This is a genomic window from Micromonospora sp. PTRAS2, from assembly GCF_054052245.1.
In genome coordinates, this window is record NZ_JBSWBU010000004.1 from 228,770 (window position 1) to 453,430 (window position 224,661).

The 224,661-nt window shown below is 74.3% G+C and carries 207 protein-coding genes, 1 tRNA gene, 1 other RNA gene and 1 pseudogene (1 of these 210 running past the window's edge); 110 read left to right on the forward strand and 100 right to left on the reverse strand.

The features are described 5' to 3' along the window. Positions 1-42 precede the first annotated feature (42 nt). Both ACVMYR_RS15985 and ACVMYR_RS15990 read left to right on the forward strand, forming a co-directional pair. The gene (locus tag ACVMYR_RS15985) at positions 43-1,500 is read left to right on the forward strand and encodes a lyase family protein (RefSeq protein ID WP_457122132.1); all 1,458 of its coding nucleotides are present in this window, start codon (positions 43-45) and stop codon (positions 1,498-1,500) included. Positions 1,501-1,534: 34 nt separating this feature from the next. Then, positions 1,535-2,554: an ROK family protein gene (locus ACVMYR_RS15990; RefSeq protein WP_457122133.1), complete on the forward strand. Its 1,020-nt coding sequence runs from the start codon at positions 1,535-1,537 to the stop codon at positions 2,552-2,554. Here the strand turns inward: ACVMYR_RS15990 and ACVMYR_RS15995 are convergent. Then, positions 2,547-3,173 (reverse strand): lipoprotein, encoded by a 627-nt coding sequence (locus ACVMYR_RS15995; RefSeq protein WP_457122134.1) that lies wholly within the window; start codon positions 3,171-3,173, stop codon positions 2,547-2,549. The two genes, ACVMYR_RS15990 and ACVMYR_RS15995, sit on opposite strands and share 8 nt — an antisense overlap. A 141-nt stretch (positions 3,174-3,314) precedes the next feature. Then, complete coding sequence (locus ACVMYR_RS16000; RefSeq protein ID WP_077938864.1) at positions 3,315-4,031, reverse strand: class I SAM-dependent methyltransferase; 717 nt, start codon at positions 4,029-4,031, stop codon at positions 3,315-3,317. 688 nt (positions 4,032-4,719) lie between these two features. Here ACVMYR_RS16000 and ACVMYR_RS16005 point away from each other — a divergent pair. The 3 genes from ACVMYR_RS16005 to ACVMYR_RS16015 all read left to right on the forward strand — a co-directional run bounded on the left by ACVMYR_RS16005 (position 4,720) and on the right by ACVMYR_RS16015 (position 5,538). Beyond that, positions 4,720-4,911 carry a DUF397 domain-containing protein gene (locus ACVMYR_RS16005; RefSeq protein WP_457122135.1) on the forward strand — a complete coding sequence of 64 codons (192 nt, stop codon included), beginning with the start codon at positions 4,720-4,722 and terminating at the stop codon, positions 4,909-4,911. 57 nt (positions 4,912-4,968) lie between these two features. Next, positions 4,969-5,211, forward strand: coding sequence for a hypothetical protein (locus ACVMYR_RS16010; RefSeq protein ID WP_353901000.1), 243 nt, complete (start codon positions 4,969-4,971; stop codon positions 5,209-5,211). Between the two features lie 108 nt (positions 5,212-5,319). Further along, the gene (locus ACVMYR_RS16015) at positions 5,320-5,538 is read left to right on the forward strand and encodes a hypothetical protein (RefSeq protein WP_077938872.1); all 219 of its coding nucleotides are present in this window, start codon (positions 5,320-5,322) and stop codon (positions 5,536-5,538) included. Between the two features lie 76 nt (positions 5,539-5,614). On the opposite strand, the gene ACVMYR_RS16020 is transcribed toward ACVMYR_RS16015, so the two are convergent. The 8 genes and pseudogenes from ACVMYR_RS16020 to ACVMYR_RS16055 form a co-directional block, all read right to left on the reverse strand. Continuing rightward, complete coding sequence (locus ACVMYR_RS16020) at positions 5,615-7,183, reverse strand: amidohydrolase family protein (RefSeq protein ID WP_457122136.1); 1,569 nt, start codon at positions 7,181-7,183, stop codon at positions 5,615-5,617. Between the two features lie 506 nt (positions 7,184-7,689). Continuing rightward, positions 7,690-8,916 (reverse strand): beta-ketoacyl-ACP synthase II, encoded by a 1,227-nt coding sequence (gene fabF / locus ACVMYR_RS16025; protein ID WP_077938868.1) that lies wholly within the window; start codon positions 8,914-8,916, stop codon positions 7,690-7,692. A 1-nt stretch (position 8,917) separates the two neighbouring features. Then, positions 8,918-9,157, reverse strand: coding sequence for an acyl carrier protein (locus tag ACVMYR_RS16030; RefSeq protein WP_007072348.1), 240 nt, complete (start codon positions 9,155-9,157; stop codon positions 8,918-8,920). An 85-nt stretch (positions 9,158-9,242) separates the two neighbouring features. Next, positions 9,243-10,187, reverse strand: a complete 945-nt coding sequence (locus tag ACVMYR_RS16035) for a beta-ketoacyl-ACP synthase III (RefSeq protein ID WP_363631750.1) — start codon at positions 10,185-10,187, stop codon at positions 9,243-9,245. Further along, a complete protein-coding gene (locus tag ACVMYR_RS16040; protein WP_077938870.1) occupies positions 10,184-11,350 on the reverse strand; it encodes an acyltransferase domain-containing protein in 1,167 nt (388 codons plus the stop codon). The genes ACVMYR_RS16035 and ACVMYR_RS16040 overlap by 4 nt, the downstream gene beginning before the upstream one ends. Before the next feature lie 101 nt (positions 11,351-11,451). Then, positions 11,452-12,696, reverse strand: a pseudogene (locus ACVMYR_RS16045) (PucR family transcriptional regulator); the annotation flags it as partial. 56 nt (positions 12,697-12,752) lie between these two features. Beyond that, entirely contained in the window at positions 12,753-13,472 is a 720-nt protein-coding gene (locus ACVMYR_RS16050; RefSeq protein WP_457122297.1) for a response regulator, read from the reverse strand. 113 nt (positions 13,473-13,585) lie between these two features. Next, entirely contained in the window at positions 13,586-14,812 is a 1,227-nt protein-coding gene (locus ACVMYR_RS16055) for a sensor histidine kinase (protein ID WP_457122137.1), read from the reverse strand. Positions 14,813-14,992: 180 nt separating this feature from the next. On the opposite strand from ACVMYR_RS16055, the gene ACVMYR_RS16060 reads away from it, so the two are divergent. Together ACVMYR_RS16060 and ACVMYR_RS16065 are read left to right on the forward strand one after the other, a co-directional pair. Next, the gene (locus tag ACVMYR_RS16060) at positions 14,993-15,532 is read left to right on the forward strand and encodes a hypothetical protein (protein WP_353901006.1); all 540 of its coding nucleotides are present in this window, start codon (positions 14,993-14,995) and stop codon (positions 15,530-15,532) included. A gap of 105 nt (positions 15,533-15,637) precedes the next feature. Beyond that, positions 15,638-15,988, forward strand: coding sequence for a hypothetical protein (locus tag ACVMYR_RS16065; protein ID WP_431893644.1), 351 nt, complete (start codon positions 15,638-15,640; stop codon positions 15,986-15,988). Positions 15,989-16,110: 122 nt separating this feature from the next. Here ACVMYR_RS16065 and ACVMYR_RS16070 read toward each other — a convergent pair whose 3' ends face one another. After that, positions 16,111-16,866 carry a hypothetical protein gene (locus tag ACVMYR_RS16070; RefSeq protein ID WP_457122138.1) on the reverse strand — a complete coding sequence of 252 codons (756 nt, stop codon included), beginning with the start codon at positions 16,864-16,866 and terminating at the stop codon, positions 16,111-16,113. Between the two features lie 227 nt (positions 16,867-17,093). Between ACVMYR_RS16070 and ACVMYR_RS16075 the strand changes: the two genes are divergently transcribed. Continuing rightward, positions 17,094-17,729: a copper resistance CopC family protein gene (locus tag ACVMYR_RS16075; protein ID WP_457122139.1), complete on the forward strand. Its 636-nt coding sequence runs from the start codon at positions 17,094-17,096 to the stop codon at positions 17,727-17,729. A gap of 67 nt (positions 17,730-17,796) precedes the next feature. Here the strand turns inward: ACVMYR_RS16075 and gltX are convergent, their stop codons facing one another. From gltX to ACVMYR_RS16090, 3 genes are all read right to left on the reverse strand, one after another. After that, positions 17,797-19,206: a glutamate--tRNA ligase gene (gltX, locus tag ACVMYR_RS16080; protein WP_457122140.1), complete on the reverse strand. Its 1,410-nt coding sequence runs from the start codon at positions 19,204-19,206 to the stop codon at positions 17,797-17,799. Between the two features lie 104 nt (positions 19,207-19,310). Then, entirely contained in the window at positions 19,311-20,588 is a 1,278-nt protein-coding gene (locus tag ACVMYR_RS16085; protein ID WP_077938878.1) for an MFS transporter, read from the reverse strand. A gap of 4 nt (positions 20,589-20,592) precedes the next feature. Beyond that, entirely contained in the window at positions 20,593-22,017 is a 1,425-nt protein-coding gene (locus ACVMYR_RS16090) for a GH1 family beta-glucosidase (protein ID WP_457122141.1), read from the reverse strand. A 252-nt stretch (positions 22,018-22,269) separates the two neighbouring features. Here ACVMYR_RS16090 and ACVMYR_RS16095 point away from each other — a divergent pair, with 252 nt between their 5' ends. Further along, on the forward strand, positions 22,270-22,716 hold the full coding sequence (locus ACVMYR_RS16095; RefSeq protein WP_043966977.1) for an SRPBCC family protein: 447 nt from the start codon (positions 22,270-22,272) through the stop codon (positions 22,714-22,716). 101 nt (positions 22,717-22,817) lie between these two features. Here ACVMYR_RS16095 and ACVMYR_RS16100 read toward each other — a convergent pair whose 3' ends face one another. The 3 genes from ACVMYR_RS16100 to aceE all read right to left on the reverse strand — a co-directional run bounded on the left by ACVMYR_RS16100 (position 22,818) and on the right by aceE (position 27,925). Beyond that, positions 22,818-23,741 carry a hypothetical protein gene (locus tag ACVMYR_RS16100; RefSeq protein ID WP_077938880.1) on the reverse strand — a complete coding sequence of 308 codons (924 nt, stop codon included), beginning with the start codon at positions 23,739-23,741 and terminating at the stop codon, positions 22,818-22,820. After that, the gene (locus tag ACVMYR_RS16105; RefSeq protein ID WP_396787759.1) at positions 23,738-25,027 is read right to left on the reverse strand and encodes a choice-of-anchor B family protein; all 1,290 of its coding nucleotides are present in this window, start codon (positions 25,025-25,027) and stop codon (positions 23,738-23,740) included. The genes ACVMYR_RS16100 and ACVMYR_RS16105 overlap by 4 nt, the downstream gene beginning before the upstream one ends. A 153-nt stretch (positions 25,028-25,180) precedes the next feature. Further along, positions 25,181-27,925, reverse strand: a complete 2,745-nt coding sequence (gene aceE / locus ACVMYR_RS16110) for a pyruvate dehydrogenase (acetyl-transferring), homodimeric type (RefSeq protein WP_077938882.1) — start codon at positions 27,923-27,925, stop codon at positions 25,181-25,183. A 157-nt stretch (positions 27,926-28,082) separates the two neighbouring features. Between aceE and ACVMYR_RS16115 the strand changes: the two genes are divergently transcribed. Beyond that, positions 28,083-28,403 (forward strand): hypothetical protein, encoded by a 321-nt coding sequence (locus ACVMYR_RS16115; RefSeq protein WP_077938883.1) that lies wholly within the window; start codon positions 28,083-28,085, stop codon positions 28,401-28,403. Positions 28,404-28,495: 92 nt separating this feature from the next. Beyond that, positions 28,496-28,900, forward strand: a complete 405-nt coding sequence (locus ACVMYR_RS16120) for a secondary thiamine-phosphate synthase enzyme YjbQ (RefSeq protein ID WP_176734070.1) — start codon at positions 28,496-28,498, stop codon at positions 28,898-28,900. 77 nt (positions 28,901-28,977) lie between these two features. Here the strand turns inward: ACVMYR_RS16120 and ACVMYR_RS16125 are convergent, their stop codons facing one another. Beyond that, positions 28,978-30,621, reverse strand: a complete 1,644-nt coding sequence (locus ACVMYR_RS16125; RefSeq protein WP_457122142.1) for an alkaline phosphatase D family protein — start codon at positions 30,619-30,621, stop codon at positions 28,978-28,980. Positions 30,622-30,812: 191 nt separating this feature from the next. On the opposite strand from ACVMYR_RS16125, the gene ACVMYR_RS16130 reads away from it, so the two are divergent. From ACVMYR_RS16130 to ACVMYR_RS16150, 5 genes are all read left to right on the forward strand, one after another. After that, the gene (locus tag ACVMYR_RS16130; RefSeq protein WP_077938886.1) at positions 30,813-31,295 is read left to right on the forward strand and encodes a MarR family winged helix-turn-helix transcriptional regulator; all 483 of its coding nucleotides are present in this window, start codon (positions 30,813-30,815) and stop codon (positions 31,293-31,295) included. 79 nt (positions 31,296-31,374) lie between these two features. Then, positions 31,375-33,924 carry a transketolase C-terminal domain-containing protein gene (locus tag ACVMYR_RS16135; RefSeq protein WP_457122143.1) on the forward strand — a complete coding sequence of 850 codons (2,550 nt, stop codon included), beginning with the start codon at positions 31,375-31,377 and terminating at the stop codon, positions 33,922-33,924. Positions 33,925-34,036: 112 nt separating this feature from the next. Next, a complete protein-coding gene (locus ACVMYR_RS16140; protein ID WP_043966983.1) occupies positions 34,037-34,474 on the forward strand; it encodes a DUF3052 domain-containing protein in 438 nt (145 codons plus the stop codon). Positions 34,475-34,574: 100 nt separating this feature from the next. Next, entirely contained in the window at positions 34,575-35,042 is a 468-nt protein-coding gene (locus ACVMYR_RS16145; RefSeq protein ID WP_077938888.1) for a peroxiredoxin, read from the forward strand. Between the two features lie 82 nt (positions 35,043-35,124). Further along, positions 35,125-35,196 (forward strand) — tRNA-Val (locus ACVMYR_RS16150). 59 nt (positions 35,197-35,255) lie between these two features. Here the strand turns inward: ACVMYR_RS16150 and ACVMYR_RS16155 are convergent. Then, complete coding sequence (locus tag ACVMYR_RS16155; protein ID WP_077938889.1) at positions 35,256-36,455, reverse strand: pectate lyase; 1,200 nt, start codon at positions 36,453-36,455, stop codon at positions 35,256-35,258. A gap of 146 nt (positions 36,456-36,601) precedes the next feature. Then, positions 36,602-37,270 (reverse strand): TetR/AcrR family transcriptional regulator, encoded by a 669-nt coding sequence (locus ACVMYR_RS16160; protein ID WP_457122144.1) that lies wholly within the window; start codon positions 37,268-37,270, stop codon positions 36,602-36,604. Between the two features lie 49 nt (positions 37,271-37,319). Here ACVMYR_RS16160 and ACVMYR_RS16165 point away from each other — a divergent pair, with 49 nt between their 5' ends. Next, positions 37,320-38,174, forward strand: coding sequence for an alpha/beta fold hydrolase (locus ACVMYR_RS16165; RefSeq protein WP_457122145.1), 855 nt, complete (start codon positions 37,320-37,322; stop codon positions 38,172-38,174). A gap of 44 nt (positions 38,175-38,218) precedes the next feature. On the opposite strand, the gene ACVMYR_RS16170 is transcribed toward ACVMYR_RS16165, so the two are convergent. Further along, positions 38,219-38,551, reverse strand: a complete 333-nt coding sequence (locus ACVMYR_RS16170; protein WP_077938892.1) for a DUF6204 family protein — start codon at positions 38,549-38,551, stop codon at positions 38,219-38,221. Positions 38,552-38,699: 148 nt separating this feature from the next. Further along, positions 38,700-39,572 carry a hypothetical protein gene (locus tag ACVMYR_RS16175; RefSeq protein WP_144082712.1) on the reverse strand — a complete coding sequence of 291 codons (873 nt, stop codon included), beginning with the start codon at positions 39,570-39,572 and terminating at the stop codon, positions 38,700-38,702. A 186-nt stretch (positions 39,573-39,758) separates the two neighbouring features. On the opposite strand from ACVMYR_RS16175, the gene ACVMYR_RS16180 reads away from it, so the two are divergent. Beyond that, a complete protein-coding gene (locus tag ACVMYR_RS16180) occupies positions 39,759-40,556 on the forward strand; it encodes an alpha/beta fold hydrolase (RefSeq protein WP_077938894.1) in 798 nt (265 codons plus the stop codon). Here ACVMYR_RS16180 and ACVMYR_RS16185 read toward each other — a convergent pair. Beyond that, positions 40,528-41,196, reverse strand: a complete 669-nt coding sequence (locus tag ACVMYR_RS16185) for a dihydrofolate reductase family protein (RefSeq protein WP_457122146.1) — start codon at positions 41,194-41,196, stop codon at positions 40,528-40,530. The two genes, ACVMYR_RS16180 and ACVMYR_RS16185, sit on opposite strands and share 29 nt — an antisense overlap. 66 nt (positions 41,197-41,262) lie before the next feature. Between ACVMYR_RS16185 and ACVMYR_RS16190 the strand changes: the two genes are divergently transcribed. The 3 genes from ACVMYR_RS16190 to ACVMYR_RS16200 all read left to right on the forward strand — a co-directional run bounded on the left by ACVMYR_RS16190 (position 41,263) and on the right by ACVMYR_RS16200 (position 43,640). Continuing rightward, complete coding sequence (locus tag ACVMYR_RS16190; protein WP_077938902.1) at positions 41,263-41,862, forward strand: TetR/AcrR family transcriptional regulator; 600 nt, start codon at positions 41,263-41,265, stop codon at positions 41,860-41,862. Positions 41,863-41,926: 64 nt separating this feature from the next. Beyond that, positions 41,927-42,406, forward strand: a complete 480-nt coding sequence (locus tag ACVMYR_RS16195; protein ID WP_077938896.1) for a GNAT family N-acetyltransferase — start codon at positions 41,927-41,929, stop codon at positions 42,404-42,406. 82 nt (positions 42,407-42,488) lie between these two features. Beyond that, positions 42,489-43,640, forward strand: coding sequence for a polysaccharide pyruvyl transferase family protein (locus ACVMYR_RS16200; protein ID WP_077938897.1), 1,152 nt, complete (start codon positions 42,489-42,491; stop codon positions 43,638-43,640). Positions 43,641-43,709: 69 nt separating this feature from the next. Here ACVMYR_RS16200 and ACVMYR_RS16205 read toward each other — a convergent pair whose 3' ends face one another. Continuing rightward, positions 43,710-43,916 (reverse strand): hypothetical protein, encoded by a 207-nt coding sequence (locus ACVMYR_RS16205; protein WP_043966998.1) that lies wholly within the window; start codon positions 43,914-43,916, stop codon positions 43,710-43,712. A gap of 159 nt (positions 43,917-44,075) precedes the next feature. Here ACVMYR_RS16205 and ACVMYR_RS16210 point away from each other — a divergent pair, with 159 nt between their 5' ends. Continuing rightward, complete coding sequence (locus tag ACVMYR_RS16210) at positions 44,076-44,597, forward strand: DinB family protein (protein ID WP_077938898.1); 522 nt, start codon at positions 44,076-44,078, stop codon at positions 44,595-44,597. Positions 44,598-44,675: 78 nt separating this feature from the next. Here the strand turns inward: ACVMYR_RS16210 and ACVMYR_RS16215 are convergent, their stop codons facing one another. Beyond that, entirely contained in the window at positions 44,676-45,548 is an 873-nt protein-coding gene (locus tag ACVMYR_RS16215; RefSeq protein ID WP_077938899.1) for a carbohydrate kinase family protein, read from the reverse strand. A gap of 85 nt (positions 45,549-45,633) precedes the next feature. Here ACVMYR_RS16215 and ACVMYR_RS16220 point away from each other — a divergent pair, with 85 nt between their 5' ends. After that, positions 45,634-48,963 (forward strand): DEAD/DEAH box helicase, encoded by a 3,330-nt coding sequence (locus ACVMYR_RS16220; protein WP_228986908.1) that lies wholly within the window; start codon positions 45,634-45,636, stop codon positions 48,961-48,963. Beyond that, positions 48,960-50,006 carry an SWIM zinc finger family protein gene (locus ACVMYR_RS16225; RefSeq protein ID WP_457122147.1) on the forward strand — a complete coding sequence of 349 codons (1,047 nt, stop codon included), beginning with the start codon at positions 48,960-48,962 and terminating at the stop codon, positions 50,004-50,006. Before ACVMYR_RS16220 ends, ACVMYR_RS16225 begins: the two co-directional genes overlap by 4 nt. Here ACVMYR_RS16225 and ACVMYR_RS16230 read toward each other — a convergent pair. Next, entirely contained in the window at positions 49,975-50,232 is a 258-nt protein-coding gene (locus tag ACVMYR_RS16230; RefSeq protein ID WP_043967006.1) for a DUF3040 domain-containing protein, read from the reverse strand. The genes ACVMYR_RS16225 and ACVMYR_RS16230 overlap by 32 nt on opposite strands. Positions 50,233-50,677: 445 nt before the next feature. On the opposite strand from ACVMYR_RS16230, the gene ACVMYR_RS16235 reads away from it, so the two are divergent. Genes ACVMYR_RS16235 through ACVMYR_RS16255 form a run of 5 tightly spaced genes read left to right on the forward strand, consistent with a single transcriptional unit; the run spans position 50,678 to position 56,994 of the window. Further along, the gene (locus ACVMYR_RS16235) at positions 50,678-52,792 is read left to right on the forward strand and encodes a DUF1800 domain-containing protein (RefSeq protein ID WP_457122148.1); all 2,115 of its coding nucleotides are present in this window, start codon (positions 50,678-50,680) and stop codon (positions 52,790-52,792) included. Between the two features lie 32 nt (positions 52,793-52,824). Then, positions 52,825-54,204, forward strand: coding sequence for a DUF1501 domain-containing protein (locus ACVMYR_RS16240; protein WP_077938906.1), 1,380 nt, complete (start codon positions 52,825-52,827; stop codon positions 54,202-54,204). Continuing rightward, a complete protein-coding gene (locus ACVMYR_RS16245) occupies positions 54,201-55,619 on the forward strand; it encodes a ferredoxin reductase family protein (protein WP_457122149.1) in 1,419 nt (472 codons plus the stop codon). Before ACVMYR_RS16240 ends, ACVMYR_RS16245 begins: the two co-directional genes overlap by 4 nt. A 24-nt stretch (positions 55,620-55,643) precedes the next feature. Further along, positions 55,644-56,204, forward strand: coding sequence for an FMN-binding protein (locus tag ACVMYR_RS16250; protein ID WP_228986909.1), 561 nt, complete (start codon positions 55,644-55,646; stop codon positions 56,202-56,204). Positions 56,205-56,253: 49 nt separating this feature from the next. After that, the gene (locus ACVMYR_RS16255) at positions 56,254-56,994 is read left to right on the forward strand and encodes an FAD:protein FMN transferase (RefSeq protein ID WP_457122298.1); all 741 of its coding nucleotides are present in this window, start codon (positions 56,254-56,256) and stop codon (positions 56,992-56,994) included. 432 nt (positions 56,995-57,426) lie between these two features. Here the strand turns inward: ACVMYR_RS16255 and ACVMYR_RS16260 are convergent, their stop codons facing one another. Beyond that, positions 57,427-58,098: a bifunctional DNA primase/polymerase gene (locus ACVMYR_RS16260; protein WP_457122150.1), complete on the reverse strand. Its 672-nt coding sequence runs from the start codon at positions 58,096-58,098 to the stop codon at positions 57,427-57,429. Positions 58,099-58,345: 247 nt separating this feature from the next. On the opposite strand from ACVMYR_RS16260, the gene ACVMYR_RS16265 reads away from it, so the two are divergent. From ACVMYR_RS16265 to mctP, 7 genes are all read left to right on the forward strand, one after another. Then, positions 58,346-59,575, forward strand: coding sequence for a helix-turn-helix domain-containing protein (locus tag ACVMYR_RS16265; protein ID WP_077938911.1), 1,230 nt, complete (start codon positions 58,346-58,348; stop codon positions 59,573-59,575). Beyond that, positions 59,572-60,174: a flavoprotein gene (locus ACVMYR_RS16270; protein ID WP_077938912.1), complete on the forward strand. Its 603-nt coding sequence runs from the start codon at positions 59,572-59,574 to the stop codon at positions 60,172-60,174. Before ACVMYR_RS16265 ends, ACVMYR_RS16270 begins: the two co-directional genes overlap by 4 nt. 108 nt (positions 60,175-60,282) lie before the next feature. Beyond that, positions 60,283-61,239, forward strand: a complete 957-nt coding sequence (locus tag ACVMYR_RS16275) for a Nif3-like dinuclear metal center hexameric protein (RefSeq protein ID WP_457122151.1) — start codon at positions 60,283-60,285, stop codon at positions 61,237-61,239. Then, entirely contained in the window at positions 61,229-61,966 is a 738-nt protein-coding gene (locus tag ACVMYR_RS16280) for a zinc ribbon domain-containing protein (RefSeq protein ID WP_077938914.1), read from the forward strand. Before ACVMYR_RS16275 ends, ACVMYR_RS16280 begins: the two co-directional genes overlap by 11 nt. Positions 61,967-61,971: 5 nt before the next feature. Continuing rightward, on the forward strand, positions 61,972-63,201 hold the full coding sequence (locus ACVMYR_RS16285; protein ID WP_457122152.1) for a bifunctional RNase H/acid phosphatase: 1,230 nt from the start codon (positions 61,972-61,974) through the stop codon (positions 63,199-63,201). Between the two features lie 202 nt (positions 63,202-63,403). Continuing rightward, positions 63,404-63,646: a DUF3311 domain-containing protein gene (locus ACVMYR_RS16290; protein ID WP_077938916.1), complete on the forward strand. Its 243-nt coding sequence runs from the start codon at positions 63,404-63,406 to the stop codon at positions 63,644-63,646. After that, positions 63,646-65,304 (forward strand): monocarboxylate uptake permease MctP, encoded by a 1,659-nt coding sequence (mctP, locus tag ACVMYR_RS16295; protein ID WP_091275408.1) that lies wholly within the window; start codon positions 63,646-63,648, stop codon positions 65,302-65,304. The genes ACVMYR_RS16290 and mctP overlap by 1 nt, the downstream gene beginning before the upstream one ends. 126 nt (positions 65,305-65,430) lie before the next feature. Here mctP and ACVMYR_RS16300 read toward each other — a convergent pair whose 3' ends face one another. After that, positions 65,431-65,907, reverse strand: a complete 477-nt coding sequence (locus ACVMYR_RS16300) for a MarR family winged helix-turn-helix transcriptional regulator (RefSeq protein ID WP_077938918.1) — start codon at positions 65,905-65,907, stop codon at positions 65,431-65,433. A 53-nt stretch (positions 65,908-65,960) separates the two neighbouring features. Here ACVMYR_RS16300 and ACVMYR_RS16305 point away from each other — a divergent pair, with 53 nt between their 5' ends. Next, positions 65,961-67,193, forward strand: a complete 1,233-nt coding sequence (locus tag ACVMYR_RS16305; RefSeq protein ID WP_043967030.1) for an MFS transporter — start codon at positions 65,961-65,963, stop codon at positions 67,191-67,193. Positions 67,194-67,215: 22 nt separating this feature from the next. Here the strand turns inward: ACVMYR_RS16305 and ACVMYR_RS16310 are convergent, their stop codons facing one another. Further along, positions 67,216-67,977 carry a sulfite exporter TauE/SafE family protein gene (locus ACVMYR_RS16310; protein WP_077938920.1) on the reverse strand — a complete coding sequence of 254 codons (762 nt, stop codon included), beginning with the start codon at positions 67,975-67,977 and terminating at the stop codon, positions 67,216-67,218. A 236-nt stretch (positions 67,978-68,213) separates the two neighbouring features. Between ACVMYR_RS16310 and ACVMYR_RS16315 the strand changes: the two genes are divergently transcribed. From ACVMYR_RS16315 to ACVMYR_RS16325, 3 genes are all read left to right on the forward strand, one after another. After that, positions 68,214-69,866, forward strand: a complete 1,653-nt coding sequence (locus ACVMYR_RS16315; protein WP_457122153.1) for a hypothetical protein — start codon at positions 68,214-68,216, stop codon at positions 69,864-69,866. 38 nt (positions 69,867-69,904) lie between these two features. Next, an RNA gene (gene rnpB / locus ACVMYR_RS16320) (RNase P RNA component class A) lies at positions 69,905-70,322 on the forward strand. Positions 70,323-70,442: 120 nt separating this feature from the next. After that, positions 70,443-71,015, forward strand: a complete 573-nt coding sequence (locus ACVMYR_RS16325) for a maleylpyruvate isomerase N-terminal domain-containing protein (protein ID WP_457122154.1) — start codon at positions 70,443-70,445, stop codon at positions 71,013-71,015. 309 nt (positions 71,016-71,324) lie between these two features. Here the strand turns inward: ACVMYR_RS16325 and ACVMYR_RS16330 are convergent, their stop codons facing one another. Further along, a complete protein-coding gene (locus tag ACVMYR_RS16330) occupies positions 71,325-71,555 on the reverse strand; it encodes a hypothetical protein (protein WP_457122155.1) in 231 nt (76 codons plus the stop codon). Between the two features lie 76 nt (positions 71,556-71,631). On the opposite strand from ACVMYR_RS16330, the gene ACVMYR_RS16335 reads away from it, so the two are divergent. Continuing rightward, the gene (locus tag ACVMYR_RS16335; protein WP_457122156.1) at positions 71,632-72,315 is read left to right on the forward strand and encodes a TetR/AcrR family transcriptional regulator; all 684 of its coding nucleotides are present in this window, start codon (positions 71,632-71,634) and stop codon (positions 72,313-72,315) included. A gap of 54 nt (positions 72,316-72,369) precedes the next feature. Here ACVMYR_RS16335 and ACVMYR_RS16340 read toward each other — a convergent pair whose 3' ends face one another. Beyond that, positions 72,370-73,050 (reverse strand): HAD family hydrolase, encoded by a 681-nt coding sequence (locus tag ACVMYR_RS16340; RefSeq protein WP_457122157.1) that lies wholly within the window; start codon positions 73,048-73,050, stop codon positions 72,370-72,372. Then, entirely contained in the window at positions 73,047-74,039 is a 993-nt protein-coding gene (locus tag ACVMYR_RS16345; RefSeq protein ID WP_457122158.1) for a DMT family transporter, read from the reverse strand. Before ACVMYR_RS16345 ends, ACVMYR_RS16340 begins: the two co-directional genes overlap by 4 nt. A 124-nt stretch (positions 74,040-74,163) precedes the next feature. Here ACVMYR_RS16345 and ACVMYR_RS16350 point away from each other — a divergent pair, with 124 nt between their 5' ends. The 4 genes from ACVMYR_RS16350 (at position 74,164) to ACVMYR_RS16365 (ending at position 77,473) form a co-directional block, all read left to right on the forward strand. After that, positions 74,164-74,697 carry a YlcI/YnfO family protein gene (locus tag ACVMYR_RS16350; RefSeq protein ID WP_077938927.1) on the forward strand — a complete coding sequence of 178 codons (534 nt, stop codon included), beginning with the start codon at positions 74,164-74,166 and terminating at the stop codon, positions 74,695-74,697. Between the two features lie 110 nt (positions 74,698-74,807). Further along, entirely contained in the window at positions 74,808-75,647 is an 840-nt protein-coding gene (locus ACVMYR_RS16355) for a DUF4097 family beta strand repeat-containing protein (RefSeq protein ID WP_457122159.1), read from the forward strand. 30 nt (positions 75,648-75,677) lie between these two features. Next, the gene (locus tag ACVMYR_RS16360; protein WP_457122160.1) at positions 75,678-76,637 is read left to right on the forward strand and encodes an ATP-binding cassette domain-containing protein; all 960 of its coding nucleotides are present in this window, start codon (positions 75,678-75,680) and stop codon (positions 76,635-76,637) included. Further along, positions 76,634-77,473 (forward strand): ABC transporter permease, encoded by an 840-nt coding sequence (locus ACVMYR_RS16365; protein WP_457122161.1) that lies wholly within the window; start codon positions 76,634-76,636, stop codon positions 77,471-77,473. Before ACVMYR_RS16360 ends, ACVMYR_RS16365 begins: the two co-directional genes overlap by 4 nt. Before the next feature lie 24 nt (positions 77,474-77,497). On the opposite strand, the gene ACVMYR_RS16370 is transcribed toward ACVMYR_RS16365, so the two are convergent. The 7 genes from ACVMYR_RS16370 to ACVMYR_RS16400 all read right to left on the reverse strand — a co-directional run bounded on the left by ACVMYR_RS16370 (position 77,498) and on the right by ACVMYR_RS16400 (position 83,634). Continuing rightward, a complete protein-coding gene (locus ACVMYR_RS16370; RefSeq protein WP_077938930.1) occupies positions 77,498-77,872 on the reverse strand; it encodes a DUF4259 domain-containing protein in 375 nt (124 codons plus the stop codon). Between the two features lie 217 nt (positions 77,873-78,089). Continuing rightward, positions 78,090-79,613 (reverse strand): SulP family inorganic anion transporter, encoded by a 1,524-nt coding sequence (locus ACVMYR_RS16375; protein ID WP_077938931.1) that lies wholly within the window; start codon positions 79,611-79,613, stop codon positions 78,090-78,092. 239 nt (positions 79,614-79,852) lie between these two features. Then, positions 79,853-80,452, reverse strand: coding sequence for a hypothetical protein (locus ACVMYR_RS16380; RefSeq protein ID WP_077938932.1), 600 nt, complete (start codon positions 80,450-80,452; stop codon positions 79,853-79,855). Between the two features lie 193 nt (positions 80,453-80,645). Further along, positions 80,646-81,869 carry a S8 family peptidase gene (locus ACVMYR_RS16385; protein WP_077938933.1) on the reverse strand — a complete coding sequence of 408 codons (1,224 nt, stop codon included), beginning with the start codon at positions 81,867-81,869 and terminating at the stop codon, positions 80,646-80,648. A 105-nt stretch (positions 81,870-81,974) separates the two neighbouring features. Further along, positions 81,975-82,751: a nucleotidyltransferase gene (locus ACVMYR_RS16390; RefSeq protein ID WP_077938934.1), complete on the reverse strand. Its 777-nt coding sequence runs from the start codon at positions 82,749-82,751 to the stop codon at positions 81,975-81,977. A gap of 26 nt (positions 82,752-82,777) precedes the next feature. Continuing rightward, a complete protein-coding gene (locus tag ACVMYR_RS16395; protein ID WP_077938935.1) occupies positions 82,778-83,266 on the reverse strand; it encodes a roadblock/LC7 domain-containing protein in 489 nt (162 codons plus the stop codon). Further along, on the reverse strand, positions 83,263-83,634 hold the full coding sequence (locus ACVMYR_RS16400; protein WP_043967064.1) for a hypothetical protein: 372 nt from the start codon (positions 83,632-83,634) through the stop codon (positions 83,263-83,265). Before ACVMYR_RS16400 ends, ACVMYR_RS16395 begins: the two co-directional genes overlap by 4 nt. A gap of 479 nt (positions 83,635-84,113) precedes the next feature. Here ACVMYR_RS16400 and ACVMYR_RS16405 point away from each other — a divergent pair, with 479 nt between their 5' ends. The 4 genes from ACVMYR_RS16405 (at position 84,114) to npdG (ending at position 87,620) form a co-directional block, all read left to right on the forward strand. Beyond that, entirely contained in the window at positions 84,114-84,317 is a 204-nt protein-coding gene (locus ACVMYR_RS16405) for a hypothetical protein (RefSeq protein WP_036372683.1), read from the forward strand. Between the two features lie 82 nt (positions 84,318-84,399). Then, on the forward strand, positions 84,400-85,161 hold the full coding sequence (locus ACVMYR_RS16410; RefSeq protein WP_457122162.1) for a histone: 762 nt from the start codon (positions 84,400-84,402) through the stop codon (positions 85,159-85,161). Between the two features lie 131 nt (positions 85,162-85,292). After that, positions 85,293-86,711 (forward strand): RNB domain-containing ribonuclease, encoded by a 1,419-nt coding sequence (locus tag ACVMYR_RS16415; RefSeq protein ID WP_077938937.1) that lies wholly within the window; start codon positions 85,293-85,295, stop codon positions 86,709-86,711. A 210-nt stretch (positions 86,712-86,921) separates the two neighbouring features. Continuing rightward, on the forward strand, positions 86,922-87,620 hold the full coding sequence (gene npdG / locus ACVMYR_RS16420; protein ID WP_396787789.1) for an NADPH-dependent F420 reductase: 699 nt from the start codon (positions 86,922-86,924) through the stop codon (positions 87,618-87,620). A gap of 225 nt (positions 87,621-87,845) precedes the next feature. On the opposite strand, the gene ACVMYR_RS16425 is transcribed toward npdG, so the two are convergent. From ACVMYR_RS16425 to ACVMYR_RS16435, 3 genes are all read right to left on the reverse strand, one after another. Continuing rightward, positions 87,846-88,358, reverse strand: coding sequence for a hypothetical protein (locus tag ACVMYR_RS16425; RefSeq protein ID WP_457122163.1), 513 nt, complete (start codon positions 88,356-88,358; stop codon positions 87,846-87,848). A gap of 140 nt (positions 88,359-88,498) precedes the next feature. Continuing rightward, positions 88,499-89,344, reverse strand: a complete 846-nt coding sequence (gene panB / locus ACVMYR_RS16430) for a 3-methyl-2-oxobutanoate hydroxymethyltransferase (RefSeq protein ID WP_077938939.1) — start codon at positions 89,342-89,344, stop codon at positions 88,499-88,501. Positions 89,345-89,502: 158 nt separating this feature from the next. Then, positions 89,503-91,293: an NAD+ synthase gene (locus tag ACVMYR_RS16435; protein ID WP_077938940.1), complete on the reverse strand. Its 1,791-nt coding sequence runs from the start codon at positions 91,291-91,293 to the stop codon at positions 89,503-89,505. Between the two features lie 224 nt (positions 91,294-91,517). Here ACVMYR_RS16435 and glnA (ACVMYR_RS16440) point away from each other — a divergent pair, with 224 nt between their 5' ends. From glnA (ACVMYR_RS16440) to ACVMYR_RS16455, 4 genes are all read left to right on the forward strand, one after another. Continuing rightward, on the forward strand, positions 91,518-92,867 hold the full coding sequence (glnA, locus tag ACVMYR_RS16440) for a type I glutamate--ammonia ligase (RefSeq protein WP_043967078.1): 1,350 nt from the start codon (positions 91,518-91,520) through the stop codon (positions 92,865-92,867). Positions 92,868-92,969: 102 nt separating this feature from the next. Beyond that, the gene (locus ACVMYR_RS16445; RefSeq protein WP_077938941.1) at positions 92,970-93,395 is read left to right on the forward strand and encodes a DUF350 domain-containing protein; all 426 of its coding nucleotides are present in this window, start codon (positions 92,970-92,972) and stop codon (positions 93,393-93,395) included. Between the two features lie 34 nt (positions 93,396-93,429). Continuing rightward, positions 93,430-94,122 (forward strand): helix-turn-helix transcriptional regulator, encoded by a 693-nt coding sequence (locus ACVMYR_RS16450; protein ID WP_457122164.1) that lies wholly within the window; start codon positions 93,430-93,432, stop codon positions 94,120-94,122. Between the two features lie 121 nt (positions 94,123-94,243). Further along, positions 94,244-94,621: a VOC family protein gene (locus ACVMYR_RS16455; protein ID WP_043967083.1), complete on the forward strand. Its 378-nt coding sequence runs from the start codon at positions 94,244-94,246 to the stop codon at positions 94,619-94,621. 204 nt (positions 94,622-94,825) lie between these two features. On the opposite strand, the gene ACVMYR_RS16460 is transcribed toward ACVMYR_RS16455, so the two are convergent. Continuing rightward, entirely contained in the window at positions 94,826-95,332 is a 507-nt protein-coding gene (locus ACVMYR_RS16460) for a hypothetical protein (protein WP_091275472.1), read from the reverse strand. A 187-nt stretch (positions 95,333-95,519) separates the two neighbouring features. Here ACVMYR_RS16460 and ACVMYR_RS16465 point away from each other — a divergent pair, with 187 nt between their 5' ends. Beyond that, a complete protein-coding gene (locus ACVMYR_RS16465; RefSeq protein ID WP_457122165.1) occupies positions 95,520-96,404 on the forward strand; it encodes a Vgb family protein in 885 nt (294 codons plus the stop codon). Here ACVMYR_RS16465 and ACVMYR_RS16470 read toward each other — a convergent pair. Beyond that, positions 96,401-97,351: a S66 peptidase family protein gene (locus ACVMYR_RS16470; RefSeq protein ID WP_457122166.1), complete on the reverse strand. Its 951-nt coding sequence runs from the start codon at positions 97,349-97,351 to the stop codon at positions 96,401-96,403. The genes ACVMYR_RS16465 and ACVMYR_RS16470 overlap by 4 nt on opposite strands. A 123-nt stretch (positions 97,352-97,474) precedes the next feature. Between ACVMYR_RS16470 and ACVMYR_RS16475 the strand changes: the two genes are divergently transcribed. Both ACVMYR_RS16475 and ACVMYR_RS16480 read left to right on the forward strand, forming a co-directional pair. Beyond that, entirely contained in the window at positions 97,475-98,242 is a 768-nt protein-coding gene (locus ACVMYR_RS16475) for a type 1 glutamine amidotransferase (RefSeq protein ID WP_457122167.1), read from the forward strand. 7 nt (positions 98,243-98,249) lie between these two features. Further along, on the forward strand, positions 98,250-101,315 hold the full coding sequence (locus tag ACVMYR_RS16480; protein WP_457122168.1) for a bifunctional [glutamine synthetase] adenylyltransferase/[glutamine synthetase]-adenylyl-L-tyrosine phosphorylase: 3,066 nt from the start codon (positions 98,250-98,252) through the stop codon (positions 101,313-101,315). 71 nt (positions 101,316-101,386) lie between these two features. Here the strand turns inward: ACVMYR_RS16480 and ACVMYR_RS16485 are convergent, their stop codons facing one another. After that, positions 101,387-102,973, reverse strand: coding sequence for a hypothetical protein (locus tag ACVMYR_RS16485; RefSeq protein ID WP_457122169.1), 1,587 nt, complete (start codon positions 102,971-102,973; stop codon positions 101,387-101,389). 44 nt (positions 102,974-103,017) lie between these two features. On the opposite strand from ACVMYR_RS16485, the gene mptB (ACVMYR_RS16490) reads away from it, so the two are divergent. Next, positions 103,018-104,442, forward strand: a complete 1,425-nt coding sequence (gene mptB / locus ACVMYR_RS16490; RefSeq protein ID WP_457122170.1) for a polyprenol phosphomannose-dependent alpha 1,6 mannosyltransferase MptB — start codon at positions 103,018-103,020, stop codon at positions 104,440-104,442. A gap of 14 nt (positions 104,443-104,456) precedes the next feature. After that, on the forward strand, positions 104,457-106,064 hold the full coding sequence (mptB, locus tag ACVMYR_RS16495; protein ID WP_457122171.1) for a polyprenol phosphomannose-dependent alpha 1,6 mannosyltransferase MptB: 1,608 nt from the start codon (positions 104,457-104,459) through the stop codon (positions 106,062-106,064). A gap of 390 nt (positions 106,065-106,454) precedes the next feature. Here the strand turns inward: mptB (ACVMYR_RS16495) and glnA (ACVMYR_RS16500) are convergent, their stop codons facing one another. After that, complete coding sequence (gene glnA / locus ACVMYR_RS16500; RefSeq protein ID WP_043967093.1) at positions 106,455-107,879, reverse strand: type I glutamate--ammonia ligase; 1,425 nt, start codon at positions 107,877-107,879, stop codon at positions 106,455-106,457. 258 nt (positions 107,880-108,137) lie between these two features. On the opposite strand from glnA (ACVMYR_RS16500), the gene ACVMYR_RS16505 reads away from it, so the two are divergent. Next, positions 108,138-108,530, forward strand: a complete 393-nt coding sequence (locus tag ACVMYR_RS16505) for an RDD family protein (RefSeq protein ID WP_043969279.1) — start codon at positions 108,138-108,140, stop codon at positions 108,528-108,530. 4 nt (positions 108,531-108,534) lie between these two features. Here the strand turns inward: ACVMYR_RS16505 and ACVMYR_RS16510 are convergent, their stop codons facing one another. The 3 genes from ACVMYR_RS16510 to lipA form a co-directional block, all read right to left on the reverse strand. Then, a complete protein-coding gene (locus tag ACVMYR_RS16510; protein WP_043967094.1) occupies positions 108,535-109,224 on the reverse strand; it encodes a DUF4191 domain-containing protein in 690 nt (229 codons plus the stop codon). A gap of 51 nt (positions 109,225-109,275) precedes the next feature. Beyond that, positions 109,276-110,769, reverse strand: a complete 1,494-nt coding sequence (locus ACVMYR_RS16515) for an NAD(P)/FAD-dependent oxidoreductase (RefSeq protein ID WP_431895279.1) — start codon at positions 110,767-110,769, stop codon at positions 109,276-109,278. A gap of 97 nt (positions 110,770-110,866) precedes the next feature. After that, the gene (gene lipA / locus ACVMYR_RS16520; RefSeq protein ID WP_176734074.1) at positions 110,867-111,934 is read right to left on the reverse strand and encodes a lipoyl synthase; all 1,068 of its coding nucleotides are present in this window, start codon (positions 111,932-111,934) and stop codon (positions 110,867-110,869) included. 364 nt (positions 111,935-112,298) lie between these two features. On the opposite strand from lipA, the gene aspS reads away from it, so the two are divergent. Then, positions 112,299-113,585, forward strand: coding sequence for an aspartate--tRNA(Asn) ligase (aspS, locus tag ACVMYR_RS16525; protein WP_457122172.1), 1,287 nt, complete (start codon positions 112,299-112,301; stop codon positions 113,583-113,585). A 374-nt stretch (positions 113,586-113,959) separates the two neighbouring features. Here the strand turns inward: aspS and ACVMYR_RS16530 are convergent, their stop codons facing one another. Genes ACVMYR_RS16530 through ACVMYR_RS16540 form a run of 3 tightly spaced genes read right to left on the reverse strand, consistent with a single transcriptional unit; the run spans position 113,960 to position 116,871 of the window. Continuing rightward, positions 113,960-114,352 carry a VOC family protein gene (locus ACVMYR_RS16530; RefSeq protein ID WP_077938956.1) on the reverse strand — a complete coding sequence of 131 codons (393 nt, stop codon included), beginning with the start codon at positions 114,350-114,352 and terminating at the stop codon, positions 113,960-113,962. A gap of 27 nt (positions 114,353-114,379) precedes the next feature. Continuing rightward, positions 114,380-115,021, reverse strand: coding sequence for a lipoyl(octanoyl) transferase LipB (gene lipB / locus ACVMYR_RS16535; RefSeq protein ID WP_457122173.1), 642 nt, complete (start codon positions 115,019-115,021; stop codon positions 114,380-114,382). A 29-nt stretch (positions 115,022-115,050) separates the two neighbouring features. Further along, complete coding sequence (locus ACVMYR_RS16540) at positions 115,051-116,871, reverse strand: DUF2079 domain-containing protein (RefSeq protein WP_457122174.1); 1,821 nt, start codon at positions 116,869-116,871, stop codon at positions 115,051-115,053. Between the two features lie 164 nt (positions 116,872-117,035). Here ACVMYR_RS16540 and ACVMYR_RS16545 point away from each other — a divergent pair, with 164 nt between their 5' ends. Next, positions 117,036-118,277: an extracellular catalytic domain type 1 short-chain-length polyhydroxyalkanoate depolymerase gene (locus ACVMYR_RS16545; protein WP_431895271.1), complete on the forward strand. Its 1,242-nt coding sequence runs from the start codon at positions 117,036-117,038 to the stop codon at positions 118,275-118,277. Here the strand turns inward: ACVMYR_RS16545 and ACVMYR_RS16550 are convergent, their stop codons facing one another. Next, positions 118,278-119,177: a TIGR01777 family oxidoreductase gene (locus ACVMYR_RS16550; protein ID WP_077938959.1), complete on the reverse strand. Its 900-nt coding sequence runs from the start codon at positions 119,175-119,177 to the stop codon at positions 118,278-118,280. It lies immediately after the preceding gene. Between the two features lie 74 nt (positions 119,178-119,251). Further along, entirely contained in the window at positions 119,252-120,265 is a 1,014-nt protein-coding gene (locus tag ACVMYR_RS16555; RefSeq protein WP_457122175.1) for an aldo/keto reductase, read from the reverse strand. A gap of 53 nt (positions 120,266-120,318) precedes the next feature. On the opposite strand from ACVMYR_RS16555, the gene ACVMYR_RS16560 reads away from it, so the two are divergent. Both ACVMYR_RS16560 and ACVMYR_RS16565 read left to right on the forward strand, forming a co-directional pair. After that, positions 120,319-120,678 (forward strand): MerR family transcriptional regulator, encoded by a 360-nt coding sequence (locus ACVMYR_RS16560; RefSeq protein ID WP_077938961.1) that lies wholly within the window; start codon positions 120,319-120,321, stop codon positions 120,676-120,678. A gap of 63 nt (positions 120,679-120,741) precedes the next feature. Beyond that, a complete protein-coding gene (locus tag ACVMYR_RS16565) occupies positions 120,742-121,263 on the forward strand; it encodes a DinB family protein (protein ID WP_457122176.1) in 522 nt (173 codons plus the stop codon). 92 nt (positions 121,264-121,355) lie between these two features. Here ACVMYR_RS16565 and ACVMYR_RS16570 read toward each other — a convergent pair whose 3' ends face one another. From ACVMYR_RS16570 to ACVMYR_RS16580, 3 genes are read right to left on the reverse strand one after another with little or no spacing between them, the layout of a single operon-like run. Continuing rightward, positions 121,356-121,781, reverse strand: coding sequence for a type II toxin-antitoxin system VapC family toxin (locus ACVMYR_RS16570; protein ID WP_091275510.1), 426 nt, complete (start codon positions 121,779-121,781; stop codon positions 121,356-121,358). Continuing rightward, positions 121,771-122,040: a type II toxin-antitoxin system Phd/YefM family antitoxin gene (locus ACVMYR_RS16575; protein WP_457122177.1), complete on the reverse strand. Its 270-nt coding sequence runs from the start codon at positions 122,038-122,040 to the stop codon at positions 121,771-121,773. Before ACVMYR_RS16575 ends, ACVMYR_RS16570 begins: the two co-directional genes overlap by 11 nt. Before the next feature lie 22 nt (positions 122,041-122,062). Further along, positions 122,063-122,365 carry a hypothetical protein gene (locus ACVMYR_RS16580; RefSeq protein WP_077938979.1) on the reverse strand — a complete coding sequence of 101 codons (303 nt, stop codon included), beginning with the start codon at positions 122,363-122,365 and terminating at the stop codon, positions 122,063-122,065. A gap of 479 nt (positions 122,366-122,844) precedes the next feature. Here ACVMYR_RS16580 and ACVMYR_RS16585 point away from each other — a divergent pair, with 479 nt between their 5' ends. The 3 genes from ACVMYR_RS16585 to ACVMYR_RS16595 all read left to right on the forward strand — a co-directional run bounded on the left by ACVMYR_RS16585 (position 122,845) and on the right by ACVMYR_RS16595 (position 124,145). Next, on the forward strand, positions 122,845-123,072 hold the full coding sequence (locus tag ACVMYR_RS16585) for a winged helix-turn-helix domain-containing protein (protein WP_077938965.1): 228 nt from the start codon (positions 122,845-122,847) through the stop codon (positions 123,070-123,072). Positions 123,073-123,264: 192 nt separating this feature from the next. Next, positions 123,265-123,735, forward strand: a complete 471-nt coding sequence (locus tag ACVMYR_RS16590) for a helix-turn-helix domain-containing protein (protein WP_077938966.1) — start codon at positions 123,265-123,267, stop codon at positions 123,733-123,735. Positions 123,736-123,746: 11 nt separating this feature from the next. Then, positions 123,747-124,145, forward strand: a complete 399-nt coding sequence (locus tag ACVMYR_RS16595; protein ID WP_077938967.1) for a PIN domain-containing protein — start codon at positions 123,747-123,749, stop codon at positions 124,143-124,145. Positions 124,146-124,189: 44 nt separating this feature from the next. Here ACVMYR_RS16595 and ACVMYR_RS16600 read toward each other — a convergent pair whose 3' ends face one another. From ACVMYR_RS16600 to lpdA, 4 genes are all read right to left on the reverse strand, one after another. Beyond that, complete coding sequence (locus ACVMYR_RS16600; protein ID WP_457122178.1) at positions 124,190-125,107, reverse strand: LLM class flavin-dependent oxidoreductase; 918 nt, start codon at positions 125,105-125,107, stop codon at positions 124,190-124,192. Positions 125,108-125,253: 146 nt separating this feature from the next. Further along, a complete protein-coding gene (locus tag ACVMYR_RS16605) occupies positions 125,254-126,579 on the reverse strand; it encodes a low temperature requirement protein A (protein ID WP_457122179.1) in 1,326 nt (441 codons plus the stop codon). A 138-nt stretch (positions 126,580-126,717) separates the two neighbouring features. Continuing rightward, positions 126,718-128,541: a 2-oxoglutarate dehydrogenase, E2 component, dihydrolipoamide succinyltransferase gene (sucB, locus tag ACVMYR_RS16610; protein ID WP_457122180.1), complete on the reverse strand. Its 1,824-nt coding sequence runs from the start codon at positions 128,539-128,541 to the stop codon at positions 126,718-126,720. A gap of 73 nt (positions 128,542-128,614) precedes the next feature. After that, positions 128,615-130,006: a dihydrolipoyl dehydrogenase gene (gene lpdA / locus ACVMYR_RS16615; protein WP_457122181.1), complete on the reverse strand. Its 1,392-nt coding sequence runs from the start codon at positions 130,004-130,006 to the stop codon at positions 128,615-128,617. A 177-nt stretch (positions 130,007-130,183) separates the two neighbouring features. Between lpdA and ACVMYR_RS16620 the strand changes: the two genes are divergently transcribed. Further along, complete coding sequence (locus tag ACVMYR_RS16620; protein WP_077938972.1) at positions 130,184-130,513, forward strand: hypothetical protein; 330 nt, start codon at positions 130,184-130,186, stop codon at positions 130,511-130,513. A 73-nt stretch (positions 130,514-130,586) separates the two neighbouring features. On the opposite strand, the gene ACVMYR_RS16625 is transcribed toward ACVMYR_RS16620, so the two are convergent. Further along, positions 130,587-132,158 carry a leucyl aminopeptidase gene (locus ACVMYR_RS16625; protein ID WP_077938973.1) on the reverse strand — a complete coding sequence of 524 codons (1,572 nt, stop codon included), beginning with the start codon at positions 132,156-132,158 and terminating at the stop codon, positions 130,587-130,589. Between the two features lie 164 nt (positions 132,159-132,322). On the opposite strand from ACVMYR_RS16625, the gene gcvT reads away from it, so the two are divergent. Next, positions 132,323-133,453: a glycine cleavage system aminomethyltransferase GcvT gene (gene gcvT / locus ACVMYR_RS16630; protein WP_457122182.1), complete on the forward strand. Its 1,131-nt coding sequence runs from the start codon at positions 132,323-132,325 to the stop codon at positions 133,451-133,453. A gap of 67 nt (positions 133,454-133,520) precedes the next feature. Here gcvT and ACVMYR_RS16635 read toward each other — a convergent pair whose 3' ends face one another. The 3 genes from ACVMYR_RS16635 to ACVMYR_RS16645 form a co-directional block, all read right to left on the reverse strand. Then, positions 133,521-134,807: a DUF2314 domain-containing protein gene (locus ACVMYR_RS16635; protein WP_077938975.1), complete on the reverse strand. Its 1,287-nt coding sequence runs from the start codon at positions 134,805-134,807 to the stop codon at positions 133,521-133,523. A gap of 65 nt (positions 134,808-134,872) precedes the next feature. After that, positions 134,873-135,661 (reverse strand): adenosylcobinamide-GDP ribazoletransferase, encoded by a 789-nt coding sequence (locus tag ACVMYR_RS16640; protein WP_457122183.1) that lies wholly within the window; start codon positions 135,659-135,661, stop codon positions 134,873-134,875. After that, positions 135,651-137,621, reverse strand: coding sequence for a bifunctional adenosylcobinamide kinase/adenosylcobinamide-phosphate guanylyltransferase (locus ACVMYR_RS16645; protein WP_457122184.1), 1,971 nt, complete (start codon positions 137,619-137,621; stop codon positions 135,651-135,653). The genes ACVMYR_RS16640 and ACVMYR_RS16645 overlap by 11 nt, the downstream gene beginning before the upstream one ends. Before the next feature lie 229 nt (positions 137,622-137,850). Here ACVMYR_RS16645 and ACVMYR_RS16650 point away from each other — a divergent pair, with 229 nt between their 5' ends. Both ACVMYR_RS16650 and ACVMYR_RS16655 read left to right on the forward strand, forming a co-directional pair. Then, positions 137,851-138,051, forward strand: coding sequence for a hypothetical protein (locus ACVMYR_RS16650; protein ID WP_043969283.1), 201 nt, complete (start codon positions 137,851-137,853; stop codon positions 138,049-138,051). Beyond that, entirely contained in the window at positions 138,051-138,854 is an 804-nt protein-coding gene (locus ACVMYR_RS16655; protein WP_457122185.1) for a site-2 protease family protein, read from the forward strand. Before ACVMYR_RS16650 ends, ACVMYR_RS16655 begins: the two co-directional genes overlap by 1 nt. A 91-nt stretch (positions 138,855-138,945) precedes the next feature. On the opposite strand, the gene ACVMYR_RS16660 is transcribed toward ACVMYR_RS16655, so the two are convergent. Further along, positions 138,946-139,944: an aldo/keto reductase family protein gene (locus ACVMYR_RS16660; protein ID WP_043967140.1), complete on the reverse strand. Its 999-nt coding sequence runs from the start codon at positions 139,942-139,944 to the stop codon at positions 138,946-138,948. Positions 139,945-140,006: 62 nt separating this feature from the next. Then, a complete protein-coding gene (locus tag ACVMYR_RS16665; RefSeq protein WP_457122186.1) occupies positions 140,007-145,007 on the reverse strand; it encodes a WG repeat-containing protein in 5,001 nt (1,666 codons plus the stop codon). Between the two features lie 160 nt (positions 145,008-145,167). Between ACVMYR_RS16665 and ACVMYR_RS16670 the strand changes: the two genes are divergently transcribed. Genes ACVMYR_RS16670 through ACVMYR_RS16680 form a run of 3 tightly spaced genes read left to right on the forward strand, consistent with a single transcriptional unit; the run spans position 145,168 to position 147,816 of the window. Next, complete coding sequence (locus tag ACVMYR_RS16670) at positions 145,168-146,019, forward strand: ABC transporter permease (RefSeq protein ID WP_043967142.1); 852 nt, start codon at positions 145,168-145,170, stop codon at positions 146,017-146,019. Next, on the forward strand, positions 146,012-146,818 hold the full coding sequence (locus ACVMYR_RS16675; RefSeq protein ID WP_077938980.1) for an ABC transporter permease: 807 nt from the start codon (positions 146,012-146,014) through the stop codon (positions 146,816-146,818). Before ACVMYR_RS16670 ends, ACVMYR_RS16675 begins: the two co-directional genes overlap by 8 nt. Further along, complete coding sequence (locus ACVMYR_RS16680; RefSeq protein WP_396787818.1) at positions 146,815-147,816, forward strand: ATP-binding cassette domain-containing protein; 1,002 nt, start codon at positions 146,815-146,817, stop codon at positions 147,814-147,816. Before ACVMYR_RS16675 ends, ACVMYR_RS16680 begins: the two co-directional genes overlap by 4 nt. Positions 147,817-147,829: 13 nt before the next feature. Here ACVMYR_RS16680 and ACVMYR_RS16685 read toward each other — a convergent pair whose 3' ends face one another. From ACVMYR_RS16685 to nadA, 3 genes are all read right to left on the reverse strand, one after another. Continuing rightward, positions 147,830-148,426, reverse strand: a complete 597-nt coding sequence (locus ACVMYR_RS16685; RefSeq protein ID WP_077938982.1) for a DUF3043 domain-containing protein — start codon at positions 148,424-148,426, stop codon at positions 147,830-147,832. A gap of 88 nt (positions 148,427-148,514) precedes the next feature. After that, the gene (gene murA / locus ACVMYR_RS16690) at positions 148,515-149,870 is read right to left on the reverse strand and encodes a UDP-N-acetylglucosamine 1-carboxyvinyltransferase (protein WP_074474807.1); all 1,356 of its coding nucleotides are present in this window, start codon (positions 149,868-149,870) and stop codon (positions 148,515-148,517) included. 212 nt (positions 149,871-150,082) lie between these two features. Next, a complete protein-coding gene (gene nadA, locus ACVMYR_RS16695; protein WP_457122187.1) occupies positions 150,083-151,282 on the reverse strand; it encodes a quinolinate synthase NadA in 1,200 nt (399 codons plus the stop codon). A 72-nt stretch (positions 151,283-151,354) separates the two neighbouring features. Between nadA and ACVMYR_RS16700 the strand changes: the two genes are divergently transcribed. From ACVMYR_RS16700 to ACVMYR_RS16710, 3 genes are all read left to right on the forward strand, one after another. Then, complete coding sequence (locus ACVMYR_RS16700) at positions 151,355-152,515, forward strand: glycerate kinase family protein (RefSeq protein ID WP_431895245.1); 1,161 nt, start codon at positions 151,355-151,357, stop codon at positions 152,513-152,515. Positions 152,516-152,708: 193 nt separating this feature from the next. Next, entirely contained in the window at positions 152,709-153,077 is a 369-nt protein-coding gene (gene erpA / locus ACVMYR_RS16705) for an iron-sulfur cluster insertion protein ErpA (protein WP_013735179.1), read from the forward strand. Positions 153,078-153,323: 246 nt separating this feature from the next. After that, complete coding sequence (locus ACVMYR_RS16710) at positions 153,324-154,301, forward strand: carbohydrate kinase family protein (protein WP_077938985.1); 978 nt, start codon at positions 153,324-153,326, stop codon at positions 154,299-154,301. 232 nt (positions 154,302-154,533) lie between these two features. Here the strand turns inward: ACVMYR_RS16710 and ACVMYR_RS16715 are convergent, their stop codons facing one another. Both ACVMYR_RS16715 and ACVMYR_RS16720 read right to left on the reverse strand, forming a co-directional pair. Further along, positions 154,534-154,758, reverse strand: a complete 225-nt coding sequence (locus ACVMYR_RS16715) for a DUF397 domain-containing protein (protein ID WP_077938986.1) — start codon at positions 154,756-154,758, stop codon at positions 154,534-154,536. A 16-nt stretch (positions 154,759-154,774) separates the two neighbouring features. After that, entirely contained in the window at positions 154,775-155,623 is an 849-nt protein-coding gene (locus ACVMYR_RS16720; protein WP_077938987.1) for a helix-turn-helix domain-containing protein, read from the reverse strand. 105 nt (positions 155,624-155,728) lie between these two features. On the opposite strand from ACVMYR_RS16720, the gene ACVMYR_RS16725 reads away from it, so the two are divergent. Then, entirely contained in the window at positions 155,729-156,031 is a 303-nt protein-coding gene (locus ACVMYR_RS16725) for a hypothetical protein (protein WP_144082715.1), read from the forward strand. Between the two features lie 19 nt (positions 156,032-156,050). On the opposite strand, the gene ACVMYR_RS16730 is transcribed toward ACVMYR_RS16725, so the two are convergent. Beyond that, positions 156,051-156,260, reverse strand: coding sequence for a sulfurtransferase TusA family protein (locus tag ACVMYR_RS16730; RefSeq protein ID WP_096761683.1), 210 nt, complete (start codon positions 156,258-156,260; stop codon positions 156,051-156,053). Between the two features lie 140 nt (positions 156,261-156,400). After that, positions 156,401-157,552 carry a cysteine desulfurase family protein gene (locus ACVMYR_RS16735; RefSeq protein WP_457122188.1) on the reverse strand — a complete coding sequence of 384 codons (1,152 nt, stop codon included), beginning with the start codon at positions 157,550-157,552 and terminating at the stop codon, positions 156,401-156,403. Positions 157,553-157,721: 169 nt separating this feature from the next. On the opposite strand from ACVMYR_RS16735, the gene ctaC reads away from it, so the two are divergent. Next, positions 157,722-158,693: an aa3-type cytochrome oxidase subunit II gene (gene ctaC, locus ACVMYR_RS16740; RefSeq protein WP_457122189.1), complete on the forward strand. Its 972-nt coding sequence runs from the start codon at positions 157,722-157,724 to the stop codon at positions 158,691-158,693. Between the two features lie 10 nt (positions 158,694-158,703). Continuing rightward, a complete protein-coding gene (locus ACVMYR_RS16745) occupies positions 158,704-159,132 on the forward strand; it encodes a cytochrome c oxidase subunit 4 (protein ID WP_077938992.1) in 429 nt (142 codons plus the stop codon). A 405-nt stretch (positions 159,133-159,537) separates the two neighbouring features. On the opposite strand, the gene ACVMYR_RS16750 is transcribed toward ACVMYR_RS16745, so the two are convergent. The 4 genes from ACVMYR_RS16750 to ACVMYR_RS16765 form a co-directional block, all read right to left on the reverse strand. Then, positions 159,538-159,741: a hypothetical protein gene (locus ACVMYR_RS16750; protein ID WP_396787822.1), complete on the reverse strand. Its 204-nt coding sequence runs from the start codon at positions 159,739-159,741 to the stop codon at positions 159,538-159,540. A gap of 205 nt (positions 159,742-159,946) precedes the next feature. Continuing rightward, positions 159,947-160,993: an anthranilate phosphoribosyltransferase gene (trpD, locus tag ACVMYR_RS16755; protein ID WP_457122190.1), complete on the reverse strand. Its 1,047-nt coding sequence runs from the start codon at positions 160,991-160,993 to the stop codon at positions 159,947-159,949. A gap of 141 nt (positions 160,994-161,134) precedes the next feature. Further along, the gene (locus tag ACVMYR_RS16760) at positions 161,135-161,530 is read right to left on the reverse strand and encodes a hypothetical protein (protein WP_043967169.1); all 396 of its coding nucleotides are present in this window, start codon (positions 161,528-161,530) and stop codon (positions 161,135-161,137) included. A gap of 105 nt (positions 161,531-161,635) precedes the next feature. Continuing rightward, positions 161,636-162,604: a cytochrome c oxidase assembly protein gene (locus ACVMYR_RS16765; RefSeq protein ID WP_043967171.1), complete on the reverse strand. Its 969-nt coding sequence runs from the start codon at positions 162,602-162,604 to the stop codon at positions 161,636-161,638. Positions 162,605-162,712: 108 nt separating this feature from the next. On the opposite strand from ACVMYR_RS16765, the gene ctaE reads away from it, so the two are divergent. The 5 genes from ctaE to ACVMYR_RS16790 all read left to right on the forward strand — a co-directional run bounded on the left by ctaE (position 162,713) and on the right by ACVMYR_RS16790 (position 167,867). Then, the gene (ctaE, locus tag ACVMYR_RS16770) at positions 162,713-163,312 is read left to right on the forward strand and encodes an aa3-type cytochrome oxidase subunit III (protein ID WP_043967173.1); all 600 of its coding nucleotides are present in this window, start codon (positions 162,713-162,715) and stop codon (positions 163,310-163,312) included. A 72-nt stretch (positions 163,313-163,384) separates the two neighbouring features. Continuing rightward, entirely contained in the window at positions 163,385-164,221 is an 837-nt protein-coding gene (qcrC, locus tag ACVMYR_RS16775; protein WP_074474819.1) for a cytochrome bc1 complex diheme cytochrome c subunit, read from the forward strand. Positions 164,222-164,288: 67 nt separating this feature from the next. After that, positions 164,289-165,377 carry a cytochrome bc1 complex Rieske iron-sulfur subunit gene (qcrA, locus tag ACVMYR_RS16780; RefSeq protein ID WP_043967176.1) on the forward strand — a complete coding sequence of 363 codons (1,089 nt, stop codon included), beginning with the start codon at positions 164,289-164,291 and terminating at the stop codon, positions 165,375-165,377. Next, positions 165,374-166,999: a cytochrome bc1 complex cytochrome b subunit gene (gene qcrB, locus ACVMYR_RS16785; protein ID WP_077938996.1), complete on the forward strand. Its 1,626-nt coding sequence runs from the start codon at positions 165,374-165,376 to the stop codon at positions 166,997-166,999. The genes qcrA and qcrB overlap by 4 nt, the downstream gene beginning before the upstream one ends. A 193-nt stretch (positions 167,000-167,192) precedes the next feature. Continuing rightward, complete coding sequence (locus tag ACVMYR_RS16790) at positions 167,193-167,867, forward strand: DUF4142 domain-containing protein (RefSeq protein ID WP_043967179.1); 675 nt, start codon at positions 167,193-167,195, stop codon at positions 167,865-167,867. Between the two features lie 85 nt (positions 167,868-167,952). Here the strand turns inward: ACVMYR_RS16790 and ACVMYR_RS16795 are convergent, their stop codons facing one another. The 5 genes from ACVMYR_RS16795 to ACVMYR_RS16815 all read right to left on the reverse strand — a co-directional run bounded on the left by ACVMYR_RS16795 (position 167,953) and on the right by ACVMYR_RS16815 (position 173,943). Continuing rightward, the gene (locus tag ACVMYR_RS16795) at positions 167,953-168,240 is read right to left on the reverse strand and encodes an Lrp/AsnC family transcriptional regulator (protein ID WP_043967181.1); all 288 of its coding nucleotides are present in this window, start codon (positions 168,238-168,240) and stop codon (positions 167,953-167,955) included. Between the two features lie 549 nt (positions 168,241-168,789). Continuing rightward, complete coding sequence (locus ACVMYR_RS16800) at positions 168,790-169,686, reverse strand: sugar phosphate nucleotidyltransferase (protein ID WP_457122191.1); 897 nt, start codon at positions 169,684-169,686, stop codon at positions 168,790-168,792. Then, entirely contained in the window at positions 169,683-170,216 is a 534-nt protein-coding gene (locus tag ACVMYR_RS16805) for an NUDIX hydrolase (RefSeq protein WP_431895233.1), read from the reverse strand. The genes ACVMYR_RS16800 and ACVMYR_RS16805 overlap by 4 nt, the downstream gene beginning before the upstream one ends. Before the next feature lie 53 nt (positions 170,217-170,269). Then, on the reverse strand, positions 170,270-172,057 hold the full coding sequence (locus ACVMYR_RS16810; protein ID WP_077938998.1) for a RelA/SpoT family protein: 1,788 nt from the start codon (positions 172,055-172,057) through the stop codon (positions 170,270-170,272). Positions 172,058-172,185: 128 nt separating this feature from the next. Then, positions 172,186-173,943, reverse strand: a complete 1,758-nt coding sequence (locus tag ACVMYR_RS16815; protein WP_144420370.1) for a DEDD exonuclease domain-containing protein — start codon at positions 173,941-173,943, stop codon at positions 172,186-172,188. Between the two features lie 290 nt (positions 173,944-174,233). Between ACVMYR_RS16815 and ACVMYR_RS16820 the strand changes: the two genes are divergently transcribed. The 4 genes from ACVMYR_RS16820 (at position 174,234) to ACVMYR_RS16835 (ending at position 178,612) form a co-directional block, all read left to right on the forward strand. After that, a complete protein-coding gene (locus ACVMYR_RS16820; protein ID WP_431895297.1) occupies positions 174,234-175,583 on the forward strand; it encodes an NYN domain-containing protein in 1,350 nt (449 codons plus the stop codon). A 202-nt stretch (positions 175,584-175,785) separates the two neighbouring features. Next, positions 175,786-176,037: a hypothetical protein gene (locus ACVMYR_RS16825; RefSeq protein WP_228986930.1), complete on the forward strand. Its 252-nt coding sequence runs from the start codon at positions 175,786-175,788 to the stop codon at positions 176,035-176,037. A 194-nt stretch (positions 176,038-176,231) separates the two neighbouring features. Next, positions 176,232-177,491, forward strand: a complete 1,260-nt coding sequence (locus ACVMYR_RS16830; RefSeq protein ID WP_432954842.1) for a M48 family metalloprotease — start codon at positions 176,232-176,234, stop codon at positions 177,489-177,491. Beyond that, positions 177,488-178,612 carry a glycosyltransferase family 4 protein gene (locus tag ACVMYR_RS16835; protein ID WP_043967192.1) on the forward strand — a complete coding sequence of 375 codons (1,125 nt, stop codon included), beginning with the start codon at positions 177,488-177,490 and terminating at the stop codon, positions 178,610-178,612. The genes ACVMYR_RS16830 and ACVMYR_RS16835 overlap by 4 nt, the downstream gene beginning before the upstream one ends. A gap of 10 nt (positions 178,613-178,622) precedes the next feature. On the opposite strand, the gene ACVMYR_RS16840 is transcribed toward ACVMYR_RS16835, so the two are convergent. From ACVMYR_RS16840 to ACVMYR_RS16860, 5 genes are all read right to left on the reverse strand, one after another. Then, on the reverse strand, positions 178,623-180,446 hold the full coding sequence (locus ACVMYR_RS16840; RefSeq protein ID WP_431895230.1) for a putative bifunctional diguanylate cyclase/phosphodiesterase: 1,824 nt from the start codon (positions 180,444-180,446) through the stop codon (positions 178,623-178,625). Further along, positions 180,421-181,233 carry an SAM-dependent methyltransferase gene (locus tag ACVMYR_RS16845; protein WP_091284861.1) on the reverse strand — a complete coding sequence of 271 codons (813 nt, stop codon included), beginning with the start codon at positions 181,231-181,233 and terminating at the stop codon, positions 180,421-180,423. Before ACVMYR_RS16845 ends, ACVMYR_RS16840 begins: the two co-directional genes overlap by 26 nt. A 195-nt stretch (positions 181,234-181,428) precedes the next feature. Continuing rightward, on the reverse strand, positions 181,429-182,097 hold the full coding sequence (locus ACVMYR_RS16850; protein ID WP_007072219.1) for a response regulator transcription factor: 669 nt from the start codon (positions 182,095-182,097) through the stop codon (positions 181,429-181,431). A gap of 7 nt (positions 182,098-182,104) precedes the next feature. After that, entirely contained in the window at positions 182,105-183,742 is a 1,638-nt protein-coding gene (locus ACVMYR_RS16855; RefSeq protein WP_431895295.1) for a sensor histidine kinase, read from the reverse strand. A gap of 74 nt (positions 183,743-183,816) precedes the next feature. Next, complete coding sequence (locus tag ACVMYR_RS16860; RefSeq protein WP_077939008.1) at positions 183,817-185,625, reverse strand: AMP-dependent synthetase/ligase; 1,809 nt, start codon at positions 185,623-185,625, stop codon at positions 183,817-183,819. Positions 185,626-185,746: 121 nt separating this feature from the next. Between ACVMYR_RS16860 and ACVMYR_RS16865 the strand changes: the two genes are divergently transcribed. The 6 genes from ACVMYR_RS16865 (at position 185,747) to ACVMYR_RS16890 (ending at position 191,061) form a co-directional block, all read left to right on the forward strand. Continuing rightward, a complete protein-coding gene (locus ACVMYR_RS16865; protein WP_043967200.1) occupies positions 185,747-186,202 on the forward strand; it encodes an SRPBCC family protein in 456 nt (151 codons plus the stop codon). A 43-nt stretch (positions 186,203-186,245) separates the two neighbouring features. Continuing rightward, on the forward strand, positions 186,246-186,941 hold the full coding sequence (locus ACVMYR_RS16870) for a hypothetical protein (RefSeq protein ID WP_353901104.1): 696 nt from the start codon (positions 186,246-186,248) through the stop codon (positions 186,939-186,941). Between the two features lie 69 nt (positions 186,942-187,010). Continuing rightward, complete coding sequence (locus tag ACVMYR_RS16875; protein WP_176734398.1) at positions 187,011-187,967, forward strand: ROK family glucokinase; 957 nt, start codon at positions 187,011-187,013, stop codon at positions 187,965-187,967. An 11-nt stretch (positions 187,968-187,978) separates the two neighbouring features. Further along, entirely contained in the window at positions 187,979-188,704 is a 726-nt protein-coding gene (locus ACVMYR_RS16880) for an endonuclease/exonuclease/phosphatase family protein (protein ID WP_457122192.1), read from the forward strand. Positions 188,705-188,839: 135 nt separating this feature from the next. Then, positions 188,840-190,243: a flavin-containing monooxygenase gene (locus tag ACVMYR_RS16885; protein ID WP_457122193.1), complete on the forward strand. Its 1,404-nt coding sequence runs from the start codon at positions 188,840-188,842 to the stop codon at positions 190,241-190,243. 23 nt (positions 190,244-190,266) lie between these two features. Next, positions 190,267-191,061, forward strand: coding sequence for an alpha/beta hydrolase (locus tag ACVMYR_RS16890; RefSeq protein ID WP_091284881.1), 795 nt, complete (start codon positions 190,267-190,269; stop codon positions 191,059-191,061). A 64-nt stretch (positions 191,062-191,125) separates the two neighbouring features. Here ACVMYR_RS16890 and ACVMYR_RS16895 read toward each other — a convergent pair whose 3' ends face one another. The 3 genes from ACVMYR_RS16895 to ACVMYR_RS16905 all read right to left on the reverse strand — a co-directional run bounded on the left by ACVMYR_RS16895 (position 191,126) and on the right by ACVMYR_RS16905 (position 197,852). Then, positions 191,126-192,544 (reverse strand): alpha,alpha-trehalose-phosphate synthase (UDP-forming), encoded by a 1,419-nt coding sequence (locus tag ACVMYR_RS16895; RefSeq protein ID WP_077939011.1) that lies wholly within the window; start codon positions 192,542-192,544, stop codon positions 191,126-191,128. A 204-nt stretch (positions 192,545-192,748) separates the two neighbouring features. Further along, positions 192,749-193,576 (reverse strand): hypothetical protein, encoded by an 828-nt coding sequence (locus ACVMYR_RS16900; protein ID WP_043967206.1) that lies wholly within the window; start codon positions 193,574-193,576, stop codon positions 192,749-192,751. Positions 193,577-194,336: 760 nt separating this feature from the next. Then, entirely contained in the window at positions 194,337-197,852 is a 3,516-nt protein-coding gene (locus tag ACVMYR_RS16905; protein WP_457122299.1) for an ATP-binding protein, read from the reverse strand. A gap of 88 nt (positions 197,853-197,940) precedes the next feature. On the opposite strand from ACVMYR_RS16905, the gene ACVMYR_RS16910 reads away from it, so the two are divergent. After that, positions 197,941-198,189 (forward strand): hypothetical protein, encoded by a 249-nt coding sequence (locus tag ACVMYR_RS16910; RefSeq protein WP_091284887.1) that lies wholly within the window; start codon positions 197,941-197,943, stop codon positions 198,187-198,189. 94 nt (positions 198,190-198,283) lie between these two features. On the opposite strand, the gene ACVMYR_RS16915 is transcribed toward ACVMYR_RS16910, so the two are convergent. Further along, positions 198,284-198,976 (reverse strand): Crp/Fnr family transcriptional regulator, encoded by a 693-nt coding sequence (locus tag ACVMYR_RS16915; protein ID WP_043967208.1) that lies wholly within the window; start codon positions 198,974-198,976, stop codon positions 198,284-198,286. Between the two features lie 245 nt (positions 198,977-199,221). Between ACVMYR_RS16915 and ACVMYR_RS16920 the strand changes: the two genes are divergently transcribed. The 5 genes from ACVMYR_RS16920 (at position 199,222) to ACVMYR_RS16940 (ending at position 203,339) form a co-directional block, all read left to right on the forward strand. Beyond that, on the forward strand, positions 199,222-199,719 hold the full coding sequence (locus tag ACVMYR_RS16920) for a polyadenylate-specific 3'-exoribonuclease AS (RefSeq protein ID WP_043967210.1): 498 nt from the start codon (positions 199,222-199,224) through the stop codon (positions 199,717-199,719). 64 nt (positions 199,720-199,783) lie between these two features. Further along, entirely contained in the window at positions 199,784-200,287 is a 504-nt protein-coding gene (locus ACVMYR_RS16925; RefSeq protein ID WP_457122194.1) for a pyridoxamine 5'-phosphate oxidase family protein, read from the forward strand. Between the two features lie 162 nt (positions 200,288-200,449). Then, positions 200,450-201,478, forward strand: coding sequence for a 6-phosphofructokinase (locus tag ACVMYR_RS16930; protein ID WP_077939013.1), 1,029 nt, complete (start codon positions 200,450-200,452; stop codon positions 201,476-201,478). 92 nt (positions 201,479-201,570) lie between these two features. Further along, positions 201,571-202,389 (forward strand): pyrroline-5-carboxylate reductase, encoded by an 819-nt coding sequence (gene proC, locus ACVMYR_RS16935; RefSeq protein ID WP_077939014.1) that lies wholly within the window; start codon positions 201,571-201,573, stop codon positions 202,387-202,389. Positions 202,390-202,640: 251 nt separating this feature from the next. Then, positions 202,641-203,339, forward strand: coding sequence for an aminoglycoside phosphotransferase family protein (locus ACVMYR_RS16940; protein ID WP_457122195.1), 699 nt, complete (start codon positions 202,641-202,643; stop codon positions 203,337-203,339). Positions 203,340-203,443: 104 nt separating this feature from the next. Here ACVMYR_RS16940 and ACVMYR_RS16945 read toward each other — a convergent pair whose 3' ends face one another. Continuing rightward, a complete protein-coding gene (locus ACVMYR_RS16945) occupies positions 203,444-204,136 on the reverse strand; it encodes a TetR/AcrR family transcriptional regulator (RefSeq protein WP_077939016.1) in 693 nt (230 codons plus the stop codon). A gap of 53 nt (positions 204,137-204,189) precedes the next feature. Between ACVMYR_RS16945 and ACVMYR_RS16950 the strand changes: the two genes are divergently transcribed. Further along, on the forward strand, positions 204,190-205,308 hold the full coding sequence (locus tag ACVMYR_RS16950) for an FAD-dependent oxidoreductase (protein WP_457122196.1): 1,119 nt from the start codon (positions 204,190-204,192) through the stop codon (positions 205,306-205,308). Positions 205,309-205,466: 158 nt separating this feature from the next. Further along, on the forward strand, positions 205,467-205,817 hold the full coding sequence (locus ACVMYR_RS16955; protein ID WP_043967223.1) for a DUF2203 domain-containing protein: 351 nt from the start codon (positions 205,467-205,469) through the stop codon (positions 205,815-205,817). 69 nt (positions 205,818-205,886) lie between these two features. On the opposite strand, the gene ACVMYR_RS16960 is transcribed toward ACVMYR_RS16955, so the two are convergent. Next, the gene (locus ACVMYR_RS16960; protein ID WP_043967225.1) at positions 205,887-206,834 is read right to left on the reverse strand and encodes a threonine ammonia-lyase; all 948 of its coding nucleotides are present in this window, start codon (positions 206,832-206,834) and stop codon (positions 205,887-205,889) included. A gap of 67 nt (positions 206,835-206,901) precedes the next feature. Here ACVMYR_RS16960 and ACVMYR_RS16965 point away from each other — a divergent pair, with 67 nt between their 5' ends. Continuing rightward, positions 206,902-207,249: a GNAT family N-acetyltransferase gene (locus ACVMYR_RS16965; protein ID WP_396787831.1), complete on the forward strand. Its 348-nt coding sequence runs from the start codon at positions 206,902-206,904 to the stop codon at positions 207,247-207,249. Positions 207,250-207,286: 37 nt separating this feature from the next. On the opposite strand, the gene ACVMYR_RS16970 is transcribed toward ACVMYR_RS16965, so the two are convergent. Further along, positions 207,287-208,120: an exonuclease domain-containing protein gene (locus tag ACVMYR_RS16970; protein ID WP_396787832.1), complete on the reverse strand. Its 834-nt coding sequence runs from the start codon at positions 208,118-208,120 to the stop codon at positions 207,287-207,289. A gap of 331 nt (positions 208,121-208,451) precedes the next feature. Between ACVMYR_RS16970 and ACVMYR_RS16975 the strand changes: the two genes are divergently transcribed. Then, positions 208,452-209,255, forward strand: a complete 804-nt coding sequence (locus ACVMYR_RS16975; protein WP_363633538.1) for an SGNH/GDSL hydrolase family protein — start codon at positions 208,452-208,454, stop codon at positions 209,253-209,255. A gap of 66 nt (positions 209,256-209,321) precedes the next feature. Here the strand turns inward: ACVMYR_RS16975 and ACVMYR_RS16980 are convergent, their stop codons facing one another. Beyond that, positions 209,322-209,810: a glutathione peroxidase gene (locus tag ACVMYR_RS16980; protein WP_457122197.1), complete on the reverse strand. Its 489-nt coding sequence runs from the start codon at positions 209,808-209,810 to the stop codon at positions 209,322-209,324. Positions 209,811-209,972: 162 nt separating this feature from the next. Between ACVMYR_RS16980 and ACVMYR_RS16985 the strand changes: the two genes are divergently transcribed. From ACVMYR_RS16985 to ACVMYR_RS17000, 4 genes are all read left to right on the forward strand, one after another. Further along, a complete protein-coding gene (locus ACVMYR_RS16985) occupies positions 209,973-211,592 on the forward strand; it encodes a glycosyl hydrolase family 18 protein (RefSeq protein ID WP_457122198.1) in 1,620 nt (539 codons plus the stop codon). Between the two features lie 200 nt (positions 211,593-211,792). After that, positions 211,793-212,281, forward strand: a complete 489-nt coding sequence (locus tag ACVMYR_RS16990) for a hypothetical protein (protein WP_256091881.1) — start codon at positions 211,793-211,795, stop codon at positions 212,279-212,281. A gap of 91 nt (positions 212,282-212,372) precedes the next feature. Further along, complete coding sequence (locus ACVMYR_RS16995) at positions 212,373-213,779, forward strand: class II 3-deoxy-7-phosphoheptulonate synthase (RefSeq protein WP_043967233.1); 1,407 nt, start codon at positions 212,373-212,375, stop codon at positions 213,777-213,779. Between the two features lie 50 nt (positions 213,780-213,829). After that, positions 213,830-214,864 carry a threonine aldolase family protein gene (locus ACVMYR_RS17000; protein ID WP_396787835.1) on the forward strand — a complete coding sequence of 345 codons (1,035 nt, stop codon included), beginning with the start codon at positions 213,830-213,832 and terminating at the stop codon, positions 214,862-214,864. A gap of 22 nt (positions 214,865-214,886) precedes the next feature. On the opposite strand, the gene ACVMYR_RS17005 is transcribed toward ACVMYR_RS17000, so the two are convergent. Both ACVMYR_RS17005 and pknB read right to left on the reverse strand, forming a co-directional pair. After that, positions 214,887-215,756, reverse strand: a complete 870-nt coding sequence (locus ACVMYR_RS17005) for a deoxyribonuclease IV (RefSeq protein WP_091278386.1) — start codon at positions 215,754-215,756, stop codon at positions 214,887-214,889. Beyond that, positions 215,753-217,738 carry a Stk1 family PASTA domain-containing Ser/Thr kinase gene (gene pknB, locus ACVMYR_RS17010; protein WP_077939026.1) on the reverse strand — a complete coding sequence of 662 codons (1,986 nt, stop codon included), beginning with the start codon at positions 217,736-217,738 and terminating at the stop codon, positions 215,753-215,755. Before pknB ends, ACVMYR_RS17005 begins: the two co-directional genes overlap by 4 nt. A gap of 178 nt (positions 217,739-217,916) precedes the next feature. Here pknB and ACVMYR_RS17015 point away from each other — a divergent pair, with 178 nt between their 5' ends. Then, positions 217,917-218,309 (forward strand): Rv2175c family DNA-binding protein, encoded by a 393-nt coding sequence (locus tag ACVMYR_RS17015; protein WP_043969299.1) that lies wholly within the window; start codon positions 217,917-217,919, stop codon positions 218,307-218,309. Positions 218,310-218,390: 81 nt separating this feature from the next. Here the strand turns inward: ACVMYR_RS17015 and ACVMYR_RS17020 are convergent, their stop codons facing one another. Continuing rightward, positions 218,391-219,473, reverse strand: a complete 1,083-nt coding sequence (locus ACVMYR_RS17020; RefSeq protein ID WP_077939027.1) for a polyprenyl synthetase family protein — start codon at positions 219,471-219,473, stop codon at positions 218,391-218,393. Between the two features lie 380 nt (positions 219,474-219,853). Between ACVMYR_RS17020 and ACVMYR_RS17025 the strand changes: the two genes are divergently transcribed. Further along, positions 219,854-221,404 (forward strand): non-reducing end alpha-L-arabinofuranosidase family hydrolase, encoded by a 1,551-nt coding sequence (locus ACVMYR_RS17025; RefSeq protein WP_431898019.1) that lies wholly within the window; start codon positions 219,854-219,856, stop codon positions 221,402-221,404. Between the two features lie 293 nt (positions 221,405-221,697). Here the strand turns inward: ACVMYR_RS17025 and ACVMYR_RS17030 are convergent, their stop codons facing one another. Further along, a protein-coding gene (locus ACVMYR_RS17030) for a phosphocholine-specific phospholipase C (protein ID WP_457122199.1) crosses the window boundary here: on the reverse strand, positions 221,698-224,661 show its 3' portion. Its footprint extends 492 nt past the window's final position; the window shows 2,964 of its 3,456 coding nt (coding positions 493-3,456); its start codon lies beyond the right edge, outside the window — the gene reads right to left on this strand; its stop codon occupies positions 221,698-221,700.

Here is a 224,661-nt window from a genome sequence, read left to right on the forward strand (position 1 = left end):
GCCCCACGTCCCGCCCGGCACCGGAAGGAAGCAGAGACCCTGATGAGCACACCCGCGCTGACCACCTACCAGCGGCACCACCTGCGGCCCACGTACGACCACCACGTCGGGCGGCTCTTCCCGGCGATGGTGCGGGCCAGCCAGGCGCACGTGGTGATGCTGACCGAGCAGGGGCTGATCCCCGCCGAGCGGGGCGCCCGGCTGCTGCGCGGGCTGGCGGAGCTGCGCGCCGACACCAGCGCTGCGCCGCCGTTCGACGGCACCTTCGAGGACACGTACTACCTGCTGGAGAAGCGGCTGGCCGCCGCGTGCGGCGTGCCGGCGTCCGAGCTGGACGTGCAGATGGCCCGCAGCCGCAACGACCTCGACGCCGGGGTGTTCCGGATGCTGCTGCGCGACCAGCTCGTCGGCGTCCTCGACCGGGTGCTGGCCACCGGGGCCACCGCCCTGGCCGCCGCCGACCGGTACGCCGACGTGGTGATCACCGGCTACACCCACCGCCGGCCCGCCCAGCCCACCACCATCGGCCACGCCCTCGCCGGGTACGCCGAGGCCCTCGCGGGCGAGGCCGCCGCCTACGCCGACCTGATCGACGCGCTCAACGTCTCGCCGCTGGGCTCCTGCGCGTTCGCCGGCACCGACCTGGACATCGACCCGGCCCGGGTGGCGGAGCTGCTCGGCTTCGCCGGCCTGGTCACCAACTCGTACGAGGCGGTCGCCGGCGCGGACCACCTGGTCCGGGTCGGCACGCTCAACGCGCAGGCCCTCGCCACCGGGGCGCGGCTGGCCCGCACCCTGATGGACTGGCTGAGCTGGCGCTGGGTGACCACCCCCGGCGACTTCACCCAGGGCAGCAGCATCATGCCGCAGAAGCGCAACCCGGTGGTGCTGGAGCACCTCGTCTCGTACGCCGGCGCGACCGCCGCCGACGCCGCGAGCGTGCTCAACAACGTCGGCGCGGCCTGGTGGGAGGACTCCAACAACGCCACCACCGACGTCCAGGTGCGGCTCTGGGAGAGCAACGACCGCACCGACCGGTTCTTCGCCCTGCTCGGCGGCTTCCTCGCCGAGATCGAGCCGCTGGAGCCGCCGTCGGCGGGGGAGATCGTCGCCTCCGGGGCCACCACCACCGCCGCCGCGGACGCGCTGACCCGGCACGGGGTGCCGTTCCGGGCCGCCCACTCGGTGGTCGGCCGGCTGGTCCGCGCCGGTGCCCCCGACACGTGGACCGCCGAGGGCGTCCGCGCGGCGGCGCAGGGCGTCACCGACCGGCTCGACGACGACGCGATCGCCGACCTGCTCGCCGCCGCCGTCCGCCCCGAGCTGGTGCTCGACCGGGCGCAGGTCGACGGCCCCGGCCGGTGCGCCGTCCGCAACCAGGTGGCCACGCTGCGGGTGGCATTCGACGCCGCCGGCGGCCGGCTCGCCGCCGTACGGGCCCGGCTCGCCGCCGCCGACACGGCGCTCGACGCCGTCGCCGCCGAACGGGCCGCCCGGTGAGCGCGCGCGCCACCACGACCGAGGGGACCGGCGCGTGAACCTGCGGCTGGACGGCCCCGCCACCCCGCCCGCCCCGCTGACCGGCGACGCGGAAGTGACCGGCGCTGCGCAGGTGACCGGCGACGACGGCGTGCTGCTCGGCATCGACTTCGGCGGCACCAAGATGGCCGTCGGGGTCGCCGACGCGGCGGGCCGGCTGCTGGCCCGCGAGCGGGTGCCCACGTACGCCGAACGGGGTGCCCCGCAGGCCCTGGACCGCGCCCTGGAGCTGGCCGCGAAGCTGGTGGGGCAGGCCGGCGGGCCGCTCGCGGCGGCGGGCGTCGCCTCGCCGGGGGTGGTCCGGCCCGACGGCATCGACCTGGCCCCGAACGTGCCCGGCTGGGACCGGCTGCGGCTGGCCGACGCGGTGCGCGACCGGCTCGGCGCGCCCGTCGTCGCCGTCGACAACGACCTGAACGCCGCCGCCCTGGCCGAGCTGCGCCTCGGCGCGCTCCGCGACGCCGACCCCGGCCTGGTCGTCGGCATCGGCACCGGCGTCGCGGCGGCGCTCACCGTGCGCGGTGCCGTGCTGCCCGGCCACCACGGGGCGGCCGGCGAGATCGGGTACGCCGTGGCCGGCGGCCCCTGGCCCGGCACCATGCTGGAGCTGGACTTCTCCGGCCGGGCGCTGGACCGGCTCGCCGCCGACCTCGGCGTGCCCGGGGCCGCCGCCGGGCTGGCCGCCGCCGCCGCCTCGCCTGGCCCGGCCCGGGACGCGCTGACCGCCCGCGTCGACGAGCTGGCCCGCCACCTGGTCACCTGCTGCCTGCTGGTCGACCCGCAGCGGGTGGTGCTGGTCGGCGGGGTGGCCGGCAGCGACCTGATCCGTGGCCTGCTCGTCGAGCGGCTCGCCGCCGTGCTGCCGTACCGGCCGGAGGTGGTGCTTTCCGGCTTCGCCGACGACGCCGCGCTGCTCGGCGCGGTCGTGCTGGCCAGGGAGGCGGTCCCGACCGCTCCGACGGTCCCGACCGCTCCGACGGCCCCGGCAGCCTCGACGGCCCCGGCGGTCAGTTGACCTGGAACGTCCGCGTCGCGAGCTGATAGGCCGGGAACATGTCCTCGAACTCGTCGGTGTCCATCCCGCCGAGGGTCAGCAGCACCGGCCCGCCGGCCGGGGTGTCCGCCACCAGCGCCCGCTGCCGGTTCGGGCCGCTGAACTCGCTGCGCTGCAGGAACGTCGCCTCGACCAGGTCCAGCGGGCCGCGCCGCACCCGCCGGTACTCGATCTCGCTGACCCGGCCGTAGTCGGCGAGGAACCCCTCCAGCGTGGCGCGGCCGTCTCCGGTGGACCCGTCGGCCGCCCACACCCGCAGGAAGCCCACGCTGCCGGCGGGCTTCGCGTCGACCTCGCAGCGCAGCCGGGCCCCGCCCAGCGTGATCGTGGCCTCCTCCGCCACCGCCTCGGGCGTCCACCCGGTCGGCAGCGAGAACGTGACCGGCAGCTCGCAGGGGCTGCCCGGAGCGCCGACGGTGAGGCCGGCCTCGGCGGGGGCCACCTCGTCGTACCAGGGTGGGCCCGTCACCACCGGGGACGGGCCGTAGCTTGTCGCCGCCCGCGTCCCCTCGTCGGCGCAGCCCGCCGCCGGCACCGTGCAGAGGACGGCCAGCAGGGCCGCCCCGATCCGTCGCAACACCGCTCGCACATCCCCCGTGGTCGTCCACACCGCCCGGTCCACCCCGGACGGGCCGATGGATGGTAACGGTGGGTGGCCAGGTTGGTCGGTGGCGGGGCGGTCCGCGTGACGGTCAGTCGTCGGCGGGGCCCGGCGGAGCGGTCAGTCGGCGGCCGGGCGGTGGGCGCGCAGCATCAGCGACACCCCCGGCAGCGCCCGCACCGGCAGGTGCCGCTCGGCGGTGACGACGGCGCGCAGCCCGAGGTTGACCAGCGGGTTCAGCTCGTCCAGGTCGCTGCCGGTGGACTTGCGCCGCCGCCAGGCCGCGACCGGCCGCAGCAGCACGTTCCAGCTCCACAGCTCGTCGACCACCAGCCCGGCCTTCTCCACCACGGCCCGCAGCGACGCCCGGTCGTAACGACGGACGTGACCGACCGCAACGTCGTGCGCCGACCACAGCGCCATGTCGGCCGGCACGGCGATCAGCGCCACGCCCCCGGGGCGCAGCGTGCGGCGGATCTCGGCGGCGGCCAGGTGGTCCTCGTCGAAGTGCTCCAGGATGTCGAACGCGGTGACCAGGCCCAGGCTCGCCGACGGCAGCGGCAGGTGCCGGGCGTCGGCCCGGATCACGTCGAGGCCGCGTTCCCGGGCGACCCCGGCGCCCTCCGCGCTGTATTCCAGCGCCACGGGCTGCCAGCCGTGCGCCCGCAGGACCCGGGTGTTGCCGCCCCCGGCCGCGCCGACGTCGAGCGCCCGCCCGGGGACGTGGCCGGCGGCGGCCAGCCGGCGTAGCGCCCGGGCCAGCAGGACCCGCCGCTCCCGGTACCACCAGTGGGTGTCCTCCAGCGCGGCGAGCTTGCGGATCTCGGTCGCTTCCACGGCATGCTCCTAGCGCGATCTCGGCGAACCTCACCCTAGACGAGCACTCCCGAACCCAGCAGCCAACGCCCCGCCCTCCCGCCCTCGCCCCCGCCCCGCGCTGTCCCGCGCCCCCGCCCCCCGCCCCCGCCCCCAGCGCCGATCTTGCACTTTGGGCCCCACAGATGGGTGTTTCGCCCCTTTTGCCGGGGCCGCAAGTGCAAGATCGCGGCGACCGAGGAGGCTGTCAGTCGGCCTGCGTCTCCTCGCGGGGTCACGTCCAGTCCGGCCATGATCGTCTGTCGTGCATGGAGACGACACGCCGCCGTTCGTCTCGATATTCAGCAGACGATCATCGTTGGTTTTGACACGCCGCCTGCCTTGTTGCTGCGCGTGGGTCGATCTGCGACCTCCAGCCTGCGCCGACCCGCCTCAACTGGATCGGTCGGGGCGACGCGAGCCGCGCGTTCGCTTCCGGGGCGCTTCCCGGGTGCGCACGAGATCTTGAACGATTGACGTTCATCGCCTGGAGGAGCCGTTTCGCTCCAAGATCTCCCAATCTCGCCCGCGATCTTGCAGTTGCGGTCCCCCGGAGAGGGGCATCGTCCATCGGGTGGGCCGTGGCTGTGGGTGCGTGGGAAGCTGTCCGTGCGGTCGCCCTGCCGCGCGACCAGTCGAGAGACCTGATCCTGAAGCAGGTGAACGAGCTGTGAGCACCTCCCACCCCCGCTGGCGCACCGCCACCCGCAGCAACACCAACGGCGGCAACTGCGTCGAGGTCGCCGACAACCTGCCGGGCGTCGTGCTGGTGCGCGACTCCAAGGCCCGCGACGCCGGCACCCTCACCTTCGCCCCGTCGGCCTGGCGCGCCTTCGTCGCCGACCTCCGCACCCCCGCCTAGGGCCTGTCCTGCCCGATCATGGAACGGTGCGGTAGGCGTCTTGGCCAGAGTCTCGCCGTGGTTGTGGTCAACGTGGTGGAGAAGTTCGGCGTGGACGATTTCCTCGAACGCTCATGGGATCTGCCAGCAGAAGTCATCGAGCCGTTGCGCGCGCAGGTCGAGGTGACGCCCGACGGGTGGGTCGTGGACATGTGGCCCATGACAGCGCAGCTCGCCGCCGTCGTGCAGCCCTGGGTTGACGAGTCCATCGATGTCGAGTCGGGTTCCTGGTTCGTCGGCTCTGCGCAGGTCGCTGCGTGAGGCGAGTCATCGGAGCCGGATGATGGCGCTTCAGCAGCACCGTCTGCCCAACGCCTGCGCCGCCGAAATCGGATGCGCGGCGCAGGCGGGGATGGGAGGGTGCCGGGCGTGGCAGAGGCGCAGGGATTCGCGTACGCCGAACGGGCGGACGGCACGGTGGTGATCACGCACCATGGGCGGGTCGCGGGGACGCTGCGGGGCGGCCGGGCGGCGCAGTTCCTCGCCGAGGTCGACGACGACCCGCAACTGGTGATGGCCAGGTGGACGGGCAACTACCGCCGGGGCAACGAACGTCAGGCGCGCCGGCACCCCCGCAACCGCACCTAGCCCTCCCGACCGCGCCCCGAATGTGAAGCCGGTGCCGCCGTGCACCCGGTCGCGGTCGGGTGCACGGCGGCGGTGCTCAGAACCGGGGCGGGGTGGGGCTGGCCGGGGTGAGGACGCCGCCGGCCCGCGTACGGACGGCGTGCGCCGCAGCCGCCGCGTTGCGCACGATCGTGCCGGCGTCGTGGCTGACCATCTCCCGGTTTCGCTTGACGATCCGGCCGTCGATCAACACGGTGTCGATGTTGGCCGGGGTCGCCGACCGCACCACGGTCGACTCCAGGTCGCCGATCGGGGCGATGTTCAGGTCGTCCGCCCGGATCAGGACGATGTCGGCCCGCTTGCCGGGGGTGATCGACCCGGTCACCGCCTGCAGGCCGAGCGCCTTCGCGCCGTTGATCGTGGCCATCTCGATCGCCTGCCGGAACACCACCGGCGGCAGTGCGGCGGTGTCCGAGCCCACCCACGGGATGCCCAGGTTCCAGGCCACGTTCATCGACTCGAACATGTTGATCGGGGCGAGCGAGCTGGCGTCGAACGACAGCGAGACGGTGACCCCGGCGGCCAGCATCCGCAGCAACTGCCCGTGGAACCCGCCGGCCGTGCCGAGGCGCAGTTCGGAGTGGACGGAGAAGCTGACCGGCGCGTTCGTCCGCACCATCGCCTGCCGGTCCGCCTCGTCGAACGGCAGCGCGTGGCAGAGCAGGAAGTCGGGGCCGAGGAAGCCCATCTTCTCCAGGTCGGCGGCGTGCACCGCCGTGGTCGGTCCCTGCCCGGAGTGCACCGAGATCGGCAGCTTCCGCTTGCTGACCTCCGCCATCTCCGTCAGGAACGTCGGCAGCTGGCCGGGCCCGCGCAGGTTCACCCCGAGGTGCACCAGGCCGTCGAACGGCGACTTCTTGCCGAACCACGTGGCCGCGACCCGGTCGATGTCCGCGAAGTCGATCGGCTGGGTGGCCGGCTGGCCGTCCCGGTGGCCGTACGAGTAGCGCGCCCGCACGAGGCCGTCGGCGTGGGCGTGCAGCTCCGCGTCGGCGTACTCCGGCCCGCGTACGTTGTGCGACCAGTTGTTGACGGTGGTGATGCCCGCACTCGCGCACTCGACGAGGCCGAGCAGCACGCTGTGGTAGAAATCGTCCGGCTGATACGCGGCGACGGTGGCCGACTTCGCCGCGAAGTACTCGAATCCGGTGGAGACGAAATTGCGGCCGAGAGCGCTCCACATGTGATAGTGGGTCTCCACGAAACCGGGCATCGCAATCATTTTCGACGCGTCGATGACCCGCGCGCCGCGCGCCTTCAGGTTCGGGCCGACCTGGACGATGCGCCCGTCGCGCACCTCGATGTCGGCCTTGGCCTGGTTGCCGATGGCGGGGTCGACGGAGACCAGCGCCGCGCCCTTGATCAGGTAGTGTCCCCGTTCCGGGCGTCGGCCGGGCTTCCCGCTGGGGGCGTGTGGGCCGGGGGAGGAGGCGGCGGCCGGAGCGCCGAACGCGAGCGGGGCGATGGCGGCGGCACCGGCGGCGGCGAGCAGCGCGCGGCGGCCGACCGAATGCGCGGGAACGGGCCGTCCGCAGTCGTCGACAATCGTCGTTGTATGGTCGTCGCCGCTTTCCGGCGTCGACAGTGGATTTGCTGTGGGGGGCATGCCGGAAAGCTAGGGAGCACCGATTTCCCGCACATTGCCGACTGGCTAGCATCGCGTGAACCCGCTGGTCGCGACCGCATGCCGGGAAGACCGCCGCCGACCGGCACGCAGCGGCGCGACGCTGCTGCCGACCGTCACGCCGCGGGTCGGCCTGGGCGCCGCCGGTGCGGGCGCCGGTGTGGTGCGAGCGTGGGCGCCGGTGTGGTGCGGGCCTGGGTGTCGCCGGTGCGGACGTGGGCGTGGGTGTGGTGCGAGCGTGGTGCGGGTGTGGGCGCGGGTGCCCAGCCGGATCCGGGAGGTCACCGTGGCGGCCATGATCGACTTCATGTCGGCGACATGGTGGCATCCGAGCCACCGTGACACCGCCATGTCACCGACATGAAGTCGATCTTGCCGCCTCGAAACGCTGCGGCCGCCGCCAGGCCCGCCACGTCAAGACGGGTGCGGGCGTTAAGAAGGGCCCCCTGCTATGCGGAAAGCGTTAACAGGGGGCCCTTCCTTGCACCTCAGGGGCGGGTGAAGACCAGGGCCACGTTGTGGCCGCCGAAGCCGAACGCGTTGTTCAGCGCGGCGGGGATCTCCAGGTGCCGTGCCTTGTGCGCGGCCACGTCCATGTCCAGCCCGGCGTCCGGCTCGTCCAGGTTGATCGTCGGCGGCACGACGCCGTCGCGGATCGACAGGATGGTGGCGATGGACTCCAGCGCGCCGGCCGCGCCGAGCAGGTGACCGGTCATCGACTTGGTGGCGGTGAGCACCGGGTGGTCGCCGAGCGCGGCGCGCAGCGCGCCGATCTCCAGCATGTCGCCGACCGGCGTCGAGGTGGCGTGCGCGTTGACGTGCACGATGTCCTCGCGGGCGATGTCGGCGTCCGCGATGGCCTTCTTGATCGCGCGGATCGCGCCCTCGCCCTCCGCGTGCGGCTGCACGATGTCGTACGCGTCGGAGGTGATCCCCGCGCCGGCCAGCCGCGCGTACACCCGGGCGCCCCGGGCGGCGGCGTGCTCGGCGCGTTCCAGGACCAGCACGCCCGCGCCCTCGCCGAGGACGAAGCCGTCGCGGCCGGTGTCCCACGGGCGGGAGGCCCGCTCGGGCTCGTCGTTGCGGGTGGACATGGCCCGCATCGAGGCGAACCCGGCGATCGGCAGCGCGTGGATGACCGCCTCGGTGCCGCCGGCCACCACCACGTCGGCCCGGCCGGAGCGGATGATGTCCAGCCCGAGGGCGATGGCCTCCGCGCCGGTGGCGCAGGCGCTCGCCACCGTGTGCACGCCGGCCTTCGCGCCCAGCTCCAGCCCCACCCAGGCGGCGGGGCCGTTCGGCATCAGCATCGGGATGGTGTGCGGGGACACCCGGCGGGGGCCGGACGCCTCCAGGATGTCGTCCTGGGCGAGCAGGGTGGTGGCCCCGCCGATGCCGGAGCCGACGCTGACGGCCAGCCGTTCCCCATCCAGCCCGGAGCCGGCGAGGCCCGCGTCCGCCCACGCCTGCCGGGCGGCGATGATCGCGATGGCCTCGGAGCGGTCGAGCCGGCGCATCTTCACCCTGTCCAGCACCTCGGACGGGTCGACGGCGAGCTGCGCGGCGATGCGCACCGGGAGCTGCGCCGCCCACTCCTGGGTGAGCGGACCCACCCCGGAGCGGCCGGCGAGCATGGCGTCCCAGGTCGACGCGACGTCCCCGCCCAACGGGGTGGTCGCGCCGAGCCCTGTGACGACGACGTCGGAACGACTCATGTCAGGACTGCGCCTCGATGTAGCTGACGGCGTCGCCCACGGTCTTCAGGTTCTGCACCTCGTTGTCGGGGATCTTGACGCCGAACTTCTCCTCGGCGGCGACCACGACCTCCACCATCGAGAGGGAGTCGACGTCGAGGTCGTCGGTGAAGGACTTGCCCTCGGCCACGTCGTCCGGGTTCACCCCGGCAACCTCTTCGAGGATCTCGGCGAGGCCGGCGGTGATCTCGTCACGGGTCATGGTTGGTGCGTTCCTCTCCTGGGTGTGGAATCGCCGGCGGCGCGTGCCGCGCGGCGTGCGAACGGCCCCCGATGGGGGCCGGACGTCAGGGGCAGCGGACGACCTGACCGGCGTAGGTCAGGCCGCCGCCGAAGCCGAAGAGCAGCACCGGGGCGCCCGAGGGCACCTCCCGCCGCTCGATGAGCTTGGACAGGGCCAGCGGCACGCTCGCCGCCGAGGTGTTGCCGGACTCGATGATGTCCTTCGCGATGATCGCGTCGGGGATGCCGAGCCGCTTGGCGATGCCGTCGATGATCCGCCCGTTGGCCTGGTGCGGCACGAACGCGGCCAGCTCGGACGGGGCGACCCCGGCCCGCTCGCAGGCCTGCAGGGCCAGCGGGGCCAGCGCCGTGGTGGCCCAGCGGAAGACCGTCTGGCCCTCCTGCTTCACGTACGGCCGCCAGCCCTCGATGCGTACGGCGTCGCTCTTGTCCGGCACCGAGCCCCAGACGACCGGGCCGACCCCGGCCGGCTCGCCCTCGGCGGTGGCGGTGACCACCGCGGCGCCGGCGCCGTCGCCGAAGATGATGCAGGTGGAGCGGTCGGTCCAGTCGGTGAAGTCGGAGAGCTTCTCCGCGCCGATGACGATCGCGTTGCGCGACGCCCCGGCCCGGATGGCGTGGTCGACGGTGCCCAGCGCGTACGCGAAGCCCGAGCACGCGGTGTTGATGTCGTACGCGCCGGGCGCGGTGATGCCGAGCTTGGCGGCGACCCGGCAGGCGACGTTCGGGCTGCGGTCGATGGAGGTGCAGGTGGCGACGACGACGAGGTCGATGTCGGCGGCGGTGAGGCCGGAGTTGGCCAGCGCCTTGCCGGCGGCGGCCGCTGCCATGTCGGACACCGTCTCGTCGCCGGCGATGCGGCGGCTGGCGATGCCGACGCGGTCCCTGATCCACTCGTCGTTGGTCTCGACGAACTGCGCGATGTCGTCGTTGGTGACGATCCGGGAGGGCTGGTAGTGCCCCAGGGCGAGAATCCGGCTACCTGTCATGAGTGACCCCCGATCCGGGCGAGCGGTTGACCCGGGGCGACCGGGGCGTCGTGGTGGGCGAGCCACTCGGTGAGCGGGCCGCCGTCGTGCGCGGTCACCTCGACCGGGCCCCGCCCGGTGACGACGTGGCCGATGACCTGGCCGATCTTCAGCGCCTGGCCCTCGGTCAGCCCCTGGGCGGGCTGGAAGACGCCCGGCGCGGGGGCCGTCACGACCCGGAACCGGGCGGTCGGCGCGGGGCGGGCGGCCGAGCCGTGCCGGGCGATCAGGTCGCGGGCGGCGGGCAGGTCGTCCGGCGTCTTCAGGGTGACGATCTCGGGCAGCGCGTCGGCGAGCTCCCGCTTGATCAGGCCGGCGAGGGTGCCGGCCGGCGGCAGCTCGACCACCCCGGTCACGCCGAGGTCGGCCAGGGTGCGCATGCACAGGTCCCACCGCACCGGCGAGGTGACCTGGCGGACCAGCCGCTGCACCAGCTCCGGGCCGTGGTCGACGGCCGTGCCGTCGAGGTTGGACAGCAGGATCCGGGCCGGGCGGGCCGGGGTGATCCCGGCGGCCACGCCGGCCAGGGCGGCCTCGGCGGGGGCCATGTACGGGGTGTGGAACGCGCCGGCCACCTTCAGCCGGACGACCCGCGCCTTCGTGGGCGGCTCGGCGACGAGCGCGTCCAGGCCGGTGATCGACCCGGCGGCCACGATCTGGCCGGCGCCGTTGCGGTTGGCCGCGTGCAGCCCGTGCCTGTCGAGGGCGGCGAGCACCTCGTCGGTGTCGCCGCCGAGCACGGCGGCCATGCCGGTCGGCTCGATCGCGCAGGCGGCGGCCATCTCCCGGCCGCGCACCCCGGCGAGGGTGATCGCGGTCTCGGCCGGCAGGACCCCGGCCAGCGCCGCCGCGCCCAACTCGCCGACGCTGTGCCCGGCCGTGAGGGTGACGTCGTGCATCGGCAGGTGCTCGGCGGCGAGCAGGGCCGCGGCGACCAGCAGCGGCTGGGTCCGGGCGGTGTCCTGGATCTCCTCCGCGCCGGCCGTGGTGCCCAGGTGGACCAGGTCGACGCCGGCCAGCGCCGACCACCAGCGCAGCCGTGCCTCGGCGCCGGTCAGGTCGAGCCATGGTGTCAGGAAGCCGGGTTTCTGGGAACCCTGCCCCGGTGAGAGTACGGCGAGCACGCCTATGACTCTTCCGGATACTCGCCGGTCACGTTGTTACCGGCCGCAACCAAACCGCACTAGAACCTTTGGAGGAACCCTACAGAAATAGGTGACCGTGATCATCTCTTTGCGGAGATTTGCCGGTTTGGTGGCGTTATGGGCGGAGGTGCCACGACGGGCACCACCGGGTCGAGCCGTCCCACGGTCAGCGCCACCTGCAACGCGAACGCGTCCCGGGGGGTCAGCGGCGACAGCCCCGTCACGTCGGCGATCCGCCGCAGCCGGTAGCGCACCGTGTTGGGGTGCACGAACAGCGCCCGCGCCGCGCTCTCCAGCGTGCCGCCGGCCGCGAAGAAGGCGTCCAGGGTCTCCAGCAGCTCGCCGCCCGCCCGGACCAGCGTCGCGTACACGTCGTGGCGCAGCCGGCGGCGGGCCTCGGCGTCCCCGGCGAGGGCCCGCTCGGGCAACAGGTCACCGGCCGGCACCGGGCGCGGCGCGGTCGGCCAGGCGGGAGCCGCCCGGTAGCCGGCGAGCGCGGCGCGGGCCGAGTCCGTCGCCTCGTCGAGGCTCGGCACCGCCGGCCCGACCACCACCGGCCCCTCCCCGAACGCGGGCAGCAGCTTCCCCGTCGCCGCCATCGGGTCGGCCGCGCCGCCGAGCACGATCACCAGCCGGTCGCCGTGCACCCCGCCGATCACCTCGACGCCGACGCGCCGGGCCAGCCGGTGGACGGTGTGCAGCACGGCGGCCACCTCGCCGCCCGGGGACCGGCCCACCGCCACCGCCACCGGCGGCGCGTCCGACCAGCCCAGCGCCGCGCCCCGGCTGGCCAGCACGTCCGGGGAGTCACCGCGCAGCAGCGCGTCGACCAGCAGGGCCTGCAACCGGGCGTCCCAGGAGCCGCGCGACTCGGCGGCCCGCGCGTAGACCCGGGCGGCGGCGAAGGCGATCTCGCGGGAGAAGCGCAGCACCGCCTCCCGCAACTGCTGCTCCTCGCCCTCGGCGGCGAGGGTGCCCACCTGCTCCTCGACCACGTCGATCGTCACCTTGATCAACGCCACGGTCTGCTGGAGGCTGATCGAGCGGGCCAGGGCCAGCGGGGCGGTGGCGAAGACCTCGTCGGAGACCTCCTGGGTGCTGTCCGCCGTGCCGCCGCCGTCGCGCAGCCACTGCACCAGCGACCGCGCGCCGGCCTGGGCCACCAGCATCACCCAGGACCGCTGGTCGGCCGGCAGCGCCCGGAACCAGGGCAGCGTCTCGTCCATCCGGGCCACGCTGGCGGTGGCCAGGGCCCCCGCCGCCCGCTCGATGCGGCGCAGCGTGGCCGACAGCTCGATCCCGCCCGGCTCGCTCACCCCACCAGCCTTGCAGAGAAGGAGGGGCCCCTTGTTAACGCCCCCGGTAGAGAGGGGCACCCCGCTCACCCCGCGCCGCCCGGCGGCGGCACCGGCGGGTGGCGCGGCGGGACGGGCGGTGGGACATGCGGCGGCGGGGGTGGCGCGGGCAGGGACAGCTCCTGGGCCACGATCGCGGCCTGCACGCGGCTGCGCAGGTCGAGCTTCGCCAGCACCCGGCTGACGTGGGTCTTCGCGGTGCTCTCCGCCATCGCCAGCCGGTCGGCGAGCTGCTGGTTGGACAGGCCCAGCCCGAGGCAGGCCAGCACGTCGCGTTCCCGCGCCGTGAGCGTGGCGACCGCGGCCCGCGTGGCGGCGGGCGCCCCCGGCGCGGTGGCGGCGAACGCGCTGATCAGCCGCCGGGTCACCGCCGGTGCGATGATCCCCTCGCCCCGGGCCACCGTGCGCACGGCGGCGACCAGGGCGTCGGCGTCGGTGTCCTTGAGCAGGAAGCCGGCGGCCCCGGCGCGCAGCGCGCCGAAGACGTACTCGTCGAGGTCGAAGGTGGTCAGCACGAGCACGTCGGCGAGCCGTCCCGCGACGATCTCCCGGGTGGCGGAGATGCCGTCGAGCCGGGGCATCCGGACGTCCAGCACGGCGACGTCCGGGCGCAGTTCGGCGCAGAGCCGCACCGCCGCCTCGCCGTCGGCGGCCTCGCCGACCACCTCGACGCCGGGCGCGGCGGCCAGGATCAGCGCCAGTCCGGCCCGCACCGCCGGCTGGTCGTCGGCGAGCACCACCCGCACCGGCCCCGCCGCGTCGCCCCGCCCGTCAGCACGCCCGTCGCCCCGCCCGTCGGCACCCACCGGCCCCGCCGGGTCCGTCCCGTCCGCGGCCCGCCCGGGGGTGGCCCGGCCGGTCACGCCGGCTCCCCGGTGGGCAGCCGCGCCCGGACCCGCCACCGCCCGTCCGCCGGGCCCGCCGTGAAGCCGCCGCCCAGCAGCACCGCGCGCTCGCGCATCCCGACCAGCCCGGCGCCCGCGCCGGGCGCCGCCGCGCCGCCCGCCCGCAGCGGGTTCGCCACGGCCACCACCACCTCCGTCGGCCCGTACGTCACGACCAGCTCCGCCTCGCCCGCGCCGTGCTTGAGCGCGTTGGTCAGCGACTCCTGCACGATCCGGTACGCCGCCAGGTCCACCCCCACCGGCAGCGGACGCGCCCCGCCGGTCACCTCGGTCCGCACGGCCAGCCCGGCGGCGCGCATCCGGCCCACGAGGCGGTCCAGCTCGGCGAGGCGTACCCGGGTCGCCTCCTCGGCCGGATCCACGGCGTCGTCCGGCGCGGGCCCGACGCCCGACGTGGGCTCCCGCAGCAGCCCGATGAGCTGCCGCATCTCCGCCAGGCCCTGCACGCTGTTCTCCCGGATGACCCGCAGCGACGAGGCCACCTGCTCCCGGTTCAGCCCGGGGACGGAGAGCGCGGCGGTGGCGTGGATGGCCACCGCGCCGAGATGGTTGGCGACCACGTCGTGCAGCTCCCGGGCCATCCGGGACCGCTCGGCGCGGACCGCCTCGCGCCGGTCCAGCTCGGCCAGCCGGGCGGTCTGCTCGGCCCGGGCCCGTTCCTCCGCGGCCCGTGCCCGCTCGGCCGCCGCCTGGTCCCGGTACTGCCGCACGCTGATCCCGGTCAGCACCGGCACGACGCCGACCAGCACCACCGGCACGCCCAGCGCGACCCCGCGCCAGTGACCGAACGCCACCACCCCGCCGACGGCGGCGAGCAGGCTCAGCGCCACGCTGCCCCGCAGCAGCCAGCGCCACAGCCGGGGCGGGCCGTACACGCAGGAGTCGTAGAGCACCTGGGTGTAGATCAGCGCGGTGCCGAGGGTGGTGCCGAGCGCGACGTCGACGCCGAGCGCCGCCGTGCCGAGGGCCAGCCCCGTGCGGGTGGCCACCCGCCGCAGGGCCACCGCCGCCGACACGGCCACCAGCGACGGCAGGAAGGCCGCCGTGGGCACGCCGGGCCGCGGGGTGATCGCCAGGTGCGTGCCGAGGCCGAGCAGCGCCAGCCCGCCCGCGAGGGCCACGCCGGCCAGCGCCGCGTCCCGCCCCGCGGTGCCGGACCGGAGCCAGGGCGGCAGTCGCATCCTCCGATCCCACCACACCCGCCGCCGCGCCGGCTCCGACCAGGGCACGAGGCCGCGTCCCCCGAAGGAGGTACGCCCCGACGCGGTCCATCGTTCGGCGTACCCGGATCTCGTCGCCCGGGTCGAGGGCGGGGCGCACGGCGGGCGGCACGCTGGACCCACGGACAGGGGGAGGTCGTCGTGCTGGTCGCGGTCATCGTCGGGTGCGAGATCGGGTTCTGGGTGCTGCTCGTGGCGGGACTCGTCGCCCGCTACCCGCTGCGTCGCCCCCGCCTCGGCGCGGCGCTGCTGGTCTGCGTACCCCTGGTCGACCTGGTGCTGCTCGCGGCGGCCGCGCTGGACCTGCGGCGCGGGGCCACCGCGGACACCACCCACGGCCTGGCCGCCGCCTATCTCGGGTTCTCGGTGGCCTTCGGGCACTCGCTGATCCGCTGGGCCGACCAGCGCTTCGCCCACCGCTTCGCCGGCGGCCCGCCGCCGGTCCGGCCGCCGCGCTACGGCTGGGCCCGCGCCCGTCACGAGTGGCGGGAGTGGGCCAAGGGCCTGCTCGGCTGGGCCGTGGCCTGCGCGTTGCTCGTGGCGGCGATCGCCTTCGTCGGTGACGCCGAACGCACCCGGGCCCTGTGGGACTTCGCCCGCACCCTCACCGTCGCCCTGGTGATCTGGCTGGTCGCGTTCCCGGTCTGGGAGACGATCTTCCCGCGCCGCCCCCGCCGCTGAGGTGGGGTACGCGCCGCACGGCGCGTCCGCCCGCCCCAGTACGGTGACAGGGCACGCGGGCCAGGGGCCGGCCGGCGGGCGAGGAAGAGCGTGAGGAGACCGCCGATGGCGCACGGGGAGGCCGAGCCGGGCTGCGCCCAGGGGGAGTCCTGCCGGCCGGGCCACCACGAGCCGGCGGCGAAGCATCCCCGCCGGCTCACCGGGACGACCCATCCTGCCGAGCCGACCTGCGGCCGGGCCGTGGAACCGACCTGCGGCCGGGGTGCCGCGCCGGCCGACGAGGACGCCCCGGTGCCCCGCCAGCGCGCCGCCGAGCCGCCCGCCGACGACGAGTCCGGCCGGGCCGCTGCCTGCCGCAGCGACCTGCCCGGCTGGGCCGGCGCGCACCGGCACGGCCCGGTCCGTCCCCGGCACCGGGCCGTGCGCCGGGAGCGCCCGCCGCGCCGCTGGTGCTGAGGCCGTTGGTGCTGAGGCCGCGCCGCTGGTGCTGAGCTCCGCGCCGCCGGTGCGGGGAGAGCACGCGCCGCCGGTGCCGAGAGCACGTCGGCCCCGCGCCGAGTGGCACGGGGCCGGGCCCGTCAGCGGGTACGGCGGCGGATCAGCAGCGCGATCCCGGCCAGCCCGAGGGTGATCACCAGCATCACCCCGACGTTGAGCAGCAGCAGCCGCTGCAACTCGTCGAGCGCTTCGTCGATGTCGCCGGCCGGGTTCAGCGAATCGTCGGGCAGCACCCGCTCGCCGCCCCCGACGCCGCCGCTGACCGTGTCGACCTGCCGCTCCAGCGGCACCCCGACCGTCCGCAGCGTCTCGGACATGCTGAGCCGGCCGAGGAACCAGCCGGCCTTCTCCTTGCGGGCCGGGTCCGGCTGCTTCGCCGGCCGGTAGACCCGGGGGCCGCCCTTGGCCAGCGGGTAGAGGTCGTACGTCTGGGTGGGGATCTCCCCGACCAACACCACCACCGTGTACTTCGGACCCAGGTCGGCGGGCTTCGGCCCGCTGGCCGCCCCGGTGGGGCCCAGCCAGCTCACCTGGTCGACGACCGCGACCACCTCGACGGGGTGGGCGGTGGCCCGTAGCCGCAGCGGCTCGGCCAGCCCCTCGCCGGTGATGTCCACCCCGGCCGGGAGGGTCTTCTTCGGCACCTTGCGGGCCAGCGCCGCGCTGGCGGCGGCGGCCGCGTCGGCCAGCGCCGCGCCCGTCGTCGCCGGACCCGTCGTCGCCGGACCCGTGGCCGTGCCGGCCGCCCGGGCCGGCCCCGCCACTGCCGTCGCCAGCGCCGTCGCCAGCAGCGCTCCCGCTGCCGCCCGGCTCAGCCGCCTCACCTGTCGGACCATCGCCGCCTCCTCGCCCCGTTCGATTTGGATGGCTTCGCTGCAGGTCACGCGTTGGTCGGTCGATGGCGGTGACCATGCCCACAGGGCGGGGCGCCCACCTGAAAGACTGCGCAGAACGTCGATCGGTTGCAGCTGTTGGATCGGGAATTGGAACTATCTGCGATCTCAGCTCGACTAATCAATCGGCCGTAGATCAGCGGGCGGATAGTACCTTTACGGAGGTGTACATGGGGGGCAGGTTCCCACGAGTGGCGCGTACCTGGTTGGCCGTGCTCGGCGTGGCGCTCGGTGTGTCGCTCGTGCTCCCGGCCGCGCCGGCCGCCGCGCACAACTCACTGAGCGGCAGCAACCCGGCCAACGGCGCGCGGATCGCCACCGCGCCGGAGCTGATCGAGCTCCGGTTCCTGGCGAAACCGAACCCGGGTACGACGAAGATCACAGTCACCGGGCCGGACAACGTGGCCGCCCTCGACGGGGAGCCGACGTTCTCCGGAACGCGGGTGCGGATCCCGTTCGCGCCCGGCAGGGCCGGCCTCTACATCGTCGGCTACCAGCTCGGATCCGCCGACGGCCACCCGATCAAGGGCGAGGTGCGGTTCACCCTCACCACCGGCACCCCGGCCGAGTCCCCGTCGCCGTCGGCCGCCGCGCCGGAGTCCGTCCCACCGTCGGACGCCCCGTCCGCCGCCGCGCCGTCGTCGGCCGCCGCGACCCCGGAGGGCGCCGGCAGCGCCGTGCCGGCCGCCAGCGAGTCGACCGACGGGGGCCCGCCCGGCTGGCTCTGGGCGCTGGGCGGTGGCGTGCTGCTGGTCGCCGCCGCTGCCGTCGGGTTCGCCGTGCGCCGCCGTCGCGCCGGCACCTGACCGACCCCGGGCAGGACGCGTAGGGGCCCGCCGGTCCACCGGCGGGCCCCTACGGTCGCGTACCCGATCAGGGCAGGCGCAGGCGGGCGGCGCGCAACCGGGCGAGGGTGCGCTCGCGACCCAGCACCTCCAGCGACTCGAACAGCGGCAGCCCGACGGTGCGGCCGGTGACCGCCACCCGGACGGGCGCCTGGGCCTTGCCGAGCTTGAGGCCGCGCTCCGCGCCGACCGCCTCCAGCGTCGCCTTCAGCGACTCGGCGTCCCACGACGCGAGCCCCTCGTACGCGGCGACCGTCGCGTCGAGCAGCTCGGCCGCGCCCTCCTTCATCGCCTTCGCCCACGCGGCCTCCTCGATGCTCGGCGAGGCCAGGAAGAGGAAGTCGACGTTGGGCACGATCTCGCTGAGCACCGCGATGCGGGTCTGGGCCAGCGGGGCGACGGCGGCGAACGCGGCCTCGTCGAACTCCTCCGGCTGCCACGGCGGCGGGGCGATCGTGTCGGTGCCGGTCAGCCACGGCCGGCACGCGGCCACGAACTCGTCGACCGGCAGCGCCCGGATGTAGTCGCCGTTGAACGCGCGCAGCTTCTTCTCGTCGAAGAACGCGGGGGAGGGGTTGACCTCCTCCAGCCGGAACTCGTCCTCGATCACCGACCAGGGCACGATCTCCCGGTCGCCGGACGGGGCCCAGCCCAGCAGCATCAGGTAGTTGCGCATCGCGTCGGCGAGGTAGCCCTCGTCCCGGTACGCCTCCAAGGCGACCTTGTCGCGCCGCTTGGACAGCTTCTGCCGCTTCTCGTTGACCACCACGGGCACGTGCGCCCAGACCGGCGGCTTGACGCCCAGCGCGTCCCACAGCAGCTGCTGCTTCGGCGTGTTGGGCAGGTGCTCCTCGGCCCGGATCACGTGGGTGATCCCCATGGTCATGTCGTCGACCACGTTGGCCAGCAGGAACACCGGGGAGCCGTCGCCCCGGGCGATGACGAAGTCCTCGATCAGCCTGTTCTCGAACGTCGGCTCGCCCCGGATCAGGTCGACCACCACGGTCTCGCCCGTGTCCGGGGTGCGGAACCGCAGCGCGCGCCCCTCGCCGGCCGGCAGGCCCCGGTCGCGGCAGAAGCCGTCGTAGCCGGCGTACTGCGAGCCGGTGCGCGCCTGCACGGCCTCGCGGGTGCAGTCGCAGTAGTACGCCCGGCCGCCCTCGTGCAGCCGCTGCGCGGCGGCCCGGTGCTCGGCGGCGTACGACGACTGGAAGTAGGGGCCCTCGTAGCTGTCCCGGGCGATGCCGATCCAGTCCAGCGCCGACAGGATGCCCTCGGTCCACTCGGGCCTGTTGCGGGCCGCGTCGGTGTCCTCGACGCGGAGGACGAACACCCCGCCCTGCTGCCTGGCGAAGATCCAGTTCTGCAGGGCCGAGCGGGCGCCGCCGACGTGGAACATTCCGGTCGGGGAGGGGGCGAAGCGTACACGTACCGTCACGTCCCCAGCCTACGGCCGCCGGGAAGAGGTTTAAGGAGGGGCCCCTTGTTAACGCATTCTGTATAGGAAGGGCCCCCTGCAATCACCCGTCACGCCATCACCCGTCACGCCACGCCACGGATCTTGACGACGAGCGCGCTGCCGAGCAGGGTGACCGCTGCGGTGGCCGCGTACAGGGTGGGGTAGCCGCCCAGGTGCACCACGATCGGGGCGGACAGCGCCGGACCGAGCACCTGCGGCGCGCTGTTCGCGATGTTGATCACCCCGAGGTCCTTGGCCCGGTTCGTGGCCGCCGGCAGCACCTCGGTGATCAGCGCCGCGTCCACCGACAGGTAGACGCCGTAGCCCGCGCCGAGCAGCACCGCCGCGACCATCGCCATCGGCCAGACCGGCGCGACGGCCAGCAGCAGTGCGGCCACGGCCATCACCAGCCCGGAGGTGATCACGAAGACCTTGCGCCGGCCCGAGCGGTCGGAGAGCCGGCCGGAGACCACGGCGGTGAGGATCATCCCGAGCGTGTAGAGCAGGATCAGCACCAGCAGCCCGCCCTCGGGGTCGGGGTAGCGCACCCCGTCGGCGAGGAAGTACAGCAGGTACAGCGTGCCCAGCGCGTTGCCGAGCTGCACCAGGAACCGGGTGAGCCAGGCCCAGGCGAAGTCCGGGTGCCGGCGCGGGCTGATCCACATCGAGGCGAGCAGCGCGCCCACCCGCAGCGGCGGGCGGTGCGCCCGGGGCAGCGGGTCGTCGGCGGTGAGCAGCGCGAACGGCAGCGACAGCAGCAGCACGGCCAGCGCGATCGTGGCGTACCCGGCGGCGTTGCCGGTCACCACCGCCGTCACCAGCACCGCGCCGAGCACCAGGCCCAGCGACTGCGGGATGCCCACCCAGCCGGAGACGCCGCCGCGCTGCAGCACCGGCACCCGGTCGGGGATGCCGGCGGTGAGGCTGGCCAGCATCGCGTTGAAGCAGACCTGGGCGGCCACCCAGCCGACCGCGACCCCGGCGATGGTGTCCTGCCGGGCCAGCAGCACCAGGGCGAGCGCGCCGAGCACCGCGCCGCCGGCCGTCCAGACGTGCCGGCGGCCCAGCTCCCGGCCGCCCACCCGCAGGCAGGTGCGGTCCGACAGCGCCCCGGCGAGCGGGTTGGCCAGCACCGCGGCGAGCGCGCCGAGGCCGGTGACCACGGCGAACATGGCCTCCTTGTCGCCCGGGGCGATCCGCTCGATCTGCTGGGGCAGCAGCACCTGGATCGGGGTGAAGAAGGCCATCCACACCCCGAGGTTCGCCGCGAAGATCAGCGCGATCCAGCTCCGCCGCACCGGGACGGTCGGCTCGGCGAGCGCGGCGGGCAGCGATGCCGGTGTCGGGTCGACGGTGGTCACGGCACTACTCCGCGTCGGATGTGACGCGGCGGGCGGCGGGCGCGGCGGCGGTCTCGCCGGGCGCGGCGGCGGTCTCGCCGGGCGCGGCGGCGGCCGTGCCGGGCCGCGTCACGGCGTCGCGCAGCCAGGCGTACGACGACTTGGGCGTGCGCGCCCCGGTGCCGAAGTCGACGTGCACGAGGCCGAAGCGCTTGGTGAAGCCCTCCGCCCACTCCCAGTTGTCCAGCAGCGACCAGACGAAGTAACCCGTGACGTCCACGCCGTCGTCGATCGCCGCCCGCAGGGCGCGCAGGTGGGCGTCGAGGTAGGCGATCCGGTCCGGGTCGTGGACCCGGCCGTCGGCATCGGGTACGTCGTCGTAGGCGCAGCCGTTCTCGGTGACCTGGATCGGGGGCAGCCGGTCGCCGTAGCGGTCGCGCAGGCCGGTGAGCAGCTCGCGCAGCCCGTCGGGGGCCACCGGCCAGCCGAAGGCCGTGCGCGGGTACCCGGCGAGTTCCACCAGCTCGAACGGCAGCGGCGAGCCGGGCTCGGGCGCGCGTACCCCCGAGGGGTTGTAGTAGTTGACGCCGAGCACGTCGAGCGGCGCGGCGATGACGGCCAGGTCGTCGCCGCGCACGAGCCTTGGGTCGAGGTCGAGCAGGTCGGGGTAGCCGAGGCCGAGCAGCGGGTCGGTGAACAGCCGGTTGTGCAGCGCGTCGTACGCCGCGGCGGCGGCCCGGTCGGCGTCGGTGTCGCCGGCCGGGCGCACGGGCGAGTAGTTGTTGGCGATGGCGACCGGGCTGCCGGTGCGGGCGCGCAGCGCGGCGACGGCCAGCCCGTGCCCGAGGAGCTGGTGGTGGGCCGCCGGGAACGCGTCGAACAGCAGCGTCTGACCGGGGGCGTGCTCGCCGGTGCCGTAGCCGAGGCTCATGTGGATGAACGGCTCGTTGAGGGTGATCCACAGCTTCACCCGGTCGCCGAGCCGGGCGGCGACGAGGTCGGCGTACTCGGCGAACCGGGCGGCCGTGTCCCGGTGCAGCCAGCCGCCGGCGTCCTGGAGGGGCTGCGGCAGGTCCCAGTGGTAGAGCGTGGCGACCGGGTCGATCCCGGCGGCGGCCAGGTCGTCGACGAGCCGGTCGTAGAAGTCGAGGCCGGCGGCGTTGGCGGGCCCGGTGCCGCCGGGCTGGACCCGGGGCCAGGCCACCGAGAACCGGTACGCCGACACCCCGAGCCCGGCCATCAGCGCGACGTCCTCGGCGTGCCGGTGCCAGTGGTCGCAGGCGACGTCGCCGGTGCTGCCGTCGGCGATCAGCCCGGGGGTGTGCGCGAACGTGTCCCAGATGGAGGGCCCCCGGCCGGCGGCGGTCGCCCCGCCCTCGATCTGGTACGCGGAGGTGGAGACTCCCCAGCGGAATCCGGCCGGGAACTCGGGCAGCGGCTCGGTGGTCATGCGCTCTCCAGGCGGCAGGGGCCGGCGCGTCCGCGGGCGCGGGACGCGCGACGTCCCACGATGCCGGCCGGGCAGCCGGCGAACGTGAAACGTGTTCGGACTCTAGGCCGCGGCGGGAGTTTGCGCCATAGGCCGGCGGCGATCGGGGCGCAAGGGTTTTCGGCGTGTCTTTTCCAAAGTTGTCCGATTGAGTCCGATTTGGCGCATAGAGTGACGAATATCGCGGATGTCCTCAGTGGGGGAAAGAACGAAATGATCCTCGTGGAACGCAGTGCGCACGTGATGGCGCCGGTGGAAGCGGTCTGGGAAGTCGTGCAGCGGGCCGAGCAGTTGCCGGCCTGGCTGGCGGGAGTTCGCGCGGCGGAGGTCCTCTCGGGGGAGGGCTTCGGCCGGCGACAACTGGTCCAGGCCGGGCGCGGGTCGGCGCACGAGGCCGAGGTGATCGCCTTCCAGGAGCCGACCCTGATCGGCTGGCGGGAGCGCGCCAAGGGCGCCGGTGCCCGGGCCGAGGCCCGCACCGAGATCTACGTCCAGCTCACCGCAGACGAGGAGGAGGGCGGGACCATCGTGCGGCTCATCGTCGTACGCTGGCCCGCCGGCCCGGTCAAGGCCGCCCTCCTCCGGCTCGGGCTGCGGCGGGTCGGCGCCGACCTGGAGGACTCGCTGGCCCGGCTGACCGACCTGGCCGCCGTCGGCTGAGCGGGGCACGTCTCACAGCGCCATCCGCGACGGCGGTGGCCCGACCCGTCCCGGCCAGGGGCGAGACGGACCACCGCCGTCACACTGCCCGGCGCGGGCCGTCAGGCCGTCACCGTGAACGCGGCCACGTGTACCTCGTCGAGGTGCCGGAACTCGAAGAAGAGGCGGTACGTGCCCGCCGAGGGCACCTGCATCCCGAACGCCACCACGGAACTGGGCCGGCTCGCCGCCGCCGGGTGCACGTGCAGGTAGGCCAGGTCGCCGTGGCGCAACGCGACCAGGTGCCCGTACGCGCCCAGGTGCGGTTGCAGGTCGTTCACCGGCCGGCCGTCGCGCCCCAGCCACACCAGGACCTGGTTCGCCTCGCCCGGGCGTAGGCCGCCGTCGAGGGTGACGGTGTACCCGTCGACGACGACGGTCTCCTGGGGTTGTTCCGGCGGCCTCGGCGCGTACCGGCCGGGCACCGCGACGTCCGCCCCGAGCGTCACCTGCCGCGCCGCGCCGACCGGCCAGAAGTCGGCGATCGCCCGCAACGGCCCGGCAGCCGCCGGGCCGACCGCCGCCCGCCAGGTGCCGTCCGCGTCCAGCTCCGGGTGCACGTGCTGGTAGTCGGTCAGGTCCCGCGACACCAGCACCAGGTGCATCAGCCGTTCGTGGACGGGCTGGAAGGCGGTCACCGGCAGGCCCGCCGCGTCGGTGATCCGGAACGCCAGCTTCCCGGCCCGGCCGGCGGTCAGGGTGGTGGTGTCCAGGGCGAGGGTGTAGCCGTCCCGGGACAGCTGCAACCCGGCTGGCTCGTGGTCGGCGTGCCCGACCGGACCGGGCGTCGCCGACCGTACGGTGGCGGGCGGGCCGCCGAACCGGCCCGCCGCGAAGCCGACCGCGAGGGTGAGGGCGAGGATCAGCCCCGCCGCCACGGCCCGGGCGGCCCGACCGGCCGGGGGTGGGGCCTGTGCGTCCCCCTGCCGGGGACGCCCGGGTGGGGGCGCCCCCAGCAGGACCAGCCGGCGTTGCGTCGTCGTCACGGCAGCCGGGGCGCGAGGACGAAGAGGCCCTGCTCGATGCCGCTGACCACGATGATCCCGCTGGGGAAGTACGGGTACGTGCTCCACGCCCCGTTCATCGAGTTGCTGTTGCTCGACGGGTAGATGTCGAAGTAGCCGGCCTCGGTCGCCCGCCCACTGGCCACCTCGGCCAGGTCCAGGATGCGCAACCCCGCCCGGTAGTTGGCCTGGTAGCTGTATCTGCCCTTGACGTACTGGTTGTGGTCGGTGGCAGTCACCCCGGCGGGCGCGCTGTAGGTGCCGATGTGCCGGGGCGCGTCGAGGTCGGCCAGGTCCCACAGGTACGTCTGGGTGTTCACCCCGCGCCGGGACTCGTCCAGCTCGTCGTCGAGGAGGAAGTACCGCTGGTCCCCGGTGAACCACCCCTGGTGGGTGTACGCCCGCCCGGTGTAACCGATGCGGGAGAGCTGCCGCGGCGCCGACTTGGTGGTCACGTCCACCACGGTCACGGTGTCCTCGTTGGAGTTCACGCAGATCTCCCGCCCGGTGTAGGCGGTGTCCGGGCCCCGGTAGACCACGCACTGGGTGTCGTGGGTGTATCCGTCGGTGCTGACGCAGCCGGCCGAGGCCGGCGACTTCGGCGTCCGGATGTCGATCATGTGCAGCCCGCCGCTGCACGTGTTCGTGCCGACCGCGTACGCGTACCCGGTCTCCTCGTTGATGGCGATGTTGTGCGCGTTGCCGAACTGGCCGTACCGCGCGTCCGCCGTCCAGGTCTGCGGGGCGGTGACGCCGCGCAGCCGGGTCAGGTCGAACACCTGCATCCCGTGGCCCGACACGTCGGCCACCACGTACGCGTGGTCGCGGTAGACCTTGATGTCGCGCCAGATCGCGGTGCGGTTCTGGTAGGCGGGCAGGTTGCCCAGGTACACGGGGGCCGTCGGGTTGGACACGTCGACGAACGAGGTGCCGTTGCGCCGCCCCACCAGCGCGTACTCCCGGCCGGTCAGGCTGTCGGTCCAGCCCCAGATGTCGTTGGCCTGGCTGCCGCCGATGTCGGCCAGCGGCAGGAACGACAGCAGGTCGACGTTGCGGCAGGGGTAGCCGGCGGCCTGACCGTTGGTGCAGGTCGCCGCCGCCTGGGCCGCCAACCGGTGGGTCGGCTCCCGCTGGGCCATGAACTCCTGCGCCGAGGCGCGCCCGGCCGGGGTGTCCGGCGAGTGCGCGACCAGGGGTTGGCCCGACCCGAGCAGTGACGCCGCGAGGGCGCCGACCGCCAGGGCGACTCCGATTCGGACGACTCGCATGGCGCCTCCTACCGTCAGCGATTTTATCGAGAAGGATGGATTCGCCTCGGTGGTCGGGACAAGGTGGTGGGGGATACCGGTCGGGTCATATCGTCCCCGACACGCCGAGGGGCCCGGCGCTCCGCGCCGGGCCCCTCGGGTCGCTGCCGCGACCTAGCTGTCGCCGCCGGTCTCGCCGACCGGTGCCGCGTTGACGTCATCGATGGCGTACTTCTTCGCCGCCTCGGTCGGGACCTGTGCCGGCACCGCGCCGCGCAGGGCGAGCTGCCGCAGCGTCGCGACCGTCACCGACTCGGCGTCGACGTGGAAGTGCCGGCGCAGCGCGTGCCGGGTGTCGGACATGCCGAACCCGTCGGTGCCGAGCGAGGTGTAGTCGCCCGGTACCCAGCGGGCGATCAGGTCCGGTACGGCGCGCATCCAGTCGCTGACCGCGACCTTCGGCCCGTCGGCGTCGGCCAGCTTCCGCTGGATGTACGGCACCCGCTGCTCCGCGCCCGGGTTGAGCAGGTTGTGCTCCTCGCACTCCACCGCGTCGCGGCGCAGCTCCGTCCAGGAGGTCACCGACCACACGTCGGCGGCCACCCCCCAGTCCTGGGCGAGCAGCTGCTGCGCCTTGAGCGCCCACTGCATGCCCGTGCCGGAGGCCAGGATGTTGGCCCTCGGCCCGTCGCCCTCGACCTTCGGAGCGGGGGAGTAGCGGTAGATGCCCTTGAGCAGCCCCTCGACGTCCACGTCGGCCGGCTCGGCCGGCTGGTGGATCGGCTCGTTGTAGACGGTCAGGTAGTAGAAGATGTTCTCCGGCTGCTCGCCGTACATCCGGTGCAGGCCGTTCTCCATGATGTGCGCCAGCTCGAACGCGAACGCCGCGTCGTAGGCGACCACCGCCGGGTTGGTGGCGGCGAGCAGCAGCGAGTGGCCGTCCTCGTGCTGGAGGCCCTCGCCGTTGAGCGTGGTGCGCCCGGCGGTCGCGCCGAGCACGAAGCCCCGTGCCATCTGGTCGGCCGCCGCCCAGAACCCGTCGCCGGTGCGCTGGAAGCCGAACATCGAGTAGAAGATGTACAGCGGGATCATCGGCTCGCCGTGCGTGGCGTACGCCGTGCCGGCGGCGGTGAACGAGGCCACCGAGCCGGCCTCGTTGATCCCCTCGTGCAGGATCTGACCGGTCGTCGCCTCCTTGTACGACAGGAACAGCTCCCGGTCGACCGAGGTGTAGCGCTGGCCGTGCGGCGAGTAGATCTTCGCCGTCGGGAAGAGCGAGTCCATGCCGAACGTGCGGGCCTCGTCCGGGATGATCGGCACCCAGCGCTTGCCGAACTCCTTGTCCTTCATGATGTCCTTGAGCAGGCGGACGAAGGCCATCGTGGTGGCCACCTTCTGCTTGCCCGAGCCCCGCTTGACGTCGGAGAACCGCTCGCTGCCCGGGATCGCCAGCGTCCGGCCGGCGGTCCGCCGCGACGGGAGGTAGCCGCCGAGCTGCTCCCGGCGCTCCCGCAGGTAGGCGATCTCCTCGGACTTCTCGCCCGGGGTGAAGTACGGCGGGAGGTAGGGGTTCTCCTCCAGCGTCTTGTCCGAGATGTCCAGGTAGAGCCGGTCGCGGAAGAGCTTCAGGTCGTCCAGCGTCAGCTTCTTCATCTGGTGCGTGGCGTTGCGGCCCTCGAAGTGCGAGCCGAGCGTCCAGCCCTTGATCGTCTTGGCCAGGATCACCGTCGGCTGGCCGGTGTGCTCCATCGCCGCCTTGTAGGCCGCGTAGAGCTTGCGGTAGTCGTGCCCGCCCCGCTTGAGGTTCCAGATCTCGTCGTCGGTGAGCCCCTCGACCATCTTGCGGGTGCGCGCGTCGCGGCCGAAGAAGTGCTCCCGCACGTACGCCCCGGACTCCGCCTTGTAGGTCTGGTAGTCACCGTCGGGCGTGCTGTTCATCAGGTTGACCAGCGCGCCGTCGGTGTCGGCGGCGAGCAGCGGGTCCCACTCGCGGCCCCAGACCACCTTGATGACGTTCCAGCCGGCGCCCCGGAAGAACGCCTCCAGCTCCTGCATGACCTTGCCGTTGCCCCGGACCGGCCCGTCGAGCCGCTGCAGGTTGCAGTTGATCACGAAGGTGAGGTTGTCCAGCTCCTCGCGGGCGGCCACGCCGATCGCGCCGAGCGACTCGACCTCGTCCATCTCGCCGTCGCCGAGGAACGCCCACACGTGCTGCTGCGAGGTGTCCTTGATGCCCCGGTGGTGCAGGTAGCGGTTGAACCGGGCCTGGTAGATCGCGTTCAGCGGGCCGAGGCCCATCGAGACGGTCGGGAACTCCCAGAAGTCCGGCATCAGCCGCGGGTGCGGGTACGACGGCAGCCCGCCGCCCGGGTGGGACAGCTCCTGGCGGAACCCGTCGAGCTGGTTCTCGCTCAGCCGCCCCTCCAGGAACGCCCGCGCGTACATGCCCGGCGAGGCGTGACCCTGGTAGAAGATGTGGTCGCCGCCGCCCGGGTGGTCCTTGCCCCGGAAGAAGTGGTTGAAGCCCACCTCGTAGAGCGACGCGGAGCTGGCGAACGTCGAGATGTGCCCGCCGACGCCGATCTCGGGGCGCTGCGCGCGGTGCACCAGCATCGCCGCGTTCCACCGGATGTACGCCCGGATCCGCCGCTCGATGTGCTCGTCACCCGGGAACCACGGCTCGCGCTCCGGCGGGATGGTGTTGATGTAGTCGGTGGTGGTCAGCGACGGCACCCCGACCTGGCGCTCCCGCGCGCGCTCCAGCAGGCGCAGCATCACGTACCGGGCGCGTTTGGTTCCGCGCTCGTCGATGACACCGTCCAGCGACTCGACCCATTCGCCGGTCTCTTCGGGGTCGATGTCCGGAAGCTGGCTCGGCAGACCGGCGGTGATCACCGGGCGCTTGCGTTCCGTGGCCACAGGCGTTCCCTCGGTTGTGTGTGGGATAGGTCTCTAGACGTTCATCCTGCCTTCTACCGACGGTTTTCGTCACGTCTGCCTCCCCCAGACGCGACGCTCAACACAGGTACCCGTCGGTAACTTATGGCTGCTTGCGGCCATCTCCTACCGTCGACCCATGACGATGCTGCGAGCCGTGGCGAGCGCACTCGTGCTGGCCGGAGCGCTCACCCTGCTGCTGTCGGTGCTCGGCCTCGCCGGCGGCCGACTCGACGCCGCCCCCGTGGGGCTGCTCGGCCTGGCCCTGCTCGCCGCGGGCCTGGTGCTGCTCAACCGCACCGGCGGCCGGAGCGCCCGCTACGGCTACGCCACCACCACCGGCGACCCCGCCGCCTCGTACGGCTCCGGCGCGTACGGCGCGGGCGCGGGCCAGCCCGGTGCCGACTTCCACGCCGGCGACGCCGGCACCGGCTGGTCCGGCGACCCGGGCCCCGGCTGAGGCAGGCCCGGCCGGCTCCCGGCTGACGGAAGCCCGGCCGCGACCCGGGTCCCGGCTGACAGGCCCCGGGTTCCGGCGGCAGAATGCGCCGTATGCGCACCGAGGTGATCACCGTCCAGACCGGCTCCCGACCGACCGTCCGGGACATCACCGCCGAGGCGGAACGGTTCGTCTCCGGCGCCGGCGACGGCCTGCTGCACGTCTTCGTGCCGCACGCCACCGCCGGGCTCGCCGTCATCGAGACCGGGGCCGGCTCCGACGACGACCTGCTCCGGGCGCTGGACGACCTGCTGCCCACCGACGACCGCTGGCGGCACCGGCACGGCTCGCCCGGCCACGGGCGCGACCACGTGCTGCCCGGCCTCGTCCCGCCGTACGCGACCCTGCCGGTGATCGACGGGCGGCTCGCGCTCGGCACCTGGCAGTCCATCTGCCTGGTCGACACCAACGGCGACAACCCCACCCGCAAGGTCCGCTTCTCGTTCCTGCCCGGCTGACCGCCCGCCGGCGCGCCCGGCTGACCGCCCGCCGGCGCGCCCGGCTGACCGCGCGTCGGCCCGCGCCGGCCGCCCGGTCAGGGCCGCAGGGTCTCCGCCTCCACCGTCTGCCGGCCCAGGTCCGCCCCGGCCCCCGGGGCGGTGCGCGCGGCCGGTGCCGGCGGCCGGTCGTACGTCTGGTGCAGGCCCGGCACCCGGTCCTCGATCACAAACGTCGCCCGGGTGTACGCCGGGGCGTCCGGCCGGCTCACGTACGGCACCACGTCGAAGTCGGCCGCCAGCTGCGCCGGGGTGATCGTCGTGCGGACGTACCCCCGGAGGTTGTTCTGGAAGCGCAGGTGCGGGTTGAACGCGAACCACGGGTGGGAGCCCGTCGGCGAGTCCGCGCCGTCGCCGGTCGACGTGACCGAGGAGCAGACCAGCTCGCTGCCGACCGTGCGCGACGTGGGGTCGGCGTAGTCGAGCTTGAGGTCGCTGGCCCAGTGGGCGTGCACGTCGCCGGTGAGCACCACCGGGTTGCGCACCCCGGCGGCCAGCCAGCCCCGGGTGATCCGGTCCCGGGAGGCCACGTACCCGTCCCAGGCGTCCATGCTGGTGACCGTGAGCGGCCCCGAGCTGTTGTCCCGCTGCGCGAAGAAGACCTGCTGGCCCAGGATGTCCCAGCGCGCGTCGGAGCGGCGGAACCCGTCGAGCAGCCACGCCTCCTGCTCCGCCCCCGTGATCGACCGGGCCGGGTCTGCCGCCGCGGCGCACTCCTTGTATCCGTCGCCGCACGCCTGGTCGTCGCGGTACTGCCGGGTGTCGAGCATGTGGAACGTGGCCAGCCGGCCCCAGCGCACCCGCCGGTACAACTGCATGTCGATGCCGCGCGGCAGCGAGGTCCGCCGCAGCGGCATGTTCTCGTAGTACGCCTGGAACGCCGCCGCCCGCCGGGCGAGGAAGTCCGGGTCGGGGGCCTCCGGCACCTCGTCGGCCCAGTTGTTCTCCACCTCGTGGTCGTCGAAGACCACCACCCAGGGGGCCACCGCGTGCGCCGCCTGCAGGTCGGTGTCGGTCTTGTACTGGGCGTGCCGCTGCCGGTAGTTCGCCAGCGTCCGGGTCTCCGGGCCCTCGTGGTCGCGCGGGTTCCCGCCCGGCACCGTGTACGTGCCCTTCTCGTATTCGTACTGGTAGTCGCCCAGGTGCAGGATCAGCTCCGGCTCGGTCTCGGCCAGCCGCCGGTACGCGGTGAAGTATCCGTGCTCGTACTGCGAGCAGGAGACGAAGCCCATCGCCAGGGCCGACGGCAGGGTTCCCGGCGCCGGCGCGGTGCGGGTGCGCCCGACCGGGGACGCGTACCCCTCGGCCCGGAACCGGTAGAAGTACTCCCGGCCCGGCAGCAGCCCGCCCAGCTCCACGTGCACGCTGTGCGCCGACTCGGGTCGGGCCTGCGCCACGCCGCGCCGCACCACGTGTCGCAGCCCCTCGTCGGCGGCGACCTCCCAGGTCACCGCCACCGGTCGCGCCGGCATGCCGCCCAGGCCGTCCTCCGCGAGGGGCTGCGGGGCCAGCCGCGTCCACAGCACGAAACCCTCGTGGTCCGGGTCGCCGGAGGCCACCCCGAGGGTGAACGGGTCCTGCCGCAGCGGGCGGGCCGCCGCCGCGCCGGCCGCCACGGGCAGCCCGGCCACCGCGCCGACCGCCGCGCCGGAGAGCAGGATCGTACGTCGGGACAGTGTCACGGTTTCCTCCCCAGAGTCCGTGTTGTTCGACTCCGGGGAGCGTCGCGCCCGCCGATGGCCGTGAGGTGAAAGGAAGGGCCCCTTGTTATCGCCTTTTGTCGAACAAGGGCCCCCTGTTAACACCCGCCGGGCGGTCGGGCGGCCAAACTGATGGAGGTGGTCAACAGTTGCGCTGGGCGTACGATTGCGGCATGGCGCAGCGCATCCCCACCGAGGCGGGGCCTCCCTCGGGTGGCCGCGTCGACCTGGCCGGTGCCGCCGTACGCCGGATCATGCACGTCGCCTCGGCCATCCGGCACCGGCAGGAGGCCGGGGTGGCCGGGCTGGGCCTGACCCCGGCCGTCGCCCGGGCGCTGCACGTGCTGGACCCGGACCGCCCGCTGCCGGCCCGAACTCTGGCCGACCAGCTGCGCTGCGACCGTTCCAACGTCACCACCCTGGTCGACAAGCTGGAGCAGGCGGGCCTCGTGGAGCGCCGGGCCGACCCGACCGACCGGCGGCAGAAGACCCTCGTGGTCACCGAGGCGGGCCGGCGGATGCGCGACCGCGTCGAGCGGGTGATGTCGGACTCCCGACTCCTCGCCGGGCTCAGCGACGCCGAGCTGGCCACCCTGCACGAGCTGATGTGGAAGGTCGCCGACGGCGACTGCCCAGGGGAGCGCGCCCCGCGGTGACGCGCCGCCGGGGCCGGCGGCGACGGTGACCCGCCCCGGGCGGACGTGTCTGAGTGGGCGACCGGCCGCCGCGTCGGTAATGCTGTCGGACGTGACCACCCCGCAAGATCTCGACGACCGGTTCCGGGAGGCCCTCGCCGGGCTCGCCGCCGCGCCCCGGCGACGTGACCCGGCCGAGCGGGTCCACGACGGCGCGCCGCTGACCGGGGCGCAACTGCTGGACCTCTTCGACGCCCAGGTCACCAGCCGGCAGCTGGACCTCGCCGGGCGGTGGCTGCGCAGCTTCGGCGAGGGCTTCTACACCATCGGCTCCGCCGGCCACGAGGGCAACGCCGCGGTCGCCGCCGCGCTGCGCCCCGGCGACCCGGCCCTGCTGCACTACCGTTCGGGCGCGTTCTACTGCCTCCGCGCCGCCCAGGCCGCCGGGGAGGTCGCCTTCCCCGGGCCGGAGGGGGAGACCGACGCGTCGACGCCCGGGGCGCAGGCCGCGCCGCCCGAGGCGGCACCCGCGGGGCCCGAGGCGGAGGGAACGCCGCCCGCGGCCGGGACCCCGGCCGAGGTCGAGGCCAGGGCGGAGGCGGGGACAGGTGGCGAGGCCGCGGACGGCACGGCCGACGACCCGGCGGCGGGCCGCGACGGTGCGGCCGGGCGGGCGGACGCGTACGCCGGTGCCGCCCGGGACGTGCTGCGCGGGATGGTCGCCTCGGCCCGGGAGCCGATCGCCGGGGGCCGGCACAAGGTCTTCGGCCGGGCCGATCTCGCGATCGTCCCGACCACCTCCACCATCGCCTCGCACCTGCCCCGGGCGGTCGGCGCGGGGCTGGCCCTGGAACGGCTGCGCCGCCGCGACCCGGCCGGGCGGCGGGCCGGCGCGGACCCGCTCGGCGACGTCGGGCAGCCGCCCCGCTCTCCGTGGCCGCCGGACGCCATCGTGGTCTGCTCGTTCGGCGACGCCTCGGTCAACCACGCCAGCGCCACCGCCGCGTTCAACACCGCCGGCTGGTACGACCACACCGGCCTGCGCATCCCGGTGCTCTTCGTCTGCGAGGACAACGGGCTCGGCATCAGCGTCCGGTCCCCGAAGGGCTGGGTGGAGGCGACCCTGCGGTCCAAGCCGGGCATCCGCTACTTCTCCGCCGACGGCACCGACCCCGTGCAGGCGTACGAGGCGGCCGTGGAGGCGGCCGGCTGGGTGCGCCGGCACCGGCGGCCGGCCGTGCTGCACCTGAGCACCGTACGGCTGATGGGGCACGCCGGCGCGGACGCCGAGGCCGCGTACCGCAGCTCCGGCGAGATCGCCGCGGACCTGGACCGGGACCCGCTGCTGGCCACCGCCCGGCTGCTCGTGGCGGCGGGCGTCGCCACGACCGACGAGCTGCTGGCCCGCTACGACGAGCGCGGCTGGCAGGTACGCCGCATCGCCGAGGAGGTGCTCGGCGAACCGAAACTCGCCTCCGCGGCCGAGGTGGTCGCCGAGACCGCGCCCCGCCGCCCGGCCCGGGTGGCCCGCGCGGTCGCCGACGCGGCGACCCGGGCCGGCGGGCCCGGCGCGGCGGCCCGCGCGGACGTGTTCGGCGGCCGGCTGCCCGAGGCGGCCGGCCCGCTCACCCTGGCGCAGACCATCAACGCCGCCCTCGCCGACGGCATGCTCGACCACCCCGGGATGGTCGTCTTCGGCGAGGACGTCGCCGCCAGGGGCGGGGTGTACGGGGTGACGAAGGGCCTGCGCGACCGGTACGGCGCGGCCCGGGTCTTCGACACGCTGCTCGACGAGACGTCGATCCTCGGGCTCGGGCTGGGCGCCGGGCTGGCCGGGCTGCTGCCGGTGCCGGAGATCCAGTACCTGGCGTACCTGCACAACGCCGAGGACCAGCTGCGCGGCGAGGCGGCGACGATGCGGTTCTTCTCCTCGGGGGCGTTCCGCAACCCGATGGTGGTGCGGGTGCCGGGGCTGGCGTACCAGGAGGGCTTCGGCGGGCACTTCCACAACGACAACTCCCTGGCCGTGCTGCGGGACGTGCCCGGGCTGGTGATCGCGGTGCCGGCGCGGCCGGACGACGCCGCCGCGATGGTGCGTACCTGCCTGGCGAGCGCGGCCGTCGACGGCAGCGTCTGCGTGCTGGTGGAGCCGATCGCGCTTTACCACACCCGCGACCTCTACACGGAGGGCGACGGCGAATGGCTGGCCGACTACGCCGGGCCGGGCGCGTGGGCCGCCGGCCACGCGCCGGTCGGCCGGGCCCGGGTGTACGGCGTCGGCTCCGCCGAGGACGTCACGATCGTCACTTTCGGTAACGGGGTGCCGATGTCGCTGCGCGCCGCCGCCACCCTCGCCGACGAGGGGATCGGCAGCCGCGTCGTCGACCTGCGCTGGATCGCCCCGCTGCCGGTCGCGGACATCGTCCGGGAGGCGTCGGTGACCGGCCGGGTGCTGGTCGTGGACGAGACCCGCCGCTCCGGCGGGGTCGGCGAGGGGGTGCTCGCGGCGCTGGTCGACGGCGGGTTCGTCGGTGCGGCACGCCGGGTGGCCTCAGTTGACTCGTTTGTACCATTAGGTCCGGCAGCGCGTGCGGTGCTGGTCACCGAGGATGCCATCACCCAGGGTGCCCGTACGCTGCTGGCACGGTAAATTCCGTTCCACCCGGTGCGCCACTTGCGCGGGGGGCCGCGAGTGTGTGGACTTTGCCTGACGGCGTCACCGCGACGCCGCGAGCAGGGACGAGATGAGGAGGCACGCGACAGTGAGCGCGACCGCTGGTCAGGCCGCCGACGGGGTACGCAGCCTGGCGGACCGGTTCGGTATCGAGCCGGGGATGGTCGTCATGGAGATGGGGTACGACGAGGACGTCGACCAGGATCTCCGGGACGCCCTGACCGACCGCTGTGGAGAGCTGGTCGACGAGGACACCGACGAGGTGGTCGACGCGGTGCTGGTCTGGTACCGCGACGGCGACGGTGACCTCTTCGAGCTGCTCGTCGACGCCCTCGGCCCGCTGGCCGACAACGGCGTCGTGTGGCTGCTGACCCCCAAGGCCGGGCGGGAGGGCCACGTCGAGCCGAGCGAGATCGCGGAGTCCGCGCCCACCGCCGGCCTGCAACAGACGTCCACGGTCAACGCCGGCCGGGACTGGAGCGGTGCCCGTCTCGTGCTGCGCCGGGGCGCCAAGGCCAAGAAGTAGCCGAACCTGCCCCCGCCCGTGGGGCCGGCCACACTCGGTGGCCCCGGCCCTCGGGTGTGGCAGGCTGATGCCACCTCCAGAATCGACCCAAGGAGCTCGCATGCCGATCGAGGTTGGCGCCGAGGCGCCGGACTTCGTGCTCAAGGACCAGAACAACCAGGAGGTCCGGTTGTCGGACTTCCGCGGCAAGCGCACCGTGCTGCTGGTCTTCTACCCGCTCGCCTTCACCGGCATCTGCCAGGGCGAGCTGTGCGAGGTGCGGGACAACCTCAACGAGTACGTCAACGACGACGTCCAGGTGCTCACCGTGAGCGTGGACTCGGTCTACGCCCACAAGATCTGGGCCGAGAAGGAGGGCTACCAGTTCCCGCTGCTGGCCGACTTCTGGCCGCACGGCGCGGTCGCCCAGGCGTACGGCGTCTTCAACGACGTCGCGGGCATCGCCAACCGGGGCACGTTCGTGATCGACAAGGCCGGCGCCGTCCGGTTCGCCGAGATGAACATGCCGGGCGAGGCGCGCGACCAGCAGGGCTGGCGCAAGGCGCTGGCCGACGCGGTCGCCGCCTGATCCCACCACGGGCACACCGGCGCGGCGGGCCGGAGTCGGCAGGGTAAGCTTGCCGGACTCCGGCCCGCCGCGCGGGCGTTCGGGGCGCGTAGCTCAGTGGGAGAGCACTCGCCTTACAAGCGAGGGGTCGCAGGTTCGAAACCTGCCGCGCCCACCCATCACCACCAGCGCGGAAACTTCTCCGAAGATCGGGAACCTGGCCGCCGGCAGTGACTACCGGAAGGTGACGTCACTCCTGTTGACCTTGCAGTTGGCGTCGTTCCAGCCCTCACCGAGGTAGCTGGGTTCGCTGCCCTTGGGCACGCCCTTGTACTTGCCGCAGATGGTGGCCGAGCCGATGACGACCACGCGGGTGATCGTCGCGGTGTCGTTCCAGTTGCTGTTGATGCCGGCGAGCATGTCGATGTCGTCGACGAGGACGTTGTCGATACGCACGTGGCGGGTGTACGAGGTGGTGCAGTTGCCGCAGCCGCGGTACAGCTTGCCGGATCCCTTGAGGTAGAAGCCGGAGATGTTGACCGTGCCGTTGCCGTTGTGCTGGAAGGTCTTGTCGCTGCCGCTGCGCGCGCCGCCACCGATGACGTAGGAGGTGCCGCCGTTGGTCTGCTTGAAGGTGGCGGCGTCCTCACCGATGTCGTTCCACCACACGTTGCGCAGCGTGCAGGTGCCCTCGCAGTGCACGCCGTCACCGGCGGGCGAACCGAGGATGACGTTCTGCAGCGTGCCGCCGTTGGCGATCTTGAACATCGGGTCCTGCGACTCGCCCTGCCCACCGTCACCGATGCAGCAGTAGGTCTTCATCCCGCCGTCGAAGGTGCCGGAGACGTTGACCGTGCCCGAGATGCTCACCGAGCCGGCCGACGACGGCCACGCGCCGGTCGGCGCGCCCGGGTTGCTGGTGGGGCCGGACGTCGGACCGCTGGTGGGGCTGGTGGTCGGGGTCGACCCGCCGCTGGAGTACGTCTCGAACTCGGCGATCCGCGGGGCGCCGGACGCGCTGGTGATGACGAAGGAGAGCTTCTTCAGCGACGTCGAGGAGAAGTTGATGGTGCTCGGGGCGCTGCTGCCGCTGGCCAGGACGGCGCCCGTGTCGTGGTTCGTGAGCTGCCAGCCGCTGATCGAGCCGCCGCCCGAGGCCTGCACGATGACGGCCGAGGACACCGTGGTGGCGCCGCCCCACTTGACCGAGATCGTGCCGGTCGAGCCGCTCGGCGACCAGAAGGTGCTGGTGTTGCCGTCGATGACGTTGCCATAGCTGGTGCCACTGGCCTTGCTGGAGCCGTCGGCGCCGGCACCGATGCTCAGGTTCGTGGCGGCCGAGGCGTGGGGGACCTGCAGCGCCAGCGCGGCGACGGCACCTGCGACCGCAGTGGCACCGCAGGCCAGCCACCGGGTAGCGACTTTGCGTCTCATCTGATCCGCCTTTCAATCATGAACACCCTGTTACGGAAAGCGCTTTCCAGTAACCATAGGGCTTTATCGATGGCGCGGCAAGCCAGCCGGCGACGGGCCGGCGGCCCGCTGCGCCCCGGCTCAGCCTCCGGGCTGCCCCGCAGGTCTCACCCGGCGTCGCCGAGCAGTCCGCGTAGGACGCCGCGTACGGTCGCCTCGAACAGATCGCGCTGTGCCGGTGGCGCCTGCGGCGCGGTGAGGGCGGAGGCCAGGTTGGGGAACGCCGCCAGGTCGATCCCGTCGAAGCGGGCCGGCGGGCCGGCGACTTCGCTGCGCGCGAAGAGCGACACCACGCCGGTCGTCATCGCGATCGCCTCGAACTTGGTGGTGGTCGCGGCCGGCACCGGCCGCAGGACCCCCAGGCAGTGGTCGAAGAAGGCCAGGCTCTCCGGGCCGAAGGCGGTCGGCCGGGGCAGGATCTCCACCAGCCACCGGTGCCTGCGGTACAACTCCAGTTGCCGGCGGGCGATGCGCAGCATCGCGTCCAGCCAGTCGCCGGTGGCCTCCGGGTAGGGGCGCAGCTCTCCCGCCGCCCGGTCGGCCATCAGGTCGAGCAGGTCGTCGCGGGAGGTCAGGTAGCGGTAGAGCGATCCGGCGCCGGTGTCGAGCGCGGTGGCGACGGCCCGCATCGAGACCGCGCCGAGGCCGTCGGCGTCCGCCATCGCGATCGCGGCGGCCACGATCTCGTCCCGGGTGTGCGTCGGTGCCGGGCCCCGCGTGCCCCGAGCCGGGCGGGACCAGATCGACGGCCGCACTGGTTCGGGGGATGAGGTCACCGCTACACTCTAAACTGCGAACGACGTTCGCTGTTTAGGGGAGGGTGACATGGAACAGGGTTGGACCGTGCAACGGGTGCCCGCAGCCGACGGGGCCGAGATCGTGCTCCACTCCATCGGCGCCGAGCCGGGCATCGTCGTCGTGCACGGCGGCGGTGTCACCATCGAGATCTACCGACGCCTGGCCATCCGGCTGGCCGACCGTCTCACTGTGCACCTCTACAACCGCCGGGGGCGGGCCGACGCGGCCGCGCGCGCCGAGCCCTACGACGGCGAGCAGGACATCGACGATCTCGCGGCGCTGCTGACCCACACCGGGGCCCGCAACGTCATCGGCCACAGCGGCGGCGGCTTCATCGCCCTGCGCGCCGCCGCGCGGCGCCTGCCGATCGACCGGCTCGCCCTCTACGACGCGGCGGTCCAGGTCGACGGCCTGTTCCCGGCCGCGTGGCTGCCGGCCGCCCGGGACGCGGCGCGGGCCGGAGACCTCGCCCGCGCCATGGCTCTCACCGGTGCCGGCCTCAACACCCAGTCCGCCACGTCGCGCCTGCCGCTGGGCCTGCAGGTCGCCATGTGCCGGCTGTTCATCCGTACGCCCATCGGTCGCACCATGGCCGAGCTGCTGCCCACCACTCTCGACGAGACGACGCTGATCTTCCGCCACGACGGCCCGCCGGAGCAGTGGGCCGGCATCGACGCCGAGGTGCTGCTGGCCTGCGGCGGGGCCGGGCCGCCCTACTACCGGCCGACCAACGAGGCCCTGGCGGGAGCCCTGCCGCACGCCCGCACCCTGGTGGTGCCGCGCGCGGGTCACGACGCGCTCAACCGTGCCCCGCGCCACCTGGTCGACGCGCTCGCCGAGTTCTTCACCGCCCCGGTGACCTCGGATCGGGCGGGCTCGTAAGGCGGGCGGGGCTCAGACCGCCAACCGGCCCGCTGTCGTCGCGGTCAGCGTCCCCGGGGGCGGACCTTGATGCTGTCGAGGTCCGTCGCCACCGACGTGAGGTCGCCGTGGTCGGCGCCCAGCCCGCGCACGGCGGCTGCGGCCAGCGCCTCCGCCCGGCCGGTCACCACTTCCGCCGCGTCCTCCGCCGTGGCCCGGACGACGCAGCGGAAGGTGAACCCGAGCAGGGAACGCTCGTAGGTCACCGTGCCCTCCTCCGTGAACCGCGCCGCGAACACGTCGTGCTCGTCGGCGCGGGCGAGCAGCGCGGCCCGTTGCCCGGCGTCGAGCGGCGCGAACCTGCCGCGCACGATGACCTGATACGCCTTGTCCGCCATTGCTGATGCTCCCCGGTTTGTGGACGAATTCACGCGGCGATTCCACCGTCATCTTGCCGCGCCCCCGCCGTACGGCAAGCGGTTTACGCCCCGCCGCCGCGACGGCGCGGGCCGCCGGGGGTGAGACCGGCGGCCCGCCGTGACCGGGTCAGTTCGCGCAGACCGCGTACGCGCGCACCTTCCAATTGCTGCTGAAGCCGTTCTCGTCCTCCATGGCCCGGACGGTCACCGCGGTCGAGGAGGTGGCCCGCATCTCGGTCAGGCGCACCTGGCCCTCGCCGCCGAGGATCTCGCCGCCGACCCCGTGCACCCGGGTCCCGGCCGGGCAGGTGGCCACCACCGACTGGACGGCGGTGGAGCTGTAGGAGCTGTCGTCGACGACGCGCTGCTCGCCGGGGAGCGGATCGGCGCAGATCGCGGTGGCGTCGAGCCACCAGCTGCCGGCGAAGCCGGTGCCGTCCTCGACGCCGGCCACCACGACACTGTTCTGCTGGATGCGCAGGTCCTCCAGGATCACCTCGCTGTTGGACGCCCCGACGACCGCGCCGCCGACCCCGATGGCGTGCTTGCCGGCGGGGCAGGACTTCTCGAACCAGTTGGACGTGCCGAAGCTGGGCGCGGAGCTGCCGGAGACGGTCACCAGGCCGCTGGGGGCGGGGGCGCACAGCGCGCTCGCGGTGACCGCCCAGTTGCCGGCGACGCCGTTCTCGTCCTCGCGGCCGGTCACCGAGTACGCGCTTCCGCCGGCCAGCGGCAGCATGATGTCCATGCCGACCTGCCCGAGGCCGGAGCCGGTGATCGCCCCGCCGCCGCCGATGACCGTGGTGCCCGTCGGGCAGGTCGCGCTCTGCGACTTCGCGACGGAGTTGCTGGGGCCGGTCGTCGTCCTGATGCTCAGGCCGGGCACCGCCGCCACGGGCCCGGTGAGGGTCAGTTGGCCGAGCACGAGCGCGCTCAGCGCCGCCCCGCCCACGGCGGTCGTGCGACGCGTCCACCGGCTCCGGTTCGATCCTTCTCGCATGCTGTTCGACCTCTCAGAGAAGCTCGGCGGGCGATCCGGCCGAGGGTGTGTGTGCGTTGACACCGGTGGGAGTGGCGAGGGGGCGGGCCGCCAACAGAAAACTCCGGAGAAGTTTCCGGGCCGGAACGTCGTACCGCTGGGGTTGGATCGGAAGCGGGACGGTCGACGGAGCCGGAGGTGCCCGGGGTGAGCTACGCGGAGGTCAACGGCCTGCGGCTGTGGCACGAGGCGCACGGCTCGGGCCGCCCGCTGGTGCTGCTGCACGGGGGATACGGCGCGGCGGAGTCGTTCGCCCCGCTCCTGCCGGCGTTCGCCGGCCGGCGGCGGGTGGTGACGGTCGACCTCCAGGGGCACGGCCGCACCGCCGACGTCGACCGTCCCCTGCGGTTCGAGTCGATGGCCGACGACGTCGCCGCGCTGATCCGCCACCTGGGCCTCGGCGAGGCCGACGTGCTGGGCTATTCGCTGGGCGGCGGGGTGGCGCTGCGCCTGGCGATCCAGCATCCCGCGCTGGTGCGCCGCCTCGTGGTGGTCTCTGCGCCGTGCCGCAGCGGGGGGTGGTATCCGCAGGTGCTGGCCGCGATGGCGGCCCAGGACGCGGCGGCGGGGGAGCGGATGCGGGGCACCCCGCCGCACGAGCTGTACGCCCGGGTCGCCCCCCGCCCGCAGGACTGGCCGGCGCTGTGGGCGAAGACGGGGGAGCTGCTGCGCCGCGACTACGACTGGTCGGCGCAGGTCGCCGCCCTGGCCAACCCGACCCTGCTGGTCTTCGCCGACGCCGACTCGGTCCCGACCAGCCACGTGGCGGAGTTCTTCGGGCTGCTCGGCGGCGGCCACCGCGACGCCGGCTGGGACGGCAGCGACCGTCCCGCGTCGCGGCTGGCCGTCCTGCCGGGGCTGACCCACTACGAGATGCTCGACTCGCCCGCGCTGCCGGCCGCCGTGCTGCCGTTCCTCACCGCCCCGGCGCGCCCTCCGCAGTGACGCCCGCCCGGCCCGATGTCGCCGGGTCCGCTGCGCCGGTCGGCGCCGACGACGGGGCCGGCTCGGCGGCGTAGTGCAGGAGGATCAGGCCGCTGTCGAACGACCGCGTGCCGGTCAGCGTGAACCGGTGCGCCGCGAAGCCCCGGGCGGCCAGCGGGATGCCGCTGCCGGCCACGATCGGGTGCAGCTTGACGACGAGTTCGTCCACCTCGGGCAGGAGCTGCCCGGCGAGGTCCCCGCCGCCGCAGAGCCAGATGTCGCCCCCGGGTCGCCCCTTCAGCTCGCGGACGAAGGCCACCGGGTCGCCGGCGACGACCTCCAGCCCGGGGTCGGCCGACGGCGGCAGCGACCGGGAGAAGACGTACTGCCGCAGGTGGGCGTACGGGCTGGTGACGCCGACGCGCAGCGCCGGATCGTAGGTGGCACGCCCCATCAGCACCGCGTCGAAGCGGCCGGTGGGCCGGTCGATGCCGAGCTGCGGGTGGCTGAACGTGGGGAAGGTCTGCGGCCATCCGGCGGTGAGGTGGGCGGCCACGTCCGGCTCCAGGGGGAAGAAGTCGTAGGCCCCGTCGGGGGCGGCGATGAAGCCGTCGAGGGTGCTGGCCACGTAGTACACGAGCTTGCGCAAGGGGACTCCCATCAACCACTACTGCTGTCGTGGTTGGAACGTACTACACCTGTCGTGGTTGTTGCTAGGGTGTTCGACATGGCCCGGAACCCGCAACGACGCGCCCTGCTCGCCGACGCCGGGCTGCGCGTGCTCGCCGCCGCCGGGGCGCGGGGCCTCACGCACCGCGCCGTCGATGCCGAGGCGGGCGTGCCCACCGGCACCGCCTCCAACTACTTCCCGACCCGCGAGGCGTTGCTCGGCGCGCTCGGCGAGCGGGTCTTCGAGCGGTACGCCCCCGACGAGGCCGTCCTCGCCCGGCTCGCCGCCCGCGACCCGTCGATCGACCTCACCACCGACTACGTCCGCTACATCGTCGAACGCACCACCCGCGAGCCGTACGTCACCCGGGCGCTGATCGAGCTGCGGCTGGAGGCGGCCCGCCACCCCGAGCTGGGCCGGGGCTTGGCCGAGGTGCTCCGCCGGGGGTACGCCGACGATGTCGCGTTCCACGCGGCCGCCGGGTTACCGGGTGGCGCGTTCGAGATCGCCCTGCTCCACTATGCGGTGGACGGGTTGCTGCTCGACCTGCTCACCACGTCGATCGACGCCGGCTTCGACGTCGACGAGGTGGTTTCCGCCCTGGTGTCCCGCCTCGTCGGCGGCGCCGCCCCGCGAACCGGGGCCGCCCGCGACTGACGGCGTCCGCCTGGGCGCGACGGGCGACGCGCCCCCGGCCGTCCCGAAGAACCGAAGGAGTCGCGTGTCGCTCACCCTGGCCCCGATGACCGACGACCAGCTCGCCCGCCTGCGGGTCGGGCTCGAACGGTCGTACGCCGAGAACCTCGCCGAAGCCCGGGGACTGTCGCCGGAGGCGGCCCGGGCCGAGGCGCTGGCCCAGATCGGCCGGTCGCTGCCCGACGGGGTGGCCAGCCCCGGCGTCCTGCTGCGGGTGGCCCTGCTCGACGGCGAGGAGGTCGGCTGGATCTGGACCACCCTGCCCGACGCCGACCGGCCCACGATGGCCTGGATCCACAACATCGAGGTGCATCCCGCCCACCGGGGGCAGGGGCACGCGCGGCGGATGATCCAGCTCGCCGAGGCCGAACTCGCCCGGCTGGGCGTCGACCGGCTCGGGCTGAACGTGTTCGGGCACAACACCGTGGCGATCCGGCTCTACGACAGCCTCGGCTTCCGCGTCGCCGCCCAGCAGATGGTCAAGCCGCTGCCGCCGCCCGGCTGACCGCCCCGACCCGGGACGTGTGCCCCCGCGAACAGCGGGAAACCCACCCGGAACGCGCATCCTGCGGGGAGGAGCGAGGCCAATGAGGGACCGCACCGCACCGACGATCGGCGTGCTGGGCTCGTACGGCGGTCGCAACCTCGGCGACGAGGCGATCCTGAGCGGCCTGCTGGCCGACCTGCGCTCACACGAGCCCGACGCACGGATCATCGTCTTCTCCCGCAATCCGGCGCACACCGCCCAGGCGCACCCCGACGTCGAGGCCGTGCCGTGGGAGGGGGTGAGCCGGGTCGACTCGGCCGAGGTGCTGGCCGAGCTGGACCTGCTGATCCTCGGCGGCGGCGGCATCCTGTACGACCGGGAGGCCCGCCGCTACCTGCGCGTCGTGCGGGTCGCCCAGGAGCGGGGGCTGCCCCTGCTCACGTACGCGGTCGGGGTGGGCCCGCTCAGCGACGGGGTGGACACCGGCATGGTGCGGGAGACCCTGGCCGGCGCCACCGAGGTCACCGTGCGGGACCAGGAGTCCCGGATGGTGCTGGAGGAGGCCGGGCTGCTCAACCCGATCACGGTGACCGCCGACCCCGCGTTCCTGCTGGAGCCGGAGGAGTTCCCCGCGCACCTGCTGCGCGAGGAGGGCGTGCCGAACGGCAAGCGGCTGGTGGGGCTCAGCGTGCGGGAGCCGGGCCGGGCCGCCGAGCGGCTCGACGTCGACGGCTACCACCGGCTGATCGCGCAGATCGCCGACTTCCTCATCCACCGGATCGACGCGCACGTGCTCTTCGTGCCGATGGAACGCGACGACATCCGGCACTCGCACGGCGTGATGTCGCACATGACCGCCGCCGACCGGGGCCGCATCCTGCACGGCGACTACTCGCCCCGGCAGGTGCTGGGGCTGATGCGGCACTTCGACCTCGCCGTCGGCATGCGACTGCACTTCCTGATCTTCTCGGCGATGGTCGGCACCCCGTTCCTGCCCCTGCCGTACGCCGGGAAGGTCTTCGACCTCGCCCAGCGGCTCGGCGTGCCCGCCCTGCGCGGCGTGGAACGCGAGGTCGAGGGGCCGCTGCTGGCCGAGGTCGACCGCCTGTGGGACGAACGGCACGCGCGGGCCGCGGAGACCGCCCGCCGGGTGGCGGAGGTCTGCGACCAGGCCCGGGGGACCTCCCAGGTCACGGGCGCGGTGCTGGAGAGCCTGCGGTCGCGGACCCTGACCCGCGCCGGGGCGGCCTGACCTGCGCCGGGTGGAGTGAAGCGCGTCGGGGCGTCCTGACCCCACCACCGCCGCGGTGGCGGTCGGCGGTCAGACGGCTGGCCCCCGCCAGCGGTAGAGCCACCCCTGATCCCCGCCGACGGTCGACTCCAACTCGTAGATCTCGGCCTCGGCCAGCCCGTGCCCGCCGAGGTGGTGGTGGGTCAGCGGCGGTCGGCCGTTGCTGTCGAGCTCCACCCTGACCGTCTGCCCGTCGGCGCTGCCGCCCGTCAGCGGGATCTCTGCCGTTGCTGCCATGGGCCCATCCTGCCCCGGCACCGGACGCCCCGCAGGGCCGTCACCCGGAGATCTTGGTGATTTTCGGCCCCTCTGGGGGCACTTTCGTACCAAGATCTACGCCCGGCGGGGCCGCCGCGCGGGGCAGCGCGACCAGAATCGGACAAGTAGCGTGCGGGGATGGCGGAGATCAAGATCGACCCGACCCTCGGCCCCGTGTTGGCGCGCACCGGCGACGAGCGCGCGGTGCTCGAATCCTTCCTCGACTTCCACCGGGGCATCGTGCTGCGCAAGGTGGCCGGGCTCTCCGACGCCGACGCGCGTCGCCGGCTGGTGCCCTCCCGCACCACCCTCGCCGGCCTGGTGAAGCACCTGACGATGGTGGAGCGGAACTGGTTCCCGGCCCTGCTCGCCCCCGGGCCGGGCGACGTCCACGTCACCGGCGAGGCGGATGCGGCGGACAGCTTCACCCTCGACGGATCCGACACCATCGAGTCCCTGGTGGCCGGCTACGAGCGGGCGTGCGCCCGGTCCCGGGAGGTCGCGGCGCGCTTCGACCTCGACCACGTGGTGCCGCAGCCGCAGCTCGGCGAGGTCTCCCTGCGCTGGATCCTGACGCACATGATCGAGGAGACGGCCCGGCACGCCGGGCACGCCGACATCCTGCGCGAGCTGACCGACGGCTCCACCGGCGCGATCTGACCACGAACGGCCCCGGTGGCGAACCGGCCCGCCCCCGCTCACTGCCCGCCCCGCTCGCCGGGGCTGCCGCCGCTGCGTTCACCGGGCCGGCAGCAGCCCCGGCGGGTACTCCATGCCGTCGTGGGCGCAGGCCGCGGCGGCCACCCGGGCCGCGTACGCCGCCGCGTCGGCCAGCCCCGCGCCGCGCAGCCGGGCCGCGACCAGGCCGGCCGCGAAGGCGTCCCCGGCGCCGTTGGTGTCCACGACCGGCGTGGGTGCGACGGCGGCCGGCACCCGCACGGGCGGGGCCCCGCCCGCGAACAGCTCCGCCCCGTCCGCGCCCCGGGTGACCGCCGTCGTCCGGGGAGCGAGGGCGGCGGCGAGCGCCCCGGCCCGGTCGCCCAGCCGCACCCCGCTGACGAAGACCAGGTCGGCGACCTCGGCGAACGGCCGGTGATAAGGGTTGCCGCCGTCCCAGTCGTGCAGGTCGGTGGAGAGGCCCACCCCGGTGGGCAGCCCGGCGCGCAGGCCGGGCAGCAGGGGCGGCACCCAGTCCATGATCGAGACGTGGACGTGCGCCGCGTCCCGGGCGAGCGCGGCCAACCGCTGCGGCGTGAACGGCGGTGGCCCCTGCCACGGGCGGGGGTCGTAGAGCGACATCCGCCGACCGGCGGGGTCGACCAGGTTCACCGACCGGCGGGTGCCGCCGGGGTCGACGACCAGCTCGGCGTGCACCCCGGCCCGCTCCAGCGCCCGGCGCACCACCTCGCCGGCCGGGTCGGCACCGAGCACGTCGACGACCGCGACCCGCAGCCCCAGTGCGCGGGCGGCCAGCGCCACCCCCGCGCCGGTGTTGCCGATCCGCAGGTCGATCGGGGGCACGGTGAGCGAGTCGGCGGCCGGCAGGGGGAGCTGCGGCACCCGTACCCGCAGATCCACCCCCAGCCCCCCGAGCACCAGAAGGTCGAACATCCCCCGACCGTAGCGGCCCGGCCCGGTGCCCCGGTGGCCCCGCCGGGCCCGGCTATCCTCGGGGGTCGTCGGCGGAGGGGGAGCGGTGCTGGTCGTCCACGGGGCGTGGCTGCCCGGCGCGGGGCTCGTCGTCTGGGCGGAGGACAGCGCCCTGCCCCCGCAGGCGCCCCGCCGGCCGGGCCGGGCCCCCCGCGAGCGCCCCCACCCGTTCGCCGCCGACCACGCGGCCCTCGCCGCCGCCCTGGCGGGCGCCGTGCCGCAGACCGTCGCCCCCTCGGTCCGCCCGGCGAGCGCCGGGCCGCAGCGCTCGGGGTCGCCGAGCGCACCGCCACAGAGCACGGGACCGCAGGCCCCGACCGCCGCCGAGCCCGGGTCGGTGCTGCTGCGCCTGCCCACCCGGGCCGGCTCGCCGGCCGACTCCCCGGAACTGGTCCGCCCGGCCGTCGCCGAACCGGCCCGGGGGACGGTCACCCTCGCCGGCTGGCGCGCTCCCGCCCTCCGGTACGCCCCGGCGGACGCGCTCGCGCTGCTGCGCGCTGCCGGTGACCGGGCCGGGGTGCCCGGCGCGACGCTGCGGCACCTCGCGGAGCTGGCCGGGTTCGCCGTCGACCTGGTCCGCCGGGGCCGGGTCCTGCCCGGCGTGGCCGGAGCACCCGAGCCCCGACCGACCGCCTTCCGCCCACTCGACGGTGCCTCCGCCGCGCCGCGCGCCGCCGGCCCGGGTCGTGCCGGCGAGGCCGGGGCGCGGGCGGTGTGGCGGCCCCTGCTCACCGGCGCCGACGCCGCCTGGGCCCGGTCGCTCGCCCTGGCCCTGCCCCCGGCCGCGCGGGCCGCTGCCGCCGACGTGCCGGCCGGCGAACTGGTCGCCGACGCCCTCGACGCGCTCACCGACGCCGCCGCGCGGGCGGCGCTGACCCGGACCGTGCTCACCCAGGGTGGCCGCCGAAGCGGCGCGGTGCCGGCCTGGCTGGCGGCGCTCACCGCGCCGGACGGCGGGTTCACCGCCGAGCGGGTCGCCCTCGACGCGCTCGCCGCCGAGCTGGACGACTGGCAGCGGGACGCGGCAGGCGGCGCGGTCCGGGCCAGCTTCCGCCTGGTGGAGCCGGCCGTCGACCCGATCGCCGACGCCCTGGCCGCCGCGCTGGACCCGACCGCCGCCACCGACACCGACGCCACCGCTGCGACCGCCACCGCCGACGCCACCGACGACTCCGGTGGGCCGGGCGGCGGCGCGGAGACCGGATCCGTCGACGCCGGCCGCTGGCGGGTGGAGTTCGGGCTCCAGGCCGCCGACGAGCCGGGCCTCGTCGTGGACGCCGGGCACATCTGGCGGTCCCCGCACGCCCCGTCCGGGCTCGCCGGCCGGCTCGACTCGCCCCAGGAGACCCTGCTCGCGGAGCTGGGCCGGGCCAGCCGGCTCTGGCCGGAGCTGGACACCGCCCTGCGTACGGCGACGCCGGAGGCGCTGGAGCTGGACGTCGAGGGCGCGCACCGGTTCCTGCGCGAGGGCGCGCCGGTGCTGCACGCCGCCGGGTTCGGGGTGCTGCTGCCCGGCTGGTGGCGGCGGCCGTCGGCGCGGCTGGGCGCGCGGTTGCAGGCGCGCAGCCGTACCGCCCCCGGCACGGTCGCCGCCGCCGACGGCGGGTTCGGCCTGGACGCCCTGGTCGACTACCGGTGGGAGGTGTCCCTCGGCGACGAGCCGATCTCCGCCGAGGAGCTGGCCGCGCTGGCGGAGCTGAAGACCCCGCTGGTGCGGCTGCGCGGGCGCTGGGTCGAGCTGGACCCGGGGCGGCTGGCCGCCGGCCTGCGGCTGCTGCGTTCGGCGGGCGAGCTGACGGTGGCCGACCTGCTGCGACTCGGGCTGGCCGAGGCCGACTCCGCCGACGCGCTGCCGGTGCTGGAGGTCGTCGCCGACGGCGCGCTGGGCGACCTGCTCGCCGGGCAGGCCGAGCGCCGGCTCGTCCCGCTGGACCCGCCGCCGGCCTTCGCCGGGACGCTGCGGCCGTACCAGCGGCGCGGGCTGGCCTGGCTGGCGTTCCTTCAGTCGCTGGGCCTCGGCGGGGTGCTCGCCGACGACATGGGGCTGGGCAAGACGGTGCAGCTGCTCGCCCTGTTCGCCGGGGACCCGCCCGATGCCGGCCCGACCCTGCTGGTCTGTCCGATGTCGCTGGTCGGCAACTGGCAGCGGGAGGCCGCCCGGTTCGCCCCGAAGCTGCGCGTACACGTGCATCACGGTGCCGAGCGGGCGCGGGGCGACGACTTCGTCGCGGCCGTGCACGCGGCGGACCTGGTCCTCACCACCTACTCGGTGGCCGCCCGCGACGCCGTCGACCTCGCGGGGATCGACTGGCACCGGGTCGTCGTCGACGAGGCCCAGGCGATCAAGAACGCCTCCACCCGGCAGGCGGAGGCCGTGCGGGCGCTGCCGGCCCGGCACCGGATCGCGGTCACCGGCACGCCGGTGGAGAACCGGCTCGCCGACCTGTGGTCCATCATGCAGTTCGCCAACCCCGGCCTGCTCGGCCCGGCCGCCAGCTTCCGCAAGGCGTACGCCGAACCGATCGAGCGGCACGGCGACGCCGACGCCGCCGAGCGGCTGCGCCGGATGACCGGCCCGTTCGTGCTGCGCCGGCTCAAGACCGACTCCTCGATCATCTCCGACCTGCCCGAGAAGCTGGAGATGGAGGTGCTGTGCAACCTCACCGCCGAGCAGGCGGCGCTCTACCGGGCGGTGGTGGACGACATGCTGGCCCGCATCGAGTCCACCGACGGCATCGAGCGGCGCGGCCTGGTGCTGGCGGCGATGACCCGGCTCAAGCAGGTCTGCAACCATCCCGCCCAGCTCCTGCACGACGGCTCCGCCCTGCCCGGCCGCTCCGGCAAGCTGGCCCGGCTGGAGGAGATCCTCGACGAGGTGCTCGCGGCGGGGGAGAAGGCCCTGCTGTTCACCCAGTACGCCGAGTTCGGCGGGATGCTGCGCGGCCACCTGTCGGCCCGGTTCGGCCGCGAGGTGCTCTTCCTGCACGGCGGGGTCGGCAAGGCCGACCGGGACGCGATGGTGACCCGGTTCCAGTCCGACGCGGGACCGCCGCTGTTCGTGCTCTCCCTCAAGGCCGGCGGCACCGGGCTCACCCTCACCGCCGCCAACCACGTCGTGCACGTCGACCGGTGGTGGAACCCGGCGGTGGAGGACCAGGCCACCGACCGGGCGTTCCGCATCGGCCAGCGGCGGCGGGTGCAGGTCCGCAAGTTCGTCTGCGCCGGCACGGTGGAGGAGAAGGTCGCCGCGATGATCGCCGAGAAGCGGAGCCTCGCCGCGTCCGTGGTGGGCACCGGCGAGCAGTGGGTCACCGAGCTGTCCACCGAGCGGCTGCGCGAGCTGTTCGCCCTGGAGGCGGGGGCGGTGGTCGAGTGACCGGCCCGTTCGCCGACTACGGCAGGCCCCGCCGGGTCGAGGGCGGGCTGCGCGCCCGCAGCACCCGGGGCGCGATCGGCCGGTCCTGGTGGTCCCGCCGCTTCCTGGAGGTGCTGGAGTCGTTCGCGCTGGGCACCCGGCTCACCCGTGGCCGGTCGTACGCGCGGGCGGGGCAGGTGCTCGACCTCGACGTCGCCCCCGGCGTGGTGACCGCGCGCGTGCAGGGCTCCCGCCCCCGGCCCTACCAGGTGCGGATCGCGGTGGAGCCGTTCCCGGCGGCGCGGTGGGAACAGGTGGAGGCGGCGCTGGCGGCGCAGGCGTTCTTCAGCGCCCGGCTGCTCGCCGGCGACCTGCCGGCCGAGTTGGAGGAGCTGTTCGCGGCCACCGGCGTGCCGCTGTTCCCGGCCGGCGTCGGCGAGCTGGACCAGCACTGCTCCTGCCCCGACCACGCGGTGCCGTGCAAGCACCTGGCGGCGACGTTCTACCTGCTCGCGGAGGCGTTCGACGCGGACCCGTTCGAGCTGCTGCACTGGCGGGGCCGCCGCCGCGCCGACCTGCTGGACCGGCTGCGGGCCCTGCGCGCCGCGACCACCGACCGGGGAGGCGACGACGGCGGCACCGCCGTGCCGGGATCCACCGGGGACGGCCGGGACGCGGCAGCCACGCCGGACGACCCGGGCACACCGTCCACAGGCGACGGCCGGAAAGCGGTCGCCACGGCGGACGACGACGGCCGGGCCGTGCCGGCCGTCGGTGCCGCGCGGGCGCTCGCCCCGCTGCCCGCCGCGCCGCTCGCCGACGCGGCGGACCGGTTCTGGGTCCCGCCGGTGCCGCTGCCGGACCGACCGCCGAGCCTGGCGACCGGGCCGGACCTGCTGCTGCGGCAGCTCGGCGCCCCGGCGGCCGCGCTCGGCGGCCCCGGCCTGACGGAACGGCTGGGCCGGGCGTACCGGGAGTTCGGCCGGTTCCGCCCGGAGGCCGACCGCCCGGAGGCCGACGGCGACGGCGCGGCTACCACCAGCGGCGGCGGAACCGCCACATGACGGCGGCGTTGGCCAGCAGCACCGCCGCGAAGATTGCCCCGGCCGGTCGGCCGGCCAGGACGGTCGCCGCCGGCAGCGAGGCCCACAGCACGACGGTCAACAGCATCAGGTACCGGCCGCGACGGGCCCGGGCCCGATGGTCCAGGCGGGCGAAGAACTCCGGGTCGCTCTCCCGGAGCTGACGGGTGATCTGTTCGAACCTGCGCTGATCCTCTTTGCTGAGCATGGCGGTGCCTTCCCCTCACGCGTTCAGCGGTTCGGCGGCATACCCGCTGCGGTGGCGGCTCACGCGCTCCTGCTGCTGCTACTTTCGATGGGCGGGTCCGCCGCCGGTCCGCGCGGCACCTGAGAGCCCGGTTATCCCCGCCTTAAGTTTCCCTGTGGCAACCATCGGCGCGGCCGGCGGCCGGTCGGGGCGAAATGTCGCAGCCGGGGCCTGCGGGGTGCGCGTCCGCCCTGCTCGGGACACCCTCGGCGGCAGGGCCCGAACCGGACCGTGCGGCGTCGGCGTTGAGCGCCGTCTTAAGTGCCCTCCCCGGCCCGCCCGCAGCGCCTTGAAGCGGCCACCACCCGTCGTTAACTTCCCTGGCAACTCCTCCAGGCAACAGTCGCCGCACCCGCCCCACCCCCGGGCTGGGCCCCGCCGGCGCCAGACGAAAACGGATTGGTACATGGCCGACCAGAACGTGCCACCGCGCCGACCGCGGGACGACCGCGCCTGGGACGGGCGACAGGACCCCAGCCCGGACGCCTACCGCGAGCACGGACCATCCACCGCCTACGGACCCGCCGGCCACCAGCCGGGCCAACCCCCGTACCACCAGGCCCCGTACCCCGCCGGGCCGCAGCCGGGCCGCCCGCAGTCCGCGTACCCGACGGTCGTCGGCCCCGGCCACGACCCGGCCCGGCGCGGCCCGCGGTGGGTGGGCCCCGACGGCCTCGGCGGGCCCACCGGCCCCGGCGGCCCCGGACTGCCCAACCTGGACGACGACGGCGACCCCGGCCGCCGGGTGGGCCGCCGCCGCGCCCTCGCCGCGATCGGCGGCACCGCCGCCGTGGTGGCCGGCGGCGCGGCCCTGGCCATGACCCCGCAGGTACGCGGCCTGCTCGACCTCGGCGGCGACGCCCCGATCGGCGACGCCACCGGCACCACCGTCACCGACGGCAGCTCCGTGCGCCCCGGCGGCCAGCAGCCCAGCACCGTGCGCACCTACACGGAGCAGAACGAGAGCTACATGGGCTCCCGGGCCGGCGCGGCGCTGAAGCGGAACACGCCCACCGGTGGCCGCACCTTCTCCGGCCCGGCCGCCGCCGCCGAGGCGACCGAGGTGACGGTCAAGACGGTGCTCGCCAAGGACCCGGTGCGGCACCTGGCCAGCCGGGCCACCTTCGGCGCCACACCGAAGCTGCTGGCCGACATCAAGCGGATGGGCATCGACGCGTGGGTCCGCCAGCAGCTCGAACCCGAGAAGATCGCCCCCAGCGCGGCCGAGCTGAAGCTGTCCGAGCTGCCCACCCTCAAGCTCAGCCCGCAGCAGCTGCGCGACCAGCGCGACGCGCTCAACGAGCGCGGCGCGCAGCCGGAACGGGAGCTGGTCGACGCCACCATCGCCCGGCAGATCTGGTCGGAGCGCCAGCTCTTCGAGGTGATGGTCGACTTCTGGAACGACTTCCTGCACGTCGCCGCCGACTTCGACGGCGGCGAGGTCTACCGGGCGTCCTTCGACACCGACGTGGTGCGCAAGCACGCGCTGAGCAGCTACCCGGAGATGCTGGTCGCCGCGAACAAGCACCCCGCGCTGCTGCTCTACCTCAACCAGAACGACTCCCGCGCCGACGCGGTCAACGAGAACCTGGCCCGGGAGAACCTGGAGCTGTACTCCGTCGGTGTCGACGGCGGCTACACCGAGAAGGACGTGCGGCAGGCCGCCCTGCTCCAGACCGGCCGGGGCGTCAACGACGGGCAGTACGTGTTCCGCCCCGAGCGGCACTACCTGGGCAAGGTGAAGATCCTCGGCTTCACCCACGCCAACAACTCCGACGACCCGAAGAAGGCCGACGCGGCCATCGACGCGTACATCGCGTACATCGCGCTGCACCCGTCGACCGCGAAGTACGTGGCACAGAGCCTCGCCACCCGGTTCGTCTCGGACACCCCGCCGAAGTCCCTCGTGGACCGGCTCGCCAAGACGTACGCGGCGAACAAGGGCATGATCAAGCCGATGCTGATGACGCTGTTCAGCTCCTCGGAGTTCTGGGCGTCCGTCGGCCAGAAGGTGCGCCGCCCGATGGAGTACCTCGTCGCCACGTACCGCACCCTCGGCGTCTCCCCGCAGGCGTCGCCCGCGTTCGAGCAGCGCGACAGCCGGCGCACCGCGTTCGCCCAGGGGCTGCGGCAGGTCCAGGACAAGATGCGCGAGCTGGGCCAGTATCCGATGGGCCAGCCCACCCCGGACGGCTACCCCGACGTCTACGTCGCCTGGACCTCCGCCGGCACGATGGTCAACGGCTGGAACGAGGCCGGCGAGCTGGTCGGCGGCCGGCGCACCCAGTTCACCTACACCCCGCCGGAGAAGCTGGTCGCGAAGCCGCCCGCCACCGCCGGGGCGTACGTGGACGCGCTGGCCCAGCGCCTCGTGCACCAGAAGCTCAGCGCCCGCGAGCGGGAACTGATCCTCGATGTCGCCGGCGTCCCGGCGGGCACCCGGGTCGACGCCACGTTCGACGGTGCCGTCGCCGCCGTCGCGCGGGCGATCCTCGCGTCCCCCCAGCACCACCTGCGGTGAGGCACCCGATGGAGAAGCCGACGAGGCACCCGATGGAGAAGACCGTGCACCCGTTCCCCCTGCACCCCGAATGCCCCGACCTGCGCCGCCTGGCCGACGACCCGGCCGAGGCGCTGCTGCGGGCCGAGGCCGACATCGTCGCCGCCGAGAACGCCGCCGAGGCCGACCGCTACCGCCGGCTGGAGGCGCTGGAGGAGGCCCAGCAGGACGGCCGGGGCGTCACCCGGCGCACCTTCGTCGCCGGGGCCGCCGCCACCGCGACCGCCCTGGCCACCGCCCAGTTCGTCACCACCTCCGCCTCGTTCGCGGCGACGAAGACCGGCACCCTGATCCACGTCTTCCTCTACGGCGGGCTGGACGGGCTGAGCCTGGTCGCCCCGGCCGACGACCCGGTGCTCGCCAAGGCCCGCCCCGACCTGCTGCTCGGCGACGACTCCCTGGCCCTGGGCCGCGGCTTCAAGCTGACCAGCGCGTTCGCCCCGCTGGAGAAGTGGCTCAAGGCCGGGCAGCTCGGCTTCGTCCCGGCGGTCTCCGACGAGCGGCTGTCCCGCAGCCACTTCCAGGCCGCCGACGCCTGCAACCTCGGCGGGCTGCCCAGCGAGACGGGCGGCCGGGGCTGGCTGGACAGCCTCGTCGACAACCTCGGCAAGGGCACGGCGTTCCGCAGCGTCGGCATCGGCAGCACCCTGCCCCGGTCGCTGGTCGGCACCAACGGCGCGCTGGCCATCAACAGCGTCGGCTCGCTGCGGCTCAATGGCGACGAGAAATACCGGGCGGCCACCGAGAAGGCGATCCGGGGCCTGTTCACCGGGATCAACCACCCCGTCCAGGAGGCGGTGCAGGACGGCCTCGGCGCGCTGGCCACCGCCCAGAAGCTCGCCGCGAAGCCGTACCAGCCGGCCGAGGGCGTCAAGTACGAGGGCGTCGGCTACGCGTTCGGGCAGCTCGCCCAGCTCATCAAGGGCGGGGCGAACGTCCGCGTCGCCACCGTCGGGATGGGCGGCTACGACACCCACGAGAACCAGGGCACCCGCCCCGGCGGGCAGCTGCACCGCCGCCTCGGCGAGCTGGCCGCCGCGCTGGCCGCGTTCTTCACCGACCTGGGCGACGCCGCCGCCGACGTCACCATCATGGTGTCCAGCGAGTTCGGCCGCCGGGTCGCCTCCAACGGCGGCGGCACCGACCACGGCCACGGCGGGGTGGTCACCGTCCTGTCCGGCCGTAAGCTCGCCGGCTCGCTGCTGGGCGCGTGGAACGGCCTGAGCGACCTCGACTCCGGCGACGTGCCCGAGTACAACAACATGTTCGACGTGTACGGCTCCGTGGCGCAGGGCCGGTTCGGGCTCACCACCGCCGAGGTCGACAAGATCTTCCCCCGGCAGAAGTTCACCCCCATGAAGCTGTACGCGTGACCCACCCGTACACCCACACCGCCGGCCGCCGTACGGGCAACCCCGCCCCGCACGGCGGCCGGTCGGCTGCGCCCGTACCCCCGGCGGCGGTGCCCCGGCGCGGGCCCGGCGGCCGGCGGGCGCTGGTGGGCCTGTTCTGGGCGGGCCTGGTCGCCGCCGTGCTGCCGTGGTGGCTGGACACCCCCGCCGGTTCCCTGGACGGCAGCGCCGCCGCGCTGACCGCCGCCGGCCGCATCACCGGCCTCGTCGCCGGCTACCTGCTGCTGGTGCAGGTGCTGATGATGAGCCGCCTCGGCGCGTTCGAGCGGTCGGCCGGCGCGGAACGGGTCTCCCGCTGGCACCGGGACGTCGGCGCGACCCTGCTGGTCGCGGTGCTGGCCCACCTGTCGCTGATCGTGGTCGGCTACGCCGCCGAGGGGGGCCGGTCGGTGCTCGGCCAGGCCGGCGAGCTGCTGGCCGACTACGAGGACATGGTAGGCGCGTTCGCCGCGGCCGGCATCCTGGTGCTGCTCGGCCTCACCGGGGTCCGCGCGCTGCGCCGGGCGCTGCCCTACGAGCTGTGGTATCACCTGCACCTGGCCAGCTACCTCGCCGTCGCGCTCGGGTTCGGCCACCAGTTCAGCAACGGCGCGCAGCTCTTTCCGCCGGGGCCGGTGCGCACCGGCTGGCTCGCCGCGTACGCGCTGGTGGTCGCCGCCCTGCTCTGGGGGCGGGTGATCGCCCCGCTGCGGTTCAACCTGCGCCACCGGCTGCGGGTGGCCGACGTCGTGGCGGAGAGCCGCGACACCGTGTCGATCTACCTGACGGGCCGGCGGCTGCACCGGCTCGACCTGCTCGGCGGGCAGTTCCTGCGCTGGCGGTTCCTCGCCCCGGGCTGCTGGTGGCAGTCGCACCCGTTCTCCGTCTCCGCCGCCGCGAACGGCCGCTGGCTGCGGCTGACCGTCAAGGTGGTCGGCGGGCACACCGCCGACCTGCGCGAGGTCGAGCAGGGCACCCGGGTCTGGGCGCAGGGCCCGGCGGGCACGTTCACCGCCGCCCACCGTCGCCGGGAGCGGGCCCTGCTGATCGCCGGTGGCAGCGGCATCGCCCCGCTGCGGGCCATGCTGGAGGAGCTGCCGCCGGGCGCGGCGCTGATCTACCGGGCCCGCACCCCCGACGACGTGCTGCTGCACCGGGAACTGGACTGGCTCGCCCAGGAACGCGGCACCGACGTCTGGTACGTCGTCGGCTCCCGCGACGACCCCGGCCCCCGGCAGGTGCTCAGCGCGCCGGGGCTGCGCAAGCTGGTGCCCGACGTGGCCCGCCGCGACGTCTACCTGTGCGGGCCGCCCGGCCTGGTCGAGCAGTCGGTCCGCGCGCTGCGGGCGGCCGGCGTGCCCCGCCGCCAGATCCGCCTCGCCACCTTCGAGCTGTAGTCCATCGCCGAGAGGTCCCTGCCCATGCGTCGCGCGCTCCTCGCGATCACCGGCCTCGCCGCCGGCACCACCGCCCTGGTGGTGCTCAAGGGCTCCCCGGGGGCCAGCCAGGCCGCCCAGGGCCCGCCGGCCGTCGCCTCGCCGTCGGGCGGGGTCACCCCGTCGGCCGACCGCGCCACCCTCGGCGCGAAGCCCCGCGCCAGCGCCACCACCCCGGCCGCCACCCGCACCCCGACGGCCCGCGCCACCACGGCCCGGCCCACCCCGGCCCCGCGTGCCACCACCGCCGCGCCGCGCGCGACGACCCGCCGGGTCACCGGGCCGGTCGTCGAGAACGAGTACGGCAACGTGCAGGTGCAGATCGTCCTCTCGGGCACCCGGATCGTCGACGCCGTGGCCCTGGAGCTGCCGCAGGAGACGGCGCAGTCCGACCGGCGCAGCGACCAGGTCGACGGCCGCTACAGCGGCACCTCGGGGCAGGTCGTGCAGCGGCAGAGCGCAGACCTGGACACCGTCTCCGGGGCGACCGCCACCAGCGAGTCCTACCGGCGGTCGCTCCAGGCCGCCATCGACCGGGCCCGCTGAGGTGGCGGCGGCACCGACCCGGCCGGGCCTGCGCCGGGTCGAGCAGATCATGGGTACGGCGATCAGCCTCGACCTCGCCGACGACCTGCCCGCGGGGCGGCTGCACGAGCTGGCAGAGGAGACGTTCGCCTGGCTGCGGGAGGTGGACGCCCGGTTCAGCACCTACCGGGCCGACAGCGAGCTGCGCCGCTTCGACCGGGGCGAGGTGCTGCTGTCGGAGGCGTCGCCGGATCTGCGGGCCGTGCTGGCGCGCTGCGCCGACCTGTGGGGCGACACCGACGGCTTCTTCGACGCGTACGCGACGGGGGCGCTGGACCCGTCCGGCTACGTGAAGGGCTGGGCGGCGCAAGTCGCCTCCGACCGGCTGCTCGCGGCCGGCGCGCCGAACCACTGCGTGAACGCGGGCGGGGACGTGCGGGTGCGGGGACTGTCGGCGGGCGGCCGGCCGTGGCGGATCGGCGTGCGGCACCCGTGGGACGAGACCTCGACGTGCCTGGTGCTCACCGGCACCGACCTGGCGATCGCCACCTCCGGGGTGTACGAGCGCGGCCACCACGTGCTCGACCCGCGCCGGGGTGCCCCGGCGACCGGGCTGCGCTCGGTCACCGTGGTCGGGGCGGACCTCGGCGTCGCCGACGCGTACGCCACGGCGGCGGTGGCCATGGGCGTGGCCGGCATCGGCTGGCTGGACCGCCTGGCGGGCCACGAGCACGCGATCGTCACCGACGACGCCCGCCTCCTGCACTCGACCCGGCTCCCCACCCTCCCCACCCTCCCCACGGCCCCCTGACCGCCCATGCCCCCGCGATCTTGCAGTTTCGGCCCCCGACACGTGGCTTTTCTCCCGCCTTGTCGGGGCCCAAAGTGCAAGATCGCGGGTGCGAACGCGGGTGCCGGGGGCGGGGTCAGGCGGTGGGGCGGCGGGTGCCGGCCGGGTGGGAGCCCAGCGGGCGGGGGCGGCCCGGGCGCGAGCCCGGCGGACGGGTGGGCGGCCAGCGCCGGGGCCGGCGTTGGTGCGGCGGCGGCTCCGCCCCGTCGGGTCGGCGCGTCGCGTCATCCCTGGACATCAGACCCCCGATCGGGGCGCTGTCGCGCCCTCGTCCGGGTCAACGACGCCCGTGGCGGCCGGGACGCTGCCCGCCCGGCGTCCGCTCCCCGACAGTGGCCCTCGCCGGCCGCCTGCCGGCGGGGCAGCTCATCGGCCGCCTGCCGACGGTGGCCCTCACCAGCCGCGCCGGGGCAGCGGCAGGTGACCGGGGAGCAGCTCGGCCGGGAGCGACACGCCGGTGGCCCGCAGGGCGTCGACCAGCACGTTCTGCATGAGGTAGGAGTCCGGAAGCTGCCAGCGCGCCTGCTCCGGGGCGACCGCCCAGCGGACCGGGCCCTCCGGCAGCCGGGTCGGTGGGGCGGCGATCCACGAGCCGGGGCCGTGCCGGACCACGTGGAAGCAGTGCTCCAACTCGGGGCGGAGCGGGTCGCCCGGGCGGACCAGGAACATCCAGCGCCCGGTCGGGGTGACCACCACCGGTCCCCGGACCCCGGCGCCGGCCGGGTGCGTCCCGATGGAGTCGAGCACGTGCCGCCCGAGGTGGGCCGGCACCTCGAGGACGTCGAAGGCCCGCCCGGTGGGCAGCAGCACGCCGTGCGGGCGGCTGCGCCACCAGGTCGCCACCCGGGCCGGGTCGGCGGTGGCGGCCTGCTCCCACTCCTGGAGGGCGGGGTGGCAGCCGACGGTGGGGCAGCCGGCCCGGCCGCACACGAAGCGACTGCGGGCGAGGCAGGCGCCGGGCGTCACCTCCCAGCCGTGCGCGGCGTAGCGGACGGCGACCCTCCGCAGCCGGACCCGTTCCAGCGGCGACAGTTGTGCGACCCGTGGGCCGACGTTCCCCCACATCCGTTCGTCCTCCTCTGCCTGACGCTAGATGTCAGGTCACATGTTGAGCGCCGTCACTGCCGCAGGCCGCCGTCGTTGACCTGACGGAACGGTTGGTGCAACTTGCACGAAAGCTATGAGGGTCACCCGTACGGCCGACGTACAGGCTGTGCGACCAGCGAAAACCTGAGAACGAACGGACTGCCGCGCCACCCGCGCAGGCGGCCGCCGGTGGCCGGTCGGGCCCCGGCAGGGGAGGGATGGGGAGATGGACGAGTTACCCATTGGCCGGCGGGTGGCCTACTGGCGCGGGCGGCGCAAGCTGTCCCAACAGGTCTTCGCCGACCGGCTCGGCAAGTCCAAGAGCTGGGTGGACAAGGTCGAGCGCGGGGTGCGCCGGCTCGACAAGTTCTCCGTCCTCTACGAGATCGCCTACATCCTCGAAGTCGACGTGCAGCTGCTGCTGGGCAAGGACCCGGAACGCCGCGCCGACGCGCTCAACTGCATCGACCAGGTCGAGGTCCAGGAGATCCGGGCGGCCCTGGAGCGGTACGACTCGATGAGCGCCTACTTCGACGCGGCCCCGTTCCCGCCGCCCCTGATGGACATGCGCAAGGCGGTCAACCACGCCTGGCTCACCTACCAGTACGGCCGCTACGGGATGCTGACCCGGGCGCTGCCGAAGCTGCTGCGCGACGCCCAGGCCGCCGACGCCGGCCACGACGGCGACCACTCCCGGGAGGCGGCCCACCTGCTCGGCCAGGTCTACCAGATCGCCTCCTCGGTGCTGCGCAAGCTCGGCGAGTGCGACCTGGCCTGGCTGGCCGCCGACCGGTCGATGGCCGTCGCCCAGCGGGCCGACGACCCGCTGCTGGCCGGCATCGCCACCACCCGGGTGTGCAACGCGATGGTCGCGATGGGCCGGCCCCGCCCCGCGCTGGAGCTCAACCTCACCATCGCCAACCGGCTCGCCCCCGGCGGCGACAACGACAGCGACCCGGGGCGGCTCTCCGTCTACGGGCTGCTGCTGCTGCAGGGCGCGATGGCCGCCGCCCGGCTCGGCGACACCGCGACCGTCGACGACCTGGTCAACGGCGCCCACGAGGCGGCCCTGCAGCTCGGCAGCGACCAGAACCACTACTGGACGTCGTTCGGCCCGACCAACGTGGAGCTGCACCGGGCCGCCGCCGCCGTCGAGTTGGGCGACGGGGGGCGGGCGGTGGAGGTCCACCGCCAGCGCATCGCCGAGCCGATGTTCAACACCCTGCTGCCCGAGCGCCGCGCCCACCACCTGCTCGACCTGGCCCGGGGCTTCGCCCAGATCGGCGACGTGGCCAACGCCGGGGAGATGCTGCTGCGCGGCGACCGGCTCGCCCCCTCGGAGATCCGCTGCCGCCCCATCGCCCACGAGGTGATGTCGGACGTCCTGCGTCGCACAAGGGGTGCGCCGCCTTCGCTGATCGCGGAGTTGGCTGAGCACATGGGAGTGGGAGTATGAGCGCGGCGGGGGTCGGGATCACCGACCCGCACCGCAGCAGCGAGCGCCGCGAGGTGCTCTACGTCATCGCCTGCGGGTCGCCGCTGGCCAGCCACGTCGGCCGGCTCGTGGACCTGGCCCAGCAGGACGGCTGGGACGTGTGCGTGGTCACCACGCCGGACGGCGCGAAGTTCGTCGACCGGCCGGCGCTGGCCCGACAGACCGGTCATCCGGTCCGCAGCCGCTACAAGTTCCCGGGCGACCCGGACGTGCTGCCCCCGGCCGACGCGATGGTCGTCTGCCCGGCGACGTCCAACACGGTCAACAAGTGGGCCGCCGGGATCACCGACACCCTCGCCCTCGGCCTGCTGGTCGAGGGACAGGGCAAGGGGGTGCCGATCGTGGCGGTGCCGTTCACCAACGTCGCGATGGCCGGGCACCCGGCCTTCCGGGCCAGCCTGGCCCGACTGGCCGAGTGGGGGGTCGACGTGCTCTTCGGCGACCACGTCCTCCCGCTGCACCCGCCCGGCACCGGCGAGCACCACCTGCACACGTTCCCCTGGGCCGCCGTCCTGGCGGCCGTACGCGGCCTGCGCTGCCCGGTGAGCCCGGCCGCCTGAGCCCAGCCGGGAAGCAGGGGCCCCTTGTCAGCGGATTCCGTGAGCCGAGGGGCCCCTGTCCACCGCCGAGGCCGTGACGCGCGGCCGACGCCGGTAAGCTGGCCCGCCGTGAGCACAACCGCGACACCGCCGCAGCCGACGACCGTGGCCGACGTGGTGGCGGCGCTCGCGCGCCGCTACCCGACGACCTGGGCCGAGGACTGGGACCGGGTGGGGCTGGTGCTCGGCGAGCCCACCGCCCGGGTGCGGCGGGTGTCCTGCGTCGTCGACGTGGTCCCCGAGACGGTCGCCGAGGCCCTCGCCGCCGGTGCCGACATGATCGTCGCCCACCATCCGCTGCTGCTGCGCGGGGTCTCCTCCGTCGCCCCGACGACGTTCAAGGGGCGCATCGTCCACGACCTGATCAAGGCCGACGTGGCGCTGTACGTGGCGCACACCAACGCCGACGTGGCCGACCCGGGCGTCTCCGACGCCCTCGCGGCCCGCTTCGGGCTGACCGGCCTGCGCCCTCTGCACCCGCCGGCCCCCGGCTCGCCGGCCGCAGGCGCGGGGCGGGGCATCGGCCGCATCGGCGAGCTGCCCCGGCCCATGACCCTCGCCGAGCTGACCCGGCACGCCGCCGCCGTGCTGCCCGCCACCGCCTGGGGCGTTCGCGCCGCCGGCGATCCCGGGCGTATGGTTCGTACCCTCGCGGTCAGCGGCGGCTCGGGCGACGCGTTCCTCGGCGCGGCGACCGCGGCCGGCGTCGACGCCTACCTGACCTCCGACCTGCGCCACCATCCCGCCGGCGAGCACCTCGCCGCCGGCGGCCCCGCCCTGCTGGACGCCGCCCACTGGGCGACCGAGCGGCCCTGGCTCGACGACCTGGCCGCCGCCCTGCGGGCCGAGCTGGGCGTCGAGACCATCGTGTCCGACCTGGACACCGACCCGTGGACGGTGCACGCCGCCGCCCCCACGGCTGCCACCCCGGCAGCCACCCGCACCGTGCCCGGCGGCACCGCCCCGGGACCCGCCGCCGACCCCGCCCCCGCCGCGGACGACAAGGAGCCCCGACGTGAAGGCTGACCCGAAGGTCCAGCGCCGCCTGCTCGACCTCCAGGCGATCGACACCACCCTCGCCCAGCTCGCCCACCGCCGCCGCACCCTGCCCGAGCTGGCCGAGCTGGAGACCCTCGCCCGGGAGCTGTCCGCGCTGGAGGACGAGCGGGTCCGCGCCCAGGTCGCCGTCGACGACCTGGACCGCGACATCGCCCGCATCGAGAAGGACGTCGAGCAGGTCCGGGCCCGCAAGAGCAAGGACGAGGCGCGGCTGGCCTCCGGGAGCGGACCGGCCCGGGAGCTGGAGGCGCTCCAGCACGAGCTGGTCTCCCTCAACCGCCGGCAGAGCGACCTGGAGGACGCCGAGCTGGAGCTGATGGAGCAGCGGGAGACCGCCCAGGGCGTACTCGACGGGATCGAGCGGCGGGCCGCCGACGCGCGCGAGCGGCGGGCGGCGGCCGAGCGGCGTCGCGACGACGCCCTCGCCGAGATCGCCAAGGAGGAGGAGTTCAAGCGGCAGTCCCGCCAGCCCCTCGCCGGTGACCTCCCGGCGGAGCTGGTCACCCTCTACGACAAGATCCGCGCCGACACCGGGCTCGGCGCGGCCCTGCTCACCGGCGGGCGCTGCGGCGGCTGCCGGCTGGAGCTCTACGGCGCGGACATGGCCCGCATCCGCAAGGCCGCGCCGGACGACGTGGTGCGCTGCGAGGAGTGTCGCCGCATCATGGTCCGCACCAACGAGTCGGGGCTGTAACTCCGATGGCGGTGCGCGCGGTCGTCGTCGAGGCCGACGGCGGGTCCCGGGGCAACCCCGGCCCGGCCGGCTACGGCGCGGTGGTCCGGGACGCGGCCAGCGGCGAGGTGCTCGCCGAACGCTCCGAGGCGATCGGCACGGCCACCAACAACGTCGCCGAATACCGGGGCCTGATCGCCGGCCTGGAGGCCGCCGCCGAGCTGGGCGCGGCCGAGGTCGACGCCCGGATGGACTCCAAGCTGGTGGTCGAGCAGATGTGCGGCCGCTGGCAGATCAAGCACCCGGGGTTGCGCCCGCTCGCCGCGCAGGCCGCGGAGCTGGTCGGCCGGTTCGCGGCGGTGCGGTTCCAGTGGATCCCCCGGGAGCGCAACCGGCACGCCGACGCCCTGGCCAACGCCGCGATGGACGCGGCGGCCACCGGCGGGAAGGCCCGGAAGGCCGGCGCGGGCGGGGCGGCCCGGCCCGCCGCCGAGCCGCCCCGCGAGGTTGCCGCACCGGACTCGCCCGCCCGCGCCCTCGCCCGGGAGGCCGCCGCCCGCGCCGCCACGAAGCGGGCCGGCACCGACCCGGCGACCGCCCCCGCCTCCTGGGAGCCGCGCCCCAGCGACACCGCGACCCGGCTGATCCTGGTCCGCCACGGCGAGACCGAGTTCACCGAGCAGCGCCGCTACTCCGGCCGCGGCGACGTGCCGCTGTCCGCCCGGGGCCGCGCCCAGGTGCGGGCCACGGCCGCCCGGGTGGCCGCCCTCGCCCCGACCGTCGCGGCCGTGGTCAGCTCGCCGTTGTCCCGGTGTACGGCCACCGCGCGGGCGATCGCCGGGGCGCTGCGCGGCACCGTGCCGCTCCGCACCGACGACGACCTGATCGAGTGCGACTTCGGGGCGTGGGAGGGGCGCACCTTCGCCGAGGTGCGCGCCGGCTGGCAGGGCGAGCTGGACGCCTGGCTCGCCTCGACCCGGGTCGCCCCGCCCGACGGGGAGTCGTTCACCGAGGTCGCCGCCCGGGTGACCCGGGCCACGGACGCGCTGGTCGAGGCGTACCCCGGGGAGACCGTGGTGGTGGTCTCGCACGTCTCGCCGATCAAGCTGGTGCTGCGCGAGGCCCTCGCCGCCGACGACGCGTTCCTGCACCGGCTCTACCTCGACGCGGCCGGCATCTCGGTGCTGGACCGGTGGTCCGACGGCGGCGTCGCGGTGCGCTCGGTCAACGACACCGCCCACCTCGCCGCGCTCTGACCCACCGCGAAGGAGCGGCCGTCCCCACGGGGACGGCCGCTCCTTCGTCTGCCCACGACCGGGGAGACATCGACGGGCATGCCGTTCGGCGCACCCGGCGGCCCGCTCGGCGCACCGCCCCGCGTCGGTTGAACGTGACGCCCGTCACCGGGTCGTAACGTCCGGCCGTCATGGGGAGACAAGACCACCGGAGGTGTGTCGTATGACCGCATCCGAACCGGAGGAACCCGGCTCGGCGTCGTCCAGGGCGAAGGACCACAGCCCCTGGAACTGGTTGCTGTTCGTCCCGATCGTGGTGCCGCTGATCCCGGTGTTCTTCAACGCCGACGCGCCGCGCGTGTTCGGGTTTCCGCGCTTCTACTGGCTGCAACTGGCCTACATCCTGCTCGGCGTGGCCACCACCACGCTCGTCTACCAGCTGACCAAGAAGCGGGGTGACCGGTGATGTGGCGCGACCATCTGACCGAGATCATCGTCTTCACGGTGCTGTTCCTGCTGGTCAGTGCCATGGGTTTCGTGGCGGCCCGGTGGCGGGCGCCGAGGGACATGGCCCACCTCGACGAGTGGGGGCTGGGCGGGCGCAGCTTCGGCGGCTGGATCACCTGGTTCCTCGTCGGCGGTGACCTCTACACGGCGTACACGTTCGTGGCGGTGCCGGCGCTGGTGTTCGGCGCGGGCGCGATGGGCTTCTTCGCGGTGCCGTACACGATCGTGATCTACCCGATGGTGTTCCTGGTGCTGTGCCGGCTCTGGTCGGTGTCGCACCGGCACGGCTTCGTCACCCCCGCCGACTTCGTCCGCAGCCGGTTCGACTCGCCGGTGCTGGCGCTGGTCGTCGCGGTCACCGGCATCGTCGCCACCATGCCGTACATCGCGCTGCAGCTCGTCGGCATCGAGGCGGTGCTCAAGACCATGGGGGTGACCGGCGAGAGCGCCCTCGCGCGGCACCTGCCGATCATCATCGCGTTCGCGATCCTGGCCGCGTACACGTACCAGTCGGGGCTGCGCGCGCCCGCGCTGATCGCATTCGTCAAGGACACGCTGATCTACGTGGTGATCCTGGTGGCGGTGCTGTGGCTGCCGCAGAAGCTGGGCGGCTGGGGCTCGATCTTCGACGCCGCCGAGGCGAAGTTCCAGGCCACGGCGCAGAACCCCAACGACGGGATCCTGCTCAACGCCAACAACCAGCTCCAGTACGTCACCCTGGCGTTCGGCTCGGCGCTGGCGCTGTTCCTCTACCCGCACAGCATCACCGGCGTGCTGGCCAGCCGGAACCGGGACGTGATCAAGCGGAACATGTCGGCGCTGCCCGCGTACAGCCTGGTCCTCGGGCTGATCGCGCTGCTCGGCTACATGGCCATCGCGGCGGGGGTGAAGCCGCTGCCCGGGTCGACGCCCGGCAGCGCGGACGCGAACACCGTCGTGCCGGTGCTGTTCGACCAGCAGTTCCCGGACTGGTTCGCCGGGGTCGCGTACGCGGCCATCGGCATCGGGGCGCTGGTGCCGGCGGCGATCATGTCGATCGCGGCGGCGAACCTGTTCACCCGCAACATCTACAAGGAGTACCTCAAGCGGGACGCCAGCCCGGCCCAGGAGGCGAACGTCTCGAAGATCACCTCGCTGGTGGTGAAGGTCGGCGCGGTGGCCTGCATCGTCTTCCTCGACCCGCAGTTCTCCATCGACCTGCAGCTCATCGGCGGCGTGATCATCCTCCAGACGCTGCCGGCGGTGGCGCTGGGCCTCTACACCCGCTGGTTCCACCGGGGCGCGCTGATCGCCGGCTGGGCGGCCGGCATGGGGCTGGGCATGTGGATGCTCTACCAGATCCCCAACCCGGCGACGAAGCGCGCCCACTTCGGCGGCTCGGCGTTCCCGCTGAGCGACTTCGGCTTCGACACGAAGAAGACGATCTACGTCGGGATCGTGGCGGTGCTGGTGAATCTGCTGGTCGCCGCCCTGGTGACCCTGGTCCTGCGGGCGGCGAAGGTGGACGCGGGCCGCGACGGCACCACGCCGGACGACTACTTCGCCGACGAGGGCGACCCGCGCGTCACCCCGGGCCCGGCCCGCGACGCCGACGCCGCCCCGGAACCGGTGGCGTAAGGAAGGGCCCCCTGTTAACGCATTCTGTTGTACAGGGGGCCCCTGCTAACAAGGCCGCCGCCAGGCGTGCGCCCGCCGCAGCGGGGGAGCGGAGCGCGGGCACTCGGCGGCGGCCCGGCGCGCCGGTCAGCGGCGGCTGCGGGTCTCCAGCGCCTCGTTGAGCCGGTGCAGCAGGTGGGCCAGGGTGTCGCGGTCGGCCGGGGCCCAGTCGGCGAGGATGTCGCCGTAGAGCCGGGTGCGGGCCGCCCGGACGGCGGCCATGCGCTGCAGCCCGGCCGGGGTGGGGGAGACCACCGTGCCCCGGCCGTCGCTCGGGTCGGGGGCGCGGGCGATCAGCCCGTCGCGCTGCATGGCGGAGACCTGCCGGGTGACGGTGGAGCCGTCCAGGTTGAGCCGGGCGGCGAGCGCCGAGACGTTCTGCGGGCCGGCGCTGTCGAGGTGCCGCAGGATCACGTACGCCGCGCGGTCCAGCACCCGGTGCTCGGCCGTGCCGGTGGCGCGCCGGGTCGCCTCGCCGAGTCGCATGAGGAGCGCCACCTCGGTCTCGATCCGCCCGAGTGTGACCTCTTCCGCAGTGCCTTCCGCAGTGCCGTCTTCGCTCATAGCTGTAGGATACAGGGAAACTAACTGTACGATACAGCTATCCGGGAGGCGGAGTGGACCGGCGCAACGAACCCCACCGCAGTGCCATCTACGCCACCACGCTGGTGGCCTTCCTCGCCATCGCCGGCATCGCCGTCGTCGACCCCATCCTGCCCGCCATCGGCGAGGCCATCGGCGTCACCGCCTGGCAGGTCGAGCTGCTGTTCACCGCGTACATCGCGGTCATGGCCCTGGGCATGATCCCCGCGACCCTGGCCAGCGGCCGGTTCGGCTTCAAGCCCGTGCTGATCACCGGCGTCTCCGTGGTCGGCCTCGCCGCCATCGGCGCCTCGTTCAGCAACGACATCGTGCAACTGTCGGTGCTGCGCGGCGTGTGGGGGCTGGGCAACGCCATGTTCTTCGCCACCGCCATGGTGGTGCTGGTCAACCTCGCCAACGACCGCGAATGGGTGGTCGGCCTCTTCGAGACCGCGCTCGGCCTCGGCTTCGCCGTCGGCCCGCTGCTCGGCGGCCTGCTCGGCGAGGTGAGCTGGCGACTGCCGTTCTTCGTCTGCGGGATCTTCATGGTCCTCGCGCTCGCCGTCGCGTCCCGCCGGCTCCGCGAGCCGGCAAACCCCCAACCTCGGGTACGCCTCGGCGCGATCTTCGCCACCTACCGCCGGCCCGCGTTCGTGGCCCTGTGCGCCGTCACCGCCGCCTACAACTTCGTCTTCTTCGTCGTGCTCGGCTACACGCCGCTCTTCCTCGGCCTCGACGTCATCCCGCTCGGCCTCGCGTTCACCGGCTGGGGCCTCGGCCTCGCCGCCGGCATCCTCGTGGTCGGCCACCGGCTCGCCCACCGCATCGGCGCGGTGCAGACCGTCGGCGTGGCCGTCGCCGGCCTGCTGGCCTGCATGGTCCTCTTCGCCACCTCGACCGGCACCGCCATGTCGCTGGTCGTGCTCGTCGTCGCCGGCCTGTTCATGGGCCTGGCCAACGCCAACCTCACCGACCTGGCCCTCGGCCTCGGCGCCGCCGACCGCCGGGTCGCCACCGGCGCGTTCAACCTGGTCCGCTGGGGCGCCGCCGCGCCCGCCCCGATCATCTCCGGCAAGCTCGCCGAGCACGGGCCGGCCCTGCCCTTCTGGGTCGGCCTCGGCGTCCTCGCCGCCGGCGCGCTGGTCTACCTCGCCACCGCCCACCGGATGGCCGCCGGTCACGGCGAACGGGTGCTCTGGGCCCGCTGGAACCGGGCCGCCGCGCGCAACGAGCACGCCCCGGAGGAGCCGGTCGGCGAGGCGTACTGAGCCGGCTCGCGCGCGGTGCCGCTCAGCGCATCGCGCGCCACAGCAGGTACAGGCCGATGGCCGTGCCGAACGCCACGATCAGCGTCTTCAGCACCACCGGCGGCAGCCGGCGCACCAGCCGCGCGCCGACGTACCCACCGACCAGGGTCGCCGGGGCCACCACCGCGACGGCCGCCCAGTTCACCGGGCCGAACAGCGCGAACACCACCAGCGTGGTCAGCCCCACCGTCGCCGAGAGCAGGTTCTTCACCGCCGACACCCGGGCCAGCGTCGCGTCCAGCACCAGCGCCAGACCGGCCACCAGCATCACCCCCAGGGCCGCGCCGAAATAGCCGCCGTACACCGCGCCGACCGCGACCATGGCCTGCACGGTGACCGTACGGCGGCGCGGCCCCAACTCGGCCGGATGCCCGACGAGGCGGCGCAGCGGATCCTGGAACGCGAGCACGGCGGTGGCCCCGAGCACCAGGAACGGCACCACCAGCTCGAACGCCCGCGCCGGGGTGCCCAGCAACAGCAGGCACCCGACGATCGTGCCCACCACCGTGGTCGGCAGCAGCGCCCACAGCGCCCGGCCGCGCGGCAGGTCCGTGCGGCTGCCCGCCACGCTCGCGACGTACCCGGGGAACACCGCCACGGAGTTGCTCACGTTCGCCGGCACCGGCGGCAGCCCCGCCGCGATCATGGCCGGGAAGGTGATCAGCGAGCCGCCGCCGGCCACCGCGTTGACCGTGCCCGCGGCGAGACCGGCGGTGACCAGCAGCGCGGCGTCGGAGAGTTCCACGCCGCCGAGGCTAGCCCGCCCGGCCGCCCCGCCCCCGCCCCGCCCCCGGGCGGCTGCCCTTGCCCCGCCCCGCTCGGCCTTCCCCCTTGATCATCTGCATGTCGGCGACATGGCGGTATCCCAGCGCCCCGGACCCCGCCATGTCGCCGACATGGTGTCGCCGTTCACCGGCGAGACCCAGGTTTGACGATCACCCCGCCGGGTAGCCGGCCGTCCAACCGGGTGGGGAGAGGGTCGTGACCACGGACGAGACGTGCGACGACCCCGCCTCCGTACGCGGACTCGTGCGCGCCTACGACCGGGCCCGCGCGGCGGCCGACGAACTGGGCCCGCTGGTGTGGACGCGGAGCCGTCCGTGCGCCTGGTGGTCCCTGCGGCTGCCCCGCTCCACGCTCCTGACCCGCTTCTACCTCAGCCGGCACATCGACCGCAGCCTCGGCGCACTGGTGCGCGCCTACAACGCCCGGGAGGCACTGGGCACGCTGGACGACGCCATGCAGCGGGACCGCGACCTCTGCGCCGCCTACCGACGCTCGCTGCGCATCCCCAGCCAGTTGGTGGCCGTCCTGGCGTACGGGATGGCGGCCCTCGTGATCGCACAGGTGCTGGTCTCGAAGTCGGAGGAGTTCGAGGACACCCTCGCCTGGATCGTCGCCGTCCACGCGGCCGAGTTCGAGCAGGTCGACACGGACCTCGCCCGCGAGACGCTCGGCCTCGCCGCGAAGACCGTGAGCGGGAGCCCCGCCACCCTCGTGGACGTCGTCGACCGCAGCATGGACATGTCGGTCCTGACGGGATTCGTGGCATTGGCCGCCGCGGTCTTCGTGGTCTACGTGACGACGCGGATGCTGGTTCCGGCCTTCCGCCTTAAACGCCAACTGCTGTGTCTCGCCGACCAGGCCGAGTTCGGCGTACGGGACACCGCCACCGGATGGTTCGTCGACAAGTCGGTCGGGGCGTACGCGCGGGAGCGCGCCGTGTTCCGCGCCGTCGGTGCCCGGCCGCCGGCCGAATGGCCGGTGGACCTGATCATCCTGGCCGGGCCGCCGATCCTCCTGCTGTGCATCGCCATCGGCTACGCGCGCTTCGAGGCGGGCTTCCTCTACCCGCTCACCGTGTCGAGCTGGTTCCTCGCGGCCGCCGCGCTGCGGGCCCGGTGGCTCGACACGTGCAGGCGCGGCCGGAACATCGCCGCACCCCTCGGCGGGGGCACGGGCGCCGTCGGGGCGAACCCTCCGTTCGTGGTGCGGGTCGCCGGCGGCCGGCACGTCGAGGGCCGCGCCGTGCCGGAGGTCGCGGCCCTGCCCGTGCTCGCCGCGATCCTGGTGCCGTTCGTCCTCAACGTCGTGGTGATCCGGCCGTTCTACTACGTGGAGAACGCGGTGGCCAGCGCACTGGAGGTCGTGGTTCCCGCGTTCCTGCCCTGGCTCGTCGCCGGCTCCTGGCACCGGCTGGCGAAGACGACGAGGCAGATCGAGGGGACCTTGCGGGCAGGTGCCCGGGGCCGAGGACCACTCCGGGCCTGGGCGTCGGTGGTGCTCTTCGTCTCGGTGATCCTGGCACCGGTCGTCGTCACGAGAGACCTCTGGGCGCTCGGCGGTCTCCTCCACGACCGGCCGCGACGGAACCGGGCGCGGCGGCTGGCTGCCCTCGGTGTCGTCGTACCGCTGCTGAACCTGCTGTTCTTGAAGTTGGTGAGCACGTCCCTGGCTGCGGTGGGCCCCCTGCACCCGCCCCGGACGGGCTGGCTGTTCGCGCTGACCGGCTCCCTCGTGGTCCTCGGGTACGGTGCCCTGCTGGGTGCCGTCCAATGGGCGCAGAATCTCCTGCTGCCCACCTGCGGTGAGCTGACCGCGTTCGGCCGCTGCGACGGACCGGGCCGGCAATAGCCCGGGAGATCGCGTCGTTAGGATGGGGGAGCGACGGACGAGTCGACCGGGCGGTCGCGTCGGCGGGCCAGGTGCCCGTCGCCGAGGAACGTCCGGACTCCACAGGGCAGGGTGGTTGCTAACGGCAACCCGGGGCGACCCGCGGGACAGTGCCACAGAAAACAGACCGCCGGCCCCCAACGGGGACGGTAAGGGTGAAACGGTGGGGTAAGAGCCCACCAGCATCCCGGGTGACCGGGATGGCTCGGTAAACCCCACCCGGAGCAAGGCCAAAATGGGCCGTCACCGCAAGATGACGACCTGCGCAGACGCCTGAGGGCTGCCCGCCCGATGTCTGCGGGTAGGCCGCTGGAGCCTGCCGGCGACGGCAGGCCTAGATGGATGGCCGCCGCTGGCGCGTGGCCCGCGAGGGGTACGCGCCGGGCACAGAATCCGGCGTACAGGTCGACTCGTCCGTCGCCCACCAGCTCAGCGCCCTGATCATGGCCCTGGGCCTTCTGTGTCTGGTGTGCGGGCCGTTTCGACCGGCTGCGAAAATCGCTGTCCGGCCGTCGGAACACAGTGGTAGAAAGCCGGGTGCAGAAAATCCTCGCGTTCTCTGATCACCTGCGCTTGATCAACGAAAGGTCGACCGCCTTCCGCACCGCGGTCGCCGCGGCACCCGGTCTCGACATGCAGGTTCCGACCCATCCCGGGCGGACGCTGTTCGATCTCGTGCAGCATGTGGGCATTGGCCGCCGGAAATCAGCCGCCATCGTCGCCGCAGGGCCCGCAGACGCACCCCCGGAAAAGTCGGCCTGGGACGACGGCACGGGTGCGCCTCGGGAACGCGAGGCACTGCTGGCCTGGTGGACGGACTCCGTCGAGCAACTGACGAACGCGTTGCGTGAGGCTGGCCCGGATCGCAGGTGTTGGACCTGGTGGGATGACTCGCCGTCACCGCAAACCTCTGGTGCCTGGGCGCGGCGACAGGTCCCCGAGATCGCGGTGCACACCTACGACGTCCAGCTCACCCTGGGTGCCCCGCAGCCGCTACCAGACGACGTCGCCCTCGACGGTTTCGACGACTGCCAGTTCACCCTCTGCGCGACCACGGTCGCCTGGCCACACGACCCCGCTATCGTCCATTACCACGCCACCGAGGAGTGACCTGGTTCTGTTCTTCTACGGCCGCATTCCGCTGGATTCGCTGAAGTTCGAAGGCGACCGTCGAATCTTCGATCAGCTCGCCGCCTGGGACCCGTCCGTATGACAACGCGGCGGGCGGAGTCATGACCATGGCTCCGGACTGCTAGCCGTCGAGCCAAATCCAGCCGGCGCGACTTCCCCGAGCCGGTGGCCACGCTCCAGATGGGCAACGTCTGGCTGGCCGAGGACGTCGAGGCGTGGATCGCCGCCAAGCGCGGCGACCTGGACTGACTCCGGGCGGGGGAGGGACCCCCGCCTCCCGGCGGGCGCTCAGGGGCCGGTGTCGGAGTAGACCTCGACGTCGTAGAGCAATTGCACGTTGCGGCGGCCGTTCGTGATGCCGACGAAGACCGGTTCGCCGGCCGGGGTGCGGCCCTGCCGCCACACCGCGTCCCGCGCCGCTTCCCGCGACTCGTGGTGGGTCTTGCCCTCCTGGTGCAGTTGCAGGATGCGTCGGGCGGTGACCCGGTCGCTGTCGAGGTGGACCCGCAGCAGAGGCATGACGCCACCCCCTCCCCGATTCCGAGCCCAACTTACCAACGTTAAGTTGCCTGTCCACCGTACTAGAATGAACTTCATGACCACCACGCCGCCCGTCTGGCTGCGCGCCGAGCCGGCGCGCGCCCGGCGGAAGCCGCCGCTGACCCTCGACCGCATCGTGGGCGCGGCGGTGACCCTGCTCGACGCCGACGGCATCGAGGGCCTGACGATGCGCCGCCTCGCCCAGCGGCTCGACGTGACGGCCACCGCGTTGTACTGGCACGTGAAGACGAAGGACGACGTCCTGGACCTGGCCGTCGACGGGGTCTTCGGCGACGTGCCGATCCCCGAGGTGACCGACGACTGGCGACAGGACGTGCGCGTCCTCGTCCGTGCCTGGCGCGCCGCCATGCTGCGCCATCCCTGGGCGCCGGGGCTGATCGGGCGGCCGATGCTCGGGCCCAACGTCCTGGCCCGCACCGAGTTCCTGCAGGCGGCGCTGGTGCGCGGCGGCTGCGGCGGGCTGCGGCTCGCGGTGGCCACGCGGATGCTGGCCAACTACGTCATCGGCGCGTCGCTCACGGAGGCCACCTGGCGGCAGCACGCGGACCCCGGGGCGAGGTCCGCCGCCCGCGACCACGTCGCCGCGCGCGCCGACACCTATCCGACCCTCCACGCCTCCGGCCATCTCGACGACAGCCGGTGGGACGACGACCTGCTGTTCGAGGAGGGCCTCGACGGCATCCTCCGGGCGGCGGCACGCGCGGGGGCATCGGGCTGACCGGGCCGGGCGGCGGCACGCGCGGGGGGCATCAGGACCGGGGCCGGGCGGCCGTCAGCCCTCGCCGAGGGCGGTCACCAGCTCCGCCATGCTGTCGACGACGGCGTCCGCCGCGGCGAGCCGGGCCCGCTTGCCGGGCTTGTTGGCGTACCCGATGGCGGCGACCCCGGCGGCGTGGGCGGCCTCGACGTCGGTGGTCGAGTCGCCGACCAGGACGCAGTCCGCCGGCTCGGCGGCCAACTCCCGCAGGGCCGCGAGCACCGGGTACGGGTCCGGCTTCATCCGCCCCGGCGCGCCCTCGGGACGGCCGACGACCGGGTGCACGTACGAAGTGAGTCCATGGGCGTTCAGGTAGGCGCGGACGCACGCGGCGGAGTTGTTCGACACCACGGCGACCCGGCGGCCGGCGCGGTGGGCGGCGAGGATGGCCTCCCGGCCGTACGGGGTCGGCGCGGCGGTGTGGGCCGCGGTGACCTCCGCGCGGGTCAGCGCCTCGTCGACGAGGCGGACGACGGCGGGGCGGCCGAGCGTGGCGGTGAAGCGCAGCACGGCGAGCGGGTCGGGCTCGTGCCGGATCCCGGCCGGCAGGGGCACGCCCCGGTCAGCGAGCAGCCGGCGCAGCTCGTCGGCGACGGCCGATGCGGGGTGTCGGGCGAAGACGCCGCACACGGGCCCGTCGAAGTCGAGCAGGACCACGCGGGCGCGGCCGACGAGGGGAGCGAGAACGGCGGTCACGGCCCGGCGGCCCCGTCGGGCTGCGCCGGGCCGGGCCTTGCCGGTGCGGGGGCGGTGCGGTCCTGGCCCGCAGGTTGCAGGGCGACGACTGCCGCGAGGATGAGCGCGCCGCCGAGCAGCGCGGGTGCGGTGAGCCGCTCGCCCAGGAGCAGCGCCGCCAGGAGGGCGGCGGAGAGCGGCTCGACGAGGGTGGCCACCGTGGCGGCCGACCCGGACGTCGTCCGCAGCCCGGCGTAGAGCAGGCCGTACGCCAAGGCCATCGTCGCGACCCCGAGGTATGCCAGCAGGGCGAGCGAGGCGGGGTCGGCCGTGAGTACCGGCTCGCCTGCGGCGAGGGCGATCCCGAGCCAGGGGAGCAGCGCCAGCGTCCCGGCGGCGGTGGCGCACGTGGTCAGGGCCACGGAGTCGACCCGCTGGGCCAGGGTGTGCCCGAGCAGAGTCGTCGCCGCGTACGTGGCCCCGGACGCGACGGCGAGGACGATCCCGAGCCCCGGCCGGCCGCCGGGGGCGGGTGAGCCGTGTCCGGCGGTCGCGCTGATCAGCACCAGCCCGGTGAGCGCCGCCGTCAGCACGGCCACCTCGCGCAGCGACGGGCGTGACCGGGCGGCGGCGTGCTCCCAGGCGGCGGTCAGGACCGGTGCCAGCCCGAGCGAGACGACGGTCGAGACGCTCACGCCGACCAGCAGGACGGAGCCGAAGTACAGGGCCTGGTAGAGGGCGGTGCCGACGCCGACCACGACGGCCAGCACCGGGTGGGTGCGTATCGTCGCGAGCACGACACCCGACCGGCGGGTCACTACGGCGAAGCCGACCAGGGCGACGGCGGCCAGCGCCATCCGCCACGCGCTGACCGTCATCGCGCCGAGGCCGTCGCGGCTGTGCAGCACGGTGACCACGAGCCCGCCGGTGCCCCACAGGACGCCGGCCCCGCAGACCTGGAGCACCCCGATGCGGGTACGTCGGTGCGTGGCCCCCGCTGTCGTCGTCACGGCACCAACCTATGCGGCGCGGGAAGCTCGTTCGATCCGATTATGCCGCCGTGGTGCCATGCCTGGCGGCACTGCTGTGCCAAGTTGGCTTGTTAGTGTGCCATCTACGTGCCATAGTGATGCCATGGACCTGACCTCCTACGTGAGCAACCTCGGACGCGAGTTCGCCACCCTCGCCGAGGCCGGCGGCGACGAGTCGCGGTTGCTGGTCGAGCGCCTGACCGGGCCGCTGGAATCGGCGATCCGGATGACCCTGCTGGAAGCGCTGTCGGCCGCCGCCGACGAGATCACCCGGGACCTGGCCCCGGGGTCGGTGGAGCTGCGCCTGCGCGGGCGCGACCCCGACTTCGTCGTCACCCCGCCGCCCGCCGAGCCGCTCCAGCCCGCCGCGGGAGGCACCGCGGCGACGGGCGGCGGCACACCGGACGCCGTCCCGCCGATCGCCGAGGACGGCCCCGCGGCGCGGATCAACGTACGCCTGCCCGAGCAGCTCAAGGCCGCGATCGAGGAGGCGGCGGCGCGGGAGGGCCGCTCGGTCAACGCCTGGCTGGTCCGCGCCGCCGCCGCCGCCCTGCAACGACCCGACCACGACCAGCGCCCCGAGCCCCGCGACAGCGGCAGGCGCGCCCGGCAGAGCTTCACCGGCTGGGTGCGCTGACCGCACCCGCTCCACGCCGCCCCGGGCGGCACCACGCCATGCCGCGCCGCCCCGGCCTCACGTCCCCGACCTGCGGGGACGACTCACCCACCCACGATGTGGAGACGACCATGCCTACTTTCGAGACCCCCGAACCGATCTCCGTCACGCTGGAACTCGGCGTGGCCCACGTGCGGGTCGCCGCGAGCGACCGGACCGACACCGTCGTCGAGGTCCGGCCCAGCGACGAGACCGACGAGTCCGACGTGCAGGCCGCCGCGCAGGTCCGGGTCGACTACGCCAACGGCGCGCTCCAGGTCACCGGCCCGAAGCGCACGTTCGACTTCTCCAAGAGAAGCAGGTCGGTGGAGGTCTCCATCGAACTGCCCAGCGGTTCCCCGCTCTCCGCCCACCTGGTGATGGGCGACGTCCGCTGCACCGGCCGGCTCGGCGAGTGCCGGATCAGGACCACCGGCGACGTCCGGATCGAACGGACCGGCCCGCTGCGCCTGCACACGGGGGTCGGTCACGTCACCGTCGACGCCGTCGCGGGCGACGCCGAGGTCTCCACCGGCTCGGGCAAGGTCGAGCTCGGCGAGGTCGCGGGTGCCGCGTCGGTCAAGAACTCCAACGGCGACACCAGCATCGACGCGGTCACCGGCGACGGGCGGGTGCGCGCGGCCAACGGCGACATCCACGTCGAGCGGGCCGGTGCCGGCGTCGACGCGAAGACGTCCAACGGCAGCATCCGGCTCGGCGAGGTGGTCCGCGGCGCGATCGTGCTCGGCACCGCCGCCGGGAACCTGGACGTCGGCATCGCCGAGGGCACCGCCGCCTGGCTGGAGGTCAACACCGGGTACGGGCACGTGCGCAACCTGCTGGAGAACACCGGCCGGCCCGGCGGGACCGAGCAGACCGTCGAGGTCCGCGCCGCCACCTCCTACGGCGACATCACCATCCACCGCTCCTGACCCGCCTTCCGGCCCGAGGAGAGAACAACCATGTCCAGTACGCGAACCCGGCCGGCGATCGCCGCGACCGGCCTGCGGAAGTCGTTCGGCGACCAGGTCGTACTCGATGGTGTCGACCTGTCCGTGCCGGCCGGCACGGTCTTCGCGCTGCTCGGCGCGAACGGCGCCGGGAAGACCACCACCGTCCGGATCCTGTCCACCCTGCTCGGGGCCGACGCCGGTGACGTCCGGGTCGCCGGGCACGACCTCGCCCGCGAACCCGACGCGGTGCGCGCCGCGATCGGGGTCACCGGCCAGTTCTCCGCCGTGGACAACCTGCTCACCGGCGAGGAGAACCTGCTGCTGATGGCGGACCTGCACCACCTGCCCCGGGCCGAGGGCCGGCGGCTCGCGGCCCGGCTGCTCGAACAGTTCGACCTGGCCGACGCGGCACGCAAGCCGGCGTCGACGTACTCCGGGGGCATGCGGCGGCGGCTCGACCTGGCGATGACCCTGGTCGGCGACCCGCGAGTGATCTTCCTCGACGAGCCGACGACCGGGCTGGACCCGCGCAGCCGCCGCAACATGTGGCAGCTCGTCCGGGACCTGGTGGCCGGCGGCGTCACGATCTTCCTGACCACCCAGTATCTGGAGGAGGCCGACGAGCTTGCCGACCGGATCGCGGTCCTCGACCGCGGCCGGGTGATCGCCGAGGGCACGGCGGAGGAACTCAAGCGCCGCATCCCCGGCGGGCACGTCCGCCTGCGGTTCGCCGACGAGCAGGGCCTCGACGCGGCCCGGCGCGTGCTCGGCCAGGTTTCGCGCGACGGCGACGCCCTCGCCCTGCGCGTGCCCAGCGACGGCAGCCTGCGCTCGCTCAGGGCCCTGCTCGGCCGGCTCGACGACCAGGCCGTCCAGGTCGACGAGTTGTCCGTGCACACCCCCGACCTCGACGACGTCTTCCTCGCCCTCACCGGCGGCCCCACCGACGAGAAGGTGACCATCCCATGAGCACCCCTGCCCTCACCGGCCCCGCCCCGGCGGCCCTGCGCCTGCACCCGCTGCGTGACTCGGCGACGATGCTGCGCCGCAGCCTCCGGCGCATGCTGCGGTACCCGTCGATGACCGTGACGCTCGTCGCGATGCCCGTCGTCTTCCTGCTGCTGTTCGTCTACGTGTTCGGCGGCACGCTGGGCGCCGGGCTCGGCGGGGCGGTGCCCGGCGGCGCGGCCGGCGGGCGGGCCGCGTACGCCAACTACGTGGCCCCCGCGATCATCCTGATGACCGTGACGGCGGCGGTCCAGGGGACGGCGATCACCATCGCCATGGACCTGACCGAGGGGATCATCGCCCGGTTCCGCACGATGCACATCGCCCGCGTCTCGGTGCTGACCGGGCACGTCCTGGGCAGCATGATCCAGGCGATGCTCAGCGTGGTGGTGGTGACCGCAGTGGCCGTGCTGGTCGGCTTCCGGCCCACGGCTGGGCCGGGCGGTTGGCTGGCCGCGGCCGGCTTCCTGGCGGCGGTGACCTTCGCGCTCGTCTGGCTGGCCGTCGCGCTCGGCCAGGTGAGCGGGAGCGTCGAGACCGCCAGCAACCTGCCCATGCCGCTCGTCCTGCTGCCCTTCCTCGGCAGCGGGTTCGTCCCCACCGACTCCATGCCGGCCGGGCTGCGCTGGTTCGCCGAGTACCAGCCGTTCACGCCGATCATCGAGACCCTGCGCGGCCTGCTGATGGACGAGCCGGTCGGCAACGACGCGTGGATCGCGCTCGCCTGGTGCGCGGCCATCGCGCTGGGCGGCTACCTCTGGTCGAGGCGGCTGTTCAACCGGGAGCCCGCGCGCTGACGGTGGGCCGGCTCCGGCTCCGGCTCATGCCCTGCCCGCCGAGGCCAGCTCGGCGAGCTGGTCGAAGGTGCGGACGAGCACGTCGCGTCGCTGCGCCCGGTATTCGGGGTCGGGCTCCAGGCCGTCGATCGCCTCGTCCCAGACGGTCAGGAACCGGCTCTTCCAGCCGGCGATGGTCTCCGGGGCGGGCAGCGTGACCCCGACGTGGCGCTGGCTGCCGATGAGGTGCAACAGCTCCAGGTTGCAGGGGACGGCGACTCCCCAGTATTCGTCCGGCTCCAACTCGACCGGGTCGCCGGACATCGCCGTCGCGATCTCGTCGACCAGCCGCCCGGTCACCGTCGACAGGTGGTCGGCGGCGGTGTCGTCCTCGAAGTTGCCGCTGCCCCAGGTCCCCATGCTGTCGTCCGCTCCTTCCGCGACCGTCGCTCGATCGTCGGCCGAGTCAATCAGACCCCACCGACAATCCGCCGCCGCCGGCCGATCCGCCCGTCGACCAGTCCGCCGTCGCCATGTCGGCGACATGGGGGCATCCGGCCGGTCGGGATACCCCCATGTCGCCGACATGGCACCAGCCGCCCAGCCCACCAGCCGCCCAGCCGCCCAGCCGCGCGGGTCAGTCCGTCGCGTCGACCGTGCGGGGGCGGTCGTCCTCCGCCGGGCGCGGCGCGACGACGTGCACCGACACCCCCGCGTTGCGGTTGTGCGTCTCGATCCAGGTGTCCAGCGCGGTGCGGCAGGCGTGGTCGACGTGTCGCAGCCCGCGCAGGTCGAGCCGGACGGTCCGGTCGGCCGGCAGCTCGTTGAGCGTGGTGAGGATGGTGGGCAGCCGCAGGAAGGTGGCGTTCCCGGTGATCGCGACCTCGACCGGCCCCGGGCCGGCGTCGCCCACGGTGGCGTCGTGCACGGTGACCCGGACGTGCGAGGTCTCCCACGCGGTCTTCACCACGGCCAGGCCGAGGCCGACGAGCACGCCGGTGAACATGTCGGTGGTGAGGATGGCCAGGGCCGTCACCGCCAGCACCGCCGCCTCGCCCCGGTGTTCCCGCCACAGTTGCGGCAGCGCGCGCAGCGGCAGCAGCTTGACGCCGGCGTGGACGAGCACGGCGGCGAGCGCGGGCAGCGGCATCAGCCCGATCAGGCCGGGCGCGGCGGCGGCGAACAACAGCAGCCACAGCCCGTGCAGCACCCGGGAGGCCTTCGTCCGCGCGCCGGCCCGCACGTTGGCGGAGCTGCGGACGATGACGGCGGTCATCGGCAGGGCGCCGAGCAGGCCGCAGATCGTGTTGCCGGTGCCCTGCGCCACGAGTTCCCGGTCGAAGTCGGTGCGGGGGCCCTGGTGCAGCCGGTCGACGGCCGCCGCGCTGAACAGGCTCTCCGCTGACGCGACCAGGGTGAACGTGGCGACGGTGGCCAGCACCCCGACGTCCGCGAGGGTGCCCCAGTGCCCGAGCGACGGCTGCATCGCCGCGAGCAGCCCCTCGACCTCGATGGTGTCGACGGGCAGCCCGAGCGCGGCGGTCACCCCGGCCGCCGCCACGACGGCGACGAGCGCGCCGGGGACCGTCCGCAGCCGACCGGGCAGCCTGTCCCAGCCCACCATCACGGCGATGGTGGCCACGCCCACGGCGAGCGAGACCCGCGCCGGTGTGGACGTGGCGACCTCGCCGACCAGCCCCGGCAGGCCGGTGAACTTGCCCGGCCCGGTGTGCGGCGCGGCGACGCCGGCCAGGACGTACAGCTGCCCGGCGATGAGCAGCAGGCCGATGCCGGCGAGCATGCCCTGCACCACCGCCACGGTGATGGCGCGGAACCAGCGGCCGAGCCGCAGCAGCCCCAGGCCGATCTGGAGCAGCCCGGCGACCAGGACGATCGTGCCGAGGCCGGCGATGCCGTAGCGGTCCACGGCCTCGGCGACCAGCACGGTCAGGCCGGCGGCGGGGCCGCTGACCTGCATGCTGCTGCCGGGCATGAACCCCACGACGAGGCCACCGACGATGCCGGTGACCAGGCCGAGTTCGGCCGGCACGCCGGAGGCGACGGCGATGCCCACGCAGAGCGGGAGGGCGACGAGGAAGACGACGACGGAGGCGGACAGGTCGGCGCGCAGCGTGCGCCAGGGCAGGGCGGGAGGCGACATCGTTCACATCCGGGGAAGGCGGGGCGTGCGGGCAACGGGTCGGCCACCGACGCCGGCCGCCGGCTGGTCGCACCGCCGGCCGGGCCGGGGGTACGGGTGTCGGCGGCGCGGTGGCCGGCGGGTGACGCGTGGTGGTCAGGCGTACGGAAAGGTGCCCGACGGGCCGGGGGACGTCCTCGCCGTCCGCCGGCCGTGCGCCGCCCGCGACGGCGGGCGGGCCGGGTGCCGGCTGGCGGCGCTCAGCAGCGCAGGACGCTCAGCCGGATCGGGTCGGGTCCGGCGTCGGCGGTGGCGGGGCGCCCGTCGGCGGTGCTGCCCCGGCGGACGGCGGCGTCGGGCAGGGCCGACCCGGCCTGCGGCCCGGGGTCGCGGCGGTCGGTGCCCTGGTTGCCCCGCCCGGAGCGGCTGACCGATCCGCACGCCTTCCCGTCGAAGCGGGGCACGACGGTGGGGTCCGGCGGCTGACCGGTGTGCGCGGCGAGCGTGGTCACGAGGCGGTACGCCTCCAGCGCGACCTGCCCGGCCCGCCCGGTGCGCGGCGGCCCGCCGGCCCGGGAGGTTGCCCCGGACCGGGCATCGGCGCGGGCCCGGGGGCCCAGGTCGGCGGCCGGGGCGACGGCGGCCGGGGCGGCGACTGCGGTCGGGGCGCTGGCGTGCGGCGCGACGGCGGCCGGGGCGCTGGCGTGCGGTGCGGTGTCGGCCTGCGGTGCGGTGTCGGCCTGGGGCGCGACGGCGACGGCGACGGCGTCGAGCGGGGAGCGGCAGGCGAGGCCGAGGTGCAGCAGGAGCGCGCCGGCGAGCAGCGGGGCGAGGAGAACGGCGACGGGTCTGCGCTGCACCGCTCACCCCCAGGCCGGTACGCGTGCACGCACACCGCGTGCCACCACACCGTAGATCTCCCGACCCGCGTTGCCGGTTACGCCCGTTTTAACGGATTAATGCGCGCTGTGGGGGCATGTCGTGATCCGTGCCCGGACACGGTGCGGCCCCGGAGCGATCGAGCGCTCCGGGGCCGCACCTGGGGGTGGGTGATCAGCTGGTGGGGGAGACGTACAGCAGGCGGTTCGGGGAACCGGTGCCGGGGCTGGTGACCACGCCGGCGGTGGCCGTGCTGGTCAGGTACGAGGCGACCTGGGCCGGGGTCCAGGTCGGGTTGTTGGACAGGACGCGGGCGGCGGCGCCGGCCACGTGCGGCGAGGCCATCGAGGTGCCGCTGATGGTGTTGGTCGCCGTGTTGCTGCTGTACCAGGCGGACAGCACGTCCACGCCCGGGGCGAAGATGTCCAGGCAGGTGCCGTAGTTGGAGAAGCTGGCGCGCGCGTCGTTGCTCTGCGTCGCCCCGACGGTGATCGCCGTGGGCACGGCGGCCGGCGAGGAGGTGCAGGCGTTGGCGTTGGAGTTGCCGGCGGCCACCGCGTAGGTGACCCCGTCGGCGATGGAGTTCGCCACGGCCGTGTCCAGCGACGAGTTCGCGCCGCCGCCGAGGCTCATGTTCGCCACCGCCGGCTGGCCGGCCTGGTGGTTGGAGGTCACCCAGTTGACGCCGCCGATGACGCCGGCGTTGGTGCCCCGGCCCCGGCAGTTGAGCACCCGCACGGCGACGAGCTTGACGTCCTTGGCCACGCCGTAGGTGGTGCCGCCGACGGTGCCGGAGACGTGCGTGCCGTGGCCGTTGCAGTCGGCGGCCGGCAGGGCGTTGTCGACCGCGTCGTACCCGTCGACGGCCTGGCCGCCGAAGTCGTTGTGGTTGATGTTGATGCCGGTGTCGATGATGTACGCCGTGACGCCGGTGCCGGCGCTGGTGTAGTTGTACGAGCTGCTCAGCGGCAGGGCGGCCTGGTCGGTGCGGTCCAGCCCCCACGGCGGGTTCGCCTGGGTGGTCTGGAGGCTGACCTCGTGGTTCTGCTCGACCCAGGCGACGGACGGGTGCGCCGCGAGGCGCTTCGCGGCGGCCTCGGACAGCCGCACCTCGAAGCCGTTGAGCGCCGCGCCGTACACCTGGGCGACGCTGCCGCCGAACCGCTTGGCCAGGCTGCCGGCGGAGCTGGCGACGGCGGCGGCCCGGGTGCCGGCCTTCCCGCCCACGGCGCTGTCCTTCAGGACCACGATGTAGCTGGAGGGAACGGCGGTGGCACCACCGGCGTGGCGGATCTCGCCGGTCGCGGGCGCTGCGGACACCGGGCTGCCGATCATCGTGGCGGCCAGCGCCGACGCGGTCAGCACGCCGAGGGTGGCGGCCTTGCGGGGGAGCGTCATCTATCGGTCTCCTCTGTCGTCGACCGCGTCAAGCTGCGGGTACGCGGTCTGAGATCGTGATGACAGGCTATCGATAGATCCACAGTGAGCTATATATCGAATGGGTCATAGCATCGCGCGTATCTCGTCGCGTACTCCCCGCTGGAACGCGCGGGCCGCCACGCCGCCCGGTGGCGGGCCGCCGCCCCGGGCCGCGATCGCCCGCTCGATCAGGCCGGCCGCCGGGTGCCCCCGCCCGACCAGCCGCCGCCCCGCCGCCACCTTCGGCAGCCAGTCGCCGTCGCGGCAGCGCACCAGCGCGCGGCACGCGCCGAGCACCGCGTCCTCGGCGCCGGCGGCCGGCTCGTCGCCCGGCGGGGTCGGCAGCGCCAACCACCAGGTCAGCGCGTCCACCAGCAGCCGGCGCAGGTCGGCCGGCGTCAGGTCGGCGAACGCCTCCCCGGCCGGCGGCCCGAGCAGGGCCGACCCGCCGGCGTGCAGGATGCTGCGGTCCAGCCCGTACCAGAACCGGCCGTCGGCGGCCGGCCGCTCGTCGCCGGACCAGGTCACCCGGGGCGGCATCCGGGCGCCCGTGTTCAGCTCCACCTCGAAGCCCGGCTCCGGGGTGCCCGACCGGGCCACGTCCCGGCGGTAGACGACCAGCTCCAGCCCGCGCGCCGGGCAGGGCAGCGCCTCGTGCCGCAGCCGGGCGACCAGCTCCCGCTTGCGTCCGGCGGGCAGGGTCCGCGCGCACAGCAACGCCACGTCCACGTCGCTGCGCCCCGGCTGGTACGCGCCGAGCGCCACCGACCCGGCCGCGTACGCGCCGGCGAGGTCCTCGCCGAGCACCTCGCCGGCCGCGGTGACCAACTCCGTCAGGTAGCGCTCCACCTCCGTGTCCACCGTCGCATTGTGGCGGTCCGGCCCGCTCAGGGGCGGTCCCGCTCCAGCAGGGCGGCGAGCCGCTCGGCCGTCGACGGCGCGTGCAGGTGCAACCGGGCCACGTTGATGCTGTCCTGACCCACCACGGCGAGCAGCGCCTGCGGGCTGACGGCGTAGACGCTCAGGTAGCCGCGGTCGTTGCGGACGGTGGACTGCTGGAACTCGCCCTGGCCCAGCCGCAGCCCCACCTGCCGGCCCAGGCCGTACGTGGTCGCGGCGAGCGCGGCCAGGTCGTTCGGGTCGACGTCGGTCTGCATGTTGTGGGTGATGAGCAGGCCGTCCACGCCGCCGAGGACGCAGCCGTGCACGCCGGGGATCTGCAACCGCAGGTCGGCCAGCTCCTGCCCGATCGCCGAGTACGGCAGCGCGGGGTTGCCCGCCAGTGAGGGCGGGAACGACCGGGGCGCCGGCAGGTCCCCCGGCTGCCGCGCGGTGCGCCGGGGCAGGACGGTTCCGGTGCTGTCGACCACGCTCACAGCTCCAGGCTCTCCTCGATGACGCGCAGCTGGTGGCGGGCCATCGCCAGGTTGGCCCGGCTCTTGCTCACCATCAGGTACAGGAACAGGCCCTTGCCGGTCCGGCTGGTGACCGGCCGGATCAGGTGGTACTGCGAGCCGAGGGTGATGAGGATGTCCTCGATCTCGTCGTTCAGGTTCAGCATCTCGATGGTGCGCAGCTTGGCGCGGACCACGTCCGTGTTGCCGGCGGCGGCGACCGTCAGGTCGATCTCCCCGGTGCCGCCGGCGACGCCGAGCGTCATCCCGCTGTTGTAGTCGACCAGTGCGGCGCCGATCGCGCCATCGATGTTCATCGCGCTCTTGAGCGCGACGTCAAGGTTCGCCACGGTGTTGTCCCCCAGGTCGGGCGCGCGGGCGTCGCCTGTGCGTTGCCGTGGGTCACCTGTCGGTGACAGGGGCGCCGCGCCGCGCAGAAGGTTTCGCAGAGGCTCGCACACGGCGCGGCGGGGCGCACCCGCAAGCAGGCGTATCGACCTGAGCGGAGGGGCGTGCCGGCTCGCCGGTCCCGTAAGTGGGACCCGGTGACGGATGGCCCGTTCTCGTCCAGGCTGATATGAAGCCCCCCAGGGTGGGTGGTAGGGGACGGGAGCGCCCTTACCGACCGCCGCGCGGTCTCCGCCGACACCGCGCCGGCCGCGCCGTCGTGGCGGCCGTCCCGGCGGGGCCCCGCGACGGCGCGGACTCCCGGTCGGCGGGTTCCGCCATTCCGGCCCGGAGGCCGGTCGGCGCGTCTACTGTGGAAGACGTCGGCGACTATTTGCCTGAACCGGTGGCGGCCGGGCGGTGCGCGGTGCACAGTGATCCCATGAGCGACAGCGGAAGTGGTGGGCACTACTACTGGTGCACGCGACACCACCGGGTCGAGACCGAGGCCGACGTCTGCGCGGCGCGGCACGTGCTCGGGCCGTACGCCTCGGCGGCCGACGCGGAGAACGCCCTGCAACAGGTGCGGGAGCGCAACGACGCGTGGGACGCCGAGGACGCCCGTTGGGCCGGGGAGGACAGATAAACGGCGCGGGACGGCCCGCGTCGAGGAACTCCGTGCCCCGAGAGGAGGCACGCGAGCGCATGTCCCCAAGGAGGGAACCACGATGGCCGAAGCACAAAAGGCCACCACCCGCCCGGCCGCCCAACGTACGACCGCGAAGAAGACCGCCGCGGCCGGACGGGCCACGGGCTCGACCCGGGCCGCCACCACGGCGACCCGGCGGTCGACCGTGACCAAGGCGTCCCCGAACGCCTCCGGCGCCGGGGCCGGCCGGGTGCCGGCGAAGAAGGCGGTCGCGAAGAAGGCCGCCGCGACGAAGGTGGCGACCAGCAGGACCCCGGTCGGCAGCAGGACCGCGGCGAAGAAGGCACCCGCGACGCGGACGGCGGCGAAGAAGGCCCCGGCCGCCAAGACCACGACCGCCAGGAAGACCACCGCCGCGAAGACCACCGCCACCAAGACCGCGAGGAGCGCCACCGGCGCGGCGGCGACCAAGCGGACGACGGCGGCGACAAAGAAGGCGTCCCCGGCGGCGAAGCGCACGACCACGACGGCGGCGAAGCGCACGACCACGGCGGCGAAGCGGACGACCACGACGGCCAAGCGCGCCGGCGCGACGGCGGCGAAGCGCACGACGGCGGCGGCGAAGAAGGCGCCCACGGCGGCGAAGCGCACGGCCGCAGCCGCGAAGAAGGCCCCGGCGGCGAAGAAGACCACGGCCCGGAAGACCACGGTCGCGAAGAAGGCCCCGGCCGCCAAGAAGACCACGGCACGGAAGACCACGTCGTCCCGGTCCACCGCCACCCGCACGGCCACCGCCAGGAAGGCCCCGGCGAGGAAGTCGACGCCCTCCCGTAACCCCTGATCCCGCCCACCCCGCCCCGTCGACCAGGAGGTTCGCGCCGAAGGCCCGCCGGCCGGCGACGTGAACCTCTTGGCCGACCCCGCGGTGCGGGGCGCCGCGGTGCGGTGGGTGGGGGGTGTCAGGATGGGGCCGTGGTGATCCGACGCGTCCTCGCGCCCCGCATCGACTTCGGTGCGCTGCGCCGCGAGCTGGAACTGCCCGAGCGGTTCCCGCCCGCGGCGCAGCGCGAGGCCGAGGAGGCCGCCGCCGCGCCGCCCCGGCCCGACGTCGACCGCACCGACGTCCCGTTCGTCACCGTCGACCCGGCCACCTCACGGGACCTCGACCAGGCGATGCACCTCGCCCGCCGCCGGAGTGGCGGCTTCCGGGTCCGGTACGCCATCGCCGACGTCGCCGCCCACGTGCGCCCCGGCGGCGCGCTGGAGGAGGAGACCTGGCGGCGCGGGCAGACCGTCTACCTGCCCGACGGCAACGTCCCCCTGCACCCGGAGACGCTCAGCGAGGGCGCGGCCAGCCTGCTGCCCGACCAGGACCGGGCGGCCGTGGTGTGGACGATCGACCTCGACGCCGACGGCGGCACGGTCGCCGTCGCGCTGGAACGCGCCCTGGTGCGCAGCCGCGCGAAGCTGGACTACGTCGGCGTCCAGGCCGCCGCCGACGCCGGTCGGCTGCCCGAGCCGATCGCCCTGCTCCCCGAGCTCGGCGCGCTGCTCACCGCGCGCGGCCTGCGCCGGGGGGCGGTCAACCTGCCGCTGCCCGAGCAGGACGTCGAACCGGACGGCGACGGCTGGCGGCTGGTGCTGCGCGGCCCCGTCCCGATGGAGGAGCACAACGCACAGATCTCCCTGCTCACCGGGATGGCCGCCGCCGACATCATGCTCGCCGGCGGGATCGGCCTGCTGCGGACGATGCCGCCGCCGAGGCCGGAGGCGGTGGCCCGGCTGCGCACCGCCGCCGCCCCGCTGGGCGTGCACTGGCCCGACGGCGTCGGCGTCGGTGAGGTGCTGGCCGGGCTGGACGCCTCCGAGCCCCGGGCCGCCGCGTTCGTCGACCAGGCGGCCGAGCTGATGCGCGGTGCCGCGTACACGGCGTTCGACGGCGCGCCGCCCGAGCAGCCGGCACACGGCGGGGTCGCCGCCGCGTACGCCCACGTCACGGCCCCGCTGCGCCGGCTGGCCGACCGGTACGCCACCGAGGTCTGCCTGGCCCTGCACGCCGACCGGCCGGTGCCCGACTGGGCCCGCGCGGCGCTGCCCAGGCTGCCGCAGGTGATGGCCGCGACCGACCGGACGGCCGGCGCGGCGACCCGGGGCGCCGTCGAGCTGGCCGAGGCGGTGCTGCTGGCGCACCGGGTCGGCGAGACCTTCGACGCGGCGGCGCTGGAGGTGGACGAGCCGAGGCCGGGCCGGCAGCCCGGCGGCACGGTGGCGCTGGACGCCCCGCCGGTGCGGGCCCGCTGCACGGGGGCGCTGCCGCTGGGCGAGCGGGTCCGGGTCCGGCTGGTCACCGCCGACCCGGCCACCCGGAAGGTCCTGTTCGCACTGACCTGACGGCCGGCCCGCGAGTACGCGCCGCACAGCCGCAGCCCGCCCAGCCGCAGCCCGCGCCGCGCAGCCCGCGCCGCAGTCCGCGCAGCCGGCACCGGCGGGACGGCGTCCGGCCGGCCCGCCGCAGCACCCGCCGGAGCCGGCCCGGCGCTGGTCGCTGCGGCTGCGCGCCCGGCGCTGCTGCCGGCCCGCCTGGTTTGCGAGGATGGGCCCATGGCATACGACGCGAGCACGCTGCCCGACGTGTCCGGGCTGACCGTCGGCATCATCGGCGGCACCGGCGACCAGGGCCGGGGCCTGGCCTACCGCTTCGCCCGCGCCGGGCAGTCCGTGCTGATCGGCTCCCGGTCGGCCGAGCGCGCCGCCGAGGCCGCCGCCGAGATCGCCGCCCTGCGGGGCGTGCCGGCCGACGCCGAGGTGGCGGGCGCGGGCAACGAGGAGGTCGCGCGGCGCAGCGACGTGGTCGTGATCGCGGTGCCGTGGGACGGGCACGCGGCGACCGTCGCCGCCCTGGCCGGGCCGCTCGCCGGCAAGATCGTCGTCGACTGCGTCAACCCGCTCGGCTTCGACCGGCAGGGCCCGTACGCGCTGACCGTGCCCGAGGGCAGCGCCGTCCAGCAGGCCGCCGCCCTGCTGCCCGACTCGCGGGTCTGCGCGGCGTTCAACCACGTCAGCGCCCCGCTGCTGGCCGACCCGGAGGTGGACCGGATCGACCTCGACGTGCTGATCTGCACCGAGGACCGCGAGCTGGTGGACGTCGTCGGCGCGCTCGCCGCCCGGATCCCCGGCATGCGGGGCATCTACGCCGGCCGGCTGCGCAATGCCCACCAGATCGAGGCGTTCACGGCCAACCTGATCGCCATCAACAAGCGTTACAAGGCCCACGCCGGCCTCCGCGTCACCGACCTCTGAGCGACGACGGCCCGCCCCGGGCCCGGCGTCTGCCCGACAGGTCGGGCGGACGGGTTGAGCGGACGGGTCGGGCCGCGCGATGTCGGCGACATGGCGGTATCCGGGCGGTTGGGATACCGCCATGTCGCCGACGTGGAGTCGATCACCACCTGTGGGACGGGCTGCCGCGCCGGGGCGGCACCGCGGCGGTAGCAGGCCGCCGGCACACCCAGTTCGGCGCTCGGGTCAGAGGTTCGGGTCGACGCCGACCTTCTTGCAGGCGGCGTTGGCCTTCGCGCCGGCCTTCTCCAGGGCGGCGCTGTCCTCGGCCGCGGCCTCGACGTCCGCGGCGTTCGCGATCCTGCGGGCCTCCGCGCCGACTGCGGCCAGCGCGCTGGCGACCTCGCTGCCGGAGCCGCCCGTCGCGGGCGCGACCTCCGACATCTCGGTGAACGCCTTCTTCATCGCCGCCGCCGGGTCCCCGCCGTCCACGACGGCCTTCATCAGCGCCTTCTTCGAGTCGTCCGCGACCTTCTTCGCGGTCTCGCAGAGCTTCTTGTCGGCGGCCGGGTCGGCGGAGGCGGGGGCGGCGGACGTCGGGGCGGCCGCGCCGGTGGTCGGGGCGGCGGCAGCGGTGGTAGCAGCGGCGGCGGCCGAGGTGGGCGCGGCCGTCGGGGCCGGCTCCTCCCCGCCGCACGCCGCGAGCGCCAGCACGGAGACGCAGGTCAGGACAATGGTTGAGATACGAACATGATCCACGAGCGGGTACCTTAGCCGCTGCGTCCGCTGGCCGGACGCCCGCGTCACCACCCGCGGCTGTCACCGCCGTCGGCGCGGGCCGCCGGGGCGCTGCCGGTGGACGACGCGAGGCGCGCCGCCCACCGCAGCCCCCGGACGTGTCAGAAGGTGTGCTCGGCGGCCGGGAACCCGCCGCCCCGGACCTCGTCGGCGAACCGCCGGGTCGCCTCGGTCAACGCCCCGGCCAGGTCGGCGTAGCGCTTCACGAACCGGGGGGCCTTGCCGGTGCGCAGGCCGGCCATGTCCTGCCAGACCAGCACCTGCGCGTCGGTGTCCGGCCCGGCGCCGATGCCGACCGTCGGGATCGCCAGTTCCCCGGTGATGCGCTTGGCCACCTCGCCCGGCACCATCTCCAGCACCACCGCGAACGCGCCCGCCTCGGCCACCGCGAGGGCGTCGGCGAACACCTCGTCGGCCGTGTCGCCGCGCCCCTGCACCCGGTATCCGCCGAGGGTGTGCTCGCTCTGCGGGGTGAAGCCGACGTGCGCCATCACCGGGATGCCGGCCCCGACGATCGCGGCGACCTGGTCGGCGCAGCGCCGGCCGCCCTCCAGCTTCACCGCGTGGCAGCCGCCCTCCTTCATGAACCGCACGGCGGTGCGCAGCGCCTGCGTCGGCCCCTCCTCGTACGAGCCGAACGGCAGGTCGCCGACGACCAGCGCCTGCTTCGTCGCCCGCACCACCGCCCGCACCAGCGGCAGCAGCTCCTCGGTGGTCACCGGCAGCGTCGTCTCGTAGCCGAAGACGTTGTTCGCCGCCGAGTCGCCGACCAGCAGCGCCGGGATCCCGGCGGCGTCGAAGATCGACGCCGTGTACTGGTCGTACGAGGTGAGCATCGACCACTTCTCGCCGCGCTCCTTGGCGGCGAGCAGGTCGCGGGTGCGCACCCGCCGGGTGGCCGGGCCGCCGTAGAGGGCGGTCACCTCGGTCGGGGTGGACTCCACCATGACTGTCTCCTTCCTCGAGGCCGCGTGCGCGGTCCCCGGGTTCCGTCGCAAGCGTCGCACCGCGCGACGGTCGACGGCAGGAGGCAGTGGAGGATTTCACTCCCCGGCGGGACCGGGCGCGCCCCGCCGAGCGGCGACGCCCCCGGCCCCGGCCGGGCTCAGCCGTCCTCGCGCCAGCGGTTGGTGATCGGCAGCCGCCGGTCCCGTCCGAACGCCTTCATCGAGATCTTCGTGCCGGGGGCCGACTGCCGCCGCTTGTATTCCGCGGTGTCCACCATCCGCAGCACCCGGTCGACGACCGCCGGGTCGTGCCCCGACTCGACGAGCCCCGTGCGGCCCAGGTCGCCGTCGACGTACCCGATCAGGATCGGGTCGAGCACGTCATAGTCCGGCAGCGTGTCGCTGTCGAGCTGGCCGGGGCTCAGCTCGGCGCTCGGCGGCTTGCCGATCGAGTTCTCCGGGATCGGCGGGGTCTCGCCCCGGCGGGTGGCGTCGGCGTTGCGCCACTTCGCCAGCCGCCAGATCAGCGTCTTCCACACGTCCTTGACCGGGTTGAAGCCGCCGACCGAGTCGCCGTAGAGGGTGGAGTAGCCCACCGCCAGCTCGCTCTTGTTGCCGGTGGTGAGGACCAGGTGGCCCTCCTGGTTCGACAGCGCCATCAGGATCACCCCGCGCACCCGGGCCTGGAGGTTCTCCACCGTCACCCCGGACAGCGACATGTTCGCCAGGAACGTGTCCACCATCGGCTGGATCGGCTCGACCCGGTAGTCCAGGCCGGTGCGCTTGGCCAGGTCCTCCGCGTCGGCCCGCGAGTGCTCCGACGAGTGCCGGCTGGGCAGCGAGACGCCGACCACCCGGTCCGGGCCGAGCGCGTCGACCGCGAGGGCCGCCACGACCGCCGAGTCGATGCCGCCGGAGAGCCCCAGCACCACCGACGGGAACCGGTTCTTGTCGACGTAGTCGCGCAGGCCCAGCACCAGCGCCTGCCACACCTCCGCCTCGTCGGCCACCGGCTCGATGATCCCGCCCACCGCCGCCGGGCCGCCGGGTGCCGGCGGGACGTCGCCGACCGCGGCCCGCACGATCCGCATGCCCGCGGCCAGCTCGCCGCCGGCCGGCGCCGCCCCGCCGGCCATGGCCGCGTCGCCGCCGCGACCCTCGGCCGCCGGCAGCTCGACGTCGTGCACGAGCAGGTGCTCGACGAACTGGGGGGCGCGGGCCAGCAGCGTCCCGTCCGCGCCGACGATCAGCGAGTCGCCCTCGAAGACCAGCTCGTCCTGGCCGCCGACCATGTTGACGTACGCCACGGCGGCACCGGCCTCGGCGGCCCGGCGGCGCACCAGCGGCAGCCGGATGTCGTCCTTGTTCAGCTCGTACGGCGAGCCGTTGATCGTGACGACCAGGCCGACGCCGGCCTGCCGGGCCGCCGCGAACGGGCCCCCGGCCTGCCACATGTCCTCGCAGATGGTCAGGGCGACGTCCACCCCGCCGACGCGGACCACCGTCAGCGCGTCGCCCGGGACGAAGTAGCGGTCCTCGTCGAACACCCCGTAGTTGGGCAGGTGGTGCTTGAAGTAGGTGGCCACCACCTCGCCGCCGTGCAGCACCGCCGCGGCGTTGCGGGCCCCCCGGCCCGGCTCGGCGTCGGAGCTGACCTGCGGCGGGCCGTCGGCGTCGAGGTACCCGACCACCACCGGCACCCCGCCCAGGCCGTCGGCGGCCAGGTCGGCGGCGAGGCGGCGCAGCGCGGCCTGCGACGCGGCGACGAAGGACCGGCGGAACACCAGGTCCTCGACCGGGTACCCGGTGAGCACCATCTCCGGGAACAGGACGAGCTGGGCGCCGGCGTCGGCGGCCGTGCGGGTCCACCGGCGGACCAGGCCGGCGTTGCCGGCGAGGTCGCCGACGCTCGGGTTGACCTGGGACAGGGCGAGACGCAGGGTGGGCATGTCCACATCTTGCCCCAGCCGACCGGCGCCGACACGGCCGCGGCGCGGAGACGGCGGCCACTCGCGCGGCGACGCCCGGCAGCCCGGCGGGGGTCCGTCCGCCAGGGGGCGGGACACGACAGGACGCGGTCCGGGCCGGTCGCGTAACGTCTGCGTAAAGGAGCCGGTGGAGACTGGGCGGCCAGGCCCCACCGGTGGTGGAGACAGTGGCACGAGGGGTGGAAGTGGACCGTCAGCAGGAGTTCGTCCTCCGTACGCTGGAAGAGCGGGACATCCGGTTCGTCCGGCTGTGGTTCACCGACGTGCTGGGCACGCTCAAGAGCGTGTCGGTGGCCCCCGCCGAGCTGGAGGCCGCGTTCGAGGAGGGCATCGGGTTCGACGGCTCGGCGATCGAGGGCTTCGCCCGGGTCTTCGAGTCCGACATGGTGGCCATGCCCGACCCGACCACCTTCCAGGTGTTCCCCTTCGAGGGCGGGGTCAGCGGCGAGAGCGCCCGGATGTTCTGCGACATCCTGCTGCCCGACGGTGGCCCGTCCTGGGCCGACCCCCGGCACGTGCTGCGCCGGATGCTGTCCAAGGCCGCCGAGAAGGGCTTCACCTTCTACACCCACCCCGAGATCGAGTTCTTCCTGCTGGAGAACGGCCCGCAGGACGGCTCGGTGCCGACCCCTGTCGACACGGGCGGCTACTTCGAGCACACCACCCACGCCGTGGCGCGGGACTTCCGCCGCCAGGCCGTGCTGGCCCTGGAACGCATCGGCATCTCGGTGGAGTTCAGCCACCACGAGGTCGCCCCCGGCCAGCAGGAGATCGACCTGCGGTACGCGGACGCGCTGACCACCGCCGACAACATCATGACCTTCCGGCACGTGGTCAAGGAGGTCGCGCTCTCCACCGGCGTGCAGGCCAGCTTCATGCCGAAGCCGTTCACCGACCAGCCGGGCAGCGGCATGCACACCCACCTGTCGCTGTTCGAGGGCGAGCGCAACGCGTTCCACGACGGCGGCGACCCGATGAAGCTGTCGAAGGTGGCGAAGTCGTTCATCGCCGGGCTGCTCACCCACGCCCGGGAATACACGGCGGTCACCAACCAGTGGGTCAACTCCTACAAGCGGCTGTTCCCGCAGGCGCTGCCCGACCGGATCACCGAGAGCCCCGCGTACGTCTGCTGGGGTCACCTCAACCGGTCGGCGCTGGTCCGCGTCCCGGCCTACGGCAAGCCGAACTCGGCCCGGGTGGAGGTCCGCTCGCTGGACTCGGCGACGAACCCCTACCTGGCGTTCGCGGTGCTGCTCGGCGCCGGCCTCAAGGGCATCGAGGAGGGCTACGAGCTGCCCCCGGGCGCCGAGGACGACGTCTGGTCGCTGAGCAGCGCCGAGCGCAAGGCGATGGGCTACGAGGCGCTGCCGGAGAACCTGGCCGAGGCGATCGACGTGATGGCCGGCTCGGAACTGGTCGCGGAGGTGCTCGGCGAGCACGTCTTCGACTTCTTCCTGCGCAACAAGCGGGCCGAGTGGGAGCAGTACCGCCGCGAGGTCACCCCCTACGAGCGGCAGCGCTACCTGTCGCTCTAGGCGCCGCAGGCCGGCGGTCTGTCGGGGAGTTGCGGCGGGCCGCTATCGTCTCGATCACCGCGCCGGCACCCCCGCCGGGCGGCAGGTGGTGGGAGGCAGTCGGTGCTGGAGGACCTGCTCAGCGGAGCATGGCAGAGCGTCGTGTTCGGGGTCGTCGGGGTGGGGCTGATGGCGGCCGGCTTCGGCCTGGTCGACCTGCTCACCCCCGGGAGGCTGCGCGAGCTGATCTGGGTGCGGCGCAACGGCAACGCGGCGTTGCTGCTCGCCGCGAACCAGCTCGGCATCGCCGGCATCGTGTTCACCGCGATCCTGACCAGCTACAGCGACTTCGCGAAGGGCCTGGCGTCCACGGTCGTCTTCGGGCTGATCGGCCTGCTGATCATGGCGCTGGCGTTCTTCGTGCTCGACCTGCTGACCCCCGGTCGGCTGGGCGAGATCATCTGCTCCGACGAGCCGCACCCGGCGGCCCGGGTCAGCGCCGCCACCCACTTCGGGGCCGCGCTGATCGTCTGCGCCTGCATCGCCTGAGCGGCCTGTCACACCCGGCGGCTAGCTTCGCGGGGTGAACCGCACCGACCGCCTCTACGCCCTGGTGGAGGAGCTGCGGGCGGTGTCGCCCCGGCCGCGCAGCGCCCGCTGGCTCGCCGGCCGCTTCGAGGTCAGCTCCCGCACCATCGAGCGCGACATCGCCGCGTTGCAGCAGGCCGGGGTGCCGATCTGGGCCGAGCCGGGCCGCACCGGCGGCTACGTGGTCGACCGCGCGCACACCCTGCCGCCGGTGAACCTCACCGCCGTGGAGGCGGTGGCGATGGCCGTCGCGCTGCACCGCCTCGACGGCGGCCCGTTCGCCGAGGCGGGCGCGACGGCCCTGCGCAAGCTGCTCGCCGTCATGCCGCCGGCCGACGCCGCCGAGGCCCGCCGGCTCGCCGGGCGGGTGCACCTGGTCGGGGGCGGGCCGGCCGCGCCCGTCCCGGCCGCCGTCGCCGGGGCGGTCACCGCCGCCCGGGTCCTGCGCATCGGGTACGCGGACCGGGCCGGCGCCGCCACCGAGCGCACCGTGGAGCCGCTGGGCTTCCTCGGCAACCCCTGGCACTGGTATCTGCTGGCCTGGTGCCGGCTGCGCGACGGCCCGCGCGCGTTCCGCCTTGACCGGATCTCCTCGGAGACCGTGCTGGCCGAGCCGGTGACCCGGGAGCTGCACCCCGACGTGCTGGACATCCCGCGCCAGGTCGTCCGCCAGCTCACCCTCGCCTGAACCGCGCCGCGCCCCCGCCCGATCCCGTCGGAAACACCGACAGGACGCTGTCGCGGCGCGGGGCGAGGCTGGGTCCCGCGACGCCGGTCGACCGGCCGGCGCGACGTACGGGAGGCAGTCCATGACCACGACCAACGCGATCACCTGGTTCGAGATCGGCACCGACCGGCCGGACGAGGCCGAGCGCTTCTACGGCGAGCTGTTCGGCTGGGAGTTCGCCGAGCAGGGCGCGCCGGGCCGGTCGTACCGGGTGACCGGCGGTGGGGCGGGCGGCGAGGGGATCGGCGGGGCGATCCGCGCCTCCGACGGCAGCACGCCGAACTACGCGATCTTCTACGCGCAGGTGGCGGACGTGGCCGACGCCGTCCGGCGGGCGGAGACGGCCGGCGGCCGGGTGCTGGTGCCCACGTTCACCGCGCCGAGCGGGCTCACCTTCGCCCACCTGCTCGACCCGTCGGGCAACCACTTCGGCGTCTTCACGCCGCCCCCGGGGCGGTGAACGCCGCCTTGCGCGGGCGGTGAACGCCGCCTTGCGCGGGCGGTGAACGCCGCCTTGCGCGGGCGGTGAACGCCGCCTTGCGCGGGCGGTGAACGCCGCCTTGCGCGGGCGGTGAGCGCCGCGCGCCATGACGCCGACATGGCGGGGTCGGAGTGCTCCGAACCCCGCCACGTCGGCGACCTGGTGTTGCTCAGGTGCGCGGCGTCACTCGCCGGCCGGGCCGCCGTGGCCCCGGCCCCAGCCGCCGGGGAAGCCGCCCCCGCCGGGGAAGACGCCGGCCTCGACGGCCTTGGTGATGGCGTCGGCCTGCTCCTGGGTGAGCTTGCCGTCCTTGACGGCCTGGGCCAGCCGCTCCTTCAGCGCGGCCTGCCGGTCGGCGGCGTCGGGGCGCTCACCACGCTCGCCGACCTTGCCCCGCTCGCCGAGCTTGCCCAGCCCCGGACGGTCGGCCTTGTGCTGCTCCCGGACCTTCTCCAGGGCGGCGGTCACCTTGTCGGTGGAGACGCCCAGCTCCTTGGCGAGCGCCTCGGCGAACTCCGACTGCCGCTCGGCCCGCTTCTCCTGCCGATCGGTGTGCTCGCTGCTGCTGGCGCTCGGCGACGGAGTGCCCTCCTCGGCGAACGCGATGGTCGGCGCCGCGATCCCCACGCCGAGCACGCCGGCCGCCGCGAGGCCGGCCAGCACGTGCTTCTTCGACATCTTGCGGGACATCCTGTGTCCTCCAGATTCGTTGCTCGGATGCGATGACGTCACCGACAGTGACGGATCTAGCTGGGCCGGAGCCGTGGCGACCCTGTCAGCGAGCTGAAAATCGGGCATTTGGGGGCGGACAAACCGGTTGCCGGGGGACACCGGGCACGGCAGGGTGGCCCGTAACCCACAGAGAGGCGGGACGCCCGTGCCGCAGCCCACCATCCGCGAGACCGCCCTGCCCGACCCGGACTGCGGGCCGTACGGGATCGCCGCCGGCCCCGACGGCGCGCTCTGGGCGACGCTGGTCCACTCCGGCGGCATCGCCCGGGTGAGCGCCGACGGCACCGTGCGGGTCCACCCCGGCGACCCGGCGAGCCGGCCCCTCGTCGTCACCGCCGGCCCCGACGGCGCGCTCTGGTTCACCCGCTCCGGCGACGACCGGCTCGGCCGGATCACCACCGCCGGGGCGGCGACCTCCGTCGCGCTGCCGGCCGGCACCGGCCCCGGCGGCATCGCCGCTGGCCCCGACGGAGCCCTCTGGTACGCGGGGATGAGCAACGACACCGTCGGCCGGGTCGACGTCGACGGCGCCCACACGGCGTACCCGCTGCCGGCCTCCGGCGGGTTCCCGTCGATGATCACGGCGGGGCCCGACGAGGCCCTCTGGTTCACCCTCCACCAGGCCAACGCCGTCGGCCGGATCGCCTGCGACGGCGAGGTGGCCCTGCACCCGCTGCCCACCGCCGCCGCCGGCCCGGTCGGCATCACCCTCGGCGTCGACGGGGCGCTGTGGTTCGTCGAGATCGCCGCCGGTCAGCTCGGCCGGATCACCACCGACGGGCGGATCGAGGAGTTCCCGCTGCCCGACCGCGCCGCCCGCCCGCACGCGATCGTGGCCGACGCGGCCGGCGGTTGCTGGTTCACCGAGTGGGCGGCCAACCGCATCGGCCACGTCACGGCCGCCGGCCGCGTCGACGCGTACGACCTGCCCACCCCCGGCTCGGAGCCGCACGGCCTGGCGGTCCTGCCCGACGGCACGGTCCACGCCGCCCTGGAGTCGGGCGCGATCGCCCACCTCACCCCGGCCTAGCGGACGGCGGGGGCGGCGGTCAGGGTGCCGGCGGTGGCATCGAGGGTGGCCTCCGTGCCGACGGGGACGGTGAGCTGGCCGTGGCCGTGGCCGATCGGCAGGCCGCCGAGGACCGGCACACCGAGGTCGCCGAGGCGGTCGGTCAGCACGTCGGCGACCGTGGTGTCCCAGCCGTCCGCGCAGTCGGTGAACTGGCCTACGGCCACCCCGGCCAGGCCGTCCAGCGCCCCGGCCCGGCGCAGCTGGGTGAGCATCCGGTCGACCTTGTACGGGGGCTCCTGCACGTCCTCGACGAGCAGGACCGCCCCCGTCAGGTCCGGCATGTCGGCGGTGCCGAGGGTGGCGGCGAGCAGGCACAGGTTGCCGCCGAGCAGCGTGCCCGTGGCGCGACCGGGCACCCGTACCCCGAAGGTCTCCTCGCCGGGGACGGCGGCGACGGTGACCGGCGCGGTGGTCATCAGCGCGGCGTGCAGCGACTCGGCGGAGCGCAGCGGGGTGCGCTCGTCCCGCCAGGCCGCCCCGGGGCCGTGCACGCCGGCCAGCCGCGCGCCCCGCCACAGGGCGAGCTGGAGCGCGGTGATGTCGGAGAAGCCGGCCACCACCTTCGGGTCCCGGCGCACCGCCGCCATGTCGAGGGCGTCCACGACGCGTTGCGCGCCGTAGCCGCCCCGGGTGCAGATCACCCCGCGCACCTGCGGGTCGGCGAACGCGGCGTTCAGGTCGGCGGCGCGCAGCTCGTCCGCGCCGGCCAGGTAACCCCGCCGGGCGTACGCGTGCGGGGCCGGCACCGGCCGCAGCCCCCAGCCGGTGAGCAGCTCCACGCCCCGGGCCACCCGCTCCGGCCGGGTCGGCCCGGACGGCGACACCAGCAGCACCGTGTCGCCGGGGCGCAGGGCCGGTGGACGCAGCACGGCGGCCGGGCGCGGCACGACGTCGTCGGCGGTCACAGCCGCAGAGCCTAGCCGCCGGCCGGCTCCCCGCAGCGGGCACTCCTGCACGGACCGGACGCGGCCGGCGCGCGGGCCGAGGCGTTCCGGGCGGCGGTCGACGCACCCGATAGCCTCGACGGCGTGGGAACCGCGCTGGTGATCGAGAACGACCCGACCGACGACCCCCGCCGCCTGGGGGAGTGGCTGGTGGAGGGGGGCCTGGAGCTGCACGTGCTGCGCCCGCACGCCGGCGACGACCTCCCCGACGACCTCGACGGGTACGTCGCGCTGGTGGTGCTCGGCGGCGACCAGCACGCCTACCCGACACCCGACGGCACCCCCGGCGCCGCCTGGTTCGGCAAGCTGGAGGGGCTGCTGCGCAAGGCCGTCCGGCACCGGGTGCCCACTCTCGGCGTGTGCCTCGGCGCGCAGCTGCTCGCCACCGCCCACGCCGGCCTGGTCGAGCGCAGCCCGTCCGGGCCCGAGGTCGGCCCGGCCGTCGTCGGCCGGCGGGACGCCGCCGAGACCGACCCGCTGTTCCGGTACGTGCCGCTGATCCCCGACGTGCTCCAGTGGCACACCGACGAGATCACCGAGCTGCCGCACGGGGCGACGCTGCTGGCCGCGTCCACCCGCTACCCGCACCAGGCGTTCCGGCTCGGCGACCGGGCCTGGGGCCTGCAGTTCCACATCGAGTGCGACACCGCGATGATCGCCGACTGGGCGACCGGCTCCGTCCTGCTCGACGAGCTGGGCTACGACCCCGAGCTGGTGGTCGCCGCCTGCGACCGGGTGATGGCCGACGTCGAGGAGGTGTGGCAGCCGTTCGCGATCCGGTTCGCCGCCCTCGCCCTCGGCGAGCTGGGCGACGACAGCGTCCGGCGTCCCCTGCCGCTGCTGGGGCACTGAGGCGATGATGAGCAGACCCGCGCGGGGCCGGCTCGCCCGCTACGGCTTCGGCACCGACGACGGCTCCCGCGCCGCCGACCTGCTCGGCCCGGCCGGGCTCGACCTGTGGCACCCGCAGGAGCAGGAGCCGGTCGACGACCGGGCCGCCGAGCTGCTGGCCGCGCTGTCCCGGGCCGCCGACCCAGACCTGGCCCTGCGCCAGCTGCACCGCCTCGTCGAGGCCGAGCGCCGCACCACCGGGGGCACCGCCACGCCCGCCACCAACGGCAGCGGTGCGGGCGGTGCCGGCGACCGGGCCGCCGGCTCGGCCGTGCTGGACGCCCTGCACGCCGACCCGGGGCTGCGCCGCCGGCTGGTCGCCGTGCTCGGCGCGTCCTCGGCCCTCGGCGACCACCTGGTGGCCAACCCCCACCAGTGGCCGGTGCTCGCCACCGCCCCCGACGGGCTCGCCCCCGCCGCCGAGGGCCGGCTCGACCTGGCCGCCGCCGCCCGCCTCACCCCGTCCACCCAGCCGGTGGCGGTGCTGCGGCAGGCGTACCGGCTGGCCCTGCTGCGCATCGCGGCGGCCGACCTGACCGGCGGCCGGGCCCTGGAGCAGACCATGGCCGCGCTGTCCGCGCTGGCCGACGCCACCCTCGCGGCGGCGTACGACATCGCGGTGGGCGAGCTGCCCGAGGGCACCGCCGTGCCGCGCCTCGCCGTGGTCGCGATGGGCAAGTGCGGCGGCGGCGAGCTCAACTACGTCTCCGACGTCGACGTGATCTTCGTCTGCGCCGACGACGACGAGCTGCCGGCGGCCACCACGATCGCCACCCGGCTGATCCACGTCTGCGGGCTGGTCGCCTGGCCCGTCGACGCGGCGCTGCGCCCCGAGGGCAACCGGGGCCCGCTGGTGCGCACCCTCGCCAGCCACCTGGCCTACTACCGGCGCTGGGCGCGCACCTGGGAGTTCCAGGCACTGCTCAAGGCCCGCCCGGCGGCCGGTGACCTGGCGCTGTGCCAGGAGTGGATCGACCAGCTCGCCCCGCTGGTGTGGACCGCCGCCGAGCGGCCCGAGGCCGTCGACGACGTCCGGTCGATGCGCCGGAAGATCATCGACAACATCCCGCCGAAGGAGCTGGAACGCGAGATCAAACGCGGCCCCGGCGGGCTGCGCGACATCGAGTTCGCCGTCCAGCTGCTGCAACTGGTGCACGGCCGCGGCGACGAGACGCTGCGCGTACCCGGGACGATCCCCGCCCTGCGCGCCCTCGTCGCCGGCGGCTACGTGGGCCGCGCCGACGGGGAGGCGCTGCTGCGCGGCTACCGCTTCCTGCGCGGCGTCGAGCACCGGCTCCAGCTCCAGGGCCTGCGCCGCACCCACACCGTGCCGACCGAACCGGCCGCGCTGCGCTGGCTCGCCGCCGCCCTCGGCTACGCGGCCACGCCGGGCCGCAGCGCCGTCGAGGAGTTCCGCGCCGAGTGGGTCACCCACGCCACCGAGGTACGCCGGCTGCACGCCAAGCTGCTCTACCGGCCCCTGCTGGAGTCCGTGGCCCGCGTCCCCGCCGACGGGCTGCGGCTCACCCCCGAGGCGGCCCGGCACCGGCTGGAGATCCTCGGCTTCGCCGACCCGGCCGGGGCGCTGCGGCACCTCCAGGCCCTCACCGGCGGGGTGAGCCGCACCGCCGCCATCCAGCGCACCCTGCTGCCGGTGCTGCTCAGCGAGTTCGCCGACGCCCCCGAGCCCGACCGGGGGCTGCTCAACTACCGGCAGGTCTCCGACTCCCTCGGCAGCACCCCCTGGTATCTGCGGCTGCTGCGCGACTCCGGCCCGGTGGCCCGCCGGCTGGCCCGCGTCCTGTCCTCCTCCCGGTACGCGGCCGACCTGCTCGCCCGCGAGCCGGAGGCGCTGCGGCTGCTCGCCGAGGAGAACGAGCTGACCCCCCGCCCGCGCGCCGTCCTCTGCGAGGGCTTCGCCGCCGCGGCGGCCCGGCACGCCGACGACCCCGTCGAGGCGACCCGGGCGGTACGCGCGCTGCGCCGCCGGGAACTGGTCCGCATCGCCTGCGCCGACATGCTGAGCCGCGCCGGGTCGCTGGCCCCCACCCCCACCTCCGCCCGGGACGCGCTCGGCCTCGCCGACGTCACCGCCGTCGGCACCGCCCTGTCCGACGTCACCGACGCCACCCTCGCCGCCGCGCTGCGCGCCGCCCGGGCCGCCCAGCCGGCCCTGCCCGGCCTGCGGTTCGCGGTGATCGGCATGGGCCGGCTCGGCGGGTACGAGTCCAACTACCTCTCCGACGCCGACGTGCTCTTCGTCTACGACCCGCCCGCCGGGGCGGACGAGGGCGCGGCCAGCTCCGCCGCCCACGCCATCGCCGAGGAGCTGCGTCGGCTGCTGTCCGCCCCCGCCCCCGACCCGGCGCTCGGCGTCGACGCCGACCTGCGCCCCGAGGGCCGGCAGGGACCCCTCGTGCGCAGCCTCGCCGCCTACGCCCAGTACTACGCCCGCTGGTCGAAGGTGTGGGAGGCGCAGGCGCTGCTGCGCGCCCGGTTCGTCTGCGGCGACGCCGACCTGGGGGCCGAGTTCGAGGCGATGGTCGACCCGGTCCGCTACCCCGCCGACGGGCTCACCCGGGAGCAGATCGTCGAGATCCGCCGGATCAAGGCGCGGGTGGAGACCGAGCGGCTGCCCCGGGGCGCCGACCCGGCCACCCACACCAAGCTGGGCCGGGGCGGGCTCGCCGACGTCGAGTGGGCGGTGCAGCTGCTCCAGCTCCGGCACGCCGGCCGACTGCCGGAGCTGCGCGGCACGCGTACCCTCGACGCGCTCGCGGCGGCGGCCGACGCGGACCTGGTCGACCCGGCGGACGCCACCGCGATGGCCGCCGGCTGGACTCTCGCCGCGCAGGTCCGCAACGCGCTGATGCTGGTGCGGGGCCGCTCCGGCGACCAGCTGCCCCGGCACGGCGTGGAACTGGCCGGGGTGGTGCGGCTGCTCGGCCGCGACGACCCGGGCGAGTTCCTCGACGAATACCTGCGCACCGCCCGCCGCTCCCGCGCGGCGATGGAACGCGTCCTCGACGCCTGAGGTGCAAGGAAGGGCCCCTTCTTATCACTTTCTGCATAGCAGGGGCCCCCTCTTAACCGCGTCGAACCGCGTCAACCGGTCAGCGTGAAGGTCCCGGGTCCTGGCGGATGCGCAAGCGTCCACCCGTCCGCCGGCCGCAGCGTGACGCCGGCGGTGGTCCGCAGCCACCGGCTGTACCTCACCCTGATCAACACCTGTTCGTCCGACCTGGTGGTGAAGGTGACGGTTGACGCCGTCTGGCCGACGAGAGTGGCCGGTTGTCCGACGAGAGGCTGGGCCTCGGTGAAGGCGAACAGGCGCCAGTGCGCGTCCTGCCAGACCGGCCGGAGATAGGGCAGGCCGTCGGTGACGAGCTGAGCCTCCGGCCGGCCGACCCAGGACAGCGGGGCGTCCGGGACGGCCACGTACTGGACGGCGTTGTCGGCCAGCCAGTCCCGGTAAGTGGCCGCCGTCAGCGGCACGCCCGTCCCCTCCGCGCCGGGCACCTGGCCGAAGAAGAGGGGATTGCGGTCGACGTCCGCCTGCCGCAGCCAGCCCCGCGCCAGCGGCACGTCGCCCAGGAGGGCCGCCTCCCAGTAGTTCCGGGTCGGCGGCACCTCGACCCGGCCGGTGAGCCCCCGCCGCGCCAGTTCGGCACGCAGCGGCGCGAAGTAGGCCGGATCGCTGGTCGGATCCCCGACGCTGCGCAGGTCGGCCGGCACCACCGGGGGCTGCCACCAGCAGACGGCGGCCAGCAGCACGGCCAGGGCGACGCCGGCCACGCCGCCCCGGCGCAGTCCCGGCGGCACCCGCCGGGCCGCCGGACCGGGCAGGCGGGCGGCCGCCGCGAGCAGGGGCAGCGCGAACATCACCGCCAGCCGGGTCGCGTTCAGCCCGACGGGCGTGTGCACGACGGAGGCGATCAGCACCCCGCCCGCCGACAGCAGGGCGCCCACCCGGACCGGCCGGTACGCCACGAGCGCGGCCACCAGCAGGCTGGCGAGCACCGCCCGCACCGTGTCGGTGCGGCTGATGTTCATCCAGCCGCCCTCGCCGAACAACAACCCGGTGACCGCCAGGGGAACGGCCGCGCCGACGCCCAGCAGCAGGCCGTCGCCGCGGCGGCGGGTGAGCAGCAGCGCGGCCCCGGCGAGCCCGACGAACAGGCCGGCGACCGGGCTGGTCGCCGACGCCACGAGCGCTGCGGCGACGGCCAGCCCGACACGTAGCCGTCGCCGGCCAGGGGACACGCTCGTCGGCATGGTGAGGGCCAGCAGCGCGGCCAGCCCGAACGCCACGCCGAGGCCGTAGGTGACCCGGCCGGAGACGAGGTTTCCGGCGATGGTGAGCACCCCGACCAGACTCCCGAGCAGGGGGCGGGAAACGCCGGTGCGCACCAGCAGAGCCGCGAAGGCCGCCGCCGAGGCCACCAACGCGAGGGCGCCGGTGACCTGCACCCCGAGGACCGCCATCACCGGCGGCGAGACCAGGCTGTAGCCGAGCGGGTGGATGCCGCCGTACCACCGGAGGTCGACCAGGGCGGCACCGTGCGCGGCGAAGAAGTCGGCCCGGGCCACCTGGGCGGACAGGTCCGAGCCCATTCCCGGCAGCAGCAGGTACGCCACGCCCAGGGCCGCCGCCGACGCGGCGGCAACCGCCACCACCCGACTGCGACGCATGCCCACCTCCGTACCGCGACCACCGTACTGGCAGCATGGCGGGCGTGCCTCACCACCTCGCGCGCTGGACCGGGTTGGCCGGTTCCCTGCTGCTCGCCGTGTCCGCGTTCCTCGGCGGCGTGTTCCCGGACGGGGACCTGCGTCCCACCCCGGTCAGCATCTGGCAGGGCCCGCACGGGCCGCTGATCATCGCGTCCTGGCTGGTCGGCACCGCGCTCATGGCGTGGGCCTGGTGGTCGCTGCGCGACGGGGTGCCGTCCGCGCGGTGGGCCCTGGTGACGGTGGGACTCTGGCTGCTGCCGCTGCTGTTCGTGCCACCGATGGGCAGCCGGGACGCCTACGCGTACGCCTGCCAGGGCGCGAGCTTCGCCAACGGCATCAGCCCGTACGAGTACGGCGTGTCGGCGCTGCCCTGCCCGTGGCTGGACACCATCTCGTACATCTGGCGGGACACCCCGGCCCCGTACGGACCGCTGTTCGTGCTGATCGCCGGTGCCGTGGTCAAGGCGACCGGGTCGCTGACCGGCGCGGTCGTCGCGTTCCGGCTGCTGGCGGTGGCCGGGGTGGCGCTGACCGCCGCCTGCCTGCCGGTGCTGGCCCGCCGCTGCGGGGTTCCCGTCGGGCGGGCGCTGTGGCTGGCGTTGGCCAGCCCGCTCATCGGCGTGCACCTGGTGGCCGGGGCGCACAACGACGCGCTGATGGTGGGCCTGCTGGTCGCCGGCCTGGCTGTGGTGGCGGCCCGGCCGGGCCGCCCCGTGCCGCTGCTGGCCGGGGGAGTGCTGCTCGGGCTGGCCGTGTCCATCAAGATCACCGGGCTGGTGGTGATCCCGTTCGCGGCGCTGGCGGCGATCGGCGGGCCGTACCGGTTCCGTGCGCTGCTGCGGGACGGTGGCCCGGTGGTCGCCGGGGCCGTCGCCACCGTCATGGGGGTGACCTTCGCCGGTGGGCTGGACTTCGGGTGGATCGGCGGGCTGGAGAGCGGGGGCGAGGTGATCGCCTGGACCTCGCCGCCGACCGCCGTGGGACAGACCGCCGGGTACGTCGCGCTGCTCTTCGGGCTGCACGTCGACGCCCTGCCGGTGGCCCGGGCCATCGGGGTGCTCGCGCTCGCCGCGCTGCTGCTCTGGCTGTGGTGGCGGGCCCGCACCCGCGACCCGTTCTTCCACGCCGGCCTGGCGCTGGCGGCCACCGTCGCGCTCTCCCCGATCGTGCACCCCTGGTACTGGATCTGGCCGCTCACGGTGCTCGCCGCCACCGCCCGCGACAGCGTGTGGTTCGCCGCGGTCGCGCTGGTCGGATCATTCCTGGTGCTGCCGGACGGCACCGGGCTGGCCCGGTACACCAAGCTGCCCGGGGCTCCGCTGATGACGCTTCTGCTGATCTGGGCGGCCGTGCGGTTGGTACGGTCGGCCAGGGTGGACCGCGCGGCGGACCGCGCGCCGGACCCCGTCATCCGGGGAGCCGACTGAGCGAGGGGTGTGCCGTGGCCGTCGTCGCCCGCTGGGCGGGACTGCTCGGTGCCGCTCTGCTCGCCGTCGCCGGCTGGCTGGGCGGGGCGCTGCCCGACCTGACCGGCGGCACTCCCGCCCAGGTGTGGCGGGGCCCGCACGGCCCGGCGGTGCTGGGCTGCTGGCTGGTCGGCACCGCGCTGATGGTCGGGGCGTGGTGGGCGCTGCGCGACGGCGCCCCGTCGGGCCGGTGGGCGTACACGACCGCCGGGCTCTGGCTGCTGCCGCTGCTGGCGGCGCCGCCGCTGGGCAGCCGCGACGTCTACTCGTACGCCTGCCAGGGCTGGTCGTATGCGCACGGGCGCGACCCGTACCGGTTGGGGGTGGCGGCGGCCGGCTGCCCGTGGCTGGACTCGGTCGCCCCGATCTGGCGGGACACCCCCGCGCCGTACGGGCCCGTGTTCGTGCTGCTCGCCGCGCTCGCGGTGACCGTCGGCGGCAGCCTGGTCGGTGCCATCGCCGTCCTGCGGCTGTACGCCGTCGCGGGCGTGCTGCTGGCCGCGTACTGCCTGCCGGGGCTGGCCCGCGCGGCGGGCGTGCCGGTCCGGCGGGCCGCCTGGCTGGCGCTGGCCGCGCCCCTGGTCGGGGTGCACCTGGTGGCCGGGGCGCACAACGACGCGGTGGCCCTCGGCCTGCTGCTGGCCGGCCTGCTCATGCTGGTCCGCCGGTCAGCCGGGCTGGTCCCGCCGGCCGGGCCGCCGCCGGTCGGGCAGGCTCCGACTGCCGGGGTGCTCCTGCTGGCCGGAATGCTGCTCGGGCTGGCCGTGGCCGTCAAGGCGACCGCCGTGGTGGTGCTGCCGTTCGCGGCGCTGGCCGCCCTACGGGCCCGGTGCACCTGGCGGGCGCTGCTGCGCGCCGGGGCCCTGCTGGCCGGCGGCGTCCTCGCCGCGCTACTGGCGACCTCCGTGGCGTCCGGGCTGGGCCTGGGCTGGGTCAAGGGGCTGGCCCGCAGCGGCGACTCCGCGCAGTGGACGTCACCGCCGACGGCAGTCGGCTTCGTCGTCGACTACGTGGGGGAGTGGGCCGGGCGGCGGCCCGACGCCGTGCCGGTGACCCGGGCCGCCGGCCTGCTGCTGCTCGCGGCGACACTGGTGGCCCTGTGGTGCTGGGCGTGGCGGTCGCTGCGCCGGCAGGGCGCCGGCACGGATGCCCCGGCGGCGGCCCGGCCCCGGGTGGCCCTGCTCGGCGCGGGGCTGGCGCTGGCCGCCACCGTCGCCCTCTCGCCCGTCTTCCACCCCTGGTACGCCATCTGGCCGCTGACGCTGCTCGCCGTCTCGGTCACCCGGGTCGCCCGGACCACGTGGTTCGCGCTGCCCAGCGCGGTGGCCGCCGTCCTCACCCTGCCCGACGGCACCAACCTGGCCCGTTCCACGAAGGCCCCGGGCGCGATCGCGATGACGGCGTTGCTGGTGGCGTTGGCGGCAGCGGCGACGCTGGCGGCGGTCCGTGCCACCGGCGGTCGGCGCGGCGGACGTGGTGGCGGACATGGCCGTGGCGGCGGCGGAGGTGGCGGAGACAGCGGCGTGGGCAGCGAGGGCGAGATTGGCGGGGACGGGGACGGCAAGGCTCCGTGCGGCCCCTAGGGAGCTGAGTCATCGGCGACATCACGGTCTCGGTGCCCACCTCGTGGCTGGCCCCGATCAGCGCCGCGAGGGCCACCCCGGCGCGCGGTCGGGTGGGCTCGGCAGCAAGGACGTCCGGTGGGCTCGGACATCACGGCGTCGGGGGTGGGCTCGGACATCACGGCGTCGGGTGGGCCCGGGGCCGGGTGATGTCGTAAACGACTCAGCTCCCTAGGCGGCCTCAGCCCCTGTGCCACCCGGAGCTCCCCGGCGATCGGTTGCCGTGCCCCCGCCCGCCCGCCCGTCCCACAGGCAGACGCGAAGCGGCCGGGCCGGCTCCGCGTGCGGCGGAACCGGCCCGGCCGGTGCTGAAGGGAGGTGCCGGCCCGAGGGCTCAGCAGTCCGCAGTGCTCAGCAGTCGAAGTACATCGCGAACTCGTGCGGGGTCGGGCGCAGACGCACCGGGTCGACCTCGTTGGCCCGCTTCCACTCCACCCAGGTGGAGATCAGGTCCGGCGTGAAGACGCCGCCGTCGAGCAGGTAGTCGTGGTCGGCCTCGAGGGCGTCGAGCACCTCGGGCAGCGAGCCCGGAACCTGCTTGACCGAGCCCCACTCCTCCGGCGGCAGGTCGTACAGGTCCTTGTCGATCGGCGCCGGCGGCTCGATCTTGCTCTTGATGCCGTCGAGGCCGGCCATCATCATCGCCGAGAAGGCGAGGTACGGGTTGCTCGACGGGTCCGGCACGCGGAACTCGACGCGCTTGGCCTTCGCGTTGCTGCCGGTCACCGGGATACGGGTGCAGGCGGAGCGGTTGCGCTGCGAGTAGACCAAGTTGACCGGGGCCTCGTAGCCGGGCACCAGGCGACGGTACGAGTTGACCGTCGGGTTGGTGAACGCCAGCAGCGACGGCGCGTGGTGCAGCAGGCCGCCGATGTACCAGCGGGCGGTGTCCGACAGGCCGGCGTAGCCGGTCTCGTCGTAGAACAGCGGCTCGCCGTTCAGCCACAGGCTCTGGTGGGTGTGCATGCCCGAGCCGTTGTCGCCGAAGAGCGGCTTCGGCATGAACGTCGCGGTCTTGCCGTTGACCCACGCCTCGTTCTTGATCAGGTACTTGAAGAGCTGGAGCTGGTCGGCCGAGTGCAGCAGGGTGGAGAACTTGTAGTTGATCTCCGACTGGCCGGCGGTGCCGACCTCGTGGTGCGAGCGCTCCACGGTGAAGCCGGCGTCGACCAGGCGGCGGACCATGCCGTCGCGCAGGTCGGCGTAGTGGTCGACCGGCGGCACCGGGAAGTACCCGCCCTTGTACGCGGTCTTGTAGCCGCGGTTGCCGCCCGGCTCCTCGCGACCGGTGTTCCAGGCGCCCTCGATCGAGTCGATGTAGTAGAACGACTGGTGGGCCGAGGTCTCGTGGCGGATCGAGTCGAAGATGTAGAACTCCGCCTCGGCGCCGAAGTACGCGGTGTCGGCGATGCCGCTCGCCGCGAGGTACGCCTCGGCCTTCTTCGCCACGTTCCGCGGGTCCCGGGAGTAGGCCTCACGGGTGAACGGGTCGTGGATGAAGAAGTTGAGCGCGAGGGTCTTCTGCGCGCGGAAGGGGTCGATGAAGGCGCTCGCGACGTCCGGGAGCAGGAGCATGTCCGACTCGTGGATCGCCTGGAAGCCGCGGATCGACGATCCGTCGAAGGCGAGACCGTCGTTGAAGACGCTGTCGTCGAAGGACTCCACCGGCAGGTTGAAGTGCTGCATCACGCCGGGCAGGTCACAGAAACGTACGTCGACGAACTTCACGTCCTCGTTCTTGAGGTATCGCAGCAGTTCCTCGGGATTGGCGAACACACGTCCTCCTGGCACGTCCACGGGTGGCTGGCTGTTGGCGACGCTATGGCCGTGCGGTTGCCCGGTCGTATCTGCTGTGTTTCTGTCGTGTTACGTCGCTCGCGCTGCGTCATAAGCGCCGGTCAGTCGCCGTCGGATGTCCGTTCGGACGATACCTGGCACGGCGAAGTGCCGCAGATCAACGCCTTTTGTCCGGTTCGCCGGCGGGTGTGCTTCCGGCCACGTCCGGGCCCCTGACTACCCTTGGCGGTCGTGACCATGCCGCAGCCCCCCGCGCCGCCCGCCGCCGACCCCGCGTTCGCGCCGCCCACCCTGGGCCGCCGGTTCGGTGCCCTGGTGATCGACTGGGTGCTCTGCCTGCTGGTGTCCAACTTCTTCGCCGACCCGGTCCGCGACGGCTGGGCCCCCGTCGCGGTGCTGATCGTCGAGTACGGCTTCTTCCTGGGCCTGTTCGCGCAGACCCCCGGCATGTACGTCACCCGGATCCGCTGCCTGTCCTGGGCCGATGGCGGCCGGATCGGCCTGGCCCGGGCGCTGCTGCGCGGCCTCCTGCTCGCCCTGGTCGTCCCGGCCCTGATCATGGACGAGCACCGCCGCGGCCTGCACGACCGCCTCACCGGCTCGGTGATCGCCGCCGCGCCGCGCGGGTAGGGCGTCAGCGGCCCCGGGTCTGCCGGAACGCGCCACGCGGCGGGCGCATGTTCTTCGGGATCGCGCCCTTGGGCATCTGCGGGCGGGCGGTGAGCGCCTTGAGCCGCTTGTCGAGGGCGTTGACGTCCTTGCCGCTGAGGGCGCGCGGCAGCCGCATCAGCGTCATCCGCAGCTTGCGGATCGGCAGCTCACCCTCGCCCTGGCCGATCACGTAGTCGTGCAGCGGCGCGGAGCCGATCACCTTGGCCAGCCGCCGCTTCTCCTGCCCCAGCAGACCGCGGACCCGCTGCGGGTGCCCCTCGGCCAGCAGGATCACGCCGGCACGGCCGATCACGAGATGCACCATGTCCATCTGCGTGGTCGCGCTGACCGCCGGGGACACCCGCCAGTCACCGCGCATGCTCTCCATGATCTGCGCCGCCGCGCCGGGCTGTCCCTCGGCGGCGTTCATCATCGCCGCGTTCGACCGCAGGTTGAGCACGATCAACAGGGCGAGCAGGGCGAGCAGGATGCCCAGCGGCAGCCAGAGCCAACCCCAGAGGAGCACCGCGACCACGGTCAGCGCGAGCGGGATCAGCACCGCGCCGGCGGCAAGCGGAGCGAACCACCTGTCCTGCTTGGCGGTGAACTTGAACACCATCCCGATCTGCTTCAGCCGCTGGCCGAACGAGACCTTCTCCTGGGGCTTCGCCATGCCGCAGAGTCTAGGTGGTCGCCGCCGGCCCCGTTGATCCGCGGCCGGCAGTCACGGGCGGCGGGGCAGCACCGGGGCGGCCCGGCCCGTGCCGTGCCGCCCGTCGGCCGAGGCGGAGGACGACGACGCGTCCGCCTGCTCGTGGTATTCCTCCTCCACGTTCACCTCCCACACGTCGTGGTCGGCGTCGTCGAGGATGTTCTCCACGGTCAGCATCGCCGTGAGCATCGAGTGGTCCTGGTTGTTGTAGCGGTGCATGCCGTTGCGGCCCACCGGGTGCACGTTCGGCAGCGCCTCGGCGAGCCAGTGGCGCATGGTCTCCACGGCCTGCTCGTAGCCGGAGTCGTAGACCGGGTACGCCTTCGGCATCCGCACCACGTACCCGGCCGAGACCGCCCCGGGGCGCACCAGCCCGAGCGTCTCCAGCTCGGCCGTGCCCCGGGCGATCAGGTCGTCGTCGGCCGACTCCCACAGGTCGTCGCCCTCGTCGACGAAGTACTCCAGCCCGAGGCAGGTGAACCCGTCCCGCACCAGGAACGGCGACCAGGAGCCGAAGTTCTGGATCCGGCCCACCCGTACCCCCGGGGTGTGCACGTAGATCCAGTTGTCCGGGAACCCGGCGTCGGCCGGCACGACCAGCGCCACGGTGAGGAAGTCGCGGTGCCGCAGCGCGTCGGCGGCGGCCAGCACCGGCGGCGGCGCGGGCGGGTCCACGGCCCGCACCAGCTCCGGCAGCGGCATGCTGGAGATCACGTGGTCGGCCTCGATGCGGCGCTCGCCGTCCGGGCCCGCCACGGTCACCGCGACCGCCCGGCCGTCGGCCCGGTGCACCCGCGTCACCGAGGTGCCCATCGTCACCGTGCCGCCGGCCTTCGTGACCAGCTCGGCGCAGCGTTCCCACATCATCCCCGGGCCGAGCTTCGGGTACTGGAACTCCTCGATCAGGCTGGTGATGTCGGCGCCGCGGGCCCGGCGGGGCAGCAGCGCGTTGCGCACCGCGCCGGCCAGCGACAGGTTGCGGATGCGCTGGGCCGCCCAGTCCGCCTGCAGCTCGGTGGCCGGGAAACCCCAGACCTTCTCGGTGTACGTCTTGAAGAACATCCGGTACAGGCGGGTGCCGAAGCGGGCCGACACCCAGCCCTCGAAGTGGCTCTGGTCCGCCGGTGGCCGCAGCCGCGCCCACACGTACGACCCGACGCAGCGCACCGCCTCGACGATGCCCAGGTTGCCCAGCGCGTTGCCGGCGCGCAGCGGGTAGTCGAACAGCTTGCCCCGGTAGTGGATCCGGCTCATCCGGGGACGCAGCAGGAAGTCCCCGTCGGGCAGCACCTCGTGCCAGAAATCCTCGACCCGGGCGACCTTGGTGAAGAACCGGTGCCCGCCGATGTCGAAGCGCCACCCGTCCCGCTCGACGGTGCGGCTGATCCCGCCCACGACGTCGTCGGCCTCCACCACCTCCACGGGGGCGTTGCGTCGAGTCAGCTCGTACGCGGCGGTGAGGCCGGCGGGACCGGCGCCGATGATGACGGTGTGCGGCAGGGGCATGACTAAATTCACCACCATCGACGTATCGATGGCAATAGCCGCCCCGTTTGTTGGGACATCATCCGAACAGGTGGATCTAGACCCCGGGGGGCGTCGCTCAGGCGCGCACGGCCTCGCGGGCGTCGAGGGCCTGCCGGTAGAGCCGACCCGCCCGGTACGACGAGCGCACCAGCGGCCCGCTCATCACCCCGGCGAAGCCGATCTCCTCGGCCTCCTCGCGCAGCTCCACGAACTCCTCCGGCTTCACCCACCGGGTCACCGGGTGGTGCCGGGGCGACGGGCGCAGGTACTGCGTGATGGTGATCAGCTCGCAGCCGGCGTCGTGCAGGTCCCGCAGCGCCTGGGACACCTCGGCCCGCTCCTCGCCCATGCCGAGGATCAGGTTGCTCTTGGTGACCAGGCCGTCGGCGCGGGCCTGCCGGATCACGTCCAGCGAGCGCTCGTAGCGGAACGCCGGCCGGATCCGCTTGAAGATCCTCGGCACCGTCTCGACGTTGTGCGCCAGCACCTCCGGGCGGGAGCCGAACACCTCGGCGAGCTGCTCGGGGACGGCGTTGAAGTCGGGGATCAGCAGCTCGACCCCGCAGCCCGGCTGGAGGGCGTGGATCTGGCGGACCGTCTCCGCGTACAGCCAGGCCCCGCCGTCGGGCAGGTCGTCGCGGGCGACGCCGGTGATCGTGGCGTACCGCAGGCCCATCGACACCACCGACTCGGCGACGCGGCGCGGCTCGTCGGCGTCGAACTCGGCCGGCTTGCCCGTATCGATCTGGCAGAAGTCACAGCGCCGGGTGCACTGGTCGCCGCCGATGAGGAAGGTGGCCTCCCGGTCCTCCCAGCACTCGTAGATGTTGGGGCACCCGGCCTCCTGGCAGACGGTGTGCAGCCCCTCGCGCGAGACGAGCCCGCGCAGCTGGGTGTACTCCGGCCCCATCTTGGCCTTCACCTTGATCCACGGCGGTTTGCGCTCGATCGGCGTCTCGGCGTTGCGCGCCTCGATGCGCAGCAGGCGCCGCCCCTCGGGGGCGACCGTCGCGGTACGCGAGGCGGGGCTGGTCGTCGGCTGCTCGGTCGTCGTCGGCGTCGTCGACGCGGCGTGCTCGATCGTCACAAAACCGAGCCTACGCCCGACGGCGGCCGTCGATGAACGGGACGCGACGCCCGTCACCTCCCGTTTCCTGTGACGCCGCCCACCGCCACCGCCGAAAACCCCGTTACATCGTCGCGGCCGGCTGCTAGCGTGCCCGCAAAGCTGCGACGGAGCCGAGTAGCGCGCCACCCCGCCAGTCCAGAGAGCCGCCGAACGCTGCGAGGCGGTCTGGCGACGGCGCGCGAAGACCCTCCCGAGCTGCGGGAAGAACGGCGCGGTGTCACCCCGACGCTCGCCCAGTAGAACCCGCCCGGCTGGCCCCGGTCACCAGGCGACGAACGAGGCCCCCGCGCGCGGGGGCGAAGGTGTGGTGGCACCGCGAGGACCCGCTCGCCCACACCTCCCGGGGATCGCGTTGCGATCGATCGAGGAGGTAACCGCCGTGCAACGCATCCTGTCCACCCAGCTCCCCGCCCACGTCGGCGCGACCGTCCGGGTCGCCGGCTGGGTCCACCGCCGCCGGCTGCTCAAGTCGGTGGCGTTCCTGATCGTGCGGGACGCCGCCGGCCTGACCCAGGTCGTCGCCGCCGACCCGGTCGCCCGCGCTGCCGTCGAGCGGCTCACCGAGGAGACCGTCGTCGAGGTCACCGCGACGGTGGTCGCGACCCCGGCGGCCCCCGCCGGGGTCGAGCTGACCCACCCGACGGTACGACCGCTCGGCCCGCCCGCCGCCGCGCCCCCGTTCGACCTGTACCGGCCGGCGCTGGCGGCGACCCTGCCCACCCAGCTCGACCACGCTCCCGTCGCGCTGCGCCATCCGCGCCGGTCGGCGGCGCTGCGGGTCGCGGCGGCGGCGGTCGCCGGGTTCCGGGCCGCGCTCGACGCCCGCGACTTCGTGGAGATCCACACCCCGAAGGTGGTCGCCTCGTCCACCGAGAGCGGGGCGAACGTCTTCGCGCTGGACTGGTTCGGCCGGCCCGCGTACCTCGCCCAGTCGCCGCAGTTCTACAAGCAGCTCATGGTCGGCGTCTTCGAGCGCGTGTACGAGGTCGGGCCGGTGTTCCGGGCCGAGCCGCACGACACCGCCCGGCACCTGGCCCAGTACACCTCCCTCGACGCGGAGCTGGGCTTCGTCGGCGACCACACCGACGTGATGGCCGTGCTGCGGGACACCCTCGCCGGGATGCTGGCGACGGTGGCGGACCGGGCGGGCACCGCGGTGGGCACGCTGGGCGTGACGGTGCCGCAGGCGCCGGCGCGGATCCCCGCCGTCCACTTCACCGAGGCCCTGACGATCGCCGGCGCGCCGGCCGACGAGCCGGACCTGGCCCCCGCCCACGAGCGGGCGCTGGGGGAGTGGGCCCGCCGCGAACACGGCAGCGAGTTCGTCTTCGTCACCGGGTACCCGATGGCGAAGCGGCCCTTCTACACCCATCCCGACCCGGCGCGTCCGGCGTACTCGAACGGGTTCGACCTGCTGTTCCGCGGCCTTGAGCTGGTCACGGGCGGGCAGCGCCTGCACCGGCACGACGACTACCTGGCGGCGCTCGCGGCGCGCGGCGAGCCGGTCGAGCCGTACGCCGGATTCGTGGACGCGTTCCGGCACGGCATGCCGCCGCACGGCGGCTTCGCGATCGGCCTGGAACGCTTCGTCGCCCGCCTGGTCGGCGCGGCCAACGTCCGCGAGGTCACGGCCTTCCCCCGCGACCTGCACCGCCTCACCCCCTGACGCGCCCGCCCCGCCTGGCGGCTACCCAGTGTGACGACTTGCGGACCTCGCGGTCGATGTGACCCTGGGTGATGGAATTTTGCTCCTGCGGCGCGGCCATCTCGGTCGCGCCCCAGGTGGAGGTCGCCGACCTGGCCTACCTAGCCGACCCCACACGACCCGTTCCCGGCCCTTTGCTCTGCACCCTTATACGCAACAGCAACCCTCCGTTACCGCTGCGCGGGTGGGTGCAGAGCAAAGGGGAAGGAACGGGGTGTGGGTGGGAGGAGGTCGGTCACGTTGAGTGCATAGCGTTGCGCCCCGGCGTCCGCCGCGCGAGTGCCCCGATCCGCGCCGCGTCAGTCGGGTCAGGCGGGTCAGTCGGGTCAGTCGGGTCAGGCCGGGCCGAGCAGGTCCCAGGGGTTGCCGGCGATGTCGCGGAAGACGGCCACCCGGCCGTACGGCTCGGCGCGCGGCGGCCGGAGGAACTCCACGCCCGCGTCGGCGAGACGGCGATAGGCGGCGTCGAAGTCGTCGACCCGCAGGAAGAAGCCGACCCGCCCGGCCGTCTGGGCGCCGACCGCCGCCTCCTGCCGTTCGCCGTCGGCGCGGGCCAGCAGCAGGCCGGTCTGCGCGCCCGGCGGGCGGACCACCACCCACCGCTTCGGGCGGCCGTCGGTGGTCTGCGCCGGGGAGTCCTCGACCAGCTCGAAGCCGAGGACCTCGGTGAAGAAGGCGATGGCCGGGTCGTACTCGGCGACGACGAGGGTGACGAGGTCGATCTGCACCCGCCGAGCCTAGAGCGTGACCAGGGCCTAGAGCGTCACCAGCGTGGGCAGGCGGCGCTCCACCACCGGCAGCACGTCGGCCACGGTGATCGGGCGGCCCAGCTCCGCGGTGAGCGAGGTGACCCCGGCGTCGCGGATGCCGCAGGGCACGATCCGGTCGAAGTACGCCAGGTCGCAGTCGCAGTTGATCGAGAAGCCGTGCTGGGTGACCCCACGGGCGACCCGGATGCCGATGGCGGCGACCTTGCGGGCCGGGCCCCGGTCGTCCTCGGGCACCCAGACGCCGCTGCGCCCCTGGACGCGGTCGGCGGCGAGGCCGAACTCGGCGCAGACGTCGATCAGCAGCTGCTCGGTGCGGCGCACGTACGCGACGACGTCCACCGGGTCGGGCAGCTTCACGATCGGGTAGCCGACCAGCTGCCCCGGGCCGTGCCAGGTGATCTTGCCGCCGCGGTCCACGTCGATGACGGGGGTGCCGTCCAGCGGCCGGTCCCACGGCTCGGTGCGCTTGCCGGCCGTGTAGACGCTCGGGTGCTCCAGCAGCAGCACCGTGTCGCCGCGCTCGCCGGCCACCACCGACTCGTGCAGCCGTCGCTGCTCGTCCCACGCGGCCTGGTAGTCGAGCACCCCTGCACGGACGGCGGTCAGCCCCGGAATCGTCGCGGTCACGCCCACCAGCCTAGTCCCGTACCCGCCGGTCAGGCCGGTGGCACCCGCCACAGCCACACGTCGTCGACGCGCTGCGGCGGGCCGAGCAGGGCGGTGGCGGTGCGCCGTAGGGCGTCCTCGTCGAGGTCGTACTTCGCGCCTTCCACCCGGTCGGCGAGGACCACCACCTCGACCCCCCAGTACCGCAGGTCGGCCAGGGACAACCGGATGCTGCCCTCGGTGATGATCGGGACGAGCCCCGTGCGGCCGGCCTGGTCCATCAGCGTGTCGAAGGTGCGCGGCGGCGGCCCGATCCGGCCCCGGCCGTCCGGGCCGCCAGGGCCGAGGAAGAACCCCGCCGGGAGGCGGAACTCACCCTGCCGGTGGGCGAGCGCGTACGCCTGCCAGCGCTGCCCGTCCGGGGTCACGTCGAGCGTCAGCGGCAGCGGGGTGAGGGTGCCGCCCGGGGAGACGTACTCCTTCCAGGTGCCGGCGGTGATGAACGTCGGCACCGGCTCGCGGACCCTGGTCAGCAGCGGCGTGGGCAGCAGCGGCAGCAGCGCCGCCGCGAGGCCGAGCCCCCAGGCGGCCCGCGCGGCCCGGCGGCGCGGCGGGTCGGCCCGCAACCGGTCGACGGTGTACGCCAGCAGCACCCCGATCACCGGGGCCACGATCAGGGCCAGCCGGGCCGGCAGGGCGGCGTTGACCACCGGCAGGTCGTCCAGCAGCAGGAACGGCAGCGGGGTGTCCGTGTGCCGGCCGGCCCACTTGGCCCGGGGCCCCCAGGACAGCACGGTGAACACGACGGCGGTGCCGCCGAGGGCGGCGAGGGTCGCCCGCAGGGCCCGGTCCCGCCGCCACAGCCAGCCGAGGCAGACGACGGCGAGCAGCAGCAGCGGCACCCCGAAGAACGAGTTCTCCTCGGTCGGGTTGGGCGCGAGCGAGGTGCCCAGCCCCGCCTCGCCGGCGAGGGACCGGCGCGGGTACGCCGCGTACGCGGCGATGTCCTCGGCGTGGATGACCGGGTCGAAGCCGGTGCCGTGGAAGCGCTGCGGGCCGGCGAAGTGCAGCCACAGCGGGTACGCCAGCAGCACCCCGGCGGTCAGCGCGGTCACGCCCAGCCCGCGCGCGAAGGCGGGCAGCGCCGCGCGGGCCTGCGCCCGCCGCTCGGGGTGCAGCGCCCAGATCGGCAGGAACACGCCGAGCGCGAGGGCGGTGAAGAACAGCCCCTCGGCGGCGATGGAGAAGGCGACCGCCACGACGACGCCGAGCACGACCCCGTTGCGCAGCCAGCGCCCCGGCTCGCGCAGGGCGAACACCCGCCACAGCAGCAGCGGCACCAGCCACCCGGCGGTCCAGTTCAGGTGGGCGTTGGCGTGCGACACCATGCCGGGGGAGTACGCGACGAACAGCGCGCCGACGCCCGCCGCGAGCCGGCTGCGCACGAGCTGCCGGGACAGCAGCAGGTACCAGGCCAGCGCGGTGGCGGCGAGGTTGAGGGTCAGGATCACCAGGAACGTCGCGGGCGGCCCGATCAGGTACGTCAGCGGCGCGAACACGGCTGCGTAAACGGTGATCGAGGTGTTGACCGCGAGGTTCACCCCGTCGGGGACGTTGAGCAGGGTGGTGAAGAGCGGGTTCTCGCCGTGGGTCAGCGCGTGCCCGCCGAAGGCGAGCAGCCACTCGAACAGCGCCTGGTCGCTGGAGTTGACGGTGATCACCCGCTGGTCGGGGCCGAGCCACAGCCCGCTGGTGACCCAGCCGGCGAGGGTCAGCGCGAGCAGCGCGAAGAGTGCGTCGGCGCGCCGGTTGCGGGAGCCGGCGGCGGTGCCGGTCGCCGGTCCGGCGGCGGGGGGCGGGGAGGGCGGCACGCAGCGGACGTTACCAACCGGACCCGGGCACGCCGGGGCGACACGGGCACACGTCGACGGCTGCGAATGTGTGACCGGCGGCCATGTCGGTGGGAGGAAACACGGACGTAACGTCGCGGCAACTCGGAAGTGACTCAGTTCACAATCCGCGACAGGAGGTCGTCGTGCGCCGCTCCACCACTTCGCTCACCCGGCTCGCCGGGGCGGTCACCGGGGCCGCGCTCGCCGCGGCGGCCCTGGTCGCCGTCGTCGCCGCGCCCGCCCGGGCCGCCACCCTCACCCAGGTCACCGGCTTCGGCGCCAACCCCGGAAACCTCACCATGTACGCCTACCGGCCCGACGGCCTCCCGGCCAACGCGCCCGCCGTCGTCCTGCTGCACGGCTGCACCCAGAACGCCGCCGGCTACGTCGCCAACTCCGGCTGGCAGAAGTACGCCGACCAGTGGAAGTTCGCCCTGATCGTGCCCCAGCAGTCCACCGCCAACCAGGCGCTGACCTGCTTCAACTGGTTCACCGAGGGCGACATCGCCCGGGGCCAGGGCGAGGCGGCGTCGATCGCGCAGATGGTCGGGTACGCGAAGACCACGTACGGCCTCGACGGCAGCCGCATCGCCATCAGCGGGCTGTCGGCGGGCGGGGCGATGGTCTCGGTCATGCTCGCCGCGTACCCCGAGCTGTTCGCCGCCGGCTCGGTCATCGCCGGGATGCCCTACCGCTGCTCCCCGCCCGCGTCCACCAGCGTCTGCCAGTACAGCGGGGTCGACAAGACCCCCACCGCCTGGGGCGACCTCGTCCGGGCCGCGTACCCCGGGTACGCCGGCCGCCGGCCCCGGGTGGCCATCTGGCACGGCACCGCCGACAGCACCGTCGTGCCGGCCAACGCCGTCGAGTCGCGCGACCAGTGGACCAACGTGCTCGGCGTCGCGCAGACCCCCACCGGCACGGCGTCGCTGCCCGCCGGCACCAGCCTCGAGGTGTACGGCGACGACGCCGTCCGCCTCTACCGGGTCGCCGGGATGGGCCACGGCACCCCCGTCGATCCCGGCTCCGGTGCCGACCAGTGCGGCACCGCGGCGGCGTACTTCCTCGACACGATCTGCTCGACGTACCGTGACGCGCTCTTCTTCGGGCTCGACGGCGGCGGCGCGTCGCCCAGCCCGACCCCGACGGCCACCGCGTCGCCCACCCCCACCCCGACGGCATCGCCGACCGCCTCGCCCACCCCGACCGCGTCGCCCACGTGCGTCACCGCCAGCAACTACGCCCACGTCGCCGCCGGGCGCGCCTACCAGTCCGGTGGCTACGCGTACGCCCTCGGCAGCAACCAGCGGATGGGCCTCTACAACGTCTTCTACACGTCCACGCTGAAGCAGACCGCCCCCGGCTACTGGGTGCTCGGCTGCTGATCAGTCGTTGAGGGCGGCGTGCAGGGCGCTCGGCAGGTCCGGGTGGTGGTACGCGAAGCCGGCCCGGGTCAGCACGGCGGGCAGCACCCGGGCGCTGGTGAGCGCCTCCTGGGCGAAGCCGCCCAGGGCCACCTTCAGGGCCAGCGCCGGGATCGGCACGACCGCCGGGCGGTGCAGCTGGCGGGCCAGTTCCCGGGTGAACTCGGCGTTCGTGACCGGGGCGGGGCCGACGACGTTGACCGCCCCGGCCACGTCGTCGCGGTCCAGCAGGAACCGCGCCGCGCGCAGCCAGTCGGCCATCGAGATCCACGGCAGCCACTGCCGTCCGCTGCCCAGCCTCCCGGCGATGCCCAGCCTGAACGGCAGCAGCTGCGGCTTGAGCAACCCGCCGTCGCGGTGCAGCGGCAGCCCGGTGCGCAGCCGGACGACCCGCACCCCGGCGTCCTCGGCGGGACGGGTGGCCGCCTCCCAGACCCGGCACACGTCGGCGAGGAAGCCCTCGCCCGCCGGGGCGTCCTCCTCGACCACCCGGTCGCCCGTGTTGCCGTACCAGCCGACGGCCGAGGAGTTCAGCAGCACCGTCGGCCGGTCGGCGGCCGGCAGGCCCGCGATCGTGATGGCCAGGGTGGTGGTCGAGTCGACCCGGCTGGACCTGATCAGCCTCTTGTACGCGTCGTTCCACCGCTTGTCGCCGACGCCCGCGCCGGCCAGGTTGACCACGGCGTCGGCGTCGGCGACCACCGCCGGGTCGAGCTGCGCGGCGGTCGGGTTCCACTGCCGCTCGTCGCCGGTGCGCGCCGGCCGCCGGACCAGGCGGGTCACCCGGTGGCCGTCCGCGGTGAGGTGGTCGGCCAGCCGGGTGCCCAGGAAGCCGGACGCGCCGGCCAGGAGGATCCGCATGCCCCCATCTTCGGTCACGGGAGGGCGGTTGGATGCGGTGAGCGGGATGAAGGAGCCCGCTCACCTCCTGACACTCAGCCCCCGACGCCGGCCGGGCGCAGGTCGGCCAGGAGGCGCTCCACCTCCGCGAACGCGTCCGCCGGCAGCGGGCCGAGGGCGAGCGTGGCGAAGTTCTCCTCCGCCTGGGCCACCGTGCGGCAGCCGGGGATCGGCAGCGTCCGGTCGCTGCGGGCCAGCAGCCACCCCAGCGCACCCTGCGCGAGGGTACGGCCGTCGGCCGTCAGCGCCTGGCGCACCTCGGCGACCCGGGCCGCCCACTGCGGCGTCGGCCGGCCGTCGGTGAACCACGCCAGCCACTCCGGGGCCTTCCCGCGCACGTCGTCGCCGCCCAGCGTCGCCGTACTGCCCTGGTAGCGGCCGGTGAGCAGGCCCATCGCGAGCGGCCCCCGGTTGAGGCTGGCCTGGTCCAGCTCGGCGCAGACGGCGAACATCGCCGCGTTGTCCTTCAGCACCGACTGGTCGTGCTGGATCGCCGCGCAGTGCGCGCCGGCCTCGGCGAACGCCCGCGCCGAGGCCGGGTTGTCGGTGCTCCACCCGTACGCCCGGATCTTGCCCTGGGCGACGAGGCCCTCCAGGGTGTCGACCAGGTCGAGCGCGGCGGGCACCGGCAGGTCGTTGAGGTGCAGTTGGTAGAGGTCGACGTGGTCGGTGCCGAGCCGGCGCAGCGACCCCTCCAGGCTTTCCACCGCGTAGGCGGGGGAGGCGTCCGTGCCGGTGGCCAGCCGGGTCGCCTCCTCGGAGCGGTTGCCGAACTTGGTGGCGATCACCACCTCGTCCCGGCGGCCCGCGAGGGCCCGGCCGAGGACCCGCTCGCTGTGCCCGGCGCCGTAGTTGCTGGCCGTGTCGAACAGCGTCACCCCCAGGTCGAGGGCCCGGTGCACGGTGCGGATCGACTCGTCGTCGTCGACCTCGCCCCACCCGTACGGCTGCCCGTCGTCGCCCCAGAGCGGTCCGCCGATCGCCCAGCACCCCATGCCGATGGCGCTGACCTCGATCCCGCTGCGACCCAGTGTCCGTGTCGTCGTCATGCGCCCAGTTTTCTACCTGGAGCGCGCTCCAGGTCAAGCGCTACTGTGCGTCGGTGACCGGATACGCCCCCTCGGAAGCCGCCCGCCGCAGCGGGTTCAGCCTCGACACCCTGCGTTACTACGAGAAGATCGGCCTGCTCAGCGGCGTCGGCCGCACGTCGGCCGGGCGTCGGGTGTTCACCGACGAGGACCTGGGCTGGCTGACGCTGTTCCGCTGCCTGCGCGACACGGGCATGCCGATCGCCGAGATGTGCCGGTACGCCGAGCTGGCCCGCGCCGGCGACCACACGACCGGGCAGCGCCGGGCGCTGCTGGTGCGGCACGCGGACCGGGTGGAGGAGCAGATGCGCCTGCTCCAGCGCCAGTACGACCACCTGCGCGAGAAGATCGACTTTTACGACACGCTGGGCTGAGCGAGCGGGGACCGCCGCGTTTTCCGGTCGACCGTCCCGGCGGGGGGTGGCAGGATGCCCCGGATGTCGGCATCCCGTGGTGACCTGGTCCGGTGGCAGTTCGACCTGACCTGGGCCCTCTTCGAATACCACCTCGAACGGCTGGAGCCGGCCGACTTCCTGTGGGAACCGGCCGCGCACTGCTGGACCGTACGGCCCGGCCCGGCCGGCACGTGGGTCCCGGACTGGGCGCAGACGGAGCCCGACCCGGTGCCGGTGCCCACGATCGCGTGGCTGACCTGGCACATCGGGTGGTGGTGGTCGGCGGCGGGGGAGCACCTCCAGGGTCGGCCCGTGCCCCAGCACACCGAGGTCGCCTGGCCGGGAGCCGGCGCGGCGGCGATCGAGTGGCTGCGCGACCTGCGGCGGCAGTGGCTCGGGCACCTCGACCGGCTCGCCGACGCCGACCTCGACCGGCCGGCCGCGTACCCGTGGCCGGCCGACGCCGGGCACACCGTCGCCCACCTGCTCGGGTGGGTCAACGCCGAGCTGATGAAGAACGTCGCCGAGATCGGGCAGCTCCGGCTGCTGCGCGCCGCACAGTGACTCAGCGACACCAGCACTGGTGGGGCGCCTTCCCTCACCGCCGGCCGCCCTACCCAACCGGACACGCCCCGCGCCCAGCCGGGGAGGGGACGCTAGCTGAGGTCGGGCCGCCGCACCGCTGCGACCGTCACCAGGTCCGTCAGCCCCGCGAAGTCGGACGGGTTCGTGGTGTAGAGCGGCAAGCCGTGCACGTGGGCGATCGAAGCAATCATCAGATCCGCTGTGCGGCGGCGGGTGCCGCGACCGGTGGCGAGGACGGCTGCGGCGACCAGGCCGAAGGCCCGGGCGGCCTCGCCGTCGAACGGCAGCGGGTCGAACGTCGCCTCGACGTGCTGGAGAACGCTCATCCGGCGGGCCCGCTCACGCGGGTCGTCGGTGTGGTGCGGTCCGGCGGACAATTCAGCGAGGGTGACCGCGCTGATGACCATCTCGTCGGGAAGCTGATCCGAGTCGAGCGCGGCGAGGTGGATGACGATGTTCGTGTCGATCAGGCCACGGCTGGGAAGGTCACCACTCACGTTCGGGGAGGTCCTGGTCGATCGTCGCGTCGAGGTCGCTGCGGAACCGCGACTCGTCCAGCGCCGGCGCGGTGGCGAAGGCCGCCATCACCTCGGCCCGGGGCACGAACGTGCGCCGCCTGATCGGGATCAGGCGGCCGATCGGCGTGCCGTTGCGGGTGATGGTGAAGGACTCCCCACGCTCCACCCCACGCATGATGGCACCCGAGTCGTTGCGCAGCTCGCGCTGGCTGATCTCTCGATGGGCATGCTCGCTCACGCTGGCAGTCTACCGTCGTGTGCTACGAAGTGCTACGCGACCGGGCCCAGCCGAGGAAGCGGGCGAAGAGCTGCGCCGGCTCCGGGGCGTCGTGCGGGTTGAGCGTGTAGAGCTGGGTCGTCGCCTCGTGCAGCAGCCCCGCCAGGTGGATCAGCAGCGCCACCCGGTCGTCGGCGTACTCCCGCAGCAGCGTCAACCGGGCCGGCGCGCACGGCCAGGGCGCGGCGCAGGCCCGGCACAGCCAGAGCGGGCGCAGCGGCAGGTGCCGGGCGGTCGTCGCGCGAGCGCCGTCGTTGCGCCGGGCCCGTGCGGTCGCGCCAGACAGCGGGCCCGGCCAGCGGCTGTTGCGCGCCCGCCCGGGAGCCCTGGCGGGCGGCTCGGTGGGCGGTGGGGCGTGCCGGTCCGGGCACGCCGCCCAGCGTAGGCCGCACGAGCACCAGAGTCGCCAGCCACGCCAGGTCCGCCGGTGGCGTGGGCCGAGGGGGATGGGCGCCGCGTCGCGCCGCCGGCCCGACCACCTCACCGCGATCCTTCGGGTACGCGGAACGTCTCCTTCGCGGTCGTCACGTGCACGCTCGCCGGCCCTTCGTGTCGGGGTTCGGTGGGGGTGGTGGCACCCGGTCGGCCGGGGGAATGGCCGACCGGGTGCGTCCTGCGCAGGACAACCGGCTCCGGGTTGCAGACCAGGGAGCCAGTCGCCACGAACTTATACTTAGTACTGATGGTAGGTCAATCACCGAGTACCACCTACTTGTCGGTAGAAGAGGAGCGTGATCGAATGGCGGTGCAGACCAGGGAGACCAGATGCCCGCCAAACCGAAGTGGGCGCAGCTCGCGGACCACATCCGTGAGCAGATCGCGTCCGGAGAACTCGCCCCCGGCGACAAACTGCCGTCCACGGCCCAACTGTGCAGTCAGCACGGCGTGTCAGCGGGCGTGGTGAACCACGCCATGATCGTGCTGAAGACGGAAGGGCTGGTCGAGGGGGTCCACGGGCTCGGCGTGTTCGTCGCCGAGCGGTCGGGGAGCTGACGCACGTCTCGCCGCGGGCGCGTGTCTTCGGACCTTGGACAGTTGTTGTTCGCTGAGTGCGTCAACTGTCCAAGGTTTCGCCGTCCTGCCGTCCTGCCGTCCTGCCGCCCTCGCCGCGCTGCCCGCCGCGAGGATCTCGTCGGGGCCTCCTGATGTCGTTGCGGATTTTTCGATTAGCGATACGCTCGGAGCATGAGCAGCGCCCTCCGCGAACGCACGGTCCTACCCCCCGAAGACCCCGCCAACCTGGCTCGATTCGTGCAGGAGCTGCGGAGCGCGGGCAATCGCGCACGGGCCCGGCTGGTGGGCCCGGACGGCTCCGAGATCGAGATTCCGGACGAGTTGTACGGCGTGCTGCGGGACGTCGTGACAGCTTTGTCCGAGGGGCTGGCAATCTCTATCGCACCGCACAACACCATGCTGACGACGCAGGAGGCGGCGGACCTGCTCAACATCTCCCGGCCGACCCTGGTCCGGCTGCTCTCCGATGGCGAGATACCCCACACCATGCGAGGACGCCACCGTCGAGTCATGTTGCGGGACATCCTCGACTACCAGGAGCGCACTCGTCAGGAACGGCGGCGGACGCTCGACCGGATGACGGTCGAAGCCGAGGAGGACGGGCTGTACGACCTCACGTCCACTCCGCGAAACACGAGATGAGGGCGGCCTGAGTGGCGTTCTCGGCACTCCTCGACACCTGTGTGCTCTACCCGGCGCATCTGTGCGACACGCTGCTGCGGCTCGCCGAGGTGGCCGCATACCGGCCGCTCTGGTCCGAGGGAATCCTGACCGAGCTCGGGCGTAATCTCGTCGGGCGGGGAATCCCGGAGGAACGGGTCCATCGCCGGGTGACCCAGATGCGGGAGGCGTTCCCCGATGCCATGGTCGGCGGCTACGAGTCGCTCATCGATGGGATGACCAACGACCCCAAGGACCGGCACGTGCTGGCAGCGGCTGTCCGAGCGAACGCAGAAGTCCTCGTGACGTTCAACATCGCCGACTTTCCGGAACCGGCGCTCGGTCGCACGGGAGTGCCGCACTTCGCGGCCGAGGTCCGCAGGCACCTCTGAGGTGGGCCGGCAGGCGTGATCACGGCTTTGGCGGGCCGCAGGGGTCAGGCGGCGAGGCGGCGCAGGACCGGGGTGAGCGGGTCGAGGGCGTCGGCGCGTACCACGAAGCGGGTGACGCCCCAGCGGCGCTCGTGCTCGGCGACCGCCGCGACGATCTCCTCCTCGGTGCCGATCAGCACGAACGGGGTGGCCAGCAGCTCAGGCCCGGTCAGGCCGGCGGCGACCGCGCGCTGCGCCGCGACGGCCTCCGCGTCGTCGGTCACCGCCACCGTCTGCACCAGCGCCTCCAGCGCCGGCGGTCGCGCCCGGCCCGCCGCGCCCTCGGCGACGCGGGCGAGCTGCGCCTCGATCTGGTCGGCCCGCCACCGGGCCTCGTGCCGGTGGCCGTCGTCGAGGGTACGGCCGAAGCCGGCCAGCCCCACGACGTCGGCGTGGGCGCCGGCCCAGCGCAGCAGCGTCGAGTTGGACGTGCCGACGGTCAGCGGCACGCGTTCCTGGACCGGCCGGGGCGACTCCAGCCGGGCGGCGCGCGCGGTCAGCTCGGGGGAGTCCACGGTCACCTCCTCCCCGTCGAGCAGGGCCCGCACCGCCTCGGCGGCGGCGACGCAGCGGCGGATCCGGCCGGCGACGTCGGGGCGTTCCCGGCCGACCGCGCGCCACTCGGCGGGGGTGTGACCGGCCCCGACGCCGAGGCGGGCCCGCCCGCCGGAGACGACGTCGAGGGTCGCCACGGCGGTGGCGAGCAGCATCGGCTCGCGGACGCCGAGGTTCGACACGTACGAGCCGAGGCCGATCGTCGTGGTGACCGACGCGGCGGCGGCCAGCGCGACGAACGGGTCGCCGCACGAGCCGGGGTGGTCGGCGGCGAGCAGCGCGTCGAAGCCGGCGGCCTCGGCCCGGCGGGCCAGGTCGAGCCAGCCCGCCGCGTCGGTCGGGCCGGACTGGAGCGAGAAGGTGGCCATCGCCCCAGCGTCCGGCACCGGCGACCGGCGGGCAACGCGCCGGGGGCCGATTCTGCCGACCGGCGAATCCGCCGACGGCTGAACCCGCACCGGCCGGCCCGCATCCCCGAGGCCCGCCCGCAGCGCTCGTCACTCCGCAGCCCCCGTCACTCCTCGTCCGGGTCGCCGTCGTGCCAGCGTTGCCGCCACTGCGCCTCCCGCGCCTCGTGGGCGGTCCGCTCGGCGAAGACCGCCTCGCGCAGGGCGTGCCGGGAGTCGGCCATCGTCACCACCTCCACGGCCACCAGGCCGACGCAGACGCCGGTGAGCAGGACCAGCGCCGCCAGCGCCGGCATCCGGCCGGCGACCGGGATCAGCGCCGCGAGCAGCAGCACCGTGCCGACGCGGGCCCAGGTGAGGGTGCGCAGCGTACGGAGCTGGAAGAGCATGTCGCCGGCCAGATAGCAGATCACCCCGCCGTAGAGCAGCGGGATCCCGGGGCCGTGCAGCGACTCCTCCAGCGGCAGGTGCGGCCGGCCGAGCATGTTCAGCATCTCCTCCGCCCCGAGGGAGAACAGGATCAGCCCGGTGATCATCGGCAGGAAGAGGTAGGCGTACGCGTCGCGGGCCAGCCCCACCCGGGTCCGGCCCCGGGCGGCGTGCAGGGCGATGCGGGCCGCCGGACCGATCACGTCGAAGTGCAGCCACCACAGCGTCGCGGCCAGGACGATGCCGATGCCGGCGGCGGTGATCGCCTGCCAGCTGACGGGCCGGCCGGCCAGGTTGGTGCCGACGCCCACGGAGATCACCGACTCGCCGAGCGCGATCATCAGGATCAGGTCGTACCGTTCGGTCCAGTGCTCGGCCGAGGTCACCCCGCCGCCCCCGGTGCCGGCCAGCAGCCCGGTGGCGTACTGCGAGACGACCACGACGGCCCAGAGCCCGTCGCGGACCAGCGCGCCGACGTCGGGGTCGGCGAACTGGTGCGGGACGAGGGCGGCGGCGAGCAGCAGCACGGTGCTGAGCACCAGCTCCGGCGCGAGCTTCATCAGGTGCCGGCTCTCCACCGGCTGGTCCCGCATGACGTGCCAGTAGACCCACAGGTGGACCATCCGGATGACCAGGTAGCTCACCGCGACCGTGAGCGGGCCCGCCAGCCCCTGCCCGTGTGCGGCGATCGTCTGCGGCACGGCCAGGGCGAACGCGAACACCGCGGCCATCCCGACCACCATGACCACCGGCACGAAGCCCTCGCCGAGGCGGACCCGGGTGGCGACCACGCTGTGGATGACCCAGACCCACCAGAGCACCGCCAGCACGAGGAAGCCGTGCAGCAGGGTGTGGCCGGTGATGTCGGTGGCGGTGGCCCGCACGATGACGAAGAACGAGAAGACGAAGACCAGGTCGAAGAAGACCTCGAACCGGTCCACCCGGGCACCGGGCGCGATCGCCACGGCGGGCCCGAGGCTGCCCCGCCGCCGCTCGCCGCGCACCCGTCCACTCTCGCAGCGTCCGCCGGGCGACCGGGCGGATTCGGCGCAGGCGCCCCCGGGCCGGCGGGATCCCATCGGTACGCCGACGGGCGCCCCGGTCGAGGTGACCGGAGCGCCCGTCGGAAGGGACAGCGGTGGTTACAGGCCCAGCTCGGCCTCGAAGTTGCCGCCCTCCAGCCGCTCCTTGACCGCGACCAGGAAGCGGGCCGCGTCGGCGCCGTCGATGAGCCGGTGGTCGTACGACATGGCCAGGTAGACCATCGAGCGGACCGCGACGACCTCGCCCAGCTCCGGGTCGTTGACCACGACGGGGCGCTTCACCACGGCGCCCGTGCCGAGCATCGCCGACTGCGGCGACGGCACGATCGGGGTGTCGAACAGCGCGCCCCGGCTGCCCGTGTTGGTCAGCGTGAACGTGGCCCCGGCGATCTCGTCCGGGCTGATCTTGTTGGTGCGGGTGCGCTCGGCCAGGTCGGCGATCCGCTTGGCCAGGCCGCCCAGGTTGAGGTCGCCCGCCCCGTGGATCACCGGCACCATCAGGCCGCGCTCGGTGTCCACCGCGATGCCGAGGTGCTCGGCGTCCGGGTAGGTGATCGTCCCGGCGTCGAGGTCCATGCTGGCGTTGACGATCGGGAACGTCTGGAGCGCCTCGACCGCCGCGAGGGCGAAGAACGGCAGGAACGACAGCTTCACGCCGTGCCGCGCAAGGAACGAGTCCTTGGCGCGGGCCCGCAGCTTGGCGACCTTGGTGACGTCCACCTCGACGACCGTGGTGAGCTGCGCCATCTCGTGCAGCGACTGCTGCATCCGCTTGGCGATCGTGGCCCGGATCCGGGGCAGCTTCTCGGTGGTGCCGCGCTTCGCGCTCGGCTGCGGCTTCGCGGCCGGCTTCGCCGGGGCCGCCGCTGCGGCGGGCTGCGCCGCCGGGGCCGCCTTCGCCGCCTTGGCCTTCTCAGCGGCCTCCAGCACGTCCTGCTTGCGGATGCGGCCACCCACGCCGGTGCCCTTGACCGAGGCGAGGTCGACGCCGTGCTCGCCGGCGAGCTTGCGGACCAGCGGCGTCACGTACCCGGCCGCCTCCTCGCCGCCCTGGGCGGGCGCGGTCGGGCGGGCCGGGGTGGCGGTCGGGGCCGGCGGCTGCGCCTGCTGCTCGGCCTGGACCGGCTTGGCGGCGGTCTCGGCCTCCGCGGCCGGCTCGTTGTAGGACGCGCCCGGGGTCGGCTCCTCGGCCTTGGCCGCCGGGGCGGCCTCCACCTTCGGCTCCGGCTTCGGCTCGGGCTTGGCCTCGGCCTTCGGCTCCGGCTTGGGCTCGGCCTTCGGCGTTGCCGGGGCGGCGCCGGCCGCACCGACGACCGCCAGGTCGGCCCCGACGGCGGCGGTCTCGTCCTCGGGGACCTTGATCTCCAGCAGCGTGCCGGCGACCGGGGACGGGATCTCGGTGTCGACCTTGTCGGTGGAGACCTCCAGCAGCGGCTCGTCGACCTCGACGGTGTCGCCGACCTGCTTGAGCCAGCGGGTGACGGTGCCCTCGGTGACGCTCTCGCCCAGGGCCGGCATCTTCACCGGGGTGCCCTCGCCCGCCGGGGCCGGTGCGGCCTGCGCGGCCGGCGGCTCCTCGACGGCCGGCTGCTCCGCCTCGGCCTGCGGCTCGGCGGCGGCCTCGGCGGCCTCCTCGGCCGGCTCCTCCTGCGGCGCGGCGGCCTCGCCACCGCCCGCGGACTCGCCCTCGCCGGCGATGACGGCCAGCTCGCTGCCCACCTCGGCGGTCTCGTCCTCGCCCACCACGATCCGGCTCAGCACGCCCGCCGCCGGGGACGGGATCTCGGTGTCGACCTTGTCCGTCGAGACCTCGAGCAGCGGCTCGTCGACCTCGACGGTGTCACCCTCCTGCTTGAGCCAGCGGGTGACGGTGCCCTCGGTGACGCTCTCGCCGAGCCGAGGCATGGTGACCGATACCGGCATCTTCTAAGACTCCTTCGTTCCCCTGGTGCGATCTCGCCCGTCTGCCGCCGGACGCCGCGGAATCAGTTCTCGATCAGGCGTGCGCGTGCAGCGGCTTGCCGGCGAGGGCGAGGTGCGCCTCGCCCAGGGCCTCGTTCTGGGTCGGGTGGGCGTGCACGAGCTGCGCCACCTCGGCCGGGTACGCCTCCCAGTTGTAGATGAGCTGCGCCTCGCCGACCAGCTCGCCGACCCGCGCGCCGACCATGTGCACGCCGACGACGGGGCCGTCCTCGACCCGGACCAGCTTGATGAAGCCGGCGGTCTTGAGGATCTGGCTCTTGCCGTTGCCGCCCAGGTTGTAGTTGTACGTCTTGATCTTGTCGGCGCCGTACTGCTCCTTGGCCTTCGCCTCGGTGAGGCCGACCGACGCCAGCTCGGGGTCGCAGTAGGTGACCCGGGGGATGCCGGCCTCGTCGATCACGGCCGGGTTCTGCCCGGCGATCTCCTCGGCCACGAAGATGCCCTGCTGGAAGCCCCGGTGGGCGAGCTGGAGGCCGGGCACGATGTCGCCGACCGCGTAGACGTTCGGCACGCCGGTGCGCAGCCGCTCGTCGGTCAGCACGTACCCGCGGTCCATCCGCACGCCCTGCTCCTCGTACCCGAGGTCGGCGGTGCGCGGGCCGCGGCCCACGGCGACCAGCAGCAGCTCGGCCTCGACCGTCTCGCCGCCGGCGATGGCGACCTTGACGCCGTTCTCGGTCTTCTCGACCTTCTCGAACGGCTTGCCCACCTTAAAGTTGATCTTCCGCTTGCGGAACGCCCGCTCCAGCGCCTTCGACGACTCCTCGTCCTCGGCGGCGACCAGCCGGGGCAGCGCCTCGATGATCGTCACGTCCACGCCGAAGGACTTCCACACGCTGGCGAACTCGACGCCGATCACGCCGCCGCCCAGCACGATCGCCGACGACGGGACCCGGTCCAGGGTCAGCGCGTGGTCGCTGGTGATGATCCGCTCGCCGTCGACCTCCAGGCCGGGCAGGCTCTTCGCGTACGAGCCGGAGGCCAGCACGACGTTGCGGCCGGTGTACCGCTTCCCGTCGACCTCGACGGCGTTCGGGGCGACCAGCCGGCCGTGACCCTCGACGATGGTGATCGCCTTGTTGCCCTTGAGCATCCCCTGGAGGCCCTTGTAGAGGCGGGAGATCACGCCGTCCTTGTACGCGTTCACGCCGGCCATGTCGATGCCGACCAGCTCGGCCTTCACGCCGAACTGCTCCGACTCGCGGGTGGAGTCGGCGATCTCGGCGGCGTGCAGCAGGGCCTTCGTCGGGATGCACCCGTTGTGCAGGCAGGTCCCGCCGAGCTTGCCCTTCTCGACCAGCGCCACGGTCAGGCCCAGCTGGACGGCGCGCAGGGCGGTCGCGTAGCCGCCGCTGCCACCTCCGAGGATGACGATGTCGAAGGTCGCTTCGTTCGGCTCGCTCACGTCCAACTCCCAGTTCGCGTCACTGCATCGGGGGTCACGGCGGGGCGGCACGGACAGACCCCACCTCGGTCATCTTGTCACCACCGCGTACCGGGCGCGTAGTGAGGTGCCCAACGACACGTCCCGGACACGTACGCTTGGCACCGGTTTCGATCACGGATATGGGGGAGACGGTCGGTGGCGCTGTTCCGACGACGCAAGAAGGCGCGCCCGGCGGGGCCGGACCGCGCGCCCGACCGCGCCGATCTCGACCACCTGGAGAACTTCGTCCGCACCCGGCGGGGGGTCGAGGCGTTCATCGAGCCCCGCACCACCGTCACGGAGACCACGGTGATCCTCATCGCCGACGACGGGGAGTGGACCCGCCGGCGCATCGACGGCCCCGAGGGCGCCCGCCGGTTCGCCCACAAGCTGGCCATCCCCGTCTACGACGTGCGGCTCATGGGCTACCCGCAGCGGATGCGCGACTACAACGAGCGCCGCAAGCGCCGCCCCGAGCTGTACTGAGCCGCGCGGCCCGCGCCGGGCCGCCCGGCGAAGGGCCCCCCGACGGGCGGGGGGACCCTTCCGCGCGACCACGTCAGCCGTTGGCGGCGACGTCCTCGACCAGGTGCACGAGGGTACGCACCGGCACCCCCGTGCCGCCCTTGGTCCAGTAGCCGGTCGCCTCACCCGAGTGGTAGCTGGGGCCGGCGATGTCGATGTGCGCCCAGGCCACGTCGTCGGCGACGAACTCCCGCAGGAACACCCCGCCCTGCAGCATGTGCCCCGCCCGGTCCATCCCGGCGTTGACCTGGGAGATGTCGGCGACGTCCGAGTCCATGCCCTTGCGCACCTCGTCGGGCAGCGGCATCGGCCAGGCCGGCTCGCCCACCGCGTCGCCGGCCGCCCGGACCCGCTCGCACAGCTCCGGGGTGCCCATCACGCCGGAGATCCGCTTGCCCAGCGAGATCACCTGGCCGCCGGTGAGGGTCGAGGTCTCGAAGAGGTAGTCGGCGCCGTCCTCGCAGGCCCGCGCGATCGCGTCGCCCAGGATCATCCGGCCCTCGGCGTCGGTGTTGAGCACCTCCACCTTCTTGCCGTTGTACATGGTGATCACGTCGCCCGGCCGGTAGCTGGTGCCCGACGGCATGTTCTCGGCCATCGGCAGGTAGCCCGTCACCGTCACCGACGGCTTCAGCGCGGCGATCGCCAGCATGGTCGCGCCGACCGCCGCCGCGCCGCCCATGTCGGACTTCATCTCCCACATGCCCTGCGCCGGCTTGATCGAGATGCCGCCGGTGTCGAAGGTGATGCCCTTGCCGACCAGCGCCACCCGCTTGCCGCTGCCCCCGCCCTCGGGCGTGTAGGTGAGCTTGACCAGGCGCGGCGGGGCCTCCGAGCCCTGCCCGACGGCCAGGATGCCGCCGTAGCCGCCCGCCGCCAGCGCCGCCTCGTCGAGCACCTCGACGGCGAGCCCGGCCGCGCGGGCCGCCTCGGCCACCGCGTCGGCGAACACCGGCGGGCGCTGCAGGTTCGGGGCGGTGTTCACCCAGTCGCGGGTCAGCCGGACCGCGCCGGCCACCGCGTGCGCCCGCTCGATCTCGGCCCGGGCGGTCGCGTCGCCGGCCTCCGGCACCGCGACCAGCACCTCGGCGACCGGCTCCCGCCGGGCCGGCTGCGGGCGGGTCTTGTACCCGGCGAACCGGTAGCCGCCGAGCAGCGCGCCCTCGGCCACCGCGCGCAGCGCGTCGGCGGCGTCGGCGTCGTCGGGCAGCGGCAGGCTCAGCGCCACCCGGCGCGCGCCCGCCAGGGCCCGGACCGCCGAGCCGGCGGCCCGGCGCAGCGTCTCCGGCGCGGGGGCGGCCCCCGTCGGCTCGGGGCCGAGGCCGACCGCCGCGACCACCGGGGCGGTGACGGTGCCCAGCGTGGCCAGCTTGATCACCTCGCCCGGTGCCCCGGTCGCGCCGAGCAGCGCCAGCGTCTCGGTGAGCTTGCCGTCGAAGGCGGCGGCGATGCTCTCGGCGCCGCTGGCGAGCAGCAGCGCCCCGGCGGGGCCGCCGGCGGCGTCCTGCTCCCCGGTCTGGCTGTGCAGGCCGATCACGATCGCGTCGACGGCGAGCTCGGCGGGGTCTGTGTCGACCAGGCTGAGGGTGGTGCTGGGCGATGTCACTGAAGCTACTCCGGGCGGGCCGGGCCGGTCGCGTCGTCGCGTACCGGCGGTGAAGGTCTCCGGCGGCAACCTACCCGCCGGACGGTGGGCTGTCCCGCCGAACTCCGCCGACGGGGGTCCCGCCGATGCTAACCAGACGTTCAGCCACCGGTAAGTTGCCACCCATGACCGACGCGACCTCCGACGCCGCCGCGACCCGGCTGCGCCGTTCCCCGCTGCACGAGCGGCACACCGCCCTCGGCGCCAAGTTCGCCCCGTACGGTGGCTGGGAGATGCCCCTGGAGTACGCCGGCGGCGGGGTGCTCCGGGAGCACACGGCGGTCCGCACCGGGGTCGGCGTGTTCGACGTGTCGCACCTGGGTAAGGCGCGGGTCACCGGCCCCGGCGCGGCCGACTTCGTCAACGCCTGCCTCAGCAACGACCTGGGCCGGATCGGCCCCGGCCAGGCGCAATACACCCTGTGCTGCGACGACGCCACCGGCGGCGTGGTGGACGACATCATCGCCTACCTGCACGCCGACGACCACGTCTTCCTCGTCCCGAACGCCGCGAACACCGCCGAGGTGGTGCGCCGGCTGCGCGCCGCCGCCCCGGAGCACGTGGTCGTCACCGACGAGCACGAGGGGTACGCCGTCCTCGCCGTGCAGGGTCCGCGCTCGGCCGAGCTGCTCGCCGCGCTGGGCCTGCCCACCGACCACGACTACATGAGCTTCCGCACCGCCACCCTCGCCGACGCGGAGTTGACCGTCTGCCGCACCGGCTACACCGGCGAGCTGGGCTACGAGCTGGTGGTGCCCGCCGGGCACGCCGTCGCCGTCTGGGACGCGCTGACCGCCGCCGGCGCGGCGTACGAGCTGCGGGCCTGCGGGCTGGCCGCGCGGGACACCCTGCGCACCGAGATGGGCTACCCGCTGCACGGGCAGGACCTGTCGCCGGAGATCACCCCCGTGCAGGCCCGCTCCGGCTGGGCCGTCGGCTGGGACAAGCCGGCGTTCTGGGGCCGCGACGCGCTGCGCGCCGAGAAGGCCGCCGGCCCCGCGCGTACGCTGCGCGGCCTGGTCGCCGTCGACCGGGCGATCCCGCGCCCCGGCATGAAGCTCTACGTCGGCGACACCTGCGTCGGCACGGTCACCAGCGGCACCTTCAGCCCGACGCGCAAGCAGGGCATCGCCCTGGCGCTGCTCGACACGTCCGCCGGCCTCGCCGACGGCGACCGGGTGGACGTCGACATCCGGGGCCGCCGCGCCGCCCTGACCGTCACCCGCCCCCCGTTTGTGACCCCCTCGGTGCGCTGAGCGTCAGGCGAGGGCCCGCCGGCGTCGGGTGACCGTCAGGCGAGGGCCCGCCAGCGTCGGGTGACCGTCAGGCCGGGCGTTCCCCGGCGTCGAGGACGGCCTGGGTCCAGCCGCCCTCGATGACGCCCGTCGCGCCGAGGACGGCCCAGTCGACGACGTCCGCCGCCTCGACCACCACCGGCGCGCCGATGCGCACCGTCGGGTCGGTGCTGGCGTCGCTGGCGCTCGCGCCGACGATCCGTTCCGGGGCGTCCCACGACGTCACGCCCGCCCACACGTACTCGGGGCCCTCGTCGCCCGGCAGGCCGTACTTGACCACGAGCTGCGACTCCGCCGGCAGTTGGCCGGCCAGGAACCGGGCCCGCACGTCGTCCAGGCCCTCCCGGGCGGTGGCGATCGCCCGGCTCATGGCGTCGCCCGGGCGGGCGTAGCGCACGTCCGGCGCGATGCCGTCGAACAGCGTGGCGCAGGCCGCCGCGTAGTACCGCCCGTCCGGGCCCGGGTGCCCCGGCGGCGGGCGCAGGCTCAGGAACGAGTCGGCCTCCGGGTCGGTGGCCGGGTCCAGCTCCAGCCGCAGCAGCACCGGCGCGGTCGCCCCGTGCTGCTCCGGGTTGCCGTACGCGACCGCGATGTCGTGCCCGGTGACCGTGGCCAGCACCGGGAGCTGCACGAACGCCGGCACCTCGTCGCCGGCCAGCCCGTCGGTCCAGGCCCGCAGCAGGCGGCGGGCGGCCCCGGTGAGCACCGCGCCCCAGGCGCGGGTGAGGTGGTCGGGCACCCCCTGGGTCTGCAACTCCAGCAGCCCGAAGCGGCGCAGCCCCTTCGTGGTGAACCACAGCCCCTCGGCGTCCGAGGAGTAGGGCACCAGCACCCAGTCGACCAGCCGGATCCGCCCCTGGTCGTCCGGCAGCGACCGCAGCGCCGTGGCCGGGTCGAGGAACTGCAGGCCGAAGACGTCCACCACGTCCCCGCCCGCGCTCTCGGCGACGGCGGCGGCGACCGCCCGCGCCGCCCACTCGTGCGCGGGCGGCCAGCCCGGCCGGTACTCCGCCTGCACCACCACCAGGTGGGTGGCCGCGGCGAGCCGGTCGAGCTGCTCCTGGCTCGCCCCGAACGCGGTCAGCAGGTCCGGCGGCAGCGCCGGGAACTCGGCGACCGGCCGGGTGTCCACGCTCATCAGCGGGCTGTCCAGCATCTGCGTGGCCAGCCCGTACACCGGCTCGGCGAGCCGACCGGCCAGCGCCCGCACGGCCGTCTTCGTGCCGACCTTCGGCAGGCCCACCATCGGCACCAGGTAGGTGGCGGTGAGCGACTCGGGGACCGGGACGGGCAGGAAGTCGTCGGTGATGAGCATGTGGTCCCCTGTCTGCCCCGTGCCGGCCTGTCGCCCGAAACGCTACCCGCCCCGGCGCGTCCGGATCAGCGGGTCGCCGCCAGCCCCAGGTAGACCAGCGTGGTCACCACCTCCACGGTCGCGCCGAGCACGTCGCCGGTGATGCCGCCGAGGCGGCGTACCAGGTGGCGCAGCAGCAGCACCGCGACGGCGAGCGCGGCGAGCACGGCGACCGGCCCCTGCCACGGGCGGCCCGGCACGGCGGCGACCGCGACGAGCGCGACGGCGGCCGTGCCGACCCCCGCCGCGACCGGGCCGACGGTGCCCGCGACCAGCGCGCCCAGCCCGTCCGGCCGGGCCGCCGGCACGCCGCGCCGGCAGGCCAGGGTGACCCCGAGCCGCCCGGCCGCCGTCGCCGCCACCACGCCCGCGAGCGCCGCCGGCCACGACCGGGCCACCAGCTCCGCGAGGGCCGCGGCCTGCACCAGGAGTACGACCACCAGCGCGGCCACCCCGAACGGCCCCACGTCCGGCTTCTTCATGATCTCCAGCGCGGCGGCGCCCCGCCGGTACGACCCGAGCGCGTCGACGGTGTCGGCGAGCCCGTCCAGGTGCAGGCCCCGGGTGAGCAGCGCGCCCGCCCCGAGGGTCACCGCCGCGGCGACCAGCGGCGCGGCGACGGCCCCGACGAGCAGCAGCACCCCGGCCAGCGCCGCCCCGAGCAGGGCACCGACCGCCGGGGCGAGCGCCATCGCGACGCCCGCCGTGGCGCGGTCGACCCGGCCGGCGCGCACCGGCCAGACGGTGAACGTGGTCAGCGCCAGCCGCAGACCGTCGCCGGCCCGTCCGCCGCCCGGGTGGGCGTCAGTCGGCACGCCGCCCGGCCGGATCCGGCTCCGACCCGGTCGGCTCGGCGGCCCCGGCCGGTGGGGCGTGCTCGGCGGGCTCGGTGGGCGCGGCCGGCTCGGTGGGCGCGGTGGTGGCCGGGCCCGGGCCGGCCGGCTCCGGCTCGACGAACGCCGCCGCGTCCGGCCCCCCGGCGCTGTCGTCCGCGCCGGCCGCGTCCGCGCTGGCGGCGGTGTCCGCGCCGGCCGCGTCCTGCTGGTCCGGCCGGGCGGGCAGCGCGGCGGCCAGCGACAGCACCGAGCGCACCAGCGGCAGCGCGGTCAGCGCGTTCGCCCCCTCGCCGAGGTCGAGCCGCAGGTCCAGCAGGGGATCGAGGCCCAGCACGTCGGCGGCGAGCCGGACCGCCGGGTGACCGCCGTGGTCGGCCAGCAGGCACCAGTGCCGGGCCTGCCCGGCCAGGTCCCGGCTGACCATGCCGGCGGCCAGGCCGACCGGGCCGTCCAGCAGCACCGGCAGCCGGCGGGCGGTCGCGCCGAGCAGCACGCCGGTGGCCACCGCGATGTCCCCGCCGCCCAGCTCGGCCAGCACGTCCTTGGCGTCGCGGGGCGAACGCCGGGTGCGGTGCAGCGCGTCCCGGACCGCCGCGCAGCGCCGCATCCACGCCGCGTCGTCGATCTCGCCGCCCGCCGTCACCACCCGGCCGAGCACCGCGGGCGGCTCCGCCCCGGCCGTCGCCGCGAGCACCGCCGCCGCGGCGGCGTCCGTGCCGGCCCCGCACGCCGCCAGCACCAGCAGCCGTACGCCCGCCTCGGCGGCCTCCTCGGCCAGCCGCCAGCCGTACCGCAGGGCCTGCTCCACCTGCTCGTGGTCCAGGGCCGGCAGGTCCTCGATGGCCTCGGACGCCGGCGTCTCGACGACCTGGAGGCTCGCGCCGCTCTCGGCGGCCAGCCGGGCCAGCACGCCCTGCCCGGCGCGGGCCTGTGCCGCCCGCCGGGCCGACTCCCCGGGCGGGGAACCGGCGGCGGCCCCGCCGGCGTGGTCGCCGTGCAGCAGCAGCACCCGCACGCTGTCCCAGGACGCCGGCGTCGGGGTGCCCTGGGTGGCCGCGGCGAAGCCGACCACCCGCTCCAGCACGCCCAGCCCGGCCCCGGGCACGTCCAGGGTGGCGAGCCGCTCCAGGGCCTGCGGCCCGGCGTACTCGTCGGGCATCGGCAGTTCCATGCCGGGCTGGATGACCAGGCCCGTGGCGACCACCGGCAGCGCCATCGTCGGCGCCGCCCACGGCACGCCGGCCGGCTCCGGTGCCGTGGTCGGGGTCAACACCTCCGGCAGCGCCGCCGCACGGTCGTCGCGTCCACCGCCGGCCGTCGCCGTGGCCGCCGCCGCCGGGACCGTTGCCTGCGCCGCGGTGACCGCCCCGGCCCCCGCGCCCGAGGAGGCGGCGGGGGTCTTGAGCCAGCACGCCTGGCCGGCGACCACCAGGACCACCGCGTCGCACGCGTCGGCGACCGCCCGGTTGGCCGCGCCGAGGGCGTCGGTGAACGCCCGACCCAGCGGGGTCGTCGGCACCAGCGACAGCCCCACCTCGGGGCTCACCACCACCAGTCGCGCCGGGCAGGCCCGCACCGCGTCGGCCAGCTCGGCGACGGTCGCCGTGTCGTCCGCCGGCTGGTGGGCCGGATCCAGCAGCACGGTCACCCAGCCGCCGAGGTCGTCGACGAGCAGCGTCTCGTTCGGCCGCGCCGACGCGACGACGTCGGCCAGCCGGCGCGGATCGTCGGCGGTCTCCTCGGTGGTCCAACCGCCCGGCCGCCGGTCGCGATGGGCCTTCAGGCGGGCCGCCCACTCGGCGTCGGTCGGGTCGCCGGCAGCCGACGTCGCCACGTAGCGGACCGTGGGCGCCTCGGCGACCAGGGACTCCGCGAACTCGGACTTGCCGGAGCGGATCCCGCCGAGCACCAGGACCGTGTTCCACCCGTCAACGGACATGCCCCGTACCTTAAGGCCGCCGTGGCCCGCGCCGCCGGTCGGCCCGCGCCGGTGACCACGGTTCGGGCGGCCGGGCCGGGGCGGTCCCGGGTGGGCCCGCCGCCGCGCGGCCCGGCCGAACAGCGGCCGGCGGCGGTGCCCGGTGGAGCGGCGGGCCGTCCGGCACGGGGCCGACTACGCTTGCGGGGGTTCGTCCCAGGAGGACTTCAGCGGCGAGGGGAGACGCGGCATGGCGTGGAGCTGGCGGTACGAGGGCGCGGACGGCGCGGCGGCCGAGGGGCCGACGGAGACGTTCGGGAGCCAGGCGGACGCCGAGTCCTGGATCGGCCAGACCTGGCGGGAGCTCGCGGCATCCGGCGTCACGACGGTCACGCTCGTCGAGGACGACCGGGTGGAATACCGGATGAGCCTCCAGCCCCCGGCCGAGTGATGACGGCGGGCCGCCCGGGCGGCGGCGAGCCGCTGGTGCTCGGGGTGCCCCGGGCGGCCTTCCGGCCCAGCCCGGTGTTCCTGGCGCTGGTCGCGCTCTTCGCGGCCAGCGGCGTCATGGCCTGGAACCGGTTCGGCAACGTCCGGTTCGACGTGTTCCTCTTCGTCGTCTCGGGCTGGCTCGTCTCGCTCTGCCTGCACGAGTACGCCCACGCGGTGGTCGCCTACCGGGCCGGGGACCGCGACATCGCCCACCGGGGCTACCTGACGCTCAACCCGTTCAAGTACACCCACCCGCTGCTGTCGATCGTGCTGCCCGTGGTGGTGGTGCTGCTCGGAGGCATCGGCCTGCCCGGCGGCGCGGTGTGGGTGGACCGGCACGCCATCCCGGGGCGGCTGCGGCACACCCTGGTCAGCCTCGCCGGCCCGGCCACCAACGTGCTGTTCACCCTCGTGCTGGTGGCGGTGCTGCGGGTCGGCTTCGGCGGCGGCGGCGGGTCGGTGGGGTTCTGGGCGGGCCTGGCGCTGCTGGCGTTCCTCCAGCTCACCGCCAGCGTGCTCAACCTGCTGCCGGTGCCCGGCCTCGACGGCGGCAACATGATCCAGCCGTGGCTGAACCCGCAGTGGCGGCGGATGTACGACCTGTTCGCCCCGTTCGGGTTCATCCTGCTGTTCGCGCTGCTGTGGAACCCGCGCCTCGGCGGCTGGTTCTTCGACGGCGTCTTCGCCGTGGCGGACGTGCTCGGCCTGCCCCCGTGGCTCTACGCCGCCGGCCTCGACCTGATCCGCTTCTGGCAGGGCTGACCGCCCCGCTCACGACGGCGGCGGGGCCCGGTCCCACCTTCCCGGCGGGCCCGGTCCGGCCGGCGCGCCGCGCCGGCCGGACCGGGACGCCTCACGGCCGCTGGGCGGGGGACTGCGTCTTGCCCGGGTCCCGCTCGACGATCGGGTCGACGATGGCGTCGATCGCCTTGAGCAGGTCGGCGTCGAGCTTCACCCCGGCCGCCTTGACGTTGTCGTGCACCTGCTCGGGGCGGGACGCGCCGACGATCGCCGAGGAGACGTTCGGGTTCTGCAGCACCCAGGCGATGGCGAGCTGCGGCATGCTCAGCCCGGCCTGCTCGGCCAGCGGCTTGAGCTCCTGCACCCGGGTCAGCACCTCGTCGGTGAGGAACCGGGCGATGAAGTTCGCCCCCGACTTCTCGTCGGTGGCCCGGGAACCGGCCGGCGGCGGCTGCCCCGGAAGGTACTTGCCCGACAGCACGCCCTGCGCGATCGGCGACCAGACGATCTGCCCGAGGCCCAGCTCCTCGCTGGTCGGCACCACCTCGGCCTCGATGACCCGCCACAGCATCGAATACTGCGGCTGGTTGGACACCAGCGGGATGCGCAGCTCCCGGGCGAGCCGGTGACCCGCCCGGATCTCGTCCGCCGTCCACTCCGAGACGCCGATGTAGTGGGCCTTGCCGGAGTGCACGACGTCGGCGAACGCCTCCATCGTCTCCTCCAGCGGCGTGCTGTGGTCGTACCGGTGGGCCTGGTAGAGGTCCACGTAGTCGGTCTGCAGCCGGCGCAGCGAGCCGTTGATCGACTCCATGATGTGCTTGCGGGACAGGCCCCGGTCGTTGCGGCCCGGACCGGTCGGCCAGAAGACCTTCGTGAAGATCTCCAGCCCCTCGCGGCGCTCGCCCTTCAGCGCCCGGCCGAGCACCTCCTCGGCCTTCGTGCCGGCGTACACGTCGGCGGTGTCGAACGTGGTGATGCCCGTCTCCAGCGCGGCCCGGACGCAGGCGGTCGCCGCGTCCTCCTCGACCTGCGAACCGTGGGTGATCCAGTTGCCGTACGAGATCTCGCTGACCAGCAGGCCCGAGTGGCCCAGGTGTCGGAATTCCATGGTCCGACCCTAGCCCGCCCCCGTCATGGTCACCCGTGGGCGGGTTGCGCGGCGGCCCCGGGTCAGACCAGCGGGCTGGCGTCGGCGAGCAGGTGGTCGATCTGCTCGACCACCCGGTCCCGGCTCGGGTGCACCGGGTCGATCAGCGGCTCGCCGCGCCGGTCCAGCGCACCCCAGCGGCCGAGGCCGTCGCCGACCAGGTACGCCACCGGGTGCACCACCAGCGCCGGGTGCGCCGGGGCCACCAGGACCCGGCCCGTGCGGTCCACCACCCCGCGCCGGCCGTTCAGCTCCACCACGGCCAGCCCCTCCTCGGTGAAGCCGTCGACGTAGCGGCCGTCGGCCAGGGCCGTGGTGAAGCCGTGGTAACGGGTGGGCACCACCACCGTGCCGGTGCGGTCCACCGCCCCCCAGCCGCCGTCGACGCGGACCGCCGCCACCCCGCCCCGGAACGGCCGGACGTCGTCGAAGCCTGGCGGGATCACCACCATGTTGGACGGATCGACGGCCATCCAGTTGCCGGTGCCGTCCATCGACACCCAGGCGAGGCCGTCGGAGAACGAACCGACCGACCGGTAGCCGTTGTTGGCCTGGATCAGGGTGCGGCCCGAGTCGTCGATCAGCGCCCACCGGGTGCCCTCCGGCCGGCGTACCCAGGCCACGCCCTCGCGGAACGGCTGCACCTCGGCGTAGTCGGTGCCGATCACCAGGTTGCCGTCGGCGTCGGCGTAGCCCCACCGGTCCAGGTCCTCGTCGTACGTCGGCACCGGCGGCCGGGGCGTGCGCAGGATCTCCGACCGCCCGCGCGGGTAGGGGCCGAAGCCGTCCCGCCCGGCCCGCTCGGCGACCGCGTCGAGTGCGATCCGGGTGCGGGCGAGCAGCTCCGGGTCGGCGGACCGGCGCAGGTCGAGCGCCCGCTCGAAGTGCTGGCACGCCTCGATCAGCCGGCCCTGGTCATAGCAGCAGCGGCCGGCGTGCTCGTGCAGGGCCGCGCGCAGCCGGTCGGGCAGCTCCGTCGAGTTCGCCTCCGCGAAGAGCCGGTCGGCCTCGGCGAACTCGCCCCGCCAGCGCAGCACGTGGGCCAGCCGCGCCCGCGCCAGCGCGGTTCGCCGCAACTCGCCGGTGGCCTCGGCGTACGTCAGCGCGAGCCGGGCGTCGTCGACCGCGTCCCCCAGGTCGCCGAGCAGGCGCGACGCCACCGCCCGCAGGCTCAGCAGCCGGGCCCGGGACCGGTTGTCCAGGGCGACGTCGAGCTTGGCGGTCAGCCCCTCCCGCACGCTGCGCAGCAGCTCCGGGTCGTCGGTCTCCTCGCGCAGGGTCTCCGGGTGCAGGCGCCAGCGCAGGGCCGCGAGCGTCTGCTCCGGGTCGGCCGGGGCGGCCCGCCGCTCCCGGCCGGGTCGTGGCTCCGCCCCGGCAGCGGGTCCGGCCGGCGACACGGGCCACGCGGGTACGCCGGACACGGGATAGGCAGGCATGCCGGAGACCGGCCGCGCAGGCATGCCGGACACCGGCCGCGCGGGTGGGCCGGACACCGGTGGGGCGGGCACGCCGGACACGGGGCGGGCGGGCGGTGCCGAGACGGGACGCGGCTGCTCCGGTGCGGGGTGGGCGACGAGCGGCGCGGCCCCGGCCGGAGGTGCGGACACCGGCGACGCGGGCGCGGCGCTCACCGGGCGTGGGTCACCGGCCCGGCCGGCCGGGCCACCGGCGGGCTGCGGGGCGGGCGGCGTCGTCGCGCCCGCATCGGCCGGAGCCGGAACCTTCAGCGGAGCCGGAGCCGGAGCCGGAGCCTGGACCGGTGCCGACGCCGGTGCCGAAGCCGGCTTCGGATCCTGGGCCGGCGTCGGGGTCGGGGTCTGGGCCGGGGGCGGGGCCTGGGTCGGCGTGGTGGGCGAGACCTGGGCTGGGGCGGGGACCGGGCCCGCAGCGGCGGCGGGCGTGGCCGGCTCGGCGGCCGGTGCTGCCGATCTGTTCGGCCGGAACCACGCGTCGGAATGCTCCGGCGGTGGCGGCGTCGCCGCGCGTGCCGGCTCAGGGGACGCGTCCGCTGCCCGGGGCCGGTCGGATCCACCGGGGGTGCCGTCGTCCGGCGCCCCGGCATCCCGCGCCTCCCCGGCCCGCACGTCGACCGCCGAGGCGACCACGGTCCCGGCCGGGTCGACGGCGTCACCTCGGTCGACGTTCTCCTCCCTGCCGGCGGGTTCCTCCTCCGGCGTGCTTTCCTCCGGCGCGGTGGCCTCGGTCGCGTCGGCGGGCACGGTGGGCCGGCGGGGGACATCCGGTCCTGCGGCGACAGCCGGTTCGCCGGGCACCGCCGGACCGGTCGCGACGCTCGACCCGGCGGGCCCGGTGACGACTTCGGGCTCGGCCGCGCCTTCGGGTTTGGCCGTGGCTACTGGCTCGGCGGCGGCCCGGGGCTCGGGGGTGATCTCGGGCTCGGGGGTGATCTCGGGCTCGGCGGCGAACTCGGCTTCGGTGCCGGCCTCGGGCCCGGTGGTGACCTCGGCCCCGATGGCGGCGGCCTCGGGTCCCGTGGCGGCCTCGGCCTTGGCTTCGGCGGTGGTCTCGGGCTCGGCGGTGGCGGTCGGGTCGACCGGCTCGGCATCCGGCGACTCGCCCGGTGCCCGGGTGGCCGGCGGCCGGGGTTCGGCGGCGGTGGACGGCGGCTCTGGCGTCGGGTTCGCCGACTCCCGGGCGGCGGACGGCACCGGCAGCACGGGCTGCTCCGGTCGCGGCGGGCTCGGCCGCTCGTCCGGCGGTGAAGAAGCGGCGACCGGAGCGGCCTCGACCGACACGTCCGGGCGGGCCGGGTCGTCCCTGACTGCCGTGGGCTCGCCGGGCCCGGGCCGGGGCTCGGGCGGCCCGGGGGCGGGCAGGAACTCCAGCCGCAGCCGGGCGGCGGGCGGCGCGGATACGGGCTCGGCGGGCGGCGGGGGAACGGGCTCGGCGGGCGGCATGGAGACGGGTGGTGGCGCGGCGACGGGCTCGGCGGGCGGCGCGGAGACCGGTGCCGACGGCGCGGGGGACGTGGGCGCGGTGCGCGGCGGCACCGGCGGCGCGGAGACCGGTGCCGCCGACGCGGCCGGCGTGAGTTCGGTCGGCGGCGCGGAGACCGGCCCGGTCGCCGGCGGTGTGGAGACCGGCCGGGCCGGCGGCCCGCTGACGGGCACGCCGCCGCTCACGGGCACGCCGCTCGCCGGTACACCGGTGGCGGGCGATCCGTCGACGGGCGCGGCGGCGGGGGTGGTGGGCCGCGCGAACCGTGGGGCGTCGGCGGCCGGCTCGACCGGGCGGCGCGGCTCGCTCGGCGGGCGGGTCGGCTCGACCGGTGCGTGGTGCGGGTGCGGCTGGGCCGGGAGACGCGCCGACCCGGCCGCCGGACGCGGGGGCTCCACCGGCGGGCGCAGCGACTCCGCCGGGGGCCGCAGCGGTTCTACCGGTGGCCGCAGCGACTCCGCTGCGGGCCGCAGCGGCTCCGCCGGTGGGCGGCGCGGTTCGCTCGGCGGGCGGGTCGGCTCGACGGGCCGGTGCGACGGGGGAACGAACCGGGGGCCGGGAGCGGCGCTGTCCTGCCGGGGTGGCGACCCGGCCCGATCGACCGGCGGGCGGGGTCCGTACCGATCGGTGACCGGCCGTTCGTCGCCGCGGCTCTCGGCCGGCCGCTCGGCACGGTAAGGGTCGGCGGGGGTCGGGTTGCGGCCCAGGTCCGGACGGAGCGGACCGGGCGGCGGCCAGGGCAGGGCGCCGTCGCGCGGCGGTGCCGGCCGGACGCCGGGCTCGCGGTACTCCTCCGCGCGCGCGGCGGCCACGTCCCGCCCGTCCCGGTACGGTCGGCCGTCCCGGTGCGGCGCCGGTCCGCCCCGGTCGGCGGGGTGACGCGGCTCGTCGGCGAGGGGGCGTCCGGGCGCGTCGGCGGGCCGACCGTGCTGACGGTCCAGCCGGTCCGCGCCCTGACCGGTGCCGGTCGCCGGCGACGCCTGCCACCCGTCCGGGCCAGGGCCGGGACGGCCGTCGCGGTCCAGCGTTGGCCGGCGGCGTTCCGGCCAGCCGGGGCCGGCCGGCCCCGGCCGGTCGCCGTAGGGCCGGTTCGGGTGCTCGTCCGGCTCGGGCACCCACCCTGCCTCGCGGCGGGGCGCCGGAGAGACCGGGCTCGCCTCGGCGGGCCCCGGCCGGCGGCCGTGGTCGGTGGGGCGCGGCTGGTCGTACCGGCCGACGGCCGCATCGCGGTCCGGCGTCCAGCCGGCGGCACGCCGGTCGTGGCGGCCGGGCTGGTCGTGGGCGGGGTGCCGGGGCGGGTACGCCTCGTCCGGTCCGCGCTCCTCCCAGCCGCGCCGGGCCGGTCCCCACTCCTCCGGTGCGGGCCGGCGGTACGGGGCGTGCTCGTCGGCGGCGTGCCGCCGGTGCGGGGTGGCCTCGCCGGGGGCGGGGCCGGCGGCGGGTCGACGGTGCGGCGCGGGCTCGTCGGGGGCGGCTCGCCGGTGCGGGGCGGCCTCGCCCGGAGCCGGACGCCGGTAGAGGGCGTGGTCGTCGGCGGCGGGGCGCGGGCGGTAGGGGTCGTGCTCGTCGGGGGCGGGGCGGCGGTAGCGGTCGCGCTCGTCCGGGGCGGCACGGCGCCCGTCACCGGCCGGCCGGTGGTAGCCGTCCTGCTCGACGCCGGGTCGACGGTACGGGTCGTGCTCGGTGACCGGCCGGCGCTGGCCGTCCTGCCCCGTGACCGGCCGGCGGTACGGGTCGTGGTCGGCGACGGGCCGGCGGTGGCCGTCCTGCTCGGTGACCGGCCGGCGGTACGGGTCCTGGTCGGCGGGCGGCCGGCGGTACCGGTCGTGGTCGTCCGGTCCGGGGCGGCGGTACGGGTCGTGGTCGTCGGGGGCGGGGCTGACCGGCTGCACCTCGGCCCGGCCGACGACGGCGGCGCGACCCCGGGGCGGGGGAGGCTGGTGCCGCACGCCGATGTCGCCCGGGTAGCGCTGCCCCGGGAACTGCGGCTGCCACTCGGTGGTCGGTTCGAACACCCAGGACGGTTCGGCCGGATCGCGCCAGCGGTCGATGAAGTCGCCGCTCATCCGCAGGTCCCGTCGCCGCCCGCGTGGCGAGCCCCGGTGCCCGGCTCGCGTCGCTCGCTCACGGCGATGTCACCTCGTTGGAAATTGTCGCGCTGGGCACCCCACCTGCCGGTAAAGTCGCCCGGTCCGGCGCGGGTGGCTGCGGAAGGAGGGTAACGGCGTGGGCTCTGTCACCGCCACTGTGGCACCGCCCACCGAGTCAAACGTTATCCTATGGTTTCGGACATTCGGTGCGATAGCGCGATCCGGATTCCGACGGTACGCCACATACCGCCAGGCCGCGCTGGCCGGTGCCGTCACCAACATCGTCTTCGGTTTCCTGCGCTGCTACATCCTGTTCGGTGCGGCGGGCGCGGCGGGCACCGCGGCCGGCTACGACCGGGCGCAGTTCGCCACCTTCGTCTGGGCGGGTCAGGGCATGCTCGCGGTGATCCTGCTGTGGGGCCGGCCCGAGCTCGCCGAGCGGATCCGCACCGGCGACGTGGCCAGCGACCTGCTGCGCCCGGTCCATCCGGTGACCAGCTACCTCGCCACAGACCTGGGCCGGGCGGGGTGGGCGTGCGTGTCCCGGCTGCTGCCGCCGGTCCTGGTCGGCCCGCTCTTCTTCGACGTGTACCTGCCGGCCCGCTGGTCGACCGTGCCGCTGTTCGTGGTCTCCGCGACCGTCGCGGTGGTGCTCTGCTTCGGCTGCCGGTTCCTGGTCAACGCCACCGCGTACTGGCTCCAGGACGTCCGGGGCCCGCAGATCCTGTGGACCCTCGGCTCGGGGGTGCTCGCCGGGCTCTACTTCCCGCTGCCGTTCCTGCCCGACGCGCTGTTCCTGGCGTTGCAGCTGGCCACCCCGTTCCCGAGTCTCCTGCAGACCCCGCTCGACGTGCTGGTCGAGCGGGACCCGACGGGCGTGCAGGCCGGGCTGGTCGGGCTGCAGGTCGGCTGGGCGGTGGCGATCCTCGCCCTGTGCCGGCTGGTGCAGCGCCGCGCCGAGCGCCGCCTGGTGGTGCAGGGTGGCTGACCACCGGCTGCGGGCGTACGGGGCGCTGCTCGGCGCGCAGGCCCGGTCGCAGGCGGCGTACCGGGCGTCGTTCGCGGTGGACCTGGTCGGCAACGTCGGTGCCACCGTCTTCGACGTGGTGACCGTGCTGGTGATCTTCGGGGTGACCCGGGAGCTGGGCGGGTTCACGCTGCGCGAGACGCTGGTCATGGTGGGCCTGTCGGCCTGCGCGTTCGCCACCGCCGACCTGCTTGTCGGCAACGTCGAGCGGCTGCCCGCGTACGTGCGCACCGGCCTGTTCGACGCGGTGCTGCTGCGCCCGCTGGGCGCGCTGCCCCAACTGCTGCTGATGGACCTGCCGCTGCGCAAGGCGTCCCGGGCGGTGTTCGGCCTGGCCGTGCTGCTGGTGGCGCTCGCCCGCGCCGGCATCGAGTGGACCCCGGGCCGGGTGGCGCTGGCGGTGGCCGCCCCGCTGGCCGGGGTCGTCTTCTTCGGGTCGGTCTTCGTGGCCACCGCCACCGTGTCGTTCTACTGGACCGAGTCGGGGGAGCTGGCCAACTCGGTCACCTACGGCGGGCGCGACTTCACCTCGTACCCCGTCACGATCTTCGACGGCTGGTTCCGCGCGGCCTTCGCGTACGGAATGGGGTTCGCCTTCGTGAGCTACCAGCCGGCGCTGGCGTTGCTCGGCCGGGCCGACCCGCTCGGCCTGCCGGCCTGGGTCGGCTGGGCCTCGCCGACGGTCGCGCTGGTCGCCGCCGCCCTCGCCGCCACCGCCTGGCGCGTCGGGGTCCGCCACTACCGGAGTACGGGGTCATGAGCGTCATCGACGTGCGCGAGCTGCGCAAGGAGTTCACGGTCCGGGTCAAGGCCGGCCGGCTGCGCCGCGAGAAGCGCACCGTCGCGGCGGTGGCCGGGGTCGACCTGCGCGTCGAGCGCGGCGAGCTGCTCGGCTACATCGGCCCGAACGGCGCGGGCAAGTCCACCACCCTGAAGATGCTCACCGGCGTGCTCACCCCCACCTCCGGCCAGGTACGCGTGTGCGGGCTGCGCCCGGTGCCCGAGCGCACCCGGCTGGCGCTGCGCGTCGGCGTGGTGTTCGGCCAGCGGTCCCAGCTCTGGTGGGACCTGCCGCTGCGGGAGTCGTTCGACCTGCTGCGGCACGTCTACCGGGTGCCGGCCGCCGCGCACGCCGCCCGGCTGCGCCGCTGCCGCGACCTGCTCGACCTGGACGCCTTCGCCGACACCCCGGTGCGGCAGCTCTCCCTCGGCCAGCGGATGCGCGGCGAGCTGACCGCCGCCCTGCTGCACGGCCCCGAGGTGCTCTTCCTCGACGAGCCGACGATCGGGCTGGACGTGGTGAGCCGGCAGGCCGTGCGGGGCTTCCTGGCCGAGCTGGGCCGCTCCGGCGACACCACCCTCGTGCTCACCACCCACGACCTGGCCGACATCGAGCGGCTGTGCCCGCGCCTCGTGGTGATCGACCACGGCCGGGTGGTGCACGACGGCCCGATCGCCGCGCTGCACGACCGGTACGGCTCCCGCCGCCTCGTCGTGGCCGACCTGGACACCGCGCTGCCGCAGCCGCCGGAGCTGCCCGGCGCCCCGCTGCTGCGGGTGGAGGCCGACGGGCACCGGCTGGTGTTCGCGCTGGAGTCGGCGGGCGTCGCCGACGTGGTGGCCGCCCTGGCCGGGAGGGCCGCCCTGCGGGACGTCTCGATCGTCGAGCCGGACATCGAGGACGTCGTCGCCCGCCTGTACGCGGGTAAGGAGGGGCCCCTTGTTAACGCTTCCGGTATAGCAGGGGCCCCTTCTTAACCAGGGGGACGCCTCAGACCGGGTCGCCGATCTTGACGCGGGGCTCCGGGGCGCGCATCCGGCGGAAGGTGATCGACCGCATGATCGCGTACAGGTAGAGGGAGCCGAGGCGCTGGTCGGACTTCGGGAAGCGCTCCCGCACCAGCTTCTTGATCTTCCGACTGATCAGGATCGAGTCGATCACCACCCCGAGGGCGAGCGCGCCCCACAGGATGTTGGAGAGCAGCCGGACGACCGGCGGCATCGCCTGGTTGGAACCGAGCAGCACGATCAGCGCCCCGCCGAAGAACCAGGTGCCCACCGTGCGCCGGGAGTCGACCACGTTGCGGGCGAGCAGCCGCTCCGGGCCCCGGTCGCGCGGCCCGCCCTCGCGGCGGAACTCGGCCGCGGACTCGGTGCGCAACTGCCGCCGCCGCTCCCGGGCCTCCTCCTTGCTCAGCGGCTTGGTCGGGCCGGCGGGCCGACGCCCGGCCACGGGCCGCTTCGGCGTCTCGCGGCCCTTGGCCGGGGTGTAGCCCCGGCGGGCGCGCGCGGACTCCTCGTCGGTCGTCACCGTGGTGACGGACTCCTCGACGAGGTCGGTGGACTTGCGGCGAAACAGCGACGGCACGCGGAAAGGGTAGCCAAACGCCCGCGCCCGGTGCACATCGCGGTGCACCGGGCGCGGGCGGACGTGAGCAGAATTACTGCGCGTGGCGTTACGGACGCTCGGTGTGGGCGCCCAGGTCGGCCAGCTTCGCCTCGAAGTCCTCGTAGCCCCGGTTGATCAGGTCGACGCCGTACACCCGGGAGGTGCCCTCGGCGGCGAGCGCGGCGATCAGGTGGCTGAACCCGGCGCGCAGGTCCGGGATGACCAGGTCGGCGGCGTGCAGCTTGCTCGGGCCGGCGATCACGGCGGAGTGCTTGAAGTTGCGCCGGCCGAAGCGGCACGGGGTGCCGCCGAGGCAGTCGCGGTAGACCTGGATGTTCGCGCCCATCGTGTTGAGCGCCTCGGTGTAGCCGAGCCGCTGCTCGTAGACCGTCTCGTGGACGATCGACAGGCCCCGGGCCTGGGTCAGCGCCACGACGAGGGGCTGCTGCCAGTCGGTCATGAAGCCCGGGTGTACGTCGGTCTCCAGCGCCACGGCGTTCAGCTCGCCGCCCGGGTGCCAGAACCGGATGCCGCCCTCCTGGCCCGGGTCGCCCAGCTTCGGCGGCCGGGCGTCGGTCACCTCGTACTCGCCGCCGACGGAGCGGAAGATGTTGAGGAACGTCATCATGTCGGCCTGCTGCGCGCCGAGCACCTCGACGTGGCCGCGGGTGGCCAGCGCCGCCGCCGCCCAGCTCGCCGCCTCGATCCGGTCCGGGATCGGCCGGTGGGTGTAGCCGTGCAGCTTCGGCACGCCCTGGATCTCGATCACCCGGTCGGTGTGCACCTTGATGATCGCGCCCATCTTCTGCAGGATGCAGATCAGGTCGATGATCTCCGGCTCGACGGCGGCGTTGCGCAGCTCGGTGACGCCCTCGGCCATCACGGCGGTGAGCAGCACCTGCTCGGTCGCGCCGACGCTCGGGTACGGCAGCGCGAACTTGGTGCCGTGCAGCCCGTTGGGGGCCGACAGGTGCAGGCCCTCCGGGGTCTTGTCGACCGTGGCGCCGAACTCGCGCAGCGCCTGGAGGTGGAAGTCGATCGGGCGCGGCCCGATGTGGCAGCCACCCAGGTCGGGGATGAACGCGTGGCCGAGCCGGTGCAGCAGCGGCCCGCAGAACAGGATCGGGATGCGGCTGGAGCCGGCGTGCACGTTGATCTGGTCGGTGCTGGCGCTCTCGACGTTGGCCGGGTCGAAGACCAGCTCACCGTCCTCGGCGCCGTCGGTGACCTTGACCCCGTGCAGGCCGAGCAGCCCCCGGACCACCTCGACGTCGCGGATCCGCGGCACGTCGAACAGCCGGCTGGGGCTGTCGCCCAGCAGGGCGGCGACCATCGCCTTGGAAACCAGGTTCTTCGCGCCGCGCACGCGGATCCGCCCTTCCAGCGGAGTACCTCCGTGTACGACCAGGACGTCGTCGGTCAACGCAACCTCCAGCGCGTCGGTGCTGCCGTAGTTGATGGTGATGCGGGCGATATGGGGGTTACCCGTGATGCGGCCGGATGAAAACGGGCGCGTGTGTCGTCGCCCCGGCAGCATAGCCCTCGGTGACGAGAATGGAGACGGTCACCGTGCGCCGGAGGGCACGAATCGGCGCTTCCGGCACCATAAGGTGCCCATCCGGTCACGCAGGGTGATCAGGTGCTCGCCGGGGGCGGGGTGTCCGCGCCGGGGAGGGCGAGCATCCGGTCCAGCGCCACCCGGGCGTGGTGCGCGGTGTCGGCGTCCACGGTGATCTGGTTGACCACCCGACCCGCCACCAGCTCCTCCAGCGCCCACACCAGGTGCGGCAGGTCGATCCGGTTCATCGTGGAGCAGTAGCAGACCGCCTTGTCCAGGAACATGATCTGCTTGTCCGGGTGGGCCAGCGCCAGCCGGCGCACCAGGTTCAGCTCGGTGCCGACCGCCCACGCCGAGCCGGCCGGAGCCGCCTCGATGGCCCGGATGATGTATTCCGTCGAGCCCACGTAGTCGGCGGCGTTGACCACCTCGTGCCGGCACTCCGGGTGCACCAGCACGTTGACCCCCGGCACCCGCGCCCGCACGTCCTCGACGCTGTCGAGGGTGAACCGGCCGTGCACCGAGCAGTGCCCGCGCCACAGGATCATCTTCGCGTCGCGCAGCTGCTCCGGGGTCAGCCCGCCGCCCGGCTTGTGCGGGTCGTACAGGACGCAGTCGTCCAGCGACAGCCCCAGCTCCAGCACGGCGGTGTTGCGGCCCAGGTGCTGGTCCGGCAGGAACAGCACCTTCGACCCCTGCTCGAACGCCCAGTCCAGCGCCCGCTTCGCGTTCGACGAGGTGCACACCACGCCGCCGTTGCGGCCGACGAAGCCCTTGATGTCCGCCGACGAGTTCATGTACGTCACCGGGACCGTCTGCGCCGCGACGCCCAGCTCGGTCAGCGCGTCCCAGGCCGACTCCACCTGCGTCAGCACGGCCATGTCCGCCATCGAGCAGCCGGCGGCCAGGTCGGGCAGGACCACCCGCTGCCGCTCGGAGGTGAGGATGTCGGCGCTCTCCGCCATGAAGTGCACGCCGCAGAAGACGATGTATTCCGCGTCCGGCCGGGCCGCCGCCTCGCGGGCCAGCTTGAACGAGTCGCCGGTCACGTCGGCGAACTGGATCACCTCGTCGCGCTGGTAGTGGTGGCCCAGCACGAAGACCTTGTCACCCAGCTTCGCCTTGGCCGCCGCGGCCCGCGCCACCAGGTCGGGGTCGCTGGGCGCCGGCAGGTCGCCCGGACACTCCACGCCACGCTCGGTGGCGGGGTCGCTGCCACGGCCGAGCAGCAGCAGGGCCGTCGCGGTGTTGGAGGGTTCCACCCAGGTCGAAGTCACGCCACTCATGGTTCCACAGCCGGGCGACAAGGCAGCCCGCGCCGGTGTGTGCTGCCACACTGCCCCGCGCCTATGTGGCCTGCCACACTGCTCGGCATGCGCGTGCTGCTCTGCCCCGACAAGTTCGCCGGAACGCTGCCCGCCCAGGAGGTCGCCGCCGCCGTGGCCGAGGGCTGGCGGGAGGTGGCCGACGGCGACGACCTGCTCATCCGCCCCCTCGCCGACGGCGGGCCCGGGTTCGTGGCCGTGCTCGCGGAGGCCCTCGGCGGGCGTCGGGTGCCGGTGCCGACCGTCGACCCACTCGGTCGCCCCACCGACGGTGAGATCCTGGTCACCGACGACGGCACGGCATACCTGGAGAGCGCCCAGGCGTGCGGCCTGCACCTGCTCGCCGCCGCCGAGCGCGACCCCAAGGCCACCACCTCGTACGGGCTGGGGGCGCTGGTCACCGCCGCCGTGGAGCACGGGGCCAGCACGGTGGTGATCGGGCTGGGCGGCTCCGGCACCAACGACGGCGGGGCCGGGCTGCTCACCGCGCTGGGCGTCACGCCGCTCGACGAGGCCGGCCGGGCCCTGCCCTACGGCGGGGCGGCGCTGGCCGCGGTCGCCGGGCTCGACGGCGCGCCCCGGCTGCGCGGCGTCACCCTCGTCGCCGCCACCGACGTCGACAACCCCCTGCTCGGGCTGCACGGGGCCAGCAACGTCTACGGCCCGCAGAAGGGCGCGACGCGCGAAGACGTGCTGCTGCTCGACGCCGCGCTGGAGCGCTTCGCCGGCGTACTCGAAAAGGACCTGCCGGGGTGCCCGCCCGGCCTCGGCGCGCTGCCCGGCGGGGGAGCAGCCGGCGGCCTCGGCGCGGCGATCCTCGCCCTCGGCGGCCGGTGCGCCTCCGGCATCGGCCTGGTCACCGAGGCCATCGGCCTGCCGGCCGCGCTCGACGCCGCCGACCTGGTGATCACCGGGGAGGGTTCCTTCGACCACCAGTCGCTGCGCGGCAAGGTCGTGGCCGGGGTGGCCGGGGCCGCCCGGGACCGGGGCGTGCCCTGCGTGGTGCTGGCGGGGCAGGTGAGCACCGGGCGACGCGAGGCCGCCTCGGCGGGCGTCACCGACGCGTACAGCCTGGTGGAGCACTTCGGCGGCGAGGAGCGCGGCGGGCTCGACGCGGCGCTGAGCCGCCCGGCGGAAGGGCTGCGCCAGCTCGGCGCCCGGCTGGCCCGCCAGTGGAGCCGCTGAGCGCCCGCAGCGTGGCTGCCGTCCGGGCCCGGCCTGTCGTGACCCGGGCCCGGCCTGGGGCCCCGGTCACGTCGACCGGGTGGTCCCGGCCGGGGCGGCGTACCATCGGATCTGCGAACACATCGGGAATCACTGGGCGACGGACGACGTTGGCCAGTGCGTCCAGACCCAGACCGCGCAGGGAGATTTCCACGTGACCACGCCAGCGCAGACCGAGTCGACCGAGGCCAAGGCCCCTACTTCCGTCGTCCTCACCGACGTCGCGGCGCAGAAGGTCAAGGCCCTGATCGAGCAGGAGGGCCGCGACGACCTGCGGCTCCGGGTGGCGGTGCAGCCGGGCGGCTGCTCCGGCCTGCGGTACCAGCTCTTCTTCGACGAGCGTTCGCTCGACGGTGACGTCGTCACCGACTACGACGGGGTCGAGGTCGTCGTCGACCGGATGAGCGCCCCCTACCTGGCCGGCGCCACGATCGACTTCGCCGACCGGATCGACGCCCAGGGCTTCACGATCGACAACCCGAACGCGGGCAACTCCTGCGCCTGCGGCGACTCGTTCAGCTGAGTCCCGACTCCGGCCGACGCGGCGGGGCCGTCCCCACCCGGGGGTGGCCCCGCCGTCCGTTTTCCCGCACGGCCCTACCGTCCGTTGCCGCCCGCCACGGGCGTGACCGGCGCGGACCCGACCCGACTCCGCGCAGGGTGACGGTGAGGTGAGCGGGACGTGACCGATCCCCGTCCGACTCGCGACCACGGCACCAGCCGGACCGGTAGGCTGACCCGCGCCGTGCTCCCGACCGCGAGGGTTGACATGAAGATCGCCGTGACCGGCTCGATCGCGACCGACCACCTGATGAGCTTCCCCGGCCGGTTCGCCGACCAGCTCATCGCCGACCAGCTCGACAAGGTCTCGCTCTCCTTCCTGGTGGACGACCTGGTGCTGCGCCGCGGCGGGGTGGCCGCCAACATCGCCTTCGGCATGGGCCAGCTGGGCCTACGGCCGATCCTGCTCGGCGCGGTCGGCGCGGACTTCGCCGACTACCGCTCGTGGCTGGAGCGCCACGGAGTCGACTGCGAGTCCGTGCACGTCAGCGAAGTGGCCCACACGGCCCGCTTCGTCTGCACCACCGACACCGACATGTGCCAGATCGCCTCCTTCTACGCCGGGGCGATGAGCGAGGCGCGCAACATCGAGCTGGCCCCGGTCGCGCAGCGGCTCGGCGGGCTCGACCTCGTCCTGGTCGGCGCCAACGACCCCGACGCGATGCTGCGGCACTCCGCCGAGTGCCGCGAGCGGGGGTACGCCTTCGTCGCCGACCCGTCGCAGCAGCTCGCCCGCATGGACGGCGCGGACGTGGTGGGGCTCATCGACGGCGCCGACTACCTCATGACCAACGAGTACGAGAAGTCGCTGCTGCAGAGCAAGGCCGGCCTGAGCGACGCGCAGCTGCTGGACCGGGTGAAGATCCGGGTGACCACGCTGGGCAGCAACGGGGTGGAGATCGCGGGCCGGGACTTCGACACCCTCCACGTGCCGATCGCGCGCGAGGCCCAGGCCGTCGACCCGACGGGTGTCGGCGACGGCTTCCGGGCCGGCTTCTTCGCCGCCCTCTCCTGGGGGCTGGGCCTGGAGCGCGCTGCCCAGGTCGGCTCCCTGCTGGCCACGCTGGTGCTGGAGACGGTCGGCACCCAGGAGTACGAGGTGCGCCCCGACGTCTTCGTCAAGCGCCTGGCGGAGTCCTACGGCGACCAGGCCGCCGACGACATCCGCCCTCACCTCCTCCCGTAACGCCCATCCCAAGTTGGTGCTCGAGAGGTTTGTGTCAGAGCAGATCGACTCTGACACAAACCTCGTGATCACGGGGGCGGCGGGGCGAGGTGATGATCGTCTGCGGTTTGGTGAGACGACACACCGGTGCGATTGTCCGAAAACAGCAGACGATCAAGGAGCCGTCAGCTGGCCCGCCGGCCTCGTGCCGCATCGCTGCCGGGCGAACGGCGGCTCTGCCGGGGCAGAGCGGTCAGCGGCCTGGGGCGAGCGTGCCGGTGGTGGTTGCCGTGACGAACGACGTCCACCGGTCGGCCGGGAACACGAGCGTCGGGCCGGAGCGGTCCTTGCTGTCCCGCACGGCCACCATGTCGGGCAGCACGGCGCACTCGACGCAGTCGCCGTTGTTGGCGCTGCGGCTGCTGGTGAACCAGCGGGCGGCGGCGAGGTCGACGGTGCCGAGGTCAGGGGTGGACATCGTGGCCTCCGGGGGGTCAGGCCGCGCCGGCCAACTCCCTGATCAACGCGCGCGACTCGGCGGGCGAGAGGGCGACCTGGCGCAGGTTGTCTGCCACCATGCTATAGGTGCGCACGCCGTCGGGATCCTGCACGTACATCGCCCCGTCGAGCACCTCCGTGTAGGCGATCGGCCGCACGTTGGCGAAGTCCAGCAGGACGAACTTGCCCAGCGGCGTCGCCGCGTGCGGCCCGTCCTCGGGGCGGAGCACCTGCACGGTGACGTTCGGCAGCTCGGACATGGCGGCCAGGTGCGCGAGCTGGGCCCGCCGGGTGGCGTCGCCGTTGACCCGCAGCCGTAGCGCCGCCTCGCCGATCACCGCGTGCAGGGTGAGTGGTTCGTCGTCGGTGAGCCGGCGGGCGCGGGCCTGCCGGAAGGACACGAACCGCTCGGCGTGGTCGGGTCGGACGAATCCGGTGCCCAGGGTCAGCGCCTGCGCGTACTCCTCGGTCTGGAGCAGGCCGGGGATGACCATGGACTCGAACACGAACGCGCCGTCGGCCAGCCCTTCCAGGCCGACATACGTCTTGAACCAGTCCGGCATCACGGCGGCCCAGGGTGCCCACCAGGTCTTGGCGTCGGAGCGGTTGGCGAGCGAGGTGAGCCGTTCGATCGCCGCCTCGTCCGCGCCGCAGGCCCGCAGCACGGTCGCGATGTCCTCGGGGAATTGCTGGTAGCGGCCGGTCTCCATGTGACCGAGCTTGGGCTTGCCGATGCCGGTGCCGGCCGCCAGCTCGGTGAGCGTCATCGGCGCCTCGCGCCGGTACCGGTTCAGCTCGGCCCCGATCAGCCAGCGCAGCGCGGACGGATCCGTTCGCGTACCCATGCATCGCCTCCACGTTCGTATACCGACGAGAACATCATGCCGTTCCTACTTCCAACAGGCAAGGATTAGCGCTATACGTATAGCAACCGACTTGTGGAGGTGGTCATGCCCGCACCGATGCCCGAGCCGCTCGGCACACCCGACGAGTTCCACCGGATGCTGGTCGAGCTGGTGCACGAGTTCGCGCCCCGCCGGTTCGCGATCTGCGAGGAGTACGGCGACCGGGTCGACGGCGAGGTCGTGGCCTGGGGCATGGCGTTCGCCGAGGGTGCCCTGCTGCGCTGCGACGACCAGACGTCGACCGGGCACTTCACCAGCGCCGAGAGCGCGCTGCGGCTCTTCGCCCGCACCGGCCGCCGGCTGCGGCTGATCTGGATCGACGCCCTGCCGAGCGCCACGAGCCCCTGAGCTGCGATGAGCCGAAGGGTCAACCGACGCGGCGTACGTCGTAGCCCGGTCCCTCGTCGTGGGCGGCGACGAACTCCTGGCCGCGCATCCGGCACCACGCCGGGATGTCCACGGCCGCCGCCGGGTCGTCGGCGAGCACCCGCAGCACCGCCCCGACCGGCAGCTCCGGCAGCCGCCGGGCCAGCTTGATCACCGGCAGCGGGCAGCGCTGCCCCCGGCAGTCCAGCACCTCGACCGGGGCAGTCCCCGCCGCCGGGGCAGTCCCCGCCGCCGGGGCAGTCCCCGCCGCCGGGGCAGTCCCCGCCGCCGGGGCAGTCCCCTCCGGCGGAGCAGTCCCCTCCGCCGGGGCAGTTCCCCCGACCGGCCCGCTCACAGCCCCACCACCCCCGCCTCGGCGCGCAGCGCCGCGACGATCCCGGGCAGCTCGGCGAGGAACCGCTCCACGTCGGCGACCGTCGTCTCCCGGTGCAGCGAGACCCGCACGTTGCCGTGCGACAGCACCCCCATCGCCTCCAGCACGTGCGACGGGCGCAACGTCGACGACGTGCACGACGAGCCGGACGAGACCGCGAAGCCGCGCCGGTCCAGCGCGTGCAGCAGCGCCTCTCCGTCGACGTACAGGCAGGAGAACGTGACCAGGTGCGGCAGCCGGTCCACCGGGTCGCCGACCACCTCGACGTCGGGCACCTCCGCCGCCACCCGGGCCCGGATCCGGTCCACCAGCGGCGCCAGCCGGGCCGCCTCGGCCGCCGCGTCGGCCGCCGCCGCGCGCAGGCTCGCCGCCGCCGCCACGACCGCCGGCAGGTTCACCACCCCGGGGGTACGCCCCGACTCCCGCTCGTCCGCCGGCCACGGCGACTCCCAGCGGGTGCCCTTGCGCACCACCAGCAGCCCGACGCCGGGCGGCCCGCCCCACTTGTGCGCGCTGGCGGTCAGCACCGACCAGCCCGCCGGCACCGGCACCCGGCCCACGAGCTGCGCCGCGTCGACGTACAGCGGCACCCCGGCGGCGGCGCACGCGGCGGCGGCCGGAGCGACCGGCTGCACCGTGCCCACCTCGTGGCTGGCCCCGATCAGCGCCGCGAGGGCCACCCCCGGCGCGCGGACCGCGTCGGCGAAGGCGTCGAGGTCGAGCCGGCCGAGCCGGTCCACCGGCACCGACACGGCGCTCCCGCCGTCGGCCACGTGTCGCTGCGCGGCGTGCAGCACCGCCGAGTGCTCGATCGCGGAGTGCACCAGCGTCGCGCCCACCCGCCGCCGCCCGGCCAGGCCACCGAGCACCGCCGAGTGCGCCGCCGCCGTACCGCTGGGGGTGAAGGACAGCTCGTCGGCGCGGACGCCGAGCGTCGCCGCGGCGGCCTCCCGGGCGGCGTCGAGGAGCTGGCGGGCCCGGCGGGCCTGGCCGTAGAGCCGGGACGGATCCGCCCAGCCGTCGTCGAGGGCGGCCAGCAGCGCCTGCCGGGCGACCGGGTGCGGCGGGGCGGCGGTGGCCGCGTCCAGGTAGACCGGGGATGCGCTCACGGCCCGACGCTATCGCGCCGGCACGCCGACGATCCCCCCGAAGGGGGCGTACGGCCACCCCAACACGGCTCTGCCCGTCATGGTCGAGTAATCTGCGACCGTCGGTGACGCCTTTGCCGCTGGTACGGGGACAACCAACCGCCACGGCGCGCTAGGGAGGCAGGACCAGGTGGTCGCAAGGAGTTCGGAGGTACGGCCCCCGGCCGTACGGCACAGCGCTTCTCCGGGAGCCGGTGGACGCCGGCGGCGTGGTGCTGGTCGGCTCGCCGGGCTCGGCCTCGGCGGCGCGGCGCTGCTGGTCTCGCTCACGGGCTGCGACGTCGGCAAGGCGTTCGGCGGCTTCGGCTGGCCGCAGGGCGGGATCACGCCCGAGTCGCACCGCATGTACGACCTGTGGATCGCGTCCTGCATCGCGGCGCTCGCGGTCGGCGTGTTCGTCTGGGGCCTGATCTTCTGGTGCGTCGTGCGCTACCGCAAGCGGGGCAACGAGCTGCCGGTGCAGACCCGTTACAACCTGCCGATGGAGTTCCTCTACACGATCGCCCCGATCCTGATCGTGTCGGTGCTCTTCTACTACACGGCGGTCGTGCAGACCGACGTGGTGCGCACGACGAAGAACCCGGACGTCACGGTCGAGGTCGTCGCCTTCAAGTGGAACTGGCAGTTCAACTACCGCGATGGCCAGGGCAAGGAGGCCAACACGGTGGCGTCGACGCTCGGCACCAGCGAGGTCATCCCGATCCTGGTCCTGCCGACCGGCCGGTCCATCCGGTTCGAGGAGACCAGCAAGGACGTCGTGCACTCCTTCTGGGTGCCGGAGATGCTGTTCAAGCGGGACGTCATGCCCGGCAACATCCGCAACGTCTTCGAGGTCTCCAGCCTCGACGCCGAGGGCGCCTACGTGGGCCGCTGCGCCGAGCTGTGCGGCAGCTACCACGCCTTCATGAACTTCGAGCTGCGCGTGGTCTCCCCGCAGCAGTACGACCAGTTCCTGGCCGCCAAGCGCGACGGCAAGTCGACGCAGGCGGCGCTCACCGCCATCGGCGAGGACCCGTACGCCACCACGACCAAGCCGTTCGACACGCGGCGCAACACGGCCAACTTCAACCCCGACGACGTCGCGGCCGGCGCGGGAAGCTGAGGGAGCGGGCATGAAGACCGAGTGGCGTATCTTCCTGATCATCGCCGGGTTCCTCTTCGGCGCGACGATCCTCTACGGCGCCTGGACGTACGGCGACTCCGGCGGCCACGTCGAGTGGGTCGGCACCGTGGCGCTGCTGCTGTCGTTCCTGCTCTGCTCGATGTGCGGTGGCTTCTTCTGGTTCGTCTCCCGCCGGATCGACCTGCGGCCGGAGGACCGGGCGGACGGCGAGATCGCCGACGGCGCGGGCGAGATCGGCTTCTTCAGCCCGGGCAGCTACTGGCCGTTCGGGCTGGCGCTGGCCGCCGCGATCGCCGGGCTGGGCCTGGTCTTCTGGCAGTTCTGGCTGCTGGGCCTGGGCCTGGTGACGGTCGTCTTCGCCGCCTGCGGCCTGCTCTTCGAGTACTACAGCGGCACCCGGCGCACCGCCGAGCACTGAGCCACCCGCCGGCTTACGGAAGAAGCCCGCGTCCCCCGGTGAGGGGGCGCGGGCTTCTCCGCGTCGGGGACCGACGGGGCGAGAGACCACCGCGCCGGCGTGGCCGCGCTGGGCTTGGCCCGGGGCCGAGCTTGGCCTGGCCGGCCCCTGGGCCGGCCTGAGCCGGGCTGGGGCGCGAGCTGGGGCGGCCTGGCCTGGCCTGCGCTGGGCTGGGCTTGGCCCGAGGCCGGGCTTGGCCTGCGCTGGCCTGTGCTTGGCTGGGCCGATGATCGACTTCGTGTCGGCGACATGGCGGTATCAGTGGGGCCCGGATACCGCTATGTCACCGACACGCAGGCGGGTCGTTCCTCGGCCGGCCCGGCCCCCGGCCGGTCCCGCCCAGCCGGGCATGTCGCCCAGACCGGCTCAGGCCGCGCGGCGGCGGGAGGCGTGGGCGGCGCCGGTGGCGAGCCGGGTCGCCGGGAACGTGAACGTGGCGATCAGCAGCGCCGCGCCGCAGCCGGTGCAGGCCAGCTCGGGGCAGTCGGGGCCGTGGCCGTCGGCGCACGGCGGGGCCTCGAACGGCCGCACGCCCTCGCAGGTGTCGCAGTAGAGCTCGCGGTCCGACACGGGCGTCTCCTCTCCTGGCCGGGGCATGAGAATCACTCGGCTGTAGTTTCCCACGGGAGTCCGACAATTCCCGCCAGGGGTGGACCGGACGGCGTTCGCGCCGGCGAGCGTCGAGTTCGCACTGGCGAGCGGGTTCGCGCTAGTGGCGGCGAGTCCGCGCCGGCGGATCGGGCGAAGCGTCGGTGGAGCGGGCGGAGGCGTCGGCTCAGGCGGAGCGGGCCACCTCGACCCAGCGGTCGAGCACGGCTGCGGCGGCGCCGGAGTCGATCGCCTCGGCGGCGCGGGCCATCCCGGCGCGCAGCGCCTCGGTCAGGTCGCCGCCCAGCGGACCCTGGGTGGCCAGCGCGGCGGCGGCGTTGACCAGCACCGCGTCGCGGACCGGGCCCGCCTCGCCGGCCAGCAGCCGATGGGCCACGCCGGCGTTGTACGCCGCGTCACCGCCCCGCAGGTCGGCGAGGGTCACCCGGGGCACCCCGAGGTCCGTCGCGTCGAGCAGCGCCTCCCTGACGGTGCCGTCCTGGGCCGCCCAGACCCGGGTGGGCGCGGCGGTGGTGAACTCGTCGAGGCCGTCCTCGCCGCGCAGCACCAGCACCGAGTCGCCCCGGGCGGCGAAGACGGCGGCCATCACCGGGGCCATCCGCGGGTCGAAGCAGCCGACCGCGCCGGCCCGGGGCCGGGCCGGGTTGGTCAGCGGGCCGAGGAAGTTGAAGAACGTCGGGACGCCCAGCTCGCGCCGGACGGGGCCGGCGTGCCGCATGCCCGGGTGGAACCGGCCGGCGAAGCAGAAGCCGATGCCGGCCTCGGTCACGCAGCGGGCCACGCCCTCCGGGGTCAGGTCCAGCGGCACGCCCAGGAACTCCAGCAGGTCGGCGGTGCCGCAGGACGACGAGGCGGCGCGGTTGCCGTGCTTGACCACGCGCACGCCCGCGCCGGCCACCACGAGGGCGGCCATGGTGGAGATGTTCACGGTGTGGGCGAGGTCACCGCCGGTGCCGACCACGTCGAGCGCGGACGACCGCAGCTCCTCCGGCAGCTCGACCGGGACCGCCTCGCCGAGCATCGCCTCGACCAGCCCGGCGACCTCGGCTGGGGTCTCGCCCTTGGCCCGCAGCGCGACGGCGAAGCCGGCGATCTGGGCCGGTGCCGCCGAGCCGGACATGATCTCGCCCATCGCCCACGCGGTGTCGGCGGTGGAGAGCTCCTCCCCGCGCAGCAGCGCGCCGAGCAGGTGCGGCCAGTTCCGTTCGCCCATGGCGGGCCTCCCGAGCGGGCGTGGGGATGCGGGGGACGGGTGCCGAGCGGTGCGGGCCGGCACGACGGACCGGGCGACGCCGGTGGCGCGCGGGCCGGAGTCGGCTCAGGCCGGGTGGTGGCCCGGGCCGGGAGGGTGGGCTCAGGCGGGGGCGTGGCTGCGCAGCAGCTCGGCCACGGTGGCGCCCGTGGTCACCGGGTCGAGCGGGTGCACGAGGGTGGCGTCGACCTCGGCGTACGCGGCCAGCCAGCGGTCGGCGGCGCGGGCGATCACCAGGCAGGTCGGGGGAGCGTCGTCCCGGTCGTCCTTGATCTGCCGGGCGATGCCGAGGCCGCCGCCGGGGCTCGCCTCGCCGTCGAGCAGCATCAGGTCGATCTCGTACTCGTCGACCAGCCGCACGCATCCGGCGTAGTCGGACGCGTCGACGAACTCGACGCGCAGCCCGGGGGCCGGGCGGGTGCCGACGGCCAGCCGCATCCGGTCGCGGACCTGCGGGTCGTCGCTGTAGAGCAGGACGGTGCAAAGACGATCGCTCATCGCTGGCTGACTCCCCACCTCGTAGCTGCCGAGCATCGTACCCGCCGCCGCCGGCCGGTCGATGTCCCGCCCGGGCGGGCCGGCGGTCGTACCGGAATCCGCTGGTCAGGCCGGGGACTGCGCGGCCTGGTCGGCGCGCTCGCGGGCCTCCTGGCGGTCCAGCTCGCGGTCGAGCCGGCGGGCCTCCCGCTCCGACTGGCGCACCCACTGCACCACCAGGACCGCGAGCATCGTCACGCTGACGAACTCGCCGCCGGCCCACAGGATGCCCCCGGCGACCACCTGGTCGGCGGCGGGATCGGACCAGGTGAGGCCGAGCGACGGGTACCAGTCGCCGCCGAACAGCGTGGTGCTCTGCATGATCGTGAGCCCGAGCACGGTGTGGAACGGCACCGACAGCACCATCAGCAGCGCCCGGGCCGGGTACGGCCAGCGCCCCGGCAGCGGGTCGAGCCCGAGCAGCGGCCAGAAGAACACGCAGCCGGTCATGATGAAGTGCGCGTGCACCAGCTCGTGCGCCCAGGCGTGTTCGAGGGTGTAGCGGTAGAGGTCGCTGAAGTAGAGCGCGAACGGGTTCACCACGAAGATGGCGAACGCCACCAGCGGGAAGGTGTAGACCCGGGCGACGCGGCTGTGCACGATCGCCAGCAGCCGCTTGCGCGGTCGGACCGGCAGGGTGCGCAGCGCGAGGGTGACCGGCGCGCCGAGGGCCAGGAAGATGGGGGAGACCATCGACAGCACCATGTGCTGCACCATGTGCACCGACAGCAGCGCGGTGTCGTACGCGTGCAGGCCGCTGACGGTGACCGCCGCGATGCCGCCGAGGCCGGGGCCGAGGAAGAAGACGGTACGCGCGACGGGCCAGCGGTCCCCGCGCAGCCGCAGCCGGTACACCCCGTAGAGGTAGAGGCCGGCGGCGAGCACCAGCCCGAGGGCCAGCCAGCTGTCCAGCCGGGTCTCGGTGAACACGCGGGCCACGGTGAACGGCGGCGGCAGCGGGTCCCCGCCGGCCGCGAGCGCTCCGGGCGCGGCGACCGCCGAGGTGGCGGCGAAGATCGGATCGACGTGCTGCACGCGTTTCAGGCTAGGCCAGGCGATTCGGACTGCCACGATCGGGCCACCGACGCCACGGGTTTGGCCCCCCGCTGATCGCCGGCCGTGGTCAGGGGCAATAATGACCGCGTGACTGCGGCCCCAGCCATTGACAAGAGCCGGATCCACTCCCTGACGCGGCCCAACATGGTCAGCGTCGGGACGATCGTGTGGCTCTCCAGCGAACTCATGTTCTTCGCGGCGCTGTTCGCGATGTACTTCTCCATCCGCGCGGCAGCGCCGGAGCAGTGGGCGAAGCACACCGAGCACCTCAACATCCCGTACGCGACCACCTTCACGGTGATCCTGGTGTTGTCCTCGGTGACCTGCCAGCTCGGGGTGTTCGCCGCCGAGAAGGGTGACGTCCACGCCCTGCGGCGTTGGTTCACGATCACCTTCGTGATGGGTCTGATCTTCGTGCTCGGTCAGCTGAACGAGTACGTGACCCTGGTGCACGAGGGCGTGAAGATCAACGCGGACGGGTACGGGTCGATGTTCTACCTGACCACCGGCTTCCACGGCCTGCACGTGACCGGCGGTCTGGTCGCCTTCATCATCTTCATGGTCCGCACGACCATGGGCCGGTTCACCCCGGCGCAGGCCACGTCGGCGATCGTCGTGTCGTACTACTGGCACTTCGTCGACGTCGTGTGGATCGGCCTCTACGCCATGATCTACTGGCTTCAGTGATCTTGGCGCGTCACGAACCGCGCCGCTGCCCCGTCCTCTGAGACAAGGTCCCACCGGTTAAGGACACAGGTCATGACTTCTGACAACGACCGCCGACGCGGTCTGCTCGCGCGGTTGCGCGGCGAGCGGTCCGCAGCGCGCAGCAGGGGCCGCCGCCGGCTGGGTGCCGCGGTCCGCCTGATCGCCGCGCTCACGCTGGCCGGCGGCGCCTACACCGTCTTCGCCCCCGGAGTGCAGGCGCAGGAAAACCCGCCGCTCACCGGCGCCGCCGCCGAGGGCAAGGCGCTGTTCGACGTGAGCTGCGTGACCTGCCACGGCCGTAACGCGCAGGGTGTCGAGGGTCGTGGCCCGAGCCTGATCGGGGTCGGCTCGGCCTCCGTCGAGTTCCAGGTGAGCTCCGGTCGGATGCCGATGGCCCGGCAGGAGGCGCAGGCCATGCGCAAGCCGCCGGTCTTCACCGACGAGCAGGTCCGCCAGCTCGGCCAGTACGTCCAGGAGCTCGGCGGGGGTCCGCAGGTCCCCGAGGGCGACCTGCGCGAGGGCGCCAACCTGGCCACCGGCGGCGAGCTGTTCCGGATCAACTGCTCCCAGTGCCACGCCTTCGGCGGTGGCGGCGGCGCGCTGTCCTCCGGCAAGTACGCGCCGAGCCTGCGCCCGGCCAGCGACCGGCAGATCTACGCCGCGATGCTCAGCGGCCCGCAGAACATGCCGGTGTTCGGGGACAACCAGATCACCCCGGAGCAGAAGGCGGACATCATCGCCTACATCCAGGACACCCTGAAGCACGACCAGGACCAGGGTGGCTTCAACCTCGGCCGGTACGGGCCGTCCACCGAGGGACTGGCGATCTTCCTGATCGGCATCGTCGCGCTCGTCTTCGCCAGCCTGTGGATCGCGGGCAAGTCGTGACCGAGCGGATCATTCGATTCAGCGCTGCGGTGCCGCGGTCCGGCACCGCCCGTAGCGAGGTGACGGCATGAGCACCAAGACCGAGCACCAGGCCCACCAGGGCCCGGAGCCGCTCGACGTCCACGACCCGCGGCTGAGCCGGTTCGACATCGTCCGGGAGGGCGCGCGCCGGGACGACATCGAGATCGTCCACTACGAGGAGCAGGTCGTCCCGGGCAGCAAGGCCGAGCGCCGGCTGACCCGCACGGTCGCCTCGATGTTCCTGCTGACCGGCCTGGCCGCCACCGCCTTCCTGGTCGTCTACATCTGGTGGCCGTGGGAGTACGAGCCGGGCACCGGCGGGGACAAGTACTACACCCCGCTGCTCGGCCTCACCCTCGGCGTCGCCCTGCTGGGCATCGGCTTCGGCATCCTGACCTGGGGCAAGAAGCTGCTGCCCAAGGAGGTCTCGATCCAGGACCGCCACGAGAACGACCCGAACGTGGCGGAGAGCCGCAAGATCACCGGCGAGACGATGCTCTACCTCGCCGACGAGATGGGCGTGAAGCGTCGCCCGCTGCTGGGTATCTCGCTGCTGGCCGGCCTCGCGCCCGTCGGCGCGGTCGCGGCGGCCCCGCTGGTCGGCGGCCTGATCTCCAACCCGCACAAGAACAACCAGATGTTCACCACCGGCTTCGCGCCGGCCGACGGCCGCAAGATCCGGCTGGTCCGCGAGGACGGCCGGCCGATCCGCCCGGCCGACATCAGCGCCGGCGGCCAGCTCACCGTCTTCCCCGGCATCGAGCACGGGGTGAGCAACAAGCACGCCGACTCCCCGACGCTGCTGATCCACCTGCGGGAGTCCGACGCCCAGGTGTCCCGCGAGGCCAACCAGCGGGTCGGCCACGGGAACTACATGTGGGGCAACTACGCGGCGTTCTCCAAGATCTGCACGCACGCGGGCTGCCCGGCGAGCCTGTACGAGCAGCAGACCAACCGGCTGCTCTGCCCGTGCCACCAGTCGCAGTTCCTGATCACCGACAACGCCCGGCCGGTCTTCGGCCCCGCGAGCCGGCGGCTGCCGCAGCTGCCGATCGAGGTGGACGACGAGGGCTTCTTCGTGGCGCGGTCGGACTACACCGAGACCGTCGGGCCTGACTTCTGGGAGCGGCCGTGAAGCGTCGTAAGTTGGACATGGCGTCCGTTCCGGGCAAGGCCGCGGTGGGGGTGGACGATCGCTTCGGGGTTTCCACGCCGCTGCGCAAGCTGCTGAACAAGGTCTTCCCCGACCACTGGTCGTTCCTGCTCGGCGAGATCGCGCTGTTCTCGTTCGTCGTGCTGCTGCTGACCGGCGTCTTCCTCACGTTCTTCTACGAGCCCGCGATGACCGAGGTGGTCTACAACGGCAGCTACGCCCCGCTGCGGGGCACGCCGATGTCGGCCGCGTACGCCTCCAGCCTGGACATCTCGTTCGACGTCCGCGGCGGCCTGATCATGCGGCAGATGCACCACTGGTCGGCGCTGCTGTTCATGGCCGCGATCGTCGTGCACATGCTGCGGGTCTTCTTCACCGGCGCGTTCCGCAAGCCGCGCGAGACCAACTGGATCATCGGCTCGCTGCTGTTCTGGGTGGGCTTCCTCGCCGGCTTCACCGGCTACTCGCTGCCGGACGACGGCCTCTCCGGCACCGGCCTGCGGATCGCCTCCGGCATCATGCTGTCGATCCCGGTGATCGGCTCCTGGGTCACCTCGTCGATCTTCGGCGGGGAGTTCCCGGGCGAGATCATCATCAGCCGGTTCTTCATCGCCCACGTGCTGCTCATCCCGGGTCTGCTGGTGGCGCTGATCAGCGCCCACCTCGGCCTGGTCTTCAAGCAGAAGCACACCCAGTGGCCCGGCCCCGGCCGGACCAACGACAACGTGGTCGGCGAGCGGATGTTCCCGCGTTACGCGCTCAAGCAGGGCGGCTTCTTCATGGTCGTCTTCGGCGTGATCGCGCTGATGGGCGGCCTGTTCCAGATCAACCCGATCTGGTATTTCGGCCCGTACGAGGCGTGGGTGGTCTCGGCCGCCAGCCAGCCCGACTGGTACGTCATGTTCCTCGACGGCTCGACCCGCCTCATGCCCGCGTGGGAGATCAACATCCCGATCGGCGACGGGTACGTCATCCCGCCGCTGTTCTGGCCCACCGTCGTACTGCCGGGCGTCCTGGTCGGCCTCTCCACGCTCTACCCGTTCGTGGAGGCCCGCCGGCTCAAGGACTACCGCAGCCACAACCTGCTCCAGCGCCCCCGCGACGTCCCCGAGCGGACCGCGATCGGCGCGATGGCGGTGGCGTTCTACATCGTGCTGACCCTCTCCGGCGGCAACGACGTGATCGCGGACAAGTTCCACATCAGCCTCAACGCGATGACCTGGGCGGGCCGGATCGGCCTGCTGGTGATCCCGCCGCTGGCGTACTACGTGACCTACCGGATCTGCCTCGGCCTCCAGCAGCACGACCGGGAGGTGCTGGCCCACGGCGTGGAGACCGGCATCATCCGCCGGCTGCCGGACGGCCGGTTCGAGGAGGTCCACCAGCCGCTGGCCGCCGGTGGCCACGACGGCCACGCGGAGCTGGAGTACGCCGGCTGGGTGGTGCCCAAGAAGATGAACCGGCTCGGTGCCCTCGGGCCCGCCATCCGGGGCTTCTTCTACCCCATCGAGAAGCCGGCCGAGGCGCCGGTCTCGCCGGGGCACCCGCCGGTCGAGCCCCTGCCGGAGCGCAAGGAGATCAGCAGCGGGGAGACCCGCCGCTGAGCCGCTGACCGCCCGCAAGCCGCACGTGGCGCCCGCCGAACCCTCGGCGGGCGCCACGTCCCGTTTCCGCCCCCGGGCGACCGCCGAGCGTCGCCGGCACCCTGGCGCCTCCCGCGAGGCGGCTGCGGATTCGCAGGGTTAATCCGGGTCAGCCGGGTATCCGTGCGGTCCAACGGAAAACGGGGAGGGAAACATGTTGGGTCTCAAGCGCCTCGGACTGCTCGCCGCCCTGGTGGTGGCGGGGCTGGCGCCCGCGGCGGCGGCGCAGGCCGCACAGCCGTCGACGCAGGACAGCCAGTATCTGCAGGCGCTGCACCAGGTGAACCTCGCGGAGATCGAGTCCGGGAACCTGGCGCAGCAGAAGGGCCAGAACCAGCAGGTCAAGGACCTGGGTGCCCAGTTCGTGACGGATCACACCCAGCTCGACCAGACGGTGCAGGACACCGCGCAGCAGCTCAACGTGAAGCTGCCGGGCGCCCCGACCGCCGATCAGCAGAAGGTCATCAACAAGCTGAAGAAGCTCAGCGGCGCCGAGTTCGACAAGGCGTGGGTGACCGCCGAGCTGGCGGGTCACGTCCAGGCCATCCAGGCCACCCAGACGGAGATCTCGCAGGGCACCGAGCAGTCGGTGGTCCAGCTGGCCCAGAACGCCCTGCCGGTGCTCCAGGCGCACTATGACGCGCTGGTGGCCCTGGCCCAGACCCTGGGCGTCCCGGTCCCGCAGACCAGCGCCAGCGGCACGCCCAGCCCGGGTGCGACCACCACGACGCCGGCTCCGGGCGGCAGCAGCGAGGCCCCGGCCCCGGGCGGCACCTTCGAGTCGCCGACCCCGGAGAACACCGAGACGCCGGCCCCGAGCGTGAGCTGACGTCGCGACACCCCAGGTGGTGGCCAGCCCTCCGGACCGGTGGGCTGGCCACCCCGTCGTGTCGTGGGGTGGCGTGGCGGCGGGGTCAGTCCGTGCCGGCCAGCCCGATCGCGAACGCCTCCTCCAGGTCGTGCTGCGAGTAGGCCCGGAAGGCGATGTGCGACTCGGTGTTGATCACCCCGGGCACCTTGGAGATGCTGCCGGCGATGACCTGGGCGATCTGGTCGAACTCCCGCACCCGCACGATGGCGATCAGGTCGACGTGCCCGGCCACCGAGTAGACCTCGCTGACCCCGGGCAGGGCGGCCAGGTTCTCGGCCACCTCGGGGATCGAGTCGGTGGCGCAGTCGATCAGGACGATCGCGGTGATCACTGGTCTGCCCTTCGTCGCGCGTGCACGCCACGCCGGTGGTGGCGTCGACGACCATCGTAGGCCCGTCCGACGGGTCCCGGGCAGCGGTGGGGTGTGACCCGGCGGAAGCACCCGTGACGGCCACGCTCCGCGATCGCCGTGGAAGCACTCGTGGGTGCGGACTCGTTCTTACTCTGCGCCAGCGCCTTCGGGCCCGACGACGTCCCCCGCCCCCCTTTGCTCTGCACCCACGGACGCAACGCTGCGCGGAGCTGCGCGAATGCGTTATCACGACGTGGGCGGGGCGGTGACCCGATCACGTTGGGTGACCGCTGCGTGGATGGGTGCAGAGCAAAGGAGGCGGAACGGCGGGTGGGTCGGCGGGGCCTCCGATCGCGATCCGTCACGTACCGGGGTGGGCCGGGGGACCGGAGCCGGCCACCGCAGGCCGAGGCGGGCCGAGGCAGGTCGGGCGGAACCGTAGCGGGCCGGGGCGGGGGCCGGGGCCGAATGAAGCGGGGCCGGGCTGGGCCGGGGCGGGACTGCGGCAGCCTGCGATGGCCCCAGCGCTCAGCGGGGCTCCGCCGTGACGGTCAGCCCCCCGGCGACACGGACCGCCCCGGTCAGGTGCTCCCCGGCGGCCACCTCCGCGCCCGGCCAGAGCACCGAGCGGGTCACCTCGCCCCGAACAATCGCCCCCGCGCCCACCACGGCCTCCCGGCAGCGGCCGGTGACCGTCGCGGTCGGGTCGAGCAGGTTGCCGCCGCCCGCCGCATGCAGGTTGGCCGCCAGGTAGTCGGCGGGCGTGCCGGTGTCGTAGAAGGTGCCGGAGTATGGCACCACGGTCAGCGCCCCGGCCGCCTCCGCCGGCCGCCACACCGCCCGGACCAGGTCGCCCGGCTCCACCGCGAGGCCCCGCACTAGCCGCCACGGCAGCAGCGAGAAGCCGGTGAAGCGGTGACCCGAGAACGTGCCGGGGGCGGCCGGGTCGGCGGCGGGCTGGCCGAGCAGGCGTACGGTCTCGCCGTCCCAGCCGGCGAGCAGCGCGGCGATGTCCGGCCCCGGATCGGCGGCCGGGTCGGCGAGGTACGCGTCGGCGTTGCCGACCAGCACGCCCCGGCCGGCGATCCAGTCCCGCAGGTTGGCCACCCCACCGGCGGTGCCGAGCGGGGCGCCCGGCTCGACCGAGAGGTGGGCCCGGTCGCCGACGTGCGCGACGACCTGCTCGCCCAGGTAACAGGCGTTCACCGCCACCCGGGCCGGGCCGGCGAGCCCGAGCCCGGCGAGCCGGGCCAGCGCCCGGTCGAGCAGCGGCACGTTGCCCACCGGGCAGAGTGCCTTCGGCAGCCGTTCGGTGAGCGGGCGCAGCCGGGTCCCCTCGCCGGCGGCCAGCACCACCGCGCAGACCTCCGGAGCCCCGGCCGGGCCCACCGCGCGGCCCGGCCCGCGGGCCGCCGAGGTGGTCACGCCGATGGTCCGGGCGGCGCCTCACCGGCGCGCGGCCCGATGCCGTAGCGGCCGAGCAGGTTCGCCGTGGCGCGGCTCAGCCTCGGCAGGTCGTCCAGAGGATGCCAGGCGGCCTCGAAGACCTCGGCGCCGTCGACCGTCAGCTTCGTCGTCGACGCCGGGACCTCCGCCTCGAAGACGACGTCCACCCACCCCTTGGCGTGCACCACGGCGTTCGGCACCGCCGGGCGCAGCCGGTCGGGGGAGAGGCGCACCCCGGACTCCTCGAACAGCTCGCGGGCCGCGCCGACGACCGGATCCTCGCCGCGCTGCAGCAGCCCCGCCGGGAGCGTCCAGCTGTGCCCCGGGGGCTGGCGCAGCAGCAGCAGGCGACCGGGGCCGTCGGCCTCGGCGTCGCGGACCAGGGTGACCGCCCCCACGATGTACTTCGGTGTGGCGAGCCGGACCAGCCGGCGGCGCATCGACACGGGCAGCCGGTAGAACACCTGGTAGGCGAAGGCCCGTCCGGTGGCTCGGGAGCGGGGGATCATCGCCTTAGGCTAGTGGCCGACGCGGGGCGGGCCGGGCACCGGGGGCGAAAACGTCACTGGCGGTGGTCGACCAGGTCGATGAGCTGCAGGACCACCGCGTCCGGTTCGAGGGCCCGGTCGAAGACCGCCACCAGCAGGGTCTCCAGGTCGGGATAGCCCAGCTCCTCGGACAGCCGCAGCAGCGGCAGGTCGTTGGCCAGCCCCCGGTCGTGCTTGCGCAGCGCCAGCCCGATCGTGGCCCGGCCGAGGCGGACCTTGTCGGCGATGGAGATGCCCGGCTCGGTGTGCTCGGCGAACCAGCGGTTGATCTGCATCTGGGCGTGCGGGGACTTGACGAAGCCGAGCCACTCCCGGCGGGGGCCGCGCGGGGCGACGTCCGCCTCGAAGCCGGACTCCGCGTCGGACTCGGTGAAGATCTCCACCACGTCGCCCTCCTCCAGCTCGGAGGAGAGCGGGGCGAGCCGGCCGTTGATCCGGGCCGCCAGGCAGCGGTCGCCCCGGTCGGGGCCCAGCTCGTACGCCACGTCGACCGGGGTGGCGCCTGCCGGCAGCACCACCTGCCGCCCCTCGACGACGACCTGGATCTGCGCCTCGGCCAGGTCGCAGCGCAGCGACTCCAGGAACTGCGCCGGGTCGGGCGCCTCCTGCTCCCAGTCGAGCACCCGGCGCAGCCAGTCGAGCTGCTCGGCCTGCGCGGCCGCCCCGGCGGGGCGCGGGAAACGGAAGTCGGCGGCGATGCCGTACTCGGCGGCGCGGTGCATCTCCTCGGTGCGGATCAGCACCTCGACCGTGCGGTCCTTCGGCCCGCAGACGCTGGTGTGCAGGGAGCGGTAGAGGTTGTTCTTCGGGGAGGCGATGAAGTCCTTGAACCGGCCCGGCACGGGCCGCCAGAGGCCGTGCACCGCGCCGAGGGCGGCGTAACAGTCGGTCGCCGGCCCGTCCACGACGATCACGATCCGGGGCAGGTCGAACGGGACACTGTGCCCGCCGGCGACGGTGTCCTTCCAGATCGAGTAGAGGTGCCGGGGGCGGGGGGAGACCTGGGCGTCGACGCGGCTGCGGCGCAGCGCCACCTTCGCCTTGGCGACCACGTCGGCCAGGTATGCCGACCAGCCGGGCCGGTCGTGCACGAACCGCGCGATGCGGGCGTGCTCGTCGGGCTCCAGGTGCAGCAGCACCACGTCGTCCAGCTCGCGTTTGAGGGTCTGGATGCCGAGCCGGTCGCAGAGCGGGACGAGCACCTCCAGCGTCTTGCGGGCGATCCGCTCCCGCGACGCGGCCGAGCGGACCCCGAGGGTGCGCATGTTGTGCAGCCGGTCGGCCAGCTTGATGATCAGGACCCGGACGTCCTTGCCGGCCGCGACGATCATCTTGCGGGTGGTCTCCGCCTCCGCGGCCTTGCCGTAGAACGCCTTGTCGAACTTCGTCACCCCGTCGACCAGGTGGGCCACCTCGCCGCCGAAGTCCTCCGCGAGGGCCTGCAGCGTGTAGCGGGTGTCCTCCACCGTGTCGTGCAGCAGCGCGGCCACCAGCGTGGTGGCGTCCATGCCCAGCTCGGCACAGATCTGGGCGACCGCGAGCGGGTGGGTGATGTACGGCTCGCCGCTCTTGCGGAACTGGCCGCGGTGCATGTTCTCCGCGATCGTGTACGCCCGGCGCAGCACCGACGCCTCCGTGCCGGGGTGGATGCCCCGGTGCGTGCGGATCAGGTGGGTGACCGGGTCTGTTTCGCCGGTGGGCCAGCTCAGCAGCGACCGCAGCCGCCGCGCCAGGGGCAGGTCGCCCGGCTGGGTCGGGAGCGCGCCCCCCAGGGCGGCGCCGTGTCCGGCGTCGACGTCCACGAGGGACACCTCCTCACCCCGGCCCCTCGGTCACCGGGCACGGCGACCGGGAGCAGGCCCACGAAACGGGCAGTACTGCACTTCCTTAACAGCCTAAGCGAGTCGAGGTCGTCCGATCGGTCACTTGGTCATGGGCGTTCGGTCGAGAGTTGGTGAGATGCGGCGCTCTCGATCTTGCTGAGCAGGTCACGGAAGCGGGCCGCACCGGCGGCCGGGGACGCCCAGCCGGAGGACATCTCCACCAACCGGGTCTCGGGTCGCTCCAACCAGGACAGGATGCGCTCGGACTCCTCGGCGGAGGCCCGGGGCACCGGGCCGGGGCCGGGCGGCACCGTCTCGGCGGTCGCCCGGATCAACTCGATCGTCGGTCGCGGGTGGACACCGGGCGGGGAGACCCCGGCCCCGGCCAGCCGACCGTGCCGGACCAGGGCCAGTTCCCAGCCGCCCCGGGCGGCCGGCCGGGCGGCGGCCAGCTCGGCGATCCCGGCCAGCGCGGTCAACCGTTGCATCCGGACGGTGGCCCGCAGCACCGCCGCGAGCCGGGACCGCACCACCGCCGCCTCCTCGTACCGCTGGTCGGCCGCCAGCGCCCCGATGCGGGCCAGCAGCGCGTGCACCACGGACCCCGGGTCGGTGGCGGTGGCCGCGCGGAACGGGTCGACGGCGCGGGCCGCGTACTCCCCCGGGGTGATCCGGTGTTCGCAGGGTGCCGGGCAGCGACCCAGCTCGGCCAGCGCGCACGCCGGGGTGACCGTGCGCAGCGACAACCGGTGGGTGCACTGGCGCAGCGGGAGTGCGTCGTGGAATCCGGCGGCGGCCAGCTCCGCCGCCCGTTGCGAGCCGAACGGGCCGAGGTAGGCCTCGTCGCCGGGGGCCAGCGACCGCACCACCGACAACCGGGGGTAGGGCCCGTCGGTGAGCTTGAGCCAGACCATCCGCTCGGGGAACTTCGACCGCCGGTTGTACGGCGGCGCGTGCGCGCCGATCAGCCGCAGCTCGCGCACCTCGGCCTCCAGCGAGTGGGCGCACTCGACCGCCTCCACCCGCTCGGCGGCGGCCAGCATCTCCGACATCCGGGCCCGCTTCTCGGCGGCCGTGAAGTAGCTGCGCACCCGGGTGGCGATGTCGCCGGAGGTGCCGACGTAGAGCGGCCGGTCGTCGGCGGCCCGGAAGATGTAGACCCCCGGCACCTTCGGCAGCCCGTCGGCGAGGTGGCGCTTGCGCCGCTGCGTCGGGGTGACCGCCCGGGCGAACTCGATCGCCTCCCCGACGGTGTCGACCCGGTGCCCGCCGAGGCGCGCGATGAGGCCGTGCAGCACGTCGACGGTGGCCTTTGCGTCGTCGAGCGCCCGGTGGGTGGGCCGGGTGGCCGTGCGGAAGTAGGCCGACAGGGTGCCCAGCTTGCGGTTGGGCACCTCGTCGCGGCTGAGCACCCGCCGGGCCAGCGCCGCCGTGTCCAGCACCCGGGGGTTGGGCCAGCGGTAGCCGTGCCGGGCGCAGGCGGCCTTGAGGAAACCGACGTCGTACGGCGCGTTGTGCGCGACCAGCACCGCGTCGGCGACGAACTCCAGGAAGCTCGGCAGCACCTGCTCGATCGGCGGCGCGGGAATCAGCATGGCCTGGGTGATGCCGGTCAGCACGGTGATGAACGGGGGGATCGGCACGCCCGGGTTGACCAGCGTGGCCAGCACGCCCAGCTCCTCGCCGCCGCGCACCTTCACCGCGCCGATCTCGGTGATGCCGCCGCCGTCCGGCGCGCCGCCCGTGGTCTCCAGGTCGACCACCACGAACGTCGTCGCGTACAGCGGCAGCGCCGGATCCACGCCGCCGCCCGCCGCCTGGCCCAGCCCGGCGAGCGCCTGCTGGACGTATTCCGCTCCGCCCACCCCGGGCACGGTAGACCCCGGGTCCGACACTCGCGCAACAACAGCCCCACGGGTCACCCCTGGGGCTAGGATGAGAGATCAGCTCACTCACCGGGCGGTGGGCCCGGTCGCGGTGGGAGACTTGCCACATGCCCCTCACCGAGCCGCACGACGACAACCTCCCGCAGGAGGAGTCGGTCGCCGCCGTGCGCCACCCCGGTGAGGACGCCCCGACCGCCGGGGCGGGCACCGCGCCCGAGCAGGAGCCAGAGTCCGAGCCGAGGCTGTCGGAGTCCGGGCCGGAGCCGGAGCTGGTGCGGTCGGAGTCCGAGCCGGAACCAGGGCCCGAGTCCGAGCCGGAGCCGACGCTGCCGGAGCCCGTGCGGCAGCGGATCGTCGCGCTCACCGCCGCAGTCCTGCCGGTCCTGCCCGGCGACGAGGTGCCCGTGCCGCTGCGCCGGGTGGCCAAGTTCGCGCCCAACCGGCGGGCCCGGCTGGGCGCGCCGATGATCGCCGCCCAGCTCACCGCCGATCCGCTGTTCCGGCAGCGGATCACCGCCCGGGTGCTCGCCGACTCCGGCGACCTCGGCGCCGCCGTGGTCGCCGGCACCGCCCCCGCCGCGGCCGACCCGGTCGAGGTCGCCGCGCTGGCCTACCTGGCCCGGCCCCGGGGCTGGCGGGAGCTGATCGACGCCAGCGGGGCGGCGGTGCGCGCCGAGGCGGACAAGGCCGTCGTCGACGAGCTGGTCCGCGAGGCCGAGCAGCGTGCCACCCGGGCCGAGCACGACCGGGCCGTGGCCCGGGTCGAGGCCGACAAGCTCCGCGACGAGCTGGCCCGGGTCCGCGACGAGCTCGGCCAGCTCCGCGAGGAGCACCGGCAGCTCGCCCGCACGCTGCGCGAGGCGCAGGCCCGGGAGCGTAGGGCGGCCGAGCTGCTGGCCACCGAGCGGGGCCGGGCCAGCCGCGCCGCGACCGAGGCGGACGCCGAGCTGCGCCGGGCCCGGGCCCGGCTGGCCGAGGCCGAGGCGGCGGCCGGGGTGGCCCGCGCCAGCGCCAAGGAGGCCCGTTCCGTCGACGACGCGAAGCTCTGGCTGCTGCTGGAGACGATCGGGCAGGCCGCCGTCGGGCTGCGCCGCGAGCTGGCGCTCGACCCGGTCGACCGGCTCCCCGCCGACTTCGTGGCCGACACCTTCGCCGACCAGCCCAACGCCACCCCGGCCGGCGCCGCCACCCGGGCCCGCGACACCGACGACCCGGCCCGGCTCGACCAGTTGCTCGCGCTGCCGAAGGCGCACCTGGTGGTGGACGGCTACAACGTGACGAAGCGGGGCTTCGGCGAGATGTCGCTGGAGCAGCAGCGCAAGCGGCTGATCACCGGGCTGGGCGGGATCGCGGCGCAGACCGGGGACGAGGTCACCGTGGTCTTCGACGGCGCCGAGCGGATGCACGGCCTGCCGCCGGCCCCGCGCGGTGTGCGCGTGCTCTTCTCCCGCAAGGGCGAGACCGCCGACGAGCTGATCCGCCGGCTGGTCCGGGCCGAGCCGCCCGGCCGTCCGGTCGTCGTGGTCTCCTCCGACCGCGAGGTCGCCGACGGGGTACGCCGGCACGGCGCGTACCCGCTCGGCGCCGACTCGCTGCTGCGCCGCCTCGCCCGGTCCTGACCGGCCACGCCGCCCCGTTCCCGGCTCGTCGCGGCCCGGCGGCTGTGCGCACGGCCGGACTCCTTGCGCGGTTCTGGGGCGGAAGCTGGCCGGTTGTCCGAATCTGTCGTACCCCGGCCGTAGTGTCGGCGTGACCGACGGTGGTCGGGCGGTGGCGACGCCGCCCCGGCCCGTCCACCGACGCATCGCTTCAGGAGGAACGATGCTGATCGACTGCGACAGGTGCCGGGTCCGGGGCGCGGGCTGCGGCGGCTGCCTGGTGACCGCCCTGCTCGACGACGAGGCCCCCGGGGCGGATCTCGGCCCCGGCGAGCTGCGGGCCATCGAGGTGTTCGCCCGCGCCGGCTTCGACGTCGAGGTGCTGCCCGCCGCCAGCGCGTCGCCCGCCGTCGACGCGGCCACGCCCCCGCCCCGGGTGCCCCGTCCCAGCCGGACCCGCCGCCGCGCCGCGTAGCGCCCGCCCGCCCGCCGGGTCGGGCTGGCCATGTCGGCGACACGGCGGGGTCGGGGACATGCCGATACCGCCATGTCCCCGACATGACGACGTGACCACCCCGGTCGGCCCCGCCGCCGTCGGCAATAGGATGAGCGCTCACGGCGGGAGGAGCGACGGATGGGGCGCGCACGAGGCGAGCGCGGGGTGGCCCGGTGACGCCGCGCGGCTGGGCGGTGCTCACCCTCGCCGGGCTTACCGTCGCGCTGCTCGTCGCCGTCGCCCTGCTCGTGCCCTGGCACCGGCCGCCCGCCCCGCGCGCCGACCAGCTCGCCGCCCTGCGGGACCTCCCCGCCGAGCAGGTCGCCCGGGCCCGCGCCTTCCGTGGCGCGCTGCGCCCCGGCGGCTGGGCCGCCCTCGCCGTGGGCCTGCTGGTGGCCCTGGCCGTCGGCCTGACCCCGCTGGGCGGTCGCCTGGTGGAGCTGGTGGCCCGCCCGTTCGGCGGCCACTGGATCGCCCAGGCGGTGCTCGGCGGACTCGCCGTGCTGCTCGTCGCCGACCTGCTCACCCTGCCGTTCGCCGCCTGGCGGCAGACGATCCTCACCCGCTACGGGCTGAGCACCCAGGGCTGGGCCGGCTGGACGACCGACCTGCTCAAGTCGTACGCCGTCAGCGCCGTGATCGGCGCGCTCGCCCTGCTCGGCTTCTACACCGTCGTCCGGCTCGCCCCGCGCTGGTGGTGGGCCCTCGGCGCGGCCGGCGCGGCCGGGCTGGTGGTGCTGCTGTCGTTCGTGCTGCCGGTGCTGGTGGAGCCGGTGTTCAACCGGTTCACCCCGATGGAGCAGGGCCCGCTGCGCACCGAGCTGACGGCCCTGGCGGCCCGCGACGGGGTGCCGGTGCGCGACGTGCTGGTCGCCGACGCGTCCCGGCGCACCCGCGCGGTCAACGCGTACGTCTCCGGGCTCGGGCCGACCCGCCGGGTCGTCGTCTACGACACGCTGCTGCGCGAGGCGACCCCGGCCGAGGTGACCAGCGTCGTCGCGCACGAGCTGGGGCACGCCAAGGACCGCGACGTCTGGACGGGCACCCTCACCGGGGCGCTGGGCGCCGCGCTGGGCGTGGTCGTGCTCTATCTGCTCGGCTCCGCCGGCCCGCTGCTGCGCCTGGCCGGCGTCGACTCGATCGCCGAGCCGCGCGCGTTCCCGCTGCTGCTCGCGCTGGTCACGGTGGCGGGCCTGGTGACCGCGCCGGCCCAGGCGCTGGTGTCCCGCCGGGTCGAGGCGCGGGCCGACGCGCACGCCCTCGCCCTCACCGGCGACCCGGCCACCTTCGAGGCGATGCAGCGCCGCCTGGCCGGGGTGAACCTGGCCGACCCCGACCCGCCCCGCTGGGAATACCTCTACTCGGCGTCGCACCCGTCCACGGTCGAGCGGATGGCCGCCGCCCGCGCCTACGCCAGGGAGACCGGCCGATGAGCCGCACGCTGCTGATCACCAACGACTTTCCGCCCCGCCCGGGCGGCATCCAGTCCTTCGTGCACAACCTCGCCGTGCGCCAGCCCACCGGCTCCGTGGTGGTCTACGCCTCCAGTTGGCGGGGGGCGGAGAAGTTCGACGCCGACCAGCCGTTCGAGGTGGTGCGGGAGCGCACGAAGGTGCTGCTGCCCACCCCGCTGATCGCCCGCCGGGCCGCCCGGCTGGCCCGCCGGCACGACTGCGACACCGTCTGGTTCGGGGCGGCGGCCCCGCTCGGGCTGCTCGCCGCCGGGCTGCGCCGCCGCGCCGGGGTCCGCCGGGTGGTCGCCCTGACCCACGGGCACGAGGTGGGGTGGGCCGCGCTGCCCGGTGCCCGCACGGCGCTGCGCCGGATCGGCCGCGGCGCGGACGTGATCACCTACCTGGGCGAGTACACCCGGGTCCGGCTGGAGCGGGCGCTGCACGGCCTGACGGAGCTGCACCGGTTGGCCCCCGGGGTCGACGTCGACACGTACCATCCGTCGGTCGACGGCGAGCCGGTGCGGGCCCGGCTCGGTCTCGCGGACCGGCCGGTGGTGGTCTGCGTCTCCCGCCTGGTGCCGCGCAAGGGCCAGGACATGCTGATCCGGGCCCTGCCGGAGATCCGCCGCCGGGTGCCCGACGCGGCGCTGCTGGTCGTCGGCGGCGGGCCCTACCGGGGCGACCTGGAGAAGCTGGCCCGGCAGACCGGCGTCGAGCGGGACGTCGTCTTCACCGGCTCGGTGCCCGCGGCGGAGCTGCCGGCCCACTACGCGGCCGGCGACGTCTACGCGATGCCCTGCCGCACCCGCAACCGGGGCCTGGACGTCGAGGGGCTCGGCATCGTCTACCTGGAGGCGTCGGCCACGGGCCTGCCGGTGGTGGCCGGCGACTCCGGCGGCGCGCCGGACGCCGTCCGCGAGGGCGAGACGGGGTACGTGGTCCCCGGCCGCGACGTCGCCCAGCTCGCCGACCGGGTGGCCACCCTGCTCGCCGACCGGGACCTGGCCCGGCAGCTCGGCGCGGCGGGCCGGGCCTGGGTGGAGCGGGAGTGGCGCTGGGAGACCCAGGCCGCCCGCCTGGCCGCCCTCCTCGCCGGCTGACCCCGCCGCCTCAGCCGGCGGACAGGCGCTCCAGCAGGCGCGCGGCGGGCGCCGGCTTGCCGAAGTGCCAGCCCTGGGCGGCGTCGCAGCCGATGGCCCGCAGCCGGTCGGCCTGCCCCTCGGTCTCGACCCCCTCGGCCGTCACGGTCAGGTCCAGCGCGTGCGCCAGCGAGACCAGGGAGGCGAGGATCCGCTCGTCGGTGCGGCTCGCCGGGTCGTCCGCCGGGGCGCGCAGCCCCGCCACGAACTCCCCGGCCACCTTCAGCTCGGTCACCGGCAGGTCCCGCAGGTAGGCCAGGTTGCAGTAGCCGGTGCCGAAGTCGTCGATGGCGATCCGCACGCCCATGTCGGCCAGCACCCGCAGGGCGCGCACCGGCTCCTCCACCGCGCTCATCATGGTGCTCTCGGTGACCTCCAGCTGGAGCCGCTCGGGCGGCAGGCCGGTGCGTTCGAGGACGTCGCGCACCTCCCGCACCAGGCCGGGGCGGTGCACCTGGCGGACCGCCAGGTTGACGCTGACGAACGGCGCGGCGGCGCCGAACGACGACCAGGCCGCCGCCTCCCGGCACGCCTCGGCGAGCACCCAGCTGCCCAGCGGCACGATCAGCCCGGTCTCCTCGGCCAGCTCGATGAAGCTGCCCGGGTAGAGCTTGCCCAGCTCCGGGTGCCGCCAGCGGACCAGCGCCTCGACGCCGAGCACCCGGCCGTCGCGCAGGGACGTCAGCGGCTGGTAGTCGAGGTGGAACTCGCCCCGGTCGAGGGCCGCCGGTATCGCCGCGGACAGGGCGTACCGGGCCAGCTCGCGGCGGCTGCGCTCGACGTCGAACAGCGACCAGCGCGCGCCGCCGTCCGCCTTGGCCCAGTGCAGCGTGGCGTCGGCGGCCCGCATCAGGTCGACCGGGGTGGTGCCGGCCACGGGACGCTCGACGATGCCGATGCTCGCCGACACGGTCAGCTCGTGACCGTCGACCAGGGCCGGTTCGCTGACCGCCGCGAGCGCCGTCTCGGCCACCTTCACCACGTCGTCGGTGCCCGCCGTGCGTTCGACCAGGATGACGAACTCGTCGCCGCCGAGGCGGGCGACCAGGTGCTCGCCGAGCGCGCGGCGCAGCCGGTCGGCCACCGACACCAGCAGCATGTCGCCGACCTGGTGGCCGAGGGAGTCGTTGACCACCTTGAAGCGGTCCAGGTCGAGGAAGCACACCCCGACCCGGTCCGCGCCCCGGCCGGGGGAGTCGATCGCGGCGGCCAGCCGCTCGGTGAACAGGGTGCGGTTGGGCAGGTCGGTCAGCGGGTCGTGGGTGGCCTGGTGGCGGAACCGGGCCTCGCTGTCCCGCAGGGCCCGCTCGGCCTCCGCGCGGGCCACCATCGCGGCCCGGCGGATCGACTCCTGCTCGTCGAGCGTCCGGTCCCGCAGCGCCCGGGCGTAGCCCGTCGCCACGGTGGCCAGCAGCCGGGCCATCCGGTCCTCGACGTCCTCGGTGACCAGCCCCAGGTCGCGCAGCAGCCGGAGCTGGATGACCTCGATGGTCCGGCCCAGGCCCTCGGCGGAGGCGATGTGCGCCGCCACCAGCTCGGCGCCGACCTGGTGGCCGACCCGCACGTCGAACGGCTCGGACACCAGCGCCTCGGCCAGCCGCCCGGTGAGCCGGTGCAGCAACGCCTCCAGCTGGGCCTGCGTCATCGGCAGGTAGCTGGTGCCGGAGACCGCCTTCGCCCAGGCCCGGGCGAACACGCTCGGGCAGCAGGCGGGCACCCCCGGGCAGGGCCCGCCGGGGGCTGACGGGCCTGACGGGTCGTCCGGATGCTCACCCACCGAGCCGCCCGACGCCACCCATGAAGACCGCCTTCTCGGCGTCCTCGGCGCTCTCCGGGGTCTCGGGCCGCCACTGCGGCACCCAGACCACCCCCGGGTCGACCAGCCCGAAGCCGTCGAAGAGGGCGGTCAGCTGCCGCCGGCTGCGGATGACCAGCGGGTTGTCGGTGCGCTGGTAGACCGCCTCGGCCTCCTCGCGTTCCCCGGTGTCGTGCCGGTCGTCGTCGCTGGCCTGCGACAGCACCAGGTAGCTGCCCGGGGCGAGCGCCGCGCGCAGGGTCCGCAGGATCTCGTCGGGCCGGTCCTCGTCGGGCACGAAGTGCAGCACCGCCACGATCATCACCGCGACCGGCTGGGAGAAGTCGAGCATCCGGTTGACCTCGGGGTGGGCCAGGATCCGCTCCGGGTGGCGCAGGTCCTCCTGCAGGACGACCGCCCGGTCGTTGCCGCTGAGGATCTCCCGGCTGTGCGCCACGGCCACCGGGTCGACGTCGACGTAGACCACCCGGGACTCCGGGGCGATCCGCTGGGCGATCTCGTGCACGTTGCCGACGGTCGGGATGCCGGAGCCGATGTCGAGGAACTGGCGGATGCCCTGCTCGGCGAGGAACTGCACCGCCCGGCGCAGGAACGCCCGGTTGGCCTGGGCCATCAACGGGGCGTCGGGCACCGCGGCCACCATCGCCCGCGCGGCGGCCCGGTCGGCGGCGAAGTTGTGCGAACCGCCGAGATAGTAGTCGTACATGCGGGCCACGCTGGGGCGCTCGATGTCGATCGTGTCGGGTGCCCAGTCCGGCCGCTGCATGCCCTACCCCTTTTGTCAACGACGCGGGCCACGCCGCCCGCGCGGGTCACCCGGGTATTCTGCCCCGCCCGCCGGGCGGGTGACCAGAGAGGGCCGCCGTCGTCGCGCCCGGCCGGCCGGAGGGTCCCGTTGACCGGACCCGCCGGCCGTCGCGCAAGCCCCCCGGCCGGTGACTGCCGGCCGGGCGGGACGGCGTCAGAACTTCGGGGCGTCGGGCGCTTCGAGCAGGCCGAGCCGCAGCGCCGTCATCAGCGCCTGCGCCCGGTTGGCCGCGCCCAGCTTCTCGTAGAGCTTCGAGATGTGGGTCTTGGCCGTCGACTCGCTGACGAAGAGCTGCTTGGCGATGCCGGCCACGCTCATCCCGTCGGCGAGCAGCCGCAGCACCTGACCCTCGCGGGGGGAGAGCTGCGGGCCGGACGGCGCGAGCCGCCGCTTCATCGCCTCGGCCAGGTCGGCCGCCGTGAACGCGCTCGGCGAGGAGGCGGCGTGCCGGGCGGCGGCCACGACCTCGTCGGCCGGGGCCGTCTTCGGCACGAACGCGCTCGCACCGGCCTCCAGCGCACCGAAGAGCTGGTCGTCGCCCGCGTACATGGTGAGCACGACGATGCCCATCGACGCGCTGGACTTGCGGAGCGCGCGGGTGGCCTCCAGGCCGCTGCCGTCGGGCAGCCGCAGGTCCATGATCACCACGTCGGGCTGGAGGGCGCCGGCCTGCCGGACCCCCTCCGCCGCCGTGGCGGCCTCACCGACGACCTCGAACTGCCGGTCACGCTCGAAGGCGTGCCGCAGCCCCTTGCGGATCAGATCGTGATCGTCGACAAGGAGGACCTTGGTGCGGGTCGCCGGTGTCGGGCTTGTGGTCATCCTCGGGTTACTCCCCTTCTGCTGCTGCCGCCTTGCCGCGCACCCTATCGCGCCGGGGCGAGGAGCCGAGCACCACCGCCACGGTCGTGCCACTGGGTTGGCGCGGCCTGATCTCCAATCGGCCCCGGATACGTTCCGCCCTCTCGGCCATGATCGCAAGACCGTAGTGCCCGTCCGTGCGCTGCTCACCGATGCCGTGACCGTCATCCGACACTTCGATCTGCGCGTACGGGGGGTCCACCTCACAGGTGACCCACAGGTTCGCCGCCCCGGCGTGCTTGCGGGCGTTGGTGACCGCCTCCTGCGCGATACGCAACAGTTCGGCCTCGGTCGCGGCGGGCAGCCGCGCGGTGGACTCGTCCAGCGACAGGTGCACCCGCAGCCCGCCGGACGCCCCGACGGTGCGCGCGTACTCGGCGATGGCGGCGGCCAGGCCCCCGTGCCGGTCCACCTCGCTGCGCAGCTCGAACAGGCTCAGCCGCAGCTCGGTGATGACCCGGGTCACCTCGCCGCGCAGGGTGCGCAGCGCCTCGGCCGTCTCCTTCGGGTCCTCCTCCACGTACGCCAGGGCGTTGTCGATGCCGTACCCGACCATGACCAGCTCCTGGGCGACCCCGTCGTGGATCTCCCGGGCCAGCCGCTGCCGCTCCTCGTTGGTGGCCAGCGAACGGACCTCGTCGAACAGCAGCGCGGCCTCCAGCCGCAGCGCCGCCGGGCGGGTCAGCGCGGTCACCCGGGACACCACCGGCGGCGGGTACGCCTGCGCGACGTCCGCCTCCATCACCAGCATGCCGACCGTGCGGACCCCGGCGACCAGCGGCACGATCAGCGCGGAGACGTCGCCGCCGGTGTGCGAGCGGGCCTGCGAGCGGCTGGCGGTCTGCGGCTGCTGGCTGGCCCAAGCGTCGGCGATCGCCGAGTCGGCGTCGAGCGTGGTCTCCCAGTCGACCCGGTCCACGCCCACCTGGGCGAGCACCACCAGCCGGCCGCCGCCGCTGGCGGAGAGCACCGCCGCCCGCTCGGCCCGGGCCACGGTGCGCAGCTCCTCCAGCAGGTGCTCGGAGATGCCGCCCGGGTCGAGGGTCGCCCCCGGCAGCTGCCGGGCCACCGTGCGCAACTGGGTCAGCAGCCGGGTCGCCTCCGCGTACGGCTGGGGCTTGCCCTCGCTGCGGACCCGGATCACCCGGTGCAGGGTGCCGGCGGTGTAGAGGCCCAGGCCGGCGAGGATCAGCCACTGCGCGCAGACCGCCAGGTAGCCCGGCTGGCCGAGCTGCCGGCCGCCGTCGACCTGGGTGAGGGCGGCGCTGATCAGCAGGGTGGCGGCGGTGACGGCGAGCAGCGCCGCGCCCTCGCGGAACCGCCGGCGCAGCGCGGTCACCGTCACCGGGACGGCGAGGTACGGGAGTACGGCCGACGCGCCGAGGCCGCCGATCGTGCCGTTGAGGGTGGTGACCGCGGCGACCTGGCTCGCGGCCAGTCCCAGCACCACCACCTCGGCGAAGCGGCTGAGCGGGCCGAGCAGCCGGTGCTGGGGGGCGAGGGCGGCGGGCAGCCCGGCGACGCCGAGCAGGCCGATCCACCAGAGCTGGCCGGCGTCGTGGGTGGCGAAGAGGGTGAGGACGGCGACCAGCGCGAGCATCACCACGCGCGCGGCGGTGGCGAGCGGCTGCGTCGGCGGCCGGGCAGGTGTCGAGGAGTCGGGCACGTGACGGATCGTAGTCAGCGCCGGTAGATCTCCGCGATCTCCGCCGCGTACGTGGTGTGCACGACCTGCCGCTTGACCTTCAGCGACGGGGTGAGTTCCCCGGTGGCCTCGGTGAAGTCGTGCGGCAGGATCCGGAACACCTTGATCGCCTCGGCCTTGGAGACGGCCTGGTTGGCCTGGTCGACCGCGCCCTGCACCTCGGCGCGTAGCGCCTCGTCGTCGCGCAGCTCGTCGACACCGGTGTCCTCGGGGCGGCCGTGGGCGGCCAGCCACTTCGGCAGCGCCTCCTCGTCGATGGTGACCAGCGCGGCGATGAACGGCTGCCGGTCGCCGACGACGACGCACTGGCTGATCAGCGGGTGCGCCCGGACCTGGTCCTCCAGCACCGCCGGGGCGACGTTCTTGCCGCCGGCGGTCACGATGATCTCCTTCTTGCGGCCGGTGATGCTGAGGAAGCCGTCGGCGTCGAGCTGGCCGAGGTCGCCGGTGCGGAACCAGCCGTCCGGGCTGAGCGCCTCGGCGGTGGCCTCCTCGTTGCGCCAGTAGCCCTGGAAGATCAGGTCGCCGGAGATCAGGATCTCGCCGTCGTCGGCGATCCGGATGGTCACGCCGGGCAGCGGCCGGCCTACGGTGCCGATCTTCGTGGCGTCGGGCAGGTTCGCGGCGGCGGCGGGGGAGGTCTCGGTCAGCCCGTACCCCTCGCAGATGGTCACCCCGATGCCCCGGAAGAAGTGCCCGAGGCGGGCCCCGAGCGGCGCGCCGCCGGAGATCGCGTCGCGGCACCGGCCGCCGAGGGCGGCCCGCAGCTTGCGGTAGACCAGCTTGTCGAAGACCGCGTGCTGCACGCGCAGCGCCACGCCCGGCCCGCCCGGCGACTCCAGCGCCTCGCTGTACGCCACGGCGACCTGCTCGGCCCGGTCGAAGATCTTGCCCTTGCCGTCGGCCTCGGCCTTCTGCCGGGCCCCGTTGTAGACCTTCTCGAAGACCCGGGGCACCGACAGCACGAAGGTCGGCCGGAAGGCCTGGAGCTCGGCGACCAGGTTCCTCGTGTCGGCGCAGTGCGCCATGGTGGCCCGGGCCTGCACCACGCCGATCTGGATGAGCCGGGCGAAGGCGTGCGCGAGGGGGAGGAACAGCAGGGTCGACGCGCCCGGGCGCAGGAAGAGGTTCGGCAGCACCGGCACGGCGTTGGCGATGTCGGCGTACATGTTGCGGTGGGTCAGCACGCAGCCCTTGGGTCGGCCGGTGGTGCCGCTGGTGTAGATGATGGTGGCGACGTCGTCGGCCTTGACCCCCGTGCGCCGCCGGTCGACCTCGACCGGGTCGACCGAGGCCCCGGCGGCGACCAGCTCGTCGACCGCGCCCAGCTCGATCTGCCAGAGGTGGGCCAGCTCGGGGAGCCGGTCGCGGACGCCCTCGACGAGGGTGGCGTGGGCGGTCGTCTCGACCACGGCGGCGACCGCGCCGGAGTCGGCCAGGATCCAGGCGGCCTGCTCGGCGCTGGACGTCTCGTAGATCGGCACGGTGACCGCGCCGGCCGCCCAGATGGCGTAGTCGAACAGGGTCCACTCGTAGCGGGTGCGGCTCATCAGGCCGACCCGGTCGCCGGGGGAGACGCCGGCGGCGACCAGCCCCCGGGCCAACGCGACCACCTCGTCGCGGAACTGCCGGCAGGTCACCTCGACCCAGCCGGAGGCCGGCGCGGCGGCGGGGCGGGCGAACTGGACGGCCTCCGGGGCGGTCTCGGCATTGTCCCAGACCGGGTCGGTGAGGTTGGCCGAGTCGCCGACGGTGACGATCGGCGGAACGGAGAACTCGCGCACCTGCACTCCCTCGTGCTCGCACTTCCCGGGCGGGCCGGTGCCCCGGACGGGTCGGCTCTGTCGAAACCTACCCGCCCGCCCAGGTGGGTGCGCCAGGCAGGTTGCCGGGTAGCCTCCCCCCATGGCGGACTCCTCCACCCAGTCGATCGTCATCGGCGCGTCACCGGAGCGGGTGGCGGCCGTCATCTGCGACTTCGCGCGCTACCCGGAATGGACCGACGCGGTGCGCCGGACCGAGGTCGTCGAGGAGTACGAGGACGGCTACGCCAGCCAGGTCCGCTTCACCCTCGACGCCGGGGTGCTGGCCGACGAGTACGTGCTGGCCTACGAGTACGCCGAGGACATCTCCCGCATCGAGTGGCACCTGGTGGCGCCCTCGAAGATGCAGCGCTCCCAGCGCGGGTCGTACGACCTCGTCGGCAACCCCGACGGCACGACCACGGTGACCTACACCCTGGAGGTGGAGCTCTCCGTGGGCATGCTCGGCATGTTTCGCCGCAAGGCCGAGAAAATGATCATGGATGCGGCGTTGAAGCAGCTCAAGCGCCGGGTAGAAGACACCGGTGCGGCGCGGTGACGCGACCGGCTGCGGCACGCCCGGCACGGTAGAGGAGCCGACCATGGGGGGTACGGATCCGGGCTCGGCCCGGGAAGAGGCGGAGCGGCTGGTCGCCACGGTCCTCGCGGCGGCCCGGCTGGCCGCCGCGGGCGCCGGGTCGGGCGGCGGCTCCGGGGCGGGGCCGTGGGGTCCGCTCGGTGGGATCGTGTCCAGTGTCCTCGGTCACAGCACCGGCGGCGCGGCGACGCGACCGGCCACCGGCGGCGGCCACGGCGGTTTCGCCACCGGTGCCGCCGAATGCTGTATCTGTCCGGTCTGCCGCGGTATCGCCGCGTTGCGGGACCCGAGTCCGGAATTCGCCGAGCGGCTCGCCACGGGAGCCGGTGATCTGGCCGCCGGGGTGGCCAGCCTGCTGCGCGCGTTCGCGTCGGCCGACGAGCCCCCCGCCGGTGGCCCACCGCCCGGTGACCCCGCCGCGCCCCCGCCCCGACCGGCGGCTGACCAGGCATCGGGCGATCACGTGTGGCGCGAGGCCACCCGTACCGGGCATGATTCTCACCCGGCGCCGGATGAGGACGTGTGGTCCGCCGCGACCCGGGGGGAGGGTCCGGGCGTTCCGGCCGCCGCCGTGCCGCCCGCCGACGACGCCGGGCCGGACGCGCCGGGGGCTCCCCGGCCGCCGGCCGGCCGACCCGTGGTGCCCGCGTCGCGGGCCCCCGGTGGCGCGGGAGGGGACGCACCAGGCGACGGGGCCTGACCACCGGACATCCCGTCCCACCGGCACGGCCGTACGCCGTGCCGGTGCCGGGCAGCACAGCAGAGGGGAGTGGCAGCGGTGACGCTGACCATCGGAGTCGACGTCGGTGGCACGAAGGTGGCCGGCGGTGTCGTCGACGACACCGGCAACGTACTCGTGCAGGCCCGACGGGACACCCCCGCCGACAACGTGGGCAAGACCCGGGACGTCATCATCGAGGTGGTCACCGAACTCGCCGCCGGCCGGCAGATCGACGCCGTCGGCATCGGCGCGGCCGGCTGGATCGACGCCACCCGCTCCACCGTCCTCTTCGCGCCCAACCTCGCCTGGCGCGACGAGCCCCTGCGCGACTACGTCAGCCGGGCCACCGGTCTGCCCGTGATCGTCGAGAACGACGGGAACGTCGCCGCCTGGGCCGAGTTCCGCTACGGCGCCGCCCGGCACGCCGACGACTCCATGGTCATGTTCACCATCGGCACCGGCGTCGGCGGCGGCATCGTGCTCGGCGGCGAGCTGGTGCGCGGCGCCCACGGCATCGCCGCCGAACTGGGCCACATGCTCACCGTCCCCGACGGCCACCAGTGCGGCTGCGGCCGGCTCGGCTGCATCGAGCAGTACGCCAGCGGCAGCGCCCTGGTGCGCTTCGCCCGCGCCGCCGCCCGGCAGGAGCCGCACCGGGCCGTCGCCCTGCTGGAGCTGGCCGGCGGCGAGGCCGAGGCGGTCACCGGCCCGATGGTGACCGCCGCCGCCCAGGGCGGCGACCCCGTCTCCGCCGAGGCGTTCGCGCAGGTCGGGCGCTGGCTCGGCACCAGCCTCGCCGACATGGCGCAGATCCTCGACCCGCAGGTCCTCGTCGTCGGCGGCGGCGTCGTCGACGCGGGCGACCTGCTGCTCGGCCCGACCCGGCGCTCCTTCACCGACGCGCTGGCCCAGCGCAGCCGGCTCCCCGTCGCCGAGGTGCTCCCCGCCGAGCTGGGCAACACCGCCGGCGTGATCGGCGCCGCCGACCTGGCCCGCCGGCTGTAGGGCGGGCCGGGATGACCGAGACCGGCAAGGGGGCCGAGGCCCCGGGCGGAGTGCCGCTGCGCGTCGTGTCGTACAACGTGCACAGCCAGCGCGACGACCAGGCCGCGCTGGCGGCGGTGGTCCGCGCGGTCGCCCCCGACGTGGTGATCGTGCAGGAGGCGCCCCGGCGGTTCCGGTGGCGGCAGAAGTGCGCGTCGCTGGCCGAGTCGTTCGGGCTGGTCGTCGCCGTCGGCGGCCTGCCGTCGCTGGGCAACCTGCTGCTGACCAGCCTGCGCGTGCGGGTGGCCGACACCCGCTGCCAGCGCTACCCGCTGACCCCGGGCCGGCACATGCGCGGCGCCGCGTACGCCGACTGCCGCGTCGGCGGGGCCCGGTTCCTGCTGGCCGGCTCGCACCTGTCCACCGACCCGGCCGAGCGCCCCGCGCAGGCGGCGGCGTTCAAGCGGGAGCTGGCCGCCGCCGACCTGCCCGTGGTGGCCGGCGCCGACCTCAACGAGGGCCCGGACGGCCCGGCGTGGGCGACCGTCGGCGCGGGGCTGACCGACGCGGCGGTCGCGGCCGACCGCGCCGACCGGCTCACCTACTCGTGCGCCGACCCGCGCCGCCGCATCGACGCCGTCTTCGTCGACCCCCGGATCACCGTGGTCGACTACGACGTGGTGGACACCCCGCAGGCCCGCCTGGCCAGCGACCACTTCCCGGTCGTGGTCGACCTGCTGCTGCCCGCCGCCGGCTGACGGGCCGCGCGACCCACCGTCCACAGGGACTGGACAAACCGGTCGGGTTACCGGAAGGATTTCGCAGCGACCCGGCTCATGCCGCGCATGAGGAGAATGATTTCCGGCACTCGTGCCGCACATAAGGAGAATCCGGTGTCCCCCTCCACCGACCCCGGCCGTCCCGAGCCGGACGCGACGACGCTCGCCCCGCCCCGGGACGCCCGACCGGTCTCCGACCGAGGCGACACGGTCTGCGTCATCGGGGCCGGGGCCAGCGGCCTCACCGCCGTGAAGAACCTGCGCGAGCACGGCTTCGGCGTCGACTGCTACGAGCGGGAGACCGGCGTCGGCGGCGCGTGGAACTGGCGGCACGACCGCAGCCCCGTCTACGCCAGCACCCACCTGATCTCGTCGCGGCCGTTCACCCAGTTCCCCGACTTCCCGATGCCGGACGACTGGCCGGACTACCCGCACCACAGCCAGGTGCTGACCTACTTCGAGCGCTACGCCGACCACTTCGACCTGCGCCAGCACATCTGGTTCGGCACCGAGGTGATCCGGGTCGAGCCGGTCGACGGCGACCGCTGGGACGTCACCACCCGCAGCACCGGCGGGTACGGCCCCGAGCGCACCTCCCGGTACGCCGCCGTGCTCGTCGCCAACGGCCACAACTGGTCGCCGAAGCTGCCCCGCTACGAGGGGCTGGAGGAGTTCCGGGGCGAGATCATGCACGCCTCGTCGTACAAGGACCCGGCGCAACTGCGCGGCAAGCGGGTGCTGGTCGTCGGGGCCGGCAACACCGGCTGCGACATCGCCGTCGAGGCGGCCCAGCAGGCGTCCCACTGCTGGCACTCCACCCGCCGCGGCTACTGGTACGCCCCCAAGTACGTCCTCGGCCGCCCCGCCGACCAGGTCAACGACAGCCTGCTCGCCCTGCGGGTGCCGCTGCGCGTGCGGCAGTGGCTCTACCACTGGACGCTGCGGCTCACCGTCGGCGACCTGACCCGGTTCGGCCTGCCCAAGCCCGACCACCGGGTCTACGAGACCCACCCCATCGCCAACAGCCAGCTCGTCTACCACGTCGGCCACGGCCAGATCACCCCCGTGCCGGACGTGGCCCGGTTCCACGCCAAGGCCGTCGAGCTGACCGACGGCCGCGAGATCGACCCGGAGCTGGTCGTCTTCGCCACCGGCTACCTGCCGCGCTTCGAGTTCCTCGACCCCCGGGTGCTCGGCGCGGACGAGGCGGGCCGGCCCCGGCTATGGCTCAACACGTTCGTCCCCGGCCACCCGACGCTCGCCGTCGCCGGCCTGGTCCAGCCCGACTCGGGGATCTTCACCCTGTCGCACTGGCAGACCGTCCTGTTCGCCCGGCTGCTCGCGCTGCGCGTGCGCCGACCGGAGCGGGCCGCCGCCTTCGCACAGCGGGTCACCGCCGGGGCCGGCGAGCGGTACTCGGGGAAGGTCAAGGACAGCAGCCGGCACTGGTTCGAGGTGGGCCACGCCGACTACCTGCGCGCCGTCCAGCGCGCCATGCACGAGCTGGAGGAGAAGTGAGCCGGCAGCAGCGGGTGCGGATCATGCGCGGCCGGGAGTGGGCCCGGCCCGTCCGCCCGGCCCGGCGCGAGGTGCTCAGCGCGCTCCCCGAGGTCGAGCAGGGCCGCCCACCGCTGCTGTTCGTGCCCGGCTTCGGCCACGGCGCGTGGGCGTTCGCCGAACACTGGCTCGGCCACGCCGCCGGTCGCGGCTTCCCGGCGTACGCGCTGAGCCTGCGCGGCCACGGCGGCAGCGAGCCGGCGCCGGAGGCGACGCTGCGGGCGTACACCCATGACGTGACGCAGGCGGCGGCGGGCCTGCCGCGCCAGGCGGTGCTGGTGGGGCACGGCGCCGGGGCCCTGGTGGTGCGGCACGCCCTGGCCCGCTATCCGGCGCGGGCGGCGGTGCTGGCGGCCCCGGTGCTCGGCGACTGGTCGACGCTCGGCACGGCGCTGCGCCGCAACCCCGGCGGCACCCTGCCCGCGTTCGTCGGCGCGGGGCTGCGGCTGAGCCGCCGGCAGCTGTTCAGCCGCGAGCTGCCCGACGCCGAGGCCCGCCGGTACGCCGCCCGGCTCGGCCACGCCGGCCGGCGCGCCCAGTGGCAGCTGCTGACCCACCGCGACCCGGAGCCGGCCGTGGGCGACCCGCCCGTGCTGGTCGTGGGCAGCCCCGACGACCGGGTGGTCCCGCCGGCCGCGCTGACCCGGGCCGCCCGCCGGCACGGCGGCGCGCCGCTGCTCTTCCCCGGCATGGGGCACGACCTGATGCTCGACGTCCGCTGGCGGGAGCCGATCGACGCGATCCTGGACTGGCTGGAGAAGGAACACCCGCCGGCCTGACCCGCTGCCGGCGCGGCCCGTCGTCCGGGCGCGCCGGCAGCGGCCGGTCGTGCGAGGCGCCCGGTCAGCCGGTGGGGGCGAGGTGGGTCAGCAGCGACCCGCCGTCGTCGAGGGCGCTGAGGTAGGAGCGGGCCCACGCCCGGATGTCGTTGCGGTGCAGGTGCTCGCGCATCGCCCGCATCCGCGGCGTGACGTCGGCCGGGTCGGCCTCGAGCGCCGAGAGCAGCCCCTGCTTGAGCCCCTCCAGGTCGTGCGGGTTGACCAGGTACGCCTGCGGCAGCTCGGCCGCCGACCCGGCGAACTCGCTGAGCAGCAGCGACCCCGTGTCGTCGACCCGGGCCGCCACGTACTCCTTCGCGACGAGGTTCATGCCGTCGCGCAGCGGGGTCACCGCCATCACGTCGGCGACCCGGTAGAGCGCCGCCAGCTCGGCCCGGTCGAACGGCTGGGTGAGGTAGTGGATGGCCGGCTCGCCCACCCGGCCGAACTCGCCGTTGATCCGCCCCACCTCGCGCTCGACCCGGTCGCGGAGGATCTGGTATTGCGTGACCCGCTCCCGGCTGGGCACCGCCACCTGCACCAGCACTGTGTCGCGCACCTTGACGTGCCCGCTGGCCAACAGCTCGCTGTAGGCCTTGAGCCGCTGCTCGATGCCCTTGGTGTAGTCCATCCGGTCAACGCTGAGGATGACGTGGCCGGGGTCGCCGAGGTCGTGGCGCAGCCGCTGGGCCCGCGCCACCACGTCGGGGCGGGCGGCCAGCGCGGCCATCTCGGCGGTGTCGATCGAGACCGGGAACGCCCCGATGCGGACCACCCGGTCGTCGACGCCGATGCGCCGGTCGGTCGCCGGCAGCTCCAGCACCTTGGCCACCAGCTGGGCGAAGTTGTGCGCGGCCTGGGCGCGCTGGAAGCCGATCAGGTCGGCGCCGAGCATGCCGCGCAGCAGTTCGGCCCGGCGGGGGAGCTGCATGAACAGCTCCGGCGGCGGGAACGGCACGTGCAGGAAGAAGCCGATCCGCAGGTCGGGGCGCAGCTCGCGCAGCAGGCCGGGCACCAGTTGCAGGTGGTAGTCCTGCACCCAGACCACCGCGCCCTGCTCGGCCGCCTCGGCGGTCGCCTCGGCGAACCGCTGGTTGACCCGCTGGTACGCCTCCCACCAGCGGCGGTGGTATTCCGGCTGCTCCACCGCGTCGTGGTAGAGCGGCCAGAGGGTCGAGTTGGCGAAGCCCTCGTAGTGGTCGCGGAAGTCCTCGCCGCTCAGCGGCACGGCGCGCATCCGCACGCTGCCGATGTCGGGCAGGCTCGGCGCCGGCCCGGTGCCGCCGGCCCAGCCGACCCAGGTGGCCGGCGTGTGCCGCAGCAGGGGGTGCAGGGCGCTCACCAGCCCGCCGGGGCTGCGTCGCCATTCGCAGGCGCCGTCGGGCGCCACACTGTCGTCGATGGGCAGGCGGTTGGCCACCACCACGAGGGAACTCTGTCGCATCTCGGGCATTCCGATCAGCAGAGACCGACCACCGCTAGCAAAGGAACAACCGGGCAGCCAGTGCGGGAAGTGACGTACAGCGGTATTCCTACTGACAGTAAGTTACACCACTGTTACGCCCCATGCCGGGGGCGGTGCGCGTCCCGCAATTCGGGCATCCGCCGTCCGCCTGTGGGGACGGGTCACTACCCGGCGTATGGGGCCTCAGACGCGGGCGCCGTCGTCGGGGTCGTCGTCGGAGTCGCCGGGGCGCAGCCGCCAGATCAGTGTCACGAAGCCGGCGAGGATGCCGGTGAAGCCGAGCAGGGTCACCACGGACGGGTCCACCGGCAGCAGCGTCGGCTCCAGGAAGAGCACGAACCCGGCGACGATGGCCAGCACGCCGGCCACCGCGTACTTGGAGACGCGGGGCAGCGGCGGTGGCGGCGGCGGGGTGTAGCGCTCGTCGGCGTCGTCGGGCAGGCCGGCGCCGAAGGTGTCCAGCCCGTCCAACAGGGACGGCTCGTCCTGCCGTCCCCCGCCGACGGAGACGCCCGAGACGTCGGCGGCCCACGGCAGCCGGCGTACGTCGGTGGCGGTGCCGCCCTCGTCCGCGCCGACCCGGCCGGTCGTGCCGGCCGGCTGCTCGTCGGGCTCGTCGTCGATGTCCTCGGCGGCGGGCCAGGGGTGCGCCCCGGCGGCCGGCGCGGTGTGGAAGCCGGCCACGATGCGGGCCCACTCGGCGTCGACGTCGGGCTCGTCGCGGGCCGGCGCGGCGGGGGCCTCCTCGGCGAGCTGGGTGAGGTAGTCACGCGCGGTCGTCAGGTGGGAGCGGTCGACGTAGAGCCGGTCCACGGGGCGGGCCGGGACGGTGGTGGTGCGGGTGACCGGGTTCAGGTCGGCCGACGGCTGCAGGTACGCGGCGATGCCGCCCGCGGCCAGCACGTCGAGCAGGTGCTCGCCCACGCGCGGATCCACGTCGCCGGCGACCGCGTACTCGCTCGCGTCGAGCCCGTTGTCCCGCCGTCCCCGGCGGGCCCTACCCGCTGACACCGGACACCCTCCCTCGCGCACCTCCCGGTGCGGTAAGCACCCGACGCCCCGCACGCCGTGCCCTGAATCGTGACACGTCAGGGCCCCCTTCCGGGAGTGCGTTGTGGCGCGCCGTACGAAGTAAGGCCCCTGCCGCAGGTCGGGGCGGGGCCTCAATGTCGGTTTTCGCTAATCGCTTGCCAACAGAAGCCCCGTGCCCGGGCCCGCCACCAGCACCGCTCAGGCCGACCTGCCCCTGCCGACACCTACGCAGCTGAGTCGAATACGACATCACCCCCCGCACCACCCCCCACCCCCGCCGCCCCGCCCGCCCCTGTCCCGCCCCCCCGGGCCGGTGATCAAGAGAAGAGCGTCAGAGTTGATCTCTGCGATGACACAATTCTCTTGATCACCGGCCCGGGGGGGGGGCAGCGCGGGCGGGGGCCGGCAGGCAGGGGAGGGGCGGAGGCGCAGAGGGGCGGAGCGCGGGCGGGGCGGGACGGCGAGGGCGGGGCATCGGGTGGTTGGTGATGTCGTATGTGACTCAGCTGCGTAGGTGCCGCATCGCAGGAGCGGCTCTCGCGTTGGTGCGTTCTCGCACGTGATGGCGGAGGGCGGTTGCCCGGCCGGGCGGCCTGTCTCGTCCTCAGTGGTCGGGCGGGATGGCCTTGGCGCCCGTGAATCCGGTGGCCGCGGTATGCCGGTGGACCTGGCAAGCCCGGTGGATCCCGTTGACCGGGGGATCCGTCGCCGGGCCTGGTCGCCGGCCCGGTCGGCAGGGCTAGTCGGTGGTGCCGGCTAGCCGGAGCAGGCCCGGGGCGTGGTTGCGGGCCGCGAAGCCGCGCACCTCGGCCAGCACCTGCGCCGCGCCCGCCGGGTCCACCTCGCGCAGGGTGGGCACCGACAGCGCGGCGGCGAGCACGTGGTCGGTCAGGTCGCCCATCCGCCGGTACTGCTCGGCCGCCGACCGGAACAGCTCGGCGGCGGTCCGGGCGTCGCCGGTCGACCCGGCCAGCGCGGCCTCCGCCGCCTGCCCGGCGGCGCGGGCCCAGGGCGTCATCCGGGGCGCGGAGGTCAGCAGTCGGCGCACCCGGCGGGCCGCGTCCCCGCCGAGCACCACCGCGACGTGGCCGATCGCCGGCACCCACTCGGCGAACGGGATCTCCCGGGTCCGCCGCCAGTCCTCGTCCAGCTCGGCGAGCAGCCGCAGCGCCTCGGCCTCGCGCCCCTGCACGGCCCGGCACAGCGCCGCGTGGGCCAACGTGGACCGCAGCACCCGGTGGAAGCCGGACCGCCGTCCGGCAGCCACCGCCCGCTCCACCTGGTCCGGGCCGCCGCCGTCGGCCGGGGCCTCCGGGTCGCCGCGCAGCGTCCGCATCCAGCCGGACACCGCGACGATGTGCATGTCCCACTCGCCGGTCGGCCGGCGCGTCGACTCGGCCGCCAGGTCCGCCGCCGCACCCCAGTCCCCGGCGTAGTACGAGCGCGCCCACTGGTCCTCGAAGCTCGCGGTGAGGCTGTGCTCGCCGCCGAGGTCCAGCGAGCGCTGCTCGTCCACCAGCCGCGCCGAGCCGGCCAGGTCGCCCTCCTCCTGCAACGCCCAGGCCAGGTTGTGCACCGCCCGCCGGCGGCTGGCCAGCCGCTCCACCCGGCAGTGCTCGGTGATCTCGACCAGCTCCGCGTACGCCTCCGGCACCCCCGACAGGTAACGGGCCACCGCGAGGGTGATCCGGGCGCTCGCGCTGACCTCCCGCAGCTGGAGCCGCTCGGCCAGGCCCGCCGCGGTCCGGGCCGCCGCGCACGCGGGCTCGGTCTCCGCGTTGAGCATGTGCACCCGGGCCAGCTCCAGCAGGGCGCTCGCCTTCTCCTCGCTGTCGGGCAGGTCGGCGTAGATGCCGATGGCCCGGTCCAGGCAGCGCAGCGTCTCGGCCCGGTCCGCCCGCCGCCACGCGGCGGTGGCGAGCAGCGTCCAGGCCCGCGCCGCGCCCGTCGGCTCGCCGGCCCCGGCCAGCTCGCCGGCCAGCCGGGCCAACCGTGCCGCGCCGCCGTCGACGAGGAACGCGTCCCCGTCGCGGAACAGCGCCAGCTCGGCGTCGAACAGCTCCAGCGTCGGCTCGGGTCCGCCGGGCAGGGCCAGCGCCCGCCCCATCAGGGTCGCGGCGGTGTCCAGCGCGTGCAGCTCGTACGCCCGGCGGGCCGCCCGGTGCAGCGCGGCCCGCGCCGCCGGCACGTACGGCGTGGTGTCCAGCCCGACGGTACGGGCGATCTCGTGCGCCGCCCAGCGGTGGTTGGCGAGCACCTCGACCAGGTCCTGCTGCCGGCCGTCGGTGACCTGCTCCAGCCAGTCGGCGGTGCTCTGGTGGCGCGCCACCCGCTCGGTGCGGGGCAGCCGCTGATAGCACACGTCGCGCACCAGGACGTGCCGGAAGCGGTACTCGGGCTGGCCCGGCATCGTCGAGCTGGGCTGCTCGTACACCAGGTCCCGGCGCTGCAGCCGGCCCAGCGCCCGCTCCACCCACCGCACGGGGCGGCCCAGCGCGGTGGCCACCGGCCCGGGCCAGAACTGCACGCCGACGACGGCGGCGGCCTGGAGCACGGCCCGGTCGGCCGGGTCGAGCAGGTCGAGCCGGTTGGCGATGACCGCCTGCACCGTGCGCGGCATCTCCGGCGTACGGGCCGGGTCGGCCCGCCCGGCGGGGTCGACGAGCCCGCCGTCGAGCAGCATCCGGGCGTACTCCTGGGCGTAGAGCGGGTTGCCGTCGGCGAACTCGATCAGCGGCCCCCGGGACGCGGGCAGCAGCGCGGACTGCCCGAGCAGCAACGAGTAGAGGGTGTCGATGTCGGAGTCGTGCATCGGCGGCACCGAGATCGACATCGCCCCGCTGATCGTGCCCGTCCAGGCCGGGTGCCGCTCCCGCAGCTCGGGCCGCGCGGTCGCCAGCACCAGCAGCGGCACGCCCCGGGCCGCCGCGCCGAGCTGCTCGACGAAGGCGAGCATCGCCTGGTCTGCCCAGTGCATGTCCTCGAACACCAGCACCGTCGGGCCCGCCGCGGCCAGGGCGAGCAGGAACCGCCGCCAGGACGTCTCGGTCTCGCCCGGGGTGAGCCGCTCGCCGGGCAGGCCGATGAGCGGGCCGAGCGGGTCGGCCAGCCGCACGGCGTGCGGGTCGCCCAGCCGGGCCAGCCGCTGCCGCAGCCGGTCGCCGAGCGCCGCCGGGTCGTCGACGGTCGACACGCCGACCCAGCCCTTCACGATGTCGGCGAGCGCGGCGTACGTGACGTTCTCGCCGAACGGCGGGCACTGCCCGACCAGCCAGGTGATCGGCGGGCCGGGCAGGCTGGCGGCGTGCCGGGCCAGCTCGCGCAGCAGCCGGCTCTTGCCCACCCCCGCCGAGCCGAAGACGGTGACGAGCTGCGAGGTGCGCTCGGTCACCGTGCGGTGCAGGGCGTTGACCAGCAGGCCGCGTTCGTGTTCCCGGTTGACCATCGGGGTCAGCTCGGCGGTGGTCAGGTCCCGCTGGGGCAGCGCCCGCACGGCCAGCCAGATCCGGCTGACCGCGGAGCGGCCCCGCAGCGTCACCGGCGGCCGGTCGGCGTACTCCATGTCGTGCCGGGTCGCCGCCCAGGTGCTCTCGTCGACGACCACGCCGCCCGACGGCGCGAGCGACTGCAACCGCGAGGCGGTGTTGACCACGTCGCCGGTGACGAAACCCTGCCCGCCGTCGCGGGCGGCGGACAGGTCGACCAGCGCCTCGCCGGTGGCGATGCCGACCCGGAAGCCGAGCGGCGGGTGTGGTCCGGCCGGCTGGCGGGCCAGGTTGCGTTGCAGCTCCAGCCCCGCCCGTACGCAGCGCAGCGCGTCGTTGTCGGTGGCCACGGGCGCCCCGAACAGCGCCATCACCGCGTCGCCGATGAACTTCTCGACCACCCCGCCGTACTGGTGCACCAGCCGTCGTACCGTGGCGAAGTAGGCCTGCTGGAGGTTGCGGGCCTGCTCCGGGTCGGCCCGCTCCGCGTACGTCGTGAAGTCGACGATGTCGATGAACAGGACGCTGACCTGCCGGCGGTCCTCCTGCACGACCACCGGCCGGTCCCGCAGCGGCTGCCCGCAGCTGGTGCAGAAGTTGGCCTCGACGCTGTTGGCGTGCCCGCAGGTGGCACAGCCACGGGTCAGGGCCTGCCCGCACCCACCGCAGAAGCGGTCGTCCGGACCGGCTTCGCGTGAGCAGTGTCCACACTTGAGGTCGATGGTCGGCTCCAGAGCGCGAGGTGGGCCCAGTATCGCGCCAGGCGGCAGAGTCGGCTACCCGATATGCAGGCGGATCGTGCGCCCGACCGGGTCAGACTAACCTTCCGCTCAGGACATGAAACGCCAGGAGAGTGCCGTGCACGTACGACTGTCAGCCGCGTGGACGGACCCGCGAGGCACCATGTGGGCACCGGGCGACACGGTCGACGTCGACGCCGTCACTCTCGCCGCATTGGAGGAGCAGGGCATGGTAGACACGCCGGACGGTCAGGGCACCGCCCCCGACCAGGGCAGCACGAAGACCACCACGACGACCAAGCCGACCGACCCGTCGAAGATCGGCCCCGGCCCGAGCGCGCCGCCCGCGGACGAGCCGGGCAAGTGATCCGACGCTGACGCCGGCCGTGCCCTGGTGGACGCGGCCGGCATCAGCGCTCAGGCCGGCGTGGGCCGTCGCTCGGGACGGCGTCAGCGGTCGGTCAGCGGTCGCTCATGCCGGCGCGGCGGCGCAGCGCCGCCACGTCGGTGACCACGATCCGGCGGCCCTCCGTGCGCAGCCAGCCCCGGCTGGCGAAGGACCCGATGGCCTGGTTGACGCTCTGCCGCGAGCCCCCGGCCATCTCGGCGAGCTGGCTCTGGTTGAGCTCGATGGTGATCATCGGGGCCTGGCTCTCGCCGGCCAGCCGCACCAGCGTCTTGGCCACCCGGCCGGGCAGGTCGAGGAAGACGTGGTCGGCGTTCTGCTCGGTCAGCCGGCGGATCAGCCCGCCGAGGGAGCGCATCACCGCGTCGAGGATGCGCGGGTTGGAGTGCACCAGCTCCATGAACGCGGGCCGGGACAGCGCGAGGGCGGCGCAGTCCTCGATCGCCTCGGCCGACGCGGAGCGGGTGGAGGCGTCGAGCAGGGAGACCTCGCCGAGGACGTCCGGGGGTCGGATCACCGACAGCACGGCCCGCTCGCCGGTCGGCGCGGTGCGGAACACGGCCACCGCGCCGCGGCGCAGCACGATCAGGGACTCGCCGGGGTCGTTCTCGACGAAGAGCAACTGGCCCTTGCGGTACGTGCGCGGCACCGCCGCCGCGATCACCCGCTGCCGCACCTCCGGCTCCAGGCCGGCGAACATCTCGACACCCGTGAGCGCGTCACCCGGCTCCGGCAGGCGCATCTCCACGGCCCAACCCCTCCCCGGTAAAGGACCTCAACTCGCGGCCGGGTGAACCCGTCAGCCCCTGCCGCGAGGTCGCGAACCGGTTCGGTGTCCGGTAGCGGCACTCATCAGATCATGACGGCCCGGTCGCCCGCTGTACACCCCCGGCGACACTTCCGTAACAGTCCCGAGCTGCGGCGCAGGGGCGTCGTGACGGGCGCGCCCCCCGGCTGGCGGCCGGTGGCATCGGTGGGCGAGGATGGCGGGCGATGGTATACCGCTACTTCTACGACTGCGAGTTCATCGAGGACGGGCGCACCGTCGACCTCGTGTCGATCGGCGTCGTCGACGAGAACGGGCGCGAGTTCTACGCCGTCTCCACGGAGTTCGACGACTCCCGTGCCGTGCCCTGGGTGCGCCGCAACGTCCTGGACCGACTGCCCTCGCCGGCCGACCGGGCCTGGCGGTCGCGGGAGCGGATCCGCGACGACCTCTACGACTTCCTGATGGAGCCGATCCGGGGCCGGCCGGGCGAGCAGCTGGAGCTGTGGGCCTGGTACGCCGCGTACGACCACGTGGTGCTGGCCCAGCTCTGGGGCTCGATGCCGGGGCTGCCCCGGGAGATCCCCCGGTTCACCAAGGAGCTGCGCCAGCTCTGGGACGACCGGGGCCGGCCGCCCCTGCCGAACGCCGACGCGGCCCGGCACGACGCGCTGGTCGACGCCCGGCACAACCTCGCCCGCTGGCGTGCGATGACGGCCCGCTGATCAGGTTTGGCGGGTGCTCTCCGGGGCACCGGGTCGGCGTCGAGCCGATCGAGGGAGTGCCGCCATGAGCAGTGAGCCGACCAACGCCGCCGACGCCCGCAACCGGGTGACCGAGCTGGTCCGCGCCGCGCGGATCTGCATGCTGACCACCATCGGGCTGGACGGCCGGCTGGTCAGCCGGCCGATGGGCCTGCAGGAGGCGGAGTTCGACGGCGACCTGTGGTTCTTCGCGTACGCCGACTCGGCCAAGGTTCGCCAGTTGCGGGTCAACCCGGAGGTCAACGTGGCCTTCGCCGACCAGCGCAACCACGCCTGGGTGTCGATCGCCGGCACCGCCCAGGAGGGGTACGACCGCCGGCACGCCGAGCGGCTGTGGCACCCGCTGCTGAAGACCTGGTTCCCCGCCGGCCTGGACACCCCGGGGCTGACCCTGATCAAGGTGCATGCCGGCTCGGCCGAGTACTGGGACTCGCCGGGCAGCACCGTCGTCAACCTGCTCGGCCTCGCCAGGGCGGCGGTGACGGGGAAGCCTCCGAGGGTGGGGGAGAACCGCGAGGTGACCTTCTGAGCGGTGGACGCCTGCCCGGGGCGCGCTGCCGGCGGATTGTCGCGGCGGCTACAGTTCGCAGGGACGGCCCGCCCCGGGCCGGCAACGGTGCCGAGGTCTGATCCGACACTTATCCTGGGGCAAATCGGGCTTCACCTGATGCTCCAGGAGGATGAGCAGATCATGCGTATCGGCGTGCTCACCGGCGGCGGCGACTGCCCGGGTCTCAACGCGGTTATCCGGGCGGTGGTCCGCAAGGGCGTCGCCACCTACGGTCACGAGTTCGTGGGCTTCCAGGACGGCTGGAAGGGCCCGCTGGAGGGCCTGTCCAAGCCCCTCGGCATCGCCGAGGTGCGGGGCATCCTGCCGCGCGGCGGCACCATCCTCGGCTCGTCCCGCACCAACCCGTTCAAGATCGAGAACGGCGTGGAGCGGATCAAGGAGAACCTCGCCGCGCAGGGCGTGGACGCGCTGATCGCGATCGGCGGCGAGGACACCCTGGGCGTCGCCACCAAGCTGCACGAGCTGGGCGTCAACGTCGTCGGCGTGCCCAAGACGATCGACAACGACCTCGGTGCCACCGACTACACCTTCGGCTTCGACACCGCCGTCAACATCGCCATGGAGGCGATCGACCGGCTGCACACCACCGCGGAGAGCCACCACCGCACCCTCGTCGTCGAGGTCATGGGCCGGCACGCCGGCTGGATCGCCCTGCACGCCGGCCTGGCCGGCGGCGCCAACGTCATCCTGCTGCCCGAGCGCAAGTTCGACGTCGAGCAGGTCGCCGGGTACGTCGAGAAGCGCTTCCAGCACCAGTACGCCCCGATCGTCGTCGTCGCCGAGGGCGCCCAGCCGCTCGACGGCCAGATGATCCTGCACAACCAGGAGCTGGACGCGTTCGGCCACGTCCGCCTCGGCGGCATCGGCCAGTGGCTCGCCGAGCAGCTCGAGGCCAAGACCGGCAAGGAGGCCCGCACCGTCGTGCTGGGCCACATCCAGCGCGGCGGCACCCCGACCGCCTTCGACCGGGTGCTCGCCACCCGGCTCGGCCTCCAGGCGATCGACGCCGCCCACGAGGGCGACTGGGGCAAGATGGTCGCCATGCAGAGCACGGACATCGTCCGGGTCCCGCTGGCCGACGCCACGGCCGAGCTGAAGACCGTGCCGCTGGAGCGCTACGAAGAGGCCGAGGTCTTCTTCGGCAGCTGACGCCAACCCGGCGCGCGCGGCGGTTTCCCCGTGGAGCCGTCGCGCGCGCCGCTCGGCCCCGCCGCCCGGCGGGCCACGAAAGGGGTACGACCATGGCGGTGGGCGACCACACCGTTGCGGTGATCGGCGCGGGCAAGATCGGCGAGCTGATGCTCTCCGGGTTGCTGCGCTCCGGCTGGCCGGTCGGCCGGCTGCTGGCCACGGCCCGGCGGCCGATCCGCGCCGAGGAGCTGGCCACCCGCTACGGCGTAAGGGTGGTCGACAACCTGACCGCCGTCGGCGAGGCCGACGTGCTGGCCATCTCCGTCAAGCCGCAGGACGCCGCCGCCCTGCTCGACGAGATCGGGCCGAAGGTGCCCGCCGACAAGCTGGTCATCTCGCTCTGCGCCGGCCTGCCGACCAGCTTCTTCAACCGGCGGCTGCCCGAGGGCACCCCCGTGGTGCGGGTCATGACCAACACCCCGGCCCTGGTCGACCAGGCGATGAGCGCCATCTCGGCCGGCGCCCACGCCACCGGTGAGCACCTCGCCCTGGCGGAGGAGATGTTCACGCCGCTGGGCGCGACCGTCCGGGTTCCCGAGTCGCAGCAGGACGCCGTCACCGCCCTGTCCGGCTCCGGGCCGGCCTACTTCTACCTCCTCGTCGAGGCGATGGTCGACGCCGGCATCCTGCTCGGCCTGCCCCGTCAGGTCGCCCACGAGCTGATCGTGCAGACCGCGATCGGCTCGGCGGTCATGCTGCGCGACTCCGGCGAACACCCGGTCAAACTGCGCGAGGCGGTCACCTCGCCCGCCGGCACCACGATCTCCGCCATCCGCGAGCTGGAGAACCACGGCGTACGCGCGGCGATGCTCGCGGCCCTCGAAGCGGCCCGCGACCGCGCCCGCGAGCTGGCCGCCCAGTCCGAGTGAGGTCGACGGGCGGTGCCGGACGTGAGGGCTGACGACGTCCCGGATCTCGGCCCGCTGCCCGTACGCGTCGCCGTCGACGCGGCCCAGGTGCGCCGGCTCGTCGCCGGCCAGTTCCCGCACTGGGCCGACCTGCCGGTCGAGCCGGTCGCCGACGGCGGCTGGGACAACTGGACCTTCCGCCTCGGCACCGGCATGTCGGTACGCCTGCCGAGCGCGGTCGAGTACGCCGAGGCGGTCACCAAGGAACACCGGTGGCTCCCCGTGCTCGCCCCCGTCTCCCGCTGCCCGTCCCCACCCCGCTGGCGGAGGGCGGGCCCGGCGAGGGCTACCCGTACGCCTGGTCGGTCTACCGGTGGCTCGACGGCGAGACCGCGCGGGCGGACCGCATCGCCGACCCGGTCCGGTTCGCGCTCGACCTGGCCGGGTTCGTCGTGGCCCTGCAGGGTGTCGACGTCGCTGACGGTCCCCGCCCGGGCCTGCACAACTGGTATCGGGGCGGCACCCTGCGCACCTACGACGGGCTGGCCGACCGGGCGCTCACGGCTCTCGACGGGCGGATCGACGTGGGCCTGGCCGGCGAGGTCTGGCGACGCGCCCTGGACGCGCGCTGGGACGGTGCGGAGCGCTGGTTCCACGGCGACCTCGCGCAGGGAAACCTCCTGCTCGACGACGGGCACCTCGCGGCGATCATCGACTTCGGCACCTGCGGAGTCGGCGACCCGTCCTGTGACCTGGCGATCGCCTGGACGCTGCTGACCGCCGAGGGCCGGCGGGCCTTCCGGGAGCGGCTGGCCGTGGACGACGCGACCTGGGCGCGCGGGCGTGGCTGGGCGCTCTGGAAGACGTTGGTCAGCTACGCGAACGCGCCGCACGGTGGCGCGGCGGCGGCGACCTCACGGAGGGTCCTCGACGAGATCTTCGCCGAGTACACCAACGGCGACAGCCGGTGAAGCCCCGCGCCGATCAGGAGCCGAAAGCTCGGTAGCTCAGCGATCCTGGTCTGAAACGGCCCCCGGAGGGGCCGACATCTACCAAGATCTACTACACGGGCAACTCACGCCGGCGGCCGGGTGAGCCTGGCGGCCACCGCGTCGAGGACCCAGTCCAGGCCGGTCGCGAAGGACGCCCCGGCGTCCATGTCCGTGCCGTCGTACACGGCCCTGGTCAGCGCCGGGAAGCGGCCCGTGGCCAACATCTTCCTCAGGTGGGGGCCGGAGGCGCGCTGCCAGTCCCGCTTGGACAGGCCCGTGGCGCGCTCGGCCCGCAGGTTCGCGATCTCGCGCCTGATCGCGCCGGTGAAGTAGGCGCTGACGGTCTCCACGGCGCGCATGACGGTGTCGACGTCGGCGAGGCCGTCGAGGGCGGCCAGCGTGGCCTCGGCCACGGCGAGGCCGTGCGGGCCCAGGGTCGGGCGGCCGCCGAGCAGGTCGGCAAGCCATTCGTGGCGGAGAGCGGCCTGTCTGGTGCGGTGGGCGAGGACGCGCAGCGCCTCCCGCCAGTCACCGGGCTGTTCCTCGGGGAGGATCTCGGCGTAGACCTCGTCCACCATGAGGTCGAACAGCTCGTCCTTGGTGGAGATGTATCCGTACAGCCGCATGGGGCCGGCGTTCAGTCGGGCGGCCACCTTGCGCAACGACACCGCCGCGAGGCCGCCCTCGTCGGCCAGCGCGATGGCGGCGGCGATGATCCGCTCCCGGTCGAGCGGCACGGGGGGATTCGGCGGCGCCGGCCGGTCCCACACGGTCATGGTCACTCCCTGCTGTTGCGGTGCATCCTAAGGGAGGAATACGGTGTATCGCCATGAGACAGCGTATCGCGGTGGTCGGAGGTGGCCCTGCGGGCCTGACCTTCGCCCGTGTCCTGCACCGCCACGGCCACCCCGTCACCGTTCTCGAACGCGATCCGGCCCCCGACGCCCGTCCCCCGGGCGGCACGCTGGACCTGCACGAAGGGCTGGGCCAGCTGGCGCTGGACAAGGCGGGGCTGCTGGCGGAGTTCCGGGCGCTGTCCCGCCCCGAGGGGCAGGCCATGCGCATCCTGGACACGGACGGGGCCGTGCTGCGCGACTGGCGACCCCGGCCGGACGAGCGGGCCAATCCCGAGATCGACCGCGGGCAACTGCATGGCCTGCTGCTCGGCCCTCTCGACGTCCAGTGGGGGCGGCGCGTGACGCAGGTGGTGCCGGGGACCTGGGACGGCGTACTGGTCCGGTTCGCGGACGGGCCACAGGAGACGTTCGACCTCGTGGTCGGCGCGGACGGCGCCTGGTCCAAGGTCCGCCCGGCGGTCTCGCCGGTGACACCGCACTACACGGGCGTCAGCTCGGTCGAGACCTCCCTCGACGACGTCGACACCCGCCACCCCGACCTCGCCCGGTTGATCGGCGACGGGTCGGTGGCCGCGTACGGCGTGAACCGGTCCCTCGTCGCCCAGCGCAACAGCGGGGGGCACGTCAAGGTGTACGCCAAGTTCCGCGCGCCGCTGGACTGGCACACGGGTCTGGACCTGGCCGACGTCGAAGCCGTCCGATCGAGCCTGCTGGCCCTGTTCGACGGCTGGGCCGATCCCGTCCTCGACCTCCTCCGCCGCGGCACCGGGTTCGTCCACCGCCCCTTCCACGCCCTGCCCGTGTCCCACACCTGGACGCACGTCCGCGGAGTGACGCTCCTGGGCGATGCCGCCCACCTGATGCCGCCGTTGGGGGCTGGCGCGAACCTCGCGATGCTGGACGGCGCCGAACTCGCCGAGTCCATCGCCGCCGCCCCCGCGGATCTGGACGGGGCGGTCCGCACCTTCGAGGAAGGGATGTGGACCCGGGCCGGCAGGTGGGCGAAGATCACGACTGCCGGTCTGGAACGCCTCGTGAGCCCGGACCCCGCCGAAGCCCTCGCCCAGTTCGACCAGGTCCAGCCGTCCTGACGGCCGACGTCCGGTCGGTCACGGTGGCCGACCCGCCGCTCGACCTCACCGACCCACGTACGGCATCCGGATCCTCGACGCGACGACCCGGGCCATCGCCACGTCGGCCGGGCTCGACACACCTGCGCAGGACGGGACCCGTGCCCCATACTGGCGCGGTGTTCACCCTCGCCCAGGCGCGTCACCTCGTGGCCACCCTGCAACCGCGCATCGACGAGTTGATCCGGCTCCGCGCCGACCTCGCCGAGCTGCGCGCCGACCTCGCCGACGGCGGGCTGAGTCCGCTCGGCGGCCTCGCCGAGGTCAAGGGCCTGGAGGCCCGGCTGCACGGCGTCGTGGACGAGCTGCACGAGCACGACATCCAGGTCAAGGGCATCGCCCCGGTGCTGCTGGACTTCCCCGGCGAGCGGGGCGGCCGCCCGGTGCTGTGGTGCTGGCTGGAGGGCGACTCCGACGTGCGCTGGTACCACCGCGTCGAGTGCGGCTTCGCCGGCCGCCGCCGGGTGTGAAGGAAGGGCCCCCTGTTAACGCATACGGTCGAGAAGGGCACCCTTCTCACACCCATGCGGCGGCACGGGTCAGCGCAGCGTCGCCAGAGCCGCCGGTGAGACGTTGCCGCCGCTGAGCACCAGCACCACGCGGGTGCACGACGCGGCACTGACCAGGCCGGTGCGCAGCGCCGCGTAGGTGACGGCGGCGGACGGCTCGACCAGGAGTTTCGTGGCGTCCAGCAGCTCCCACCACGCGCCCCAGATCGCGTCCTCGGCGACCTCCACCACGTCGTCCACCAGGGCCTGGATGTGGGCCAGGGTGTGCCGGCCGGCGAAGGGGGCGGCCAGCCCGTCCGCCATCGACCGTGGCGGCGTGGCCGGGGCCGCGCCTCCGGTGCGCAGGGCGTGCCCGACGGCGTTGGCGGTGGCCGGCTCCACGCCGACGATCCGCGCGGTCGGTGCCGCCGCCCGTACCGCCGCCGCCACGCCGCTGATCAGCCCACCGCCGCCCACCGGCACCAGGACCAGCCCCGGCGGCGGGCCGTCGGCCAGGATCTCCCGGCCGATGGTGGCCTGGCCGGCGATGACGTCCGGGTCGTCGAACGGCGGCAGCAGGTGGTATCCGCGTTCCGCCGCGATGGCCTCGCAGGTGCCGAGCAGGTCGTCGGTGAGCACGACCTCCCCGCCGTACCGGCGGACCGCCTCGATCTTGGTCGGCACCGCGTGCGGCGGCATGCACACCACGGTGGGCAGGGCGTACGCCTGGCCGGCGTACGCCACGGCCATCGCGTGGTTGCCGGCCGAGAAGGCCGCCAGGCCGGCCGGTCGGCCGGCGCGTTCGGTGAGCGCGAGCAGTGCGTTGAGCACCCCGCGGGTCTTGAAGCTGCCGGTGTGCTGCAGGTTCTCCGCCTTGACCCACAGGTCGAGGCCGTACTCGTCGCCGATGTGCGTGCAGGCCAGCAGCGGGGTGCGGACGACCCGCCCGCCGATCCGCCGCTGCGCCGCCGTGATGTCGTCCGCGCTCACCAACTGCACACGGCGCAGCCTAGTCGCCACCGCGCCGCCTCCACCCCCTGCGCCCACCGCGGGGTACGGTCCGGGCATGGTCACCGTGCGTCGAGCGGCCGTCGGGGACGCCGCCGAGGTCGTCCGGCTCCGCGCCGTCATGCTCGGGTCGATGGACGGGGCAGAGCCCGCGCCCGGCCCCTGGCAGGAGGCGGCCCGGGCCACGACCGGGTACGTCTTCAACGTCGTCACCGATCCCGCGTACCGCCGGCGTGGGTATTCACGGGCGTGCCTGGAGGCGCTGCTCGACTGGTGCCGGAAGCATGGGGTGGGGAAGGTCGACCTGCGGGCGTCGGCGGACGGTGAGCCGCTGTACCGGTCGTTGGGGTTCGTGCCCACCCCCGGCCCGACGCTGCGTCTGCCCCTGCCGCCCGCCCCCGGCTGACGCCGCCCGCCCCGGCGGGCGGCGTCAGCCGGTCGGGTCAGTCGCGCGGCGTCGTCTCCAGTGGCCACTGCGTACTGACCGTCTTGTCGATGCCTTGTCGGTCGAAGTAGCGCTGGAGGTCCCGGGCCTGCTCGGCGTGCCAGCCGATCTGGGCCTGGTGCAGGGCGTCCGGCCGCATCAGCGCGACGCGTTCGTGCCGCGCCGCGAGCGACCGGGCCAGCTCGGCTGCCGCCCGCGCGTCGCTGGCCGCGTCGTGGGCGTTGTCCAGCGTGACCTCGTAGTACCGGCACAGGTCGCCGAGCGTCCGGCCGTCGTACCAGCGGGGCTCGACCTGCTGGTGCAGCACCGACGGGTCGATGACGACGGCCTGGTCCCAGTCGATGGCGGGCAGGCCGTGCCGGGCCAGTTCGGTGTGCAGCGCCGTAACGTCGTACGGGGCGCAGAAGGCCACCAGCGGCGTGGAGTCGGCGATCAGCTTGGCGATCGCCGTGCCCAGCTCCGCGAGCGCCTCTCGGGCCGGCCGGCCGTCGGCGCGCACCATCTCGTCGGTGATACGGTGCCGGGCCGTCGCGTCGGCGGGGATCGGCACACCCGGGTCGACGAGCCACTCCCGCGTCGTGCCGTCGGAGTGCACCAGGGCCGCGGAGACGATCCGGGTCTCCATCGGCTCGGGCAGGGTGCCCTCCAGGTCGAAGCCGACGACCGGCAGGTCGTGCCAGCCGCCGTGGCGTCCGACGGGCGGCGCGACCCGGACCGGCACACACCCGTTGTGGTACGAACTCCAGCGCCCGTCGACGTTGGCGGCCTGACCAGCGCCGGCCGCCACCCGCCTGCCGCACGTGCCGCAGCGACCGGCGTACTTGTTGATCATTGAAGGTCTCCCGGGTCGGGTTGTTGGCGAACCAGAAGAAGATCTTCGAGTACGCGCCACGTGGCGACCCGGCCGCACACGCCGACGAACGGTCGAATCAGCATCCTCTGTGGATGGTCGAGCCATCCGTCCGGCTGGCCGACTGGCCGTCCGCCCGGGCGGACGGTTCCGGTGAGAGGGGTTCCCTTCTATACCGCAGGCGTTAACAAGGGGCCCTTCCTTGCGCCGACCCCTACCGGCGCACCCCTGTTAGGGATCGGTGATCTTCCATTTACCATGCATTCGGTGGTATCTATCTCTGACTACCACTTCCCACCCCCAGGAGTGCGACGTGCGGAGATCCCGTCTCGTTACCCTCGCCGTGAGCCTCGCGGCGTCCATCGGCGCCACGCTCACGCTGGCCGTCCCCGCCCAGGCGGCGCCCACCGACCGCTACGTCGCCCTCGGCGACTCGTACGCCTCCGGCGTCGGCGCCGGCAGCTACACCTCGGAGAGCGGAAGCTGCCAGCGCAGCACCAACGCGTATCCGGCGCTCTACAACGCCAACATCAAGCCCGCCTCGTACAAGTCGGTGGCCTGCTCCGGGGCGACCACCACGGACGTGATCAACAACCAGCTCTCCGCGCTGTCGTCGACCACCACGCTGGTCAGCGTCACCATCGGCGGCAATGACGTCGGCTTCGCCAACATCATGACCACCTGCGTGCTCTACGGCGAGAGCCAGTGCGTGGCCGCCGTGCAGGCCGCCGAGGACAAGGCGCGCGCCGAGCTGTCCGGCAAGCTCGCGAAGGTCTACAGCGGAATCAGGTCCAAGGCCCCGTCGGCGCGGGTGGTGGTGGTCGGCTACCCGGTCTTCTACCAGCTCGGCACGGTCTGCGTCGGCCTGAGCGCGAACTCGCGGGCGAAGATCAACGAGGGCATCAACCTGGTCGACGACATCACCCGCAGCGCCGCCGCGTCGGCCGGCTTCACGTTCGCCGACGTCCGCTCCATCTTCGTCGGGCACCAGCTGTGCAGCTACGGCGAGAAGTGGCTGCACGCGCTCAACTTCGCCAGCATCGGCATCTCGTACCACCCGACGGCGGCCGGCCAGTCCGGCGGCTACTACCCGGTGTTCCGCTCCGCGGCCGGCTGACCCGACCGGCACTTTCGCGAGCCCGGGGCGGCTTCCCGCCGTCCCGGGCTCGTCCGCGTCCGCGGCTCAGGCCGGCAGGACCTTCTCGACCGCCGCGCGCAGCTCGGGGGAGTCCGGCGCGACCGTCGGGGCGAACCGGGCCGCCACCGTGCCGTCCGGGGCCACCAGGAACTTCTCGAAGTTCCACCGCACGTCGCCGGTGTGCCCGTCGCCGTCCGCGGTGGACACCAGCGCCGCGTAGAGCGGGTGCCGGTCCGGGCCGTTGACGTCGACCTTCGCCGTGAGCGGGAACGTGACCCCGTAGTTGACCTGGCAGAACTCGCCGATCTCGGCGGACGTGCCGGGTTCCTGGCCGGCGAACTGGTTGCACGGCACGCCGAGCACGACCAGGCCCCGGTCGGCGTACTCGGCGTGCAGGGCCTGCAGGCCGGCGTACTGCGGGGTGAGGCCGCAGCGGGAGGCCACGTTCACCACCAGCAGCGCCCTGCCCCGGTATCCGGCGAGGTCGGCCGGGCCGCCGGCCAGGGCGTCGATCTCGGTGTCGAAGACGGTCATGGACCGAGGCTACCCAGCGCCCGTCCGGCCGGCGTCGCGGCGGCCCGCGGCCCCGGATTCCCCCGACTATCGACGCGCGTGCATCTTGACGAACTGATGACGGCGTGAGTAGCGTCTCACCATCCTTTTGGAAAGTTTCCTAACTGTTTGGGGAGCCGCCACATGAAGAGATCGCTCCGCCGGGCCCTCTGGGCCGGTGCCGTGGTCGCGGTGACCGCCGCGGTGGTCCCGGTGACCTCGGCGTTCGGCGCGGGGAGTGTGACCGCCACGTTCGCCAAGGCGCAGGACTGGGGGACCGGCCACGAGACCCGGGTAACCGTCACCAACGGCTCCGCCGCCAGCGTCAGCACCTGGCGCATCGAGTTCGACCTGCCCGCCGGCACCACCATCAGCAGCGCCTGGGACGCCGACGTCACCAGCAGCGGCAACCACTGGGTCGCGGTGAAGAAGAGCTGGGCCGGCCCGCTCGCCCCCGGGGCGACCTTCAGCTGGGGCTACAACGGCACCGGGGCCTACAAGGCGCCGCTGAACTGCACCATCAACGGCGCGCCGTGCGGCGGGGGGACCACCCCCACCACCGCGCCCCCCACGACCGCGCCGCCGACGACCGCACCCCCGACGACCGCGCCCCCCACCACGCCGCCGCCGACCACGACCCCGCCCACCGGCGGCAAGAAGGTCGTCGGCTACTTCGCCGAATGGGGCGTCTACGGTCGCAACTACCACGTCAAGAACATCCACACCAGCGGCTCCGCCGCGAAGCTCACCCACATCCTGTACGCCTTCGGCAACACCACCGGCGGCCGCTGCGCCATCGGTGACAGCTACGCCGACTACGAGAAGGCGTACACGGCGGCCGACAGCGTCGACGGCGTCGCCGACACCTGGGACCAGCCGCTGCGCGGCAGCTTCAACCAGCTGCGCAAGCTGAAGAAGATGTACCCGCACCTCAAGGTCATCTGGTCCTTCGGCGGCTGGACCTGGTCGGGCGGCTTCACCCAGGCCGCGCAGAACCCGGCCGCGTTCGCCGAGAGCTGCTACAACCTGGTCGAGGACCCGCGCTGGGCCGACGTCTTCGACGGCATCGACGTCGACTGGGAGTACCCGAACGCCTGCGGCCTCACCTGCGACACCAGCGGCCCGAACGCCTTCAAGAACGTGATCTCCGCGCTGCGGTCGAAGTTCGGCTCCTCGGCCCTGGTCACCGCCGCCATCACCGCCGACGGCAGCAACGGCGGCAAGATCGACGCCACCGACTACGCCGGGGCGATCGGCAATCTCAACTGGCTCATGCCGATGACGTACGACTACTTCGGCGCCTTCAACGCGCAGGGCCCCACCGCCCCGCACTCCCCGCTCTACTCCTACACCGGCATCCCGCAGGCGGGCTTCAACTCCGACGCCGCGATCCAGAAGCTCAAGGGCAAGGGGATCCCGGCCGACAAGCTGCTGCTCGGCATCGGCTTCTACGGCCGGGGCTGGACCGGGGTCACCCAGTCCGCGCCGGGCGGCTCCGCCACCGGGGCGGCGCCGGGCACCTACGAGGCCGGCATCGAGGACTACAAGGTGCTCAAGAACACCTGCCCGGCCACGGGCACGGTCGGCGGCACCGCGTACGCCAAGTGCGGCAGCAACTGGTGGAGCTACGACACCCCGTCGACCATCGGCGGCAAGATGACGTACGCGAAGAACCAGGGCCTCGGCGGCGCGTTCTTCTGGGAACTGTCCGGCGACACCACCAACGGCGAGCTGATCGGCGCGATCCGCGGCGGCCTCGGCTGAGGCAAGGAGGGCCCCCTGTTAACGCATTCTGCATAGCAGGGGTCCCCTGCTAACACCCCGGGCCCGGGAACCGTCCGCACGGCGGTTTCCGGGCCCGGGCGTGCGTGGGCGCGGCCCGGCGTGGGCGTGGCGCGGGGGTGATGTGTCAGACTCGCCCATCGGCGGCGTCCCCGGTGTGCCGGGGCCGAGGGGAGGGACGGATGGGCGTGACGAACACCAGGGTGGCCACCAGGGCGGCGCTGGTCGCGACACTCGCGGTCCTCCCGTTCGCCCTGCTCGGCTGCGGCAGCGACGACGAGGACGCCGCCCAGCAGCCCGGCCGGGCGCCCGCCGAGGAGGCGACCGCGAAGTCGCGGGAGCGGGTCCAGGCGTACCTCGACGCGATGATCGCCAAGGACGTGGCCGCAGGGCGCGGCCAGCTCTGCGCCCCCGCCCAGGCGGCCTTCGACGCCGCCGCGACCGGCCCGAACGGCGACTTCGCCGACCACTTCACCGTGACCGGGGCGACGATCACCGACGTCCGCGCGGGCGCGGGCGGGCAGGAGGTCAGCACGGAGATCACCGTGACCGCCGGCTCCCGCGAGGCCACCCGGCCGCTGCTGTTCACCGTCACCCGCAGCGGCGCCGACTGGTGCGTGGCGCGCGAGGCGCCGGGCGGGAACACCCCGGAGCCGTCGGTCACCCCCTGATCACGCCCCGGGTCGGCGTTGATCTTCCAACTGCCGGAAACCGTCCCCCTCGCCCGTCGGGTGCCCGGGCGGTCGCCGTACGCTTTCCGTCATGCGCCATGAGTGGCATCAGCTGAGCCATCCCGCCGTGGGCAGCCCCGGCCTGCAGACCAGCCGCCCGACCGTCGACTCCGCCGAGGACGCCGCCCTCGGCCTCGACCGCTGGCGGGAGCTGCCCCGCGCGCAGGTCCCGCCGTGGCCCGACCAGGCCCAGGTCGCCGAGGTCTGCAAGGTGCTCGACACCGTGCCGTCGGTCGTCGCGCCGTACGAGGTCGACCAGCTGCGGCGCAAGCTCGCCCTGGTCTGCGAGGGCAAGGCGTTCCTGCTCCAGGGCGGCGACTGCGCCGAGACCTTCGCCGACAACACCGAGAGCCACCTGCTGGCCAACGCCCGCACCCTGCTCCAGATGGCGATCGTGCTCACCTACGGCGCGTCCCTGCCGGTGGTCAAGGTCGCCCGGGTCGCCGGGCAATACACCAAGCCCCGGTCGCTGCCGACCGACGCCCGCGGGCTGCCGGCCTACCGCGGCGACCTGATCAACTCGCTGGAGGCCACGCCGGAGGCCCGGGTCGCCGACCCGCAGCGCATGATCCGGGCGTACGCGAACTCGGCCGCCGCGATGAACATGCTCCGGGCGTATCTGGCCGGCGGGCTGGCCGACCTGCACGCGGTGCACGACTGGAACAAGGGCTTCGTCAAGAACTCCCCGGCCGGCGAGCGCTACGAGGCGATCGCCCGGGAGATCGACCGGGCCATCGCGTTCATCCAGGCCTGCGGGATGACCGAGGACGACGCGCTGCGCACGGTCACCCTCTACTGCTCCCACGAGGCCCTGGCGCTGGAATACGACCGGGCGCTTACCCGGGTCTCCGGCACCCGGGCGTACGGGCTGTCCGGGCACTTCCTGTGGATCGGTGAGCGCACCCGGCAGATCGACGGGGCGCACATCGACTTCATCTCCCGCATCGCCAACCCGATCGGCGTGAAGCTCGGCCCGACCACCACCCCCGACGAGGCGATCGAGCTCTGCGAGAAGCTCAACCCGGAGAACATCCCCGGCCGGCTGACGCTGATCAGCCGGATGGGCAACCACAAGGTCCGCGACACCCTGCCGCCGATCGTGGCGAAGGTCACCGCCGCCGGCGCCAAGGTGGTCTGGCAGTGCGACCCGATGCACGGCAATACCCACGAGTCCTCCAACGGCTACAAGACGCGGCACTTCGACCGCATCGTCGACGAGGTGCTCGGCTACTTCGAGGTGCACCGGGGGCTGGAGACCCACCCGGGCGGCCTGCACGTCGAGCTGACCGGCGAGGACGTCACCGAGTGCCTCGGCGGCGCGCAGGGCATCGAGGACCTGGACCTGCCCGACCGGTACGAGACCGCCTGCGACCCCCGGCTGAACACCCAGCAGTCGCTGGAGCTGGCGTTCCTCGTGGCGGAGATGCTCCGTGGCTGACGCGAGGAGTGAGCTTGCGAGCCCCGCAGTCGGCGGCCGGAGGCGGCACGGTGGCTGATCAGCAGGTTGTCGACCTGCGGTCGGACACCGTGACCCGGCCCACCGCCGGGATGCGGGAGGCGATGGCCGCCGCCGAGGTCGGCGACGACGTCTACGGCGAGGACCCGACGGTCAACGCCCTGGAGGCCGAGGCCGCCGCGCTGTTCGGGCACGAGGCGGCGCTGTTCGCCCCGACCGGGTCGATGGCCAACCAGATCGCCCTGCAACTGGTGGTGCCGCCGGGCGACGAGCTGCTCTGCGACGCCGACGCGCACGTGGTGACGTACGAGATCGGCGCGGCGGCGGCGTACGGCGGGATCTCGTCGCGGACGTGGCCGGCGGCCGGCGCGGGCCTCGACCCCGGCGTGGTCGCCGGGATGGTCCGGCCGGACGGCTACTTCGCGGTGCCGACGCGGGCGATCGCCGTCGAGCAGACCCACAACCGGGGTGGCGGCGGGGTGATCCCCCTGGCCACGCTGCGCGAGCTGCGCCGGGTCGCCGACGCCGACGGCCTCGCGCTGCACTGCGACGGGGCCCGGATTTGGCACGCCCACGTGGCCGACCGGGTGCCTCTGGCGGAGTACGGCGCGCTGTTCGACACCCTGTCCGTCTGCCTGTCCAAGGGCCTCGGCGCGCCGGTCGGCTCGCTGGTGGTGGGCAGCGCGGAGCGGATCGGGCGGGCGCGGACGATCCGGAAGCGGATGGGCGGCGGGATGCGCCAGGCCGGGGTGCTCGCCGCCGCCGGCCGGTACGCCCTCGCGCACCACGTCGAGCGGCTCGCCGACGACCATGCGAAGGCCGCTCGCCTGGCGGAGGCGCTCGCCCCGTTCGGGGTGCTCGCGTCGCCGGTGCGCACGAACCTGGTCCCGCTCGACCTGACGAAGACCGAGCTGGACGCGCGGGGCCTGGCCGCCGCGGCCCGCGCCGAGGGGGTGCTGATCTCGGTGCTCGGCCCGCGCCTCGCCCGCCTGGTCACCCATCTCGACGTCGACGACGACGCGGTCGACCGCGCCGCCACTGTCCTGGCGGCGATCCTGCGCCGCTGACCGCCCGCCCCCAGGGCGGGGGTCAGGGGTGTAGGCGCTTGAGGGTGGCGATGTCGGTGGCGTGGCCCTCGTGCTTCTCCGTCGGGGTCTCCACCACGATCGGGATGCCGGCCGTGGCGGGGTGGGTCATCAGCTCGGCGAACGCCGGCTCGCCGATGCTGCCCTTGCCGATGTTCTCGTGCCGGTCCCGGGTCGAGCCGCACAGGTCCTTCGAGTCGTTGGCGTGCACCAGCCGCAGCCGGTCGGGCCCCACCGTGGCCACCAGCGTGTCCAGGCAGGCCGTCATCCCGCCCTCGGCGGCCAGGTCGTGCCCGGCGGCCCAGGCGTGGCAGGTGTCGAAGCAGACGCCCAGGCCGGGGTGGCGGTCCACCGCGTCGAGGTAGGGGCCGAGGTGCTCCACCCGGGAGGCCAGTGACCGGCCGCCGCCCGCGCTCGGCTCCACCAGCAGCAGCGGGCCGTCCGTGGCCGTGGTCTCGTCGAGCAGGGGCAGCAGCGCCTCGCGCACCTGGCGTAGCGCCGCGTCGGCGTGCCCGGCGTCGACGGCGCTGCCGGCGTGGAAGACCACGCCCCGGGCGCCGATCGCCCGCCCCCGGCGCAGCGCGTGGGCCAGGGTCTGCGCGGACCGCTCGACCGTGGCCGGGGTGGGTGAGCCCAGGTTCACCAGCAGGGACGCGTGGATGAACACGGGCACCCCGCGCGCGGCGCAGCCGTCGCGGAACAGCGCGTCCTGGGCCGGGTCGCCCGCCGGCAGCGCCCAGCCCCGGGAGTTGGACACGTAGACCTGGACGGCCTCGGAAGCGGCGGCGTCGACGTACGGCAGGGCGGCCTTCGCCAGCCCGCCCGAGGTGGGGGTGTGCGAGCCGACCGGGCGGCGGGGCGCGGGGGTGCTCACAGACAGCCGATCGTGACCGGGGTGCCGGGCGGCACCTGCGAGTTCTCGCCCGGGTTCTGGAACCGGACGGTGCCGTTGGGGTTGAACTGCACGTTCACCGGCAGGCCCTGGCTCTCCAGCTGCTGCTTGGCCTGCTGGCAGGGCAGGTCGACCACCCGGGGCACGACGACCTGCGGCGGCCCCTCGCTGACGTCGAGCTTGACCTGGGCGCCCTTCTCCACGCCGGTGCCGCTGGCGGGGCTCTGCCCGAGGATCTCGTCGCGCGGCTTGTCCGACTTCTTGTAGGTCTCCACCGGGACCAGGCCGAGCTGGGCCAGGGCGGCGCGGGCCTCGCCGAGGTTCTTGCCGACCAGGTTGGGCACCGAGATCGGCGCCTTGCCCTTGCTGAGGATGACGGTGACCTTCGCGCCGGGCTTCACCTCGGTGCCGACCTTCGGGTCGGTGGCCACCACGACGCCCTCGGGCAGGTTGTCGTCGTAGCGGGAGCCGCCCTTGGCCACCACCAGCTCGGCGTTGGTCAGGTCCGCCTCGGCCAGCTCGAAGTCCTTGCCGACCACGTCGGGCACGGGCAGCCGCTCCGGGCCCCGGGACAGGGTGAGGGTGATCGTGCCGCCCTTGACGATCCGGGCCGCGGAGGCCGGGTCCTGCGTCAGGACGGCGTCGCGGGGGACCTTCTCGTCGTAGCGGGGCTCGGCGTAGCGCAGCACGAATCCGCCCCGGCCGGCCTGCCCCTCCGCCTCGGCCTTGGTGAGGCCGACCAGCTCCGGGGCGACCGTGTACCGGCCCATCCCGAACCACCAGCCGGTGAGCGCGACGACCAGGCCGAGGACAACCAGGGCTGCGAGGACGCCCTTGCGGCCGCGCGGGTCGCCCATGATCTGGGTACGCAGCGCGGCGAGCCGCGCCAGCGGCCCCTCGGGCTCGGGGGCGGCCCGCCGCCGGTGCGGGCGCTGCGGTTCGGGCTCGGGCAGCCGCGCCCAGGCGGGCCGCTGGGCCGGGCGGACCGCCGCGACCGCCATGGTCGGCTGCGCCATCGCGCTGGTCTCGTCGGTCACCGGGCGCAGCACGGCGGTGTGCGTGTTGGCGTTGCCCAGGTCGTCGCGGGCCACCTGGACCTCGGCCAGCAGGGCGCCGGCGTCGGTGGGGCGCGCGCCCGGGTCGCGGCGGGTGGCCCGGGCGACCAGGTCGTCGAGCACCCGGGGCAGGCCGGGCACCAGCGTCGACGGGGCCGGCACGTCCCGGTCGACGTGCTGCCAGGCGACGTCCACCGGGCGGTCGCCGTCGTAGGGGACCCGGCCGGTGAGCATCTCGAACAGCACGATGCCGGCCGAGTAGACGTCGGTGCGGGTGTCGGAGCGGCCGTCGGTGACCAGCTCCGGGGCGACGTACGCCACGGTGGCCATGAGCTGGTTGCCCGGCTCCTCCTCGGAGCTGGCCTCCACGGCCCGGGCCAGCCCGAAGTCGGCGACCTTGACGACGCTGTCGACCAGGTTCGCCACGCCGCCGGTGGGGGCCTCGGCGACCAGCACGTTTTCGGGCTTGACGTCGCGGTGGACCAGGCCGGCGCGGTGGGCGGCGGCGATCGCGGCGAGCATCTGCTCCATGATCGCCAGCGCCTCGTCGGGGTTGAGCCGGCGGCGCTCGGCGAGCACGTCGCGCAGGGTGCGGCCCCGCACGTACTCCATGACCAGGTACGGCAGGCCGGCGTGGGTGCCCTGGTCGTAGACCGCCACCACGTTCGGGTGGGTCAGCCGGGCGATGGTCTTCGCCTCGTCGGTGAAGCGCGCCAGGAACCCGGCCATCCGGGCCCGCGCCTCGGTGGCCTGGGTCGGGTGGATGATCTTGACTGCGACGGTGCGCTCCAGGCGCTCGTCGGTGGCGGTGTACACGGTCGCCATGCCGCCACGGGCCACGCGACCGCGAATGCGGTAGCGCCCGTCGAGCAGCGAGCCCAGCAACGTGTCGGCGACCTGTGTGTCCATCGGCAGGCAGTCTATGTCTCCGGAGGGTGGAGGTTGCACCGGATGCTACAGCCGGATGGCCGGGTGCCCCCCGCGCCGCGCGCGTGGGACCGGTTCCGGAGCCCCCGCCGGCCCCTCGCCTGCGGGGCGAGGGGGGGTGCCGCGCGCCGTCCGGGCGGGGGCGTGGCAGGGTGATCGGGTGACCGACTCCGTACCCTCCGGCCAGGCCGCCTCCGGCGCAGACCTCGCCGGCCCGAGCGACCCGGCCGGCTGGCTGGCCCTGCCGGACGTCGCCGAGCGCCTCGACCTGTCGATCAGCAAGGTCCACCAGATGATCCGGGACCGCGAGCTGCTCGCCGTGCGCCGCGACGGCGTGCGCCGGGTGCCCGCCGACCTGGTGGCCAACCGCACCGTGCTCAAGCACCTGCCCGGCGTGCTCACCCTGCTCGCCGACGCCGGCTACGACGACGAGGCGGCGCTGCGCTGGCTCTACGAGCCCGACGACACCCTCTCCGGCGGCACCCCGGCGGCCACGCTCGGCGGCGACCACGCCCGCGAGGTCAAGCGCCGCGCCCAGGCCCTCGGCTTCTGACCGGTTCCGGCCGACCTCCGCACCCGGCCGGGCCAGGGCCGGGCCGCGGGGCGGAGGTCGCCGGCCGGGGTGGCGGGCGGGTCAGTCGGTGCGGCGGGTGGCGGCGATGGCGAGGTCCACCAGCGCCTGCCGGGCCTCGGTCTCCAGGTCGACGGCCGACAGCGCGGCGAGCGCCGTCTCGGTCAGCGCCGCGATCCGCTCCTCGGTGCGGGCCAGCGCGCCGGTCGAGGTGATCAGCTCGCGCAGCCGGGCCACCCCGTCGGCGTCCAGCTCCGGATCGCCGAGCCGCCCGAGCAGCAGCGCGCGGCCCGCGTCGTCGCTCGCCGCCACGGCCGCCGCCACGAGGTACGTCCGCTTGCCCTCGCGCAGGTCGTCGCCGGCCGGCTTGCCGGTCTGCGCCGGGTCGCCGAACACCCCGAGCACGTCGTCGCGGAGCTGGAACGCCTCGCCCAGTGGCAGCCCGTACGCCGAGTAGGCCGCCCGCACGTGGGCGGGCGCGTCGGCGAGCGCCGCGCCCAGCAGCAGCGGACGCTCGACGGTGTACTTGGCCGACTTGTACCGGGCGACCTTGCCCGCGCGCTCCACCGACGTGTCGCCGGTGGCCTGCGTCAGCACGTCGAGGTACTGCCCGACGGTGACCTCGGTGCGCATCTCGTCGAAGACGGGCCGGGCCCGGGCGACGATCCGCGGGTCCAGCCCGGCGGAGTGCAGCAGCTCGTCGGACCAGACGAGGCAGAGGTCGCCGAGCAGGATCGCCGCCGCGTCGCCGAAGCCGTCGGCGTCGCCGCCCCAACCGGCCCCCCGGTGCCGGGCGGCGAACCGCCGGTGCACCGCCGGCTCGCCGCGCCGGGTGTCCGAACGGTCCATCAGGTCGTCGTGGATCAGCGCGCTGGCCTGCACGAACTCCAGCGCGGCCAGGGCGGTCACCACCTGGTCGGCGTCGCCGCCGCCCGCCCCCCGGAACCCCCAGTACGCGAACGCGGGGCGCAGCCGCTTGCCGCCGCCCAGCACGAACGCCTCGATCGCCTCGGCCACCGGCACCAGGGCCTCGTCGACGGCCGTCAGCCAGGTGCGCTGGCCGGCCAGGAACCCGGCGAGGGCCTTGTCGACCCGCTGACGCAGGCCGGCGCGGTCGACGGGGGATACGGGAGCTGCGTGAGTCACGCCCCGACGCTAGCGGGTCGCCCGGTGAGCTGCGCATCGGCGGTGCATGGCGTGTCACCGGCCGCTCGGGCCGGCGAGGTGGGGACGTCCGGGTGACGGGACACCGCCGGGGCGGCGGCCCGGAGCCGATCCCGCCGGGTGGGCGCGTCGCCGACGGTGCGTGACGTTCGCTCGGGTATCGAACATTACGACTTGACGAACGGCGTGTTATCGCTCACAGTCGATGGTCAAGGACGACGACGCCCACGGCTGCCGGGCAAGCCCGCTTCGTTGGTCTTGGATTGGCGTGCGCCAGGCCTGCGTACGTGATGTTAGCGCTCACATCATCGACGCGCGCGGCCGTCCCCGCGCTGCCCATCTCTGGTCATTGAAGGAGGATCATGTCTGCCATTGGTGGATCGCCATCGATCGCACCGCCGCCGCAGCGGCGACGCGGGTGGCTGTCTCGGGTCGTCGCCGCCGGCGTGTCGGCGGTGGTGCTCGGCGTGGCCGCCGCGGCCACGGTGTCGACGCCCGCCGCCGCGGCGACGGTCGACACGAACGCGTGGTACGTGTTGGTCAACCGCAACAGCGGCAAGGCCCTGGACGTCTACAACCTCGCCACGAACGACGGGGCGCGGATCACCCAGTGGACGCGTAACAACGGCAACCAGCAGCAGTGGCAGTTCGTGGACTCCGGCGGCGGCTACTACCGGCTGAAGTCGCGGCTGTCCGGCAAGGTGCTGGACGTCTACAACTTCTCCACCGCCAACAGCGCCAGCATCGTGCAGTGGACCGACGGCAACGGGACCAACCAGCAGTTCCGGCTGGCCGACTCCGACAGCGGCTACGTCCGGCTGATCAACCGGAACAGCAACAAGGTGGTCGAGGTGCAGGGCGCCTCCACCGCCGACGGCGGCAACATCGTGCAGTACGACGACTGGAACGGCAGCAACCAGCAGTGGCAGCTGGTCCGCGTCGACGGCGGCACCAACCCCACCACCCCGCCGCCGACGACGCCCCCGCCGGGCGGCACGTGCGACCTGCCGTCGACGTACCGGTGGTCGTCGACGGGCCCGCTGGCGCAGCCGAAGGCCGGCTGGGCGTCACTGAAGGACTTCACCATCGCCCCCTACCAGGGCAAGCAGTTGGTGTACGCCACCACCCACAGCAGCAGCGCCACCGGCGGCTGGGGTTCGATGAACTTCGGCCTGGTCGACAACCTCAACCAGCTCGGCTCGGCCCCCCAGAACACCATGAGCCAGAGCACCGTAGCGCCGTCGCTGTTCTACTTCGCGCCGAAGAACATCTGGATCCTCGCCCACCAGTGGGGCCCGACGTCGTTCTCGTACCGCACGTCGACCAACCCCGCCAACGCCAACGGCTGGTCGGCCCCGCAGCCCCTGTCGACCGCGACGATCACCGACTCCGGCACCGGCGTGATCGACCAGACGATCATCGGCGACGACCAGAACATGTACCTGTTCTTCGCCGGCGACAACGGCAAGATCTACCGCCAGATCATGCCGATCGGGAACTTCCCGGGCAGCTTCGGCTCCAGCTACACGACCATCATGAGCGACACCTCGGAGAACATCTTCGAGGCACCGCAGGTCTACAAGGTGCAGGGCCGCAACCAGTACCTGATGATCATCGAGGCCAGGACCAGCTCCTGGGAGCGCTACTTCCGCTCGTTCACGGCGACCAGCCTGAGCGGCACCTGGACGCCGAACGCGACGACCTACAACAACCCGTTCGCGGGCAAGGCCAACAGCGGTGCCACCTGGACCAACGACATCAGCCACGGCGAGCTGCTGCGCACCAGCGCGGATCAGACGAACACGATCGACCCGTGCAACCTGCAGCTGCTGTACCAGGGCCGCGCCACGAACTCGGGCGGCGACTACGGCCTCCTGCCGTACCGGCCGGGTCTGCTGACCCTGCAGCGCTGAGAGCGCGAGCCGACGCTGACGGCGTGAGTCAGCGGCCGGCGTGAGTCCGAGCGGCGGGTCCGGCGTAGGCCGGGCCCGCCGCGCGTCGCTCGACACCTCGTGCCGGAGCGACCGAACAACGACCGGATCCCGCCCCCCGCCGATCGGCAGGAGGCGGGTCGACCCGGGACAACGGTCGGCGGGGACCGAGCGGATCGCCACCGGGACCACCCTGCTGCCGACCACCATCACTGCGGAACGCCGCGCGGGGACGACAACGCGTCCCCGCGCGGGACGGTCAGGCCGCTGGCCGGTCAGGCGTCGGCGATCGGGCTGGTGCCCAGGCGGATGTTGTCGATCGCCCAGTACCAGTTGTTGCCGGCATTGAAGATCCGGAAATCGACCTTTGCCGAGGTGGCCCCAGCCGGGACGGGACAGGAGAGCTGGACGAGCCGGTTCTCCTGGTCCTGGCCCTGGTTGGTGTTCCCGGAGGTCGCGCTGCTGTAGTGCAGCACCTTGACCTTGGCGCCGGTGTCGAACTGGACGGTGACCTCGGCCTCCTGCGGGCTCTCCTGACGGTAGTGGGAGTCGAAGCCCAGGTGGAGGGTGGAGGTGCCCGCCGGGATGGCCACCGCCGGGCTGGTCAGGGTCGAGTCGAACTGGCCCTGGCCGGACGGGCTGCCGGTGTCGTCCCAGTCGTCGGGGTCGGCGACCGCGACCACGCCGAGGGACCGGCTGAAGTTGGGGCGGTTCTGCCCGCCGGGGAACCAGAACTGCTTGGACAGGAAGGTCCAGCCCTGTAGTTCCCGGGTGCCCTGCGGCATTCCCGGCGCGTTGGTGACCGTCCAGCCCTCGGGGGCGGTCCGCGTCCAGCCGAGCAGGCCGGGCCGGCTGAGGTCGGCCGCCGCAGCGAGCGCCGGCGCGACGGATTCGAAGTCCTCCGCGAGCAGGTAGCCGGTCATGACGGGCCCGGTCTTGGCCGGCAGGGACGCGGTCGCCTGCTGGGCGCTGCCGCGCAGATCCGCCGTGACGGTCGCCTTGAGGCTGCCGGAGGCGCGCGCCGCCGAGGCGGGCGCGACGACGTCCCACTCCAGGCGGGCGGAGGAGCGGGCCGCGACGGCCGCCGGCACGTCGCCCCTGGGGGCGGCGGTCCAGTCCGTCGGGAGGGCCAGCGTGGCTGCCAGGCCGGTGAGCGGGGCGCCGCCGGCGTTGGTGACGGTGGCGGTGACGGTTACCGGCCTGCCCGGCGAGAGCACGGTGCCGTCGGTGCCGGGCGAGCTCGCGGGACCGGTCAGCGAGACGCTCATCGCCGGGGCGACCCGGAAGCCGACAGCCGCGTCGGCGAGCCTGAGCAGGCCGTCGCCGTCGCCGTGGGCGGCGACCACCAGGCGGCCTGCCGTGGCGTTCGGGGCCGGCGTGACGGTGAAGCGCACGTCGGCCGAGCCCCCGGCGGCGAGCACCTTCGGTGCCGTGGCGGTCCGCTCGACCGTCCAGCCGGAGGGGGCGAGCAGGGCGACCGAGAGTCGGTCGATCCTGGTGCCGCCCTGGTTCCGCACGGTGACGACGACATCGGTCGGGCTGTTCTGCACGAACTGCGTGTCCAGGGCGGGCAGCGCCTCCGGCAGGGTGATCGTCGCGGCCAGCGCCGGGGCGGTGCCGGTCGCCGGGTCGGTGACGCCGGGCCTGCAGTCGGCCAGGCGGCCGGTCATCCGGCGCAGGAACGACGGGTCTCCCAGGTCGACGACCACGACGTCGTACCAGCCGTGGTCGGCAAGGTGGACGGGCACGGTCCGGGTCTGGCCGGGCGCGAGGGTGACGGTCTGGAGGGGGTGACGTGGCCGTCCACGGTGGCCGGCGTCGCGCGGGTAGACCGACTCGCCGACGAGGAGCCTGCGGGTGGTGGTGGAGGGGTTCGCGCACTTCACCTTCACCTGGCCGGGGACGGCCTGGTCGACCAGGTACGCCTCGGCGCCCACACCGGTGCCGCGCAGCATCCAGACGGACCAGCCGGGGGCAGTGACCTGCAGGTCGTAGCCGTCGGCACCGTACCCGATCGTGTTGTCGGCGGTCCCGCGCGCAGGGACGGTCCACGGCTGTGGGGCGGTGCCGTCAGCGGGATAGGCGGTGAACGTCGCGGCGGTGGTGCCCGCGTTTCCGAGCCGCAGGCGGACGTCGGTGCCGGTGACGTCGGCCCGCAGGGACAGGCGGTACGGCAAGGGCCGCGTCCGGCGGGTGCCGGTCTCCTGCGCCGGAAGCGCCTGGTTCTTCGGCGGTGCGGGGTTCCAGCGGCCGACCGCCGGTGGCACCGGGCCGGGCTGCTCCACCTCGGGCTGCGGGTGCCTGCGCTTGAAGTCGAAGGCGGAGGTCAGGTCGCCGAAGACGCTGCGGCGCCAGGCGCTGATGTTGGGCTCCTGGACGCCGGTCCACTTCTCCAGGAACCGGATGACCGAGGTGTGGTCGAAGGCCTCCGAGCAGACGAAGCCGCCCACCGTCCACGGTGAGACGACCGTCATCGGCACCCGGGGGCCGGGGCCGACCGGAAGACCGTTGAACCAGTCGTCGCTGTTGCCGGAGTCCGGCCGGGGCGCGACCGGGGCGGGTACGTGGTCGAAGTAGCCGTCGTTCTCGTCGAAGTTGATGAACAGAGCCGTCTTCGACCAGGTCTTCGGGTCGCTCGCGATGGCGTCGAGGATGTCGTAGATGAGGTTGGCGCTGCCGACCGGGGTGGAGGTGCTGGGGTGCTCGGAGAGCGCCGCCGTCGGAACCAGCCAGCTCACCTTCGGCAGCGTGCCGTTGTTGATGTCGGACCTGAGCCGCTGGACGAGGGTGTCCGGCTCGGAGCGGTACGCCCCTCGCATGAACAACCGGCGCTCCGCCTCGGTCAGCGAGTCGACGCCCTGCTGGAACTGGGCCAGTGCGGCCTTGCGCTGGTCTGCGGTCTTGCCGAACAGGCTGTCGTAGAACTGCTCCGTGGTGGAGTACTGGCCGCTGACCTTGGAAAGGATCTTCCGGCCGATCTCCTTCCAGGGCCGGAAGTACTCGACCGCGTTGTCGGTGAAGTTGTCCCACTCCTGGTAGATCTGCCAGGAGACGCCGGCGGCCTCCAGCCGCTCGGGGTACGTCGTCCACTGGTAGCCCGCGTGGGCGTAGGAGTAGGCGGCGTTGGTGACAGCCCGGTTGACGCCGTCCGGCTCGTAGCCGGTCGTGCCGGTCCACAGGTAGTTGCGGTTGGGGTTGGTCGAGCCGTAGACCGAGCAGAAGTAGGCGTCGCAGATGGT

What these genes read in the sequence shown, in the direction of transcription:
- ACVMYR_RS15985 (WP_457122132.1), top strand. Translation starts at nt 43, where the DNA reads ATGAGCACACCCGCGCTGACCACCTACCAGCGGCACCACCTGCGGCCC.
- ACVMYR_RS16020 (WP_457122136.1), bottom strand. Translation starts at nt 7,183, where the DNA reads ATGCCCCCCACAGCAAATCCACTGTCGACGCCGGAAAGCGGCGACGAC.
- fabF (WP_077938868.1), bottom strand. Translation starts at nt 8,916, where the DNA reads ATGAGTCGTTCCGACGTCGTCGTCACAGGGCTCGGCGCGACCACCCCG.
- ACVMYR_RS16030 (WP_007072348.1), bottom strand. Translation starts at nt 9,157, where the DNA reads ATGACCCGTGACGAGATCACCGCCGGCCTCGCCGAGATCCTCGAAGAG.
- ACVMYR_RS16035 (WP_363631750.1), bottom strand. Translation starts at nt 10,187, where the DNA reads ATGACAGGTAGCCGGATTCTCGCCCTGGGGCACTACCAGCCCTCCCGG.
- ACVMYR_RS16055 (WP_457122137.1), bottom strand. Translation starts at nt 14,812, where the DNA reads ATGCGACTGCCGCCCTGGCTCCGGTCCGGCACCGCGGGGCGGGACGCG.
- ACVMYR_RS16065 (WP_431893644.1), top strand. Translation starts at nt 15,638, where the DNA reads ATGGCGCACGGGGAGGCCGAGCCGGGCTGCGCCCAGGGGGAGTCCTGC.
- ACVMYR_RS16070 (WP_457122138.1), bottom strand. Translation starts at nt 16,866, where the DNA reads ATGGTCCGACAGGTGAGGCGGCTGAGCCGGGCGGCAGCGGGAGCGCTG.
- ACVMYR_RS16075 (WP_457122139.1), top strand. Translation starts at nt 17,094, where the DNA reads ATGGGGGGCAGGTTCCCACGAGTGGCGCGTACCTGGTTGGCCGTGCTC.
- ACVMYR_RS16090 (WP_457122141.1), bottom strand. Translation starts at nt 22,017, where the DNA reads ATGACCACCGAGCCGCTGCCCGAGTTCCCGGCCGGATTCCGCTGGGGA.
- ACVMYR_RS16095 (WP_043966977.1), top strand. Translation starts at nt 22,270, where the DNA reads ATGATCCTCGTGGAACGCAGTGCGCACGTGATGGCGCCGGTGGAAGCG.
- ACVMYR_RS16105 (WP_396787759.1), bottom strand. Translation starts at nt 25,027, where the DNA reads ATGCGAGTCGTCCGAATCGGAGTCGCCCTGGCGGTCGGCGCCCTCGCG.
- ACVMYR_RS16115 (WP_077938883.1), top strand. Translation starts at nt 28,083, where the DNA reads ATGACGATGCTGCGAGCCGTGGCGAGCGCACTCGTGCTGGCCGGAGCG.
- ACVMYR_RS16120 (WP_176734070.1), top strand. Translation starts at nt 28,496, where the DNA reads ATGCGCACCGAGGTGATCACCGTCCAGACCGGCTCCCGACCGACCGTC.
- ACVMYR_RS16130 (WP_077938886.1), top strand. Translation starts at nt 30,813, where the DNA reads ATGGCGCAGCGCATCCCCACCGAGGCGGGGCCTCCCTCGGGTGGCCGC.
- ACVMYR_RS16135 (WP_457122143.1), top strand. Translation starts at nt 31,375, where the DNA reads ATGCTGTCGGACGTGACCACCCCGCAAGATCTCGACGACCGGTTCCGG.
- ACVMYR_RS16145 (WP_077938888.1), top strand. Translation starts at nt 34,575, where the DNA reads ATGCCGATCGAGGTTGGCGCCGAGGCGCCGGACTTCGTGCTCAAGGAC.
- ACVMYR_RS16155 (WP_077938889.1), bottom strand. Translation starts at nt 36,455, where the DNA reads ATGAGACGCAAAGTCGCTACCCGGTGGCTGGCCTGCGGTGCCACTGCG.
- ACVMYR_RS16165 (WP_457122145.1), top strand. Translation starts at nt 37,320, where the DNA reads ATGGAACAGGGTTGGACCGTGCAACGGGTGCCCGCAGCCGACGGGGCC.
- ACVMYR_RS16170 (WP_077938892.1), bottom strand. Translation starts at nt 38,551, where the DNA reads ATGGCGGACAAGGCGTATCAGGTCATCGTGCGCGGCAGGTTCGCGCCG.
- ACVMYR_RS16175 (WP_144082712.1), bottom strand. Translation starts at nt 39,572, where the DNA reads ATGCGAGAAGGATCGAACCGGAGCCGGTGGACGCGTCGCACGACCGCC.
- ACVMYR_RS16185 (WP_457122146.1), bottom strand. Translation starts at nt 41,196, where the DNA reads ATGGGAGTCCCCTTGCGCAAGCTCGTGTACTACGTGGCCAGCACCCTC.
- ACVMYR_RS16190 (WP_077938902.1), top strand. Translation starts at nt 41,263, where the DNA reads ATGGCCCGGAACCCGCAACGACGCGCCCTGCTCGCCGACGCCGGGCTG.
- ACVMYR_RS16200 (WP_077938897.1), top strand. Translation starts at nt 42,489, where the DNA reads ATGAGGGACCGCACCGCACCGACGATCGGCGTGCTGGGCTCGTACGGC.
- ACVMYR_RS16205 (WP_043966998.1), bottom strand. Translation starts at nt 43,916, where the DNA reads ATGGCAGCAACGGCAGAGATCCCGCTGACGGGCGGCAGCGCCGACGGG.
- ACVMYR_RS16210 (WP_077938898.1), top strand. Translation starts at nt 44,076, where the DNA reads ATGGCGGAGATCAAGATCGACCCGACCCTCGGCCCCGTGTTGGCGCGC.
- ACVMYR_RS16215 (WP_077938899.1), bottom strand. Translation starts at nt 45,548, where the DNA reads ATGTTCGACCTTCTGGTGCTCGGGGGGCTGGGGGTGGATCTGCGGGTA.
- ACVMYR_RS16230 (WP_043967006.1), bottom strand. Translation starts at nt 50,232, where the DNA reads ATGCTCAGCAAAGAGGATCAGCGCAGGTTCGAACAGATCACCCGTCAG.
- ACVMYR_RS16235 (WP_457122148.1), top strand. Translation starts at nt 50,678, where the DNA reads ATGGCCGACCAGAACGTGCCACCGCGCCGACCGCGGGACGACCGCGCC.
- ACVMYR_RS16240 (WP_077938906.1), top strand. Translation starts at nt 52,825, where the DNA reads ATGGAGAAGACCGTGCACCCGTTCCCCCTGCACCCCGAATGCCCCGAC.
- ACVMYR_RS16250 (WP_228986909.1), top strand. Translation starts at nt 55,644, where the DNA reads ATGCGTCGCGCGCTCCTCGCGATCACCGGCCTCGCCGCCGGCACCACC.
- ACVMYR_RS16255 (WP_457122298.1), top strand. Translation starts at nt 56,254, where the DNA reads ATGGGTACGGCGATCAGCCTCGACCTCGCCGACGACCTGCCCGCGGGG.
- ACVMYR_RS16260 (WP_457122150.1), bottom strand. Translation starts at nt 58,098, where the DNA reads ATGTGGGGGAACGTCGGCCCACGGGTCGCACAACTGTCGCCGCTGGAA.
- ACVMYR_RS16265 (WP_077938911.1), top strand. Translation starts at nt 58,346, where the DNA reads ATGGACGAGTTACCCATTGGCCGGCGGGTGGCCTACTGGCGCGGGCGG.
- ACVMYR_RS16270 (WP_077938912.1), top strand. Translation starts at nt 59,572, where the DNA reads ATGAGCGCGGCGGGGGTCGGGATCACCGACCCGCACCGCAGCAGCGAG.
- ACVMYR_RS16285 (WP_457122152.1), top strand. Translation starts at nt 61,972, where the DNA reads ATGGCGGTGCGCGCGGTCGTCGTCGAGGCCGACGGCGGGTCCCGGGGC.
- ACVMYR_RS16290 (WP_077938916.1), top strand. Translation starts at nt 63,404, where the DNA reads ATGACCGCATCCGAACCGGAGGAACCCGGCTCGGCGTCGTCCAGGGCG.
- mctP (WP_091275408.1), top strand. Translation starts at nt 63,646, where the DNA reads ATGTGGCGCGACCATCTGACCGAGATCATCGTCTTCACGGTGCTGTTC.
- ACVMYR_RS16300 (WP_077938918.1), bottom strand. Translation starts at nt 65,907, where the DNA reads ATGAGCGAAGACGGCACTGCGGAAGGCACTGCGGAAGAGGTCACACTC.
- ACVMYR_RS16330 (WP_457122155.1), bottom strand. Translation starts at nt 71,555, where the DNA reads ATGCCTCTGCTGCGGGTCCACCTCGACAGCGACCGGGTCACCGCCCGA.
- ACVMYR_RS16335 (WP_457122156.1), top strand. Translation starts at nt 71,632, where the DNA reads ATGACCACCACGCCGCCCGTCTGGCTGCGCGCCGAGCCGGCGCGCGCC.
- ACVMYR_RS16350 (WP_077938927.1), top strand. Translation starts at nt 74,164, where the DNA reads ATGGACCTGACCTCCTACGTGAGCAACCTCGGACGCGAGTTCGCCACC.
- ACVMYR_RS16355 (WP_457122159.1), top strand. Translation starts at nt 74,808, where the DNA reads ATGCCTACTTTCGAGACCCCCGAACCGATCTCCGTCACGCTGGAACTC.
- ACVMYR_RS16360 (WP_457122160.1), top strand. Translation starts at nt 75,678, where the DNA reads ATGTCCAGTACGCGAACCCGGCCGGCGATCGCCGCGACCGGCCTGCGG.
- ACVMYR_RS16365 (WP_457122161.1), top strand. Translation starts at nt 76,634, where the DNA reads ATGAGCACCCCTGCCCTCACCGGCCCCGCCCCGGCGGCCCTGCGCCTG.
- ACVMYR_RS16370 (WP_077938930.1), bottom strand. Translation starts at nt 77,872, where the DNA reads ATGGGGACCTGGGGCAGCGGCAACTTCGAGGACGACACCGCCGCCGAC.
- ACVMYR_RS16375 (WP_077938931.1), bottom strand. Translation starts at nt 79,613, where the DNA reads ATGTCGCCTCCCGCCCTGCCCTGGCGCACGCTGCGCGCCGACCTGTCC.
- ACVMYR_RS16385 (WP_077938933.1), bottom strand. Translation starts at nt 81,869, where the DNA reads ATGACGCTCCCCCGCAAGGCCGCCACCCTCGGCGTGCTGACCGCGTCG.
- ACVMYR_RS16405 (WP_036372683.1), top strand. Translation starts at nt 84,114, where the DNA reads ATGAGCGACAGCGGAAGTGGTGGGCACTACTACTGGTGCACGCGACAC.
- ACVMYR_RS16410 (WP_457122162.1), top strand. Translation starts at nt 84,400, where the DNA reads ATGGCCGAAGCACAAAAGGCCACCACCCGCCCGGCCGCCCAACGTACG.
- npdG (WP_396787789.1), top strand. Translation starts at nt 86,922, where the DNA reads ATGGCATACGACGCGAGCACGCTGCCCGACGTGTCCGGGCTGACCGTC.
- panB (WP_077938939.1), bottom strand. Translation starts at nt 89,344, where the DNA reads ATGGTGGAGTCCACCCCGACCGAGGTGACCGCCCTCTACGGCGGCCCG.
- ACVMYR_RS16435 (WP_077938940.1), bottom strand. Translation starts at nt 91,293, where the DNA reads ATGCCCACCCTGCGTCTCGCCCTGTCCCAGGTCAACCCGAGCGTCGGC.
- ACVMYR_RS16455 (WP_043967083.1), top strand. Translation starts at nt 94,244, where the DNA reads ATGACCACGACCAACGCGATCACCTGGTTCGAGATCGGCACCGACCGG.
- ACVMYR_RS16460 (WP_091275472.1), bottom strand. Translation starts at nt 95,332, where the DNA reads ATGTCCCGCAAGATGTCGAAGAAGCACGTGCTGGCCGGCCTCGCGGCG.
- ACVMYR_RS16480 (WP_457122168.1), top strand. Translation starts at nt 98,250, where the DNA reads ATGAGCAGACCCGCGCGGGGCCGGCTCGCCCGCTACGGCTTCGGCACC.
- ACVMYR_RS16485 (WP_457122169.1), bottom strand. Translation starts at nt 102,973, where the DNA reads ATGCGTCGCAGTCGGGTGGTGGCGGTTGCCGCCGCGTCGGCGGCGGCC.
- ACVMYR_RS16505 (WP_043969279.1), top strand. Translation starts at nt 108,138, where the DNA reads ATGCCGCAGCCCCCCGCGCCGCCCGCCGCCGACCCCGCGTTCGCGCCG.
- ACVMYR_RS16510 (WP_043967094.1), bottom strand. Translation starts at nt 109,224, where the DNA reads ATGGCGAAGCCCCAGGAGAAGGTCTCGTTCGGCCAGCGGCTGAAGCAG.
- ACVMYR_RS16515 (WP_431895279.1), bottom strand. Translation starts at nt 110,769, where the DNA reads ATGCCCCTGCCGCACACCGTCATCATCGGCGCCGGTCCCGCCGGCCTC.
- ACVMYR_RS16550 (WP_077938959.1), bottom strand. Translation starts at nt 119,177, where the DNA reads ATGCGGATCCTCCTGGCCGGCGCGTCCGGCTTCCTGGGCACCCGGCTG.
- ACVMYR_RS16555 (WP_457122175.1), bottom strand. Translation starts at nt 120,265, where the DNA reads ATGACGACGACACGGACACTGGGTCGCAGCGGGATCGAGGTCAGCGCC.
- ACVMYR_RS16565 (WP_457122176.1), top strand. Translation starts at nt 120,742, where the DNA reads ATGTCGGCATCCCGTGGTGACCTGGTCCGGTGGCAGTTCGACCTGACC.
- ACVMYR_RS16585 (WP_077938965.1), top strand. Translation starts at nt 122,845, where the DNA reads ATGCCCGCCAAACCGAAGTGGGCGCAGCTCGCGGACCACATCCGTGAG.
- ACVMYR_RS16590 (WP_077938966.1), top strand. Translation starts at nt 123,265, where the DNA reads ATGAGCAGCGCCCTCCGCGAACGCACGGTCCTACCCCCCGAAGACCCC.
- ACVMYR_RS16600 (WP_457122178.1), bottom strand. Translation starts at nt 125,107, where the DNA reads ATGGCCACCTTCTCGCTCCAGTCCGGCCCGACCGACGCGGCGGGCTGG.
- sucB (WP_457122180.1), bottom strand. Translation starts at nt 128,541, where the DNA reads ATGCCGGTATCGGTCACCATGCCTCGGCTCGGCGAGAGCGTCACCGAG.
- gcvT (WP_457122182.1), top strand. Translation starts at nt 132,323, where the DNA reads ATGACCGACGCGACCTCCGACGCCGCCGCGACCCGGCTGCGCCGTTCC.
- ACVMYR_RS16635 (WP_077938975.1), bottom strand. Translation starts at nt 134,807, where the DNA reads ATGCTCATCACCGACGACTTCCTGCCCGTCCCGGTCCCCGAGTCGCTC.
- ACVMYR_RS16645 (WP_457122184.1), bottom strand. Translation starts at nt 137,621, where the DNA reads ATGTCCGTTGACGGGTGGAACACGGTCCTGGTGCTCGGCGGGATCCGC.
- ACVMYR_RS16650 (WP_043969283.1), top strand. Translation starts at nt 137,851, where the DNA reads ATGGCGTGGAGCTGGCGGTACGAGGGCGCGGACGGCGCGGCGGCCGAG.
- ACVMYR_RS16655 (WP_457122185.1), top strand. Translation starts at nt 138,051, where the DNA reads ATGACGGCGGGCCGCCCGGGCGGCGGCGAGCCGCTGGTGCTCGGGGTG.
- ACVMYR_RS16660 (WP_043967140.1), bottom strand. Translation starts at nt 139,944, where the DNA reads ATGGAATTCCGACACCTGGGCCACTCGGGCCTGCTGGTCAGCGAGATC.
- ACVMYR_RS16665 (WP_457122186.1), bottom strand. Translation starts at nt 145,007, where the DNA reads ATGAGCGGCGACTTCATCGACCGCTGGCGCGATCCGGCCGAACCGTCC.
- ACVMYR_RS16680 (WP_396787818.1), top strand. Translation starts at nt 146,815, where the DNA reads ATGAGCGTCATCGACGTGCGCGAGCTGCGCAAGGAGTTCACGGTCCGG.
- ACVMYR_RS16700 (WP_431895245.1), top strand. Translation starts at nt 151,355, where the DNA reads ATGTGGCCTGCCACACTGCTCGGCATGCGCGTGCTGCTCTGCCCCGAC.
- ACVMYR_RS16710 (WP_077938985.1), top strand. Translation starts at nt 153,324, where the DNA reads ATGAAGATCGCCGTGACCGGCTCGATCGCGACCGACCACCTGATGAGC.
- ACVMYR_RS16715 (WP_077938986.1), bottom strand. Translation starts at nt 154,758, where the DNA reads ATGTCCACCCCTGACCTCGGCACCGTCGACCTCGCCGCCGCCCGCTGG.
- ACVMYR_RS16720 (WP_077938987.1), bottom strand. Translation starts at nt 155,623, where the DNA reads ATGGGTACGCGAACGGATCCGTCCGCGCTGCGCTGGCTGATCGGGGCC.
- ACVMYR_RS16725 (WP_144082715.1), top strand. Translation starts at nt 155,729, where the DNA reads ATGCCCGCACCGATGCCCGAGCCGCTCGGCACACCCGACGAGTTCCAC.
- ACVMYR_RS16745 (WP_077938992.1), top strand. Translation starts at nt 158,704, where the DNA reads ATGAAGACCGAGTGGCGTATCTTCCTGATCATCGCCGGGTTCCTCTTC.
- trpD (WP_457122190.1), bottom strand. Translation starts at nt 160,993, where the DNA reads ATGGGCGAACGGAACTGGCCGCACCTGCTCGGCGCGCTGCTGCGCGGG.
- ACVMYR_RS16760 (WP_043967169.1), bottom strand. Translation starts at nt 161,530, where the DNA reads ATGAGCGATCGTCTTTGCACCGTCCTGCTCTACAGCGACGACCCGCAG.
- qcrC (WP_074474819.1), top strand. Translation starts at nt 163,385, where the DNA reads ATGACTTCTGACAACGACCGCCGACGCGGTCTGCTCGCGCGGTTGCGC.
- qcrA (WP_043967176.1), top strand. Translation starts at nt 164,289, where the DNA reads ATGAGCACCAAGACCGAGCACCAGGCCCACCAGGGCCCGGAGCCGCTC.
- ACVMYR_RS16790 (WP_043967179.1), top strand. Translation starts at nt 167,193, where the DNA reads ATGTTGGGTCTCAAGCGCCTCGGACTGCTCGCCGCCCTGGTGGTGGCG.
- ACVMYR_RS16805 (WP_431895233.1), bottom strand. Translation starts at nt 170,216, where the DNA reads ATGATCCCCCGCTCCCGAGCCACCGGACGGGCCTTCGCCTACCAGGTG.
- ACVMYR_RS16825 (WP_228986930.1), top strand. Translation starts at nt 175,786, where the DNA reads ATGCTGATCGACTGCGACAGGTGCCGGGTCCGGGGCGCGGGCTGCGGC.
- ACVMYR_RS16835 (WP_043967192.1), top strand. Translation starts at nt 177,488, where the DNA reads ATGAGCCGCACGCTGCTGATCACCAACGACTTTCCGCCCCGCCCGGGC.
- ACVMYR_RS16845 (WP_091284861.1), bottom strand. Translation starts at nt 181,233, where the DNA reads ATGCAGCGGCCGGACTGGGCACCCGACACGATCGACATCGAGCGCCCC.
- ACVMYR_RS16850 (WP_007072219.1), bottom strand. Translation starts at nt 182,097, where the DNA reads ATGACCACAAGCCCGACACCGGCGACCCGCACCAAGGTCCTCCTTGTC.
- ACVMYR_RS16865 (WP_043967200.1), top strand. Translation starts at nt 185,747, where the DNA reads ATGGCGGACTCCTCCACCCAGTCGATCGTCATCGGCGCGTCACCGGAG.
- ACVMYR_RS16870 (WP_353901104.1), top strand. Translation starts at nt 186,246, where the DNA reads ATGGGGGGTACGGATCCGGGCTCGGCCCGGGAAGAGGCGGAGCGGCTG.
- ACVMYR_RS16880 (WP_457122192.1), top strand. Translation starts at nt 187,979, where the DNA reads ATGACCGAGACCGGCAAGGGGGCCGAGGCCCCGGGCGGAGTGCCGCTG.
- ACVMYR_RS16890 (WP_091284881.1), top strand. Translation starts at nt 190,267, where the DNA reads ATGCGCGGCCGGGAGTGGGCCCGGCCCGTCCGCCCGGCCCGGCGCGAG.
- ACVMYR_RS16895 (WP_077939011.1), bottom strand. Translation starts at nt 192,544, where the DNA reads ATGCGACAGAGTTCCCTCGTGGTGGTGGCCAACCGCCTGCCCATCGAC.
- ACVMYR_RS16920 (WP_043967210.1), top strand. Translation starts at nt 199,222, where the DNA reads ATGGTATACCGCTACTTCTACGACTGCGAGTTCATCGAGGACGGGCGC.
- ACVMYR_RS16925 (WP_457122194.1), top strand. Translation starts at nt 199,784, where the DNA reads ATGAGCAGTGAGCCGACCAACGCCGCCGACGCCCGCAACCGGGTGACC.
- ACVMYR_RS16930 (WP_077939013.1), top strand. Translation starts at nt 200,450, where the DNA reads ATGCGTATCGGCGTGCTCACCGGCGGCGGCGACTGCCCGGGTCTCAAC.
- proC (WP_077939014.1), top strand. Translation starts at nt 201,571, where the DNA reads ATGGCGGTGGGCGACCACACCGTTGCGGTGATCGGCGCGGGCAAGATC.
- ACVMYR_RS16945 (WP_077939016.1), bottom strand. Translation starts at nt 204,136, where the DNA reads ATGACCGTGTGGGACCGGCCGGCGCCGCCGAATCCCCCCGTGCCGCTC.
- ACVMYR_RS16950 (WP_457122196.1), top strand. Translation starts at nt 204,190, where the DNA reads ATGAGACAGCGTATCGCGGTGGTCGGAGGTGGCCCTGCGGGCCTGACC.
- ACVMYR_RS16965 (WP_396787831.1), top strand. Translation starts at nt 206,902, where the DNA reads ATGGTCACCGTGCGTCGAGCGGCCGTCGGGGACGCCGCCGAGGTCGTC.
- ACVMYR_RS16970 (WP_396787832.1), bottom strand. Translation starts at nt 208,120, where the DNA reads ATGATCAACAAGTACGCCGGTCGCTGCGGCACGTGCGGCAGGCGGGTG.
- ACVMYR_RS16980 (WP_457122197.1), bottom strand. Translation starts at nt 209,810, where the DNA reads ATGACCGTCTTCGACACCGAGATCGACGCCCTGGCCGGCGGCCCGGCC.
- ACVMYR_RS16985 (WP_457122198.1), top strand. Translation starts at nt 209,973, where the DNA reads ATGAAGAGATCGCTCCGCCGGGCCCTCTGGGCCGGTGCCGTGGTCGCG.
- ACVMYR_RS16990 (WP_256091881.1), top strand. Translation starts at nt 211,793, where the DNA reads ATGGGCGTGACGAACACCAGGGTGGCCACCAGGGCGGCGCTGGTCGCG.
- ACVMYR_RS16995 (WP_043967233.1), top strand. Translation starts at nt 212,373, where the DNA reads ATGCGCCATGAGTGGCATCAGCTGAGCCATCCCGCCGTGGGCAGCCCC.
- pknB (WP_077939026.1), bottom strand. Translation starts at nt 217,738, where the DNA reads ATGGACACACAGGTCGCCGACACGTTGCTGGGCTCGCTGCTCGACGGG.
- ACVMYR_RS17025 (WP_431898019.1), top strand. Translation starts at nt 219,854, where the DNA reads ATGTCTGCCATTGGTGGATCGCCATCGATCGCACCGCCGCCGCAGCGG.